Source organism: Isoptericola sp. NPDC057559, from assembly GCF_042801555.1.
In the GTDB taxonomy this organism is placed as follows: Bacteria; Actinomycetota; Actinomycetes; order Actinomycetales; family Cellulomonadaceae; genus Isoptericola.
Genome location: NZ_JBHVFQ010000007.1, coordinates 1 through 175,852, shown reverse-complemented (window position 1 = coordinate 175,852; position 175,852 = coordinate 1). Strand labels below are relative to the sequence as shown.

At 74.7% G+C, this 175,852-nt stretch carries 153 protein-coding genes, 1 tRNA gene and 2 riboswitches; of the genes, 56 read left to right on the top strand and 98 right to left on the bottom strand.

Annotated elements, in window-relative coordinates:
- Together ACFU5J_RS09795 and ACFU5J_RS09790 are read right to left on the bottom strand one after the other, a co-directional pair.
- Nucleotides 1-306 (bottom strand): dihydrofolate reductase (locus ACFU5J_RS09795; protein ID WP_430578588.1); only part of this gene is annotated, 306 nt, incomplete at its 3' end.
- Nucleotides 303-1,106, bottom strand: a complete 804-nt coding sequence (locus ACFU5J_RS09790; RefSeq protein WP_430576562.1) for a thymidylate synthase — start codon at nucleotides 1,104-1,106, stop codon at nucleotides 303-305. The genes ACFU5J_RS09795 and ACFU5J_RS09790, both read right to left, overlap by 4 nt.
- A 145-nt stretch (nucleotides 1,107-1,251) precedes the next feature.
- On the opposite strand from ACFU5J_RS09790, the gene ACFU5J_RS09785 reads away from it, so the two are divergent.
- The gene (locus ACFU5J_RS09785; RefSeq protein WP_430578587.1) at nucleotides 1,252-2,643 is read left to right on the top strand and encodes an NAD(P)/FAD-dependent oxidoreductase; all 1,392 of its coding nucleotides are present in this window, start codon (nucleotides 1,252-1,254) and stop codon (nucleotides 2,641-2,643) included.
- Between the two features lie 21 nt (nucleotides 2,644-2,664).
- Here the strand turns inward: ACFU5J_RS09785 and sigJ are convergent, their stop codons facing one another.
- Both sigJ and ACFU5J_RS09775 read right to left on the bottom strand, forming a co-directional pair.
- Complete coding sequence (gene sigJ / locus ACFU5J_RS09780) at nucleotides 2,665-3,582, bottom strand: RNA polymerase sigma factor SigJ (RefSeq protein ID WP_430578586.1); 918 nt, start codon at nucleotides 3,580-3,582, stop codon at nucleotides 2,665-2,667.
- Between the two features lie 52 nt (nucleotides 3,583-3,634).
- Nucleotides 3,635-4,384 (bottom strand): SDR family oxidoreductase, encoded by a 750-nt coding sequence (locus tag ACFU5J_RS09775; protein WP_430578585.1) that lies wholly within the window; start codon nucleotides 4,382-4,384, stop codon nucleotides 3,635-3,637.
- A 203-nt stretch (nucleotides 4,385-4,587) separates the two neighbouring features.
- Here ACFU5J_RS09775 and ACFU5J_RS09770 point away from each other — a divergent pair, with 203 nt between their 5' ends.
- The 5 genes from ACFU5J_RS09770 to ACFU5J_RS09750 all read left to right on the top strand — a co-directional run bounded on the left by ACFU5J_RS09770 (nucleotide 4,588) and on the right by ACFU5J_RS09750 (nucleotide 9,262).
- A complete protein-coding gene (locus ACFU5J_RS09770; protein WP_430576566.1) occupies nucleotides 4,588-5,103 on the top strand; it encodes an OsmC family protein in 516 nt (171 codons plus the stop codon).
- Nucleotides 5,100-5,969 (top strand): hypothetical protein, encoded by an 870-nt coding sequence (locus tag ACFU5J_RS09765; protein ID WP_430576567.1) that lies wholly within the window; start codon nucleotides 5,100-5,102, stop codon nucleotides 5,967-5,969. The genes ACFU5J_RS09770 and ACFU5J_RS09765 overlap by 4 nt, the downstream gene beginning before the upstream one ends.
- Nucleotides 5,970-5,985: 16 nt before the next feature.
- The gene (locus ACFU5J_RS09760; RefSeq protein ID WP_430578584.1) at nucleotides 5,986-6,501 is read left to right on the top strand and encodes an SRPBCC family protein; all 516 of its coding nucleotides are present in this window, start codon (nucleotides 5,986-5,988) and stop codon (nucleotides 6,499-6,501) included.
- Nucleotides 6,502-6,587: 86 nt separating this feature from the next.
- Nucleotides 6,588-7,895: an aminotransferase gene (locus ACFU5J_RS09755; RefSeq protein ID WP_430576569.1), complete on the top strand. Its 1,308-nt coding sequence runs from the start codon at nucleotides 6,588-6,590 to the stop codon at nucleotides 7,893-7,895.
- 257 nt (nucleotides 7,896-8,152) lie between these two features.
- On the top strand, nucleotides 8,153-9,262 hold the full coding sequence (locus ACFU5J_RS09750) for a hypothetical protein (RefSeq protein ID WP_430578583.1): 1,110 nt from the start codon (nucleotides 8,153-8,155) through the stop codon (nucleotides 9,260-9,262).
- A 111-nt stretch (nucleotides 9,263-9,373) separates the two neighbouring features.
- Here ACFU5J_RS09750 and ehuA read toward each other — a convergent pair whose 3' ends face one another.
- From ehuA to ehuB, 4 genes are read right to left on the bottom strand one after another with little or no spacing between them, the layout of a single operon-like run.
- On the bottom strand, nucleotides 9,374-10,174 hold the full coding sequence (gene ehuA / locus ACFU5J_RS09745) for an ectoine/hydroxyectoine ABC transporter ATP-binding protein EhuA (protein WP_430576571.1): 801 nt from the start codon (nucleotides 10,172-10,174) through the stop codon (nucleotides 9,374-9,376).
- Nucleotides 10,175-10,205: 31 nt separating this feature from the next.
- On the bottom strand, nucleotides 10,206-10,847 hold the full coding sequence (ehuD, locus tag ACFU5J_RS09740; protein WP_430578582.1) for an ectoine/hydroxyectoine ABC transporter permease subunit EhuD: 642 nt from the start codon (nucleotides 10,845-10,847) through the stop codon (nucleotides 10,206-10,208).
- Nucleotides 10,844-11,590 (bottom strand): ectoine/hydroxyectoine ABC transporter permease subunit EhuC, encoded by a 747-nt coding sequence (gene ehuC, locus ACFU5J_RS09735; protein ID WP_430576573.1) that lies wholly within the window; start codon nucleotides 11,588-11,590, stop codon nucleotides 10,844-10,846. Before ehuC ends, ehuD begins: the two co-directional genes overlap by 4 nt.
- Nucleotides 11,591-11,594: 4 nt before the next feature.
- Nucleotides 11,595-12,524 (bottom strand): ectoine/hydroxyectoine ABC transporter substrate-binding protein EhuB, encoded by a 930-nt coding sequence (gene ehuB, locus ACFU5J_RS09730; protein WP_430576574.1) that lies wholly within the window; start codon nucleotides 12,522-12,524, stop codon nucleotides 11,595-11,597.
- A 337-nt stretch (nucleotides 12,525-12,861) separates the two neighbouring features.
- Between ehuB and ACFU5J_RS09725 the strand changes: the two genes are divergently transcribed.
- Nucleotides 12,862-13,632, top strand: coding sequence for a GntR family transcriptional regulator (locus ACFU5J_RS09725; protein WP_430576575.1), 771 nt, complete (start codon nucleotides 12,862-12,864; stop codon nucleotides 13,630-13,632).
- Here ACFU5J_RS09725 and ACFU5J_RS09720 read toward each other — a convergent pair.
- Nucleotides 13,607-15,019, bottom strand: a complete 1,413-nt coding sequence (locus ACFU5J_RS09720) for a serine hydrolase domain-containing protein (protein WP_430578581.1) — start codon at nucleotides 15,017-15,019, stop codon at nucleotides 13,607-13,609. The two genes, ACFU5J_RS09725 and ACFU5J_RS09720, sit on opposite strands and share 26 nt — an antisense overlap.
- A gap of 102 nt (nucleotides 15,020-15,121) precedes the next feature.
- Here ACFU5J_RS09720 and ACFU5J_RS09715 point away from each other — a divergent pair, with 102 nt between their 5' ends.
- Nucleotides 15,122-16,165: an ATP-binding cassette domain-containing protein gene (locus ACFU5J_RS09715; protein ID WP_430576577.1), complete on the top strand. Its 1,044-nt coding sequence runs from the start codon at nucleotides 15,122-15,124 to the stop codon at nucleotides 16,163-16,165.
- Nucleotides 16,162-16,998 (top strand): ABC transporter permease, encoded by an 837-nt coding sequence (locus ACFU5J_RS09710; RefSeq protein WP_430576578.1) that lies wholly within the window; start codon nucleotides 16,162-16,164, stop codon nucleotides 16,996-16,998. The genes ACFU5J_RS09715 and ACFU5J_RS09710 overlap by 4 nt, the downstream gene beginning before the upstream one ends.
- Nucleotides 16,999-17,063: 65 nt before the next feature.
- Here the strand turns inward: ACFU5J_RS09710 and ACFU5J_RS09705 are convergent, their stop codons facing one another.
- The 4 genes from ACFU5J_RS09705 to ACFU5J_RS09690 all read right to left on the bottom strand — a co-directional run bounded on the left by ACFU5J_RS09705 (nucleotide 17,064) and on the right by ACFU5J_RS09690 (nucleotide 21,177).
- Complete coding sequence (locus ACFU5J_RS09705; protein ID WP_430576579.1) at nucleotides 17,064-18,020, bottom strand: universal stress protein; 957 nt, start codon at nucleotides 18,018-18,020, stop codon at nucleotides 17,064-17,066.
- Nucleotides 18,021-18,153: 133 nt separating this feature from the next.
- On the bottom strand, nucleotides 18,154-18,954 hold the full coding sequence (locus tag ACFU5J_RS09700; RefSeq protein ID WP_430576580.1) for a C40 family peptidase: 801 nt from the start codon (nucleotides 18,952-18,954) through the stop codon (nucleotides 18,154-18,156).
- Nucleotides 18,955-19,117, bottom strand: a riboswitch (cyclic di-AMP (ydaO/yuaA leader). It lies immediately after the preceding gene.
- A 217-nt stretch (nucleotides 19,118-19,334) separates the two neighbouring features.
- Nucleotides 19,335-20,144 (bottom strand): C40 family peptidase, encoded by an 810-nt coding sequence (locus tag ACFU5J_RS09695; RefSeq protein WP_430576581.1) that lies wholly within the window; start codon nucleotides 20,142-20,144, stop codon nucleotides 19,335-19,337.
- Nucleotides 20,145-20,147: 3 nt separating this feature from the next.
- A riboswitch (cyclic di-AMP (ydaO/yuaA leader) is annotated at nucleotides 20,148-20,325 on the bottom strand.
- Nucleotides 20,326-20,457: 132 nt separating this feature from the next.
- Entirely contained in the window at nucleotides 20,458-21,177 is a 720-nt protein-coding gene (locus ACFU5J_RS09690; protein ID WP_430576582.1) for a metal-dependent transcriptional regulator, read from the bottom strand.
- 144 nt (nucleotides 21,178-21,321) lie between these two features.
- Between ACFU5J_RS09690 and serC the strand changes: the two genes are divergently transcribed.
- Together serC and ACFU5J_RS09680 are read left to right on the top strand one after the other, a co-directional pair.
- Nucleotides 21,322-22,506 carry a phosphoserine transaminase gene (serC, locus tag ACFU5J_RS09685; protein ID WP_430576583.1) on the top strand — a complete coding sequence of 395 codons (1,185 nt, stop codon included), beginning with the start codon at nucleotides 21,322-21,324 and terminating at the stop codon, nucleotides 22,504-22,506.
- Nucleotides 22,507-22,646: 140 nt separating this feature from the next.
- Nucleotides 22,647-23,474 (top strand): MHYT domain-containing protein, encoded by an 828-nt coding sequence (locus ACFU5J_RS09680; protein ID WP_430576584.1) that lies wholly within the window; start codon nucleotides 22,647-22,649, stop codon nucleotides 23,472-23,474.
- Nucleotides 23,475-23,478: 4 nt separating this feature from the next.
- On the opposite strand, the gene ACFU5J_RS09675 is transcribed toward ACFU5J_RS09680, so the two are convergent.
- The gene (locus ACFU5J_RS09675) at nucleotides 23,479-24,825 is read right to left on the bottom strand and encodes an MFS transporter (protein WP_430578580.1); all 1,347 of its coding nucleotides are present in this window, start codon (nucleotides 24,823-24,825) and stop codon (nucleotides 23,479-23,481) included.
- A gap of 159 nt (nucleotides 24,826-24,984) precedes the next feature.
- Between ACFU5J_RS09675 and ACFU5J_RS09670 the strand changes: the two genes are divergently transcribed.
- Nucleotides 24,985-25,452 (top strand): hypothetical protein, encoded by a 468-nt coding sequence (locus ACFU5J_RS09670; protein WP_430576586.1) that lies wholly within the window; start codon nucleotides 24,985-24,987, stop codon nucleotides 25,450-25,452.
- Nucleotides 25,453-25,474: 22 nt separating this feature from the next.
- Here the strand turns inward: ACFU5J_RS09670 and ACFU5J_RS09665 are convergent, their stop codons facing one another.
- A complete protein-coding gene (locus tag ACFU5J_RS09665) occupies nucleotides 25,475-26,893 on the bottom strand; it encodes a hypothetical protein (protein WP_430576587.1) in 1,419 nt (472 codons plus the stop codon).
- Between the two features lie 79 nt (nucleotides 26,894-26,972).
- Entirely contained in the window at nucleotides 26,973-28,052 is a 1,080-nt protein-coding gene (locus ACFU5J_RS09660) for an LCP family protein (RefSeq protein ID WP_430576588.1), read from the bottom strand.
- Between the two features lie 124 nt (nucleotides 28,053-28,176).
- Between ACFU5J_RS09660 and ACFU5J_RS09655 the strand changes: the two genes are divergently transcribed.
- The gene (locus ACFU5J_RS09655) at nucleotides 28,177-29,490 is read left to right on the top strand and encodes a glycosyltransferase family 4 protein (RefSeq protein ID WP_430578579.1); all 1,314 of its coding nucleotides are present in this window, start codon (nucleotides 28,177-28,179) and stop codon (nucleotides 29,488-29,490) included.
- Nucleotides 29,487-31,136 (top strand): glycosyltransferase family 4 protein, encoded by a 1,650-nt coding sequence (locus ACFU5J_RS09650; protein ID WP_430578578.1) that lies wholly within the window; start codon nucleotides 29,487-29,489, stop codon nucleotides 31,134-31,136. Before ACFU5J_RS09655 ends, ACFU5J_RS09650 begins: the two co-directional genes overlap by 4 nt.
- 28 nt (nucleotides 31,137-31,164) lie before the next feature.
- On the opposite strand, the gene ACFU5J_RS09645 is transcribed toward ACFU5J_RS09650, so the two are convergent.
- Nucleotides 31,165-32,478 carry a UDP-glucose dehydrogenase family protein gene (locus tag ACFU5J_RS09645; protein WP_430578577.1) on the bottom strand — a complete coding sequence of 438 codons (1,314 nt, stop codon included), beginning with the start codon at nucleotides 32,476-32,478 and terminating at the stop codon, nucleotides 31,165-31,167.
- Nucleotides 32,479-32,558: 80 nt separating this feature from the next.
- On the opposite strand from ACFU5J_RS09645, the gene ACFU5J_RS09640 reads away from it, so the two are divergent.
- From ACFU5J_RS09640 to ACFU5J_RS09625, 4 genes are read left to right on the top strand one after another with little or no spacing between them, the layout of a single operon-like run.
- Nucleotides 32,559-33,485: an ABC transporter permease gene (locus ACFU5J_RS09640; protein ID WP_430576592.1), complete on the top strand. Its 927-nt coding sequence runs from the start codon at nucleotides 32,559-32,561 to the stop codon at nucleotides 33,483-33,485.
- Nucleotides 33,472-34,491, top strand: coding sequence for an ABC transporter ATP-binding protein (locus tag ACFU5J_RS09635; RefSeq protein WP_430578576.1), 1,020 nt, complete (start codon nucleotides 33,472-33,474; stop codon nucleotides 34,489-34,491). The genes ACFU5J_RS09640 and ACFU5J_RS09635 overlap by 14 nt, the downstream gene beginning before the upstream one ends.
- A gap of 11 nt (nucleotides 34,492-34,502) precedes the next feature.
- Nucleotides 34,503-35,660, top strand: coding sequence for a non-hydrolyzing UDP-N-acetylglucosamine 2-epimerase (gene wecB, locus ACFU5J_RS09630; protein ID WP_430578593.1), 1,158 nt, complete (start codon nucleotides 34,503-34,505; stop codon nucleotides 35,658-35,660).
- Nucleotides 35,657-37,333 (top strand): DUF6270 domain-containing protein, encoded by a 1,677-nt coding sequence (locus tag ACFU5J_RS09625; protein WP_430578575.1) that lies wholly within the window; start codon nucleotides 35,657-35,659, stop codon nucleotides 37,331-37,333. The genes wecB and ACFU5J_RS09625 overlap by 4 nt, the downstream gene beginning before the upstream one ends.
- A 22-nt stretch (nucleotides 37,334-37,355) precedes the next feature.
- Here ACFU5J_RS09625 and ACFU5J_RS09620 read toward each other — a convergent pair whose 3' ends face one another.
- From ACFU5J_RS09620 to ACFU5J_RS09585, 8 genes are all read right to left on the bottom strand, one after another.
- On the bottom strand, nucleotides 37,356-38,768 hold the full coding sequence (locus tag ACFU5J_RS09620; RefSeq protein WP_430578574.1) for a hypothetical protein: 1,413 nt from the start codon (nucleotides 38,766-38,768) through the stop codon (nucleotides 37,356-37,358).
- A complete protein-coding gene (locus ACFU5J_RS09615; RefSeq protein ID WP_430578573.1) occupies nucleotides 38,761-41,556 on the bottom strand; it encodes a heparinase II/III family protein in 2,796 nt (931 codons plus the stop codon). Before ACFU5J_RS09615 ends, ACFU5J_RS09620 begins: the two co-directional genes overlap by 8 nt.
- 19 nt (nucleotides 41,557-41,575) lie before the next feature.
- Nucleotides 41,576-43,618, bottom strand: a complete 2,043-nt coding sequence (locus ACFU5J_RS09610; RefSeq protein WP_430578572.1) for a glycosyltransferase — start codon at nucleotides 43,616-43,618, stop codon at nucleotides 41,576-41,578.
- Nucleotides 43,619-43,809: 191 nt separating this feature from the next.
- Nucleotides 43,810-45,057 (bottom strand): UDP-N-acetyl-D-mannosamine dehydrogenase, encoded by a 1,248-nt coding sequence (gene wecC, locus ACFU5J_RS09605; protein WP_430576598.1) that lies wholly within the window; start codon nucleotides 45,055-45,057, stop codon nucleotides 43,810-43,812.
- Between the two features lie 14 nt (nucleotides 45,058-45,071).
- A complete protein-coding gene (locus ACFU5J_RS09600) occupies nucleotides 45,072-46,964 on the bottom strand; it encodes a glycosyltransferase (protein ID WP_430578571.1) in 1,893 nt (630 codons plus the stop codon).
- A gap of 229 nt (nucleotides 46,965-47,193) precedes the next feature.
- Entirely contained in the window at nucleotides 47,194-47,589 is a 396-nt protein-coding gene (tagD, locus tag ACFU5J_RS09595; protein WP_430576600.1) for a glycerol-3-phosphate cytidylyltransferase, read from the bottom strand.
- A 138-nt stretch (nucleotides 47,590-47,727) separates the two neighbouring features.
- Nucleotides 47,728-49,191: an NCS2 family permease gene (locus tag ACFU5J_RS09590; RefSeq protein WP_430576601.1), complete on the bottom strand. Its 1,464-nt coding sequence runs from the start codon at nucleotides 49,189-49,191 to the stop codon at nucleotides 47,728-47,730.
- Between the two features lie 97 nt (nucleotides 49,192-49,288).
- Nucleotides 49,289-50,797 (bottom strand): sugar transferase, encoded by a 1,509-nt coding sequence (locus ACFU5J_RS09585; protein ID WP_430578570.1) that lies wholly within the window; start codon nucleotides 50,795-50,797, stop codon nucleotides 49,289-49,291.
- Between the two features lie 227 nt (nucleotides 50,798-51,024).
- Here ACFU5J_RS09585 and ACFU5J_RS09580 point away from each other — a divergent pair, with 227 nt between their 5' ends.
- On the top strand, nucleotides 51,025-51,282 hold the full coding sequence (locus ACFU5J_RS09580) for a DUF2530 domain-containing protein (RefSeq protein ID WP_430576603.1): 258 nt from the start codon (nucleotides 51,025-51,027) through the stop codon (nucleotides 51,280-51,282).
- Nucleotides 51,283-51,305: 23 nt separating this feature from the next.
- On the opposite strand, the gene ACFU5J_RS09575 is transcribed toward ACFU5J_RS09580, so the two are convergent.
- From ACFU5J_RS09575 to ACFU5J_RS09555, 5 genes are all read right to left on the bottom strand, one after another.
- Nucleotides 51,306-51,908 carry a TIGR00730 family Rossman fold protein gene (locus tag ACFU5J_RS09575; protein ID WP_430576604.1) on the bottom strand — a complete coding sequence of 201 codons (603 nt, stop codon included), beginning with the start codon at nucleotides 51,906-51,908 and terminating at the stop codon, nucleotides 51,306-51,308.
- A gap of 85 nt (nucleotides 51,909-51,993) precedes the next feature.
- On the bottom strand, nucleotides 51,994-55,191 hold the full coding sequence (locus ACFU5J_RS09570; protein ID WP_430578569.1) for a sacsin N-terminal ATP-binding-like domain-containing protein: 3,198 nt from the start codon (nucleotides 55,189-55,191) through the stop codon (nucleotides 51,994-51,996).
- The gene (locus ACFU5J_RS09565) at nucleotides 55,188-56,117 is read right to left on the bottom strand and encodes a DUF3027 domain-containing protein (protein ID WP_430578568.1); all 930 of its coding nucleotides are present in this window, start codon (nucleotides 56,115-56,117) and stop codon (nucleotides 55,188-55,190) included. Before ACFU5J_RS09565 ends, ACFU5J_RS09570 begins: the two co-directional genes overlap by 4 nt.
- A gap of 64 nt (nucleotides 56,118-56,181) precedes the next feature.
- Nucleotides 56,182-56,565, bottom strand: coding sequence for a cold-shock protein (locus ACFU5J_RS09560; RefSeq protein WP_430576607.1), 384 nt, complete (start codon nucleotides 56,563-56,565; stop codon nucleotides 56,182-56,184).
- Nucleotides 56,566-56,727: 162 nt separating this feature from the next.
- On the bottom strand, nucleotides 56,728-57,441 hold the full coding sequence (locus tag ACFU5J_RS09555) for a TetR/AcrR family transcriptional regulator (RefSeq protein WP_430576608.1): 714 nt from the start codon (nucleotides 57,439-57,441) through the stop codon (nucleotides 56,728-56,730).
- 122 nt (nucleotides 57,442-57,563) lie between these two features.
- Here ACFU5J_RS09555 and ACFU5J_RS09550 point away from each other — a divergent pair, with 122 nt between their 5' ends.
- The 3 genes from ACFU5J_RS09550 to ACFU5J_RS09540 all read left to right on the top strand — a co-directional run bounded on the left by ACFU5J_RS09550 (nucleotide 57,564) and on the right by ACFU5J_RS09540 (nucleotide 62,840).
- Nucleotides 57,564-58,487 carry an NAD-dependent epimerase/dehydratase family protein gene (locus ACFU5J_RS09550; RefSeq protein ID WP_430578567.1) on the top strand — a complete coding sequence of 308 codons (924 nt, stop codon included), beginning with the start codon at nucleotides 57,564-57,566 and terminating at the stop codon, nucleotides 58,485-58,487.
- 87 nt (nucleotides 58,488-58,574) lie between these two features.
- A complete protein-coding gene (locus ACFU5J_RS09545) occupies nucleotides 58,575-61,064 on the top strand; it encodes a helicase-associated domain-containing protein (RefSeq protein ID WP_430578566.1) in 2,490 nt (829 codons plus the stop codon).
- Nucleotides 61,065-61,154: 90 nt separating this feature from the next.
- Nucleotides 61,155-62,840, top strand: coding sequence for a DNA repair helicase XPB (locus ACFU5J_RS09540; protein ID WP_430578565.1), 1,686 nt, complete (start codon nucleotides 61,155-61,157; stop codon nucleotides 62,838-62,840).
- A 32-nt stretch (nucleotides 62,841-62,872) separates the two neighbouring features.
- Here ACFU5J_RS09540 and ACFU5J_RS09535 read toward each other — a convergent pair whose 3' ends face one another.
- Both ACFU5J_RS09535 and ACFU5J_RS09530 read right to left on the bottom strand, forming a co-directional pair.
- Nucleotides 62,873-67,546 (bottom strand): GH92 family glycosyl hydrolase, encoded by a 4,674-nt coding sequence (locus ACFU5J_RS09535; protein WP_430578564.1) that lies wholly within the window; start codon nucleotides 67,544-67,546, stop codon nucleotides 62,873-62,875.
- A gap of 53 nt (nucleotides 67,547-67,599) precedes the next feature.
- Nucleotides 67,600-68,520, bottom strand: coding sequence for a formylglycine-generating enzyme family protein (locus ACFU5J_RS09530; RefSeq protein ID WP_430578563.1), 921 nt, complete (start codon nucleotides 68,518-68,520; stop codon nucleotides 67,600-67,602).
- 68 nt (nucleotides 68,521-68,588) lie between these two features.
- Here ACFU5J_RS09530 and ACFU5J_RS09525 point away from each other — a divergent pair, with 68 nt between their 5' ends.
- From ACFU5J_RS09525 to ACFU5J_RS09515, 3 genes are all read left to right on the top strand, one after another.
- Nucleotides 68,589-70,652: a TPM domain-containing protein gene (locus ACFU5J_RS09525; RefSeq protein ID WP_430578562.1), complete on the top strand. Its 2,064-nt coding sequence runs from the start codon at nucleotides 68,589-68,591 to the stop codon at nucleotides 70,650-70,652.
- A gap of 98 nt (nucleotides 70,653-70,750) precedes the next feature.
- Nucleotides 70,751-71,503 (top strand): PspA/IM30 family protein, encoded by a 753-nt coding sequence (locus tag ACFU5J_RS09520; RefSeq protein ID WP_430576615.1) that lies wholly within the window; start codon nucleotides 70,751-70,753, stop codon nucleotides 71,501-71,503.
- A 36-nt stretch (nucleotides 71,504-71,539) separates the two neighbouring features.
- Nucleotides 71,540-72,154 (top strand): NYN domain-containing protein, encoded by a 615-nt coding sequence (locus tag ACFU5J_RS09515; RefSeq protein ID WP_430576616.1) that lies wholly within the window; start codon nucleotides 71,540-71,542, stop codon nucleotides 72,152-72,154.
- A 19-nt stretch (nucleotides 72,155-72,173) separates the two neighbouring features.
- Here the strand turns inward: ACFU5J_RS09515 and ACFU5J_RS09510 are convergent, their stop codons facing one another.
- Nucleotides 72,174-73,418, bottom strand: coding sequence for a winged helix DNA-binding domain-containing protein (locus ACFU5J_RS09510; protein WP_430576617.1), 1,245 nt, complete (start codon nucleotides 73,416-73,418; stop codon nucleotides 72,174-72,176).
- Nucleotides 73,419-73,524: 106 nt separating this feature from the next.
- Between ACFU5J_RS09510 and ACFU5J_RS09505 the strand changes: the two genes are divergently transcribed.
- The 4 genes from ACFU5J_RS09505 to ACFU5J_RS09490 all read left to right on the top strand — a co-directional run bounded on the left by ACFU5J_RS09505 (nucleotide 73,525) and on the right by ACFU5J_RS09490 (nucleotide 77,139).
- The gene (locus ACFU5J_RS09505; protein WP_430576618.1) at nucleotides 73,525-74,259 is read left to right on the top strand and encodes a response regulator transcription factor; all 735 of its coding nucleotides are present in this window, start codon (nucleotides 73,525-73,527) and stop codon (nucleotides 74,257-74,259) included.
- Entirely contained in the window at nucleotides 74,256-75,902 is a 1,647-nt protein-coding gene (locus ACFU5J_RS09500; protein WP_430578561.1) for a sensor histidine kinase, read from the top strand. Before ACFU5J_RS09505 ends, ACFU5J_RS09500 begins: the two co-directional genes overlap by 4 nt.
- Nucleotides 75,903-76,016: 114 nt before the next feature.
- Nucleotides 76,017-76,733: a hypothetical protein gene (locus tag ACFU5J_RS09495; RefSeq protein WP_430578560.1), complete on the top strand. Its 717-nt coding sequence runs from the start codon at nucleotides 76,017-76,019 to the stop codon at nucleotides 76,731-76,733.
- A gap of 115 nt (nucleotides 76,734-76,848) precedes the next feature.
- A complete protein-coding gene (locus tag ACFU5J_RS09490) occupies nucleotides 76,849-77,139 on the top strand; it encodes a WXG100 family type VII secretion target (RefSeq protein ID WP_429733705.1) in 291 nt (96 codons plus the stop codon).
- Between the two features lie 103 nt (nucleotides 77,140-77,242).
- On the opposite strand, the gene groL is transcribed toward ACFU5J_RS09490, so the two are convergent.
- The 4 genes from groL to ACFU5J_RS09470 all read right to left on the bottom strand — a co-directional run bounded on the left by groL (nucleotide 77,243) and on the right by ACFU5J_RS09470 (nucleotide 80,658).
- Nucleotides 77,243-78,868 carry a chaperonin GroEL gene (groL, locus tag ACFU5J_RS09485; protein ID WP_430576621.1) on the bottom strand — a complete coding sequence of 542 codons (1,626 nt, stop codon included), beginning with the start codon at nucleotides 78,866-78,868 and terminating at the stop codon, nucleotides 77,243-77,245.
- Between the two features lie 351 nt (nucleotides 78,869-79,219).
- Nucleotides 79,220-79,423, bottom strand: coding sequence for a cold-shock protein (locus ACFU5J_RS09480; protein WP_430576622.1), 204 nt, complete (start codon nucleotides 79,421-79,423; stop codon nucleotides 79,220-79,222).
- 136 nt (nucleotides 79,424-79,559) lie between these two features.
- The gene (locus ACFU5J_RS09475) at nucleotides 79,560-80,225 is read right to left on the bottom strand and encodes a LytR C-terminal domain-containing protein (RefSeq protein WP_430578559.1); all 666 of its coding nucleotides are present in this window, start codon (nucleotides 80,223-80,225) and stop codon (nucleotides 79,560-79,562) included.
- Between the two features lie 91 nt (nucleotides 80,226-80,316).
- Nucleotides 80,317-80,658, bottom strand: coding sequence for a DUF3263 domain-containing protein (locus ACFU5J_RS09470; protein WP_430578558.1), 342 nt, complete (start codon nucleotides 80,656-80,658; stop codon nucleotides 80,317-80,319).
- 141 nt (nucleotides 80,659-80,799) lie between these two features.
- Between ACFU5J_RS09470 and ACFU5J_RS09465 the strand changes: the two genes are divergently transcribed.
- Both ACFU5J_RS09465 and ACFU5J_RS09460 read left to right on the top strand, forming a co-directional pair.
- Nucleotides 80,800-81,450, top strand: a complete 651-nt coding sequence (locus ACFU5J_RS09465; protein ID WP_430576968.1) for a uracil-DNA glycosylase — start codon at nucleotides 80,800-80,802, stop codon at nucleotides 81,448-81,450.
- Nucleotides 81,451-81,516: 66 nt separating this feature from the next.
- A complete protein-coding gene (locus ACFU5J_RS09460) occupies nucleotides 81,517-82,416 on the top strand; it encodes an SGNH/GDSL hydrolase family protein (protein WP_430576625.1) in 900 nt (299 codons plus the stop codon).
- An 86-nt stretch (nucleotides 82,417-82,502) separates the two neighbouring features.
- Here ACFU5J_RS09460 and ACFU5J_RS09455 read toward each other — a convergent pair.
- The 3 genes from ACFU5J_RS09455 to ACFU5J_RS09445 all read right to left on the bottom strand — a co-directional run bounded on the left by ACFU5J_RS09455 (nucleotide 82,503) and on the right by ACFU5J_RS09445 (nucleotide 85,501).
- Nucleotides 82,503-82,578 (bottom strand) — tRNA-Thr (locus tag ACFU5J_RS09455).
- Nucleotides 82,579-82,630: 52 nt separating this feature from the next.
- A complete protein-coding gene (locus ACFU5J_RS09450; RefSeq protein ID WP_430578557.1) occupies nucleotides 82,631-83,428 on the bottom strand; it encodes a DsbA family protein in 798 nt (265 codons plus the stop codon).
- A 138-nt stretch (nucleotides 83,429-83,566) separates the two neighbouring features.
- The gene (locus ACFU5J_RS09445) at nucleotides 83,567-85,501 is read right to left on the bottom strand and encodes a serine/threonine-protein kinase (RefSeq protein WP_430578556.1); all 1,935 of its coding nucleotides are present in this window, start codon (nucleotides 85,499-85,501) and stop codon (nucleotides 83,567-83,569) included.
- A gap of 243 nt (nucleotides 85,502-85,744) precedes the next feature.
- On the opposite strand from ACFU5J_RS09445, the gene ACFU5J_RS09440 reads away from it, so the two are divergent.
- From ACFU5J_RS09440 to ACFU5J_RS09425, 4 genes are all read left to right on the top strand, one after another.
- Nucleotides 85,745-87,208, top strand: coding sequence for a trehalose-6-phosphate synthase (locus ACFU5J_RS09440; protein ID WP_430576628.1), 1,464 nt, complete (start codon nucleotides 85,745-85,747; stop codon nucleotides 87,206-87,208).
- Complete coding sequence (gene otsB / locus ACFU5J_RS09435; RefSeq protein WP_430578555.1) at nucleotides 87,205-88,122, top strand: trehalose-phosphatase; 918 nt, start codon at nucleotides 87,205-87,207, stop codon at nucleotides 88,120-88,122. Before ACFU5J_RS09440 ends, otsB begins: the two co-directional genes overlap by 4 nt.
- 218 nt (nucleotides 88,123-88,340) lie before the next feature.
- Nucleotides 88,341-89,465 carry an ABC transporter ATP-binding protein gene (locus ACFU5J_RS09430; protein WP_430576630.1) on the top strand — a complete coding sequence of 375 codons (1,125 nt, stop codon included), beginning with the start codon at nucleotides 88,341-88,343 and terminating at the stop codon, nucleotides 89,463-89,465.
- 75 nt (nucleotides 89,466-89,540) lie between these two features.
- On the top strand, nucleotides 89,541-90,866 hold the full coding sequence (locus ACFU5J_RS09425) for a DUF4032 domain-containing protein (protein ID WP_430576631.1): 1,326 nt from the start codon (nucleotides 89,541-89,543) through the stop codon (nucleotides 90,864-90,866).
- Between the two features lie 100 nt (nucleotides 90,867-90,966).
- Here the strand turns inward: ACFU5J_RS09425 and rlmB are convergent, their stop codons facing one another.
- The 3 genes from rlmB to ACFU5J_RS09410 all read right to left on the bottom strand — a co-directional run bounded on the left by rlmB (nucleotide 90,967) and on the right by ACFU5J_RS09410 (nucleotide 94,690).
- Nucleotides 90,967-91,959 (bottom strand): 23S rRNA (guanosine(2251)-2'-O)-methyltransferase RlmB, encoded by a 993-nt coding sequence (gene rlmB / locus ACFU5J_RS09420; protein WP_430578554.1) that lies wholly within the window; start codon nucleotides 91,957-91,959, stop codon nucleotides 90,967-90,969.
- 28 nt (nucleotides 91,960-91,987) lie between these two features.
- Entirely contained in the window at nucleotides 91,988-93,412 is a 1,425-nt protein-coding gene (gene cysS / locus ACFU5J_RS09415) for a cysteine--tRNA ligase (protein ID WP_430578553.1), read from the bottom strand.
- Between the two features lie 72 nt (nucleotides 93,413-93,484).
- Nucleotides 93,485-94,690: an alanine racemase gene (locus ACFU5J_RS09410; RefSeq protein WP_430576634.1), complete on the bottom strand. Its 1,206-nt coding sequence runs from the start codon at nucleotides 94,688-94,690 to the stop codon at nucleotides 93,485-93,487.
- Nucleotides 94,691-94,777: 87 nt separating this feature from the next.
- Between ACFU5J_RS09410 and ACFU5J_RS09405 the strand changes: the two genes are divergently transcribed.
- On the top strand, nucleotides 94,778-96,196 hold the full coding sequence (locus ACFU5J_RS09405; protein ID WP_430578552.1) for a D-arabinono-1,4-lactone oxidase: 1,419 nt from the start codon (nucleotides 94,778-94,780) through the stop codon (nucleotides 96,194-96,196).
- Nucleotides 96,197-96,211: 15 nt separating this feature from the next.
- On the opposite strand, the gene ACFU5J_RS09400 is transcribed toward ACFU5J_RS09405, so the two are convergent.
- Both ACFU5J_RS09400 and ACFU5J_RS09395 read right to left on the bottom strand, forming a co-directional pair.
- Nucleotides 96,212-97,327: a sensor histidine kinase gene (locus ACFU5J_RS09400; protein ID WP_430578551.1), complete on the bottom strand. Its 1,116-nt coding sequence runs from the start codon at nucleotides 97,325-97,327 to the stop codon at nucleotides 96,212-96,214.
- Nucleotides 97,320-98,051, bottom strand: coding sequence for a response regulator transcription factor (locus ACFU5J_RS09395; RefSeq protein WP_430576637.1), 732 nt, complete (start codon nucleotides 98,049-98,051; stop codon nucleotides 97,320-97,322). The genes ACFU5J_RS09400 and ACFU5J_RS09395 overlap by 8 nt, the downstream gene beginning before the upstream one ends.
- Nucleotides 98,052-98,138: 87 nt before the next feature.
- Between ACFU5J_RS09395 and ACFU5J_RS09390 the strand changes: the two genes are divergently transcribed.
- Nucleotides 98,139-98,786: a M15 family metallopeptidase gene (locus tag ACFU5J_RS09390; RefSeq protein ID WP_430578550.1), complete on the top strand. Its 648-nt coding sequence runs from the start codon at nucleotides 98,139-98,141 to the stop codon at nucleotides 98,784-98,786.
- A 4-nt stretch (nucleotides 98,787-98,790) separates the two neighbouring features.
- On the opposite strand, the gene ispF is transcribed toward ACFU5J_RS09390, so the two are convergent.
- The 3 genes from ispF to ACFU5J_RS09375 form a co-directional block, all read right to left on the bottom strand.
- Complete coding sequence (gene ispF / locus ACFU5J_RS09385; protein WP_430576639.1) at nucleotides 98,791-99,282, bottom strand: 2-C-methyl-D-erythritol 2,4-cyclodiphosphate synthase; 492 nt, start codon at nucleotides 99,280-99,282, stop codon at nucleotides 98,791-98,793.
- On the bottom strand, nucleotides 99,279-100,019 hold the full coding sequence (gene ispD / locus ACFU5J_RS09380) for a 2-C-methyl-D-erythritol 4-phosphate cytidylyltransferase (protein ID WP_430578549.1): 741 nt from the start codon (nucleotides 100,017-100,019) through the stop codon (nucleotides 99,279-99,281). Before ispD ends, ispF begins: the two co-directional genes overlap by 4 nt.
- A gap of 78 nt (nucleotides 100,020-100,097) precedes the next feature.
- Nucleotides 100,098-100,580 (bottom strand): CarD family transcriptional regulator, encoded by a 483-nt coding sequence (locus tag ACFU5J_RS09375; RefSeq protein WP_079570762.1) that lies wholly within the window; start codon nucleotides 100,578-100,580, stop codon nucleotides 100,098-100,100.
- Between the two features lie 275 nt (nucleotides 100,581-100,855).
- Here ACFU5J_RS09375 and ACFU5J_RS09370 point away from each other — a divergent pair, with 275 nt between their 5' ends.
- Nucleotides 100,856-101,347 (top strand): hypothetical protein, encoded by a 492-nt coding sequence (locus ACFU5J_RS09370; RefSeq protein ID WP_430578548.1) that lies wholly within the window; start codon nucleotides 100,856-100,858, stop codon nucleotides 101,345-101,347.
- Between the two features lie 100 nt (nucleotides 101,348-101,447).
- On the opposite strand, the gene pstB is transcribed toward ACFU5J_RS09370, so the two are convergent.
- The 6 genes from pstB to ACFU5J_RS09340 form a co-directional block, all read right to left on the bottom strand.
- Complete coding sequence (gene pstB / locus ACFU5J_RS09365) at nucleotides 101,448-102,227, bottom strand: phosphate ABC transporter ATP-binding protein PstB (RefSeq protein ID WP_430576642.1); 780 nt, start codon at nucleotides 102,225-102,227, stop codon at nucleotides 101,448-101,450.
- A 44-nt stretch (nucleotides 102,228-102,271) separates the two neighbouring features.
- Nucleotides 102,272-103,228 carry a phosphate ABC transporter permease PstA gene (gene pstA / locus ACFU5J_RS09360; protein ID WP_430576643.1) on the bottom strand — a complete coding sequence of 319 codons (957 nt, stop codon included), beginning with the start codon at nucleotides 103,226-103,228 and terminating at the stop codon, nucleotides 102,272-102,274.
- Entirely contained in the window at nucleotides 103,228-104,220 is a 993-nt protein-coding gene (pstC, locus tag ACFU5J_RS09355) for a phosphate ABC transporter permease subunit PstC (RefSeq protein ID WP_430578547.1), read from the bottom strand. The genes pstA and pstC overlap by 1 nt, the downstream gene beginning before the upstream one ends.
- A 94-nt stretch (nucleotides 104,221-104,314) precedes the next feature.
- Nucleotides 104,315-105,427 carry a phosphate ABC transporter substrate-binding protein PstS gene (locus ACFU5J_RS09350; RefSeq protein ID WP_430576645.1) on the bottom strand — a complete coding sequence of 371 codons (1,113 nt, stop codon included), beginning with the start codon at nucleotides 105,425-105,427 and terminating at the stop codon, nucleotides 104,315-104,317.
- Nucleotides 105,428-105,659: 232 nt separating this feature from the next.
- The gene (locus tag ACFU5J_RS09345; RefSeq protein WP_430576646.1) at nucleotides 105,660-106,376 is read right to left on the bottom strand and encodes a response regulator transcription factor; all 717 of its coding nucleotides are present in this window, start codon (nucleotides 106,374-106,376) and stop codon (nucleotides 105,660-105,662) included.
- On the bottom strand, nucleotides 106,373-107,620 hold the full coding sequence (locus tag ACFU5J_RS09340; protein WP_430578546.1) for a sensor histidine kinase: 1,248 nt from the start codon (nucleotides 107,618-107,620) through the stop codon (nucleotides 106,373-106,375). Before ACFU5J_RS09340 ends, ACFU5J_RS09345 begins: the two co-directional genes overlap by 4 nt.
- Nucleotides 107,621-107,790: 170 nt before the next feature.
- Here ACFU5J_RS09340 and phoU point away from each other — a divergent pair, with 170 nt between their 5' ends.
- Nucleotides 107,791-108,456: a phosphate signaling complex protein PhoU gene (gene phoU, locus ACFU5J_RS09335; RefSeq protein ID WP_430576648.1), complete on the top strand. Its 666-nt coding sequence runs from the start codon at nucleotides 107,791-107,793 to the stop codon at nucleotides 108,454-108,456.
- Nucleotides 108,457-108,569: 113 nt separating this feature from the next.
- Here the strand turns inward: phoU and ACFU5J_RS09330 are convergent, their stop codons facing one another.
- The 4 genes from ACFU5J_RS09330 to ACFU5J_RS09315 all read right to left on the bottom strand — a co-directional run bounded on the left by ACFU5J_RS09330 (nucleotide 108,570) and on the right by ACFU5J_RS09315 (nucleotide 113,579).
- Nucleotides 108,570-109,598, bottom strand: a complete 1,029-nt coding sequence (locus ACFU5J_RS09330) for a DUF4037 domain-containing protein (RefSeq protein WP_430578545.1) — start codon at nucleotides 109,596-109,598, stop codon at nucleotides 108,570-108,572.
- Nucleotides 109,599-109,659: 61 nt separating this feature from the next.
- Complete coding sequence (locus ACFU5J_RS09325) at nucleotides 109,660-112,098, bottom strand: polysaccharide lyase 8 family protein (RefSeq protein ID WP_430578544.1); 2,439 nt, start codon at nucleotides 112,096-112,098, stop codon at nucleotides 109,660-109,662.
- Between the two features lie 216 nt (nucleotides 112,099-112,314).
- Nucleotides 112,315-113,055, bottom strand: coding sequence for a phosphoglyceromutase (locus tag ACFU5J_RS09320; RefSeq protein ID WP_430576651.1), 741 nt, complete (start codon nucleotides 113,053-113,055; stop codon nucleotides 112,315-112,317).
- 83 nt (nucleotides 113,056-113,138) lie between these two features.
- Nucleotides 113,139-113,579, bottom strand: a complete 441-nt coding sequence (locus ACFU5J_RS09315; RefSeq protein WP_430576652.1) for a nitroreductase family deazaflavin-dependent oxidoreductase — start codon at nucleotides 113,577-113,579, stop codon at nucleotides 113,139-113,141.
- Nucleotides 113,580-113,687: 108 nt separating this feature from the next.
- On the opposite strand from ACFU5J_RS09315, the gene ACFU5J_RS09310 reads away from it, so the two are divergent.
- On the top strand, nucleotides 113,688-114,257 hold the full coding sequence (locus ACFU5J_RS09310; protein WP_430578543.1) for a hypothetical protein: 570 nt from the start codon (nucleotides 113,688-113,690) through the stop codon (nucleotides 114,255-114,257).
- A 22-nt stretch (nucleotides 114,258-114,279) separates the two neighbouring features.
- Here ACFU5J_RS09310 and mshA read toward each other — a convergent pair whose 3' ends face one another.
- The 21 genes from mshA to dacB all read right to left on the bottom strand — a co-directional run bounded on the left by mshA (nucleotide 114,280) and on the right by dacB (nucleotide 136,932).
- The gene (gene mshA / locus ACFU5J_RS09305) at nucleotides 114,280-115,626 is read right to left on the bottom strand and encodes a D-inositol-3-phosphate glycosyltransferase (RefSeq protein WP_430578542.1); all 1,347 of its coding nucleotides are present in this window, start codon (nucleotides 115,624-115,626) and stop codon (nucleotides 114,280-114,282) included.
- The gene (locus tag ACFU5J_RS09300; protein WP_430578541.1) at nucleotides 115,626-116,717 is read right to left on the bottom strand and encodes a lactonase family protein; all 1,092 of its coding nucleotides are present in this window, start codon (nucleotides 116,715-116,717) and stop codon (nucleotides 115,626-115,628) included. The genes mshA and ACFU5J_RS09300 overlap by 1 nt, the downstream gene beginning before the upstream one ends.
- 105 nt (nucleotides 116,718-116,822) lie before the next feature.
- Nucleotides 116,823-117,158, bottom strand: coding sequence for an Lsr2 family protein (locus tag ACFU5J_RS09295; RefSeq protein WP_430576656.1), 336 nt, complete (start codon nucleotides 117,156-117,158; stop codon nucleotides 116,823-116,825).
- Between the two features lie 104 nt (nucleotides 117,159-117,262).
- Nucleotides 117,263-117,454, bottom strand: a complete 192-nt coding sequence (locus tag ACFU5J_RS09290; protein ID WP_430576657.1) for a hypothetical protein — start codon at nucleotides 117,452-117,454, stop codon at nucleotides 117,263-117,265.
- Nucleotides 117,455-117,468: 14 nt separating this feature from the next.
- The gene (lysS, locus tag ACFU5J_RS09285) at nucleotides 117,469-119,007 is read right to left on the bottom strand and encodes a lysine--tRNA ligase (protein ID WP_430578540.1); all 1,539 of its coding nucleotides are present in this window, start codon (nucleotides 119,005-119,007) and stop codon (nucleotides 117,469-117,471) included.
- A gap of 35 nt (nucleotides 119,008-119,042) precedes the next feature.
- Complete coding sequence (nadC, locus tag ACFU5J_RS09280) at nucleotides 119,043-119,978, bottom strand: carboxylating nicotinate-nucleotide diphosphorylase (protein ID WP_430578592.1); 936 nt, start codon at nucleotides 119,976-119,978, stop codon at nucleotides 119,043-119,045.
- Between the two features lie 91 nt (nucleotides 119,979-120,069).
- Complete coding sequence (locus tag ACFU5J_RS09275) at nucleotides 120,070-121,764, bottom strand: L-aspartate oxidase (RefSeq protein ID WP_430578539.1); 1,695 nt, start codon at nucleotides 121,762-121,764, stop codon at nucleotides 120,070-120,072.
- Between the two features lie 49 nt (nucleotides 121,765-121,813).
- On the bottom strand, nucleotides 121,814-122,227 hold the full coding sequence (gene panD, locus ACFU5J_RS09270; protein WP_430576970.1) for an aspartate 1-decarboxylase: 414 nt from the start codon (nucleotides 122,225-122,227) through the stop codon (nucleotides 121,814-121,816).
- 34 nt (nucleotides 122,228-122,261) lie between these two features.
- On the bottom strand, nucleotides 122,262-123,203 hold the full coding sequence (gene panC, locus ACFU5J_RS09265; RefSeq protein ID WP_430578538.1) for a pantoate--beta-alanine ligase: 942 nt from the start codon (nucleotides 123,201-123,203) through the stop codon (nucleotides 122,262-122,264).
- Entirely contained in the window at nucleotides 123,200-124,186 is a 987-nt protein-coding gene (locus ACFU5J_RS09260; RefSeq protein WP_430576661.1) for a Rossmann-like and DUF2520 domain-containing protein, read from the bottom strand. Before ACFU5J_RS09260 ends, panC begins: the two co-directional genes overlap by 4 nt.
- Nucleotides 124,183-125,832: a PH domain-containing protein gene (locus ACFU5J_RS09255; protein ID WP_430578537.1), complete on the bottom strand. Its 1,650-nt coding sequence runs from the start codon at nucleotides 125,830-125,832 to the stop codon at nucleotides 124,183-124,185. The genes ACFU5J_RS09260 and ACFU5J_RS09255 overlap by 4 nt, the downstream gene beginning before the upstream one ends.
- Entirely contained in the window at nucleotides 125,829-126,353 is a 525-nt protein-coding gene (locus ACFU5J_RS09250) for a PH domain-containing protein (protein ID WP_430578536.1), read from the bottom strand. The genes ACFU5J_RS09255 and ACFU5J_RS09250 overlap by 4 nt, the downstream gene beginning before the upstream one ends.
- 116 nt (nucleotides 126,354-126,469) lie before the next feature.
- Complete coding sequence (locus tag ACFU5J_RS09245; protein WP_430576664.1) at nucleotides 126,470-126,958, bottom strand: DUF3180 domain-containing protein; 489 nt, start codon at nucleotides 126,956-126,958, stop codon at nucleotides 126,470-126,472.
- A 1-nt stretch (nucleotide 126,959) separates the two neighbouring features.
- Entirely contained in the window at nucleotides 126,960-128,876 is a 1,917-nt protein-coding gene (gene folK / locus ACFU5J_RS09240; RefSeq protein ID WP_430578535.1) for a 2-amino-4-hydroxy-6-hydroxymethyldihydropteridine diphosphokinase, read from the bottom strand.
- A complete protein-coding gene (folP, locus tag ACFU5J_RS09235) occupies nucleotides 128,873-129,847 on the bottom strand; it encodes a dihydropteroate synthase (RefSeq protein WP_430576665.1) in 975 nt (324 codons plus the stop codon). Before folP ends, folK begins: the two co-directional genes overlap by 4 nt.
- Nucleotides 129,848-129,854: 7 nt before the next feature.
- On the bottom strand, nucleotides 129,855-130,442 hold the full coding sequence (gene folE, locus ACFU5J_RS09230) for a GTP cyclohydrolase I FolE (RefSeq protein ID WP_430576972.1): 588 nt from the start codon (nucleotides 130,440-130,442) through the stop codon (nucleotides 129,855-129,857).
- 23 nt (nucleotides 130,443-130,465) lie between these two features.
- The gene (ftsH, locus tag ACFU5J_RS09225) at nucleotides 130,466-132,535 is read right to left on the bottom strand and encodes an ATP-dependent zinc metalloprotease FtsH (protein ID WP_430576666.1); all 2,070 of its coding nucleotides are present in this window, start codon (nucleotides 132,533-132,535) and stop codon (nucleotides 130,466-130,468) included.
- A 113-nt stretch (nucleotides 132,536-132,648) separates the two neighbouring features.
- The gene (gene hpt, locus ACFU5J_RS09220) at nucleotides 132,649-133,200 is read right to left on the bottom strand and encodes a hypoxanthine phosphoribosyltransferase (protein WP_380318475.1); all 552 of its coding nucleotides are present in this window, start codon (nucleotides 133,198-133,200) and stop codon (nucleotides 132,649-132,651) included.
- A 2-nt stretch (nucleotides 133,201-133,202) separates the two neighbouring features.
- Nucleotides 133,203-134,330 carry a tRNA lysidine(34) synthetase TilS gene (tilS, locus tag ACFU5J_RS09215; RefSeq protein WP_430578534.1) on the bottom strand — a complete coding sequence of 376 codons (1,128 nt, stop codon included), beginning with the start codon at nucleotides 134,328-134,330 and terminating at the stop codon, nucleotides 133,203-133,205.
- 18 nt (nucleotides 134,331-134,348) lie between these two features.
- Nucleotides 134,349-135,458, bottom strand: a complete 1,110-nt coding sequence (locus ACFU5J_RS09210; RefSeq protein ID WP_430578533.1) for a zinc-dependent metalloprotease — start codon at nucleotides 135,456-135,458, stop codon at nucleotides 134,349-134,351.
- A 28-nt stretch (nucleotides 135,459-135,486) separates the two neighbouring features.
- Nucleotides 135,487-136,932 (bottom strand): D-alanyl-D-alanine carboxypeptidase/D-alanyl-D-alanine-endopeptidase, encoded by a 1,446-nt coding sequence (gene dacB / locus ACFU5J_RS09205; protein WP_430578591.1) that lies wholly within the window; start codon nucleotides 136,930-136,932, stop codon nucleotides 135,487-135,489.
- 167 nt (nucleotides 136,933-137,099) lie between these two features.
- Here dacB and ACFU5J_RS09200 point away from each other — a divergent pair, with 167 nt between their 5' ends.
- Complete coding sequence (locus ACFU5J_RS09200; RefSeq protein ID WP_430576669.1) at nucleotides 137,100-137,600, top strand: inorganic diphosphatase; 501 nt, start codon at nucleotides 137,100-137,102, stop codon at nucleotides 137,598-137,600.
- A 69-nt stretch (nucleotides 137,601-137,669) separates the two neighbouring features.
- Here ACFU5J_RS09200 and ACFU5J_RS09195 read toward each other — a convergent pair whose 3' ends face one another.
- On the bottom strand, nucleotides 137,670-139,199 hold the full coding sequence (locus tag ACFU5J_RS09195; protein ID WP_430578532.1) for a hypothetical protein: 1,530 nt from the start codon (nucleotides 139,197-139,199) through the stop codon (nucleotides 137,670-137,672).
- A gap of 149 nt (nucleotides 139,200-139,348) precedes the next feature.
- A complete protein-coding gene (locus ACFU5J_RS09190) occupies nucleotides 139,349-140,971 on the bottom strand; it encodes a hypothetical protein (RefSeq protein ID WP_430578531.1) in 1,623 nt (540 codons plus the stop codon).
- Between the two features lie 118 nt (nucleotides 140,972-141,089).
- Here ACFU5J_RS09190 and ACFU5J_RS09185 point away from each other — a divergent pair, with 118 nt between their 5' ends.
- On the top strand, nucleotides 141,090-142,148 hold the full coding sequence (locus tag ACFU5J_RS09185; protein WP_430578530.1) for a zinc-binding dehydrogenase: 1,059 nt from the start codon (nucleotides 141,090-141,092) through the stop codon (nucleotides 142,146-142,148).
- Nucleotides 142,149-142,172: 24 nt separating this feature from the next.
- On the opposite strand, the gene ACFU5J_RS09180 is transcribed toward ACFU5J_RS09185, so the two are convergent.
- Nucleotides 142,173-143,660, bottom strand: a complete 1,488-nt coding sequence (locus ACFU5J_RS09180) for a C40 family peptidase (protein WP_430578529.1) — start codon at nucleotides 143,658-143,660, stop codon at nucleotides 142,173-142,175.
- A 386-nt stretch (nucleotides 143,661-144,046) separates the two neighbouring features.
- Between ACFU5J_RS09180 and ACFU5J_RS09175 the strand changes: the two genes are divergently transcribed.
- The 3 genes from ACFU5J_RS09175 (at nucleotide 144,047) to ACFU5J_RS09165 (ending at nucleotide 147,323) form a co-directional block, all read left to right on the top strand.
- The gene (locus ACFU5J_RS09175) at nucleotides 144,047-145,423 is read left to right on the top strand and encodes a bifunctional o-acetylhomoserine/o-acetylserine sulfhydrylase (RefSeq protein ID WP_430578528.1); all 1,377 of its coding nucleotides are present in this window, start codon (nucleotides 144,047-144,049) and stop codon (nucleotides 145,421-145,423) included.
- Nucleotides 145,424-145,488: 65 nt separating this feature from the next.
- On the top strand, nucleotides 145,489-146,721 hold the full coding sequence (locus ACFU5J_RS09170) for a homoserine O-acetyltransferase (RefSeq protein WP_430578590.1): 1,233 nt from the start codon (nucleotides 145,489-145,491) through the stop codon (nucleotides 146,719-146,721).
- Between the two features lie 173 nt (nucleotides 146,722-146,894).
- The gene (locus ACFU5J_RS09165; RefSeq protein WP_430578527.1) at nucleotides 146,895-147,323 is read left to right on the top strand and encodes a VOC family protein; all 429 of its coding nucleotides are present in this window, start codon (nucleotides 146,895-146,897) and stop codon (nucleotides 147,321-147,323) included.
- 34 nt (nucleotides 147,324-147,357) lie between these two features.
- Here the strand turns inward: ACFU5J_RS09165 and ACFU5J_RS09160 are convergent, their stop codons facing one another.
- The gene (locus ACFU5J_RS09160; RefSeq protein WP_430578526.1) at nucleotides 147,358-148,299 is read right to left on the bottom strand and encodes a hypothetical protein; all 942 of its coding nucleotides are present in this window, start codon (nucleotides 148,297-148,299) and stop codon (nucleotides 147,358-147,360) included.
- A gap of 40 nt (nucleotides 148,300-148,339) precedes the next feature.
- Between ACFU5J_RS09160 and ACFU5J_RS09155 the strand changes: the two genes are divergently transcribed.
- Entirely contained in the window at nucleotides 148,340-149,299 is a 960-nt protein-coding gene (locus ACFU5J_RS09155) for a zinc-binding dehydrogenase (RefSeq protein WP_430578525.1), read from the top strand.
- Between the two features lie 12 nt (nucleotides 149,300-149,311).
- Here ACFU5J_RS09155 and ACFU5J_RS09150 read toward each other — a convergent pair whose 3' ends face one another.
- Together ACFU5J_RS09150 and ACFU5J_RS09145 are read right to left on the bottom strand one after the other, a co-directional pair.
- The gene (locus ACFU5J_RS09150; protein WP_430578524.1) at nucleotides 149,312-151,093 is read right to left on the bottom strand and encodes a hypothetical protein; all 1,782 of its coding nucleotides are present in this window, start codon (nucleotides 151,091-151,093) and stop codon (nucleotides 149,312-149,314) included.
- A 116-nt stretch (nucleotides 151,094-151,209) separates the two neighbouring features.
- Nucleotides 151,210-151,527 carry an MTH1187 family thiamine-binding protein gene (locus ACFU5J_RS09145; protein WP_380325802.1) on the bottom strand — a complete coding sequence of 106 codons (318 nt, stop codon included), beginning with the start codon at nucleotides 151,525-151,527 and terminating at the stop codon, nucleotides 151,210-151,212.
- A gap of 51 nt (nucleotides 151,528-151,578) precedes the next feature.
- Here ACFU5J_RS09145 and cofD point away from each other — a divergent pair, with 51 nt between their 5' ends.
- Both cofD and cofC read left to right on the top strand, forming a co-directional pair.
- Complete coding sequence (gene cofD / locus ACFU5J_RS09140) at nucleotides 151,579-152,529, top strand: 2-phospho-L-lactate transferase (RefSeq protein WP_430576679.1); 951 nt, start codon at nucleotides 151,579-151,581, stop codon at nucleotides 152,527-152,529.
- Nucleotides 152,526-153,263, top strand: coding sequence for a 2-phospho-L-lactate guanylyltransferase (cofC, locus tag ACFU5J_RS09135; RefSeq protein WP_430578523.1), 738 nt, complete (start codon nucleotides 152,526-152,528; stop codon nucleotides 153,261-153,263). Before cofD ends, cofC begins: the two co-directional genes overlap by 4 nt.
- Before the next feature lie 76 nt (nucleotides 153,264-153,339).
- Here the strand turns inward: cofC and ACFU5J_RS09130 are convergent, their stop codons facing one another.
- Nucleotides 153,340-154,203: an alpha/beta fold hydrolase gene (locus ACFU5J_RS09130; RefSeq protein ID WP_430578522.1), complete on the bottom strand. Its 864-nt coding sequence runs from the start codon at nucleotides 154,201-154,203 to the stop codon at nucleotides 153,340-153,342.
- Nucleotides 154,204-154,309: 106 nt separating this feature from the next.
- On the opposite strand from ACFU5J_RS09130, the gene ACFU5J_RS09125 reads away from it, so the two are divergent.
- Both ACFU5J_RS09125 and ACFU5J_RS09120 read left to right on the top strand, forming a co-directional pair.
- Nucleotides 154,310-154,750 carry a MarR family winged helix-turn-helix transcriptional regulator gene (locus ACFU5J_RS09125; protein WP_430578521.1) on the top strand — a complete coding sequence of 147 codons (441 nt, stop codon included), beginning with the start codon at nucleotides 154,310-154,312 and terminating at the stop codon, nucleotides 154,748-154,750.
- A 58-nt stretch (nucleotides 154,751-154,808) separates the two neighbouring features.
- Nucleotides 154,809-155,138 (top strand): cupin domain-containing protein, encoded by a 330-nt coding sequence (locus ACFU5J_RS09120; RefSeq protein ID WP_430576683.1) that lies wholly within the window; start codon nucleotides 154,809-154,811, stop codon nucleotides 155,136-155,138.
- 42 nt (nucleotides 155,139-155,180) lie between these two features.
- Here ACFU5J_RS09120 and ACFU5J_RS09115 read toward each other — a convergent pair whose 3' ends face one another.
- On the bottom strand, nucleotides 155,181-156,161 hold the full coding sequence (locus ACFU5J_RS09115; RefSeq protein WP_430578520.1) for an aldo/keto reductase: 981 nt from the start codon (nucleotides 156,159-156,161) through the stop codon (nucleotides 155,181-155,183).
- A gap of 90 nt (nucleotides 156,162-156,251) precedes the next feature.
- Between ACFU5J_RS09115 and ACFU5J_RS09110 the strand changes: the two genes are divergently transcribed.
- Together ACFU5J_RS09110 and ACFU5J_RS09105 are read left to right on the top strand one after the other, a co-directional pair.
- Entirely contained in the window at nucleotides 156,252-157,691 is a 1,440-nt protein-coding gene (locus tag ACFU5J_RS09110) for a PLP-dependent aminotransferase family protein (RefSeq protein ID WP_430578519.1), read from the top strand.
- A gap of 107 nt (nucleotides 157,692-157,798) precedes the next feature.
- A complete protein-coding gene (locus ACFU5J_RS09105) occupies nucleotides 157,799-158,485 on the top strand; it encodes a hypothetical protein (RefSeq protein ID WP_430576686.1) in 687 nt (228 codons plus the stop codon).
- 12 nt (nucleotides 158,486-158,497) lie between these two features.
- Here ACFU5J_RS09105 and ACFU5J_RS09100 read toward each other — a convergent pair whose 3' ends face one another.
- Complete coding sequence (locus ACFU5J_RS09100; protein WP_430578518.1) at nucleotides 158,498-159,103, bottom strand: nitroreductase family protein; 606 nt, start codon at nucleotides 159,101-159,103, stop codon at nucleotides 158,498-158,500.
- Nucleotides 159,104-159,331: 228 nt separating this feature from the next.
- Here ACFU5J_RS09100 and phoA point away from each other — a divergent pair, with 228 nt between their 5' ends.
- Complete coding sequence (gene phoA, locus ACFU5J_RS09095; protein WP_430578517.1) at nucleotides 159,332-160,738, top strand: alkaline phosphatase; 1,407 nt, start codon at nucleotides 159,332-159,334, stop codon at nucleotides 160,736-160,738.
- Nucleotides 160,739-160,817: 79 nt separating this feature from the next.
- Here the strand turns inward: phoA and ACFU5J_RS09090 are convergent, their stop codons facing one another.
- On the bottom strand, nucleotides 160,818-163,004 hold the full coding sequence (locus tag ACFU5J_RS09090; RefSeq protein WP_430578516.1) for a YhgE/Pip family protein: 2,187 nt from the start codon (nucleotides 163,002-163,004) through the stop codon (nucleotides 160,818-160,820).
- Nucleotides 163,001-164,017: a hypothetical protein gene (locus ACFU5J_RS09085; protein WP_430578515.1), complete on the bottom strand. Its 1,017-nt coding sequence runs from the start codon at nucleotides 164,015-164,017 to the stop codon at nucleotides 163,001-163,003. The genes ACFU5J_RS09090 and ACFU5J_RS09085 overlap by 4 nt, the downstream gene beginning before the upstream one ends.
- Before the next feature lie 102 nt (nucleotides 164,018-164,119).
- On the opposite strand from ACFU5J_RS09085, the gene ACFU5J_RS09080 reads away from it, so the two are divergent.
- Nucleotides 164,120-164,764, top strand: coding sequence for a TetR/AcrR family transcriptional regulator (locus ACFU5J_RS09080; RefSeq protein WP_430578514.1), 645 nt, complete (start codon nucleotides 164,120-164,122; stop codon nucleotides 164,762-164,764).
- Nucleotides 164,765-164,767: 3 nt separating this feature from the next.
- Here ACFU5J_RS09080 and ACFU5J_RS09075 read toward each other — a convergent pair whose 3' ends face one another.
- The 4 genes from ACFU5J_RS09075 to ACFU5J_RS09060 form a co-directional block, all read right to left on the bottom strand.
- Nucleotides 164,768-167,728 (bottom strand): FAD-binding and (Fe-S)-binding domain-containing protein, encoded by a 2,961-nt coding sequence (locus ACFU5J_RS09075; RefSeq protein WP_430578589.1) that lies wholly within the window; start codon nucleotides 167,726-167,728, stop codon nucleotides 164,768-164,770.
- A gap of 203 nt (nucleotides 167,729-167,931) precedes the next feature.
- Complete coding sequence (locus ACFU5J_RS09070) at nucleotides 167,932-168,987, bottom strand: TetR/AcrR family transcriptional regulator (protein ID WP_430578513.1); 1,056 nt, start codon at nucleotides 168,985-168,987, stop codon at nucleotides 167,932-167,934.
- A gap of 111 nt (nucleotides 168,988-169,098) precedes the next feature.
- Complete coding sequence (locus ACFU5J_RS09065) at nucleotides 169,099-169,929, bottom strand: ABC transporter permease (RefSeq protein WP_430578512.1); 831 nt, start codon at nucleotides 169,927-169,929, stop codon at nucleotides 169,099-169,101.
- Nucleotides 169,926-170,900, bottom strand: coding sequence for an ATP-binding cassette domain-containing protein (locus tag ACFU5J_RS09060; RefSeq protein ID WP_430578511.1), 975 nt, complete (start codon nucleotides 170,898-170,900; stop codon nucleotides 169,926-169,928). The genes ACFU5J_RS09065 and ACFU5J_RS09060 overlap by 4 nt, the downstream gene beginning before the upstream one ends.
- Before the next feature lie 147 nt (nucleotides 170,901-171,047).
- Between ACFU5J_RS09060 and ACFU5J_RS09055 the strand changes: the two genes are divergently transcribed.
- Entirely contained in the window at nucleotides 171,048-172,109 is a 1,062-nt protein-coding gene (locus ACFU5J_RS09055) for an NAD-dependent epimerase/dehydratase family protein (protein WP_430576695.1), read from the top strand.
- Here ACFU5J_RS09055 and ACFU5J_RS09050 read toward each other — a convergent pair.
- On the bottom strand, nucleotides 172,089-172,637 hold the full coding sequence (locus ACFU5J_RS09050) for a MarR family winged helix-turn-helix transcriptional regulator (protein WP_430576696.1): 549 nt from the start codon (nucleotides 172,635-172,637) through the stop codon (nucleotides 172,089-172,091). The genes ACFU5J_RS09055 and ACFU5J_RS09050 overlap by 21 nt on opposite strands.
- 110 nt (nucleotides 172,638-172,747) lie before the next feature.
- Between ACFU5J_RS09050 and ACFU5J_RS09045 the strand changes: the two genes are divergently transcribed.
- Entirely contained in the window at nucleotides 172,748-173,380 is a 633-nt protein-coding gene (locus tag ACFU5J_RS09045) for an NAD(P)H-dependent oxidoreductase (RefSeq protein ID WP_430576697.1), read from the top strand.
- A gap of 100 nt (nucleotides 173,381-173,480) precedes the next feature.
- Here the strand turns inward: ACFU5J_RS09045 and ACFU5J_RS09040 are convergent, their stop codons facing one another.
- From ACFU5J_RS09040 to ACFU5J_RS09030, 3 genes are all read right to left on the bottom strand, one after another.
- Nucleotides 173,481-173,924, bottom strand: coding sequence for an OsmC family peroxiredoxin (locus tag ACFU5J_RS09040; protein WP_430576698.1), 444 nt, complete (start codon nucleotides 173,922-173,924; stop codon nucleotides 173,481-173,483).
- Between the two features lie 107 nt (nucleotides 173,925-174,031).
- Nucleotides 174,032-174,724 (bottom strand): hypothetical protein, encoded by a 693-nt coding sequence (locus ACFU5J_RS09035; RefSeq protein ID WP_430576699.1) that lies wholly within the window; start codon nucleotides 174,722-174,724, stop codon nucleotides 174,032-174,034.
- The coding region (locus ACFU5J_RS09030; protein WP_430578510.1) for a hypothetical protein at nucleotides 174,721-175,852 on the bottom strand (1,132 nt) is incomplete at its 5' end. The genes ACFU5J_RS09035 and ACFU5J_RS09030, both read right to left, overlap by 4 nt.

Below are 175,852 nucleotides of genomic sequence, written 5' to 3'. Positions count from 1 at the left end.
GACCCACACCTCGTCGCCGCCGGGTGCGGCGGCCGCGAGCGCCAGGCCCTCCTCGAGCGAGGAGGCGACGACCGCGCCGCCGTCCGACCAGCCGGGCCGCCTGGTCACGACCACGTTGGTGCGGCCGGGCAGGGGGCGGCGCGGCAGCGACTCCCAGGTGCGGCGGCCCATGACCACCGGGTGGCCCGCGGTGGTGGCCTTGAAGTGCGCGAAGTCCTCGGGGACGCGCCAGGGGATGTCGCCGGACGCGCCGATGACGGGGCGGCCCGCGGCGTCGTGCGCCTGGGCCCAGATCAGGCCGATCACACCGCGACCGGGGCCTTGATGCCGGGGTGGTGCTGGTAGCCGAGCACCTCGACGTCCTCGAACTCGTAGTCGAAGATCGAGTCGCGCGGCGCGAGGCGCAGCGTCGGGTACGGGTAAGGGTCGCGCGCGAGCTGGGTGCGCACCTGCTCGACGTGGTTGTCGTAGACGTGGCAGTCGCCGCCCGTCCAGACGAACTCGCCCACCTCGAGGCCGGTCTGCGCCGCCACCATGTGCGTGAGCAGCGCGTACGACGCGATGTTGAACGGCACGCCGAGGAACAGGTCAGCGGAGCGCTGGTAGAGCTGGCAGCTGAGCTTCCCGTCGGCCACGTAGAACTGGAACAGCAGGTGGCAGGGCGGCAGCGCCATGTCGGCGAGCTCGGCCACGTTCCACGCGCTGACGATGAGGCGGCGGGAGTCCGGGTCGACCTTGATCTGGTCGATCACGCCCGCGATCTGGTCCACGTGCTGCCCGTCGGGAGTGGGCCAGGACCTCCACTGCACGCCGTAGACCGGGCCCAGCTCGCCCTCCGGCGACGCCCACTCGTCCCAGATCGACACGCCGTGCTCCTGCAGCCACCGCACGTTGGAGTCGCCGCGCAGGAACCACAGCAGCTCGTACGCCACCGACTTCAGGTGCACGCGCTTGGTGGTGATCAGCGGGAAGCCCTGCTGCAGGTCGTACCGCAGCTGCCGGCCGAACACGCTGCGCGTGCCCGTCCCGGTGCGGTCCTCCTTGTGCGTGCCGTGCTCCAGCACCTCGCGCAGGAGGTCCTCGTACGGGGTGGGGATGGCGGCCATGCGGAAACCCTACGACCCCGCGGACGCCCTCGGCGGCGCGGCTGCCCGCGCGTCTCCGACGTCACACCGCCCGCGTGTCACGCCGCCACCCGCTGCGTGGTCGACGTGGTGAGAGCGCCCGACGGGCGCGGCACAGGAGGCAGTGATGCGACGCATCGTGATCGTCGGTGGCGGGTACGCGGGGTTCACGGCGGCCCGTGAGCTGGAGAAGGGGCTGCGGCGCGAGCTGCGCCGCGGCGAGGTCGAGCTGACCCTGGTGGACCCGCGCCCGTACATGACGTACCAGCCGTTCCTGCCGGAGGTGGTGGCCGGGTCGGTGGAGGCGCGGCACGCGGCGGTGGCCCACCGCGGCCACCTGCGCCGGACGCGGCTGGTGGACGGGTCGGTCGTGCGGATCGACCACGCGGACCGGGCCGTCGTGGTGCGGCCGCGCTCGGGCGGCACCTCCCGCCTGCCGTACGACACGGTCGTCGTGACGGCGGGCGCGGTGACGCGGGTGTTCCCGGTCCCCGGGGTGGCGGAGCACGCGATCGGGATGAAGCACGTCGAGGAGGCCGTGGCGATCCGCGACCGGCTGCTCACGTCGTTCGACCGTGCGGCGGGCCTGCCGCGCGGCGCCGAGCGCGAGCGGCTGCTCACGGTGACGTTCGTGGGCGGCGGCTTCTCCGGCGTGGAGGGCTTCGCGGAACTGCTGTCGCTCGCCCACGACCTGCTCCCCCGCTACCCGGAGATCGACGCCGCCGAGCTGCGGTTCCACCTGGTCGAGCGCAGCGGCCGGATCCTGCCGGAGGTGACGGAGCGCCCGGGCCGCTGGGTGGTCGAGCAGCTCGAGCGGCGCGGCGCCCACGTGCACCTCGGCACGGCGCTGGAGTCGGCGGCCGGCGGCGTCGTCGCCCTCTCGACGGGCGAGAGGTTCGCGTCGGGCCTGCTCGTGTGGACGGCGGGCAACGCGGCGAACCCGGTGGTCGCGACCCACACCGACCTGCCGGTCGACGCGCGCGGGTACGTCGTCGTGCGGCCCGACCTGCGGGTCGGCACCGACGACGCCCCGGTCGACGACGCGTGGGCCGCGGGCGACGGCGCGGCGGTCCCCGACCTCGCGGCGCCCCGTCCGGGCGCGCTGGCCGTGCCGAACGCCCAGCACGCGGTGCGGCAGGGGCGGCGCCTGGCGCGCAACCTCGTCGCGACGCTGCACGGGCGCCCCACCCACCCCTACGTGCACGGCAGCCTGGGCGTCATCGCGACGCTGGGCCTGGGCTCGGGGATCTTCCAGTTCCGACGGCTGGTGGTGAAGGGGCGGCTCGCGTGGCTGATGCACCGCGGCTACCACCTGCTCGCCATCCCGACGTGGGAGCGCAAGGCCCGCGTGCTCGCCGTCTGGCTCACCGCCGTCGTGTTCGGGCGGGACGTCGTCTCGCTCGCCTCGGTCCAGACGCCGCGCGCCGCGTTCGCCGCCGCGACCGCGCCCGACGCGCCCGGCACGGAGGACGCGTCGGCGGCGGCGGACGAGCGTGCGGACGTGCCGCTGCACGCCTGAGGAGGTGCCGCCGTCGCGGGCTCAGCCCGCGACGGCGTAGCCCGTCAGCTTGTCGGGGTTGACCTGCACGTACACGTGCTCCACGCGCCCGGCGACGACGTCGAGCGCCAGCAGCGCGTGGGGTGCGCCGTCGAGGTCGACGACGAGCGCCGGCAGGCCGTTGGCCTCGACGACCCGCACCTCGCCCGCGTCCCAGAACTTGCGCCACACGTTGTCGAGGAACAGGGCGACCCGGGCCAGGCCCACGAGCTCCACCTTCGAGGCGTGCACCCGGCCGCCGCCGTCGGGCCGCGCGACGACGTCGTCCGCGAGGTAGCGCTCGAAGCGGGCGAGGTCGCCCTCGTGCGCGGCGGCCACGAACTCGTCGAGGAGCCGCCGGTGCTCGCCCGGGTCGACGGGGACGGCCTCGCGGCGGCCGAGGCGCTCGCGGGCGCGGCGCGCGAGCTGGCGCGCGTTCGCCTCCGTGAGGTCCAGGATCTCCGCCACCCGGCGGTGCGGGTACCCGAACGCCTCCCGCAGCACGTACACGGCGCGCTCCAGCGGGGTGAGCCGCTCCAGGAGCAGCAGCGTCGCCAGCTCGAGGGCCTCGGCCCGCTCGGCGCCAAGCGCCGGGTCGCCGGAGGTGTCGACCGGCTCCGGCAGCCACGGCCCCACGTACGTCTCCCGGCGCGCCCGCGCCGACGTCGCCGCGGTGATCGCGAGCCGGGTCGTCACGGTGGTGAGGAACGCCGCCGGGTTGTACACCGCGGCACGGTCGGTGCCCTGCCAGCGCACCCAGGCGTCCTGCACGACGTCCTCCGCCTCCGCCACCCCGCCGAGCATGCGGTAGGCGATGCCGAACAGCTGCGGGCGGACGGCGAGGAACGCGTCGAGCGCCCCGGCCCCCTCGGTCTCGTCGAGGGCGTCGGGGCGCTCGGGCGCGGTGGGGCGCGTCGTCATGCGGTCACGCTACGCCGCGACCCACGGACACGGCAGGGGTGGCCGGCGACGGTCACACGGCCGCCCCGGCGGCGAAGTCCGCAAAGGACACCGCACCGACGCGCGCGTCGCCCTGCGGCACGATCGAGTCCTCCACGAGGACGGCGCCGAAGTACGGCGCCGCCGGGTCGGCCACGACCTCGCGGTCGTCACCGGCGCCCGCCAGCACCGCGCGGACGAACTCGTCGAACCGCACCCGGTCCGGGCCGGCCACGTCGTACGACTCCCCGCGCGGGTCGCCCGCCGCGGCCTCGGCCACGAACCGTGCGACGTCCGCCGACGCGACGGGCTGGAACGCGACCGGCGGGATCCGCACCACGCCGTCGACGGTGGCGCCGTCGGCGATCCGCGGGCCGAACTCGAAGAACTGGGTGGCCCGCACCACCGTCCAGCCGACGCCGCCGGCGTGCACCATCTCCTCCTGCGCCACCTTGGCGCGCAGGTACCCGGAGTCCGGGTTCCGGTCGGCGCCGACGATCGACAGCACCACGTGGTGCCGCACGCCGGCGCGCGCCTCGGCGTCGAGCAGCGTGCGCGTCGACGTCGTGAAGAAGCGCAGCACGTCGTCCGGCGCGAACGACGGCGAGTTCGACACGTCCACGACGACGTCGGCGCCCGCGAGCGCCTCGTCCACGCCCTGGCCCGTCAGGGTGTCCACCCCGGTGCTGGGCGCGGCCGCGACGGCCTCGTGCCCGGCATCCGTGAGGTGCGCGACGACCTGCTTCCCGATGAGACCCGTCCCACCGACGACCACGATCTTCATGCGAGTGTCCTCTCTGCGGTGCGCGGCCCGGTGGCCGCCCGACACCCTCTCGACCGCGGCCCCGGGCGTTCCGTGACACCCCGTGCGCGGTGAGCCCCGTCACATCGCCCGGCACGGCCGGGGCGCCGGAATCGGCCGGCACCTCCGCACGTTCTCCTCGGGACGCCCGGACGTCCCCGGGCACGCAGTGGGAGGATCACCTCATGACGGACCAGACCACCACCGAGACCGCCGCCGGCCCCGAGACCGACACGGCGGCCCCCGTGACCCCGTCGCCCACGGACCCGCTGTGGGTGGAGCGCACCGGCACCCGGACCTACCGCGGCTTCTCCGCGCGCGGTGCGACCGTCGAGGTCGGGCCCGTCGAGGCCGGCGCCGTGTTCACCCCCGGCGAGCTGCTCAAGATCGCGCTCGCCGCGTGCGCGGGGATGAGCAGCGACACCAAGTTCGCCCGCGTGCTGGGCGACGCCTACGAGGCCGTGATCCGCGTCGAGGACGCGAAGGACATGGACGAGGACCGGTACCCGGTGCTCACGGAGCGGTTCGAGATCGACCTGTCCGGGCTGGACGAGGCGTCGCGCAACAAGACCCTGCTGCTGGCGCAGCGCTCGATCGACCGCGCCTGCACGGTGGGCCGCACCCTCAAGGCGGGCGCCCTCGTGCCCCCGGCCGTGTTCGAGCAGCCGGCGCGCGACGGCGCGGAGGGCGCCGCGTCGTGACCGGCGGCACGGGCGGCGAGGTCGTCCCCCAGGAGGAGCGCCGCGGCGACGTCGAGCTGCGGGACGAGGCGGAGCGCCGCGAGGCGTGGGCGGAGTACCGGTCGACGCCGCTGCTCGACGCGCTCCTCGACAAGGCGGTGACGATCCCGTCGGCGGCGATCCACAAGCACGTGGACAGGCTGCGCGCGCGCAACCCCGAGGCCGACCCCGCCGGCATCGTGCGGATCCTGGAGAAGGAGTACCTCACGCTGCTCACGACGGCGGGCGGCGCGGTGGGCGCGGCGGCGGCCGCGCCGTCGGTCGGGACGGCGGCGGCGACCGCCCTGACCACGGGCGACGTCGCGACCTTCTTCGCGTCGTCGGCCGCGTTCGCGCTCGCCGTCGCCGACGTCCACGGCATCGAGATCGACGACGTGCCGCGCCGGCGCGCCCTGCTGCTGGCCACCGTGCTGGGCGACCGGGGCGCGCGCGACGTGGAGCTCGCGATCGGCGGCTCGACCGTCGCGTGGGGCAAGGTGCTGCTCACCTCCATGCCGCAGACCACGATCAAGCGCGTCAACCGGACCCTCGCCCGCCAGTTCCTCAAGCGGCAGGTGGCCAAGCAGGGGTCGCTGGCGCTCGGGCGGCTGCTGCCGTTCGGCGTGGGCGTCGTCGTGGGCGTCGCGGGCGGGCGGGCCCTGGGGCACGGCGTCGTGGCGCAGTCGCGGCGCGCGTTCGGCCCTCCGCCCGACCACTTCCCGCGCGTCGTGGAGGCCGTGCTCGAGCCCGGCGAGGAGGTCCCCGAGCTGCGCGCGCTGGAGGCCCCACGCCGCACGTCGCCCAGCCGGTGGCTGCCGCGCCGCAGGCGCAAGGACGACGCGTCGTGACCGGCGGGCGGGTCCGATGACGGGCCGGCAGCGCCACGCCCGCCGCGTCGAGGTCGCGCGGGTCGTGCCGGTCGAGGCGTCCGTCGCGTACGCCTGGGTGGCGGACCTGCGCACGCACCCGCGGTGGATCCTCGCCACCCGCCTCCAGGGCCCCGCGGGCGGCGGGCCCGAGGTGGGCGACCGGTACGCGATGGCGAGCGGGCCGGGCGTGGGCCGCGACCCGGGCACGGCCCTCGGCCGGCTGGTCCTCCTCGACCGCATGGTCGTGGAGCAGCTCGAGCGCCCGTCGACGTCGGCGGCCCGCGTGGGCCGCACCCGGCTGCGCAAGCACGGGCCGGTGCTGCTCGGCGAGGCCGGGTTCGACGTCGTGCCGATGGACGAGCGGCGCTGCCGCGTCGTGTGGTGGGAGGAGGCCTACCTGGCCGGGCCGCTCCCCCGCGCGGTCACCGACCCGCTCGCCGCGCTGGCGCTGCGCGGGTTCATGCAGGTGTCGCTGGCCCGGCTCGCGCGCCTGCTCTCCCGGCACGCCTGACCTCCGCCGGACCCGCCGCCTGACCCGCCGCCTGACCTGTGGGACGCCCTGCCGCGCGCCCGGGGTCGGCCGGTACAGTCCGTGAGGTGAGCACCGAGGGTTCCACCGCGCCGTCGTCCACCACCCCGTCCGCCGACCGGGCCGCCGATCTGGCCACCAGGCTCGACGACCTGCGCCGCGAGTACGCGGACCTGCAGTCCCGCGGGCTGAAGCTCGACCTCACGCGCGGCAAGCCGTCCGCCGAGCAGCTCGACCTCGCCGAGCCGCTGCTCGCGCTGCCCGGCGAGGGCCACCACGTGGCGGAGGGCGGCACGGACACGCGCAACTACGGCGGGCTCGCCGGGCTCCCCGAGCTGCGGCGCATCTTCGCCGAGCTGCTCGGCGTGCCGACGGAGCAGCTCCTGGCGCAGGGGAACGCGTCGCTCACCCTCATGTACGACACCGTGGTGCAGGCGCTGCTGTTCGGCGTGCCCGGGTCGGAGCGGCCGTGGTCGCGGGAGGAGCAGATCACGTTCGTCTGCCCCGTGCCCGGCTACGACCGGCACTTCGCGATCTGCGAGGAGCTGGGCATCCGCATGGTCACCGTGCCCATGACCCCCGACGGCCCCGACGCCGAGGCGGTGGCCGCCCTGGTCGCCGACGACCCCACGGTCAAGGGCCTGTGGGCCGTCCCCACCTACGCCAACCCGGACGGCTCCGTCGTCTCCGAGGCCGTGGCCCGCCGCCTGGTCTCGATGCCCGCCGCAGCGCCCGACTTCCGCATCTTCTGGGACAACGCCTACGCCGTGCACCACCTCACGGAGCACGAGGCCAAGTCGGCCAACGCGATCGACCTCGCCGCCGAGGCGGGCAACCCCGACCGCGTCCTCATGTACGCGTCGACGTCGAAGATCACCTTCGCCGGCTCGGGGGTCGCGTTCTTCGCGTCCTCCCCGGCCAACGTCTCCTGGTTCACGAAGCACCTCGGCATCCGGTCCATCGGCCCGGACAAGGTCAACCACCTCCGGCACGCGATGTTCTTCGGCGACGCCGAGGGCGTGCGGGCCCACATGCGCAGGCACCGCGACATCCTCGCGCCGAAGTTCAGCGCCGTCGTGGACATCCTCGACGAGCGCCTGGGCGACGCCGGCGTGGCGACCTGGACGCGGCCCGACGGCGGGTACTTCGTGTCGGTGGACGTCGTGCCTGGCACGGCGGCGCGCGTCGTGCAGCTCGCCAAGGAGGCCGGCATCGCGCTGACCCCTGCCGGTGCCACGTATCCGTACGGCCGCGACCCGCAGGACCGCAACATCCGCCTCGCACCCTCGATGCCCCCGCTGGACGAGGTGCGCGTCGCGATGGACGGCGTCGCGACCTGCGTGTTGCTCGCCGCCGCGGAGGCCGCCGCGTCCTGACCCACCCTGCGCGGGTGTGATCCTCGCCCCGTCCCGCGTCGGGACGGGGCCGCGATCACACCCGCAACGTGCGGGAACACAGGATCTTCGCGCTTCCTCACAGGGCGGGTCACGACGGCCCGCTGCGACCTGCACACGCTGGTCCTAGGCTGCTGGGGACGCCCGCGGCAGACGCCGGAGCCCGCGGCGCGCGGCCCTGGTGCCGGCGGGTGCGGCGGGTGTCGGACCGACTCCCCGACCCCTGGACCTGACGCTTCGTGACCTCTTCCTCCCGCACCCCCGACCCGAGCGGCCCCGCCGACGAGCCGCGCGCCGAGGCCCCCAAGACCCGGCTCTCGCTCACGCAGATCGTGGCCAGCGCGCTCGCCGCGGTGAGCGCCACGGTGCTCATGTCGTTCTTCGGCGTCGCCGGGACGATCATCGGTGCCGGCCTCGCGAGCGTCGTCACCGTGATCGGCAACTTCTTCTACACGCGGTCGATCGAGAAGACGCACGAGCAGCTCAAGCCCGTCGTGACGCAGCTCGCCTCGAAGTCCCGCCGCACCACGGAGACGTCGCACGGCACGGTCGTGACCGTCGCGGACGCCGGCGGCGGGACGACGGTCGAGACCCCCGTGACCACCGGGTCCGCCGCCGACCCCCTGCCCGGCGGCGACGACGGCCCGACCGACGGCGGCGACCCCGCCGGCTCGGAGGAGCCCGCGGAGGAGCCCCGCAACGCGTGGCTGCGGTTCGTCGAGAAGCACGGCACGAAGAAGGTGCTCGCGGTGTCGGCGGCGGCGCTGTTCGTCGTCGTCATGGGCGTGGTGCTGGTGATCGAGCTCGCGATCGGCAAGCCGCTGTCCGACGCGGTGCGCGGGCAGGAGGGGTCCGGCACGAGCATCAGCCGCAGCTCCACGGACTCCGGCGGCTCCACGCCCGACCCGACGCCGTCCGGCCCCGCCGAGGACCCGGCGAACGTCCCCGGCGACCAGAGCACCGGCGACCCCACGACCGGCACCACCGACGGGTCCACGGACGGCACCACCGACACCCCGACGCAGGAGCCCGCGCCGGACCCGACCGGCGGCACCGACTCCGGCACCGACCCCTCCACGGGCGGCGGCACCGACGGGGGCACCGACGGCTCCACGGACGGCACGACCGACGGCGGCACCGACTCCGGCACGTCCGGCGGGACCGACGGCGGCACGACGGGGGACGGCTCCGACGGCGGCACCACCGGGGGCGGGACCGACACCGGCAGCGGCACGGACACGGGCACGGGCACCGGGAGCGGCTCGACGGACGCCGAGCAGGGCACCGGCACCTCCTCCGGCGGGTCCGCCCAGGAGGGCGCGAGCCCCACTCCGACCCCCGCGTCCTGACCCTCCCCACCGCGCCCGGACGCCGAACAGGCAGCTGCCCCCGGTATGACGCGTCTCGGCGCGTCATACCGGGGGCAACTGCCTGTTCGGCACCCGAGGGGTGCGGCGGACTCAGCCGAGCACGGCCTTGAGGAACTCCTGGGTGCGCTCGTGCTTGGGGTTGGTGAACATCGTCTCGGGGTCCGCCTCCTCGACGATCCGCCCGTGGTCGAACATCAGCACGCGGTTCGACACCTCGCGGGCGAACTGCATCTCGTGCGTCACCAGCAGCATCGTGATGTCGGTGGTCTGCGCGATCTCGCGGAGCACGCCGAGCACGTCCGCCACGATCTCCGGGTCGAGGGCGGACGTGACCTCGTCGAGCAGCAGGATCTCGGGGTCCATCGCCAGCGCGCGGGCGATCGCCACACGCTGCTGCTGGCCGCCGGAGAGCTGCGTGCAGCGTGCGTCACGCTTGTCCGACATCCCGACCTGCTCGAGCAGCTGCTCGGCCCGCTCGATCGCGTCCTTCTTGGACAGCCCGAGCACGTGCACGGGCGCCTCGATGATGTTCTCCAGCACCGTCATGTTGGGGAACAGGTTGAACTGCTGGAACACCATCCCCACGCGGTTGCGCACCACGCGGCGGCGCTTCTCGGAGATCTCGACCCACTTGTCGCCCTTGTACTCGTGCGTGTAGGGGTCGCCGTCGATGAGGATGAGGCCGCCGTTCGCCTCCTCCAGCGTCATCAGCAGGCGCAGGATCGTCGTCTTGCCGGAGCCCGACGGGCCGATCAGCGTGACCCGGTCGCCCTGGGCGACCGAGAAGTTCAGCCCGTCGAGCACGACGTTGTCGCCGAAGCGCTTGGTCACGTCCCGGAACTCGATGGCGGGTGTGTTCCCTGCGGGGGAAGCACTCGTCGATGTGGTCATGGTCTGGCTCCCAGCGGAGGTCGTCGTCGGGTCAGGCAAGGCGGGTCTCCATCCGTCGCACGAGCAGCGAGGTGGGGTAGCTCACCAGCAGGAAGAGCAGGCCCACCATCGTGATCGGCTCGATGTACGAGTAGGTGAGGGCGCCGTAGGCCTGCGCCGCCGAGTACATCTCGACCACGGTGATCGCGAAGAGGAACGGCGTCTCCTTGAACATCGACACGGCGTAGTTCCCCAGGCCCGGCAGGGTCTTGCGGATCGCCTGCGGCAGGATGATCGCGAGCCACGTCCGCGACCTCGGCAGGTTGAGCGCCTTGGCCGCCTCCCACTGGCCGGGCGGGACCGCCTCGATCCCTGCGCGGTACACCTCGGACATGTACGTCGCGTAGTGCACGCCGAGCACGCCGAAGCCGATGACGAGCGGTGGCACGTCGACCAGCAGCAGCCAGACGAAGACGAGCTGCACCAGCAGCGGTGTCATGCGGATGAAGTCGACGACGAGGCGCAGCGGTCCGCGGACCCACCGGGTCGGCGTGCGCATGGCCAGGGCGATCACCAGCCCCAGGATCGAGGCGATGACCATGCCGACGACCGTCGCCTCGATGGTCACGACCAGACCTCGGAGCAGCTCGGGGAGCACGTCCCAGGCGATCTCCCAGTCCCAGATGTCACTCATGCCACGCCCCCCTTCACGCGAGCGATCTCGGTCGGGACGCCCGGCTTCAGGCCGAGGACGTCACGCATCCGCGGACGCGAGCCGCGACCGAGCCGACGCTTGGCACGCTCCTCGAGCCAGTTCATCCCCCAGGTGAGGACGTAGGCGATCACGAAGTAGATGACGAGACCGATCCCGTAGCTGAAGAACGTGTCGCGGGTGTCCCTCTGGAGCTCGTCGATCCACCAGTACACGTCGTGCAGGGTGATGTAGAACGCCAGTGCCGAGCCCTTGAGGAGCTGGATCAGCAGGTTCGCCAGCTGGGGGATCATCAGCGCCCAGGCCTGCGGGAAGACCACCCGGCGCACCTTGTGGAACCAGCCCAGGTTGAGGGCCGTCGCGGCCTCCCACTGGCCGGTGGGGACGGACTCGATGGAGCCGCGCACCACCTCGGCCGCGTACGCGCCGTAGTTGAGGCCCAGGGCGACGATGGCGACCGTGAGCGCCTCCATCTTGAAGCCGAGCTGCGGCAGCACGTAGAAGAGCCAGAAGATCTGGACCACCAGCGACGTGCCGCGGAAGAACTCGATCACCACCCGGGACGGCCCGCGCACCCAGAGGGTCCGGGTGCGCGAGCCGAAGCCCAGCACCAGCGCGACCACCATGGCGAGCACGGCGCCGCCGAGCGTCATCTCGAGCGTGACGAGGACCGCGTCGCCCAGGTTCGGGAGCCGGTCGATCAGTGCCTGAAGATCGTCTGACATGTGGTCAGGAGTCCAGCCCCAGCTGGTCCTGGATGGCTCCGAGGTCGCCGTCGCAGAGCATGTCGGCGGTCAGCCCCTCCGGCGGGAACTCCGCCTCGGTGAAGCCGAAGGGCTCCATGATCTCGAGCCACTTGTCCTTGTCGCCGGTGATCTTGGCGAGCTCCTCGTTGTAGGCGTCCCGCAGCTCGGTGTCGCCCTTGCGGAAGACCTCGGAGCCGGCGCCGATCTGAGGCACGCCGTCGATCGACGCGACGAACGCGTCCGTGGCCTCGACGTCCTCGTCGGTGCTGTCGGCGAGCGCACGGATCGAGATGCCCGTGAGCGCGAACGCGTCGGCGCGGCCGGTCACGACGGCGTTGAGACCGTCCGTCGAGTCGCCGACCGTGATCGTCTTGACGCCCGTGGACTTGGCGTAGCCGTCCTCGATCGCGCCGCTCGTGACGGCGATGGTCAGGCCCGAGTCCTCCACCGACTGCCAGTCGGTCAGCTGGTCGGGGTTGCCCTTCGGCACGAGGAACGCCGTGGTGTACATGATGGTGGGCTCGGCGAACTCCGCCGCCTTGCAGCGGTCCGGAAGGATCGACATGCCCGCGGACACCGTGTCGTACCGGTCGGCGTTCAGCCCCGGGATGAGCGAGTTCCACTCCGTCTGGGTGCCCTGGACGTCGTCGGCACCGAGCGACGCGAAGATCTCCTTGTCGAGGGCGATCGTCGCGCCGGTGAGCTCGTCGCCGTCCTTGTAGCTGTACGGCTTCTCGCCGTTGAAGGCGACGTTGACCGTCCCGGCGTCCTTGATCTTCTGCAGGGTCGAGCCACCGCCGCCGCCCGTGCCGCCGTCGTCGACGCTGGAGCAGGCGGTCAGGGCGGTCATGGTGAGGACGGAGCCGACGGCGAGGATCGCCCGGCGGCGCTTCGTGGTCCTGATGGACGACACGGTGTCTCCCTTCCGTGCCCGGGCGGGAGTCGCGCCGGGCTGTTGGGTCTGGACGGTGCGACACCGTAGCCGTGATGCCGACGCGATGACAATCTATGTATCCGCATGTCGGATTGTCTACAATCCTCCAGGACGTGGCACTCACACCCGGTCGGCTCGACGTCATCGCAGGTCAACGCGGTGGCGTCAGCGCCGGACGCCACGCCGAGGGGCCTTCAGCGGCCCCAGAACGCAGTCATGTCATGGTCACAAGAGGGTCACGATCTGGCCGGACGGCCCGGCCGCGGGATGATTGAGTCCCGTCGGGGCGGTCCCCGACCACGTGGAAGGAGAGCAGATGACCCCGTCGTCACGGGTCCCCGTCGGCAGCGCACCGTTCCTGTCGCCGGTGACACGGCCGTCGACGGTCGACCTCATCACCGTCGAGCTGCGCAACGCCGTCTACTCGGGGGCGCTGCCCGTGGGGTCGCCCATCCGTGAGGTCGAGATGTCGAGCCAGCTCGGGGTGAGCCGCGGGCCCTTCCGCGAGGCCGCGCAGCGCCTCGTCCAGGAGGGCCTGCTGCGGTCGACGCCCGGCCGGGGCCTGAGCGTGGTGCGGATCGGCGCCGACCGGGTGCGGTCGCTCTACGAGGCGCGCACCGTCGTCGAGACGTCGGCCGCCCCGCTCGCCGTCGAACGGGCCACGCCCGCGCAGGTCGCAGCCGTCCGAGCCGCGCACGACGCCCTCGTCGCCGCCGAGCGCAGCGAGGACGCCCGGCGGGTCGGGGACGCCGACCTCAACGTGCACTGGTCGCTCGTGGCCGCCGCCGGCAACCCCTGGCTGCTCCGGTGGATGACCACCCTCATCGTCGAGGTCCGGATCGCGAGCTTCACGCTCAGCGAGGACTACGCGGTGCGCAAGGACGCCGCCGAGTCGCACGTCGACCTCGTCGAGCGCTTCGAGGCGCGCGACGCCGACGGGCTCGTCGCCGCGATCCGCACCAACCTCGCCGCCGCCGTCGCACGGCTCCTGGCGCCCGAGACGGTGGAGGTCGAGACCTTCGACGAGCCGCGCCCCTCCCCCGCGACGCGCCTGGAGCCGATCACGCCGACGTTCCCCGAGCCCTGAGCGCCTCGAGCTGGGCCCTCCGCTCGCGCTCGTAGTCGTCCGCCCGCCACGACGTCAGCCCGCCCACGACGATCCCCGCGGGCCGCCCGTCGGCGTCGGGCAGCAGCTCGACCGGCTCTCCCGGCGCCCCGAAGCCCGGGTGGATTGGCAGCCGCAGGTCCTCGCCGTCCGCGACCAGCCGCTCCGCGCCGGCCAGCGGGTCCTCCCGGCGAGGGTCGATCAGCCACAGCTCCTGACCGAGCCGCACGACGTCGGTCTGGCCCCACAGGTTCGCGAAGCGGCCGGTGCGGCGGTCCAGGGCTGCGAGGTCGACGTCGGAGTCCGGGGCACCTGCGTCGAGCGCGGTCGCGACCAGGGAGAACAGCCCGGTCGCGACGGCCTCGGCAGGGCCGTCGACGGCGTTCGTCAGCACCGACACCACGACCCGCCCGGCGGGGTCCGCCCAGGTGCGGCTGAGCTGGCCGGGGAACGCGCCCCCGTGCCCGACGACGCGCCGCCCCTCGAGCTCCCGCGACTCGAGGCCCAGTCCGTAGCGCCGCGGCCGCGCGTGCGGTCGGTCGATCGCCGACTCGTCGCGCTGCAGCAGCCGGCGGCTCTCGGGGCGCAGCAGGTCCGAGCCGTCCGCGTGCGCGGCGAACCAGCGCGTGAGGTCCCCCGCCGTCGAGCAGAACCCGGTGGCCGCCGCGAGGGCGCCCGTCCGCACCGGGGCGACCGGCAGGCGGCCGTCGTCCGCGACGCCGAGGGCGGAGTGGCCCACGACGTGCGCGGGCCCGTCGGCTCGATCGGCGGTCGTGCGCCGCAGCCCGAGCGGCTCGAGGAGGTCGGCCCGGACGTGGTCGGCGAACGGCAGGCCCGTCACGGCCTCCACGACCAGCCCCAGCAGCCCGTAGGCGAGGTTCGAGTACTTGAAGACCTCGCCCCGCCCGAGGACGGCGCCGTCGAGGAGCACCGACTGGACCAGCGTCCCGCGGTCGGGGAACGGCGCGCCCAGCTGCCAGAAGTCGGCGTCGCGCCCGTCGCGCCGCACGCCTCCGGTGTGGCCGAGGGCCTCGCGGAGCGTCACCCGGCCGACGGGCGCGCCCACGAGCTCCGGGAGGTGGGCCTCGAACGGGTCGTCGAACCGAAGCGCGCCCCGGTCCGCGAGGCGCGCCACCGCCGTCGCCGTGAACGTCTTGGAGTGCGACGCGACGCGGAAGACGTGGTCCGAGCGGAGCGGCTCCCCGGTCGTGACGTCGGCGACGCCCCACGCGCCCTCGAGCACCAGGTCGTCGCCCACCCGCACCGCGTACTGCACGCCCGGGACCCGCGCGAAGCCGGCCTGGGTGGCGACCCACGCGGCGAGGTGGTCGGCGTCGAACAGGTCGCTGGTCGCGTGCTCCGTGGTCATGGGCGCCACCCTGCCACGACGGGCGGCCGATGAGTTCGCAGTCGCAGGGCCGTCCTAGCCTGGGACGTGACGCACCTCACTCAGGCGACCCCGGGAGTTCCCATGTCCGACCCGCCCACGCCCCGCGCCCCCGCCGCAGGCACTGCCGACCTGGCGGTCGACGCCCACGGGCTCGTCAAGCACTTCACCACCCGCAAGCAGGTCACCAAGGCCGTCGACGGCGTCGACCTGCAGATCCCGACCGGCAGCGTGTTCGGCCTCCTCGGCCCCAACGGTGCCGGCAAGACCACCGTCGTCCGGATGCTGGCGACGCTGCTGCGCCCCGACGCCGGCAGCGCCCGCGTCCTCGGGCACGACGTCGTGGCCGAGGCCGACGCCGTGCGCAGCGCCGTCGGGCTCACCGGCCAGTACGCCTCCGTCGACGAGGACCTGACCGGCACCGAGAACCTGCTCATGCTGGCCCGGCTGTACGGCTTCCGCGGCGCGGCCGGCCCACGGCGCGTCGAGGGCCTGCTCGACGCGTTCAGCCTCTCCGACGCCGGCGCGCGGCAGGTCAAGACCTACTCCGGCGGCATGCGGCGACGCATCGACCTCGCGGCGTCGCTGGTGCTCGCCCCGCGCGTGCTCTTCCTCGACGAGCCCACCACGGGGCTCGACCCGCGCAGCCGCAACCAGGTGTGGGACATCGTGCGTGTGCTCGTCGCGGACGGCGCCACCGTGCTGCTCACCACCCAGTACCTGGAGGAGGCGGACCAGCTCGCCGACCGGATCGCCGTCATCGACCACGGCGTCGTCATCGCCGAGGGGACGTCGACGGAGCTCAAGCGCTCGGTGGGCCAGGGCGCCGTGACGATGCGCCTCGCCGACGCGACCCAGCGGGCCGCGGCCGCGAGCGTCGTCGAGAAGGTGCTCGGGTCGGCGCCGACGCTGCCCACGGACCCGTACGCCCTGTCGGCCCGCGTGCCCGACGAGGGGGCGGACGACGTGGCGCGGCTGCTGCCCGCCCTCGGCGAGGCCGGCATCGCCGTCCCCGAGTTCACGCTGGGCCAGCCGAGCCTCGACGAGGTGTTCCTCACGATCACGGGCAAGCCGCTGCCGGCCGACGAGGACGACGCCCGGCCCGTCGAGGAGGAGGTGTCCCGATGACCACGTCCGCCGACCCCGCCGAGATCACGACCACCACCCTGCGCCAGGCGGTGGCGCTCACCGAGCGCCCGGCCCGGCCGCCCGCGCTCGCGATGACCCTGACGTTCGCGTGGCGCGCGCTGCTGAAGATCAAGCACGTGCCCGAGCAGCTGTTCGACGTGCTGGTCTCCCCCGTCATCTTCACGCTGATGTTCACCTACCTGTTCGGCGGAGCGCTGGCCGGCTCGACCACGGCGTACATCCAGTTCCTGCTGCCCGGCATCCTGGTGCAGACGATCGTCATCGTGACCGTGTACACCGGCTACACGCTGAACACGGACATCACCAAGGGCGTCTTCGACCGGTTCCGCTCCCTGCCGATCTGGCGCCCCGCACCCATCGTCGGCGCGCTGCTCGGCGACACCGTGCGCTACTCCATCGCGTCCGTCATGACCATCGGGCTCGGCCTGATCCTGGGGTTCCGGCCCGAGGGCGGGTTCGTCGGCGTCGTGCTCGGCGTGCTGCTCCTGCTCGTCTTCGCGTTCTCGCTCAGCTGGATCTTCACGATCCTGGGCCTGCTGCTGCGCACCCCGAACGCCGTGATGGGCGTGTCGATGATGGTGCTGATGCCGCTGACCTTCGCGTCGAACATCTTCGTCGACCCGTCGACGATGCCGGCCGCCCTCCAGCGGTTCGTGGAGATCAACCCCGTCACCCACCTCGTCACCGCCGTGCGCGGCCTCATGGCGGGCACCCCCGACAGCGGCGAGATCGTCTGGGTGCTCGTCGCCGCCGTCGTCCTCACCGGGGTCCTCGGCCCCATCACGATGCGCCTGTACCGCACCCGCCACTGACTCCGTCGAGGACGTGATCGTGGCCCCGTCCCGAGTCGGGACAGGGCCACGATCTGCCCGGGACGTCAGGCGGCCGAGGACTCGTCCTGGTCGAGCTCCTCGTCGCACTTGCGCGTCACGACGAGCACGGGGCACGCGGAGTGGTGCAGCACCGCCTGGCTGGTGGAGCCGAGCAGCAGGCCGCGGAAGCCGCCGCGTCCGCGGGAGCCGACGACGATCAGGTCGGCGCCGGTGGAGAACTCGGTGAGGAGCTCGGCGCCGGTGCCGTCGAGCACGTGCCGCTTGATCGTGACGCCCGGGTTGGCGGCCTGCGCCCGGTCGACCGTCACGTCCAGGCCGGCCTTGACGTCGGCGAGCACGGTCTCGTGGTCGATCTGCGACGGCAGCCACGCGAGGATCCCCGCGCCGCCGCCGAGGGGGACCCCGGCCACCGCGACGAGCTCCGCGTCCCACGCCTTCGCCTGCGCGACGGCGTGCTTGAGCGCGACCTCGGCGGACGGCGACCCGTCGACGCCCACCACGATCCGCCGCACCTCGTGGACGGCGTCGCCGTCGCGGCGCTCGGCGGCGTCGGTCCCGCCGTCACCGCCCCGGTACGGCACGACGACCGTCGGGCAGTGGGCGTGCGCCGGCAGCGCCGACGAGACGGTGCCGAGCAGGCGCTCGGTGAACCCGCCCTTGCCCCGTGTCCCCACGACGGCGAGCGCGTGCTCCCGGGACATCTCGACGAGCACGCCCGCCGCGTCGCCGGTCGCGACCGTGCCCTGCACCGGGACCCCGGCGGCGGCCACGCGTGCCTCCGCCTCCGCGAGGACCGCCTTGGCGCCCTCCTGGATCGCGGTGTCGTCCAGCGCCGCGTACCCGCCGTCGAGCGACGCGGCCGTGAACGACGGCAACGAGTAGGAACAGACGACGTGCAGCCCCCACCCCACCCGCCGCGCGTACGCGGCGGCCCAGTCGAGGGCGTGCAGGCTCGCTGCAGACCCGTCAACACCTACCAGGACGACCTCAGGCCGTGTCATCTTGCGCCTCCTGTCCGCTGGCGAGGGAGCCCGCCCTCGTCGTCGAGGGCGCCCGGTTCAAGCGTAGCGAAAGGTAGGCGCAAGGCACAGCAAAGCGCCCCGGTACCGAGGTACCGGGGCGCTTTGCGGTGAATCAGGCCTGGACGCGCAGGAACACCGGGCTGGACTGCCAGATGTCGCGGATCCGGGTGTCCCAGCCGTCGGGACGCGAGGCGTCGATCTGCTGACCGTTGCCGATGTAGATCGAGATGTGCCCCGGGGACCAGATGAGGTCGCCAGGACGCGCCTCGGAGGCCGAGACGACCGAGACGTTGGACGCGTTGCGGATGGCGCTCGACTGGTGCGGCAGGCTGACGCCGACCTGGGCGTAGACGTAGGTCACCAGGCCCGAGCAGTCGAAGCCGGCCGGGGTGGAGCCACCCACGACGTACGGCGTGCCGATGTAGCGGTGCGCGATGGAGACGACCTGGGCGCCGATCGACGAGCTCGTCGCCGTCGTCGCGGCGACCGGGGCCTCGGTGCGCTCCGAGGAGCGCGAGACGGTCTCGGTCGTGGAGCGCGTCTCGACGACGGGCTCCGGCTTGGGCTCCGGCTCCGGCTCGGGGGCCGGGGTGATCTTGGCGCCGGAGACGACCTTCTTGCTGAGCGTCTCGACGTCGACCTTCGCCTTGGCCTGGACGGTGACGACCGGGGCCGCCTCCAGGGCCTCGCGGGCCTGGTCGCTCAGAGCGCCCAGGTCGACGGTGCTGAGCTTCTTCGATGCGTCGTGGTCGACCGGGGCCGCCTGCGCGGCACCCGCGCTGGCGAAGGTCGAGACGAGCAGTCCGCCGGCTGCGGCGACGACAGCGGCGCGGCGGCCGGTCGCGGTTTGAACCAGCCCGCCGAGCGGACGGCGCGCGGCACGGTGCCGGGCGCGCGTGGTACGTGCGTTCACGTGTTCCCTCTCCTGTCGCCTACGAGGTCAGCTGTCGGGTTCGGGTGGGAGAAATCACCCGGCCGCGCGGACCTGGGTCCGTGCGACTTCACCCCAAGGACACCGTGTTCCGGTGCCCGAAAGTGGGTCCCCCGCCCCTGCCATGCGGTTGCGGTTCTCGGCCGGCGGCAGGGCTCGGCGTGCCGGTCGAGAATCGGCGGATGACCGCCGAATGGATGACACCGTAGCGGACCGCAGCGGCAATGTCACGTTTCGATCACAGCCCCTGTGGACGGGGCTCCGCAGGCGTCGTCGGCCCAGGTCGAACCGGTTCCCCGGACACGACGAAACCCCGCCACGCGGAGGCGTGACGGGGCGTCGTCAGGACGCGACGGACGGACTCAGCCGACGCGGATGAACGTGGGGTTCGACTGCCAGATCGCGCGGTACTTCACGACGTCGCCCGGCTTCGGGGCGTCGATCTGCATGCCGTTGCCGGCGTAGATCGCGATGTGGCCCGGCGTCCAGATCAGGTCGCCCGGCTTCGCGGCCGAGGCGGAGACGACGGTGCCGGCGTAACGCTGCGCCGACGAGGTGCGCGGGAGGTTGATGCCGACCTGCGCGTAGACGTACTGGGTCAGGCCCGAGCAGTCGAAGCCCGACGGGCTGCTGCCGCCGGAGACGTACGGGACACCCACGTAGCGCATCGCGATGGAGACGATGGCCGAACCGTTCGCGGACGCCGGGACGGCGGTCTCGACGGCGGCGCGGTCCTCCGAGCGGGAGGCCGTGTCCGAGGACCGGGAGTCCGTCGCGGTGGAGGCGGTGCTCGTCGTGGTGCTCGAGACCTGCTCGACGACGGGCTCCGGCTCGGGCTCGGGGGCCGGGGTGATCTTGGCGCCCGCCGCGATCTTCGCGGTGAGCTTCTCGACGTCGACCTTCGCCTTGGCGTCGACGGTGACGACCGGGGCGGCCTCGAGGGCCTCGCGCGCCTGGTCGGTCAGGGCGCCGAGGTCGACGGTGCTGAGCTTCTGGGCGGCGTCGGTGTCGACCGGGGCCGCCTGCGCGGCGCCCGCGCTGGCGAAGGTCGAGACCAGGATGCCACCGGCTGCGGCGACGACGGCCGCGCGGCGACCGGCGGCACCCGTCGGGGCGATGGCGATCGGACGACGGGCGGCGCGATGCCGGCCGTGGCTCGTGCGTGCGGTCACGTGTCTACCTCTCCTGTCGCCTGCGAGGTCAGCTGTCGGGTTCGGGTGGGAGAAACACCCGGCCTTCCGGGCCCGTGTCCGGGCCCTTTCGGCTTCACCCCGAGGACGTCGTCACCGACGCCCGAAGTGGGTCCCCCGCTCCTGCCGTGCGGATGTCCGTGGAGCTCGGCCGGTGGCAGGGTTCGGCGTCCGGTCGAGCGCTCCCCGGATCGAACTCCGGCGAGCGCCCCCGACCGTACCGGAAGACCCCGGGCGATGTCACGCTGCGGTCACGATGTGGCGTGCCGACCCCGCCGGGGCCTCCCTGCGCTGGTCAGCGGCTCGCGACGAAGAGGTGGCGCGCCAGCTCCTCGGGCAGGTCCAGGACGACGCCGGACCCCTCGACCTCGACCGTGACGTCGTCCCCGGCGGTCCGCGCGGTGATCTGCGCCCCCGGCACGATCCCGGACTCGGCCAGACGGGCCAGCAGCTCGACGTCCACCTGGAGGGGCTCCGCGATGCGCTGCAGCACCAGGTCCTTGCCCTCGCCGTCGGCCTCGCCCGCGACCCGCCCCGCGGCCAGCACCGCCGGCAGCGACTGCACGCCCTCGAGGAACGGGACGTCCTGGAACTGCTCGCCGAGCTCCGACAGCCCGGGGATCGGGTTGCCGTACGGGTCGGCGTGCGGGTGGTCGAGCAGGGTCACGAGGCGCTTCTCGACGAGGTCGCTCATCACGTGCTCCCAGCGGCACGCCTCGGTGTGCACGTGCTCCCAGTCGAGCTTGATGACGTCCGTGAGGAGGCGCTCGGCGAGACGGTGCTTGCGCATCACGCGGGTCGCCTTGGCCTGCCCGGCCTCGGTGAGCTCCAGGTGCCGGTCGCCCGTGACGACGACGAGCCCGTCGCGCTCCATGCGCGCCACCGTCTGCGACACCGTGGGGCCCGAGTGCCCCAGTCGCTCCGCGATCCGGGCGCGGAGCGGCGGGATGCCCTCCTCACCGAGCTCGTAGATCGTCTTGAGGTACATCTCCGTGGTGTCGATCAGGTCGGTCACGTCAACTCCCGTCATTCGGCGCGGCCTAGTCTATTCGCACGCGTGGGCGCAGGCGGGGTCGCGCGGCGCCGTCGTGCGTGCTCCCCGCGCCATCCTGCCCTGCGCCACCGACGACCCGCTCACCCGCCCGGAACCGGAGACACCATGCCCGCCGCGCCGACCGTGCCGACCGTGCCGACCCAGCCGACCCTCGTCATCCCGCCGTCGCTCCTGCCGGGCGACGGCCGGTTCGGTTCCGGCCCCTCCAAGGTCCGCGCCGCGCAGGTGGCCGCGCTCGCCGCCGCGGGCGACCCTGCCGCCCCGGTCCTCGGCACCTCGCACCGCCAGCCGCCCGTGAAGGACCTGGTCCGCCGCGTCCGCGACGGGCTCGCCACGCTGTTCGCGCTGCCCGACGGGTACGAGGTGGCCCTCGGCAACGGCGGGTCCTCCGCGTTCTGGGACGTCGCGACGGCGTGCCTGGTCGAGCGGCGCGCGCAGCACGCGGTGTTCGGCGAGTTCGGTGGCAAGTTCGCCGCCGCGACCACCCGGGCCCCGTTCCTCGCCGACCCGGACGTGGTCCGCGCCGAGCCCGGCGCGGTGGCCCGGCTGCGCCGCACGGACGGCGTCGACGTCTACGCGACCCCCCACAACGAGACCTCCACGGGCGCGATGGCGCCCGTGCGCCAGGTGCAGGACGCGCGCGCCGACGGGGCGCTGCTGCTCGTGGACGCGACGTCGGGCGCGGGCGCGCTGCCCGTCGACGTCGCCGACACCGACGTCTACTACTTCGGCCCGCAGAAGGTGTTCGCGGCGGACGGCGGCCTGTGGCTCGCCGCCCTCTCCCCCGCCGCCGTGGAGCGGGCCGAGCGGGTCGAGGGGACCGCCGGGACGGCCACGGGCCGGTGGGTGCCGGAGTTCCTCTCCCTGACGACCGCGCTCGCGAACTCCCGGCTCGACCAGACCCTCAACACGCCGGCCGTCGCGACCCTCGTGCTCCTGGCCGAGCAGGTCGAGTGGCTCCTGGAGCAGGGCGGGCTCGCGTGGTCGAGCGCGCGCTGCGCGGAGTCGGCGGGCGTGCTCTACGACTGGGCCGGCGCCCGCGACTGGGCGACGCCGTTCGTCACCGACCCGGCGGAGCGGTCCACCGTCGTCGCGACGATCGACCTCGACGACGCGATCGACGCGACGGCCGTCGTGCGCACCCTCCGCGAGAACGGCGTCCTCGACGTCTTCCCGTACCGCAAGCTCGGCCGCAACCAGCTCCGCGTGGGCGTCTTCCCCGCCGTCGAGCCCGACGACGTGCGCGCCCTCACCGCCTGCATCGACCACGTCGTGGCGCACCTCGGCTGACGCACGCCGCTCGCGCCGCCGCTCCGCGGTCCGGCAAACCCGCAGGTCAGGCGGCACGTTTCACCCGTTAGGTCACGGGCTGATAACGTGCCGCCTCGTCCTGTTCGGGCGAGGAAGCCGGGAGGCCCCCCATGCCGGAGATGCACCATTTCACCTACGGGCTCATCACGCCCGTGCTGGCGTACGTCGCGTCGTGCCTCGGTGCCGCCACCGGCCTGTCGGCCACGTCCCGGGCCCGCGCGGCGACCGACAACAGGACCCGGGCGGTCTGGCTGCTCGTGGGCGCCCTCGCCATCGGCGGCACGGGCGTCTGGGTGATGCACTTCATCGCCATGCTCGGCTTCACGGTGACGGACATGCCGATCAACTACGACATCCCGCAGACGGTGCTCAGCGCCCTCGTGGCCGTGGTGGTCGTCGCGATCGGGCTCTTCATCGTGGGCTTCGCCGGCGACCGCCCCGTCTGGCTCGTCTCGGGCGGTGTCGTCGCGGGGCTCGGCGTCGCGACCATGCACTACATGGGCATCGCCGCCATGCGGATGAGCGGCGGCATGGAGTTCTCGCTGCCCGTGGTCGGGCTGTCGGTGGCCATCGCGATCATCGCGGCCACGGCGGCCCTGTGGCTCAGCGTCAACGTGCGCGGCCGCGGCGCGACGCTGGGGGCGGCCCTCATCATGGGCGTGGCCGTCAGCGGCATGCACTACACCGGCATGGCGGCGCTGACGATCACCGGGACCCCCGGCGTCCCCACCAGCGGCACGACCGCCATCGACCTGCTCGGCCCGCTCATCCTCGGGATCGCGGCGCTGACCGTGGCGCTCGTCTTCGTGGTGCTCATGTGGCCCACCGAGGACGAGATGCGCGACCAGCAGGAGTTCGAGGCGCGCATGGCCCGGCAGGCCGGCACCACCGCCAGCGAGCGCGTCACGCGCCACGCCGCGAAGCGCGAGGCGGCCCCGCGCCACTGACGGCTCAGGCCGTGGTGGGCACCCGCTCGGCGTCGGCGCGGCTGAGCTCGCGGCGCACGCCGTCGCGGGTCGTCGCGCCCTGCAGCACCTCGCGGTCGAGGTAGACCACCTCGAGGTGCGGGCGGCTCAGCACGCGGTAGCGCACCCTCAGGTGCCAGCGGCGCACCGCCCACACGGTCGCGGCCGAGGCGACGAGGAAGGTCGCGATCGAGCCGACGAGGATCGACCAGCGGGGCCCCCAGGCCTCGCCGATCCAGCCGACGACCGGCGACCCGATCGGCGTCGCGCCCTGGAAGATCATCACGTAGAGCGCGATGACGCGGCCGCGCATCGCGGGGTCCGTGGAGACCTGTAGGGCGCTGTTCGCCGCCGTCATCATCGTGAGCGAGGACAGCCCCACGGGGATGCACGCCACCACGAACGACGCGTACGTGGGCATGAGCCCCAGCACGGCCGTGGAGACCGCGAAGGCGAACGCGGAGCCGATGACGAGGCGCACGCGCGGCCGGTCGCGGCGCGCGGCCAGGAGCGCGCCCGCGAGGGAGCCGATCGCCAGCACCGACCCGAGGATGCCGTACTCCCCCGCGCCGCGCCCGAACTCGACGCGCGCCATGAGCGCGGACGTGAGCTGGAAGTTCAGCCCGAACGTCGACACGACGAACATCACGACCATGATCACGACGATGTCCGAGCGCCGGCGCACGTACTGCACGCCCTCGCGGATCTGCCCCTTCGCGCGCCGTGGGGCGGGCTGCGGACGGAGCTCGCGCACGCGCATGAACGCCAGTGCCGCGATCGTCGCGCCGAAGGTGACGCCGTTGATGACGAACACCCAGCCGGCGCCGACGGCGGCGATGAGCAGCCCGGCGACGCCCGGGCCGATGAGCCGCGCCGCGTTGAACGACGCGCTGTTCAGGCCGACGGCGTTGGGCAGCTTGTCGGCGGGCACCATGTCCGCGACGAACGTCTGGCGGGCGGGGTTGTCCAGCGCGGACACGATGCCGAGCAGCAGGGCGAACACGTACACGTGCCACAGCTCGGCCCGGCCGGAGAGGACGAGCGCGCCGAGCCCGAGCGCGAGCACGCCCATGCCCGCCTGCGTGGCCATGAGGAGGCGGCGGCGCGGCAGCCGGTCGGCCAGCACCCCGGCCCACGGGGACAGCACGAGGAACGGGAGGAACTGGAGCGCCGTGGTGAGGCCGACGGCGATGCCGGAGTTGTCGCTGAGGTCGGTGAGGACGATCCAGTCCTGCGCGATGCGCTGCATCCACGTGCCGACGTTGGCGACGAGGGCGGCCGCGAACCAGATGCGGTAGTTCGTGTACTTGAGGGAGGAGAAGGTGGCACTCATGGGGCGAGCCCCCCGGTCGGTTCGTCGCTCGCGGGGGCCACGGATCTCCTTCTCCTCGGGTCGGTCGTCTCCCTGGGCAACAGGGTATCGAATCGTTCTATTCCACGCCCGGCGGTGACCCGCGACACGTCGGCGGCGGAGTCAAGTACGGTATGCGCCGTGCGCACCGAGATGTCCCTCGCGGAGACCCTGAACGAGCTCGGCCTCCTCGGCGGCCGGACACTGCCCCGATTCGTCACGTCGGTCGGCGGAGCCGGCGACGAGCTGGAGGTCGTCGCCGACGCCCGCGCGGTGAAGAACCTGCCCGGGCCCCTCAAGCTCGCCACCCGGCTCGTCCCCGCGGTGCGCTCGCGCCTGCGGGTCGAGAGCTTCGACGGCGGCGTCGCGGTGCTCACGGTCGACGCGAGCGCCGGCGGCCTGCCCGCGCACAAGCTCATGGGCCTCGCGGCGAACCGCATCGAGACCGTGCTCGCGGCCAAGGGCCTGCCGGCCGGCTCCGTGCAGCTGCGCAGCGACGCGCGGATCTCCCTCGACGTGCAGCGCCTGCTCGCCGCCCGCTACCCCGGCACCGTGGTGCAGGGCATGGCGTTCGCCGACGGCCGCGTCGCCGTCGACACCGCGGCCTGATTCTCGCTCCCGGCCGGTCGCGTCACCCGCGCGCGGCGATCGCGTCGGCGAGACCGGAGGCGTCGAGGTAGTCGTCCCACCGGTAGGCGACGACCTTCGCGACGTGCGGCCGGGCCAGCGCGACCTGCCGGTCGAGCGTCGCCAGGTCGCTCGGCGCCCGGTCGCCCACCTGTCCCGGCGGCCGGAACGCCTCGACGTTCGCCCACAGGGTCACGCCGCGCACCTTCGCGGCCTCCGCGTAGAGCGTCGCCGTCGAGGCGGCGTAGGCCGCCCCGTAGGTGGTGTCGCCGACGACGCCGCGCAGGTCCGGCCGGACCGGGTCGTCCCGCTCGGCGCGGGCGAAGACCCCCACCCGGCCCGTGCCCCCGCCGTCCTGCGGCGCGAGGACCATCGTGACTCCCGCGCGGGTGTCCGCGATCCGCTGCAGCGCGGGACGCACGGCCGCGACGGGCACGGCGCCGCGACGGAGGTCGGCGTACGGGCTCACCACCACGCGCTGCTTGTCCTGGGGGAGCCGGTAGCCGACGACGCGGTGCTGCAGCTCGTACACCCTCAGGTTGGGCGCCCACGTGGCCGCGTCCGTGAAGACGGCCGTCTCGAGGGTCTGGTACGCGCCCGCGAAGCCCGGGCTGCGGCCGACCTTGGCGTCCCAGTCCGCGAGCATGCGGGACGTGAACGCCCCGAGCGTCTGGGTGAAGGAGTCGTCGGCGCGGTAGGGCACCTCGGGGTCCGGGGCCGGCCTCGGCAGCCCCAGGTAGACGGACATCCCGAACAGCGCGGCGTCGGTGACCAGGAGGACGTCCCTGTCGGCCGCGGAGTCGTCGAACGCCACCACGAGGTCGTAGGTGCGGCTCGGCGAGTCGCAGTCGCTGTACCCGCCCTCGACGGGCAGGAGCCACCAGGTGAAGACGCCGGCCGCCGTCGCCGACCGTCCGTCGCGGCCGGGGCAGAACAGGGCGGCGTCGCCGAACGTCGTCCGACCCCCGTACGTGTAGACGTGCCGCACCGACCCACCGCCGGTGCGCGCGACCGCGTGGCGGTAGCCGTCCGCGCCGTCCACCGCGAACCCGGCGAAGGGGTCGTCGGCGCCTGGGCGCAGGTCCGCGGGCGTGGCGGGCGAGAGCTGCGCGCCGAACGTGACGAGCGTGTCCGCGCCGATCGCGTGCGCCCCCTGCACGGTCGCGCGCGTCGCGCACCGCGACGGCGACGGAAAGGCGAAGTAGCCGGTGACGCCGTAGGCGGCCCGCACGGTGCGGTCCGGGCGGTCCAGCCGCTCCCCGCCCGGGCAGGCCGGGGCGGGTGCCGGCGCCGGGCTGCCCGTCGGCCGGGGCGCGGCCGGGGTCCCGCCCGCCCCGGCGGGCGTCGTCGCCCCGGGCGCAGGACCCGACGAGGGCGCGGAGCACGCGACGAGTGCCAGCGCGAGGACGGTCGTCAGGACCACCGCCAGGAGACCCGACGGTCGGGTGGCGCTGGGCGGCGCGACCGCCCGTCGCGCGAGGCGCGTCATCCGCGACCCGTCGCTACTTGACGGTGGCGGGGAGGACCTCGAGGTCGTCGGCGTGCTTGTCCACGTACCCGGCCGCCTTGTCCTTGGCGATCGACGCCATCAGCGGGTCGAACCGGTCGCGGTCGAGCACGACGATCGACTGGCCGTCGTCGCTGCGGCCCGTGCCCGAGTACGGCGCCGTCATGAAGGTGACGTCGTTGGTGCTCAGCCCGCGCGCGCTCATGTAGAGGTTGCGCATCCGGTCGATCGTGAAGCCGTCGTCCGCCGCGACGGACTTGCTCACCGTGGTGAAGAAGGACGTCATCATGCTGACGTCGTTCCGGTTGTTGTTGACCTTGGCCAGGATCGCGCGCATCCAGTTCTGCTGGCGCTGCACGCGGCCGAAGTCGCCGTTCGCCAGGCCGTGGCGCTGGCGCGTGTACGTCAGCGCCTCCTCGCCGGACATCATGTGCACGCCCTTGGTGAAGAAGACCTTCTTGCCGTCGCCGATGTCCTCCGGCACGCGGATGCGGACGCCGTCGAGGGCATCGGTCATGGCGGTGAACGAGTCGAAGTCCGTCACCACGAAGTGGTCGATCTTCACCCCCGTGAGGTCCTGGACGGTCTGGATCATCAGCGACGGGCCGCCGTAGGAGAAGGCCGCGTTGATCTTGGCCTGGCCGTGGCCCGGGATGTCGACCCACGAGTCGCGCGGGATGGAGATCACCTGGGCGCTCTCGCGGTCGGCCGGGAGGTGGACCAGCATGATCGCGTCGGTGCGCTGCGCGCCGGCCTTCCACTGCGACGGGTCGCCGGCCGAGATCCGGCTGTCCGAGCCGAGCACCAGGAGGTTCACGGCCTTGTCGTCCGCCTCGTCCGCGGGCTCCGGGTTGTTCTCGATCCCGGCGAACGGGTCGCCGAGGCGCTCGATGTTGCTGTCGAGCTGGTGCTGGAACCACCAGGCGGCGCCGAAGCCGCCGCCGGCGAGCAGGAGCACCAGGACCCCGACGACGGCGAGGGCGCGGTGCGTGCTGCGCGCCTCGGCGCGGGCGTGACGGCGCGGGGACGGGTCCCCCACGGGGGCGGGCGTCGGGTCGGCGGTCGCTCGGCTCACAGGGCGGGATCATACGGCCAGCCCGCGGAGAACCTGTGTTCCGCTCGTGACGCTTCCCGCCGTAGCATTCGCCCGGTGCGCCCCGGGCAAGGGACGCACGACGGCGACCGGGGAGGCACGGAGGATGCGCGGCAGCAGGGGGACGCCGGCGCGCCGTCCGCGGATGCTGCTCGTCACGCACCACTACCCGCCCGAGAACGGCGCGCCGCAGCGTCGCTGGGACACCCTGACGCCGCGCCTCATGGAGGCCGGCGTGGACGTCGCCGTCCTCACCCCGCCGCCGCACTACCCGAGCGGACAGCTCCAGGACGCGCACGGCGCGCACCGCCCCGGCTCGGTCGCGCGCGGCCGCCACGGCGAGCGCGTGGTGCGCACCCGGTTCCGGCCGCACGGCCCCGACCTGCTGTCGCGCACCCGCGACCAGGCGGTGGCCGCCGCGAGCGCCGTCACGCTCGGCCTCAAGCACTTCCGGCAGTCGGGCGAGCGGCCCGACGTCGTGGTCGGCACCGTGCCGGGCATCCCGTCGATGTTCGCCGCCTGGGTGCTGGCCCGGGCGTTCCGCGCCCGCCTGGTCATCGAGATGCGCGACGCCTGGCCCGACCTCATCGAGCCCAGCGGGGTGCTCGACGCCCGCCGCTCCCTGACGGCCCGGCTGCTCGCCGGCTCGCGCGCCCTCGTGCACCGCGCCGTGACGCGCCTGCAGGCGCGTGCCGACGCCGTCGTCACCACCACCGAGACGTTCGCCCAGGTGCTCCTCGAGCGCGGTGTGCGCCGCGTGGCCGTGGTGCGCAACGGGACGTCGTTCCAGCCCCTCACGTCGGACGACGCCGCGGACCTGCCCCAGGGCGACCCGCCGTCGGCGGGCGCCCGGCCGCTCCGCGCCGTCTACGCGGGGACCGTGGGCCGCGCCCAGGACCTCCAGTCCGTGGTGCGCGCGGCCGCGCAGGTGGCCCGGCGCGGGCTGCCCCTCGACGTCCGGATCGTCGGCGCGGGGGCGCGCGTCCCGTTCCTGGAGGAGCTCGTGGCGGAGCTCGGGGCGCCGGTGACCTTCGTCGGCCACGTCCCGCCCGGCGACGTGCGCCGCTACTACGCGTGGGCGGACACGGTCGTCGTGTCGCTGCGCGACTGGAAGCCCCTGGAGTGGACCGTGCCGTCGAAGCTGTACGAGGTGATGGCCTCCGGCGCGTACGCCACCGCGTGCGTCGCGGGCGAGGCGGCGGCGCTGGTGCAGCGCTCGGGCGCCGGCTCGGTCGTGCCGCCCGGCGACGTCGACGCGCTCACCGAGCTGTGGTCGGGCTGGGCCGCCGCCGGGGAGGTGCCCGACGCCGACCCCCGCGCCGCGTCGTGGGTGGCCCGGAACGCCGACGACGACGTCCTCGCCGACCGCTACCTGGAGCTGCTGCGCGAGCTCACGGGCTCCGGGGAGACGGCGGCGTGACCCGGCTGCGCGAGCTGGCCCGCAACGCCCGCCTGGCCGCGTCGTTCGTCGGCGGCTCGCTGGCGACCGACCCGGCGTGGCTGGCGCTGCAGGCCGCCCGCCGCACCCCGGCGCGGGTGAGCATCGTCGTCGTGCCGCGGGTGGAGCGCCTCCTGGGCGACGGCTCCTCGAGCGAGGCGGGCCGGCTGCGCGCGGCGTGGCAGGCCGGGGACGTCGCCGCCCTGCGCGCCGCCGCCCCCTCGACCCGGTCGGGACGGCGGGTGCGGGCGTCCCTGCTCGGCCAGGTCGCGCTGCTCGAGGCGGCCGTCCTCCCCGGAACGTCTCACGATGCGGACGATCCTGGCCCTCGCGCGGGTGAAAAGGCCGCCGGACCCCGAGCGGGTGATTCTCCGGTCCCCGTGCACCACCACCTCACCAACTCGCTGCCGCACACGCAGAGCGGCTACACCCTGCGGACGCACGCCATCCTCACGGCGCAGCGCGCCGCCGGGCACCGGGTCACCTCGACCACGCGGGCCGGGTACCCCCTCACGATCGGCGTGCTGGGCGCGCGCGGCACGGACGTGGTCGACGGCGTCCCGTACGGGCGCCTGGTGCCGCGGTCGCTGCCCGCGGACCACGGCCGGAGGTCCCGGGACGGCGTCGACCTGCTCGTGCGCGCGCTCGAGGAGGCACGGCCCGCCGTCGTGCACGCGACCACGCCCTGGTCCACCGGTGACGCGGCACGCACCGCCGCGGCCCGGGTCGGCCTGCCCTGGGTGTACGAGGTGCGCGGGCTGCCCGAGGAGACCTGGGCCGCCTCGCACCCCACGCCCGAGGCCCGCGAGCGAGCGGCCGCGTCCGAGCGGTTCGCGCTGCTGCGGGCCAAGGAGACCGCGCTGGCCCTCGCCGCCGACCACGTCGTCACGCTGAGCGGCACGATGCGCGACGAGCTCGTCTCGCGCGGCGTCCCCGGCAGGCGCGTCACCGTGGTGCCCAACGCCGTCGACGCCGCGCTGCTCGGGCCCGCCCCCTCCCCCGCCGAGGCCCGGGCCCTGCTGGGGCTGCGCACCGCGCCGTTCGTCGTCGGCACCGTGAGCAGCGTCGTCGGGTACGAGGGCCTGGACACCGTGCTGCGCGCCGTCGCGCGGCTGCGCGCCCAGGGCGTCGACGTCTCCGCGCTGATCGTGGGCGACGGCGTCGACCGGCCGCGGCTCCTGCGCCTGGCCGACGAGCTCGGGCTCGGCGACCACGCCCTGCTGCCCGGGCGCGTGCCCCGCGACGTCGCGCGCACCTGTCTCGCCGCGCTCGACGCCGTGCTCGTGCCCCGGCGGCCCGACCGTGTCACCCGGCTCGTCACCCCGCTCAAGCCCGTCGAGGCGATGGCGCTCGGCCGCCCGGTCGTCGCCAGCGACCTGCCCGCCCTCGCCGAGGTGCTCTCGCCGCTCGACCCGGCCGCGTCGGGCGGCGGCTCCCCCGCCGGCGTCCTCGTGGACCCTGTCGACACGGAGGCCTGGGCCGACGCGGTCGGTCACGTCCTCTCGGACGACGCGCACCGCGCCACGCTCGTCGACGCCGGGCGGCGCCTCGCCGCCGAGCGCACGTGGGAGCGGCTCGTGGGCCGGTACGCCGGCGTGTACGCGGCCGTCACCGCGTCCCCCACCTGATCCGGGCCCGAGGAGGCCCGGGGGCGGATCAGCGGCGCCCGAGGGCGCGGTACTGCCAGCCGGCGGCCGTCCACGCGGAGCGGCTCAGCGCGTTGCGCCCGTCCAGGACGGTGCGCTGCGCGACGAGCGTGCCCGCGCGCTCCGGGTCCAGCTCGCGGTACTGCTCCCACTCCGTGAGCACGAGGAGCGCGTCCGCGCCGGCGAGCGCGGCCTCCAGGTCCCGCTCGTAGTGCAGGTGCGGCTGCTTGGCCCGCGCGTTGTCGATGGCCTGCGGGTCGTGCACGGTGACGACCGCGCCCAGCTCCGCCAGGCGCGCCGCGACGTCGAGGGCGGGCGAGTCGCGCACGTCGTCGCTGTCCGGCTTGAACGCGGCCCCCAGCACGGTGACCTCGGCGCTCTCGACCATCCCGCCGAGCACCTCGACCGCCAGGTCCACCATCCGGGCCCGGCGCCGCGTGTTGATCGCGTCCACCTCGCCCAGGAAGGCGACGGCGTCGCCGGCGCCGAGCTCCTCCGCCCGCGCCCGGAAGGCGCGGATGTCCTTCGGCAGGCAGCCCCCGCCGAAGCCGAGGCCCGCGTTGAGGAACCGGCGGCCGATCCGGGCGTCGTACCCGATCGCGTCCGCCAGGCGCGCGACGTCGCCGCCCGCCGCCTCGCACAGCTCCGCCATCGCGTTGATGAACGAGATCTTCGTGGCCAGGAAGGAGTTGGCCGCGACCTTGACCAGCTCCGCCGTCGGGTAGTCGGCGACGATGCGCGGCACGCCGTCCGCCAGCAGCGCCGCGTAGACGCCGTCGAGGGCGGCCGTGGCGCGCTCCCCCGCCGCGCCGTCGGCGACGCCGTAGACGAGCCGGTCCGGACGCAGCGTGTCCTGCACGGCGAACCCCTCGCGCAGGAACTCGGGGTTCCACGCGAGCAGCGCGTCGGGACGCGCGGCCGCCATCTGGTCCGCCAGCCGCTGCGCGGTGCCCACCGGGACGGTGGACTTCCCGACGACGACGGCACCGTGCGCGAGGTGCTCGACCAGGTCCGAGAACGCCGCGTCGACGGCCGTGAGGTCGGCCGCCTGACCGTCCGTCCGCTGCGGCGTCCCCACGCACACGAAGTGCACCTGCGCGGCCGCCACGTCGGCCAGGTCCGTCGACACCGTGAGCCGCCCCGTCCCCGTGACCTCGGTCAACAGCTCGTCCAGGCCCGGCTCGAAGAACGGCGCCTTGCCGGCGGCGAGCGCGTCGACACGGTCGGCGTCGACGTCGACGCCGACGACGTCGTGCCCCAGCTTGGCCATGCTCGCGGCGTGCACCGCCCCCAGGTACCCCAGCCCGATCACCGAGATCTGCACGTTCGCTGCCCTTCGTGGAGGGGGCCGTCGGGACGGCGGCGCGCAAGGGCACACCGTCGCTCACTCTAGGATGCGGGGCGATGACGTACGAAGCCGAAGTTCGACAGGGCGCGACGCGCCCCGCCGACCTGTACGCGGAACTCTTCGGCAAGCAGGCGTCCACCCTCGAGGTCGTGTCCACGGGGCGGCTGTCCCAGGTGGGCGCCCGGCCCCCGATCCGCACCTACCTCGCCCAGCTGTGGAAGCGGCGGCACTTCCTGTGGGCCGAGGCGCGGGCCAAGGTCACCAGCGGGACCCGCGAGACCCTGCTCGGGCAGGCGTGGCTGGTCATCAACCCCATGCTCAACGGGCTGGCGTATTACCTGATCTTCGGGCTCGTGCTCAAGTCCAGCCGGGGGATCGACAACTTCCTCGGCTACCTGATCGTCGGGGTGTTCCTCTTCCAGTTCACGACCACCTGTGTCAACGGCGGGGCCAAGTCGATCGCCAGCGGCCGCAACCTCATCCGCGCGTTCAGCTTTCCGCGTGCTTCCCTGCCGATCTCCGTCGTGCTGCGGGGAGTGCTCAACCTCCTCCCGACGCTCGCCGCCATGTTCGTGCTGATCCTCGCCCTCCCCGAGAAGGAGCACTGGACGGCGGCGGCAGCGTTCTTCCCCGCGGTGCTCGTGCTCCAGGTCGTCTTCGTCACGGGGCTGGCGCTGCTGCTCGCGCGCGCCGCCGCAGCACTCCCCGATCTCAACCAGCTCATCAGCGTGCTCATGCGGTTCTGGCTCTACGGGTCCGCCGTCTTCTTCTCCATCGACAAGTTCGCGAACTACCCGTGGGTCGTGGGCATCATGGAGGCCAACCCGATGTACATGGTGCTGGACGCTGCGCGCGACACCCTGCTCTACGGCGTCGTACCCAGCGCTTCGACCTGGATCGGGCTGACCGCGTGGTCGGCGGGCACTCTCGTCATCGGCTTTCTCGTGTTCTGGCGGGCGGAAGAGTCCTATGGCCGTGCCTGAGCTCGCCGTCGCCGCGCAGTTCACCCGCCCGACGACCGCCGACCAGCCCACGACCGGCAAGCCCGCCGGGTCCTTCGCCGACCCGTTCGCCCAGGCCACGGTGGCCGTGCAGGACGTCAGCGTCCGCTACCGCGTGCCGTCCACCGACGCCGCCGAGCGCCGCCGTCGCGCCAACCCGGTCGTCAAGGCCGCCCGCACCGTGCTCGGCAACGACCCCAAGGTGCTCGTGCGCGCGTTGTCCGGCATCTCGTTCGTCGCGAAGTCGGGCGAGCAGATCGGCCTGGTCGGGCAGAACGGGTCCGGCAAGAGCACGCTGCTGCGCATCATCGCCGGGCTCGAGAACCCCGCCAAGGGCCGGGTGCTCGCCGAGAGCACCCCCGTCCTCATCGGCGTCAACGCCGCACTGGTGCCCGACCTGTCCGGCGAGGAGAACATCCGCCTCGGCTGTCTCGCCATGGGGCTGACTCCGACGCAGGCCGAAGCAGCCGCCCCGGAGGTCAAGGAGCTCGCCGGGCTCGGCAAGTCGATCTACCTGCCGATGAAGACGTACTCGTCCGGCATGGGAGCGCGGCTCCGGTTCGCCATCGCGACCGCGTCCAACCCCCACATCCTGCTCATCGACGAGGCCCTCGCCACCGGCGACGCCGCCTTCCGGGAGCGCAGCGAGGCAAGGATGCGGCGCCTGCGCGAGAGTGCCGGGACGGTCTTCCTCGTGTCGCACGCCGCCCAGACGATCGAGGAGACCTGCACCCGGGCCATCTGGCTCAACCACGGCCGCCTGGTCCTCGACGGCCCCGCCGAGGACGTCGCGCTCCGCTACCGCCAGTGGGCGTGGGCCGTCGCCAAGGACAAGGCCCAAGAGGCCAAGCAGATCATCGAGACCGCCTTCGCCGAGCGGGAACAGACCCAGGTCCGGGTGGAGGAGCCCCGGGCAACTCGTCTGTACACTGCCCGTCACGTGCGGCCGTCCACGACGTCGCGGCGTCGCAACCAAGGAGAGAAGTAGCAGTGGCAACCATGCGCCCGCGCATCATGACGGTGTACGGCACCCGACCCGAGGCCATCAAGGTCGCCCCGGTGATCAAGGCGCTCGAGGCCAGCGAGCACCTCGACTCGATCACCGTGGTCACCGGCCAGCACCGCGAGATGCTCGACCAGGTCAACACGATCTTCGGGATCACCCCCGACCACGACCTCGACATCTTCGAGCACGGGGCCTCGCTCTCGACGATCGTCGCCCGCGTGCTCGAGCGCCTGGACCCCGTCCTGGTCGCGGAGCAGCCGGCCGCCGTCGTCGTCCAGGGGGACACGTCCACCTCGACGGCCGCCGCCCTCGCCGCCTTCCACCGGGGCATCCCGGTGGTGCACGTCGAGGCAGGGCTCCGGTCGGGGAACATCCTGTCTCCGTTCCCCGAGGAGGCGAACCGCAAGATCACGTCGCAGCTCGCCGCCCTGCACCTGGCTCCGACCGCGACCAGCAGGGCCAACCTGGAGCGCGAGTCCGTCGCCGACGACGACATCGTCGTCACCGGTAACACCGTGATCGACGCGCTGCTCATGACGGTCGAGAAGAAGGCCCCGTTCAGCGACCCGGCGCTCGAGCACCTCGCCGACTCCGGCAGCCGGATCCTCCTCGTCACGACGCACCGCCGGGAGAACTGGGGCGGTGCGATGGAGGGTGTCGGACGGGCCCTCGCGCGCCTCGCGAGCGCCCTGCCCAGCGTGCAGGTCGTCCTGCCCGCCCACCGCAACCCGGTCGTCCGCGAGGCCGTGCTTCCGCACCTCGAGGGCCTCGACAACGTCACGGTGACGGAGCCCCTGGCCTACGGCGAGTTCACGCGCATGCTGTCGCTGGCCACCGTCGTCCTCACCGACTCCGGCGGGGTCCAGGAGGAGGCGCCGAGCCTGGGCAAGCCCGTGCTGGTCATGCGGGAGAACACGGAGCGGCCGGAGGCGGTCGGCGCCGGCACGGTCAAGCTCATCGGCACCGACGAGGACCGCATCGTGGACGAGGTCATGGCGCTCTTCACGGACCAGGGCGCGTACGAGGCCATGGCCCAGGCGACCAACCCGTACGGCGACGGTTCGAGCGCCGCGCGATCGGTCGAGGCCATCCACCACGTCCTCAACGGCGGACCCCGGCCGGCGGACTGGCAGGTAGGGGCGACCCGATGAGCAGGCATCGCGTCTTCATCTACGGCTCGTGCGTCTCCCGGGACACCTTCGAGCACTTCGACCCCGACCAGTTCGAGCTCGTGCAGTACGTCGCGCGGCAGTCCGCCCTCAGCGCGTACACGCGGCCGGTCACCCTGGTCGACCCGCCGCAGCTCGAGTCGTCGTTCCAGCAACGGATGGTCTCGGGCGACTTCTCGTCCAACCTGCAGTCGCTCATCCCTGAGGCCGCCCACCAGACCGACCTGGTCCTGGTCGACCTCACGGACGAGCGCCTCGGCGCCTACGTGCTCCCCGACGGCTCGGTGATCACCCGGTCGACCGAGCTCATCAGCTCCGGCGCCGAGAACCACCTGCCTGCTGGATCGCAGCACCTGCCGTTCGGCAGCGACCAACACTTCCAGTACTGGTCCCAGGGCATCGCCGCAGTGGGCGAGCTCGTCCGCCAGCACATGCCCCACGCCGCCGTCGTGCTCCTGGACATCGCATGGGCTGAGCGCTCCGATTCCGGCGCCCCCACCCCGGCGAGCTTCGGCATCAGCGCGGCGGACGCCAACCCCGTCTTCGACGCCTACGTGCAGGTCGCCACCCAGGCGCTGCGCGCCGAGGTGGTCTCGCTGCGCCCCGAGGAGGTCGTGTCGAGCCCCACGCACCCCTGGGGCGACGCGCCGTTCCACTACGCCGAGGACGTCTACCTCAAGGTCGTCAAGGCGATCACCGGTACGGAGGGACGGCCTGCGTCGGCGGCGTCCCCCGCGCCCACGGGGGGCGTCCGCCGTGACCACGGCGCGGGTGCCCCGAGCGCACCCACCCGCGCGTCGGTCCGCGACCGGAACGCTGTGACCCCGTCGCGGACCACCTCGACCGCGGTCGACGGTCCGAACCTCGTGATCGCAGGGACCCAGCAGGCCGGTGCCGACTGGCTGGCCCGCCAGCTCGGCGCTCACCCCGAGGTCTTCCTCGCCAAGGGCAAGGGGAGCACCTTCTTCAACAGGCCCACACGCCTCAAGAGCTCGTCGGAGAGCGATGCGTACGCCAAGGCGTTCGAGGCCGGACGGGCCGCACGCTGGCGCGTCGACTGCACCCCCGACTACTTCTGGCACTCCCGCGGGGGTGCCTTCGGCCCGAAGAAGCCCAACACCGCCGAGAACATCAACGAGCTGACGCCCGCGGGCACGCCCGCCATCGTCGTCCTCCGTGAGCCCGTGGCCAGAGCGCTGTCGGCCTACTGGCACCATTTCTCCCTGGGCAGGTTCGACCTCAGCTCGGGCCTGTTCCAGGTACCCAGCACCCTCGGCGTCGTCGACCTCGGGTTCTACCGACGCCACTACGAGCAGTGGGCCTCCGTCCTGGGCAGCGACCGGATCCACGTCGTGCTCTACGACGACCTCGTCAAGGATCCCCGAGCAGCGCTCTCCCAGGTGCTGTCGACGCTCGGCCTCGGTGCCGGCGACGACTTCTGGAGGGCGGTGAACCTCAAGCCTGCCGTCGCCGCCAAGCCGTGGGTGAAGCCGTTCCAGCAGCGCGGCACGATCACCGAGCAGGAGGTCGCGGCGCTCTTCGAGCTCTACCGCCGGGACGTCACGTTCGTGGAGTCGCTGCTCGGTCGCAAGCTTCCGGACTGGCGCGACCGCAACCTGATCGTCCAGGGCTCCGTCGAGACCTCGGACCGCTGAGCGGCTCCCTCTCGGGAGCCGCTCAGAGCGCGGCGAGTCGCTGGTCGTACTCGGCGACGATGCGGAACATCAGCTGCTTGTCGAACCGCTCCTCGTCCGGGAGCGCCATCGACGCGAGATAGATCGGGCGGCTGTTGAGCCCGGCGTGCGTCCTCATGACCGTGTCGGCCTCGCCCATCACGACGGCGGCCCACACCGCCATCCGCTGCTCGAGGTAGTGAAGGTCCCCCAGGTCGTACGGAGGGTTCTCCGGCTCGACGTGCCCTCGTGCCGCGAACCCCTCGAACGCGGACCGCGTGAAGGCCTGGTCGCCCGTCGACGGTTCCCGCACGGCTCGGGTATAGAACTGCCGGATCATCCCGGCGAGCCCGTCGCCGTTGGAGGGGACGAAAGCGGAGTTCCACGAACCCCGCATGACCTCGCCCCCGTAGCCCCGGACGAAGACGTCGGTGGCCTCCACGTGCGGCGCGAGCATGGCCGGGATACGCGGACGCCCTCGGGTGTGCCCCGTGTTGAGCGCCGAGATCGACATCACCTCGGCGACCTGCGGGTCCCTGACATCAGGGTCGTCGACGACGGTGTGCGGCAGCCCGAGATGCGCGACCATCCGTTCGACCGTCGCGACCTCTGCGGGCGGCAGGCCGGGCCACGTGACGAGCCTCGGTGCGACCCCGTGCGCGACGAGCCCGGCGAGCAGAGTTCGGCAGTCGCTACCGCCCGTGGCCCCGACGACAGGGGTGTACCGCGCGGAGAGGAAGGTGGCGTACGCCTTGAAATACTCGTCCACGAGCTCGAAGACGTCGGCGAAGGTGGTCGCGCCCGGCGCGACCCGCGGCCAGTACCGCTGGGTCCGACGTGTGCCGAGGTCGACGACGCTGTTGGGGACCAGCGTCACCACGTGGCGGTACCGGGTCAGGTCGCCCGGCAGATACCGCGTGCGCCGTGCTCGATACTCCGGGGCGGCCATGTACCGACTCGTCTCGCCGTCCAGGCCCACACCCGCAAGCCCTGCCACCAGGGCGGCGTGCGACCCCACGACGGCTGGTCCCCGCAGGGTGTAGTAGACGGTGCGCGAGCCGATCGGGTCGTTCAGCACCCGGACCGAGCTCGCGGTGAACACGAGGAGCGCGAACCGACCGGACAGCCGATCGATCGCTTCCCAGTCCCCCGTCGTGACGTGCCGGGCGAGGACCTCGTCGAGCCCCTCGCCCCCGTGCGCGACGAACACCTCGCCGATGACGGCACAGGTCCCGGCCGGCGTGGGGACGACGCGGACCTCCGCGTCAGGGTGCACGGCCAGCACGTGGCCGTGGAGACGGAGGGTGCTCCAGTCACGTACGAGCGTGCGATCCGTCGGCGTGGTCTCGGCGAAGCAGGCGAACCCGTATCGGAAGACGCGCGGATCACGCTCGGGCCGCAGGTCGATCTCAGCCATCCCGCCCCCTCGTCGACGACTCGCTCGCCCCTGCCGGACCGGCGAGCACCCTCGTCACCACGTCCTTCACCGTCGCGGCGTCAGGACTGATGTGGCCGTTGCCGAGGTCGAGCCGCTCCACCGTGAGCGGGACGTCGGGCCGCTCCGCCTGCAGCCGATCCCAGAACGGCACGGCATGGTCCCGCAGGTGGTGCGTGTCGCCCGAGTTGATCACGTACCTGATCTCGGGGCGTCCCGGGGCGTCGCGGTACCGCTCACCGAGCGAGACTCGCGTGACGTCCTGGGGCCGCAGCCCGCCGCTGCCGAAGACCCGTCGGAGAGCGCGCTCCGAGTACGACGCGTGATACATCCGTACGTCGGTCTGCGGGCTCATCGCGACGGCCGTCGCTCCGGGAACGTAGAGAGCCGTCGCCAGGGCGGCGAACCCACCCCCCGACGTCCCGAGCAGCACGACCTTCTCGATGCCCCTCTGCTCGACCACGCGTTCGATCATCCTGGCCATGACGGGGACCAGATCCACGTTTCGGGTGCCCAGGTACCACCCGAGCGAGAGCGAGGGGTCGAGGTCCAGGGTCGGGTCGGCGAACGCCATGACGTTGACGCCGAGGTCCCCGAGCGACCGCATCCGCTCGAAGCGCGGGAGCCCGGTCTTCAGTCGGTTCAGAGCCCCGTGAAGAGAGACGACGAGGTACGGGGACCCGGCGAGGTGGACTCGAGCAGGCAGCGCCAGCGGCCCGGCGCCGACCACCTGCACGGAGCGCTCCGACCGGAGGTCGAGAGCTCGCGGAAGGCTCTCGTAGACGTGGACGCCGGCGGGGGACATCGACGCCGAGGCCACGACGTCACCGTGCCCGAGGCGCATCCGGGTGCGCTCGTCGACCAAGGCCGCGGCCGCATCGTCCTGAGGGTGGAGGTCCCGCAGCAGAGCGGCACCTCCGTAGTCCACCCCCGACCTGAGCCGTTCCACGATGCCCGCGACGTCGTTCTTCGCCGGAGCAGCCCTCCGCGCAGCGACGGTGCGAGCCTTCGCGTACTCGTCCTCCAGCAGGTCGATGGTGGTGCGGTCGAGCTCGCGGGGCCCGCTCGTGCCGGCCCGCGAGGGGTCGGCATCAAGGTTGCCGCCCGTGGCCGTCCCGTCCTTGAGCACGACGCGCTCGCTGCGGCCGAACCCGTGCACGTCGAACGCGGTGCCGTTGCCGTCGACCGCCTGCACGTTCACCCGAACGGCGTCCGAGCCGGGAAAGACGCCCATGATGGTGCGGAACCGCTTGCCCCGCCGGGCCGCCTTGACGACCGTGGTCGGTACACGGTCGCCCCACCCCGGTGACGTCCAGCCGTCCATCGGTTCGGTCTGTCCCCGCACGACCTCCAGGCGAGGTGTGCTGCCGCCCCACACCAGCGACGTCGACCTGCCGTTCCGGGTCACCACCACGCGCCCGCGGTCGACCGTCGCGCGGGAGGAAGGATCGATGTGCCAGCGAGACTCGACCTCGACGTCGGTGTCGGCGCGCACCGTGTCGACGACCAGCAGGCTCTCGGTCGCGCGGGAGTACACGACCTCCCGGTCGATCGACACTCCGGCGTACCCCGTGTCACGAGTGCGGTAGTACTCGTGGGTGTCAGAGGCGCTGTGCGCGATCAGCTCCACGGTGGCGGCGGGATCGTAGCGACGACCGAGGACGTGGACGACGTTGTGGCCGAGCCGGCCGAGGACGTAGTCGCGGAACTCGTCCTTCATGTAGCCGTACTTCCCCGCCTCGACGAGGACCGGCGCACCTTGCGCCCAGTAGGTGACGCTGCCACCGTCGTGGTGACCATGGACCGCCTTGGCAGAGCCGAAGCGCAAGGAGTAGAAGGTCTCCTCCCGCATCCGTCTCTCGGTCTCTCCCCATCCGCTCCGACCGAAGGCGAACCCCGCGCGGTAGACGGCGCTGGTGGACTCGGGAGGCCGACCGTCGGCCCCCTCGGTCGCGACATAGAGCAGGTGCGGGTCGGTCGACCCGCGCAGGTGCGTGTTGGGCCCGGTGTCGCCGATGACCTCCAGCCGGCCGTCGGGCCGCGCCGCGTGCGCGAGAGACTGCGGCGTGGCCCTCAGCCGTGCGGCCGCGGCCCCCGGGTCGACGCCCTCGAGCTCGCACCGGCGCACGAGATCGGACATCCACTGGTAGTTGAGCAACCAGTACCCCGGCGCCGCCTCGGCGTTCACACCTTCGTCGTCGAACGCGCTCTGCGCGTGGGCCTCGATGCGCTCGCGAGCAAGCTGCGTCCAGTCGTCCCGCCCGAGCGCGCTCCCGAGCATCAGGAGCGCCGCGTGCTGGTGCAACGCGTGGTTGGAGTGCCCCAGGTGCGCAGGCTCGGCGAGCCACTCGCCGTGCACCCCGAGGGCGTCCAGCAGCCAGTTCGGACCGTCCACATAGGGCAACCCGAAGAGCAGCGTCTGCGCCCGCATGGCGTCGACCATGTCCGCCCACGCATAGCTTCCGTGGCGGCGGCCCTCCTGGGGGTCGTGCGCGGCGCACCACGACCGGGCGATCCGCTCCCACAGGGGCATGAACGAACGGTCGCCGTTCGCCGCCAACCGCCGGATCGGGTCGATCCAGCGAAGCATCTGGAACTGCGCGGCCCAGTTCCGCTGCCCGTACGGATCCATCGTCCAGTCGATCGGCGCGCCGATCTCGGCGGTCGGGTGCGGCGGTAGGACGACCTTCCCGGCCACCAGCTCGTCGACGAGCTGCCGGTCGTTCGGGGTGACCTCGAAGTGTCGTCCGAACGACTGGCGCAGCGCCACCCTCACGGCATGTTCGAGGTCAGCTGCCACTCGGGGTGCCCTCTCGCGCGGGCGAGGCATCCGACACCTCGGCACGAACCTCGTGCCGGGAGATCTCGTCGTAGACGGCCGACACGCGGCCGGAGAGTGCACTCCACGTGCGTTCCTGCTCGACCCACCGACGACCTGCGGCACCGAGTCCCCGCCTGAGGTCCTCGTCGTCGAGCAGGGTCGTCAGCGTGCGCACCAGGTCGGCGTGGTCGCCCTTGCGGTGGAGCAGACCGGTCTTCCCGTCGTCGACGATCTCGGCGAGAGCGCGCACGTCGGACGCGACGACCGCCTTGCCCATCGCCATCGCTTCGAAGGGCTTCAGCGGGGACACGAGCTCGCACACAGGGAGCGGGAGACGCGGGAACGGGGCGATGTCGACGAGGGAGTAGTAGCGCTCGACGTCAGCGTGCGGGACGCGGCCGGTGAACGTGACCACCCGGCCGAGCACGCCCAGCTCGTCGGCGAGAGCCTCGAAGGTCTCCTTCTCGGCGCCGTCGCCCACGATCAGCACGTGGAAGTCGTCGCGGGTCCGGTCGAGCTCGGCCGCCGCCCGGATCACGAGGTCCAGGCCCTCGTAGTCGAGCAACGACCCGATGTATCCGATCACCGTCTTGCTCTCGAGCCCGAGCTCCCGGGCGAGCTGGACGTCCCGCTCGACGGGGAGGAACCGTTCCGTGTCGACGCCGTTCGGGACGAGGAGGATCTTCTCCTCGTCGACCCCACGGTTGATGAGCTCGTCCTTCAGACCGCCGGTGATCGCGATGACCCGGGTCGCCTTCGCCGCGGCGTCGGCCTCCATGCGCGCGATGTACCGGTACATGCCCGAGTCGTGCCACTCGGGGTTCCGCGACGCGCGCGTGACCTCCCAGAGCCCGCGGACCTCGTAGACCGACGGGATCCCCAGACGCCGGGCGGTCTCGACCGCCGTCAGGCCGTTCCAGTGGTTCGACGCCGCGTGGATGACGAAAGGTCGCTCGTCGCGGGCGAGACCCTCCAGCGCGGCGGAGTAGTCCCGGACGTAGTCCGTGATCGGGTTCTTGAGCCACCGACCGGGAGCGGTCGTCAGGCGCAGGTAGTCGACGCCGTCGATCACCTCGCGTGCGGGGATCTCCGTGAGCTCGTCGTGGCCAGGCGCGTCGAACGGATAGCCCAGTCGTGTGACGGCGGCCATCGACCAGTTCTCCGTCAGGGCGCGGAGCAGCCCGTGGGACCGCGTCGCATAGCCGGCGGAGTTGTACGGCAACGAGTTGTGGAGCAGGTAGAAGGCACGACGCTCGTCCGGCGTGTAGGCCGTCGCCGTCGCTCGCGGACCGAAGGGGAACCCTCGCTTCATGAGCTGGTAGTTCGAGACCTCGCCCTTGCGGGCCTGCTTCTTCTTGAGCGCCTGCTCGGACTCACGGCGAAGGCGCGTCGCCCAGCCGTCTCCGGGCACCGCCCGCAGGTACTGGTCGGCGAGCCGAGCGGTCCGGCCGTACTGCTGCCGGGCCCAGCTCCGTCGGACGGCGCGCCGGAGACCGGCCACGGGGATCTCGTCCACGGGCTGCTCCGCGAGGAGCTCCACGGCGCGCGAGACGTTCCCGGTCGCGAGATAGCGGAGGATCAGCGCCAGACGTGCCTCGCGCGGGTCGAGGCCCGCGAGGAAAGCGTCGCCCGCGGCCTCGTCGCCGTGCCGCGCCAGGTAGTGCCGCGTCGCCGCCCGTGCCACCGGGTCGGAGCTCTCCGCGAGAACTGCGATCCCCTGTTCGTGGCGTGCCGGCACCACCAGGGCGATCGCGTCCCGATGGATCTCGGGGTGCGATCCCAGGGTGGCGCCCAGACCGTCGAACGCCTGGGCGACGACCGCCGGGTTCTTGTCCTTGCTCCGGACGAGCTCTACCAGGAGCTCGAGCGCGTCGAGGTGCCACGGACGCAGGTCCAAGGCGGACTTGACGGACTCGAAGCTGACGTCGGACCGCGAGACGTCGAGCGACCACTGCGCGTGCATGAACCAGAGGTCCGCCCGACCGGCGTCCAGGAGGAGGGCTCGGCGCATGTAGTCGAGCGCACGGTTCCGCTTCCCGCCGCGCCACGCTTCCTTGGCAGCGACGACGAGCTCCGCCGCGGTCCGGCCGTCGATCTGGGCACGACGATCGGGGCCGGACGGAGCCGGCGGGACCTTCACGGCGGTGACGGGCACACCGCCGAGCGCTCGGAGGACCCGGCGGCGGACGCGAGACCTGGTGCTCACCGCGCGACGCCCCGGGTGTCGATGACGCCCGCGCCCGCGAGCTCGCCCGCGGCGACACGCTGCTTGAACTCCGTGTGGTCCACCAGGACGACGGTGACGTCGGCCGCCGCGGTCGCGTCGGCGAAGGACGCCAGCCGCACGTTGCGGCGGTTGGCCAGCTCCGGCGGAAGGGTCTCGATGTGCGGCTCGACGACCACGACCTGCGCGTGCGGCAGCCGGTCGGCGAGGTCGGCGACGATGCGGCGGGCGGGCGACTCGCGCAGGTCGTCGATGTCGGCCTTGAACGCCAGGCCGAGGGCGGCGACGGTCGGCGCCTCGACGCCGTCGGCGGCGGCGACGACCTGGTCGATGACCCACTGCGGCTTGCTGTCGTTCACCTCGCGCGCGGTCCGGATGAGGCGGGCCTGCTCGGGGTCGGCGTCGACGATGAACCACGGGTCGACGGCGATGCAGTGACCGCCGACGCCCGGGCCGGGCTGCAGGATGTTGACGCGCGGGTGGTGGTTGGCCAGGCGGATGAGCTCCCAGACATCGATGTCGAGCTTGTCCGCGATGAGGGAGAGCTCGTTGGCGAAGGCGATGTTGACGTCGCGGAACGAGTTCTCGACCAGCTTGGCCATCTCGGCCGTCACGGCGTCGGTGAGCAGGATCTCGCCCTGGCAGAAGACGGCGTACAGGTCCTTGGCCATCTCGGCGGCCTCGGGCGTCAGCCCGCCCACGATCCGGTCGTTGGTGACGAGCTCGATCATCACGCGGCCGGGCAGCACCCGCTCCGGGCAGTGCGCCACGTGGATCTGCGGGCGGCCGTCCGCACCGTCCAAGGACAGGTCGGGCCGCGCCTCGAGCGCCCACTCCGCCATCTTCCGGGTCGCCCCGGGGGGCGACGTCGACTCGAGGATGAGGAGCTCGCCTCCCTGCAGCTGCGGGGCCACGGCCTTGACCGCCGCCTCGATGTACGAGAGGTCCGGCTCGTGGTCGCCCTGGAAGGGCGTGGGCACCGCGATGATGAAGGCGTCCGCCGGCTCGGGGCTGTCCGTCGCGCGCAGGGTGCCGTGCTGCACCGCGCCGGCCACGTACGTCGCGAGGTCCGGCTCGACGAAGGGCACGTCACCGCGGTTGATGGCCTCGACGTTGGACGGCTTCACGTCGACGCCGACGACCTTGACGCCCTTCGACGCGAGGATGGCGGCGGTCGGCAGGCCGATGTACCCCAGGCCGATCACGCCGACGGTGTTGATCTCCATTGCTCATTCCCCAGTCAGACTCGGACGTGCCGGTCAGCACGGCCGTAGAACGCGACCGAGCCGCTCGCGAGCAGCTCGGCGTCGGTGACGGTCCAGGTGTGACGGCCCTCGCCGGAGCGCACCTGGACGAAGTTGAAACGGTCCGCGGAGTAGATCCGCGCACCGGTGTCGACCACCCTGCGGAGGAACGACGTGTCCTCGCCCCGCGCCGTCTCGCCGAAGCGCACCTCGGCGGCGACCGGGCGTCGCGCGACGATGGTAGGGCCCATCACGAAGTCTGTGAACCGGTGCTCCCGCTCCGCGAAGCGCAGCACGGTGGCGTCGTGGCCCTCGAGGTACATGTAGTGGGCCTGCTTGCCCACCACCTCGGCGCCGCTGTAGGCCATGGCGTACAGCTGGTCGGAGAGGTACTCGGGCCCGTACAGGTCGTCGTCGTCCAGCTTCGCGACGACGTCGCCGTCGGCCGCGTCGACGAGGCGGTTGAGGCAGGCGCCCAGGGGCACATCCGTGCCCTCATGGAGCAGCACCAGCTGGTCGATGCCGGCCGCCTCGGCCCGCGCACGAAGGTCCGCCTCGTCCACGTCGAAGCCGTGCGTGAGCAGCGCGAGCTGCACGTCCACGCCCCGCTGCGCGCCGACGGTCCGCAGCACGTCGTCGAGCCGGTGCGGCCGGTTCGTGGACACGAGCGCCGTGACCGACGGGCGCGGCACCGCGGCCGAGTCGGCGAGACCCACGTCGTGCAGCACGCGCTGCGCCCGGGCGCCGTAGGTGTGCTCGCGCCAGATGCGCCGCTGGCCGAGGTGGACGGCGCGGTCGCGCAGCTCGGGCGAGCGGACCAGCGCGCGCACCGTGTCCGCGGCCTCGGCCCGCGTCGTGACGGCGAAGACCTCGTCCGCGGGGAAGAACTCGCCGGTCGCGGCGCTCGGCGCGGTGACCACGGGGGTGCCGCAGGCGGTGATCTCGAAGATGCGGCGGGCGCACATGCTCGGCGAGTCCACCACCGAGTTCACGTTGAGGAACGCCTTGTAGTCCCGGTACGCGGTGAGCATCTGCGCGTAGTCGAGCGACCCGACGACGCGCGACGCGAACGGCTCCGGGAACTCGTACTGGTCCCCCTGGCCGCGGAAGCGGGAGAAGATCTCGAGCCCGGTCGCCATGCGCGGCGACACGTCCAGCGCACCGCCCAGCAGCATCTCCGCCTGCTCGCGACGCTCCGGGTACTTGTGCGCGAACCAGGTGCCGGCGAACGCGACGTCGCGCCCGGGGCCGTCGCCGTGCGTGCGGACCGGGTTGTGGATCGCGGGCTGCGCGCCGAACTCGAGCACGCCGACGCGGTCGTGGCCGAGGCGTGCGCGGTACGCGTCGACGCGGCCGACGTCGGTCGTGTAGACCCGGTCGAACAGCGCCGCGGTCTCGACGAAGTCCTCGAAGTGGACCGGGTCCTCCTTGTTCCAGAAGACCGTGGGGATGCCCCGCTCGGCGCACGCGGCGAGCATCTCCACCAGCGCGGGCCGCGGCGCCGACGCGCCCGTGAGGTGGTACTGCCACGCTCCGCCGTTGCCGCGCCAGGCAGACTCCACGAACACGAGGTCGAGGCCGTCCAGCTGCTCGCGCCACGACGAGGGCTTGAGGAGCACCTGGCCCCACTCGTACCCGAAGGCGAGCCGCGAGAAGTCGTCCAGGACGACGCCGACCCGCAGGTCGCGGGCCGGGTCCCGGCGCGGCATCGCCCACGCGTCGAAGGTCAGCCCCTCGGCGGTCCGCCGGCCCGACCCGAGCACCTCGTCGCCCGTCGCGCGCCGCCGCCTCAGGAACGTCCGCAGCTGGGCGGGCCCGCCGTGCCGGAGGTGCCACAGGGCCTTCCGGATGGTCGCCGACGACCACCGTCGGTCGGCACGAGCGGGCATGCGGTCAGTCCTCGGTAGGAGAGCCGCGGAGCCACCCGGGAGGCGGGCTCGCGGCAGCCGACGGAACGCTCCTCGCCAGGCCGGGGGCAACCATACCGGCCGCCTCGACCGTGCCTCCGAGGAATGTCGAGGAAACGTCCACCGTCACGCCGATTTCACCCCGGTGCGCCGCATGTCCCGGTCGCGCGGTCCGCGGCGGGGGCCGCGAGGCGCCACCGCGCCGGCCTCGTCAGCCGTCCGCGCGCGACAGCCCCGCCTTGATCTGCGTCGTCGAGATCTCCGGCGTGCGCTCGAGGTAGACGACCTCGCACTGGTCCTTGAGGAAGTCGAACTTCCCCGCCCAGTCGTCACCGATGACGAACGTGTCGACGTGGTACTTCTCGACGTCGGTGGTCTTCTGCTCCCAGTTCTCCTCCGGGATCACCAGGTCGACGTAGCGGATCGCCTCGAGCATCCGGCGACGCTCCTCGTACGTGAAGTACGACTTCTTGCCCTTGCCCGCGTTGAACTCGTCCGACGAGAGGGCGACGATCAGGTAGTCGCCCTGCGACTTCGCACGGCGCAACAGCTCGATGTGCCCGTAGTGCAGCAGGTCGTAGGTGCCGTAGGTGATCACTCGCTTCATGAACTCATCCTTGGTCGAGGGCGAACGGAACGTCATGGTCTGCGACGCAGCCTAGACCGGGCGCCGACCCCTCACGTCACGCGCCGCGGCCCCGGCCGGTCGCGGGGACCGGCCGGGGCCGCGGGACGACGCCTCGGCTCAGAGGCCGAGGGCGTTCTGGATGGGCGTGAGCGTGAAGTACACGACGAACATGGCGGCGGCGATCCACATCAGCGCGTGGATCTGGCGCACCTTGCCGAGCGCGAGCTTGATGATGACGAAGGCGATGAAGCCCGCGCCGATGCCGTCGGCGATCGAGTACGTGAACGGCATGAGGATGATCGTGAGGAACGCGGGGATCGCGATCTCGACGTTGCGCCAGGAGATGCCGGCCACCTGGGCCATCATCAGGTAGCCCACGAACACCAGCGCCGGCGCGGCGGCCTCGTACGGCACGAGCGCGACGACGGGCGACAGGAACGTCGCGAGCAGGAACGCGACGCCGGTGACGACGGCGGCGAAGCCCGTGCGCGCGCCGGCGCCGACACCGGTCGTCGACTCCACGTACGCGGTGTTGGACGACGTGCTGCCGACGCCGCCGAGGACGGCGGCGAGCGAGTCCGCGACGAGGATCGCGCGGGTGCGCGGCGGGTTGCCCTCGCCGTCGAGCAGCTTGCCCTCCGCGCCGACGGCGACCATGGTGCCCATCGTGTCGAAGAAGTCCGCGATGAGCAGCGAGAAGACGATGAGGATCACGGACACGGCCGCGATGTTCTGGAACGAGCCCAGCAGGGAGAACTGACCGATCAGGCCGAGGTCGGGCGTCGTGAACACGCCGTTGAACGTCGGGGCGTTGAGGTTGAAGCCGTTCGGGTTGCCGCCGGCCTTGGTGCCGATGTGGAGGGTGTTCTCGAGGATCACGGCGAGCACCGTCGCGGTGATGATCGCGACCAGCATGGCGCCCCGCACCTTGCGCACGAACAGCACGATGGTGAGCACGAGGCCGACGACGAAGACGAGGATCGGCCAGGTGCCGAGGTTGCCGAGCGCCACGACGGTGCCCTCGCCGGGCACGACGAAGCCGGCGTTCACCAGGCCGACCAGGGCGATGAACATGCCGATGCCGACGCTGATCGCCGTCTTGAGCTCGACGGGCACGGCCTTGAACACGGCCTCCCGGAACCCGGTGAGGACGAGCAGCAGGATGATGATGCCCTCGATGACCACGAGGCCCATGGCGTCGGCCCAGGTGACCTGGGGCAGACCGGCGATCGAGTAGGCGACGACGGCGTTGAGGCCCAGGCCGGCCGCCAGGCCGAGCGGGTAGTTCGCGAAGACGCCCATGATGAGCGTCGCGACGCCGGCGACGAGGGCCGTGGCCGCGGCCACCATGCCGAGCGTCTCGGGCGTGGCCTCGGTGCCGCCGCCGAGCACCTGCCCGGTGCCGTCCTGCACCGTGCCGATGATCAGCGGGTTGAGCACGATGATGTAGCTCATCGCGAAGAAGGTCACCAGACCGCCGCGGATCTCCGCGCCGATGGTGGAGCCTCGCTCGGAGATCTTGAAGAAGCGGTCGATCGCGCTCAGGTCGCCCTTCGGCGGCGCGGTGGTCTGGTTCGCCATGAGCAGAATCGTGCCAGATCTTGTGAAGGCCTCCTGCACGGAAACCGGTCCGTGACACGGAATTCACAGCCCGGCGATGTGCCGGGGCGACCGTCCGTCAGTACGCCCCACGCCCGCTGACCACGGCTTTCGCCGTCCGGGCGAGGATGAGGAGGTCGCCGAAGACGGTCCAGTTCTCGGCGTAGAAGACGTCGAGCCGCACCCCCTCCTCCCACGTCAGGTCGGACCGGCCGCCCACCTGCCACAGCCCGGTGAGGCCCGGCTTGACCCGCAGCCGCCGCCGGACGCGCGACTCGTAGCGCGACACCTCCTGCGGCAGCGGGGGCCGCGGCCCGACGAGGGACATCTGCCCGGCGAGGACGTTGAGCAGCTGCGGCAGCTCGTCGAGGGAGAGGCGCCGCAGCACCTTGCCGACGGCGGTCACGCGCGGGTCGTCGTGCAGCTTGAACAGGACGCCGGAGCCGTCGTTCGGCTCCGCCAGCACCGCGACCTCCGCGTCGGCGCCCACGCGCATGGACCGGAACTTCAGCATCCGGAAGGTCCGCTCGTCGCGGCCGACGCGGTCCTGGGTGTAGAAGACGGGGCCGCGGCTCGACAGCTTGACCGCGAGCGCCACCACGACCATGAGCGGCAGCAGCAGCAGCGTGATGAGCGCCGCCCCCGTCCAGTCGACGACGGACTTGAGCACGTACCGCGGCCCGGTGAACCGCGGCGCGTCCACGTGCAGCAGCGACACGGACTGCTCGGGGGTGACGGTGATCCGCGGACCGGCGACGTCCGCCAGCTCCGCGGTGAGCATGAGGTCCACGCCGACCGGCTCGAGCTCCCAGCCGAGGCGGCGCACGACGTCGGCGGTGATGGCGTCCGAGCCGCTCACGGCCACGCAGTCGGCGCCGACCTGCGCCGCCATGACGCCGGCGGTGCGCAGGTCGCCGAGCACCGGGACCCCGAGGATGTCCTCGCCGGGGCGCACGTCGTCGGTCGTCGGGACGCACACCCCCACGACGCGATAGCCGGACTGGCGGTCGTTGAGCTCGTGCACCAGCCGCTCGACCTGGTCCCTCAGCCCGATCGCGAGGACCAGGGTGACGCAGCCGCCCTGCTGCCGCTGCCGGTGCAGCCAGCTGCGGCACAGCCACCGGCCGACGAGCAGGGCGAGGACGCCGGTCGGGACGGCGACGAGCAGGAACGTGGAGACGCCGGGCCGCGCGACCAGCAGGGCGAGCAGGGCGAGCGGCGCCACGAGCCGCCACGACGCGTCGAAGACCCGCTGGTACTCGGCCGGCCCGGACGCGAACACCCGGACGTCGTAGGCGCGGGCGAGCCACAGGCTGGCGAGCCAGGCGGTGACGAGCACCCCGACGGACAGCACCTGGTCGCCGAGCACCGTCGGCGTCACGCTGTCGTGGACGGCGGCGCCCCGCGCGGCGGCCGCGACGAGGGCCGTGACGACGACCACCACCACGTCGGTCCGTACCAGGCGGCGGCGGTAGGAGGTCTGCCACGACCCCGCGCGGAAGGAGTCCCGCACCTCCTTGAGGCGCGCGGCGCGGACGGCGGCGGTGCGCGACCGGAGGGGCTGGCCGGTGTCCGGGACGGTGATCACGACGGCCTCCTTCCTCCGGGCCGGCCGCCGTGCCCTCGCACGGCGGCGTCACCAAGGTAGGAGCGTCGGAGGGCTCACGGAGCCCCCTCGGGGGTCCTTTCACCCCGGCTTTCACCCGACCCCGTTTTCACCCTCTGACCTGCACTTTCACCCGCACTTCAGCCGTCGCTCCGCGTCATGGTCGAGGTGCCTCGGGACACCGCCGCCCCGGGCCATAGACTGGGCCCGTGCCCTCCCTCGTCCGCCTGCTGACCCACCCCGAGGAGCGCCGCCCCGGCCCCCCGCCCCTGCGCGTGGACCTGCGGCGCGTGATGCTCGGTGGCATCGGCCTGTGGGTGGTCGCGCTCGTCGCGACGTTCGTGATGTTCGTGCTGGACCGCGGGACCGTCGAGGCGGTCGTGACCTGCGTCGCCGGCATCCTGCTCGGCGGCGCCGGCCTGCTCTGGGAGCGCCGGCACCGCGACGAGTACCGCGGCGAGGACTGACCCGCCCGGACGCGACCGACCGGTCAGCGGCCCCACTTCGCGGCGGGCGGCTCCCACGCCGCGAGCGCGTCGAGGAGCCCCTGCGGGGAGCGCGCGACGACCAGCGACTCCCGGTAGCGGGACGACAGGAACCCCTCGTCGACCATGTGGTCGACCATCCGCAGCAGCGGCTGCCAGAACCCGTCGACGTCGTACAGCGCGACGGGCTTGGCGTGGATGCCGAGCTGCTGCCAGGTCCACACCTCGAACAGCTCCTCGAGGGTGCCCGCGCCGCCGGGCAGCGCGACGAACCCGTCGCCCAGCTCCCCCATCCGCTGCTTGCGCTCGTGCATGTCCGCGACGACGTCGAGGCGGGTGAGGCCGGGGTGCGCGATCTCCCCGTCGACCAGGGACCGCGGCATCACGCCGAGCACCTCTCCCCCGGCGCCCAGCGCGGCGTCGGCGAGCTCGCCCATGAGGCCCACGCGCCCGCCGCCGTAGACGACGCCGACGCCCCGCCCGGCCAGCACGCCCGCCAGGTCGCGGACGGCGGCGGCGTACCGCGGCTCCCGCCCGCTCGCGGAGCCGGTGAAGAGGGTCAGGCGGCGCAGCGCCGCGGGCGAGGTCGTGGTGTCGGGCTCGAGCATCCCGCCATCGTAGGGAGGCACGGGCCGCCGGTCGGCCCGGTCGGCCCGGCCGGCGCCGTCGGGGCCGTCGGGGCCGTCGGGGCCGTCAGCCCCAGGCGGTCGTGACCCACAGCTCGGCGGCGCGCCCGGGCGCCGCGAGCACGGTGGCCAGGAGCGCCGCACGGTCGGGCCGGCCCAGGAGGTCGGCGAGCGCCGCGGCCAGGCCGGCGCGGTCGGTGGCGTGCGCGCGCCCCTCGGCGTCGACCCACCACGGCACGGGCCCGCCGGCGACGGACAGCCTCCCGTGCTCGAACCACACGCGCGGCAGGCGGGGGTCCAGCGCCGCGACGCGCTCGTCGAGCTCGCGCTCGCGACCCGGGCCGTCGGGGGAGGGCAGTCCGTCCTCGCCCACGACGGGCAGGTCGAGCAGGTCGGCCACGGCGGCCACCTCGGGCTCGGGCACCGGCAGCACGGCGCCGAGCACGGCCCAGCGCGCGGTCCCCGCCACCTCGACGTCGTCGGCCAGGCGCACGACGACGTCGCTCGCGTCGAGCGCGGGCAGCCGGTCCGGCAGCGGGTCGAGGGCGCTGGTGCGAGCGCCGGGCGCGAGCCGCACGGCGAGGCCGGCGAGCCCCCTCCACACCCCCAGCGCGACCGGCAGGGGCACGGACGTGCCGGGCTCGGGCAGCCGGTCCAGCGCGGCCGGCCAGTCGAGCGGGTCGAGGCGGTCGAGGCCGTCCACGATGCCGAGAGCGCGCTGCGCCTCCGGGTCGAGGGCGGCCACGGCGGGCGGCGCGGGCGGCAGCAGCGGCACGCCGTCGTGGGCCGCGAACGGCGCCCCGAGCCGGTCGCGCAGCCACCACGCCGTGTACGACGGGGCGCCCGCGACCGGGGCGACGAGGGCCCGGCGCGCGTCGGGGTCGGCGACGAGCGTGCTCAGCACCCCGGCCCACGGGTCCTCGCCGTCGTCGCCGTCGTCGCCGTCGTCGCCCGCGTCCCCCTCGTCGTCGTCGCCCGGGACGTCGACCGCGTCGAGGTCGGCCACGGCGTCCACGTCGCCGACGTCGACGCCGGGGCCCACGCGGTCGGCGAGGTAGCGCAGGTAGTCCTCCCAGCCGGAGAGCCAGCCGGCGGGGTCGTCGGGCCCGTGCTCCGCGTCGGGGTCCGCCGGGTCGGGCGTGAGGACGTCGGTGACGCGGTAGACGCCGACGTCGGCCCGCACGCCGACGGCGGTCAGCAGCGGGGCGGTGTAGTACGCCAGCGCCGCGCGGGTGACGGGCGCCAGCCCGGGCATCCACGCCGCCCAGGAACCGGGGAGCACGGCCTCGCGCGCAGGGCGCATGCCGTCCTCCGTGGGCACCGGCAGCTCGCCGAGCCAGAACGGGAACGTGCCGCCCCCGGCCGCGAGCGCGAGCCGGGCCAGGGCCAGCACGTTCTGCACCACCTCGCGCGGGCTCACCTCCACGGGGCCCACCAGCGTCGGCCCGCCGAGGACGCCCGGCACCTGGGGCACGTCGGCCGCGCCGTCGAGCAGCGCCTCCGACGCCGCGAGCGCGAGGGCGCGCACGCCCGGGTCGTCCAGCAGCGCGCGCGGGCTCGTGGACGTGGCGCCCGCGCGGACCAGCAGGGGGTGCGCGGCGTCGGGGTGCACGACCCGCACGCCGAGGGTGCGCGCGACGGCGGCGAGCGCGGGGTCGTCGTCGTCCTCCGGCAGCACGACGGTGCCCCGCACCCCCGACGCCGTGCGGCCGTCGGCGAGCGGCACCCGCGCCCCGGCGAGCGCCTCGAGCACGCCCGGGTCGGGCGCGTACGGCTCGAGCGCCGCGCACAGCGCGTTCCAGCGTGCGGGCGGCAGGCCGCCGGGCAGGTCGGCGACGACGTCGGCGAGCGTGGTCGGCGTCGCGCCGAGGCGCCGGGCCACGCCCTGCTGCGCGGTGGTCAGGGCCACGAGGCCGGGCACGACGCCGGCCAGCACGGCCACCAGCCGGGGGTCGTCCCCCGCCGCACCGACGAGCACCGTGGCGTCGGCGGGCGCGACGGCACCCGCGACCGGGCCGTCGTCGGCGGAGGGGGCCTCCTCCGTGCCGCGCGGCGCGGGCAGCAGCGGGGCGGACCGCAGGGCGTCCAGCGCGGCGTCACGCACGGCGGCGTCGACGTCGCCGGCCGGCATCCCGCCGGGCACGAGGTCCAGCACGTCCGCGCCCCGCCCGGGCGTGAGGCCGGCGAGGAGGTCCGCGTACGCGCGCCCGGCCTCCGCGGCGACCGTCTCGGCGAGCGCGCCGGGCAGCACGCGGCGGCGTCCCGGGTCCACGGGGAACGACGCCACCAGCAGCGCAGGGAACGTCAACGGCACGTCGGTGGGTGTCGGCGCGTGCAGGACGCCGCCCTCGGCCGCGGCGCCGTCGCGACGGACGGCCCACGCGACCGACCAGCGCGACCGGCGCTGCTCGAGCGGCAGGTCCGCCACCGCGTCCGCGTCGACCGCGCCGGTGCGCCGCAGCACGACCCACCGGTCCTCGAGGTCGGCGAGCACCCGCGGACCCTCGTCGTCGTGGTCACGCTCGATCGTCACCGAGGCGAGCGCGGGCAGCGCCAGCAGCAGCGCGTCGTCGAGGGCGTCGAGCTGCGCGCGCACCGCGTCCACGGCGTCCGCGTCGCGCAGGACCAGCTCCACGACCGTGTCGTACTCGTCGTCGCCGAGCGCGGGCGCGGGGAACGGCAGGCGCAGCACGGGCAGGTCGGCGCCGCGTCCGGCCACGGCGCCGCCGAGGGCCGAGCCCGCGGGTGCGACGTCCGCCAGCAGGTCACGGGTCGCGGCCAGCGAGAACCGGACGCCGCCGCCCCGGGAGCGCACGGTGACCTCGTCCGACACCGCGCGCACCGCGGCGAAGCCGACGCCGAACCGGCCGACCTGGAGCGGGGCGTGGGGCTCCGCGCCGTCCCCCGGCCCGGCGCCGGCGGCCGGCGCGGGCTCGACCTTGGCGGACGCGCGCAGCGACGCGAGCGACGCCACGCCGTCGGCCGTCAGCGGCGCACCGGTGTTGGCCGCGACCAGGGTCGCGACGCCGCGCGGGTCGTCCGCGGGCAGGGGGGTCAGGCGCAGCAGCAGCCGCCCGGGGACCCCGGCACGTGCGGCGGCGTCCGCGGCGTTCTGCGCGAGCTCGACCACCACGCGGTCGCGGTAGTAGCCGCGGGCGTGGTCCTCCTCCGCGTTCGCGTCCTCCCGGAAGCGCGTGCCCGAGCCGAGCCACGCCTCCGTGACCGCGTGCCGCAGCGCGGCGGTCCCGAAGGCGTCGCCCGTCACTCGGCGTCGGGGCGCCGGTCGGCGGTGTCCGCCTCCGTCGCCTCTGCCGTCGCCTCCGCGGCGTCGGTCGTGCCGTCGGGGGTGACCGCGTCGTCCGGCGTGCCGGGCGCGGCGGCCCGGGGTGCGCGCGGCTCGACGGACACCGCCTCCACCCGGAGCTCGTCGATGAGGGGGGCGTCGGCCGGCCAGTCGCTCGGCGGGTGCGGCGCGTCGGTCTCCGAGTGCGCGCCGCAACCGTGGTCGAGCGAGACGACCTTGCCGTCGTCGGGCGACCACGCGTTGGCGCAGACGCCGAAGAGCTGCCCGAGCGGGCCCTGCAGCGGCACGAGGAAGCCGCACGTCGTGCACTCCGCGGGCGACGCGACCGCCCCCGGCGCCGTCGGCCCGCGCGACCCGCGGTACCAGCGCTCGGCGGCCTCGTCGCGACCCTGCGGCGACAGCACCCGCTCGCGCGCGAGGGCGAGCTCGTCGATCGCGACGGAGTCGAGCTCCTCGTCGCCGGTGGCCTCCCACCCGGGCTCGAGGCGCGGGTCGTCGGCCTTGAAGGGCAGCGTGTCGCCGGGGCCGATGTCGCCCGGGCGCAGGCGCTCCGCCCACGGCAGCCACGCCGGGGCGAGCAGCGCGTCGTCGCCGGGCAGCAGCTCGACCTCGCACACGGTCGCCACGCGGCCGCGGGGCACGCGCGCCAGCGTCACCGTCCAGTGCCAGCCGCGGTAGCCGGGCATCGTGGCGGCGAACCGGTGGGACATGAGGCGCTCGCCCTCGGCGACCGTGCCGAGGTGCTCCCCCACGTCCGACGGCAACGACGCGCCCTCCTGCGCGGCCTCGCGGGCCAGGTCGACCGCGCCCAGGAGCACGGCGTCCTTGCGCGCGCGGGAGCTGACCCGCGTCGTGCGTGCGGGGGCGTCTGCGGCAACGGTCACCATGTCGTGGTCCTCTTCGTGCTCGTCATGTCCTCGTCTCGGGCCCTCGGCCGGGCGGGCGCGCCGGTCAGGAGTCGAGGTCGTCGGCCACGGCCCGCAGCAGCGTCGCGACGCGCTGGCCCGCCGTGGCGTCCGGATACTTGCCCCGCTTGAGCTGGTCGCCGACCCGGTCGAGGACCTTGATGAGGTCCTCGGTGATCGCGGCCATCTCCGACGGCGCCTTGCGCCGGGCCTTGGCCACCGACGGGGCGGGGTCCAGCAGCGTCACGGAGAGCGCCGAGGGGCCGCGGCGGCCGTCGGCCACGCCGAACTCGACCCGCGCGCCCGGCTTGACGCCCGTCACGTCCGTGGGCAGGGCGGAGGCGTGCAGGAAGATCTCCCCGCCGTCCTCGCTGGCGATGAAGCCGAAACCCCGCTCCGCGTCGTACCACTTGACCTTGCCGGTGGGCACCTGGACCTCTTCGTGCTCGTCGTCGACTGCGGTGCCGCGCCGGTGCGCGGAACCTGGTCCGGCCGGTGCCCGGGCGCACGCCCGGCTCCGGCCAGACGCTCAGGCTACCGGCCGGTGCCGCCCGACGCCGCATCGGTCCGTCGCGCTCCGCCGAGCAGGCGGTCAGGCGATCCCGAGGTCGGCCGCCAGCCGCCGCGCGACCGCGTCGTACCACCGCCCGGGGTCGGCGACGGAGCCGACGAGATGCCCGAAGAGCTCGAACGACACCGTGCCGAACAGCGTGGTCCAGGCCATGAGCGTGCGGGCGACCAGCTCGGTGGGCGCGTCGGCCACGATCCCCCGCGCCGCGACGAACTGTCGCGCGGGGTCCACGAGGTCATGGACGTCGGGCGCGTCGCGCGGTGCCGGCCGCGGGGTCGCCCCCGCGTCGTGGGCGCGGGCCACCACCGTGACGAGCACGCGCACCACGCGCGTCGCCGGGTCGACGGTGTCGCGCGGGGCCGCGTACCCGGGCACGGGCGTGCCGTAGAGGAGGCCGAGCTCGGCGGGGTGCGCCACGGCCCAGCCGCGCAGCGCGTGGCACGCGGCGAGCCAGCGGGCGGCGACGTCGTCCTGGTCGGCGACGGCGGCGTCCGCCTCCTCGACGGCGGCGCCGAGCTCGTCGTAGCACTCCACGATCAGGGCGGTGAGCAGCGCGTCGCGGCTCGGGACGTACCGGTACACCGCCGAGGACACCATCCCGACGTCGCGCGCGACGGCGCGCAGGGACAGGGCGGCCGGGCCGTCGGTCGCGAGGCGCGCGCGGGCCGCGGCGAGGATCTCGCGGGTGAGGGTCTCGCGGGCGAGGGCGCGGGCGGTGCGGGGGGCGTCGACCATGCGGCCCAGCGTGACACGCGAGAGCAGTGACCACAAACGAGAGCATCGCTCTTGCCAGGCGTCGCCGCGCGTGCCACGATCGTCGAGACAGAGAGCACCGCTCTCGGAATGGAGCACCCGTCATGACCGACCGTCACCTGATCGTCGGCGCCGGCCCCGTCGGCCGGCACGTCGCCGCGCTGCTCGCCGCACGCGGCTCCGACGTCACCGTCGTGACCCGCAGCGGCCGCGACACCGGGATCGCCGGCGTCGCGCACGCCGCCCTCGACGCGACCGACGCCGATGCCCTGGCCGGCGCGGCCGCCGGCGCCGACGTCCTCTACAACTGCGCCAACCCCGGCGACTACACGCAGTGGGAGCGCGCCTGGCCCCCGCTGGCCGCCGCGTTCCTCTCGGCCGCCGAGCGGTCCGGCGCCGTCTACGCCGTGACCGGCAACCTCTACCCCTACGGCCCGGTCGAGGGCCCGATGACGGAGGACCTCCCCGACGCCGCCACCGACCACAAGGGCCGGCTGCGCGCCCGACTGTGGGCCGACGCCCGGCAGGCGTTCGAGGACGGCCGCCTGCGCGGCGTCGTCGAGGTCCGCGCCTCCGACTACGTCGGCCCCGGCGCGGGCGCCAACGGGCACGTCTCGCGCGTCCTGCCCGCCGCACTGCGCGGGCGGCGCGTCACGATGATGGGCCGCACCGACCTGCCGCACACGTTCACCGACGTGGGCGACGTCGCGCGCACCCTGGTCGCGGCCGCCGAGGACCCCGGCGCCCACGGCCGCACCTGGCACGTGCCGAGCAACGCGCCGCGCACGCAGGCCGAGGCCCTGGCCGACGTCCTCGCCGCCGCCGGTCGCCCGCCCGTGAAGGTCGGCTCGCTGCGCGGGCCCGCCCTGGCCGCCGTCGCGACCTTCTCCCCGCTCCTGCGCGAGCTCCGCGAGCTGATCTACCAGTGGGAGCGGCCGTACGTGCTCGACGACTCCGCCGCCCGCGCCCGCTGGGGCCTCGAGCCCACCCCGTGGGAGGAGGTCTGCCGCCGCACCGCCGGGCCGTGACGCCGAGCAGGCCGCCCCCCTGCCGGCGCGCAGCCCGTGGGCGACCACCTGTCCGGCACCGAGGGGGCGACGCGTAGCATCGATCAGATGGCCAGCACCTCGCCCGGGAGCACGGCGGAGGCCGACGTCGTGGACGGCGCCGGCGCCCCGGCCGCGCCCCGCACCTTCACCGAGGCGGTCCGCGCGCGGGACGACGACGAGCTGCTCGCGCTGCTGCGCGCGCGCCCCGACCTGGCCACGCCGTCGCCGTCCACGCTGCGCTCCCTCGCGGCCCGCGCGTCCAGCCGCACCGCCCTCGAGCGGGCGCTCGCCCACGCTGACGCGCGGACGTTGCAGGCGCTCGAGGCCGTCGTGGCGCTCGCCCCGGGCGGGCCCGTGACGCCCGGCGACGTGCGGCACGCCGTCGGCGCGGACGAGGACGCCCCGACGCCCGACGGCGAGGACGCGGGGTCGGTCGTCGAGCGCGTGCTCGGCGACGCGCTGACCGCCGCGCTCCTGTGGGACGCGGGCGAGCCCGGCCGGCCCGACCTGCGCCCCGCCCCCGGCCTGGACGACGTGCTCGGCCCGCACCCCGCCGGCCTCGGCCCGGTCCGCCCGGGCGCCCGGCCGGGACAGCCCCAAGGCGCGCCGGCCGACGGCGCCGACCCGGCGCTCACCGACCTGCCCCGCGGCGGGCACGAGGTGCTCGACGCGCTCGCGTGGGGGCCGCCGATCGGCCTCGTCCCCGCGCCGGGCACCACCGCGCGGACGGCGGTCGACGCGCTCGTGGACGCGCGGCTGCTGCTGCGCACGGACGCCCGGCACGTGACGCTGCCGCGCGACGTCGGGCTGGCGCTGCGCGGCGGGCGCACCCACCGCTCCCCCGAGCTGGCACCGCCTCGCCCGGACGGTCGCCTCGTGCCGCAGGAGGCCGCCGACGCGGAGGCCGCGAGCGCCGCGCTCGAGCTCGTGCGCCGCGTCGACCTCCTCGTCGCCGCGTGGGACGAGACCGCGCCCCCGGTGCTGCGCAGCGGCGGGCTCGGCGTGCGCGACCTGCGCCGCACCGCTCAGGCGCTGGGTTCCGACGAGGCGGACGCGGCGTTCGTCGTCGAGCTCGCCGCGGCCGCGGGCGTGGTGGCCGACGACGGCGACGCCCCGCCGTCGTACCGGCCCACGACGGTCGCCGACGCGTGGGAGGGGATGGACGACGCCGAGCGGTGGGCCCTCCTGGCGGCGGCCTGGGTGGGCTCGCGCCGGACGCCGTGGCTGGTCGGGTCGCGCGACGAGAAGGGGGCGCTGCGGGCCCCGCTGTCGCCCGACCTGCACCGCGGCTGGGTGCCGCGGCTGCGCCGGCAGGTGCTGGACGTGCTCGCCGCGCAGCCGGAGACGGCCCTGGGCCCGGAGGCCGTGATGGAGGTGCTGCGCTGGCACGCCCCGCGCACGGTGCCGCCCGAGCAGGCGGTGGCGGGGCTGCTCGGCGAGGCGGCGCTGCTCGGCGCGACCGGCGCGGGCGCGCTGTCCGGGCCCGGCGCGGCGCTCCTCGCGCACCTGCCCGCCCCCGGCCGCCCGGCCGACGCGCGACCCACCCCGGTGCACCTCGCCCCCGGCGACCTGGCCGCGGCGATGCGCGCGGCCCTGCCCGGCGAGGTCGACGAGGTGCTGCTGCAGGGCGACCTCACCGGCATCGTGCCGGGCCGCCCGTCGCAGGCGCTCGCCCTGCTGCTGGAGCGGTCGTCCGACGTCGAGTCGCGGGGCGCGGCGACCACGGTGCGCTTCTCGCCCGCGTCGGTCACGCGGGCCCTGGACCAGGGCACCACGGCGGACGAGCTGCTCGGGGCGCTCGCCGAGCGGTCGCGGGTCCCCGTCCCGCAGCCGCTGGAGTACCTGGTGCGCGACACGGCGCGGCGGCACGAGTCGCTGCGCGTCGGCTCGGCCGGGTCGTACGTCCGCGCGGCCGACCCGACGGTGCTCGCCGGGCTCGCGGCGGACCCGCGGCTCGCCCACCTCGGGCTCGTGCGCCTGGCCCCCACGGTGCTCGCCGCGAGCGTGCCCGCCGTCGAGCTGCACGACGCGCTGCGTGCCCGCGGCCTGCTGTCCGCCGTGGAGGGCCCCGACGGCCGCGTGCTCAGCACCCGGCTGCGCCGCCCGCCGCGGCTGGACCGCGCGGCCCGGGACGCGCGCCGCGGCCCCGCCGCCGAGCAGGAGGCGACGACCGACGACGCCCGCGCGGCGCTGGTCGCGCGCCTGCGCGCCGCCGACTCCGGCGACGAGACCGCCGTGGACCGCCTGGCCGGACGCCGTCCGGAGCCGGTGGCGCCGACCACGGCAGCGCCGTCACCCGTCACGCCGTCGCGCGCCCCGAACGGCCGGCCCCGGACGACGGAGCCCGGTGACGCTCTCGCCACCCTGCACGACGCGCTGCGCGACGGCCGCCTCGTGTGGATCGAGATGGTCGGCGCCTCGGGCACGCTGGAGCGGCGGGCGCTCAAGCCGCTGCGCCTCGACGGCGGGCGGCTGCGCGCGCTGGACCCGGCGCGCGAGGCGGAGCTCACCGTCGCGGTGCACCGCATCGCCGCCGTCGAGCCGGCGGACGGCTGACCAGCCCCGGACCGCGCCGGAACAACCGCGCCCGCCCGCGGCGTTGACCCCCTGGATCGCCACCCTCGATCGCCTCCCGGAAGGAGCCGCATGACCGACGGACCGCTGATCGTGCAGAGCGACAAGTCCATCCTGCTGGAGGTGGACCACCCCCGCGCCGACGACGCCCGCCGGGCCATCGCGCCCTTCGCGGAGCTGGAGCGCGCGCCGGAGCACGTGCACACCTACCGGCTCACCAGCCTGGGGCTGTGGAACGCGCGCGCCGCCGGGCACGACGCCGAGCAGGTCGTCAACACGCTCATCGAGTACTCCCGCTACCCGGTGCCGCACGCGCTGCTGATCGACGTCGCCGAGACGATGGGCCGCTACGGCCGCCTCACGCTCGCGACCCACCCCACCCACGGGCTCGTCCTCGAGGCCAGCGACCGCGCCGTGCTCGCCGAGGTGCTGAAGTCCAGGCGCACCGCGGGCCTGGTCGGCGAGCGGGTCGACGACCAGACCGTCGTCGTGCACCCGTCCGAGCGCGGCCACCTGAAGCAGGTCCTGGTGAAGCTCGGCTGGCCCGCGGAGGACCTCGCCGGCTACGTCGACGGCGAGAAGCACGAGATCGCCCTCGCCTCCCCCACCCACCCGCGCACCCCCACGGAGCAGCCCAAGGAGTGGGAGATGCGCCCCTACCAGGCGCAGGCCGTGGACGGGTTCTGGCACGGCGGCTCGGGCGTCGTCGTGCTGCCCTGCGGCGCCGGCAAGACGATCGTCGGCGCGGGCGCGATGGCGAAGAGCGGCACCACCACCCTCATCCTCGTGACGAACACCGTCAGCGCCCGCCAGTGGCGCGACGAGCTGGTGCGCCGCACCACGCTCACCGAGGACGAGATCGGCGAGTACTCGGGCTCCCGCAAGGAGATCAAGCCCGTCACGATCGCCACCTACCAGGTGCTCACCACCAAGCGGAAGGGCGTGTACAGCCACCTCGAGCTGCTCGACGCCCGCGACTGGGGCCTCATCCTCTACGACGAGGTGCACCTGCTGCCCGCGCCCATCTTCCGCATGACGGCGGACCTGCAGGCGCGCCGCCGCCTCGGGCTGACCGCCACGCTCGTGCGCGAGGACGGCCGCGAGGACGAGGTGTTCAGCCTCATCGGGCCCAAGCGCTACGACGCCCCGTGGAAGGACATCGAGGCGCAGGGGTACATCGCGCCCGCGGACTGCGTCGAGGTGCGGCTCACCCTGCCCGAGCACGAGCGGATGGTGTACGCGACGGCCGAGCCGGAGGACAAGTACCGGCTCGCCGCGTGCGCGCCGGGCAAGAACCGCGTGGTGGAGCGGATCGTGGCGCAGCACCCGGACGACCAGGTGCTCGTCATCGGCCAGTACCTGGACCAGCTCGAGGAGCTCAGCGCGCACCTCGACGCCCCGCTCATCACGGGCGCGACGACGGTGCGAGAGCGCCAGCGCCTGTTCGAGGCGTTCCGCTCCGGCGAGATCAGCCGGCTCGTGGTCTCCAAGGTCGCGAACTTCTCCATCGACCTGCCGGAGGCGTCGGTCGCGATCCAGGTGTCCGGGTCGTTCGGCTCCCGCCAGGAGGAGGCGCAGCGGCTGGGGCGCGTCATGCGGCCCAAGGCCGACGGCCGCACGGCGCACTTCTACGCCGTCGTCGCACGCGACACCGTGGACCAGGACTTCGCCGCCCACCGGCAGCGGTTCCTCGCCGAGCAGGGGTACGCGTACCGCATCGTCGACGCGGAGGACCTCGACTCCCCCGCGCCGGCCTGACCACGGCGGCGCGGGGGAGCTCGGGGCACGGGCTAGCGGCGGGGCCGTAGCCCGTCGTAGGCCCGCGCCAGGCCGGAGAGCGCGGTCTCCCAGTCGTCGTGGTCGCTCGTCGCCGGGTCGAGCGCCTCGGCCGCCGCGACCGCCCGCCGCAGCCGCGCGTACGACGCGGCGGTGACGTCGTCCTGGTCGACCGCGTCGGCCCGGGCCAGCAGCGCGTCCACCTGCTTGACGACCTTCCACCGCAGCTGGTCGCCCGACACGGTGAGCACGCGCAGGGCGTCCGCGACCCTGTGGGCCGTGGCGTCGGCGTCGGCGTCGACGGCCTTCGCCGCGGCGAGGGCCCGTGCGAACACGCCCCAGTCGGTGGCGAGGTAGAGGTCGGAGTCCGCGGTGAGCCCGCCGTACCGGCCGACCGCCGCGTGCAGGGCGGTCTTGTCGACGCCGTGACCGAGCTCGAACCAGTCGAGGTTGCCGACGTAGGGCTGGCTCGTGGTGGGCGTGCTGCGGAGGACGACGTAGATCGCGTGGCGGCCCGCGAGCTCCTCGGGGAGCGGGACGGTCGTGGTGGCGTAGGTGCCCCAGCCCGAGCCCGTGGCCGGGAGCGGGACGGTGACCAACGGGTCGCCGGACATCGAGTCCGCGTAGAGGGCGAGGCTGGCCCCGGACACCTTGGTCGACGGCGCGTCGTAACGGACGCCGACCGAGGTGGCGCGGTGCTCGCCGAGGTCCACGGCCGGGTACCGGACCCACGCGCCGTCCTTCGTCCCGGCGAGCTGCCCGCCCACCGGGCCGGCCTCCGTCTTGAGGTCGGCGCCCGCGAAGTCGGTCCCGGCGACCAGCCCGGAGTCCGCCGCGCCCAGCGGGCCGTAGCCGCTGCGGACCGACTCGAACTGCACCTTCGTCGACGTCGGGGCCGCGTCGGCCTTCGCGGCGAACCGGAACCAGTCGACGTTCGCGACCCAGCTCTGGCCCGGGGCGAGCGCGCCGGTGAACACGAAGTAGACGTCCTGGGGGCCGCCGAGCCGCGCGGCCTCGTCCGCGGTGAACGTGTGGGTCAGCGCGGTGTAGTTCGACCAGCCGTTCGTCGTGGGCAGCGCGATCGTGGCGACCAGCGGACCCGTCGGCGAGCCGGTGCGGAGCTCGACGGCGGAGCTGGCCGACGCCGTCCCCGGGTTGTGGGCGTAGTCGACCACCACGGAGTCGAGCGGGGCGCCCGAGAGGTCGAGGCCCTGGAACGCCAGCCACGAGCCGGGTGCGACGCCGCCGACGTCGGTGCCGCTGCCGCCGCTCTCCGTCTTCAGCGTGCCGCCGGACCACTGGTCGTAGTCCTCGGCCTGCAGCACCCGGTAGCCGTCCCCGGCGATCTCGAGCCCGTCCGCGGCTGCCCGGAGCACGGCGAGCGAGGACGACAGCACGTACTCGGAGGCGTCCTCGTCGGCCAGCGTCGCCTTCGCGTCCGCGACGGCCGACCGGAGGGCGGCGAACGACGCCGCGGAGTAGCGGTCGGCGGTCACGAGTCGCGCGTCGTCGTAGACCGCCCGGAGGTCCGCGCGGGTGGTGGTCGCGGGCGAGAGCGTGAACGGGTCGAGCGCCGTCGTCCCCGCGCCGGTGACCTGGGCCGCCGTGGCGCCCTCGAGCGCCGCGTCGGAGAGCCGGACCGTGAAACGGGTGCCGGTCGCGCTCCGCACCTTGCCGCGGAAGGTGACCTCCGCGGTGGTGTCGCCGGTCCGCGCGACCGAGGCGGTGACGCCCGGGTCGAGCCCCGGGAACGTGACGGCACCCTTCGAGAGCGCGGGGCGGTTCTTCCCCGCGAAGGTCGCGCCGCCGCCGAGCGTGAGGTCGACCGTGCCCCGCACGGCGCCCTTCGCGTCCGCGGTGAGCGTGGTGGTGCTCGGCGTGAGCGTGTACCCGTCGAACCGGACCTGGAGCGTGAGCTCCCGGTCGGCCGCGTCCGGCACGGTGCCGGCGAACGCGTGGGCCGTGAGCGTGACCTCGAGGTCGTCGGTCGAGTCGTCGACGAGGTGCCGCGCGGCCCGGCCCGTGAGGGCGAGGTCGAGCGTGGTGTCCCCCGTCCTGGTCGCACGCAGCCGCAGGCCCTTCGGCACCCCGGTGGCCCGGACCTGCCGGCTCAGGTCGGCGCCGGCCCTGCCGGCGAGCGTCGTGCCGCTCACCCGCACGGAGACCGCGCCGTCGACCGAGCCGTCGTTCGCGTCGGACTCCTCGAGCACGCGCGACGACGTCGAGACGGCCTCGCCCGGGCGGTACAGGGAGCTCGGGACATGGTCGACCACCGAGTCCTCGGCGACGCCGTCGACGCCCCACGACGAGGGCTCGGACCCCATGGCGAAGCGCAGCACGCCGCCGGCGTTCATCTCGGCCGCGGTGAGCCACGTGCGGTGCAGCGGCACGCCGTTCAGCGTCGCGCCCTGGATGTAGTGGTTCGCCGTGCTGACGCCGGGCGCCTCGATGACGAGGTCCTTGCCGCCCGGGTAGTGGACCGTCGTGCGGTCGAAGATCGGCGACGTGATCTGGAAGGTGTCGCCGCCCGCCATCACCGGGTACAGCCCGAGCGCGCTCGACACGAAGTAGCCGGACATCGTCCCGGCGTCGTTGTCCATCGTCGCGAGCATGCCGTCGGGCGCGTTCTGGTAGACCCACTTCTTCGACGCGCTCGTCGACGACCCGTCGGCCGTGTAGCTCGTGCACACCGGCTCGGTGACCGTGCGGTAGGTGAGGTCCTGCGTCTGCGCCGGGTCGCCGACGTAGTTGAACAGGAACGGCGCGTGGACCGAGATCTCGTTCGCGTAGAGGTGCAGGTTGCGCGAGCAGTCGTCCGTGTAGGTGCCGAAGAAGTAGTTCACCGCCTTCGCGGCCTGCTCCTTCCCACCCATCAGCTCGACCATGCCGCCGAGGTCCTGGGCGTCGTACCAGGCGTACTGCCACAGCGTGCCCTGGTAGAGGCCCGCGGCCTGCCACTTCTCGGGGTCGGTGGCGGTGAAGCCCGCGGTGTCGCTGTTCGACGAGCGCGGCATCAGCAGCCCGACCTGGTCGACCCCGGCCGCGGCGCCGGTCGCGGCCTTCGCGCGCGCGTCGCCGGTCAGGGCGTCGGCGTCGTAGGCCTTGGCCCAGCGGGCGGCCTCGGTGCGGTACCGGTCGGCGTCGGACGTCCTGCCGATCGCGTCGGCGATCACGGACAGCCCGTACGCGTCGTAGGAGTAGCCGAGCAGGCCGCCGGCGCGCGAGTCGAGGTTGGTGAGGCTCGCGGGGCCGCCGACCTGGGCGACGAGCGCGGGGTACGCCCGGTCGAGCCCCTGGAGCTCGACGCCCTTGGAGACGGCGTCCGCCACGACCACGGGGGCCCGCTCCCAGCGGACCGTCGGCACGGAGTGCAGCAGGCCGCCCACGGAACCCTTGCCGCTCCGGCCGACCGCGGCGTACAGGTCGACGAGCGACTGGACGACGTCGCGGTAGACGTCGGGGTAGACCGAGGCGACGGCCGCGTACTTGTGGAAGTCGTCCCACAGCGACCAGGAGTCGTAGTGGGTGTAGCCCTCCGCCCGGTAGATCACGCCGTCGGCGCCGCGGTAGGTCCCGTCGGTCGACGTGGCGTTCATCGGGGTGTCCGCGAGCCGGTACAGGTGCGTGTAGAACTGGGTCCGCAGGTCGCCCGTCGGGTCGTTCGTGGTGCTCGCGTCGACGTCGACCTTGCCCAGCCGGTCGTTCCACTCGGCCTTGGTCGCGGCGCGGACCTGGTCGAACGACCTCCCGCCCACCTCGACGGACGCGTCGCGCCGCGCCTGCTCGGCGCTGACGGGCGAGAGGGTGACCCGCAGGCCCACGTGCTCGCCCGCCGCGGCGTCGAAGTTCAGGACCGCGCCGATGTCGGTGCCGTCCTGCGAGGTACGCGTGCTGCTCAGCCCGCCGCTCCCCCAGGTCTGGACCGACGACGTCGGGACGGTCGTCTCCGCGTAGTAGTAGAGCTTGTACGCCGAGTTGTAGAAGTAGCCGGTGAAGGAGCCGGAGAGCGTGGTGCGCCCGTCCGCGCTCGTGCCGACCTCGAGGTCGGTCGCCCGGCGCCCGTTGCCGGTGTGCTGGAGGTCGACGACGAGCGACGCGTGGCCCCCGGAGCCGAAGGCGTAGTCGTGGACGCCGGTGCGCGTCGCGGCGGTCACCTGCGCGTCGATGTCCTGGCCGGACTCCTCGAGCCCGACGCGGTAGTACCCCGCGGTCGCGGACTCGTCCTTGGCGCCGTCGGTCGTGCGGATCTCCTTGTCGTAGCTGCTCGTCGCGGGCCGCGAGGTGTAGGTCCGGTAGGTCGGCACGACCAGGACGTCGCCGGCGCCGCCCCCGCCGCCGACGCCGTCGAGCGCGACGTTCGTGAAGCCCCGGAGCGTGTCCGCCGTGTACTCGTAGCCGACGTGGTTGCCGGGCGTCGTCGTCGGGGTGACGGTGGCGAGGCCGTACGGCGCGATGGCGCCCGGCCCGTCCTGACCGTGGTCTCCCTGCGTCCCGATGAACGGGTTGACGAACCGCGTGTAGTCGGTCCCGTTCGCCGCCTGCGCGACGCTCGCCGGCGCGGTGAGCGGAGCGACGACCGCCGACGCCAGCAGGGCGAGGGCCGTGGGGACGGCGATCCGACGGAGGAGTGCTGCCGGGGCGGTCCGGCGGGGCGTGAGGGCCGAGCTCGAGCTCGACAGCGCTGTCATGCGCCAGATGATACGCGGAGGTGGATACCGGCGGTCAAGGGCCGGTCGGCGGCTCAGCCCGCGTCGGCGACGACGCGGAACCCGGTGTTGCCGGACGAGGAGTCGCCGGTGTTCCTGGTGCGGGCGGCCACGCGGTAGCGGTTGCAGTACGAGTCGTGGCACAGGTACGAGCCGCCGCGCACCACCCACACGTCGCGGGCGCGCGGGTCCCACGCGGTGGAGGTCCACTCCCACACGTTGCCCGCCACGTCGTGCAGGCCGTACCCGTTGGCGGGGTAGGACCCGACGGGCGCGGTGCCGACGTACCCGTCCTCGGCCGTGTTCACCCGCGGGAACGTGCCCTGCCAGATGTTGCACCGGTGCTCGCCGCCGGGGGTGAGCTCGTCGCCCCACGGGTACCGCCGGCGGTGCAGGCCGCCGCGCGCGGCGTACTCCCACTCGGCCTCGGTGGGCAGGCGCGTGCCCGACCAGGCGCAGTACACGAGCGCGTCCTCGCGGGACACGTGCACCACGGGGTGGTCCGCGCGGCCCTCGAGGGTCGAGCCGGGGCCCTCGGGGTGGTCCCAGTCCGCGCCGTCGACCGCGAGCCACCACGGTGTGCCGGCGGCCGACCCGCGCACCTCGGGCTCCTCGCCCACGAACAGGTGGAACACGAAGCTCCAGCCGAACTCCTGCGCCTGCGTGCGGTAGCCCGTGTCGGCGACGAACCGCGCGAACTCCGCGTTGGTCACGGTCGTCGGGGCCACCCGGAAGGGCGCGACGTCCACCGGGCGCACCGGCCCCTCGTCGTCGCCGGGGTTGACGTCCGGGTCCTCGCTGCCCATGTCGAACGTGCCGCCGGGCAGGGGCACGAGGCCCGCGGTCACGCGTCGGGAGGCCGCCGGGCTCGGCGGCCCGGCACGTCGTGCGGACGGCAGGGACAGGCGCAGCGGCGTCGGGCCGTCGCCTCCCGTGGGCCGGGGGTGGTCGGTCACGCGCTCGATCGTACGGCGAGGGCCGGACCGCGATTGCGTCGCCCGGGACGGCGCGACACGATCAGGTCGTGAATCCCCCTGCTCCTGCCGCCCGGCGCCGCGGCGCCGCGGCCGTCGGCGCGTGCGTGCTGGCCCTGCTGCTGGCGTCCGCCGCCACCGCCCTGCCCGCCGTCACCGCCTCCGCCGTCCCGCCCCTGACCCAGCTCACCAGCGAGGTCACCGACCAGGCGGGCGTGCTCGGCGCCGGCGACGAGGCGCAGGTGCAGACCGCGCTCGACGCCCTCGCGGACGAGACGCCGTACCAGCTGTTCGTGGTCTACGTGGACTCCTTCGACGGCGCCGACGGCCCCAGCTGGGCGAACGCCACGGCGAACAACGGGGCGCTCGGGGCGAACGACCTGCTGCTCGCCGTCGCGACCGAGGACGGCGCGTACGGGCTGTCGGTGGACAACAACGCGGCCCTCACGGACGCCCAGCTCGACGCGGTCGACGCGACGGTCGAGGACCACCTGCGCGACGGCGACTGGGCGGGCGCGGCGATCGCCGCGGCGGACACGGTGCGCACGGGCGGCACGACGGCGTCCGGCGGGGGCACGCCCTGGGGCGCGATCCTCGGCGTCGGCGTCCTGGTGCTCGTCGTGGTGGGCGGCTGGCTCTGGTTCCGCTCCCGACGCAGGGCCACGGCCCAGGCGGGGCCCGCCGCCCCGGCGGACGAGCTCGCCGTGCTGCCCACCGAGGAGCTGGAGCGCCGGGTCGGCACCGCCCTCGTCGGGATCGACGACGCCGTGCGCACCTCGGAGCAGGAGCTCGGGTTCGCGCAGGCCGAGTTCGGGCTGGAGGCCACGAAGGACTTCGCGGCCGCCCTCGAGGCGGCCAAGGGCGACGTGGCGCAGGCCTTCCGCCTGCGTCAGGAGCTGGACGACGACGTGCCCGAGGACGAGCCCCGCCGGCGCGACCTGCTGACCGGCATCCTGCGGCTGTGCGAGCGGGCCGGCACGTCCCTGGACGCGCAGACCGACGCCTTCGACGAGCTGCGCGCGCTGCAGCAGCGGGCGCCCGAGCTGCTGGACGAGACCGAGCAGCGCGCCGGCGAGATCGAGGCCCGCGTCGCGGTGGCCCGGGAGACCCTCGCGGGGCTCGCCGCCACCTACCCGTCGACGGCGCTGGCGTCGGTCAGCGGCAACCCGGACCAGGCGACCGCGCTGGTCGCGCACGCCCGCGAGGCCGTGGCCACCGGCCGCACCGCGCTCACGGGCCGCACCCGGTCCGCCGCCGTCGCGCACCTGCGCGCCGCGCAGAACGCCCTCGGGCAGGCTGCCACGCTGCTGGACGCCGTCGACTCGGCCGGGGCGCAGCTCGCGTCCGCGGGCGCAGACCTCGACAAGGGGCTCGCCTCGATCGGGCAGGACGTGGCCGACGCGGCCCGCCTCGTCCCGGCCGGCGGCACGTCGCCCGAGGCGGCCGACCGGGCCGCCGTCGCGGCAGCGCTGTCCGAGGCCGGGGCGGCGATGGCGCAGGCCCGCGACGCCCGCAGCGGCGGCGACCCGCTCGCCGCGCTGCACCGTCTCACCGCGGCCGAGGCGGCGCTGGACGCCGCGCTGGCGCCCGCGCGGGAGAAGGCCGAGTCCGACGCCCGCGCCCGCGCCCTCCTGCGGGACACGCTGGGCCGCGTGGACTCGCAGGTCCGCGCCACCCAGGACTACGTCGCCACACGCCGCGGCGCCGTCGGCCCGGAGGCCCGCACCCGCCTCGCGGAGGCCGCCCGCCTCGTCGCCGAGGCGCAGGCGCTGCAGGCGCAGGACCCGACGGCGGCCCTCGAGCGCGCCCAGCTCGCCGAGCGGTACGCGGGGCAGGCGGCGCGGGTCGCGGAGCAGGACACCGCGTCGTGGGACATGAGCCAGGGCGGCCGTCAGGGCGGCTCGAACGTCGGCGGGATGGTGCTGGGCGGCATCCTGCTCGACTCCGTGCTGCGCGGCTCCGGCGGCGGCATCGGGGGCGGGCTCGGCGGCGGCCGCAGGCGCGGCGGCTACGGCGGCGGGTTCGGCGGGGGCTTCGGCGGCGGCGGCTTCGGCGGCGGCAGCGGCCGCGGGGCCGGCGGGCGCGGCGGGCGGTCGCGCGGGGGCCGCTTCTGACGACGGGACCGACACGGAACTCGGCCAGGGCGACGGGCGTTCTGGCAGGCAGTGACCTCGAACATCACCTCAGCAGGGCGACGGAAGGAAGCACGACCATGACGCAGAAGCAGAGCATCCTCGGGCGTATCAGCCAGCTCGCGAAGGCGAACATCAACGCGCTGCTCGACCGCGCCGAGGACCCGCAGAAGATGCTGGACCAGCTGGTGCGCGACTACACGAACAACATCGCCGAGGCCGAGCAGGCCATCGCGCAGACCATCGGCAACCTGCGGCTCGCCGAGCAGGACTACAACGAGGACGTCCAGGCGGCCGCCGAGTGGGGCACCAAGGCCCTCGCCGCGTCGCGCAAGGCCGACGAGTACCGCGCCGCGGGCAACGCCGCCGACGCCGACAAGTTCGACAACCTCGCCAAGGTGGCGCTGCGCAAGCAGCTCGACGCCGAGACCGACGTCACGACCGCGCAGCCGATGATCGAGCAGCAGCGTGTCACCGTCGAGAAGCTCAAGACGGGCCTCGCGGCGATGAAGGACAAGCTGGGCGAGCTGAAGTCCAGGCGCGACCAGCTCGTGGCCCGCCAGAAGGCGGCGCAGGCGCAGCAGACGGTGCAGGGCGCGATCAGCTCGATCAACGTGCTCGACCCGACCAGCGAGATCTCCCGGTTCGAGGAGACCGTCCGCCGCGAGGAGGCCCTGGCCATGGGCCAGGCCGAGGTCGCCGCGTCGTCCCTGGACGCGCAGTTCGCCGAGCTGGAGTCCTCCGACAAGGACATCGAGCTCGAGGCCCGGCTCGCCGCGCTGAAGGCCGGCGGCTCCCCCGCGCCGCAGATCTCCCCGGCCGACCCGGCCTGACGGGCCCGGTGAGGGCGGGCGGATACGCTGGGCAGCATGTCCCCCGCCTTCACCGCCCCGGTCCCCGCGAGCGCGCCCGCTCCCGCCGACGGCACCGCGCGCCGCACCTACCTCCTGGTGGACGGCGAGAACATCGACGCCACGCTGGGCATGAACGTGCTGGGGCGGCGGCCGAACCCCGAGGAGCGGCCGCGCTGGGACCGCATCTCGGCCTTCGCGCAGCAGCTGTGGGAGCAGGACGTCGTCCCGCTGTTCTTCCTCAACGCGAGCAGCGGGCAGATGCCGATGGCGTTCGTGCAGGCGCTGCTGGCGATGGGCTACAAGCCGATCCCGCTGGCGTCGTCGGGCACGGAGAAGGTCGTCGACGTCGGTATCCAGCGCACGCTGGACGCCCTCGCGGACCGGGACGGCGACGTCCTTCTCGCCAGCCACGACGGCGACTTCCTGCCGCAGATCGAGACGCTGCTCGGCGGCGAGCGCCGCGTGGGCCTGCTGGCGTTCCGCGAGTTCGTCAACGGCCAGTTCACGCAGCTCACGGAGCGCGGGCTGCAGATGTTCGACCTCGAGGGCGACGCCGACGCGTTCACCACCTCGCTCCCGCGCGTGCGGATCATCCCGCTCGACGAGTTCGACCCGCTGCGCTACATCTGACCGCGGCCGGCGGGGCCGCTCAGCCGGCGAGCAGCTCGCGGTACGCCGGGGTCGTGTACCCGGGCGTGAAGGTGCTGCCCGCCAGGAGCGCGCCGAGCCGCTCGGCCTCGGCGGCGACGGCGGCCCGGCCGTCCGCCCCGACGTCCTCGAGCAGCCGCCACGCGACCTCGCCGTCGGGCCGCACGACCCAGAGGCCGACCACCCGGCCCTGCCACCAGACCGTGGCGCCCGCGTTGCCGGCGCTGTCGAAGAGGTGCCCCCGGTGCGGGCCGAGGTACCAGTCGCGGGCGGTCCAGCCCATCGTGGTGGGGTCGAGGGTGGGCAGGAGGGCCGCGTGCCCGGCCACGACGTCGTCGAGCGCGGGGTCGAGGTCCGCGTCGAGGTCGGTCGAGCGCAGCACCACCCCCTCGGCGACGGCCCCCGCGCCGGGGGCGCCCACCTCCACCTCGACGTCGCGCGTGTCCAGGGCCGCGACGGCGCGCCGCGCCTGACCGAGGTTCCACCCCGTCCACCACCTGAGGTCCGCCACGGTGGCGGGCCCGAACGCCTCCAGCCAGGCGCGGGCGAGCTCGACGCGCGCGGCGTCCTCGTCCAGGTCCGGGATGCCGTCGGGGAACCAGTCGCTCATCGGCGACCACACGTGCCGCGGCGACGACCAGGCACCCCGCGGCTCACCACGCACGACGGCGCCCTCGGCGGACAGCAGGGACAACAGCGGCGACGTCATGGTGCGCCGCACGTCCCACGCCTTGTCGCTGGTGGGCAGGAAGGCGGTCCGCAGCAGGGGCGCCGCCCTCGACAGCTCCGCGCCGTCGAGCGGGCCGGCGGCCAGGGCCGCGTGCACCTGCGCCTCGGCCGCCGCGAGCAGCGCCTCCGGATCCTCGACGAGGGGGTCGGTCGGCAGCGTCGCCAGCTCCTTGAGCAGCCGCGCGCGCAGCCGCCGGCCGACGGCCGCGGACGCCGCGGCGTGCACCACCGGCACGGTCTCGCGCGGCACGACGAACATCGTGCGGCGCATCCCCAGCACCTTGACGAGGCTGCGTCGCACGAACAGCGCGTCGCGCACGTCGTCGAGCGTGACGCCCCTTGTCCGCGCGAGCACCGCGAGGTGCACGCTGGGCGCGTCCGTGGCGTGCAGCGCGACCAGCCGGCGGGTGACGTCCTCCGGGGACCGGGCCGCCGGGCCGCCTCCGGGCCCCTCGACACCGAGCGCGAGCTGCCGCACGACCAGGCGCCGCCGGCGCTGCTCCCCCGTGATCCGCACCCGCCCATCATGGGTCGCGCCACCCACACGCGCGCCCGCCCCGGGCGCCAGGACCGTCCGAGCCCGTTCCCAGGCAACGCTCAGAGCCCGGTCGCACACTGAAGCCATGAGCGCACCCGAGGCACGCCTCGTCGTCGTGGACGACGAGCCCAACATCCGCGAGCTGCTGTCCACCTCCCTGCGGTTCGCGGGGTTCGAGGTGCACGCGGCCGGCGACGGCAACGGGGCGCTACAGCTCGTCCGCGACGTCGAGCCCGACCTGGTCGTGCTCGACGTGATGCTGCCCGACATGGACGGCTTCACCGTGACCCGCCGCATGCGCTCCACGGGCCGCCACACCCCCGTGCTGTTCCTCACCGCCCGCGACGACACGCAGGACAAGGTGCAGGGGCTCACCGTCGGCGGCGACGACTACGTCACCAAGCCGTTCAGCCTGGAGGAGGTCGTGGCCCGCATCCGCGCCGTGCTGCGCCGCACCCACGCGGGCGAGCCCGAGGACGATGCCGTCCTGCGCGTCGGCGACCTGGAGCTCGACGAGGACTCGCACGAGGTGCGTCGCGCCGGCGTGGAGATCGACCTCTCCCCCACCGAGTTCAAGCTGCTGCGCTACCTCATGCTGAACGCGGGCCGCGTCCTGTCCAAGGCGCAGATCCTCGACCACGTGTGGCAGTACGACTGGGGCGGCGACGCCAACATCGTCGAGTCCTACATCTCGTACCTGCGCCGCAAGATCGACAACCTCACCGTCACCGGCCCCGACGGCGAGGACGTCGCACTGCCTCCCCTCATCCACACCAAGCGCGGCGTGGGCTACCTGCTCCGGGCGCCGCAGACGCGATGACGGCCCCCACGCCCGGCGCCCCGGGGACCGCGGACGCGACGCCGGAGGCGGCCCCCGCCGCTCCCGGCGCGACGGCGGACGGCCGGGCCCTGCCCGCCGACCCGCGGTCGGCCGCGACGCCGCACCCCGCCCCGGGCCCGGGGACGCCCTCCGGGGCGGGCCCCGCCCGGTCGCGGCGCTGGTCGTGGGTCGAGCGGCTGCCGCTGCGCACCCGGCTCGTCGTGATCACCGTGCTGGTGCTGGCGGCGGGGCTGATCCTGGCCGCGGTCGTCACCCGGACGGTGGTCTCCGACTACCTGGTGCAGCAGACCAACGAGCAGCTCCGGCAGTCGGCGAAGAGCGTCGCCAGCCTGGCGGTCAGCCAGCCCCCCGAGGCCGAGCCGCGGCTCCCGACCGAGTACTTCGTGTCCATCCACGACGCCGACGGGAACACCGACGGGGATCCTTACGCCTGGTCGCACAACCTCGAGAAGTACGGCACCCCGGACCTCCCCACCGAGAGCCTCTCCGACGTCGCCGCCCGCAAGGCCCAGCCGTTCACCGTCGGGTCGTCCGGCGGCACCGACCCGGCGCAGTGGCAGGCCGTCGGCTTCGTGAACCTCTCCACGCAGCAGTCGGTGTACGTCGCGCTGCCGCTCGCCGGCGTGCAGCAGACGGTCTCCTACCTCACGCGCTCGCTGCTGTTCTCGGCGCTCGGCATCGTGCTGCTCGGCGGCGCCATCTCGTTCGTCCTGGTGCACCGGTCGCTGCGGCCGCTGCGGGAGATCGAGGCCACGGCGGCGGAGATCGCCGCGGGCGACCTGTCCCAGCGCGTCCCGGAGCGGCCGGCGTCGACCGAGGTGGGCTCGCTGTCCGCCTCGCTGAACACGATGCTGGCGCAGATCGAGCGGGCCTTCTCCGCCCAGGAGGAGTCCGAGCGGCGCATGCGCCGGTTCGTCTCGGACGCCAGCCACGAGCTGCGCACCCCGCTGGCCACGGTCAAGGGCTACGGCGAGCTGTACCGGATGGGCGCCCTCGACACGCCCGACAAGGTCGACGACACCATGGAGCGCATCGAGGACTCGGCGCGCCGCATGAGCACGCTGGTCAACGACCTCCTCGTCCTCGCCCGCCTCGACGAGGGCCGCCCGATGCGCCGCGAGCCCGTGCACCTGGTGACGATGGCGCGCGACGCCGCCCAGGACCTGCACGCCCTGGACCCGACGCGCGAGGTCGGCGTGACGGGCCTGGTCCCCGGCACCGCCCCGCCGGCGGACCTGGTCGTGACCGGGGACGCCGACCGCCTGCGTCAGGTCCTCACCAACCTCGTGGGCAACGTGGCGCGGCACACACCGGCCGGCTCGCCGGCCGAGGTCGCGGTGGGCCGGGCGCCCGACGGCGCGGCCGTGCTCGAGGTCCGCGACCACGGCGCCGGCATCACGCCGGAGCAGGCGAAGCGCGTGTTCGAGCGGTTCTACCGCGCGGACTCCTCGCGCAACCGCGGGTCCGGGGGCTCCGGGCTGGGCATGGCGATCGTCGCCGCGATCGTCGGCGCCCACCAGGGTCACGTGTCCGTGGCCGAGACCCCCGGCGGCGGGATGACGGTGCGAGTTCTGCTCCCGGCGGCGGACGGCTACGATGGCGCGTCGTCCTCGTCCGCCTGAACGGGATACCGGTCCGGTGAGCCTCGACCGCGCTGCGGTGTCGCCGTGCGGTCGTACTCTGGCGAGGAGGACAGTCCGAGTCCGGCGACCGAAGGTCTGATTGCGATGGGCGTCATGAGCGCCGACGCGCCCCAGTGGTTCCTCTCCGCGTTCGTCCGCACCTGCCACGGGGCGGGCGCCACGGCCGACGAGGCGGAGATCCGAGCCGTCGGGGAGGACCTCCTTGAGCGGTGGTCCGCCCCGGACCGGCGCTTCCACAACCTGCGCCACCTGGCCGACGTCCTGCACCGCGTGGACGAGCTGTCCCAGGAGACGCACGAGCCCGACCTCGTGCGGCTCGCGGCCTGGTACCACGGCGCCGTCTTCGACGCGACGCGCAAGGTCGCCCAGGCGACGCAGGGCGGCGAGCAGACCACGGTCAGCGCGAACCTCGCGCGCACGCAGCTCACGGAGCTCGGCCTGCCGGCCGTCGCGGTCCAGCGCACCGCGCGCCTCGTCGACTCCATCGACCGTCACAAGCCGCTGCCCGACGACGTCGACTCCGCGGTGCTGAACGACGCCGACCTGGCGATGCTGGCGTCGGAGCCGCAGCGCTACAAGGAGTACATGGCGAACGTGCGGGCCGAGTACTCGCACATCCCGCTGGCGGACTACCTCGACGCCCGCATCCGCGTGCTGCAGAAGCTGCTGCAGCGCCCGTCCCTGTACCGCAGCCCGATGGGCGCGGCGTGGGAGGAGCCGGCGCGGCAGAACCTCGACGGCGAGCTGCACCGCCTCCTCAAGGAGCGCCGCCTGCTGCCTCCGGAGACCGTCGCGCCGTCCGCTTCCTGAGCCGGCCCGGCCGGGGCCTTCCACAGCCTGTGGACGACGGCGGCCGCCCGTCCCCCACGCTCCGTAGCGTCGTCGTCGGCAACCCCGGTCGGGGTCCGACGACGAAGGAGGACACGTGCGGTACGAGGTCGACAGCGAGCGGGTCGCGCAGGCGAGCGCGGCGGTGAACGGGTCCGTGGCGGCGATCCGCTCCGAGGTGGGGGCGATGATGCGGCACCTGCAGGACCTGCAGTCCAGCTGGCACGGCGGCGCGGCGACGCAGTTCGCCGGCGTCATGGGCCAGTGGCAGGCCACCCAGACCCAGGTCGAGGCGGCGCTCGACGCGGTGACGGCGGCCCTGTCGTCGGCGTCCCGCACCTACGCGGACGCCGAGGCCCAGGCCACCCGGCTCTTCGCCGCCCGCTGACCGGCGAGGCGCCCGGGGACGACGACGGCGGCCGGCCACCCCTCGCGGGGTGACCGGCCGCCGTCGTGCGTCAGCGCGTGGGCGCCGGCTCAGGCTGGCTGGATCAGAAGTCCATGCCGCCCATGCCGCCGTCGCCACCCGGGGCGGCCGCGGCCGGCTCCGGCTTGTCCGCCACGACGGCCTCGGTGGTGAGGAACAGCGCGGCGATCGACGCGGCGTTCTGCAGCGCCGAGCGCGTGACCTTGACCGGGTCGTTGACGCCCGCGGCCAGCAGGTCCTCGTACACGCCGGTCGCGGCGTTGAGGCCGTGACCCGAGGTGAGGTTGCGGACCTTCTCCGCCACGACGCCGCCCTCGAGGCCGGCGTTCACGGCGATCTGCTTGAGCGGGGCGTCGATCGCGGCACGCACGATCTGCGCACCGGTCGCCTCGTCGCCCTCGAGCTCCAGCTTCGGGAACGCGGCGGCACCGGCCTGGATCAGCGCGACGCCACCACCGGCGACGATGCCCTCCTCGACCGCGGCCTTGGCGTTGCGGACGGCGTCCTCGATGCGGTGCTTGCGCTCCTTGAGCTCCACCTCGGTGGCCGCACCGGCCTTGATGACGGCCACGCCGCCGGCCAGCTTGGCGAGGCGCTCCTGCAGCTTCTCGCGGTCGTAGTCGGAGTCCGACTTCTCGATCTCGGAGCGGATCTGGTTGACGCGGCCCGAGATGAGCTCGGCGTCGCCCGCACCCTCGACGATCGTGGTCTCGTCCTTGGTCACGACGACCTTACGCGCCTGGCCCAGCAGGTCCAGGGTCGCGTTCTCCAGCTTGAGGCCGACGGTCTCGGTGATGACCTGGCCGCCGGTGAGGATCGCGATGTCCTGCAGCATGGCCTTGCGACGGTCGCCGAAGCCCGGGGCCTTGACGGCGACGGACTTGAAGGTGCCGCGGATCTTGTTGAGCACCAGGGTGGCCAGGGCCTCGCCCTCGACGTCCTCGGCGATGATCAGCAGCGAGCGACCGGCCTTCATGACCTGGTCGAGCACCGGCAGCATGTCCTTGACGTTCGAGATCTTCGACTCGACGATCAGGACGTACGGGTCCTCGAGGACGGCCTCCTGGCGCTCCGGGTCCGTCTCGAAGTAGCGGGCGAGGAAGCCCTTGTCGAAGCGCATGCCCTCGGTGAGCTCGAGCTCGAGGCCGAAGGTGTTCGACTCCTCGACGGTGATGACGCCTTCCTTGCCCACCTTGTCGAGGGCCTCGGCGATGAGCTCGCCGATGGAGGTGTCGCCGGCCGAGATGGCGGCCGTGGCGGCGATCTGGTCCTTGGTCTCGATCTCGACCGCGGCGTTGAGCAGCTGCTCGGTGACGGCCTCGACGGCCTTCTCGATGCCGCGCTTGACGGCGATCGGGTTGGCGCCGGCGGCGACGACGCGCAGGCCCTCGCGCACGAGCGCCTGGGCGAGCACGGTGGCGGTGGTGGTGCCGTCACCCGCGACGTCGTCGGTCTTCTTGGCGACCTCCTTGACGAGCTCCGCGCCGATCTTCTCGAACGGGTCCTCGAGCTCGATCTCCTTGGCGATGGAGACACCGTCGTTGGTGATCGTGGGGGCGCCCCACTTCTTGTCCAGGACGACGTTGCGGCCCTTGGGGCCGAGCGTGACCTTGACGGTGTCGGCGAGCTGGTTGAGCCCGCGCTCCATGCTCCGACGAGCTTCCTCGTCGAACGCGATGATCTTGGCCATGGGGACTGATCCTCCGCTGGTGGCTGAGATGGCCGGCCGGTGCCCGCGACGGACGACCCACCCCCGCGGCGTTCAGGTCACGCGCGCACGGAGGGTCTCACCGAACGACCCGAATGCTTCACCCGCGGCCCGAGAGAACGCCGCCCCGGGGGGCGGCTGTCACTCGACGACCGAGAGTGCTAAGCCATTATTGGCACTCTCGGGTGGCGAGTGCAAGACGTTCGCCGAGGGCGTGCAACGCCCCGGGCACGACGAAGGCCGGCGCCCCGTCCGCGTCCCTGCGGTCGGTGGCGCCGGCCTTTCGTGCGGTGACCTGCGCGAGGTGTCCCCCGTGTCGGCCTGCCCGCGAGGTCAGAGCGGGCGGACCTGCTCGGCCTGCGGACCCTTCTGCCCCTGTCCGACCTCGAACTCGACGCTCTGTCCTTCGTCCAGGCTGCGGTAGCCGTCGCTCTGGATGGCGCTGTAGTGGACGAACAGGTCCTGCCCGCCTGCGGTCGGGGTGATGAACCCGTACCCCTTCTCCGAGTTGAACCACTTGACGGTGCCCTGGGCCATGAACTTCTCCTTGTGCTGCTCGGCCGCAGGGCAGGCACCCCACGGTGAGGGGGAGCCTAGTAGCGGCCGCCGAGGCAAGGGAAGCACCGATGTCCGGAATGTCGGCATCCGAGGTGTCGGCACCCAGGGCGGCGCGTCAGCCGACCGGGGTCTTGAGCACCACCCACACGGCCTCGGGGCTCGCGGAGACGTCGTCCGACTCCTGCACGTTCGCCGGGTCGACGCCGAGCGCGTCGGCGACGGCGCTGGCGGTGTCCGCGCGGTCCGCGCCGTACAGGACGGTGCTGTCGTCGTACGCCCCCGCCAGCGCGTCCGGCACGTTCGCCGCCGCGACGTCGGTGAAGCCCTTGGTCGTGAGGGCGCCCTGGCCCGCGGCCGCCTGGCCGCCGCCCGCGCCGTCGTTGAACACCAGGACCGGCGCCTCGAGGTTCGCCGACGACGGGTCCCCCGGCAGCTCGGTGGCGGCGTCGGACTCGCCGTCGGCGGGCTCGTCGTCCGCCGGCTCGTCGCTCGCGTCGTCCGCCGGAGCGTCCTCGGCCTCGGCGTCCTTCGACTCGCTCGCCTTCGGCTCGTCGGCGCCGGCCCCGGCGGTCTGCTCCGCCGCGGGCGGCGTCTTGGGGCCGCCGTCGGACAGGAACGACACGACGCCGACGGCGATCCCGGCGAAGATGACGGCGACCAGCAGGAACGGCCACACCGAGCTCCACCCGCTCCGCGGCTCACGATGCACGCCGACCGGAGTGCCCTCGGGCCCGCGGACGTCGAACTCGTCGGGCGGGTAGGAGTAATGGCTCTTGCTCACGGCGGACAGGGTAGCCGTTCCGGGCGCCCGCCCGTCCAGGGCGCTCCCAGCAACTCGCTGGCCTGCCCCTGCACGTGCGAGCGGTGCGTCGTCAGCCCTGGCCGTCCGACAGGCGCCGCGCCGAGCGGGCCCGCTGGCGCGTGGAGCGCATGCGCCGCAGCCGCTTGACGAGCATCGGGTCGTGCGCGAGGGCGGCGGGCGAGTCGATGAGGGCGTTCAGCACCTGGTAGTAGCGCGTCGCGGACAGCCCGAAGAGCTCGCGCACCGCCTGCTCCTTCGCCCCGGCGTACTTCCACCACTGCCGCTCGAAGGCGAGGATCTCGCGGTCACGGTCGGTGAGGTCGCCCTCGGCCGACGTCGCGGCCTGCTCGGCCGCCGTCGTGCCCGACGCCTCCGGGTCCGGCTGGACCTCTTGGACCAAGATCTCGCTCATGGCGTCCCAGTATGGCGCCTCCGCCCCACGTCCCCGACGACGTCGCCCCGCGCGCCGCGATCCCACGACCGGGTGCGCTAGCGTCGCGGCGTGGAGACAGATCTGGAGACGACGAGCACCCGGCCGCCCCTCGACCAGGTCATGGCCCCCGACTGGGCGGCGGCACTGGCCGACGTCGAGCCGCAGGTCCACGCCATGGGCGACTTCCTGCGCGCGGAGGTCGCGGCGGGCCGCACGTACCTGCCGGAGGGGCCGAACATCTTCGCGGCGTTCTCGCGCCCCCTCGCGGACGTGCGCGTCCTCGTCGTCGGGCAGGACCCGTACCCCACGCCCGGGCACCCGATGGGCCTGTCCTTCTCGGTCCAGCCGCAGGTGCGGCCGGTGCCCAAGTCGCTGGTGAACATCTACACGGAGCTCGCCGAGGACGTCGGCGTCCCCACGCCGTCGAACGGTGACCTGCGCCCCTGGGCCGACCAGGGCGTCATGCTGCTCAACCGCGTGCTCACCGTGCGGCCCGGCACCCCCGCCTCGCACCGCGGGAAGGGCTGGGAGCAGGTCACCGAGGCCGCGATCAAGGCGCTCGTCGCGCGGGGCGGCCCGCTCGTCGCGATCCTCTGGGGGCGGGACGCCGCGTCGCTCAAGCCGTGGCTGGGCGACGTCCCCACCGTGGAGAGCGCCCACCCCAGCCCGCTGTCCGCGTACCGCGGCTTCTTCGGGTCGCGACCGTTCTCCCGGGTCAACGCGCTGCTCGAGGCCCAGGGCGGGGCGCCCGTGGACTGGCGCCTGGCCTGACCGGCGCTCCCCCGCGGCGCCGCCCACGCCGTCGCCCCGAGCACCCGCCGCGCGCGGAGGGGCACAATGGCGGACGTGACCACGCAGGCACCCACCACGAACCCTGACGGCACGACCCCCCGGACGAGCGCCCCCACGTGGGCGCGGTACGTCGCGATCGGCGACTCGTTCACCGAGGGGCTGTGGGACCCCTACCCGTTCGACGACGGCTCCCCCGCCCCCGCCGGCACGGAGTCCGCGGCGAAGCAGCGCGGCTGGGCCGACCGCCTCGCCGACGCCCTCGCCGCCCGGCGCGCCGCCGCCGGCGAGACGTTCGAGTACGCGAACCTCGCGATCCGTGGGCGGCTGCTGCGCCACATCCTGGACGAGCAGGTGGACGTCGCCCTGGCGATGCAGCCCGACCTGGTCTCCTTCGTCGGCGGCGGCAACGACATCCTGCGCCCGCAGGCCGACGTCGACGTGCTCTCCGCCCGCCTGGAGCAGGGCGTCGCGAAGGTCCGCGCGACGGGAGCCGACGTGCTGCTCGGCACGGGGTTCAAGGCGGGGGCCGGCCTGAGCTGGACCCGTGGGCGCGTGGGCCAGTACAACGCCAACATCTGGACCATCGCCCGCAAGCACGGCGCGCACGTGCTCGACCTGTGGGGCCTCGACCCGCTGTTCGACCTGCGCATGTGGTCCGACGACCGCATCCATCTCACCCCGGAGGGCCACCGCCGCGTCGCGGACGCCGGCCTGGTCGGCCTCGGCCTCGAGCCCGACGACGCCGACTACGGCGTCGCGCTCGACCCCCTGCCGCCGCAGGCGTTCGTGGAGCGGGCGCGCGCCAACGCGCAGTGGGCGCGCACGCACGTCGTGCCGTGGGTGCAGCGCCGCATCCGGCACACGTCCAGCGGCGACGGCCGGCCCCCCAAGTGGGCCGAGCCCACGCCGTGGCCGACCGCCGGTGCCGCCGACGACGCCCGCTGACGGCACGTCCCGACGCGGAGGAACGACGAAGGGGCGGACCCACCGGGTCCGCCCCTTCGTCGTGCCCGGCCGTCGCACCGGGCGGATGGAGCCGCCTGTCGGATTCGAACCGACGACCTTCCGTTTACAAGACGGGAGCTCTACCAGCTGAGCTAAGGCGGCGGGAGCGCGGCACAGCCTACCGGGAGGGGCAGGCCGCGCCGCGCGCCACGGGTCAGCCCTTGGCGGCCGCGTCCACGGCCTGCTGGAGGGCGGACGGGTCGTTCCAGTTCGACACGACGGTGTCGTCGACCAGCACGTACGGGGTGCCGGTGAAGCCCTCGTTCTTCTGGATCTCCGTCGTGGCCGAGAAGACGTACTGCCCGAAGGTCTCGCGCGCGGTGCCGTCCTCGATGGCCTTCGCCACGTCCGCGGGCGCACCGGCGTCCTCGGCGTAGCCCGCGAGCTGCTCGTCCGTCAGCCCCTGGGTATTCTCCGCCGGCTGGTTCGTGAAGAGCGCCGCGTGGAACGCGGGGAACGCCTCGGGCGCCTGGTCGGCCACGTAGGCCGCCGCGGACGCCGAGCGGGTCGAGTACTCGGTGCCCTGCGACGCGCGGTCGAGGATCGAGATCGGGTGGTAGACGACGGTCGCGTCGCCGGCCGCCACCATCTCGTCGATGGTGTCCGCGTTGGTCTGCTCGAACTGGCCGCAGACGGGGCACATGTAGTCGAGGTAGACGTCGATCACGGGCGCGTCCGCGTTCTCCGTGCCGGCCGCGCCGTCCTTGCCGACCGGGATGCCGCCGTCGGGCTGCGCCGTCGAGGGCATCGTGACGTCCGCCAGGGGGACGTCGTCGACGTTCTTCTTCGCGCCCTGCTGCAGGATCACCCACACCACGACACCGAGGGCGACGAGCGCGACGGCGAGCACGGAGAGGGTGATGATCCGGTTGCGGCGGTCGCGCTGCTGCTCCTTCTCGCGGAGGGCGAGCGCCTCGGCGCGGGCGGCGTCGCGGCGCTCGGCCTTCGACATGTTCGGGTTCTTCGACATCGTGTCCTCGAGGTCCTCGGGGGATCGGGGCGGCGGCGCGGCAGCGCCGGACGGGGCGAAGCCTACCCGCGCCACCTGGGCACCCACCGGGGAGCGGCGCAGGTCAGCGAGCGGTCCTCGTCACAGCACCACGGGCGGGCCGGTCAGGGGCCACCAGTCGATGGTCGGGCTGCCGAGCACGGGGGCGAGGAGCAGCGCGGTGGCCGCCAGGCAGACCCCCACCAGCACGGCGGCCCCGATCTTCCCCGGCGCGATCCGGGCCAGGAGGGTGCGACCGCCCTCGCGCGCGGTGCCGCCGGCGGGTCCGAACCAGGTGGCCAGCAGCGCGACGACCATCACCCCCGCCAGCACGCCGTTGAACACGACGTCCTCGTTCATCCCGCCCTGGGAGCGTGCCTCCAGGTCGGCGCGCGGCAGCACGATGAGGTGCCCCGCGCCGAACAGCCACCAGCCGGCCAGCAGGGTCAGCAGCCCGGCGCACGCGCCGACGAGCACCGCGGGGACCGCTCCGAGCACGCCCATGAACGCGTGCCACGGGAACAGCAGCGTGCCGACCACGCCGTCCGAGCCGCGGACGCCCTTGTGCTCACGGCGCCGGTGCAGCGCGTCGCCCGACGTCGCGACCGTGCGGCACGCGAGCACCAGCACGACGAGGGCGGCGAAGCCGATCAGGGGCCGGGTGGCCGCGAGCGCCACGAGCACCAGCCCGACGGCGAACGCGGAGCCCGAGCGCTTGGGGTGCACGGGCCGCACGTAGGGCCCGGGCGGCTCGGGGGCGAGGGGCATCTCCTCGACGAGCTGGTCGTACCCCTTGTAGCGGACGTCGCCGACGGGGATGGCGCGGGTCGCGCCGTCCTGGGCCTGGAGGCGGTCGCGCTCGAGGGCCGTCATCGTCTGGGTGGGGTCCTCGGGGTCGAGCGACTCCGGCGCGACGGCGACCGCGCCGGTGGCGGCCGGCGGCGGGGGCGGCGGCGGGACCGCGGGGACGGCGCCGGTCGAGGCGGGGGCGAACGAAGCGGGCGGTGCGGCCGGCGCGGGCGGGTCCGCGGCCGCCACGACCTGCGTGGGCAGCCCCACCCGCTGGGTCTCGGCCGACTGCGCGATCCGTTGCGTGGCGTCGGGAGAGGCCCACGGGTCCGGTGCGCCGCCCAGGGCGTCGTCGAGGTCGCGGCGCAGCGCCTTCGCCACCTCGGTGGGTCCCCAGCGCAGGGCGGGGTCGGCCTGGAGCGCGCCGGCGAGCGCCCGCGCGGTGCGGGCGGGCACGCCGACCAGGTCGGGCCGCCCCTCCCGGGAGCGGCGCAGCACGAGCTCGGTGGGTCGCACGCCGAACGGCGAGCGGCCGGTCGCGGCGAACGCGAGGAGCGCGGCCCAGCTCCACCAGTCGGTCTCGGCGACGGGCGCGCCGCCGTCGAGCAGCTCCGGGGCGATGTAGCCGGGCGTGCCCATGACGAAGCCGGCGGACGTGGTCCGGGCGTCGCCGGGGCCCTGCGCGATGCCGAAGTCGATCAGCACGGGGCCCTGGGCGGTGATCATGACGTTGGACGGCTTGAGGTCGCGGTGCACGACGCCGGCGTCGTGCACGGCCTCCAGCGCGTCGGCGAGCTGGTCGGCCAGGGAGAAGACGTCGGCGGCGTCGAGCGGGCCGCGCTCGTCGACCTCCTCCTCCAGCGTCACGCCGTCCACCAGCTCGGTCACGACGAACGCGTACGGGCCCTCGAGCTCGGCGTCGAGCACCTGCGCGACGGCGGGGTGGCGCAGGCGCTGCAGGGACGCGGCCTCGCGCCGCAGCCGCTCGCGGCCGGCGGGGTCGGCGTCGACGTGCGCGTGCAGCACCTTGAGCGCGACGGCGTTCCCGCCGCCGTCGACGGCCTCGTAGACCGCGCCCATCGCGCCGCTGCCGAGCGGCCGCACGACGGTGTACCCGCCGACCTCGGCGCCCTCGGCGAGGCCGCCGTCGCGGGTCCGCCGCACGGCGGGGGCAGCGGGCGGCGGGGCCGACGACGCACCCGGCACCGGGGCCCGCCCCGGGACCTGCATCTCGTCGACCTCTCCCATGGGCCACACCGTAGTCGTCCCGCCATCCCCCGGCGCGCCGTGCCGCGCGGGTCCCGGGCAGGTTCCGGGCAGGTCGCGGGGCCTCGCGCCCGCGGTCGCCGTGGCGGTCCCCTGGCGGTGCCGTGGCGGACGAGGTCCGGTCCCGTCGGGGGCGCAGCGGGGCGAGGCGAGGACCGTCTCGGTACCCTGTCCCTCGGGGGCGTTGTTCGACGCAGTGCTACCGAATCCTTGGAGAGAGGTCCGTTGACAGGCAAAGGATCGTCAAGCAGCCATCACGGGGACGACGGTTACGACCTCGTCGTCGTCGCCAACCGGCTCCCGGTCGACTTCACCGTCGACGCCGACGGAGAGGTGGACTGGCAGCGTTCGCCCGGAGGGCTGGTCACCGCTCTCGAGCCCGTGATGCGGGAGGCGGAGGGCGCGTGGGTCGGCTGGTCCGGCGCCCCGGACCTCGAGCACGAGCCGTTCGAGGCCGACGGCATGCTGCTGGTGCCGGTCACGCTCAGCGCCCCGGAGATCGAGCGGTACTACGAGGGGTTCTCCAACGACACCCTCTGGCCGCTGTACCACGACGTCATCTCGCCGCCCACCTACCACCGCCAGTGGTGGGACGCGTACCGCCGGGTCAACCGCCGGTTCGCGGAGGCCGCGGCCGCGCAGGCGGCGAAGAACGCCGTCGTGTGGGTGCACGACTACCAGCTCCAGCTGGTGCCCAAGATGCTCCGCGAGCTGCGGCCCGACCTGCGCATCGGCTTCTTCGACCACATCCCGTTCCCCGCGGTCGAGCTGTTCCAGCAGCTGCCGTGGCGCACGCAGATCGTCGAGGGCCTGCTCGGCGCCGACCTCATCGGCTTCCAGCGCGGCGGCGACGCGTCGAACTTCGTGCGGTCGGTGCGCCGGCTCACCAAGCACACCACCCGCGGTCCGATCATCACCGTGGCGGACGAGGACGGCGGCCCCTCGCGGCACGTGCGGGCGGCCGCGTTCCCGATCTCGATCGACTCCCACCACTTCGACGCGCTCGCCCGCGAGCCGGAGGTGCAGGCGCGGGCGAAGGAGATCCGCGCCGACCTGGGGGACCCGCAGATCATGATGCTGGGCGTCGACCGCCTCGACTACACCAAGGGCATCCGGCACCGCATCAAGGCGTACGGGGAGCTGCTGCAGGACGGCCGCCTCGACGTCGAGCACGCCACGCTGGTGCAGGTGGCCAGCCCCAGCCGCGAGAACGTGGGCGCCTACCAGGACCTGCGCGAGCACGTCGAAGGACTCGTGGGCCGCATCAACGGCGAGTTCGGCGAGCTCGGGCACTCGGCCATCCACTACCTCCACCACTCCTACCCGCCCGACGAGATGGCCGCCCTGTACCTCGCGGCCGACGTCATGCTCGTGACGTCCCTGCGCGACGGCATGAACCTCGTGGCGAAGGAGTACATCGCGGCGCGGTCGGACGAGCAGGGCGTGCTGGTGCTCAGCGAGTTCACGGGCGCGGCCGACGAGCTCGCCCCCGGGCCGCTCCTGGTCAACCCGCACGACATCGACGGCATGAAGGACACCATCGTCGCCGCCGCCCACATGCCGCCGCGGGAGCAGCGCCGCCGCATGCGCCGGCTGCGGCGCAAGGTGATGGCCGACGACGTCGCCAAGTGGTCCCAGACGTTCCTCGGCGTGCTCACCGCCATGCCGCCGCGGAGCAGCCACGGGTGAACGGGACCTCGGAGAACGGGACCTCGGAGAACGAGCCCATGGGGAACGAGCCGCGGGTGGACGAGCCACCGGTGCCCGGCGCGCACGACGACGCCCTCGCCGCGGTGCTCGCGTTCGCGGGCCCGCCCGACCTGGCGACGCGGCGGTGCGTACGGCTGGTCGCGCTGGACTTCGACGGGACGCTGGCGCCGCTGGTCGACGACCCGTCGGCGTCGGCCATGACGCCCGCCGCGCGGGCCGCGGTGGACCGGCTCGCCGGCCTCGCCGCCCGGCCGGCCGCGGGCGACGGCGACGAGCTGCAGCTCGCGCTCGTCTCCGGCCGCAACCTCACGGACCTGGCCGCCCGCTCGGGGGTGCCCGCCGGCACCTACCTCGTGGGCAGCCACGGCGCGGAGACCGGCCGGGTCACCGCGCACGGCGTCGACGCCGTGCCGCTCCAGCTCACGTCCGAGCAGCAGGAGGCCCTCGGGCGCCTGCGTGAGGGGCTGCAGGACGCCGTCGACGGCCGGCGCGGCGCCTGGGTCCAGGACAAGCCGAGCGCCGCCGTCCTGCACACCCGGCTGAGCGACCCGGAGGACGCGCGCGCCGCGGTCGCCGACGCGGACGCCGTGGCCCGGCGGCTCGGCCTGCACGCCATGCACGGCAAGGACGTCGTCGAGATCGCCGTCGTGCACACCTCCAAGGGGATCGCCGTCGACCGGCTGCGCGAGCAGCTGGAGGAGGCCGACGACGTCCGCGCGCTGGTGCTCTACGCCGGCGACGACACCACGGACGAGGCCGCGTTCGCGGTGCTCGGGCCGGACGACCTCGGCGTCAAGGTGGGCCCCGGACCCACCGTCGCCGGGCACCGGGTCGCGGACGCGGACGCGCTGGCGGCCCTCCTCGAGCGCCTCGCCGACGCCCTCGACGGCTGACCGGCCGGGGTCCGTGGGTCGCTGACCTGGGACGTGTCATGGGTCACGTCCGGGGCATGTACGATCATCGCGGCGCACCGGGTCCCAGCCCTCCGGGCAGGGCTCGCGCGCAGGACAACAGAATGTGTCACCGCCGACACGCCTTTCGTGAAAGCGCTACGGCACCCACCCACAACGGATCGTCCGGCACGTACCTGCCGGTGGAGAGGGAAGCAACCATGGCTACGGTCACTTTCGACCACGCGACGCGCGTCTACCCGGGCACCGAGCGCCCGGCTGTCGACCAGCTCAACCTGCACGTCGAGGACGGCGAGTTCCTCGTCCTCGTGGGCCCCTCGGGCTGCGGCAAGTCCACCTCGCTGCGCATGCTCGCCGGCCTGGAGGACGTCAACGGTGGCAGCATCCTCATCGGCGACCGCGACGTCACGGACGTCCAGCCGAAGGACCGCGACATCGCGATGGTGTTCCAGAACTACGCGCTCTACCCCCACATGTCCGTCGCGGACAACATGGGCTTCGCGCTGAAGATCGCCGGCACCCCCAAGGCCGAGATCCGCCAGCGCGTCGAGGAGGCCGCGAAGATCCTCGACCTCACCGAGTACCTGGACCGCAAGCCGAAGGCGCTCTCCGGCGGTCAGCGTCAGCGTGTCGCCATGGGCCGCGCCATCGTGCGCCAGCCGCAGGTGTTCCTCATGGACGAGCCGCTGTCGAACCTCGACGCCAAGCTCCGCGTCCAGACCCGTACGCAGATCGCGTCGCTCCAGCGTCGCCTCGGCGTCACGACCGTGTACGTCACGCACGACCAGACCGAGGCGCTGACCATGGGCGACCGCATCGCGGTCCTCAAGAGCGGTCTGCTGCAGCAGGTCGGCACGCCGCGCGAGATGTACGACACGCCGGCCAACGTCTTCGTCGCGGGCTTCATCGGCTCGCCGGCGATGAACATCGCCACCTTCAAGGTGGACGACGGCGTGGCGCACGTCGGCCCCGCCCGCGTGCCCCTGGAGCGCGAGGTCGTGTCGCAGCTCACCGAGGCCGACGGCGGCAAGGTCACCATCGGCTTCCGCCCGGAGTCGCTCGACATCGTCTCCGAGGCCGACAGCAACGCGATCCCGGTCCTCGTGAACCTCGTCGAGGAGCTCGGCTCCGACGCGTTCGTCTACGGCACCCTCGTCGGCGAGTTCGCCGAGGACGCCGAGGTCCGTTCGGGCGCCGGCGAGAACCAGGTCATCGTGCGCATCGACCCGCGCGACGTCCCGATGAAGGGCGACAAGATCCACGTCGCCATCAAGCCGGGCAAGGCGCACGTCTTCTCGGCCGCCACGGGCAACCGCCTGGGCTGACCCGCGTCAGACGAAGGGGCGGGTCCGGCTGCTGCCGGGCCCGCCCTTCGTCTACGCTGACATGCGCTCGTCGTCATGGCGGGTGCTCTCGAGGTGGGGATGACCGTGGAGACCGAACAGCTGCAGATCACGTCGGCGACGCCGGACTCCGCGCTGCTCGACCTGCCGTGGCGCACCCCGCTGGCCGAGTGGCCGGCGGACGTCCTGGCCGCGCTCCCCCGCGGTATCTCGCGGCACGTCGTGCGGTTCGTGCGCCTCGACGGCCGCGTGCTCGCCATCAAGGAGATCAGCGAGTCCGTCGCGTTCCGCGAGTACGAGCTGCTGCGCCAGCTGCGCAAGCTCGAGATCCCGTCCGTGCGGCCGGTGGGCGTCGTCACCGGGCGGCGCGACGACGCCGGAGAGCCGCTCGAGGCGGCTCTCGTCACCGAGCACCTGGCCTTCTCCCTGCCCTATCGCGCGGTGTTCAGCCAGGCCCTGCGTCCCGACACCGCGTCGCGCCTCATCGACGCGCTCGCCGTCCTGCTGGTGCGCGTGCACCTCGTCGGCTTCTACTGGGGCGACGTCTCCCTGTCGAACACGCTGTTCCGGCGCGACGCCCACCAGTTCGCGGCCTACCTGGTCGACGCCGAGACGGGCGACCTGCACCGCGAGCTGTCCCGCGGCCAGCGCGAGTACGACGTCGACCTGGCCCGCACCAACATCATCGGCGAGCTGATGGACCTCGCGGCGGGCGAGCTGCTCGACGCCGAGGTGGACGAGCTCGCCATCGGCGACGCCCTCGTCTCCCGGTACACCGAGCTGTGGGAGGCACTCACCGGCGTGGAGTCGTTCGGCGCCGACGAGCGCTGGCGGGTCGCGGCCCGGATCGACCGGCTCAACGACCTCGGCTTCGACGTGGGCGAGCTGTCCATCACCACCGACATCGACGGCACCACGGTGCGCATCCAGCCGCAGGTGGTCGACGCCGGCCACCACTCGCGCCGCCTGTTCCGCCTCACCGGCCTCGACGTCCAGGACAACCAGGCCCGCCGGCTGCTCAACGACCTCGACTCCTACGTGGCCGCCACGGACCGCCAGGAGGACGACCCGCAGATGGTCGCGCACGACTGGTCGCAGAACGTCTTCCAGCCGACCATCCGCGCCGTCCCCCGCGAGCTGCGCCGCAAGCTGGAACCCGCCCAGCTGTTCCACGAGATCCTCGACCACCGCTGGTTCATCTCGGAGCAGGCCGGGCGCGACGTGCCCATGCCCGAGGCCACGGCGTCGTACGTCGAGAACGTGCTGCGCCACCGCCCCGACGAGAAGGCCATCCTCGGCGCCCCTCCGGGGGAGCAGGACGCCGACGTCGACACCGGCCCGGAGGGCGCCCCCGAGGACGACCACTTCCACCTCTCGACCTGACGCGGGACGGAGCGAGGCCCCGCGCGGTCGTGGCCTGGGCCACGACCGCGCGGGGCCTCGTCCCCTGCGCAGTGCCCGCCCTCGCTCGGCGGGCGGCGCCTCACTCGGCGGCGGTGCGACGCGCCTGCGCCACCTCGTACAGCGTGATCCCCGCGGCGACGCCGGCGTTCAGCGACTCGACGTCGGACGAGATGGGGATGGACGCGACGGCGTCGCAGGTCTCGCGCACGAGCCGGGAGAGGCCGTGCCCCTCGGAGCCGACGACGAGGACCAGCGGGTCAGTGGCGAAGGCGAGGTCGCGCACCTCGGTGTCGCCGCCGGCGTCGAGCCCGACGACGAAGGCGCCGGACTTCTTGAGGTCGGTGAGGGCGCGGGACAGGTTGGTGACCTTGGCGACGGGCACGCGGGCCGCCGCGCCGGCGGACACCTTCCAGGCGGAGGCCGTGACGCCGGCGGAGCGGCGCGACGGGACGATGACGCCGTGCGCGCCGAACGCCCCCGCGGAGCGCAGCACGGCGCCGAGGTTGCGGGGGTCGGTCACGCCGTCGAGCGCGACGATCAGCGGCGCCTGCCCGGCCTTCGCGGCGGCGTCGAGCAGGTCGTCGACGTCGGCGTAGTCGTACGGCGGCACCTGCGCTGCGACGCCCTGGTGCACCGAGCCCTCGGTGAGGTGGTCGAGCTCGGTGCGCGACACCTCGAGCAGCTGCACGGACCGGGTCGAGGCCAGCTCGAGGATCTCGCGGGTGCGGTCGTCGTGGTCGATCCGCGCGGCGAGGTGCACCGCGGTGACGGGGACGTCGGTGCGCAGCGCCTCGAGCACGGCGTTGCGGCCCGCCACGACCTCCGCGCCGCCCGTGGGGCGGCGGGTGCCGCGCACGACGCCCTTGCTCGCGCCCCGCTGCGTCTCCACGGCCTCGCGCTTCTCCGCGGCCGCCTTGCGCTTGTGCGCGGGGTGGTAGGTGCGGTCCTCCGCCTTCGGCGTCGGCCCCTTGCCCTCGAGCGACTTGCGCCCGTGGCCGCCGGTGCCGACCTGCGCGCCCTTCTTGCTGCCGGCCTTGCGGACGGCGCCGGGGCGCCGGGTGTTGCCTGCCATGGTGTCTCTTCTCAGGGTGGTCGAGCGGTCAGTCGGTCAGCGTCCAGCGGGCGCCGTCGGCGGAGTCCTGCACGACGACCCCCGCCGCCGCGAGGCGGTCGCGGATGGCGTCGCTGGCGGCCCAGTCCTTCGCGGCCCGGGCCGCGGTCCGCGCGTCGAGCTCCGCCGCGACGAGCGAGTCGAGCGCGGTGCGGGCCTTGGTGTCGCCGGCGCCGTCGGCCCACTGCGGGTCGGCGGGGTCGAGGCCGAGGATGTCGAGCATGCCGCGCAGGGCGACGAGCTCGGCCCGGGCGGCCGCGTCGTCACGCGACGCCAGCGCGCTGTTGCCGGCGCGCAGGTGCTCGTGCACGACGGCGAGCGCCGCGGGCACGTTGAGGTCGTCGTCCATGGCCTCGACGAACGCCGGCGGGAGGTCGACCTTCGCGACCTCGTCCGCCGTCACCGCGCCGACGCGCTCGGTGGCGCGCTCCACGAACCCGGAGAGGCGCTCCCAGGTGGCGCGCGCCTCGTCGAGGGTGTCGGGCGACCACTCGAGCATCGACCTGTACTGCACGGCGGCGAGCGCGTAGCGGATCACGGGCGCGGGCGCCTGGGCGAGCAGCTCGGTGACGAGGAGGCCGTTGCCGAGCGACTTGCTCATCTTGACGCCCTGCTGGGTGACCCAGGCGCAGTGCATCCAGCGCTGCGCGAAACCGTACCCGGCGGCGCGCGACTGGGCCTGCTCGTTCTCGTGGTGCGGGAACCGCAGGTCCAGGCCGCCGCCGTGGATGTCGAACGCGTCGCCCAGGTAGCGGCGCGCCATCGCGGAGCACTCGAGGTGCCAGCCGGGGCGGCCCCGGCCGAACGGGGTGTCCCACGACGCCGTGTCGGGCTCGCCCGGCTTCGGCGCCTTCCAGAGCGCGAAGTCGTGCGGGTCGCGCTTGGCGGACGCCGCGGCGTCGTCGCCCGTGGGCTCGGGGTTGAGGTCCTCCAGCCGCTGCCGGGTCAGCTCGCCGTAGGCGGGCCACGACCGCACGTCGAACCAGACGTCGCCGGGGCCGGTGGCGTACGCGTGGCCGCGGTCCACGAGGCGCTGCATCAGCTCCGCCATGTCGAGCACGTGGCCCGTGGCCCGCGGCTCGTAGGTGGGCGGCAGGACGCCGAGGGCGTCGTAGGCGCGCGTGAACAGGCGCTCGTGGGTGGCGGCGTGCGCCCACCACTCGACGCCGGCGGCCGCGGCCTTCGCGAGGATCTTGTCCTCGATGTCGGTGACGTTGCGGATGAGCGTGACGCGCAGGCCCGAGCGCTCCAGCCAGCGACGCAGGACGTCGAAGGCGATCACGGGGCGCAGGTGGCCGATGTGGGGCGGGGCCTGGACGGTGGCGCCACACAGGTAGATGCCGACCTCGCCCGGGGTCAGGGGGACGAAGTCGCGCACGTCGCGCGTCGCGGTGTCGTACAGGCGAAGGCTCACCGGTCCAGGGTACCGGCCGGACCTGCCGTCCTCCCTGCTCCCGGCGGGGTGCGGCGGGCGCGGGACCTCGCGTCAGCCGAAGGTGCGCCCCTCGCCCCGGTAGGTCGGGACGGTCTCGACGATCTCGTCGCCCCGGACCAGGTGCACGACGTCGAACCGCTCCATGAGCTCGCCGGCCTTCGCGTGCCGCAGCCACACGCGGTCGCCGACGGCCAGCGGCGGGGCGCCGGGGCGGCGGCGCAGGGGCGTCATGACTTCGCCGGCGCCCTCGGTCCCGGTGAGCGACCAGCCGGGGGTCGCGACGCGCGGCAGGCGCGAGCGGCCGGACGGCCCGGAGGCGACGTAGCCGCCCCCGAACGCGGTGGCCCAGCCGGGCGCGGGCAGGCGCACGACGTCCAGCCCGAAGAAGGCCGCGGGCCGCGGGTCGAAGGCCCGGTAGCCGTCGAACAGGCCGGGCACGAACAGCCCCGACCCGGCGGTGACCTCGGTGACCGCCGGGCCGGCCGACGACGTCTCGAGCGACCCCGTGCCGCCGGAGTTCACGAGCGGGACGTCGTGCCCGACGGCGGACCGGACGGCGTCGCGCACCTCGGCGCGGCGACGGTCCAGGTCGGTGACGGACAGCCGCTTGACCAGCCGGACGGCGGGGTTGGTGTCGGGCAGGCCGGCGACCTGCGCCTCGTAGAACATCAGCCCGCGCAGCCGCGCGCCGGGCAGGGCCTCGACGCGACGGGCGAGCGTCGCGGCGTCCTCCGGGCTGCGCAGCGGGGAGCGGCGCGTGCCGAGGTGCAGCTGGACGGGTCCGACCTCGAGCCGCAGCGACGCGTCCACGTCCAGGCAGACCGCGACGTCGGGCAGCGCGTCGGCGTCGGTGCCGGCGGGCAGCCCGGCGGAGCGCAGGGCCGCGCCCAGGCGGTCGAGCTGGGCGACGTCGTCGACCATGAGGGTGATCTCGCGCCGGGCGCGGACGTCGGCGGCGAGCCGCGCGAGGGCGTCGGCGTCGACCGTCGGGTAGCCGACCAGCACGTCCCGGGTGCCCTCCTGCACGAGCCACAGCGCCTCGGACAGCGAGAACGCCATGACGCCCTCGAAGCCGGCGTCGAGCGCACGGCCCACCAGGGAGCGCACGCGCACCGACTTGCTGGCCACGCGCACGGGGACGCCGCGGGCACGGCGGCGAAGGTCCGCCGCGTTGGCGTCGAAGGCATCGAGGTCGACCACGGCCACGGGCGCCGGCAGGTGCGCGGTCGCGCGGGCCAGCCGCTCCGTCTGGGTCATGGCGGCACGCTACACCGGCCGGGGGCCGCCCCGTGATCCGCCTGAAGGAGGATCCGCGTCCCCCGGCGCGCGTGGCAGAGTGTGCGCGTGAATCCGAGCACCGTCGCCGGCACCCCGGCTCCTCGCACGCCCGACGCCCCGCTGCGCACGTGGGGCGGCACGCACACCTGGCAGCCCGCGCGCCGCGCCCGGCCGCGCGACGAGGGCGAGCTCGGCGCGGTGGTCGCGGGGGCCGCCGCCGAGGGGACGCGGGTGCGCGCGATGGGCGCGGGGCACTCGTTCACGGCCGCCGCGGTGACGGACGGCGTCCACCTGAGCCTCGACCACCTCAGCGGCATCGAGGCGGTCGCGCCGCAGCCGGACGGCACGAGCCTCGTCACCGTGCGCGCGGGTACGCGGCTGCACACCCTCAACCGGGTCCTCGCCTCGCTCGGCCTCGCGATGCGCAACCTCGGCGACATCGACCGGCAGTCGGTGGCGGGCGCGATCTCGACGGGCACGCACGGCACCGGCGCCCGGCTCGGGGGCCTCGCGACGCAGGTGCGCGGTGTGCGGGTCGTGACCGCGGACGGCGCGGTGCGGTCGGCCACCGCCGCGGCGGCCCTGGGCACGCCCGAGCGCGAGCTGTTCGAGGTCGCGCGGCTGGGCCTCGGCGTCGCGGGCGTGCTCTCCGCGGTGACCCTCGAGGTGGTCCCGGCGTTCTGGCTGCGCGCGCAGGAGGAGCCCTGGGAGCTGGACCGGGTGCTGGAGCGGCTCGACGACTACGTCGACGGCAACGACCACGCGGAGTTCTACTGGTTCCCCGGCACCCGCCGCGCGCTGACCAAGCGCAACAACCGCGCGACCGCGGACGAGGTCGAGGCGTGGGCTGGCGGCCGTGCCGGTGCCCGCGGCGCGGTGCGCACGGCCGGCGCCCGCGCCCGCGCGCTGCTCGACGAGGAGGTGCTGTCCAACGGCGCGTTCGAGGTGCTGAACAGGCTCGCGCTGGCTGCGCCCGGCATGGTGCCGCGGCTCAACGCGGTCAGCGCGCGGGCGCTCGGCGCCAAGACGTACACGGCGCCGTCGCACGACGTGTTCGTCACCCGCCGCCGCGTGCGCTTCGTCGAGATGGAGTACGCGCTGCCGCGCGCCGCCCTGCGGGGTGTGCTCGACGAGCTCGACGCCTGGCTGCGCGTCTCCGGCGAGCCGGTGCCGTTCCCCGTCGAGGTCCGGTTCGCCGCCCCCGACGACGTGTGGCTGTCCACGGCCCACGGCCGGGAGACCGCCTACGTGGCGGTGCACCAGTACGCGCCGATGCCGCACCAGCGGTACTTCAGCGCCGCGGAGCAGATCTTCGTCGCGGCGGGCGGGCGACCCCACTGGGGCAAGATGCACACCCGCACGGCGGAGTACCTGGCCGACCACTACCCCCTGGACGACGTCGCCCGCGTGCGCGCCGCCGTCGACCCCGAGGGCGTCTTCCGCAACGACTACACCGACACCGTCCTCGGCGTCCCGCGGTCGTAGGCCCTGCCGTCGTGGTCAGCGGGCCGGCCACGACGGGGCGCGGCCGGCCTCGGGCAGCCGCACCGTGACGCGGAGCCCGCCGTCCGGCCGCGGGAGGAGCGTGAGCACGCCGCGGTGCGCCTCGGTGATGCTGCGGACGATCGCCAGCCCGAGGCCGACGCCACCGTGGTCGGCGCGGGTGCGCCCGCCGCCGCGCTGGAACGGCTCGGTGAGCGTCGGGACGAGCTGCGGGTCGAGACGCTCGCCGGTGTTCTCGACCGTGAGCACCGCCTCCCCCGCGCGGTCGAAGGTGTCGACCCGCACCGTGCCGCCGTCGGGCAGGTTGTGCACGATCCCGTTGTGCACGAGGTTCGTGACGAGCTGCAGCAGCAGGGCGTGCGACCCCACGGCGCTGACGACGTCGCCGGACACGCGCAGGTCGACGCGGCGCCCGTCCGCGAGGGGCAGGAGCGTCTCGACCGCCTCCTCCGCGACGAGGGAGAGGTCCACGGGCTCGCGGGCGAAGGAGCCCCGGTCCGCCTTGCTGAGCAGCAGCAGCGCCTCCGTGAGGTCGATGGCCCGCGCGTTGACGATGTCGAGCCGGGCGAGCAGCTCGTCCGTGTCCCGGTCCGGGTCCTGCCGCGCCACGTCGAGGATGGTCCGGGTGATCGCCAGCGGCGTGCGCAGCTCGTGCGACGCGTTGGCCGCGAACCGCTGCTGCTCGGCCACCTGCGCCTCGAGCCGCGCGAGCATGTCGTCGAAGGCGTCCGCGAGCTCACGGAACTCGTCCTGGCGGCCCGGCAGCCGGATCCGGTGGGACAGCGACCCGGCGGCGGCGCGGCGGGTCGCGTCCGTGAGCCGGTCCAGCGGCGCGAGCATCCGGCCCGCGAGGAACCACCCGCCCACCACGCCGAGGACCAGCAGGAAGGCGAGCGCCCACGCGACCCGCGGGCCGAAGGCGCGCAGCAGGTCCGACCGGTTCGGCACGAACGGGCTGCCCAGCCCGCCCTGCGTCACGATCGGCCCGTCGGGCACGTAGCGCAGCAGGAACACCCACACGACGGCGAGGATCAGGGCGCCGGCGACCAGCAGGAAGGCGGCGTAGCTGAGGGTCAGCCTGAGCCGCACGCTCGGCCCGGGAGCCCTAGCCACGACGGCCGGCCCCGTCCGCGGCGGCCGTCGCGCCCGCCCCCTCGCCGTCGGGCGCCTCGTCGGGTCCCGTGTCGATCCGGTACCCGACGCCCGGCACCGTGGCGATCACCCAGGGCTCCCCCAGCCGCTTGCGCAGGGCGGAGACGGTGATGCGCACGGCGTTGGTGAACGGGTCGGCGTTCTCGTCCCAGGCCCGCTCCAGGAGCTCCTCGGCGCTGACGACGCCGCCGTCCGCCGCGACGAGCACGGCCAGGACCGCGAACTGCTTGCGGGTGAGGGCGACGTAGCGGCCGTCCCGGTAGACCTCGCGGCGGAACGGGTCGACCCTCAGCCCGGCGAGCTCCTGCACCGGCGGGCGCACGTGCGCGCGACGCCGGTCGAGCGCCCGCAGCCGCAGCACGAGCTCCCGCATGGCGAACGGCTTGGTGAGGTAGTCGTCGGCGCCGAGCTCGAAGCCCGATGCCTTGTCGTCGAGGCGGTCGGCGGCCGTCAGCATGAGGATCGGCATGCCGCTGCCGGAGGCGACGATGCGCGCGGCGATCTCGTCGCCGGACGGCCCGGGGACGTCGCGGTCGAGCACGGCGATGTCGTAGGTGTTGACGCCGAGCAGCTCGAGCGCGGTGTCGCCGTCGCCGGCGACGTCGGCCGCGATCGCCTCGAGGCGCAGCCCGTCGCGGACGGCCTCGGCCAGGTACGGCTCGTCCTCGACGATCAGCACACGCATGTCCTCGATGCTACGGACGGCCGCATATCGTCCGCGTATCGAGGAGCGCATACGCGCCGGCAACACCGCCCCCGCTCGACTGGGGCCATGCCCCAGCACCAGCGCACCTCCCCGGCGTCCGCCCACCCCGCCCGGACCGTCCTGCTCGTCCTCGGCGGGGTCGTCGCCGTCCTGCTCGGCCTCACCGCCTGCCTCACCGCGACCACGGCGGACCCCGACGCGTCGGCCTCGCCCCGGCCCACCGGCGCCGCATCCCGCCCCGTCGGGGACGGCCCCCGCGACGGGGCGGCCGCCGGGCACGTGCCGAGCGGCACCACCGTCTTCGACGCACGCCTGCCGGCGGTGGCGAACCTCGACCCCGCGCTCCGCCGCGCGCTCCAGGACGCCGCGACGGACGCGGAGGACGACGGCGTCACGTTCGTCGTCAACAGCGGCTGGCGCTCGCGCGCCTACCAGAAGCAGCTGCTGCGCGAGGCCGTGGCGCAGTACGGCTCCGCCGCGGAGGCCGCGCGGTGGGTGGCCGGCGCCGACACGTCGTCCCACGTCTCCGGCGAGGCCGTCGACCTCGCCCAGAACGGCGGCCCCGCGTGGCTGGCCGAGCACGGCGCCGCCTACGGGCTGTGCCAGGTGTACGGCAACGAGCCCTGGCACTACGAGCTGCGTCCCGAGGCCGCCGGCTCCGGGTGCCCCGCTCCCTACGCCGACCCGACCGCGGACCCGCGGCTGCGCGGGTGAGCGCCTAGTCCGTGCGCGGCGCGACGAGCGCCGTGGCGATCGCCGCGACCCCCTCGCCGCGACCCGTGAGCCCGAGCCCGTCGGTCGTGGTGGCGCTGAGGGAGACCGGCGCCCCGGCAGCCTCGCTGAGCGCCGCCTCCGCCTCCGCCCGGCGCGGCCCGACCTTGGGCCGGTTGCCGATCACCTGGACGGCGACGTTGCCGATGTCGAAGCCCGCCTCCCGCACCCGGCGGGCGGCCTCGGCGAGCAGGGTGACCCCGGCGGCGCCGGCCCACCGCGGCTCGCTCGTGCCGAAGTGCGTGCCCAGGTCGCCGATGCCGGCGGCGGAGAACAGCGCGTCGGCGGCGGCGTGCGCCGCGACGTCCGCGTCCGAGTGCCCGGCCAGCGGCCGCTCGCCGGGCCAGCGCAGGCCCCCGAGCCACAGCTCGCGGTCCGAGCCCTCCGGGGCGTAGGCGTGCACGTCGACCCCGAGGCCGGTGCGGGGCAGGACGGTCACGACTCCTCCTGGAGCAGCAGGGCGGCCACCAGCAGGTCCCGCTCGGTGGTGATCTTCAGGGCCGCGGCGTCGCCCGCGACGACGTGCACGGCCGCCCCGAGCGCCTCGACGAGGCCGGCGTCGTCGGTGGCGGCGAGCCCCTCCGACCCGGAGCGGGCGGCCCCGCCGGCGTGGGCGCGCTCCAGCAGCGCGCGGTCGAAGCCCTGCGGCGTCTGGACGGCGCGCAGCAGCGCACGGTCGGGGGTCTCGACGACGCGGTCGACCGGGGGCCCGACGGGCGCCTGCGTCGCGGCGTCGCGGGGCGCGATCCGCTTGACCGTGTCGGTGACGGGCAGGCCCGGGACGACGGCGCGGTGGCCCGCGCGCACCGCGGCGACGACGCGCCGCACGAGCTGCGGCGGGGCGAGGGGGCGGGCGGCGTCGTGCACGAGGACGACGTCGTCGTCGGGCGCGGCGAGCGCGAGTCCCGCGGCGACGGACGCCTGCCGGGTGGCGCCGCCCTCGACGACACGGACCGGCAGGTCGACGTGCGGGTCCTGCGCGACGATGTCCCGGACGACCGCGTCGAGCCCCGCGGGGCAGGTCACGACGAGGGAGTCGACGACCCCTGACGACGCGAGCCGCCGCGCGGCGTGCACCACGAGGGGGAAGCCGTCCAGGGTGACCAGGGCCTTGGGGAGGTCGCGACCGAGCCGGGTCCCGGACCCCGCGGCGGTCAGGATCGCGAGCGTCGTCACGGCGTCACGGTACCGGAACGACGACGGCGACCCCCGGCCGGAGCCGGGGGTCGCCGTGCAGTGCTGGTGACGGGTGCCTCAGGAGGCGAGGACCTCGTCGATGATCGCACCGGCCTTCTCCTCGTCGACGCCCTCGGCGAGCGCGACCTCGGACTCGAGGATCTGGCGCGCCTTGGCGAGCATGCGCTTCTCGCCCGCCGAGAGGCCACGGTCGGCGTCGCGGCGCGACAGGTCACGCACGACCTCGCCGACCTTGATCACGTCGCCGGACGCGAGCTTCTCGAGGTTCGCCTTGTACCGGCGCGACCAGTTGGTCGGTTCCTCCGTGTAGGGCGCGCGCAGCACCTCGAAGACGCGGTCCAGCCCCTGCTGGTCGACCACGTCGCGCACGCCGACGAGGTCGACGTTCTCCGCCGGGACCTCGATCGTCAGGTCGCCCTGGGCAACCTTGAGCTTGAGGTACATCTTCTCCTCGCCACGGATCTTCCGCGTCTTGATCTCCTCGATCAGCGCGGCGCCGTGATGCGGGTAGACAACCGTCTCGCCTACTGTGAACGTCATCTGCAGATGTCCCCTTTCCCAGTCGACGAGTTTATCACGGGGGAGCCGACACTCCCCTGCCCCCGCGCCCCCGAACGCCCTGTCCGGACCTACGTTTCCGCAGGTCAGAGGCCTGGTAGCGCGGCCAGGGACGCAGCACCCAGCGGGCGTCGGTAGGATGTCGACGGGCCCTCTGCAGGCCCGCTCCCTCCCGCGCCCGGCTCGGGAGGACCGCTGATGTCCCGAGCCCGCGACGCCACCCGCGCTCGCGTGCCGACGCCTTCGAAGGAGAGCACGTGTTCCGCTCCGTCCGCCCCGCACGCACCGTCGCCGCCGCCAGCGTCATGGCGGGCGCCCTGCTGCTGGCCGCCTGCTCCCCCACGATCACCACCAAGCCGTACGCCCCGTCCGACGGCGTGCGCGTGAACCTCACGGACCAGGTGCGCGGCATCAACCTCATGGTCGTCACCGAGGGCGAGGGCGAGCCCGGCAACGTGCTCGGTGCGCTCGCCAACGACTCGTCCGAGGACGTGAGCTTCGTCCTCACGGCCGAGGGCGCCGAGCCGCTGTCGCTGGACGTGCCCGCCAAGAGCACCGTCTACCTGAACGCCGAGCAGGACTCCGTCCAGGTCGTCCAGCCGCAGATCGCCTCGGTCGCGTCGCACCCCGGCGGCGACCTCGAGGCCACCCTGTCCGGCGCGGGCGTCGAGGAGGACTTCTTCCTCCCGATCATGGACGGCTCGCTCCCCGAGTACCACCCCTACCTGCCGACCTCCACGGCGTCCTGACGCCGCCGGGACACCGGCCCACGACGAAGGGGCGGGCCGCAGCGACCGCTGCGACCCGCCCCTTCGTCGTCCCCGCCGGGCACCGCCCGGCGCGGCGGTGTCACCCGAAGCGGCCGGACACGTAGTCCTCGGTGGCCTGCTCCGTCGGCGTCGAGAAGATCGTGGACGTCTCGTTCATCTCGATCAGGCGGCCCGGCTTGCCCGTGCCCGCGATGTTGAAGAACGCCGTCCGGTCGCTGACGCGCGCCGCCTGCTGCATGTTGTGGGTCACGATGACGATCGTGTAGTCCTGCTTCAGCTCCCCGATGAGATCCTCGATCGCGAGGGTCGAGATCGGGTCGAGGGCGGAGCAGGGCTCGTCCATGAGCAGCACCTGCGGCTTCACCGCGATGGCGCGGGCGATGCACAGGCGCTGCTGCTGGCCTCCCGACAGGCCCGACCCGGGGCGGTCCAGCCGGTCCTTGACCTCGTTCCACAGGTTGGCGCCGCGCAGCGAGGTCTCGACGAGCTCCTCGGCCGCCGCCTTGCCCAGGCGCCGGTTGTTGAGGCGCACGCCCGCGAGCACGTTGTCGCGGATCGACATGGTCGGGAACGGGTTGGGCCGCTGGAAGACCATCCCGACGTTGCGGCGCACGGCCACCGGGTCGATGTCGTCGCCGTACAGGTCGACGCCCTCCATCTCGACCGTGCCCTCCACACGGGCGCCCGGGATCACCTCGTGCATCCGGTTGAGCGTGCGCAGGAAGGTCGACTTGCCGCACCCGGACGGGCCGATGAACGCCGTCACCGACTTCGGGTCGATCGTCATCGACACGTCCTGCACGGCGAGGAAGTCGCCGTAGTAGATGTTGAGGTCCTTCACGTCGATGCGCTGTGCCATCGTCTGTCTCTTTCTGGTGGGCTGCGGCGGGCGGCGGCTGCGGGTCAGCGCAGCTTCGGGGAGAACCAGCGGTTCACCAGCCGGCCGATGAGGTTGAGGGCGAGCACCAGGACGATCAGCACGAGCGCCGCGCCCCACGCGTTCTGGATCGCGATGTCGGGGACGCAGGTGGCCGACGCGCCCCCGGGGCAGGTCGCCAGGCCCTGGCTGTACTGGCGGTAGGCGAAGACCGGCAGCGTCATCATGCGCCCCTCGAAGGGGTCGAAGTTGATGGAGTCGGTGACGCCCACGGTGACGAGCAGCGGCGCCGTCTCGCCGATCACGCGGGCGATGGCGAGCAGGATGCCGGTCGTCAGGCCGGCGACGGACGTGCGGAGCACGACCTTGACGATCGTGAGCCACTTGGGCACGCCGAGCGCGTAGGCGGCCTCGCGGAGCTCGTTCGGGACGAGCTTGAGCATCTCCTCGCAGGACCGGACCACCACGGGGATCATCAGCACCGACAGGGCCACGGCGCCGATGACGCCCATCCGCACCCCCGGCCCGAGGATCAGGGTGAACAGGGAGACGGCGAAGAGGCCGGCGACGATCGACGGGATGCCCGTCATGACGTCGATGAAGAACGTCACCGAACGGGCGAGCGCGCCCTTGCCGTACTCCACCAGGTAGATGGCGGTGAGCAGGCCGACCGGCACCGAGATCACCGTGGCCAGGGCCGTGATGATCAGCGTGCCGACGATCGCGTGGTAGATGCCGCCGCTGGGGTCGCCGCCGAAGATGTTGCGCATCGACAGCGTCAGGAAGTCCATGCTGATGCGGCCGACGCCGTTGCCCAGCACGGTCCAGATCAGTGAGACGAGCGGGGCCATCGCCACGACGAACGCGCCCCAGATCAGGACCGTCATCGTGCGGTCCTTGCGGCGCCGGGCGCCGTCCGCGCCGGTCAGCGCGGCCCGCGTGCGCGCGGTGGCGTCGGTCGGGTCCACGGTGGTCGTGCTCATCAGTTGGCCCCCGAGAATTCCTTGCGCCGCGCCACGATCGCGCGCGCGCCCATGTTGACGGCCAGCGTGATGACGAACAGCACGAGGCCGGTGGCGATCAGCGTGTTCACCGCGAGGCCGCTCGCCTCCGGGAAGTCGAGCGCGATGTACGCGGCGATGGTCTGCTGCTGCGCGCTGTCGAGGATCCGGAAGGAGTACAGGAACCCGGGCGAGAGGATCATGAGGACCGCCATCGTCTCGCCGAGCGCGCGGCCCAGGCCGAGCATCGCGGCCGAGATCACGCCCGACCGGCCGAACGGCAGCACGGCCGTCCTGACCATCTCCCAGCGGGTGGCCCCGAGCGCGAGCGCCGCCTCCTCGTGGAGCTTCGGCGTCTGCAGGAAGACCTCGCGCGCGACGGCGGTGATGATCGGCAGGATCATCACCGCGAGGACGACCGCCACCGTCGCCAGCACGCGGGAGGTCGGCGACACCGGGCCGGCGAAGAGCGGGAACCAGCCGAAGACCGAGCTGAGCCACTCCCACAGCGGCAGCGCCGCCGGGCCGAGCACGTAGATGCCCCACAGGCCGTAGATGACCGACGGGACCGCGGCGAGCAGGTCGACCAGGTAGCCGAGCACCTGGGACAGCCGCGGCGGCGCGTAGTGCGAGATGAACAGCGCGATCCCCATCGCGACCGGGGTGGCGAGCGCGAGGGCGAGGGCCGCCGCGAGCAGCGTGCCGAACACGAGGGGTCCGACGTACTCGAGCAGCGACGTGTCGTCCGGGTAGCGCGGCACCGACGCCGCCAGCTCGTCCGAGCCGGCGGTCAGGGCGGGCCACGCCTGCTGCAGCAGGAAGACCGCGACGGCGGCCAGCACGGCCAGGATGAGGACGCCCGCGCCGACGGCGATCCAGCGGAAGGCCCGGTTGAAGCCGCGGTCGGTCGTGCGGCGCCGGCGTCGTGGACGCCCCGGCACCCGCTCGGCGGGCGGGCTGGCGGTGGTGGTCACTCGTGCTCCTCGTTCTCCTGCTGTGGGTGATGCCGCCGCCGGCCGAGCCCAGGGGCTCGACCGGCGGCAGGCTCGACCGGCCGTGCGTGCCCGGTCAGGCGGCCTTGATCGCCTCGATCGACGGCAGGACCGCGTCGCGGATGGCCGAGGACACCGGCGCCGAGCCCGCGGCGTCGGCCGCGACCTTCTGGCCGTCCTCGCTCACGATGTAGGACAGGTAGCCCTTGACCAGGTCCGCCTGCGCCTGGTCGGCGTAGGTGCCGCAGGCCAGCAGGTAGGAGACCAGGACGACCGGGTAGGCGCCCGCGACGTCGCGCTTGAGGTCGATCGAGTACACGCCGTCGGCGGTGCCCTCGGCACGCGGCGACTGGGCGACGACCTCGGAGGCCGCCTCGGCGCTGTACGGGACGAACTCGTCGCCGACGCCGACCGCCACGGTGCCGAGGCCGGAGACCTGCGACGCGTCGGCGTAGGTGATCGTGCCCTCACCCGACTGCGCGGCCGAGACCACGCCGGAGGTGCCCTGCGCGGACTCCTGGCCCTCGATCGGCCACACGCCGTCGGGCTCGTGCTCCCACGCCTGCGGGGCGGCCTCGGACAGGTACGCCTGGAAGTTCTCGGTGGTGCCCGAGTCGTCCGACCGGTGCACCACGGTGATGGCGGTGTCCGGCAGGTCGGCGTCGGGGTTGTCGGCGGCGATCGCGTCGTCGTTCCAGGCCTTGATCTTGCCCGAGAAGATGTTCGCGATGACCTCCGGCTTGAGGTTCAGCGAGTCGATGCCCGGCAGGTTGAAGGCCACGGCGATCGGGCTGATGTAACCCGGGAACTCGATGACGCCGCCGTCGCCGCACTGGGCCTCGGCCGCCTTCATCTCGTCCTCGTCCAGGGCCGCGTCGGAGCCCGCGAAGCCGTAGGAGCCGTCGGTGAAGCCGGTGCGGCCACCGCCGGAGCCGACCGGGTCGTAGTTGACGGTGACGTCGGGGTTGGCCGTCTGGAAGCCGGCACGCCAGGCCTCCTGGGCCGACTCCTGGGAGGAGGCGCCGCCACCGCTGAGCTCACCGGTCAGGGTGGAGGTGCTGCCCTCCGTCGAGCCGTCGGTGGAGGCCGCACCCGGCGTGGCCGGGTCCGAGCCGCACGCGGCGAGGGTCAGGGCAAGCGCGCCGACCGCGACGGCGGATCCAGCACGGGAGAATCGGCTGAGCTTCACGTCTCGTTCCATCCTGTTCACACGGAGTGGCACCGGCGATGTACCGGCGTTCGTCAGGAACGCTAAGGAGGCAAGGTGGCCCGGGACCCAGGAGCAGGTGAACGACGGGTGAACAGTGGCGGGCGCTTGGTCACCTGGGCCGCAGCCCCGAACGCCGAACAGGCGGTTGCGCACGTCCTGAGCTCTCAGAACGTGCGCAACCGCCTGTTCGGCGCGGGGTGGTGAGGTGCGGTCAGGCGTCCTCGTCGGCGAGCTTGTAGCCCAGCCCGCGCACGGTGAGGAGCAGCTGCGGGGAGCCCGGGTCCGGCTCGATCTTGGAGCGGATCCGCTTCACGTGAACGTCGAGCGTCTTCGTGTCGCCGACGTAGTCCGCGCCCCACACGCGGTCGATGAGCTGCCCGCGGGTGAGCACGCGGCCGGCGTTGCGCAGCAGCAGCTCCAGCAGGTCGAACTCCTTGAGCGGCAGGGACACCGCGGCGCCGTCCACCGTCACGGTGTGCCGCTCCACGTCCATGCGCACCGGCCCGACCTCGAGCACGGGCTCGCCGTCGTCGTCGTGCCCGTTGGACGCCGTCTCCGGCGCCGAGGGGCCACGCCGGCGCATCACGGCGCGCATGCGCGCCAGCAGCTCGCGGAACGAGTACGGCTTGGTGACGTAGTCGTCGGCGCCCAGCTCCAGGCCCACGACCTTGTCGATCTCGGAGTCCTTGGCCGTGAGCATGATGACGGGCACGTCGCCGCGCTGCCGCAGCTCGCGGCACACCTCCGTGCCGGACAGCCCGGGCAGCATGAGGTCGAGCAGCACCAGGTCCGCGCCGCCGTCGTCGTAGGCGGCCAGCGCGTCCACCCCGTTCGAGGCCTCCACGACCTCGAAGCCCTCGCGGGTCAGCTGATATGTCAGGGGGTCCCGGTAGGACTCCTCGTCCTCGACCACCAGGATGCGCGTCACGCACCTACCTCCTCGTCAGTCGTGCCATGGTCGTGCTGGGTCTGGTCCTGCGGGTTCCGGTCCGGCGGGGTGAGGTGCTGCGCCGGCGGAGCGTCCGACGGCATCTCCTGCGGCACGTCGGCCGACGGGATGCGCAGCGTGAACGTGGAGCCCTTGCCGGGCTCCGACCACATCTGCACGTCGCCGCCGTGGTCGGCCGCCACGTGCTTGACGATGCTCAGGCCGAGGCCCGTGCCGCCCGTGTCGCGGGAGCGCGCCGGGTCCACGCGGTAGAAGCGCTCGAAGACCCGCTCCTGCTCGTCCGCGGCGATGCCGACGCCCTGGTCGACGACGTCGATCTCGACCAGGCCGGCGCGCTCGCGCACGCCCACGCCCACCCGCGTGTTCTCCGCCGAGTACGCCACCGCGTTGTCGAGCAGGTTGCGCACCGCCGTCACCAGCAGGTTGTGGTCGCCGTAGACGAGCACGTCCGCGGTGCCGCCCACCGTGATGGTGATGTTCTTCGCCTGCGCGGTGGTCCGTGCCCGGTCTACGGCCTCGGACACGACGTCGCGCACCGGGATGGTGCTCACCTCCTGCAGCGCGCCGGCCACCTGCAGGCGGGACAGCTCGATGATCTCGTGCACCAGCGCGGACAGCCGCTGGGCCTCCGCCTGCATGCGCTGCGTGAAGCGGCGCACCGCCACCGGGTCGTCCGCGGCGTCCTGCACCGTCTCGGCCAGCAGCGCGAGCGCGCCCACGGGCGTCTTCAGCTCGTGCGAGACGTTGACGACGAAGTCGCGGCGGATCGCCTCGACGCGGCGGGCCTCGGTGCGGTCCTCGGCGAGCACCAGCAGCTTGTCGGGCCCGACGGGCGCGACGCGCACCTGCAGCAGCACCGTGCCGGAGCCGATCGGCCCGCGCGGCAGCTCGAGCTCCTTCTCCCGGATCACGCCGTCGCGACGCACCTGGCGCACCAGGTCCACGATCGCCGGGTGCTGGAGGGCGTCGTTACGCACCACGCCCAGCGCGTACGCCGGCGGCGACGCCCGCACGACGTCGTCCTCCCCGTCCAGGACCACCGCCGCCGACCGGAGGACCGCGAGCACGCGGACGAGCCCCTCGTCGAGCTCGGCGGGGGGCGCCTCCGGCGACCGGTGGTGGGCACGCTCGGAGAAGCGGAAGGCGACCGTGGCGATCACGCCGACCACGACGCCGAAGATGCCCGCGACGACCGCGGTCACGCCCGGGATGATTCCGTCCACAGCAGCAGCCTAGGTGGCGTCGCCGCGGGAATCCGTCGTGGAGCGGAACTGCTCAGCGAGCCGTCGCCCACTGTTCACCTTCGGCCCTCCCGGAGTTCACCTGGGCGCCCCCGGCACGTCCACAGGGCGTGGCAGGGTGCCGTCAGAACCTTTGACCCGAGAGGACTGCAATGCGAGAGATCTTCGAGGCCGAGCTGCGCCAGGTCGGTGACGACCTCATCGAGATGAGCCGGCTCGTCGAGTCCGCCATCCGCCGCGCGGGCGACGCCCTGCTCGAGGCCGACCACCAGCTCGCGCAGGAGGTCATCGCCTCCGACCACGCGATCGACCGGCTCGAGGCCGAGCTCGACGAGCGCTGCGTCTACCTGCTGGCGCAGCAGCAGCCCGTCGCCACCGACCTGCGCGTCGTCATCTCCGCGCTGCGCATCAGCGCGACGCTCGAGCGCATGGGCGACCTCGCCCGCCACGTCGCCGAGATCGCCCGGGGCCGCTACCCCGCGCAGGCGGTGCCCGGCCCGGCGCGCGAGACGTTCGTCAAGATGCACGGCGCGGCGGTGCACGTCGCCCAGCGCACGACCGCGCTGCTCGCCACCCGCGACGTCGCCCTGGCGGCCGAGGTGGAGCAGGACGACGACCTCCTCGACGCCCTGCACCAGGACACCTTCGCCGCGATGCTCGACCCCGAGTGGCCCGGCACCGCGCAGGAGACGGTCGACGTCACCCTGCTCGGCCGCTATTACGAGCGGTTCGGCGACCACGGCGTCTCCGTCGCCCGCCGCATCACCTTCCTCGTCACCGGCAACTTCGACGACGAGCACGCGCGCGCGGACGCCTGAGCACCCGGAGCCGGCGTAGGCCGGGATCTCTTGTCGCGAGGCTGGCTGGGCCTGGCGGGAGGTCGCGAGGGACGAGCGACCGGATGGCGCGCCTCGCGACAAGAGATCCCGGCCTACGCCGTCCCAGCCACGCGTGACCGGGTCAGCGCCACCCGCCGCGGGCCGTCGGTGAGGACGTCGACGGCGTCGATCCACTGCTCGACGGCGGCCGGCCGGCCGCGCACGGACTCTCCCGCGGCGTCGCGCAGCAGCTCCGGCACACCGCGCAGCCCGTGGAAGGGCCGGTCGAAGAACGGCTCGGTCACGGTGCCGTGGAGTGCCGGCAGGCCGAGGGCGCGCTGCCGCTCGTGCAGGGCGTCGCACGCGTCGCCGAGGGCGGCGTCGCGTTCCTGCCAGGACGACGCCGCGAGCGCCCGCGCCAGGTGGGGGCCCGCCGTCGCCGCGGACGGGGTGCCGGCGAACGCCGTGCCGAGCCACTTGGGGTAGGGCGGCCAGCGGCGCTCCAGCAGCAGGCCCAGGCGCAGCAGCGAGCCCGCGAGCCGCGCGGTGAGGACGCGGGAGCCGACGTCGTCGCCCCGATGGCCGGTGCGGCCGACGAACGGCAGCTCCTGCCCCACGCGGGCCCACTCGGCGGCGAGGACGTGCAGCCAGACGTCGTCGGGGTACCAGGCCAGCCGCTCGCGGATCGCGGTGAGCTCCCCCGGGCCGTCGTGGAAGACGGCGCCGGCGGTCACCTCCAGCACGCTCTGCCCGGTGAGGGAGAGCCAGCCCGCGGCGTCGAGGTCGGTGACCGGGTCCAGGCCGAGCCGCGACCGCGCGAAGGCGCGGGGCGTGGCGACCTCCACCCGGTGCCGCACCACCGGCTCCCAGGTCGTCGCGAACCGGGTGGGCAGGCCGGCGTGCTCGGCGGGCAGCGCCCCCTCCAGGTACGCGTCCACGGCCGCGACGTCCGCCTCGCCGACCAGCAGCGTGAGCCGCAGGCCCCAGTCGTGGTCGCGCGACGTGTCGTCGTCGAGGCCGAGGACGTCCGACCCGCTGCCCAGCCGGGCCGCCGCGTGCGGCAGGCCCGGGCGCCAGGCGTCGAGCAGGGGCCGGACGACGTCCGCGTAGTAGGCCCGCGCGAGGCCGATGCCAGTGGTCACGCGGTCAGCCTGCCAGCCGGCCGCCGGGCACCCGCACCGTTTTCTCGGGTGCCCGGCGTCGTCAGCCCGCCAGGGTCGCCTCGAACGACGCGCCCGCCGCGTTCGACAGCACCGCCTGCACGGTGACGACGTGCCCGCCGGTGACGGTCAGCCGCTCGTGGGCCGACGTCACGCGGGTGAGCTTGCGGTCGAGCTCGATCTCGACGGTCGCGCCCTCGATCGACCTCGACGGCGACGACACGGCCAGCGTGGCCTCGCGCGCCTTGCCGGAGACGAGCACGGCGCACGGGCCGGTGGCGCGCACGGGGCCCTCGTCGGTGGCCGCGAACAGGTGGGCGAACAGGAACCAGCGCCCCTTCCGCACCGCCCGCACGACGTGCGCCGTCGCGTCCTGCCGCAGCACCTGGACGTCGAGCTTCTCGAGGCCGTCCGCGGCCACGGTGGCGGTGCGCTCGGCGGTGGCGCCCGGCAGGATCACGTAGCCGTACCGGCCGCCGGTGGTCCCCGCGGGGTGCTGGACGCTCAGGGTGGCGTAGCGGCGGGTGCGGACGTCGGTGGAGCCGCCGGTGTCGGCGCCGGAGTTCACGTCGTGCCAGGATCCGGAGCGGTCCGCCACCTGGGCGCGGACGGCCTGCCCCTCGCCCAGCAGCACGTACCCGGCCACGCCCTCCACGTGGGCCCAGGTGGGCGTCGCGCCCTCGACCGGGCCGGTCACGCGGGCGCCGTCGAGCAGGAGCGCCGGGTCCATGTCCGTGGCGAAGCCGCGGTTCTCGAGCACCGTCTCGGCGCCCGAGCCGGTCACGGTCACGTCCGAGCCGAGCGCGACCACCGCGTCGTCCAGCAGGAACCACGACTTCTTCGCCCGCAGGTTGCCGAGGCTGTTGGTGAGGTCCATCCCGGAGGTGCCCCACCGCCCGGCGAGCCCGACGCCGCCGGCCCACCGGTTCTGCGCCCGCGGGATGCCGGTCCCAGCGCCCGACGCCCCCGACTGCCGCGCCGCGAGGGACGCCGTCGTGCCGGGCAGCCGGTACGGGTCGACGGTGGGCCAGTAGTCGTCGGAGAACTGCCCCTGGTCGCCGTCGACGTACAGGTAGGCGGCGCCGTCGCCCTGGTGCCAGCCGAGGTTGTTCTCGTCGTTGCCCCACTCGTAGCGGCCGATGCGGCTCGACGACGTCGCGACCGTGTACGCCCAGCCGCTCCCCCGGTGGACCATCCGTTCCTGTGCGCCGAACTGCCGGTGGCCGACGGGCTCCGGCGTGCCCACGACCGCGCCGTCGGCGAGCACCGGCAGCGCGCGCGAGAGGTCGCTGAGCGTGGCCGACGCCGTGTAGTCCTCGGTGCAGCGCGACAGCCAGCCCTTCGCCAGCGACCGGTACGTGTCGCGGTAGGGCGCGGGCAGCTGGGTGGCGAGCAGCAGCAGGGATCCCGCCGTCGTGAAGCCGTCGTGGAAGTCGTGCTCGCGCTCGCGCGAGACGGCCCGACCGCGGACGGTCTCCATCATCCGGCCGTTCCACACGAACGGCGCGAACGAGCGCTCGGGGGCGCCGAGGATCATCTCGACGTCCGGGTCCGTGACCTCCCACGGGCTGCCCGTCGCGAGCATCAGCGAGCGCGCGACGCCCGACAGCGCCACGTTCCCGTAGGTGCCGACGTACGGCAGGTACGAGTGGTCGACGTACGACCCGTCGGCGTAGAAGCCGTTCCCGGAGGTGACGTAGCGGAACAGGCTGTTGCGGCCGCCGCCGGCCGTGTCGCTGAGGGCGTCGCGGGCCAGCACCATGTCGGCCTCGTCGCGACCGGTGATGCCGCGCAGCAGGCACGCGAGCGCCTTGTCGGCGCGGTTGCCGCCCGTCTCGGGGGACGTGGACGTGCCGCGGTAGTTGGGGTTCGGCGTGAAGCGCCGGATCGCGGCGACGGCGGCGGCGCGGTCGGCGTCGGTGAGGAGCGCGTCGACGAGGACGGACAGGTCGCCGAGGGTGCGCGGGATGCCGATCTCCCAGAACCACCAGTTGCCCGACTTCCGGATCGTGAGGTTGTACCAGCTCGCGCTCATGTGCCGGTACCAGGCCACGAGGCGCTCGGCGACGCCGGCGTCGGCGTGCTGCGCGGTGCCTGGCGTGGCCCACGCCGTCGCGACGACGAGGAGGCGCGAGTAGGTGAGCGAGATGTTGCCCTCGGCGGGCCCGGCCATCGGCAGGTCGGCCCACACGTCGCCGCCGGCGGCGGGGGCCGGGGCGGCGGCCGCCAGCGCCTCCCCCGCACGGGAGGACAGGTCGGCGAGCCGCGCCGCGATCTGCGGGTGCCCGGTGTCGAGCCCGGCGCCGCCCGTGAGGTAGTCGGCCCACCGGGCGCGCAGGGCGTCGAAGCCGTCCGCCGCCCGCGCCGCCGGGAGTCCGAACGTGCCGAGCAGGCCCGCCGCGGCGGGGACGGCGGCCCCCATCAGCAGCAGGTGGCGTCGCGTGATGCCCGAGCCGGTGGCCGCGGGGTGCTGTGCGCGCATGGGCGTCCCTCTCGTCGTCGAAAAGACGGCCGCGCACGCCGTTGTGCGCGGCCCGCGGCCACTATGGCGCGCAGGCGATCGGCCCGACAATGTTCCGGTCACAACTGATCACCGCTGCCGGGCGTCGGGGCGGGCAACGCCGAGACGAGGCCGGGGACGACGACGGCGCCGCACCCCGGGCGGGGTGCGGCGCCGTCGTGCGCGGGACAGCCGGGCTTACTTGCCCTGGTTCGCGACGGCCGCGATGGCGTCCTTCGCGGCCTCCGGGTCGAGGTACGTGCCGCCCGGGTTGGTCGGCTTCAGCGTCTCCTCGTCGAGCTCGTACACCAGCGGGATGCCCGTGGGGATGTTGAGCCCGGCGATGGTCTGGTCGTCGACGCCGTCGAGGTGCTTGACGATCGCGCGCAGCGAGTTGCCGTGCGCGGCGACGAGGACGGTCTTGCCCGCCTTGAGGTCCGGCACGATCTCGCCGTCCCAGTACGGCAGGGCCCGGTCGAGCACCTGCTTGAGGGCCTCGGCGCGCGGGATCGGCTCGCCGGCGTAGCGGACGTCCGAGTCCTGCGAGAACTCCGAGCCCAGCTCGATCTCGGGCGGCGGCACGTCGTAGGAACGACGCCAGAGCATGAACTGCTCCTCGCCGTACTGGTCGCGCACCTGCTTCTTGTCCTTGCCCTGCAGGTCGCCGTAGTGGCGCTCGTTGAGGCGCCAGTTGCGCTTGACCGGGATCCAGTGACGGTCGGCGGCGTCGAGGGCCAGGTTCGCCGTGTTGATGGCGCGGCGCAGCAGCGACGTGTGCACGACGTCGGGGGTGACTCCCGACTCCTTGAGCAGCTCGCCGCCGCGCTTCGCCTCCGCGGTGCCCTTCTCCGAGAGCGGCACGTCCACCCAGCCGGTGAAGAGGTTCTTCGCGTTCCACTCGCTCTCGCCGTGGCGGAGCAGCACGAGGGTGTAGGTCATGGGGTCCATCCTGCCTGCTGGACGCCGGCGCCCGCACCGCGGGTCGGATCCCGGGACGCCGGCGTCCGCACCAGGCGTCCCTCTCAGGAGTCGGCGCGCTCCAGCACGAAGACGGGGATCTGGCGGTCGGTCTTGAGCTGGTAGTCGGCGTAGTCCGGGTACGCGGCGACGCACCGCTCCCACCACAGCGCCTTCTCCTCGCCGGTCACCTCGCGGGCGTCGTACTCGTGCTTCTCCGGGCCGTCCTGCAGCTCCACGCGCGGGTTCGCGACGACGTTGTAGTACCAGACCGGGTGCTTCGGGGCCCCGCCCAGGGACGCCACGACGGCGTACGCTCCCTCGTGCTCCACGCGCATCAGCGGCGCCTTGCGGAGCTTGCCGCTCTTCGCGCCCACCGTCGTGAGGACGACGACGGGCATCCCGCGCATCGTCGTGCCCTTCGTCCCGCCCGAGCTCTCGTACTGCTCGACCTGCTTCGCGGCGTGGGCGGACGGGCTGGGTGCGTACTCTCCGGTGATCGGCATGTCCGATGCAATCGCCGGGCGGGCTCGCGCATTCCCGGCAGGGGTAGACGACCCGGCGACCGGCTACTCTCCACCGGTTGCCCCAGGCCCGAACCAGTGAGGACGACCGTGGCGAGACCCCGAACCCTGACCGCCTTCGTGACGGACCGCGCGGCCCTCGAGTCCGCCCCGAGCCCGCAGGACGTGCCCGACCGCTCCGCCGACCGCCGCCGCGCGACCACGATGACGGTCGCGGCCGCGATCCTCGCGCTCGGCGGCGTCGCGGGGGCGATCACCCTCGGCGCGGGTGCCGCCCGCACCCTGTGCGTCGTGGGCGCCGCGGTCGTGGTGGTGCTGTGGCTCGTCCTCGTGCGGCCGCAGCTCGTCGTCCTGCGCTGGGACCGGTCGTACGCCCTCCTCGCCGCGCAGCCGCAGCGGGCCGAGGGGCGCATCGCCGAGCTGGACCTGCGGTGGGACCGCGACAAGCAGCGGTGCACCGTCGCCGGGCAGGTCGCCTACACCGCCGCCGACGGCAGCACCCGCCAGGTCCCGATGTCGGTCGCCGGGAGCCTCACCTGGCGCCTCGACGCCGCGCAGGCGCCGAGGGACGACTCCCCCGTCGTCGTGTGGCACACGCCGGACCACGCCGTCGCCCAGGCCGTCGTGCTGGTGGGCGGGGCGCCGCCGCGTTCGTCGTAGGCGCGGGTCGCGACACCCCGGGCTAGGAGCGGCGCGCCCGGTGCGCCTTCGCCGCCTGGGCGTACACGTCGAGCATGGCGGCGGCGGCGCGGTCCCAGCTGAAGCGTTCGCTGGCGCGGCGGGCGCCGGCGGCGAGGCGGGCGCGGCGGTCGTCGTCGGCGAGGAGGTCGCCGAGCTCGCGCGCCCAGGTCCACGGGCTGTGGTCGGGGACGAGGACGCCGGAGACGCCGTCGACGACGACGGTCTGCAGGCCGCCCACGGCCGCGGCGACGACGGGCGTGCCGGCGGCCTGCGCCTCGGCGGCGACGAGGCCGAAGGACTCGTTGTGCGACGGCACGGCGACGACGTCGGCAGCGCGCAGGTAGTCGACCAGCTCCTCGCGGGGCACCGGCGGACGCACGACGAGGTGGTCGGTGACGCCCACCTGGTGCGCCAGCGCCTCGAGCTCGCGCACCGCCGTCGCACGGCCGCTGGCGCCGCCCAGCACGACGAGCATCGGCACGCGCGACCCGCCGCCGTCGCACCAGGCCTCGGCCTCGGTGGCGTCGCCGGAGCTGGCGTGGTCGGCGAGCACGCCGAGGGCGCGGACCAGCACGTCCGGGCCCTTGAGGAGCTGGACGCGGCCCGCGAACAGGACGATCTTCCGGTCCGTGGGCAGGCCCAGCCGCTCGCGCAGCGCCCGCCGGGCGTCGTCGGCGTCCTGCCCGGGGGCGGGCTCCAGCGGCCGGAAGACGTCCAGGTCGACGCCGGGCGCCACGACGTGCACGCGGTCCGGGTCGGCCCGGTACTCCTGCTCGAGGTCCTGGGCCTCCTCGCGCGTGGAGGCGACGAGCGCGTCGGCGGCCTCGACCACCTGCTCCTCCCCCACGATGCGGCCCACGGGCTCCGGCGCGTCCCCGGGGGCGAGGGCCGCGTTCTTCACGCGCGCCATCGTGTGCATGGTGTGCACCAGGGGGACGTCCCAGCGATCCGCGGCGAGCCAGCCGACCTGCCCGGAGAGCCAGTAGTGGCTGTGGACGACGTCGTACCAGTGCGGCGGGCGGTGCGCCTCGGCCCGCAGCACCCCGGCGGTGAAGGCGCACAGCTGGCCGGGCAGGTCGTTCTTGTCCAGGCCCTCGTACGGACCGGCGGCGACGTGCGCCACGCGGATCCCCGGCTCGACGTCGACGCACCGCGGCTGCGCGGACGTCGTCGCGCGCGTGAAGATCTCGACCTCGGCCCCGCGGCGGGCCAGCGCGCGCGCCAGCTCCAGCACGTAGACGTTCATGCCGCCCGCGTCGCCGGTGCCCGGCTGGTCCAGCGGCGACGTGTGCACCGACAGCATCGCCACCCGCGGGCCGGGGCGCGTCGCGTCGGCCGAGGTGCTCATCAGGACTCCAGCACGCAGGCGGGCGGCGTGGGCAGGGCGTGGCGCGCGACGACCTCGCCGGCACCGGTCGCCGGGTCGATCCGCACGGTCGCGAGCTCGCTGCGGCCCTGGAGGGCGACGACCACGGTCTCGGCCGCGTCGTCGGCGCCCGCGGCCAGCACGGCGTGGTGGCGCGGCCACGCGCCGTCGCCCAGCGGGACGTCGGCGAGGTGCTCCAGGACGGGTGCGCCGCCGTCGGCCGGGCGCACCGCGAGCACGGCGAGGAGGTCGGCCCCGCGCACCCCGACGTGCACCCGGGTGCCGTCGGCGGAGAGGGTCACGTGGGCGGGGAAGTCGCGCCCGCCCTCGGCAGCCGGGGAGACCGGCACCGCGGCCGCGGGCGTCCAGCCCTCGCCGTCGCGCACCAGCAGGTGGGCGCGGGCGTCGAGCTCGCCGACGACGACGAGCGACCCGTCCGCGAGGGTGACGAGGTGGCGCGGCCCGGTGCCCGGCGGCAGGACGGCGGCGACGTCCGCGGGTGCGCCCGCGTCCGCGCCCGTGGCCGGGTAGCGCCGCACGACGTCCGCGCCGAGGTCGCACACCAGGACGTCGTCGCCGGCCTCGGCCACGAAGTGCGCGTGCGGGCCGGCCTGGCGCTCCACGACCGGGCCGCTGCCGACCCCGGGGTGGGCGACGACGCCGTCCGCGGCGAGGTCGCCCGTGGCCGCGTCGACCGGCACGGCCGCCGCCACGCCGTCGCCGTAGTTCGCGAGCCAGACGACGTCGCCGCGCGCCAGCACGTGGCACGGGTCGTCGCCGCCGGAGGCCACCGAGCCCGACGGCGCGAGCGTCGCGGTGCCGTCGACCTCCCCGACGCGGAACGCCGTGAGCGTGCCGGCGGCCGTCTCCCCCACCGCGTAGAGCGAGCGGCCGGACGGGTGCGCCGCGAGGAAGGAGGGGGACGTCGCCGCCACGGCCGGGACCGCGGAGGCGACCGAGCCGTCGGCACGGTCCAGCTCGACGCGCCAGATGCTCTCGCCGCTGCCCGGCTCCGCCCCCGGCTGCGGGTAGGTGCCGACCCAGAGCTGCGCCCGAGCGCCCGTGTCCGTCATGGCCTCAGCCTATGACCGCCGGCCGCCCGGGCCGGAACGCGCACGACCCCGGCCGGAGCCCGGCCGGGGTCGTGCGGTGCGCCGTGCGCGCGTGCTGCGGCGAGGTCAGTGCGCGGCCTCGTAGGCGGCCATCACCGTGGCCGAGATGCGGCCCCGGTCGCTGACCTCGTGGCCGTTCTCGCGGGCCCACTCGCGGATCTTCGCGAGCTGCGCGCGGTCGGTGCCGGTGCGGCGGGCGGCGGCACGGGTGCCGCCCCCCAGGCGTGCCGTGGTCTTGCGGCCGTGCCCGATCCAGGTGGCGAACGCGTCGCGGAGCTCGGAGGCGTGCGCGGAGGTGAGGTCGATCTCGTAGGAGACGCCGTCGAGGGCGAACGTCACGGTCTCGTCCGCGTCGCTCCCGTCGATATCGTCGATCAGGACGATCTGCTGCTTCTGAACCACGTGAATGCCTTCCGGTCATGAAGAGATGACATCGTCGACAATGCCTTCTCCGTCACCGGAATGTCAATGCGAATCGCACGCGACCCGACAATGACATCAAGAATTCAGCGGGATTCCTGCTCGGCGGGGACGGCGGCGGCAGCAGCGGCAGCGGCCGCCTCTTCCGCGTCCATCTTCTCGAGGGCGAGCCGCTCGTTCCGGTCCGCGTGCAGAATCTTGCGCATCGCGAGCCAGAAGAGCAGGCCCACACCGACCGACGGGGCGAGCCCGCTCAAGATGGCGACAAAGGTGTCCATGGGATGACTTTCGTTCAGGCCGTCGGCTTGACGAGCGGGAAAAGGATGGTCTCGCGGATCCCGAGGCCGGTGAGCGCCATGAGGAGACGGTCGAGACCCATCCCCATCCCGCCCGACGGCGGCATCGCGTGCTCCATCGCGGTGAGGAAGTCCTCGTCGAGGGCCATCGCCTCGTCGTCGCCCGCCGCGGCGAGCAGCGCCTGGGCCGCGAAGCGCTGGCGCTGCACCACCGGGTCGACCAGCTCGGAGTAGCCCGTGGCCAGCTCGAACCCGCGCACGTACAGGTCCCACTTCTCCACCTGGCCGGGCACCGTGCGGTGTGCGCGCACCAGCGGCGACGTCTCCACCGGGAAGTCCCGGACGAAGGTCGGGGCGTGGAGCCCGTCGCCCACGTGGTGCTCCCACAGCTCCTCGACCAGCTTGCCGTGGTTGGCCTTCTTCGGGTCGACCGAGATCTCGGCCTTCTCGGCCAGCTCCGTGAGGTGCTCCACCGTGGTCTCGGGAGTGATCTCCTCACCGATCGCCTCGGAGAGGGACCCGTACATCGTGATCTGCGCCCATTCGCCGCCGAGGTCGTACTCCTCACCGTCGGGAAGGGTCACGACCGTGGTGCCGAGAACGTCGAGCGCGGCGCGCTGCACGAGATCCTGCGTCAGGGCGCCGATGGTGTTGTAGTCGCCGTACGCCTCATACGCCTCGAGCATCGCGAACTCGGGAGAGTGCGTGGAGTCCGCGCCCTCGTTCCGGAAATTCCGATTGATCTCGAAGACCTTCTCGACTCCGCCCACGACCGCGCGCTTGAGGAAGAGCTCCGGCGCGATCCGCAGGAACAGATCGATGTCATAGGCATTCATGTGCGTCATGAACGGACGCGCCGACGCCCCGGAGGCGATGGTCTGCAGCATCGGGGTCTCGATCTCGAGAAAGCCCCGGCCGTGGAAGTTGTCGCGCAGCGAGCGCACGACGCCCGCGCGGGTGCGGACCATCTCGCGGGCCGCGGGGCGCGCGATGAGGTCGACGTACCGCTGGCGGACGCGGGCCTCCTCGGACAGGTCCTTGTGCAGCACCGGCAGCGGCCGCAGGGCCTTCGCCGCCAGCTGCCACGAGTCGGCGAACACGCTGAGCTCGCCGCGGCGCGACGAGCCCACGCGCCCGTGCACGAACAGGTGGTCGCCCAGGTCGACGTCGGACTTGAACGACGCCAGCGACTCCTCGCCGACCTCCTTGAGGCTGAGCATCGCCTGCAGGCGCCGCCCCTCGCCGTCCTGGAGCGTGACGAAGCACAGCTTGCCCGTGTTGCGCAGGAAGACGACGCGGCCGGCCACGCCGACGACGTCGTCCGTCTCCTGGCCCGCCTCGAGGTGCTCGTAGCCCTCGCGCACTGCAGCGATCGAGTGCGACACCGGCAGCCCGACGGGGTAGGGCTCGACGCCCTGCTCCAGCAGCCGGTCGCGCTTCTCCCGGCGCACGCGCATCTGCTCCGGGAGGTCGTCCGTGCCCGCGGCGGGGTCGTCGGCGGGCGCGGCGGAGGCGGGGTTCTGCGGGGAGGTCACCCGGAGATTCTACGAGCGATCGTCGGGTGCCGGGATCAGGGGCGGAGGTCGAGGGCGAGGTCGAGGATCGGCGCCGAGTGCGTGAGCCCGCCCACGGACAGGTAGTCGACGCCGGTCGACGCCACCTCGCGCGCGCGGTCGAGGGTCAGGTTGCCCGTGGCCTCGAGCTCCACGTGCGCCGGGACGCCGGCACGTCCCTGCCGCGCGCGGACCGCGGTCACGGTCTCGGCGAGCACGGGCGTCGGCATGTTGTCGAGCAGCAGGAAGTCCGCGCCGGCGTCCAGCGCCTCCAGCGCCTGGGCGGTGGTGTCCGCCTCGACCTGGACCAGCACGTCGGGGAACGCGCCCCGCACCGCGTCGATCGCGCCGCGCACGGAGCCGGCGGCCACCACGTGGTTGTCCTTGACCATCGCGACGTCGTACAGGCCCATCCGCTTGTTGGTGCCGCCGCCAGCGCGGACCGCGTACTTCTCCAGCGCGCGCAGGCCGGGCGTCGTCTTGCGGGTGTCGAGCACCTGCGCGCCCGTGCCCGCGAGCTCGCGCGACCACGCCGCCGTCGCCGTCGCGACGCCCGACGCGCGCGACGCGAGGTTCAGCAGCGTCCGCTCCGCGACGAGCAGCACCTGCACCGGGCCCGCGAGCGCCGCGAGCACCCGGCCGCGCTCGACGGCGTCGCCGTCCTGCGCGTGGAACGTCACGGTGGGGGCCGGCAGGCCCAGGCGGCCGGCGACCTGCGTCAGCACCTCCGCCACCACGACCAGCCCCGCGACCGTGCCCGCCGCCCGGGCGACGAGGTCCGCCGTCCCCGTGGCCGACGCCGGCACCGTGGCCTGCGTCGTGACGTCGCGACCGGGCGCCGCGCCGAGGTCCTCGTCCAGGGCCACCTCGACGACGCGGGCCACCCACGCCGCGTCCAGACCGGGCTCGACGGCGGAGGCCTGGTCGTGCACGGGCGGGCCGGCACCGTCCACGTCGGCGTGGTTCGGGTCGGGGCGGTTCAGGTCGGGGCGCAGGTCGGTCACGCGTCGCAACGCTACCCGCACCGTCTCGCCCGGTGCGGCGCTACCTCGCGGGGACGGGGGCCGCCTCGCGGAGGGCGCCGTCGTCGTCGAGGGCCAGGACGACCCGACGCTGCCAGGCCGGGTCCGGCGCGGGGAAGTCGGTGCGGAAGTGCCCGCCCCGGGACTCGGTGCGCACCCAGGCGGCGTGCACGAGGGCGCTGGCGACCTGGTGCACGGTGGTGGTCTCCCACTCGGCGACCTGGGGGTCGGCGACGACGCCGTCGGCGCGGTGCGCGTCGGTCCGGACGGCGTCGAGGAGGCCGGCGGCGCGCTCGAGCGACTCGGCGGACCGCACCGGGCCCGCTCCCTCGGAGGTCGCGCGCTGCACGCGCGAGCGGGCCGCGGCGGCCACGAGGGCCGACCCGCCGGGGCGCTCCTCGGGGTCCGGGGCCGAGCGCAGCTCGCCGTCCTCGACCCGCTGGGCGACGTCGCGGGCGGCGCGGTGCGCGAAGACCAGCCCCTCCAGCAGCGAGTTGGACGCGAGCCGGTTGGCGCCGTGCACGCCCGTGCACGCCACCTCGCCGACGGCGTACAGGCCGGGCACGGAGGTGCGGCCGCGCACGTCCGTCACGACGCCGCCCGAGTGGTAGTGCTGCGCGGGCGCGACGGGGACGGGCTCCTCGGTCCAGTCGATGCCCTGGGCCAGCAGCCGCGAGGTGATGGTCGGGAACCGGCGCCGGAGGAACCCGGCCCCGAGGTGCCGGGCATCCAGCAGCACGTGGTCGGCGTTCGTGGCCGCCATGCGCCGCACGATGGCGTGCGCGACGACGTCCCGCGGCGCCAGCTCGGCCAGCTCGTGCTCGCGGGGCATGAAGCGGTAGCCGTCGACGTCGAGCAGCAGCGCCCCCTCGCCGCGGACGGCCTCGCTGATGAGCGGCTGCTGGCCCTTGGCGCCGAGCCCCTGCCACAGCACGGTCGGGTGGAACTGCACGAACTCGAGGTCGCCCACCGTGGCGCCCGCGCGGAGCGCGGCGGCGATGCCGTCGCCCGTGGCGCCGGGCGGGTTGGTCGACGAGCGGAAGACCTGCCCGATGCCGCCCGTGGCCAGCACGACCACCGGCGCCAGCGCGGCGCCCACCCCGTCGCGGCTGCCCGCGCCGCGCACGTGCAGCGTGACGCCCGCGGCGGGCCGGCGGCCGTCGGGGCCGGGGGCGCCGGTGAGCACGTCGAGCACCAGCGCGTTCTCCAGCACCTCGATGCCGGGGTCGTCGCGCACGGCCTCGATCTGCGCCACGAGGGCGCGGGAGATCTCCGCGCCGGTGGCGTCGCCGCCCGCGTGCACGATCCGGTCGGCGCGGTGGCCGCCCTCCCGGGTGAGGGCGATCTCGCCGTCCGGGCCCACGTCGAACGACGTGCCGCGGGCCACGAGCTCGCGCACGCGGTCCGGGCCCTCGGTGACGAGCACCCGCACCGCCTCGGGGTCGCTCAGGCCGCCGCCGGCGGCGAGGGTGTCCGTGAGGTGGGCGTCGGGGGTGTCGTCGGGGTGCAGGGCCGCCGCGATGCCGCCCTGCGCCCACACCGTGGACCCGGAGGACAGCGCGCCCTTGGTGACCAGCAGCACGCGCGGCACGCGGGAGCGCAGCTCCAGCGCCGCCGTCAGGCCCGCGATGCCGGTGCCGACGACGACCGCGTCGGCGGTGATGGTCCAGCCGGGGGCCGGGGCGACGAGCGCGCGGGCCAGCCGCGGCCCGTTCACCGGGTCGTCACCGGGCCGTCGGGGCTGCGGTCGGGGGTCCGCGCCGCCGTCACCGGACGGCCGCGAAGGGCACGCCGCTGGACTCCAGCCCGAAGCCGTCCGGCACCTGGCCCGGGTCGTCGTCGAGCTCGACGACCCGGTTCTCCGGGTCGACGAAGACGACCGCCGGGGAGTAGGTCCGCGCGTCGGCGTCCGAGAGCATCCCGTACGCGATGACGATGACGGTGTCCCCCGGGTGCACGAGGTGCGCGGCCGCGCCGTTGATGCTGACCTGGCGGCCGCCGCGCTCGCCCGGGATGACGTACGTCGTGAGGCGGGCGCCGTTGGTGACGTCGACCACGTCGACCTGCTGGCCGGGGTACAGGTCCGCGGCGTCGAGCAGGTCGGCGTCGATCGTGATCGAGCCGACGTAGTGCAGGTCCGCCTGCGTCACGGTGGCGCGATGGATCTTGCCGATCATCATCGGCCGCTGCAGGGAGGCGGGGCGGTTCGCGTGCTCAGTCACTGGGGTTCTCCTGTGGACTCGCGCTGGTGGCGGGGCCGCCAGCGAGGTCCACGGCCTGGTTGTCGATCAGTCGGGTGGCGCCGACACGCGCCGCCACGAGGAGGAGGGCGGAGCCGCGGAAGTCCGCGAGCACCGGGTCCACGGTAGTCGGGTCGACGAGTGCCAGGTAATCCACCTCAACACCGGCCCCCGCCTCGAGGATTCCCGACGCCGCCGCGCGGACGGCCTCCGGGCCCTCGCCGGCCGCGTCCGCACCGGCCCGCAGCGCCCGGGACAGCGTCAGCGCGGCGGCCCGCTCGTCGTCGGACAGGTAGGCGTTGCGCGAGGACATCGCGAGACCGTCCGGGTCGCGCACGATCGGCACGCCGAGGACCTCGACGTCCACGTCCAGGTCCCGCACCATGCGGCGCACGGCCAGCAGCTGCTGGGCGTCCTTCTCCCCGAACACGGCCACGTCGGGGCGCACCAGGTGCATGAGCTTCAGCACCACGGTGAGCACGCCGTCCAGGTGGCCGGGGCGCGACTCGCCCTCCAGCACCTCGCCGACGTGCCCGGCCGCGACGCGCACGATCGGGTCCCCGTCGGGGTAGACGACGTCCGGCGTGGGCGCGAACACCAGGTCCGCGCCCACGCTCGCCAGCTTCGCGAGGTCGCCGTCCAGGTCGCGCGGGTACCGGTCCAGGTCCTCGCCGGCGCCGAACTGCAGCGGGTTGACGAAGATCGTCACCACGACCTGCCCCGTCGGCCCGGCCGCCTCGCGCGCCTGCCGCACGAGCTGCAGGTGGCCGTCGTGGAGCGCGCCCATCGTCATGACGACGGCCCGCCGGTCCGTGGGCTCCGGCCCCGACAGGGTCCACGCGGTGAGGGCGTCGTGCAGCTCCGGCCGGGTGCGCACGACGGCGGGCGCCGCGGTGGTGGGGGTCTCTGCGCTCATCGTGGCTCCTCGGACGGGTCGTCGGGGTGGTGCGCCGCGGGCGGCGCGAGGGCGTCGAGCAGCTCGCGGGCCGCGCCGTCGCCGATGCGGTGGGCGGCGAGCGCGCGGCTCGTGGCGCCGCGGGCCAGCTCGGTGTACGACGCGGGGACGTCGGTGGCGCCGGTCCGCGCCGCCAGCTCCCGCAGCACGTCGAGGTGCGTGCGCACGGTGCCGACGTCGCCCCGCGACACGGGCCCGGTGAGCGCGGAGACCGCACCGGCGCCGTCGCGCACGTCCGCGGCGCGGGTCGCGCCGTCGAGCGCGGCCGACAGCAGCGGCGCCAGGGCGCGGCCGGGCTGCTCGACGCCGGCCGCCTCGAGCGCCTGCGCCGCCTGCGCGACGAGGACGACCAGGTGGTTCGCGCCGTGCGCGAGGGCCGCGTGGTACAGCCCTCGCGCCTCCTCCGCGACGATCACGGGCTCCCCGCCGACCTCGACGACGAGCGCCTGGCCGATCGGCTGGACCGCCGCCGGCGCCGTGACGGCGAACGTGCAGCCCTCCAGCCGGTGCAGGTCCAGCGAGGTCCCCGTGAACGTCATCGCGGGGTGCAGCGCCACCGGGATCGCGCCGGCGCGTCGGGCCGGGTCGAGCACGGCCGCGCCGTACCGGCCGGACGTGTGCACGACGAGCTGCCCGGGCTGCCAGGCGCCGAGCGCCGCGAGCCCGCCCACGACGTCCGCCAGCGCGTCGTCGGGCACCGCGAGCAGCACGAGCTCGGCGCGCTCCACGACCTCCTGGACCTCCAGGTGCGGCACGCCGGGCAGCAGCGTCGCGATCCGCTCGCGCGACTCCTCGCTGACGCCGCTCGCCCCGACGACGGTGTGACCCGCCGCCCGCAGGGCGCTGCCCAGCACGGCGCCGACGCGGCCGGCGCCCACGACGCCCACCCCCAGGCGGCCCGGCCGCGCCGACGGCGGGGTCGGGCGGTCGTCGGCGACGCTCACCGCGGGCCCTCCATCCAGCGCTCGGGACCCGCGTGGGCGCGGGCCTCCCGGGCGCGCACGGACTGCTCGTCGAGGAGCCGGGCGGCCTCGTCCTCGGCGAGGTGGTAGACGACCGGGCTGATGGGGCCGGGCGTGGAGTGCAGCGCGAACGACGCCAGGCGGCGCCGGCGCTGCCACGGCCCCTGCTCGAGCCCGAGGGACTGGGTGCGCTCGTGCGGCACCACCTCGAGGCGGCGCACGAACCGGCCGCCGCGCGCCAGGAGCGCGCGGCCCGTCACGGCGTACCCGTTGCGGCGCCAGCTCCACGGGTCGAGCAGCCGGGCCCGCTTCGGGCTGGTGACGAACCAGCGGTCGGTGCGGGCGTCGCCGGTGAGGGCCTCGTCGAGCAGGGCGAGCGTGTCGTCGGGGTCCGCGACCTGGAGGTCGGGCAGCACCAGCCAGAGCGCGGTGAGGGCCTCCTCGCGGGGGCCGACCGGCAGCAGCACGTGCTGCTGCTCCCCCTGCTGGCCCTCGCCGCCGCCGTAGCCGGCCACGTTGACCTTGACGCGCCACCAGTCCGGCCCGCGCCACAGCGGGCCCTGCGTGAGCGACACGGCCTGCACGCGGCCCGGCGGGATGGTCTGCGCGCGGGTCTCCAGCAGGCCGTGGCGCAGGCGGATCCCGTCGGGCGACAGCGCCGCGCGGAAGCCGAACTCCCCGGCGAAGCGCTGGAAGATGTACCCGCCGACGCCCAGGATGGCGGGCAGCGCCGAGAACAGGATGCTGACCTCGCGGGTCACGAACACCGCCACGCCCACGCCGACCAGCACGAGCACCGCGAACCACAGTCCGGGCATCCGCAGCAGCGACAGCAGCAGCCGCGTGGGCGGTACCTCGTAGACCTGACGCTCGGGCGCCTCCGGGGCGACGTCGTCCGCCTCCCCCTGGTCCGGCACCGGGTCGGGCACGGGCCCCGCCCCGGCGGGCCGCCCGTCGGCCAGGTCGGCGGGCGCGGCGACCGCGGCGGCGTCGTCCGGCGCGGGGCGCACCCCGCCGGCCGGCGCCCCGGCGCGGTGGGCGGCCTTGACGCCCGCGGCGCGGGCCAGCAGGTCCGCGCGCAGGTGCTGCGCGTCCGCCTCCTTGAGGAAGCCGATCGCCACGCCCGAGTCCGAGCCGCCGGCCACCTCGAGCCGCAGCTCGGCCAGTCCGAACAGGCGCGCGAGCAGCGGCTGGCGCACGTCGATCGCCTGCAGCCGGTCCAGCCGCGCGTGCCGCTGCTGCCGGAACAGGATGCCCTTGCGCAGGTGCACGACGTCGTCGTCCACCGCGTACGCCGTCATGCGCCAGGCGAGCGCGGCGTAGCCGAAGATGATCGCGGCCACCACGACGAGGCCGAGCAGCACCATCCACCACAGGCCGCGGATCTCGCCGGCGGCCTTGACCGCGTTGGCGACGTCGTCGAGGACCTGCTGGCCCCCGATGACGAGGATCGCGACGACGGCCGCCCAGCCGCGCACGAACGGCGTGACCGGGTGCACGCGGCGCCAGGTCAGGTCGTGGCGCGCGGACGGCGCGCCCGCGGCAGGGTCGGGGGCGGGTGCCGGAGTCGGGCCGGGCGTCGGACCCGAGGTCGGGCCCGGCGTCGCGCCGGGGGTCGGGGTGCTCACAGGCCCGCCAGCCTCGCCTCGCCCCGAGCGGTCAGCCGGTCGCGCAGCCGCTCCGCCTCGTCGGGCACCAGGCCCGGGATGTCGGCGTCGGTGCCGGCCGACGCGGTGTGCAGCTGCACCTTCGCGATCCCCAGCTTGCGGTCCAGCGGCCCGGCCTCCACGTCCACGTACTGCATGCGGCCGTAGGGCACGACGACGAGCGAGCGGAACATGATGCCCTTGCGGATCAGCAGGTCGTCGTCCCGCTCGGCGTACCCGATCGCGCGGACCTGCCGGGGCACGAGGAGCACCGCCCACAGCAGCAGCGCGGCCGGCACCCCGGCCAGCAGCCAGAACCACGGCGAGACGAGGACGGCCAGGACGACGCCCGCCACGAGGGGCACGCCCAGCGTCACCGAGATCGAGATGAGCCGCGCCGGGACCAGCCGCGGCGACACGCTCTGCCAGGCGACGTCCGGCGGGTCGAAGGGACCGGAGTTGCGCACGGCCGGGTGGTCCGCGCCCGCGGGGGTGCTCGTCATGGCTCCATCCTTCCATCCACGGCGGGCCCGGCCACATCGTCCGTCCGGCTGGACCGTGACGCCCGCGGGTCCGACGGAGGTCGGACGGCGCCCCTCCTCCCGGCGGGGTCCCGTCGTCAGGACGGGAGGGGGTCGGCGTGCTCCTCCGTGTCCCCGCCGTCGGCGTCGTCCGACGGCGGGAGCTGGCAGAACTTCTCCACGACGAGCCCGACCACGCAGAGCACGACCGCGCACGCGGCGGCGATCGCGGAGGCGATCGCCTGGTCCCGGCGCGCCTCGATGTGCAGCTGCCCGAGGACCACGAGCACGCTCGCGACGTACCGCCCGGCGAGCAGCGCGCCCGTCAGCGCCCCGGCCTTGGCCAGGACGAACGTGCGCGCGGCACGCAGCGGGTCGAGGTCCGGCCGGTCGCCCTTCTGGTACGCGCGCACGGCCCAGCCGGCCCAGAAGATGGCGCCGGCGAGCGCGAGCATCGCGACGTCCTCCACCCACGCGACGGTGGGCAGGTAGACGCCCCGCGACTCGAGCAGCCGCAGCAGCCCGGCGCCGCCCACCGCCACGACGGCGAAGACGGCCGCGAGCAGGCGGACCGAGGTGCGACGCATCTCAGCGGTCGTCCTCCCCGTACCGCTCCTGCGAGAGGGCCGGGCCGGGGTGCGCGTCCGGCAGCGGCGCGAACGGGTCCGGCAGCGCCGGCGGGTTGGCGGCGACACCCGGGGCAGGGGCCGGCGCCGGCGGCACCGGCTCGTGCCGTACCGGGCCCGGGGCGGCGGGCTGCGGCGTCGTGCGGTCCGGCACGAACTGCTCGGGCACGTACGCGACCGGCGCGAACGGCTCGGGTGCGAACGGCTCGGGTGCGAACGCCTCGGGGACGGCCGCCTCCGGCGCGGCGGGCGGCGCGAACGACGACGCGACCGGCGGTGCGGGCGCCGCGGGCGCGGACGGGACGAGACCCGACTGCACCGGCAGGTACGGCGCCGGGCCCGACGGCGCGGGCGGGGAGGGCACCGGCGCGTGCGGTCCGGCGTCGTGCCCGACCGGCGTGACGGCGGCGAACGGCCGCGGCGTGAGCGGCTGCGCCGGGTCACCGTAGGCGTCGGGCCCGTAGGCGTCGTAGGCGTCGCGCGGGCCACCGTGCGGGTCGTCCCGCCGAGGCTCGGCGTGCGGCTCCGGCTCGGCGACGGGGGGCGCGGCGTACGGCTCGGCGTAGGGCTCCGACGGCGGCTCCGCGACGGGCGCGCCGGGCTGCTCGGCGGCGTACGGCTCCACCCCGTGCTGCTCGCCGGGGTAGGCCTGCGCCGGGTACGCGCCGGAGGCCTGCTCCTGCGGCGCCGGCTCCGACTGCGGCACGGGCGAGGACGGTGCGGGGTCCGACCCGGCGGAGACCTGGCCGGTGCTCTGCGTGGGCCCGGTCAGCCAGTCGAGCGCGAGCCAGCGGATGCCGGCCCGGTCGGGGGCGGTCACCGCGAGCTGGCCGACGGGGCCACCGCCCGGGCCGCCGAGCAGCGCCTCGGGCGCGACCTCGGCCCACGGCACCAGCACGAACGCGCGCTCCTGGGCGCGCGGGTGCGGCAGCTCGAGGTCGGGTCCGTTCGCGACGAGCGACCCGTACTGGACGATGTCGACGTCGAGGGTGCGCGGGCCCCAGCGCTCCTCGCGGACGCGGCCGTGCTGCGCCTCCACCTGCTGGGTGCTGCGCAGCAGGTCCCGCGGCGAGAGCGTGGTCCGCACGACGAGGACGGCGTTGAGGTAGTCCGGCTGCTCCGGGCCGCCGACGGCGGCCGTGCGCGCCAGGGGCGAGACCTCCATGACCTGCACGCCGGGGAGCCGGTCGACGTCGGTCACCGCCTGGCGGAGGGTGACCTGCGCGTCGCCCAGGTTGGCGCCGAGGGCCAGCACGGCCTCCACGGGCTCGGCCGGGGTGGTGTCCAGCGGGTCCCCGGCGGGCGTCGGCGCGACCTCGGGCTCGGGCGCGGCGGCCGCCGCGACGGCGACGGGCGCCGCGACGGGCGCGGGCGGGGCCGGCTCGGGCTCCGGCGGCGCGTCGGCGAACGCCGCTGCCGGGAACGCCGGGGCGGCCTCGACGGGCTCGCCCGGCGTCGCGGCGGGCACCACGGGCGGGCGCGACCGGTCGCGGCGGACCACGATCGCGACGTCGTCGAACGGCACGGGGATGGGCGCCTGCGGCTTGTGCACGCGCACGTCCACGGCCTGCACGGCCGGGCGGGCGAGGACGACGGCGGCGATCCGCTCGGCGACGGTCTCCACGAGGTCCGCCGGGGACCCGGCGAGCACGTCGTGCACGTCCTGCGCGACGTCGGCGTAGCTCACCGTGCGCCCGAGGTCGTCCGACGACGCGGCCTCCCGGGTGTCCAGGTGCAGCACGACGTCGGCGCTGAAGACCTGTCCCTCGGCGCGCTCGTGCGCGAGGACGCCGTGGTGCCCGGTCGCCGTGACGCCGGCGAGGCGGATCTGGTCGAGCGGCTGTCCGTCCGGTCCGGGAACGGCTGCTGCGAAGGTCACGAGAGGCCCTCCTCATCGGCGGCGGTACGGGGCCCGCCCACGGCTTCGGTGCGGTGTGCCGGTGCGGTCATCCCGGCATCCTCCACGTCGAGGGACGCCGCCGTCCAGGCGTCCGCGACGCGGACCGCGTCCGCGCTGGCCCGGGCGGCGTGGACGCGCACGGCCCACGCGCCCGCGGCGGCGGACAGCGCGGAGACGGCGGCGGTGGCGTGGTCGCGCTCGAGCGGCGGCGCGGGCCGGTCGTCCGGCAGTCCGCGGGTCCCCTCGAGCAGGTGCCCCAGGAACCTCTTGCGCGAGGCGCCGACGAGCACCGGGCGCCCGAGCGAGTGCAGCGCGTCCAGGTGGGACAGGATCGGCCAGTTCAGGGCGCCGGCCTTCGAGAAGCCGAGGCCCGGGTCGAGCACCACCTGCTCGGCGGCGACGCCCACGGCGAGCAGGGCGTCCATGCGCTGCGCGAGCTCGTCGCGCACCTCGGCGACGACGTCGTCGTACACCTCGAGGCTGTCCATGACGTCCGCGTGGCCGCGCCAGTGCATCGCGACGTACGCGACGCCCGTGTCGGCCACGACGTGGCCCATCCGCGGGTCGGCGAGGCCGCCCGAGACGTCGTTGACGAGCCGCGCGCCCGCGGCGACCGCACGCTCGGCGACCGCGGACCGCGTCGTGTCGACCGACACCACGGCGCCGTGCGCCGCGAGCCGCTCGATCACCGGGAGCACGCGGCGCAGCTCCTCGGCCTCGTCCACGCGGGCGGAGCCCGGCCTGGTGGACTCGCCGCCGACGTCGAGGATCTCCGCGCCCTCGGCCAGCAGGTCGAGGCCGTGCTGCACGCCGGCGTCCGGCTCGAACCACTCGCCGCCGTCGGAGAACGAGTCGGGCGTGATGTTCACGACGCCCATGACGAGGCACCGACCGACCCCGGACAGCTCCGGGAGCCCCGCGACGAGCGCGTCGCGCGGGTGCACCGTCATCCGGGTGTCACCGCCCCGCGATGAGGCTCATGGCCTCGGCGCGCGTCGCCGGGTTCTGCATGATGCCGCGCACGGCCGACGTGACCGTGCGGGAGCCCGGCTTGCGCACGCCGCGCATCGACATGCACAGGTGCTCGCACTCCACGACGACCAGGACGCCGCGCGGCTCGAGGATGCGCACCATCGCGTCCGCGACCTGCGTCGTCAGGCGCTCCTGCACCTGCGGGCGCCGGGCGTAGACCTCGACGAGCCGCGCCAGCTTCGACAGGCCCGTGATCCGGCCGTCCGTGCTGGGGATGTAGCCCACGTGGGCGACGCCGTGGAACGGCACCAGGTGGTGCTCGCACGTCGAGTACACCTCGATGTCGCGCACCAGCACCATCTCCTCGTGACCGAGGTCGAAGGTGGTGGTCAGCACGTCCTCGGGCTCCTGGCGCAGGCCCGCGAAGATCTCCTGGTAGGCGCGCGCCACGCGGGCGGGCGTCTCCCGCAGGCCCTCGCGGTCCGGGTCCTCGCCGACCGCGAGCAGCAGCTCGCGGACGGCGGCCTCGGCCCGCACGGAGTCGTACGGGGGCACGTCCGCGGCCGCGCGCATGCCCAGGTCCGTCACCGGGTCGGTCACCGGTTCTCCCCCGCTGCCGGGGGCTCGCTGTCGGTGCCGACGCCCGGGCCGGCCTCCTGCAGGTCGCCCTCGTTGCCCACGATGGCCGCCTCGTCCTGCGGCACGACGTGCCCGTTGCCGTTGGCCGCGGCGCGCTCGCCGTCGGTCATGATCGGGCCGCGCGTCTGCACGGTGCGCTGCTCGCTGGACAGCCAGACGTCGCGCGGCTCGCGCTTGACCACGGGCGCGAAGATCTCCGCCAGCTCGGCCTGGTTGAGCGTCTCCTTCTCGAGCAGGCGCAGCACCAGGTCGTCGAGCACGTCGCGGTACTGGGTGAGCACCTCCCACGCCTCGTCGTGCGCGGCCTCGACGAGCTTGCGCACCTCGTGGTCCACGGTGCCGGCGACGGCCTCGGAGTAGTCCCGCTGGTGGCCCATGTCGCGACCAAGGAACGGCTCGCCCGAGCCGTTGCCGAGCTTGATGGCGCCGACCTTCTCGCTCATGCCGTACTCGGTGACCATCTTGCGGGCGGTCGCCGTGGCCTTCTCGATGTCGTTGCTGGCGCCGGTGGTCGGGTCGTGGAAGACGATCTCCTCGGCCACGCGGCCGCCCATCGCGTACGCGAGCTGGTCGAGCAGCTCGTTGCGGGTGGTGGAGTACTTGTCCTCCATCGGCATGACCATCGTGTAGCCGAGGGCGCGGCCGCGGGGCAGGATCGTCACCTTCGTGACGGGGTCCGTGTAGCGCATCGCCGCCGCGACCAGGGCGTGCCCGCCCTCGTGGTAGGCGGTGATCTTCTGCTCCTTGACCTTCATCACGCGGGTGCGCTTCTGCGGCCCGGCGATGACGCGGTCGATCGCCTCGTCCAGCGCGCGGTCGTCGATGAGCTGGGCGCCGCTGCGGGCGGTGAGCAGCGCGGCCTCGTTGAGGACGTTCGCCAGGTCGGCGCCCGTGAAGCCCGGGGTGCGGCGCGCGACGGCGGCGAGGTCGATCGTGTCGACCATCGGCTTGCCCTGCGCGTGCACGGTGAGGATGTGCTCGCGGCCCTTGAGGTCCGGCGCCTCGACGGCGACCTGACGGTCGAAGCGGCCCGGGCGCAGCAGCGCCGGGTCGAGGATGTCGGGGCGGTTGGTCGCCGCGATGAGGATGACGTTCGTCTTGACGTCGAAGCCGTCCATCTCGACGAGCATCTGGTTCAGCGTCTGCTCGCGCTCGTCGTGACCGCCGCCCATGCCGGCGCCGCGGTGGCGGCCGACGGCGTCGATCTCGTCGACGAAGATGATCGCCGGCGCGTTGTTCTTCGCCTGCTCGAACAGGTCGCGGACGCGGGACGCGCCGACGCCGACGAACATCTCGACGAAGTCCGAGCCGGAGATCGAGTAGAACGGCACCCCGGCCTCGCCGGCGACCGCGCGGGCGAGCAGGGTCTTGCCGGTGCCGGGCGGGCCGTACAGCAGCACGCCCTTGGGGATCTTGGCGCCGACGGCCTGGAACTTGGCCGGGTCCTCGAGGAACTCCTTGATCTCCTGGAGCTCCTCGACCGCCTCGTCCACGCCCGCCACGTCGGCGAACGTCACCTGCGGCATGTCCTTGCTGATGAGCTTGGCCTTGGACTTGCCGAAGCCCATGACGCCGTTGCGCCCGCCGCCCTGCATCCGCGACAGGATGAACCAGAAGACCACGCCGATGATGAGGAACGGGATGAGGAAGCCCAGCATCGAGCTCCAGAAGCTCGGCTGCGGCACCTGGGAGTCGAACCCGTCCTTGAGGTCCGCGGTCCGGACCGCGGTGGCCACCTCGTCGCCCTGCGGCTGGACGTAGAAGAACTCGACCTTCGTGCCGTGGTCCTGCTCTTCCTTCGACCCCTGGTCGGTGACGTACTTCTTGCTCAGCTCGAGCTCGACGCGCTGCTCCCCGTCGACGACGAGTGCGTGGTCCACCGTGTCGCCGGCGAGCAGCTCGAGCCCCTGAGAGGTCTCGATCCGCGACACCCGGTCGGTGCTGAACGCGCTGAAGGCCAGCGAGACGAGCACGAGGCCGACCACGATCCAGATGATCGGGCCGCTCAGGATCTTCTTGATGTTCATCGGCGACGGGGTCGGTGCCCCGCTTCCCTTCCGTCGGGCAACGTGTGGTTCACGACGCTACACGCCGAGTGTGGACGAACCGTGGGTGTTCGCCCAGGGCGCGACGGCGCCCGTCAGCTGTAGACGTGCGGCGCGAGGGTGCCGACGAACGGCAGGTTGCGGTACTTCTCGGCGTAGTCGAGGCCGTAGCCCACGACGAACTCGTTGGGGATGTCGAAACCGACGTAGCGCACGTCGACGTCGACCTTCGCGGCGTCGGGCTTGCGCAGCATCGCCGCGATCTCCACCGACTCCGGCCCGCGGGAGCGCAGGTTCGCGACGAGCCAGGAGAGCGTGAGGCCCGAGTCGATGACGTCCTCGACGATGAGCACGTTGCGGCCGGTGAGGTCGGCGTCGAGGTCCTTGAGGATGCGCACCACGCCCGACGACTTGGTGCCCGAGCCGTAGGAGGACACCGCCATCCAGTCCATGTGCACCGGGTGGTGCAGGCGGCGGGCCAGGTCCGCCATCACCATGACGGCGCCCTTGAGCACGCCGACCAGGAGCAGGTCCTTGCCGGCGTAGTCGGCGTCGATCTGCGCGGCGATCTCGTCGAGCTTGGTGCCGATCTGCTCCTCGGTGAGCAAGATGTTGGCGAGGTCGCCTGAGACGTCCGACTGGTCCACGGTCACTCCTCGAGGGAACGGGTTGGGGCTGGGGGGCGCGCCGTCCGGACCGGGCTGGGCTCGGCGGGTCGCAGGTAGAGCCTGCCACACGCGCGGAGGGCACGAGCGTCGCCCGGCAGGTGGACGGCGCCCTGCCCACGCCACGAGACGACGAGCGCGTCGAGGGCGTCCACGTGCCGCGCCGTCGTCGCCCCGGGCGCGCAGCCCACGGCCAGCGCGGCCGACCGCAGCGCCCGTCGCCGCAGCGCCGCCGGAGCCGCGGCGAGCGCGTCGGCGTCGAGCGCGACCCCGGCCGGCCGGTCGTCGGGCACGGTCGCCGTGGCGAGCAGGTCGGCGGCCAGGGCGTCGAGCGCGTCGGCGTCGTCGCGCAGCTGGTCCGCGGTGCGGGCGAGGGCGGGCACGACCCCCGGCCCGAGGGCGTCCTCCAGCGCGGGGACGACGGCGCCGCGCACCCGCGTGCGGGCGGGCACCGCGCCGCCGGCGGGGGCGTCGACCGGCTCCCCGGCGCCCGGGAGCACGTTGGTCGGGTCGGTCCAGAACGCCAGCCCGGCGGCGGCGCACACGGCCTCGGTCTGCGCGCGCCGCAGCCCGAGGAACGGCCGGACGTACCGCCCGCGGCGTCGCGGCATGCCCGCCAGCGACCGCGCACCGCTCCCCCGCGCCAGGCCGAGCAGCACGGACTCGGCCTGGTCGTCCTGGGTGTGGCCCAGCAGGACGGCGGCGGCGCCGGTCTCGTCGGCCGCGGCGTCGAGCGCGGCGAACCGGGCGGCGCGGGCGGCACCCTCCGGACCGCCGGACCCGGGGGCGTCGTCCACGCGCACGCGGCGCACCAGCACGGGGTCCAGGCCGAGCTCGCGGCAGCGGGCGGCCGCCGTCGCCGCGACGACGTCGGACCCGGCCTGCATGCCGTGGTCCACGACGACCGCGCCCGCGCGCACCACGAACCCCGGCGCCCGCACGGAGCGGCCCACCCGCCGGGCCTCGACGACGGTCGCGGCCGCCAGCGCGAGGCTGTCCGCCCCGCCGGAGCACGCGACCAGCACCAGGTCGCCCGCGCCGAGCGCGAGGTCGCTCAGCTCCGCGCGGACGGCGGCGCGGGCCGCCGCGAGCGCCGGGTCGACGCGGGCCACGCCTTCCCCGCCCCGGCCTCAGCCGTGCACGCGCCGCACCCAGGCGCGCGGGTCGGCGATCTCGCGGGCGGACGGCAGGTGCCCGGGCTCGGACCAGACGGCGTTGAGCCCGTCGCGGCCGACCCGCTCCTCGACGGCGCGCACGAACGCCGCGCCGTCGCGGTACTGGGCGAGCTTGGCGTCCATGCCGAGCACGCGGCGCAGGACGACGTCGAGCGCGGGGGCGCCCTCGCCGTCGCGCCGCTTCTCGAAGCGCGCGCGGATGGTGCGCACGGAGCGCACGACGCGCGGCCCGACGGCGTCCATCATCACGTCGGCGTGCCCCTCCAGGAGGGCCATGACCGCGGTGATCTCCTCCAGCTCGGCCCGCTGCTCGGGGCCGAGGATCCCGTCGAGCGGGGTGACGAGCTCGCCGCGCACGGCGCGCAGCACGGTGCGCCCGACGACGGCCACCTTCTCCCGCAGCGGCGCGCGCGCCATCGCGACGGAGCTGCGGGTGACCCCGCTCATGAGGTCGCCCACCCGCCCCACGAGGTGGTCGGCGAGCCAGGGGGCGGTGGCGAACTGGAGGGCGTGGGTCTGCTCGTGCAGGCACACCCAGAGCCGGAAGTCGCGCGGTCGCAGCGAGAGCGACCGCTCCACCTGCAGCACGTTGGGCGCCACGAGCAGGAGGCGGCCGTTGGCCCCGGGGCCGGCGGCGGCGCGCGCGCCGTACGGGTCGAACTGGCCGAGCACCCGCCCCGACAGCAGCGCCAGCAGCCCCCCGACCTCGGCGGCACCGGCGAGCCGGGCGGCGGCGGAGGCGGGCGGCACGTCGGCCGCGACGGCCGCCATCACGGGGTCCGTCATCGCACGCATCGACTGCGTGTTGGCGCGGGTCCACCCCGCTCGGTCGACGACGAGCACCTCGCCCAGCCCGCCCCCGGCGGGGACCGGGGTCGCGGGCGTCATCCCCGTGACGTCCAGGACGTGCCCGACGGCGTCGCCCGCGGCGGCGCGCAGGCCGGCGACGAGCTCGTCGAGCTCGTCGCGCGGCGCCGTCGCGCCCGGCCGGGCGACCCGGGCGGCGATCTGCGCCGCCGCCGTCCAGTCCAGCAGGGGCTCGGCGGCGGGGGCGGGCGTGGTCACGGCACCACGGTAACCAGATCCGGGGCGCCTACCGGCAGCCGCAGTCCGCGAGGTCGCCCGCGAAGCCGTCGAAGATCACCCGGGCGCCGTACGTGCCGCCGTCGGGCACCTTGTCGGCGAGGGTGACGAAGAGGAGCATCCGGTCGTCGGTGGTCACGACGGTCCCCGCGAGGCCGGTGACGTTCGGCAGGCTGCCGGTCTTGCCGGTGACGTAGCCGCGCCCGGGGTTCCCCTTCGGGTAGCGGTCGTGCAGGGTGCCGTTGAGGCCGGCCACGGCGAGCCCGTCCGCGACGTCGCGGAGCTCCGGGTGGTCGGGGTCGACGGCGAGCCGCAGGGTGTCGGCGAGCTGGCGGGGCGTGGCCCTCGAGCCGCGGGCCAGCCCGGAGAGGTCGTGCAGGGTGGCGCCGTCCATGTCGACGCCGAGGTCCTCGACGCCCGCGGTCACGGCGCGGACGGCGCTCGACCCGGTGCCGGGCATGCCGGCGTCGATGGCGACGATCCGCCCGACGACCTCCGTGATGGTGTTGTCCGACCGGCGCAGCATGTCGCCGACGACGTCGCGCAGCGGCGCCGACTCGACGCGCCCGACCTCCCGCGCGGACGACGGCGCGGTGTCGCGGTCCACGCTGCCCCGCACGGTGACGCCGCGCTTCTCGAGCGCCTTCGCGAACGTGTTCGCGGCCGCCATCGCGGGGTCCTTCTCCCGCGGGGCGTACTCCTCGTCGGTGGTGCGCGCGACGTCCACCGCGAGCGCCGCGACCGGGGCCGTGTACCCGAGGGTCACGTCCTCGGCGGGCACCTTGGCGGGCACGGCCGGGCCGGAGAAGAGCGTGTCGTCGAGGCTGAGGGTCACGTCCGCGCCGGTGAGCCCCACCTGCGTCGCCACCTGGGCCGCCAGGTCGCCGAGGCCCGCGCGCCCGTTCACCTCGTCGGGGTGGCCGGCACCGGCGGCCAGCATCATGTCCCCGCCGCCCACGAGCACGAGGTGGGAGTCGCCGTCGAGCACGACGGTGGTGGGCAGCGTGGTGTCACCGCCGGGTCCCGCCATGGCGGCGACCGCCGTGAACAGCTTCTGCGTGGAGGCCGGCGCCACCGGGCGGTCGGGGGCGTTCGAGCCGAGCGTCGTGCCGGTGGCCGCGTCCGTGACGATCACGCCGACCCGCTTGCCGAGCCGGTCGTCCTTCCGCAGCCCGGTGACGAGCTTGCCGACCGCGGCCTGCGTGGGCTCGGCGGCGTCGTCGGGCAGGTCGGGCAGCGAGCGCTCCGGCGCGGGGCCCTCGGTGGCGCCGGGCGCCGAGGGGAACGGTGAGGCCGGCGCGGGCGCCGGCGAGGTGGTGAGCAGGCCGGGCACGACGTCGTAGGCGTCCGCCACGAGGTACCCGCCGAAGAGCACGACCACGGTCGTGACGGTGGCGCCGACGCTGGCCCGCCACCCCATGTCGCCCTCCTGCACCGGTGAGATGTCCGTGAGCATCGTCACAGCCCGGATCCCGTGGCGCGCTCCGTGCGTATCTTCCCACGTCCGTCCGCCGATCGGGGCCGCCGCACCGCACCGGGCGCGGGCGACCGCGCATGGCACACTTTGACAGGGCGTCCGCACGAGCATGGCCCGCACCGAGCATGTCCGAGCATGGAGGAACAGTGGAGTTCGACGTCACGATCGAGATCCCGAAGGGCCAGCGCAACAAGTACGAGGTGGACCACGAGACCGGTCGCATCCGCCTCGACCGCATGCTCTTCACCTCGACGCGCTACCCGGACGACTACGGGTTCATCGAGGGCACCCTCGGCGAGGACGGCGACCCGCTGGACGCGCTCGTGCTGCTCGAGGAGCCCACCTTCCCCGGCTGCCTGATCCGCTGCCGCGCCCTCGGCATGTTCCGCATGCGCGACGAGGCGGGCGGCGACGACAAGGTGCTCTGCGTGCCCCTGGGCGACCAGCGCGCCGCGTGGCGCCAGGACATCGACGACGTCTCCGACTTCCACCGCCTGGAGATCCAGCACTTCTTCGAGGTCTACAAGGACCTCGAGCCCGGCAAGTCCGTCGAGGGCGCCCACTGGGTGGGCCGCTCCGACGCCGAGGCCGAGATCGAGCGCTCGTTCCAGCGCGCCAAGGACACCGGGTACTACGACAAGCACTGACGCCCGTTCCCGCCGACGGCGCCGCACCCCTCCGGGGGCGCGGCGCCGTCGTCGTTCCCGGGGTGGCCGTCAGGGCGCGATCGCGCGCCCGTAGCGCGCACCCGGCGCCGCGCCGAGGTCGAGCCGCACCACCGATCCCTCGGCCAGCAGGCCCGTGAGCACGGCCCCCGTGGCGGCGTTCTCGCCCGGCACGCCCACGTCGGGGGCCCGGCCGGGCACGACCTCGGGGTCGGCACCCAGCGTCGCGCCCATGCGGTCCCCCGCCTCGGCCCCGCCGGGCACCGCGGGCGAGTCCTGCGTCCAGCCCTGCCCCGTGCCGAGCGCCTGGACCATGCCCGCGTCGCGGACCGACCCCACGTCCTCGCCCGGCGACCCGACGACCACGCGCCACGCCCCGCGCAGGAACGCCACCGAGACGGCGCTCCCGAACAGGTCGCCGTCCTCGGCCGTACCCGCCTCGCCGGGCGAGTCCTGGTGGCGGCTGCGGAACGTCAGCAGCGGCTGCGTGAGCCCCGGGTGCACGCGGCCGACCGACACCATGCCGGCGTCGACGTCGGGCCCCAGGTCCTCGCCGGGCGACCCCACCGCGAGATCCACCACCTGGGGGTCCCCCGCCACGGGGAACAGGTGCACGGCGGCGCCGAACCGGTCGCCCGCCTCCGCCTCGCCGGGCACGCGCGCCAGCGCCTGGTGGACGAGCACGGGCGGGTGCTGGGTACCGGGCTCCGGGGGCAGGCCGCCCGGGTCCCCCGGCGGCGCGAACCACAGCGCGACGCCGCCCGCGCCGGCCTTCCCGGCCACCCGCATCCCGGGCGCCCCGGCCGCCATGACCTGCCCGCGAACGCTCAGCGACGAGCCAAGCGCGGCGCCCGCCGCGGCGGAGCCGCGCACCCCGAGGTCGGCGAGGTCGAACACCTCGCCGCCGCGGGTCGTCGTGTCCGTCGCGCCGACGACGAACGACGTCACCCGCCCGGAGTCCGGGGCGTTCGCGGCGTCGTGCCCGGGGGAGCCCACCCACAGCAGCTGCGGCTTCGGGTCGATCGTCTCCTCGGGGTACGACGCCGAGGCGAGCGCGGCCCCGAACCGCGCCCCGGCCTGCGGAGTGCCGAGCACGCTCTCCGAGTCGGCCGTGATCCGCTCCCGGAGGACGAACGCGCCCACCGTCGAGTCGTACGCGTAGAGGTAGACGGCGCCCGCGTGGGGCATCCCGAAGACCGTCTCCTCCGGGCTGCCCACGACGAGCTGGCTGCAGAACCGGTCGTCGCCCTCCTGCTCGTACGAGCGCAGCTGGGCCACGGCCGTGCCGAACCCGACCGGCCCGCGCAGCACCACCGTGCGCGGCTCGCCGTCGCCCGTCAGGCGGACCTCGACCGTGCCCGGGCGCCCCGTGCCGCCGGGGGCTCCCACGACGGCGTCCGGCACGCGGTCGCCGTCGAGGTCGTGGCTCGGGCCCAGGCACTCCGGCTCCGCGACGGCCGACGGCGCGGCGACCACCCCCGCCCCCACCAGAGCCGCGCAGGCGGCGGCGACGGCGGCCGGGCGATGTCGCCGGCGCGGTCCCGCGGCGCGGGCGTACGGCGCACGATGGTCGTCGGTCATGATGACCTCCCACGACGGTCGGCCGACGCCCCGTCGCGGCGGCCGGTCGTCCCTCGACGCTACCCCCGCGCCCGGTGGCACGACAGGTCGCGACGGGGTGACACCTGCGCCGCGGGTGGGCCACGGGTGCGACGCCGGGACCCGCGAGGTCAGTAGCGGGTGATCGCGACGGCCGGGGAGACCACGGTGGAGACGTGCGCCGAGTCGGACGGCACGTACCGGAACCGCAGGTAGACCTTCCCGGGCTTCCCGTCGGCCGTCCGGAGGTACGTCGCGGGGACGTTCACCCGCTGCACGCCCTTGTCCCCCGCCGTCAGCGCCCAGTCCGTGCTCCACCGCGTCCGCCAGCCGGAGGCCGCCGCCCGCGGGCTGCGCGTCTCCAGCACCAGCCGGCCGCGCTCCGGCAGGCCCGCCGTCGAGACCCGCACCCTCCCCGCCTCGGACGATCCCAGCTTCGCCTTCACCCGGTACCAGGTGTGGTCCATCGACAGCCGCACGCTGGGCTTCGCCTTGACGATCGACTGGGTGACCCACCAGCGCGACCCGTCGTAGGTCCCTGCCGCCGGGACGAAGGACGCCTGGAGCTCGCGCCGACCGGGCTCGAGGGCCGTCCCGGAGACCAGCACGGACGCCATGCCGTCGACGACCTTCGCGCTGCCGAGCGACCTGCCGCCCGCCGAGAGCGTGACCTTGCCGTCGCGCTTCGCCTTGTTCTCCGCCGTGACGCGGAGAGACACCCGGTGGGACAGCCCGTACGTCCAGCGGGCGGAGCGTGTGTCGATGTCCACCCACGTCTGATAGCGCTGCTTGACCGTCACGGTCTTCGGGGTGACCGGCGCCGCGTAGAACGGGCTCCGCAGCTCGACGAAGACCTTGGGGTCGGGCTTGGACGTGCCGAGGACGTCGTCCGGGTCGAACCAGACGGCGGCCGTGCCGTCGACCAGCTCGGCGCTCCGCCTCGCCGCCCCGCTGCTCCGGACGTGGTTGCGGACCTCGATCGTCCCGGAGACCGGCCCGAGATCGGACGACGCCCGGACGGTGACCTTCGCGGGTTGCCCGACGCGCCACGTCGACGCGGTCTGCACCGTCAGAGCGGCCGGCCTCTTCAGGACGTTCGCGCCGACGAACAAGGTGCTCAGGACCGTTCCGCCCGCGGCTTCCCGCAGGGTCATCCGGTAAGACCGGCCCGGGGTCATGCCGGTGCCGGGAACGGCGACCGTGGCGATGCCGTCGGCCAGGGCCGCCGCGCCGAGAGCCGTGCCGGCCTCGTTGGCCAGCTCGACCCGGCCGCTCCGTGGCAGGTCGGTGCCCGTGAGGTCGACGGTGACGTCGGCCGGGTCTCCGTAGACCCGCGTGCCGGGGATCACCGGACGCCCGGGCGCGAGGATCTGGAGTGCGGCGGTGGCGGACGACGACGGCGTGGTGGAGCCGGACCGATAGTGACGCACCTCGAGGACGTGGTCTCCGGGGGCGTTCTCCGACCTCGGCAGCGTGAACCGCGCGACGCCTTCCGTGAGCTGGGCGCCCCCGAGGGTCCGGTCGTCGAGCAGCACCCGGACGCCGCCCGAGGCGGGCTCGTCGCCCTCCCGGACGACGATGTCGAGGACGATCTCCTCGCCCTGCCACCACCGCTCTCGCGTCAGCGTGACGGTCGTGGAGCTCTCGCCCTCGGCGGCCGTGGCGACCGGCGCCACCGCTCCCGTGAGGACCACCCCCAGCGCGACCTGCCACGCCGTGACGACCGCAGCGACCCGACCTCGTGCACCGCGCATGAGCATCCGTTCTCTTGGTGTTGGCTGGAAGGTAGCGCAACACTGGATGCATGGTCGAGGGACGTCGGGCGACGCCCGGCGGGCGCCGGGCACGCCGCCCGCGGTCTACCGTGGACGCATGCGTGCTGCCGTCATCCACGGGCCCCGCGACGTCCGCGTCGAGGACCGCCCGGACCCGAAGATCCTCACCCCCGGCGACGCGGTGGTCCGCGTCGTCGCCGCCTGCGTCTGCGGCTCCGACCTGTGGCCCTACCGCGGCGTGTCCGCCGTGAAGAAGCCCCGCCCGATCGGCCACGAGCTGGTGGGCGTCGTCGAGGAGCTGGGCGCCGACGTCACGTCGGCCCGGGTCGGCGACTTCGTGATCCTGCCGTTCACCATGAGCTGCGGCGAGTGCCAGGCGTGCCGCGCGGGCTACCCGGCGGCGTGCGACCTCGTCACCGGCTTCGGCTCCACCGACCGCTGGGGGAACCCGGTGGACGGCGCGCAGGGCGAGCGCGTGCGGATCCCCCTCGCGCAGCACTCCCTGTTCCCCGTGGGCCGGCCGGAGGCCGAGCTCGAGGCCGCGGGCCTGGTCCCGCACCTGCTCACCCTCGCCGACGTCATGTCGACCGGGTACCACGCCGCGGTCTCCGCCGGGGTGTCCCAGGGCGACACGGTGGTCGTGGTCGGCGACGGCGCCGTCGGGCTGTCGGGGGTGATCGGCGCCCGCCTCCTCGGCGCGGAGCGCGTGATCGCGATGAGCCGGCACGACGACCGCGCGGCCCTCGCCCGAGAGTTCGGCGCCACGGACGTCGTCGCCGAGCGCGGCGAGGAGGGCCTGGCCGCCGTGCGCGACCTGCTCGGCGGGGACCTCCCCGACGCGGCCCTGGAGTGCGTCGGCACCGAGCAGTCGATGGACACCGCCCTGAGCGTGGTGCGCGGGGGCGGGCGCGTCGGGTTCGTCGGCGTGCCGCACGGACCCGACCTCAGCGTGCGGCGCCTGTTCGACCGCAACATCACCATCGGCGGCGGCATGGCGTCCGCCCGTCGCTACATGGAGACGTTGCTGCCGGACGTCCTGTCCGGCGACATCCGGCCGGGCAAGGTCTTCGACCTGGAGCTCCCCCTCGCCGACACCGCCGAGGCGTACGCGGCGATGGACGAGCGCCGCGCCACGAAGGTGCTGCTGCGTCCCTGACCACCCCGGGGACGTCGCGAGCCCTCAGGGGCGGCCGGCGTAGGGCATGACGTCGTCCCAGCGGACGGGGGTCTCGCGGACGTCGACGCCGGGGCGCGGGGCCTCGACCATCATGCCGCCGCCGGCGTAGATCGCCACGTGCCGGATGGTCGACGGGTCAGACGTGTCGTTGGCGTAGAAGATCAGGTCGCCGGGGCGCATCGACCCGTACGACACCTTGCCGACCGTGAGGTACTGCGACCGCGACGTGCGCGTGATCCACACGCCCGCGGCGTCCCACGCGCCCGACGTCAGGCCGGAGCAGTCGTACCCCGGGTTGCCCGTGCCGCCCCACTGGTACGCGGTGCCGATCTTCGAGCGCGCCCACGCCAGCGCCGCACGGCCCTGGGCGGCGCTCCCCTGGCCGACGCCGCTGACGGGCGGGGGCTTCGGCGTCGGGTCGGGCTTCGGGTCCGGGCGAGGCGTGGGGTCCGGAGCCGGCTCGTGCGTGCGCGTCGGCCGGGGGTCTGGCTGCACCGCACCGTCGCCGCCCCCTCCCCCGCCGTCGCCACCCGCACGGTCAGGGGTGGTGGCGGGCGCGTCGTCGGACCGGTCGGACGACGGCGCCGGGCTCGACGGGCCCGTGCCGGAGGGGCCCGAGCCGGACGACGTGGCCCCCGACGACGCGTCGGACGTGCCGGTCGAGGCGTCCTCGGCCGCCGCCCGCGCCGCCCGCTCGTGCGCGGCGGCGGCGCGCTGCTGGCGGTCCTCCTCGCGCTGCCGCTCCAGGTCGGCGGTGGTGCTGCGCAGGTCGGCGAGGCGGGTGAACAGCCGGTCGCGCTCCCGCTCGGCGGCGGTGGTCCGGGTGGTCAGGTCGTCGGCGGTGCGCCGCGCCGTCGCGAAGGCCGCCGCGGCGGCCTCGTCCGCCTCCTGCTGCGCGGCACGGGCGGCGTCCCAGCGGGCGTCGGCGTTGCGCGCTGACGCGCGCAGGTCCGCCTGCTGGGCGAGCGTGCGGGCGATCCGCCGGTCGACGGCCCGCTGCGCGGCGTCGGAGGAGACGACGTCGCCGAGGTCGCGAGCGCCGGCGACGACGTCGAGGGGCCCGAGGCCGCCCTCGGTGGCGCGCGCCGTGGTGCGGTACGCCTCGGCGAGGGAGGCGCGGGCCTCGCCCTCGGCCGCCTGCGCCCGGTCGGCCCGCTCGCGGGCGGCGCGCGTCTCGCGCTTCGCGGCGGCGAGCGCCTCGCGCGCCTCCGCGTAGTCCTCCGCGGCGGTCTGGACGCCGGCCTCGGCGCGCGCGAGCTCCGCGCGGATCGCGTCCAGCCGCGCCTCGGCGCCGGCGACGTCCAGGCGGGCGGAGTCCTCGGCCGCGTGCGCGGCGGCGACGTCGTCGTCCGACGGCGGCTCGGCCCACGCGCTGCCCGCGGCGGGCGCCCCGCCGAGCAGCACGACGACCGCCAGCGCGGCGGCCCTGCGGGCCCGCGGCGTGCGCCGGGTGGGTGCGCCTCGGGTGGCCGTGCGTCGTGTGCCGCTCATGCTCCGCTCCTCCCCTGGGCCGCCCGGTCCTCCCCGGGAAGACGTTCTCCGGGCAACCTCGCCCAGGCTCACCCGAACCGGCAGGCAGCGCCACCCGAGAGTCCGCCGACGACGCGCGAGGCAAGGCGACACGCCGTCCATATTTTGGTCTCAGATCGCGAGACATGCCTGTCGCGGGGCGCCGGCCGGGGCTACCGTCGTCCGCATGACCCGTCGAATGTGCCGCTGACCACCGCGCACGTTCGCCTGCCTGCGGCCGCTCGTCGACCCAGCCAACCGCTCCGCGTGCGCAGCCGACCGCCGCGGCCCCGCCTCAGAGACGCAGGCCCCCTGAGACCCGCCGCGGCCCGACCACCGTCGATCGAGCCGAGCCCCAGGAGCACCCCATGACCACGCCCCGCTGGACCTTCGAGACCCGCCAGATCCACGCCGGCCAGAGCCCCGACCCCGCCACCGGGGCCCGCGCGCTGCCGATCTACCAGACCACGTCGTTCGAGTTCCCGAGCGCGGACGTCGCCGCCGACCGGTTCGCGCTGGCCGACCTCGGCCCCATCTACACCCGCATCGGCAACCCGACGCAGGAGGCCGTCGAGACCCGCATCGCCGACCTCGAGGGCGGCGTCGGGGCCCTGCTCGTCGCGTCCGGGCAGGCCGCCGAGACGCTCGCGATCCTCAACGTCGCGCAGGCCGGCGACCACGTGGTGGCCAGCCCCAGCCTGTACGGCGGCACGTACAACCTGCTGCGCCACACGCTGCCGAGGCTCGGCATCGAGACCACCTTCGTGGACGACCCGCACGACCCCGAGTCGTGGCGCGCGGCGGCGCGACCCACCACCAAGGCGTTCTTCGCCGAGACCATCCCCAACCCCCGCGCGGACGTGCTGGACATCGCCGCGGTCGCGGGCGTCGCGCACGAGGTCGGCGTGCCGCTGATCGTGGACAACACGATCGCGACCCCGTACCTGGTGCGGCCGATCGAGCACGGCGCGGACGTCGTCGTGCACTCGGCCACCAAGTACCTCGGGGGTCACGGCGCCGCGATCGGCGGCGTCATCGTCGACGGCGGCACCTTCGACTACGCCGCCCAGCCGGAGCGCTTCCCCGGCTTCAACGAGCCCGACGCCAGCTACCACGGCCTCGTCTACGCCCGCGACCTCGGCGTCGGCTCGGCGCTCGGCGCCAACCTCGCGTTCGTGCTCAAGGCGCGCGTGCAGCTGCTGCGCGACCTCGGCCCCGCCGTCGCGCCCTTCAACGCCTTCCTGCTGGCGCAGGGCCTGGAGACGCTCTCGCTGCGCGTCGAGCGGCACGTGGCGAACGCGCAGCGCGTCGCCGAGTGGCTCGAGGAGCGCGACGACGTCCGCGTGGTGCACTACGCCGGCCTCCCCTCGTCGCCGTGGCACGACAACGCCCGGAGGTACGCCCCGAAGGGCGCCGGCGCCGTCATCGCCTTCGAGCTCGACGTCGCCGACCCGCAGGAGGCGTCGGCGACGGGCCGCGCCTTCGTCTCCGCGCTCCGCCTGCACTCGCACGTGGCGAACATCGGCGACGTGCGCTCGCTCGTCATCCACCCGGCGTCGACCACGCACTCGCAGCTCACGCCGGAGGAGCAGGCGCTCTCGGGCGTGACGCCCGGGCTGGTGCGGCTCTCCGTCGGTCTCGAGGGGATCGAGGACATCCTCGCGGACCTCGCGCTCGGGTTCGCCGCGGCGGCGGGCGCCGGCGACGGCTCCACCGACGCCGCCGACGGCGAGGCCGCCGCGTGACGGGCCTGCCGGGCCACCGGGCGACGCGGCGCGGCGGCGTGCGCGTCGCCCCCACCGTGCCGTCGGTGGGCGGGCGCAGCTCGGGCGGAGCCCCGAGCGTGCGCCCCGCGCACGCGGTGTCGCGGTCGCGGGTGAAGCCGCCCGTGCCGGCGACGGGTGCCTGGCGCGAGGGCGACGCCGTCGCCGACCGGAAGTTCGCCGACGTCGGCGCGGTCGAGCTCGAGACGGGCGGCGTCCTGCCCGACGTGCGGGTCGCCTACGAGACGTGGGGCGAGCTGGACGAGGACGGCTCCAACGCCGTCCTGGTGCTGCACGCCCTGACCGGCGACGCGCACGTCACCGGACCCGCCGGGCCCGGCCAGCCGACCGCCGGCTGGTGGGCCGACATGATCGGCCCCGGAGCGCCCATCGACACCGACCGGTACTTCGTCGTCGCGCCCAACGTGCTGGGCGGCTGCCAGGGCACCACCGGCCCCGCCTCGGCCGCCCCCGACGGGCGCCCCTGGGGTGGGCGGTTCCCCCGGGTCACGACCCGCGACCAGGTGGCCGCCGAGATCGAGCTCGCGCGGCAGCTCGGCATCGAGCGCTGGGCGCTCGTCGCCGGCGCGTCCATGGGCGGGCTCCGCGTCCTCGAGTGGGCCCTGCTCGGGCCCGAGGCGGGCATCGCGGTGGACGGGATCGCCGCCATCGCGACGACGGCGCAGATGTCGGGCGACCAGATCGCCTGGGCGCACCCGCAGCTCGGCGCCATCCGGGCCGACCCGCGCTGGCGCGGCGGCGACTACTACGACGCCGCCGACGGGGACGGGCCGGACGCCGGCCTCGCCATCGCCCGGCAGATCGCCCACACGACGTACCGGACGGCGGCCGAGCTCGACGTGCGGTTCGGGCGCCTGCCGCAGGGCGGGGAGGACCCGCTGGCGGACGGCCGGTACGCCGTGCAGTCGTACCTCGACCACCACGGGGACAAGCTCGCGCGGCGGTTCGACGCCAACTCCTACCTGGTGCTCACCGAGTCGATGCTGAGCCACGACCTGGGCCGCGACCGAGGCGGCGTCGAGTCCGCGCTGTCGCAGATCACGGCCCGCGCGCTGGTCGTGGCGGTGGACTCCGACCGGCTCTTCCCGCCGGAGCAGGCGAGCCGCATCGCCGCCTGGATGCCTGGCGCGGAGCCGCTGCGCATCGTCACCTCCGACTTCGGGCACGACGGCTTCCTCATCGAGTTCGACCAGCTCGGCCCGATCGTCGCCGACTTCCTCGCGGGCGCCAGCATCGAGGAGGGCGGCGGCGACGAGTGAGCGCGACGTGACCTGCGCATGACCGCCCCCGGCTCCCTGCCCGTCGGCCGCGCGGCGCCGCCGGAGATGCTCTGACGCACCCGCGAGCGTGTGTCGGCGGCCGTGCCTAGCGTGGGACCCGGCCGCCGACCCGCGCGGCCGGCTCGTTCCCCGCAGCGTCGCTGGAGGCGTCCATGGTCCGGCTCAACCCCTACCTCAGCTTCAAGAACCAGGCGCGCGAGGCGCTCGAGTTCTACCAGTCGGTGCTCGGCGGCGACCTCGACATCAGCACGTTCGGCAGCATGCCCGCCGACGCGGGCATGCCGATCGACGACGCCGACAAGGACCTGGTCATGCACGGGCAGCTCGAGACCCCGTCGGGCCTCACCCTCATGGCCGCCGACTCCGGTTCGATGGTGCCGTACGTGGCACCGACCAGCGGCGTCACCGTCGCCCTGACGGGCGGCCCGGCGGACCACGACTACGTCGCGGACGCGTACGCGAAGCTCGCCGACGGCGGCTCCTCCTTGATGCCCTTCGCCAAGGCCCCCTGGGGCGACTACTACGGCCAGGTGACCGACCGGTACGGCATCACCTGGATGTTCGACGTCGGCACCGAGTGACACCGGGCCGGCCGCCGCGCCCCGCCGACCGGGCTCATCCGACCAGAAGCGTCTCCCGGCGTGCGGCGAGGACCGCGAGCTCGGCGTCGGCGGTGCCGGCCCGCTCCGCCAGGCGCCGCCGGACCGCGTCCACCGCGCGTCCGGCGGCGCCGACGCGGTCGCGAGCCTCGGCGATGCGGTTCCGCACCGACCAGTCCGTGAAGATGTTGTCGAACCAGATGTCGAGCGTGCGGGTGAAACCGTCGACGCCGACGCCCCCGATCCCCTGCTCCCCGAGGTCGCCCAGCTCGACGGTCAGGCGACGCAGTGCGCCGTCTGCCCGGCGCAGCAGGTCGGCGGCCCGGTCCAGGCGGTCGTGCTTGGCCATGCTCGCGAACGCGCCCCCGTCGAAGAACGTGTCGTAGGTGGACCAGGCGTCGGCGCCGCGCAGCTCGTCGGCGGCCGCGGCGAGGGCGCGGGCCGCGTCCTCGGAAGCCGCCCGCGCCTCGGCGATCTCGCGCTGCTCGGCGCGCCACGCGCCGGTCCGCTCGGCGACGGCCGCCAGCTCCGCGGCCGCCGCTCCCCCGCCGCCCCTCACCCACTGCTCCTTGACGGCCAGCGCCGCACCCCAGCGGGCCTCCACGTCGCCGAGGGCGGCCAGCCCCGCCTCGACCGCCGCCAGCTCTCGGGCCACCGCGTCGTGCCGGGCTTGCGCCGTCGCGGCGACGTACTCGGCGGCCTGCTGCTCCGCCCGCTCCGCGTCGAGCCGCTGCGCGCGGTCGCCGCGCAGCCCCGCCCAGACGCGGGAGAGGCTCAGCGACTCCAGCCGCCGCACGTCCTCGGTCTCGTCCGCGAGGGACGCGCGCGCGGCGGCGAGCGCCTCGTCCGCGGCCGCCAGCTCCTGCCGGGCGCGCTCGCGCCGCCCCGTGTGCTGCGCGTGCTCGACGACGGCGGCGCGCGCCGCCGCCAGCTCTTCCTCGACCCCGTCCGTAGGCATGGCGGACAACCTAGCGGGGACGGCCAGTAGGTTGGGACGCATGCTCGCCGCCACCGTCGCCCGGTTCTCGCCCGACTCCCCGCTCGACGGGCTGGAGGTGGGCGACCGGCCGGAACCGCAGGCGCGCGAGCACTGGACCACCGTCGACGTGCGCGCCGCGACCCTCAACCACCACGACCTGTGGTCGCTGCGCGGCGTCGGGCTCCGGCCGGAGCAGCTCCCCATGATCCTCGGCACCGACGCCGCGGGCACCACCCCGGACGGCACGCAGGTGCTGCTGCACGGCGTCATCGGCGCCGACGGGCACGGCGTGGGGCCGAACGAGCGCCGCACCCTGCTGTCGGAGAAGTACCCGGGCACCCTCGCCGAGCGCGTCTCCGTGCCGGTCCACAACCTCGTCCCGATCCCCGACGACCTGTCGTTCGAGGACGCCGCCTGCCTCCCGACCGCGTGGCTCACCGCCTACCGGATGCTGTTCGGCGCGGCCGGCCTGGCGCCCGGCGACCGGGTGCTCGTGCAGGGCGCCGGCGGCGGCCTCGCCACCGCCGCGACCGTGCTCGGCGCCGCCGCGGGCCTCGAGGTCACCGTGACGTCACGCTCGGCGGAGCGCCGCGAGCGCGCCCGTGAGCTGGGCGCCGCGCACGCCGTCGAGTCCGGCGGCCGGCTGCCCGACCGCGTGGACGCGGTGATCGAGTCCGTCGGTCAGGCCACCTGGGCCCACTCCGTGCGGTCCGTGCGGCCCGGCGGCACGATCGTCGTCTGCGGCGCGACGACGGGCGACGCCCCGCCCGCCGAGCTGACCCGCATCTTCTTCAACGAGATCCGCGTGCAGGGCGTGACGATGGGCACGCGCGACGACCTCGCCGCCCTCGTACGGTTCGTCGCGCGCACCGGCGTGCGACCGGTCATCGACTCCGAGGTGCCGCTGGCGCGCGTCGGCGACGGGCTGGCCCGCCTCGCGGCCGGCGAGCAGACCGGGAAGATCCTCGTCCTCCCCTGACCGCCGGCCGGGTCAGGCGAACCGGTGCCGGTAGGCGTCGAGCAGCGTGGGCCCGTCGGTGCCCAGACGCCACACGCTCCACCCGTCGGCGGTGGGCGAGCCGGACGCCGCGGACGCCGCGTGGTCGGGATGCCGGTAGCGCGAGCCGTCGGCGAGCTCGATGGCGCCGTCCTGGTGCAGCACCGCCTCGAAGTACTGCCGGCGGCGCGGCCGCGACCACACGATCGTCGTCGGGTGCACCAGCGTGCGGGCCAGGGCGACCAGGTCCTCGTCCACCTCGTCGCCGCCCGGCACCGGCTCCCACGGCCGGTGCGCCGGCGCCGGGGACTCCCAGGGCTGGGGGGCCGGCTCCTGCGCCTGCCAGGCCTGGCGTGCCGGCTCCTGCGGCTCCCACGCCTGACGCGCCGGCTCCTGCGGCTCCCACGCCTGACGCGCCGGCTCCTGCTGCTCCCACGGCCGGTGCGCGGACTCCGGCGGCACCGGCGAGGTCAGCGGGTCGTACCCCGGGTCCCGGGGCGCGGGCGACCAGCCGTCGTCGAGCGGGTTCGTCGGCGGGGTGCTCAGGCGCGGCGGGTCCAGCGGCGGCACCTGCAGGCGCGGCAGGTCGTCCTCGACGCCGGACCACCGCGGCTCGGGCACCGGCAGGTCGAAGGCGGGTGCGGCCACGTCGGCGAAGGCCTGGCCCAGCTCCCCGCGCCCGGAGGCGGGAGCCGGCTCGTCGAGCTCGGGGCGCGACGTGAAGCGGTCGGACCGCGACCGACGACGCGGCGGCTCCGGGACGTCGGCCGCGGCGGACCGACGGCTCGCGAGGGGGCGCGGCAGGCGCTCCAGCGTCGTGTCCAGGTCGTCCGGCTCCGCGCGCGGGGCGGGGGCCGGCACCGGGGCGGGCGCGGGCGCCGGGACCGGGAGCGGACCGGGGACGGGGAGCGGGCCGCTGGGCAGCCCCGCGTCAGCGCCGGCCTCGGCGGTGCGGGGCCGCGCGGCCCGGCGGCGCGTGCGGGTGGGCGGGGCGGGGTCCGCGTGCTCGCGCGGCGGCTGCGCCGCGGCGGGCATCTTGCCGTTGAGGGCGAGGCCGACGGCGACGCCCTCGGCGAAGGTCTCGGGGTCGACGCCCGCGGGAGCGTCGGCGGCCCGCGGCGCGGCGGAGACGGCGTCCGTCGCGGGGACGCCGAGCCCGGGCCGGGCGTTCTCCGGTGCGGACAGGCTCGGGGCGGAGGGCGCGGACGCCGGGTGGATGACCAGGGGCGACACGTCGACGAAGCGACGGCCGTCCGCGCTGTGCACGACGCCCATCTTCAGCACCTCGACCGGCATCGTCGGCTGGCGCAGGAAGTCGACGGCGTTGAGGATCTCCTCGCTCGCCTCCTGGCAGATGACGATGAGCCGCGCGCTGCTGCGACCGGGCTGCGAGCGCGTGATCGGGACGCTGTCGTAGAACGCGGACACGTCACGGTGGAACGCCGCCGGACCGCCGTGGTACCGCTCGGCGAGCGCGCCACGGGTCAGTCGGCCGGCGGCGCCGGCGTGGTCGAGCGCCCGCGTGAGGGCGGCCCGGTCCAGGTCGGCGACGAGCTCCACGACCACCGGCGACCCCGTCGCGTCGAGCGCGAGGAGGTGCGGCTCGTCCGGCCCGGCACCCGGGCTGACCGGGAAGATCTGCTCGCCGAGCAGCCCGTCGATGTGACTGTCCACCACCCGGTGCGCGGTGGTGCCGACGCCCTGCGCGCTTGCCGCGGGCGACCGGTCGGGCTGGACGAGGAGGGGCCGCTGGGCGTCGACCTCGAACAGGGGCATGCAGACCACTCCTGGCTCTGATCACGGCCCGGGCGGCCGGATCCCGCCCAAGCCTAAGGCCCCCGTGACGTGGCCTGTACCACAGCACCCTCCCAGGCGCGCGGCGACGCGGCGGGCTACGCGTGCCCGGCGCCGCCGTCGTCGGCGAGCCGCTCCTCGACCCGCGCGATCTTCGCGTCCAGCTGACCGGTGTACCCGGGGCGGATGTCCGCCTTGATCACCAGCGACACGCGGTGCCCGCCCGCGCCCACGGCCTCCGTGGCGCGCTGGATCACCGGCATCACCTCGTCCCAGTCCCCCTCGATCTCGGTGAACATCGCGGTGGTGCGGGTGGGGAGCCCGGACTCGCGGACGATGCGGACGGCGGCGGCGACGGAGTCCGCGACGGACTCGCCCGCGCCGAGGGGGGCGACGGAGAAGGCGAAGACGGCCATGCGCCCATTCTGCGTCCCCGGGCGAGGCCGGGGGGACCGTAGGCTCGTCGGGTGAGCACACGCGTCACCCTTCTCGCCGGCGGCGTCGGCGGCGCCCGCCTGGCGCACGGCCTCGCCCTCGCCCTGCCCGACGGCGGCGCGCCGACCGCGGACGGCGGCCTCACCGTCGTCGTCAACGTCGGCGACGACACCGAGCGGCACGGCCTGCTGGTCTCCCCCGACGTCGACACCGTCATGTACACCCTCGCCGGCCTGAACGACGAGAGCCGCGGCTGGGGGCTGACCGACGAGACGTACACGACCCTCGACCAGCTCGCGCGCCTCGGCGAGGACACCTGGTTCACCCTCGGCGACCGCGACCTGGCGACGCACGTCGTGCGGACGGCCGCGCTGCGCGAGGGGCAGCCGCTCGGCGCGGTGACGGCCCGGCTCGCCGCGTCGCTGGGGGTGCGGGCGCGGCTGCTGCCCGTCACCGACGACCGGCTCCGCACGCTCGTCGAGACTCCCTCGGGACGGGTGGCGTTCCAGGAGTACTTCGTGCGGCGCCGGCACGCCGACGCCGTGCTGGGGATCGAGCTCGACGGCGTGGACGCCGCCCGGCCCGCGCCCGGGGTGCTGGACGCCCTCGCCGACGCCGACCTGCTGGTCGTCGCGCCGTCCAACCCGTTCCTGTCCGTGGAGCCGGTGCTGGCCGTGGCCGGGGTGCGCGACGCCGTGCTGGCGTCGCCGGCGCGCCGGGTCGCGGTGAGCCCGATCGTCGGCGGGCAGGCGATCAAGGGCCCGGCCGCCCAGATCCTGGAGACGCTCGGGCACGAGGTGTCCGCGCTCGGCGTCGCCCGGCTCTACGCGGACCTCGTGGACGTGATGGTCGTGGACGACGCCGACGCCGACCTCGCCGGCCCCATCCGCGACCTGGGCGTCGAGGTGCTCGTCACCGACACGATCATGGGCGGCCCCGCGGGCCGCGAGCGCCTGGCCCGCGAGCTGCTCGCCCTCGGATGACGGCTCCCACGGCCGGACCGGGCGACGTGGCCGGCGGCACCGTCGCGGTCGTCCCGCTGCGCGACGGCGTCTCCGGCAAGTCGCGCCTGGCCGCCGCCCTCGACCCCGCGGCCCGGCGACGGCTCGTGGCCGCGCTGGCCAGGCACGTCGTCGCCGTCCTGCGGGCGTCGGACGGCGTCGACGGGGTGCTCGTCGTGACCGCGGACGTCCCGTTCACCGTCGAGACGCTGGGCCTCCCCGGTCCGGGCGGCGGCACGGGGGCCGCCGCGCCGTCCGCGGGGCGGGTCGAGGTGGTCCCCCAGCCGCCGGAGCGTCCGGGGCTGAACGCGGCGCTCGACGTCGGGCGGGAGCACGCCGTCGAGCGCGGGGCCGCGCGCCTGCTCGTCGCCCACGCGGACCTGCCCCTGCTCGCGCCCGACGACGTCGCGGCGCTCCTCGCCGCGGGCGTGCCGCGGGACGGCGCGCAAGGCGAGGCGACCGTCGTCGTCGCGACCGACCGGCACCTGGCCGGCACCAACCTGCTCGCGCTGCCCGCGGGCGCGCCGTTCGCCTTCTGCTTCGGGGAGGGGTCGCGGGCCGCGCACGTCGCGGAGGCCGAGCGGGCGGGGCTGCGGCCCGTCGTGCTGCGGCGCCCCGGCACGGCCGTCGACCTCGACACGATCGACGACTGGGGCGAGCTGCCCCGCGCGGTCCGCGACCGGCTGCGGCACGGGCTCGACCTCCCCCTGCCCTGAGCGCGGTCCGCGACGCCCCCGACGTGGCCCGCCCGGGGGTCGGCCGGCACGGCCGGGCGGTCGAGGGAGCGGTCGGTCACGACCGCGAGCCGCTCGATCCGCGGGGTCGGTCGGCGCTGTCGAGAACCTCCCGGAGCCACCGTGCGTAGGCGCGCGGGTGGGTGGTGTTGCCGTTGTGCCCGCCGGGGGCCTCCTGCACCGTGCGCCCGAGCAGGGTGGCCAGCGCGGCCGCGGCGAGACGGTCGAAGACGGCCCGTGGGGTGGTGCTCCCGGTCGCGGGCACGATGCGTGCGCCGACGCCTGCCAGGGCCTCGAGGTCCAGGGTGTCGCGGAGGATCGCGGTGAAGTCGTGGCGGATGAAGTGGTCGAAGTTGCGCACGCGCTGCGCGGTCATCGGCTGAGGTGTCAGGTCGGGTTCCCGGTCCGTGCCCGCGGGATCGATGCCCAACGTCCTCGCGATCTCGGGGAGGGCCGCGGCCAGGCCCGCCCGGGCGTAGAGGTCCTGGAGCTCGGCGAGCTCGCGCTCGTGACGGGCGCGCCGGTCGGCGGGCAGCAGGCGCGGGGCGACGGGTTCGTGGGCGACCAGCGTCCGGATCTGCTCCGGGTGCGCGACGGCGACGTGCAGGCCGACGACGGCGCCGAGGCTGCATCCGAGCATGAGTGCGGGCGCGTCGGTGAGGACGGCCAGCAGCCGATGGACGTCGTCCGCGTGCTCGGCGAGCGTCGCGCCGCGCACCGGGTCGTCCAGCCGGCTGCGGGACAGCCCGCGACGGTCGTAGGTGACCACGGTGTACGAGTCGGCGAGCTGGGCGACGAGGTCGTTGCTGCGGTCGGCGTCCCCTTCCCCGCTCTGGGAGATCAGCAGCATCGGCCCGGCCCCGTCGACCTGGTAGTACAGGGTCGCGCCGGGGACGGCGAGCGTGCCGGTGGTCATGGACATGGTGGCTCCCTCCGGTCGCGGCCTGCTGCCACGACCCTCCGGAAGCCCACTCTATCCAATTCGATACATCTATCAAGATGCATCGCATTGGATATATGCTCGGGTGGTGAACGGAGTCGAGCTGTTCCTGCTGGGACGGGCCCTGATGAAGATCGGCGAAGAGGCCCTGCCGCCACCCCCCGGCGGGACCGCCCGCCATCCGGGCAGCGACCGGATGGTGCTCGTCGTGGCCAGCGACGTCGCCGACCACCCCGACACCACGGTGAGCGAGATCGTCTCCCGCACCGCGCTGCCGCAGAGCCAGGTGTCGTCGGCCGTCGCCCGCCTCAAGGAAGCCGGGTCGGTCGAGACCGCCCCCGATCCGGGCGACCGGCGTCGGGTCCTCGTCCGCCAGGCCGCTCAGGCGTCCGAGAGGGTGGCCCAGGTCCGTGCTGCCGGGATCGAGGAGGCCCTCGCCGCCGCGCTCGGACCGGACGGCGCGCACCGGCTGACCGAGGTCACGCGAGCCCTCGACGTGCTCGCACGGCACCTCCGACCCGACCGATAGCCGGCGATGCCGCACCCGGGGCCGCTCAGTTCCGCGCCCGGTCCCGGTCCATCCCGCCATGAGCATCGAGCTGATCGAGCAGTCCACCCTGCCGAGCGCCGACTTCGAGGGGTACCTCCACGGCTCGACCGTGTCGGTGATGTTCGAGCGGATCGACCGCGACGGCGCCGGCCCACGCCTGCACCGGCACCCGTACACGGAGACGTTCGTCGTGCGGTCGGGGCGGGCGTTGTTCCGGGTGGGCGACGACGAGGTGGTCGCCGTGGGCGGCCAGATCCTCGTGGCGCCCGCCGGGACGCCCCACAAGTTCACCGTGGTCGGGCCGGAGGTGTACGAGGCGCTGCACGTGCACGCCAACGACCGGTTCGTCACCGAGTGGCTCGAGTGACGACCGGCCGCGGCGGGTCCTGACGCGGGGTCCGACGTCGGGTCACACGGCGTCGAGGCGCGCGCGCAGCTCCGGGTCGAGGTCGAGCTCGGCGGCGCCGAGGATCTCCTCGAGCTGGGCGAGGCTGCTCGCGCCCGCGATGGGCACCACGGGGACGTCGCCGCCCATCAGCCAGGCGAGCACCACCTGGTTCGGGGTGGCGCCGATCTCGGCCGCCACCTCCCGCAGCACGCGCAGCCGCTCGTGCGTGGTGGGGTGGTCGAAGCCGTCCCACAGCGGCTTGTCGTCGCGGACCAGCGCGCCCTGCATGAGCGGCGAGTAGGCGACGACGGCGAGCGGGCTGCCCGCCTCGGACGACGCGCGGGCGTAGTCGAGCAGCTCGTACGACGCCCAGTTGTGCCGGCCGACGTCGGGCCGCGGGTACGGGTAGGTGAGGTTCTGCTGCACCAGCCCGTAGGGCGCGACGCCCTGGCGACGGGCCTCCTCGCGGGCCTCGACCACGCGGTGCAGGGCGACGTTGGAGATGCCGGCGATGCCGATGATCCCCTCCGCCTGGAGCTTGCCGAACGCGCCGACGGTCTCGGCCAGCGGGGTGTCGTAGTCGTCGACGTGCCCGTAGTAGGCGTCGATGTGGTCCACGCCCAGGTGGCGCAGGCTCTCGCGCGCCTCCCACGCGACGGTCTCGGCGCCGAGTCCCTGGAAGTTCGTGGGTGCCACGTTCTGCAGCGGCAGGTTCGGGTCCTTCTTCGCGGCGCCCGCCTTGGTCGCCAGCCGGAGCTGGTCACGGTTCCCGCGGGCCGCCATCCAGCGGCCGATGACGTCCTCGCTGTCGCGGCCGTGCCCGCCGCCCCAGCCGTTGTAGTTGTTCGCGGTGTCGAGGAAGGTGCCGCCGGCCTCGACGAAGCGGTCGAGGATGGCGAACGACGTCTTCTCGTCCGTCTTCGTGCCGAACCACATCGTGCCGAGGCACAGGGTGCTGACGTCGAACGAAGTGGTGCCGTCGCCGAGGGTGCGGTAGCGCATGGGTGCTCCTGTCGTGGGGCGCCGGCGTGGCCCGCCGGCTGACAGCACTGACGCTAGGTGCCGATCGGTCCGGGTGTACCGTCCAATGACATGGCGCTCGCCCAGACCAATCCTCGCCTCGCGTGGGACACCGTGCTCGTCCTCGGGGACGACGACGCGCCGCTGGTCGCGCGCCTCGAGCGCGCCGTGCGCGACGCCGTCCACGCCGGCCGCGTCCCCGCAGGGTCGGCGCTGCCCCCGAGCCGTGCGCTCGCCGAGAGCCTCGGGGTGTCCCGCTGGGTCGTGACCGAGGTCTACGGGCAGCTCGTCGCGGAGGGGTTCTGCGAGGCCCGCGTCGGCTCCGGCACGCGGATCGCCGCGGGCGCTGCCGCGCACGCCACCCCGAAGCACCCCGCGGCGCCGGCCCTGCCCGCCGCGGGCCGGGCCCGGCTCGACCTCGCCCCCGGCGTGCCCGACCTGCGCCACGTGCCGCGGGCGGCGTGGCTGCGGGCGCTGCGCGACGCCCTCGCCGACGCCCCCGACACCGACCTCGGCGCCCCCGACCCCGCCGGGCACCCCGGCACGCGCGCGGCTCTGGCCGCCTACCTGGCGCGGGCCCGCTCCACCTGCGCGGGCGCCGACGACGTCCTGGTCACCCACGGCGCGACCGACGGCATGGCCCGGCTGGTGCGCGCGCTGCGGGCCGCGGGCCACCGCGCCCTGCTGGTCGAGGACCCGAGCTGGGGGCGGCTGCGCGACGTCGCGCGCGACGCCGGCCTCGTCCCCGTCCCGGTCCCCGTCGACGCGGGCGGCGTGGACGTGGCCGCCCTCGTCGCGGCGGGGGCCCGCACGGGCGCGCGGGCCGCCCTGGTGACGCCGGCGCACCAGTTCCCCACGGGCGTCGCCCTCGCACCCGACCGGCGGGACGCGCTCGTGTCGTGGGCGCGGGCCGTGGACGGGCTGGTCGTCGAGGACGACTACGACGCCGAGTTCCGCTATGACCGGCGCCCCGTGGCCGCGCTGCAGGGTCACGACCCGGGACGCGTGGCGCTGGTCGGGTCGCTCAGCAAGACCGTCTCGCCCGCGTTCGGGCTGGGCTGGCTGGTGCTGCCGCCCCGGTGGCGCGACCGCCTCGAGGCCCGGTCGGACGGGGTGGCGCCGTCGACGGTGGACCAGCTCGCCCTGGCGCGGTTCCTGTCCGACGGCGGCTACGAACGCCACCTGCGCGCCGCGCGGGGCCGCTTCCGCCGGCGCCGTGCAGCCCTGCTCGACGCGCTCGACGCCGCGCTGCCCGGCCTGCCCGTGAGCGGCCTGGCGGCCGGGCTGCACGTCGTCCTCGGCCTGCCCGAGGGCGTCGCCGCGGCCGCCGTCGTGCGGGCCGCCGCGGCGCGCGACGTCGCGGTCGCGGACGTGCGCCGGTACCGCGTCACGGCCGCGCCGCTGCCCGGCGGCCCCGCCGAGGCCCTGGTCGTCGGGTACGGGAACCTCGCCGACGCCCGGCTGGGCGAGGCGGTCGCCGGCCTCGCGGCGGCCGTGCGCGAGGCCCGCTGACGCCCACGGCGCGAAGTTCACCCCGTCGCGCCCCCACCCCCCGGCCCACACTGGAGAGGGGGCACCGGGAGGCCCCCGCGCGTGGGGCCGGCGAGAGAGGTCGGGCCATGGCCCTCGGACCGCAGAAGGCGAAGTCGTCGACCCTCGACAAGTTCCTGAGGTGGGCCGACACGAACGACTACCGGGTGAGCGAGCACCCCGACTTCGGTGGCGTGCACCCCGTCCACGCCCCGGGCTCGTGGCACTTCGACGGGCTCGCCGGCGACATCAACTTCGGCTCTCCGGGTGCGCCACCCGAGGAGCGCGAGCCGCTGCTCCATGCGCTCGACGTCGCGAGCTCGATGGGCCTCGGCGTCATCTACGCGCGCGACGGCACGGAGGGGTCGGCCTCGCACCACAAGGACCACCTGCACGCCGACTGCGGCTCCACCTCGAACGTCGGCAAGGGCCTGAAGGCGGCGGCCACCGGCGGGCTGCTCGCCTGGCGTCTCCAGCGGGCGGTGCACTTCGGGCCGCGCCGCCGCGACAACCTCTGGGGCGTGCGCACCGACCGTCGCCTCACCGCCGTCCGCATGGCCTCCCGCATGCACGGGGAGAAGTTTCCGCACGGGAAGCGGGTGGCCCAGCGCGCCGTCGGGGCGCCCGTCACCGGCGAGTGGGGAGACGTCGAGCGCGCCCACCACGACCGGACCGTGAGCGCGATCCAGCGTGCCCTCGAGGTCTCCGCCAGCGCATCGTGGGACGACGCCACCGAGGCAGCGTTCCTCAAGGCGCAGCACAGGCTCCGGCACTAGTCGGGATGGCGGTCACCATCGCCCGCGGTGCACGACCTCCTCCAGCGGCTTGCGGCGCCGCCGCGCGGGCGAGCCCTGCGCGCCGCCGTCGGCCGGGTGGCCCACCGCGACGACGCCGGTCTGGATCCACGCGTCGGGGACGCCGAACGCCGCGCGGAAGGCCGACACCTCGCCGGCGCCGATGCCGAAGAAGCAGGCGCCGAGGCCCTCGTCGACGGCGGTCTGCAGCATGAGCAGCGACGCCATGCCCGCGTCGACGTGCCAGTAGGGCACGGGCCAGCGCGCCTCGTCGCGGTCGGTCCAGCCCTTGTCGTCCTCGGCGTACCGGCGGAGGTAGGCCTCCTTCGAGCACAGCACCACGACCAGCACGGGCGCGGTGCGCATCCCCGCGAGCCACGCGGACATGTCGCGCTGCGACGCGTCCGGCGTCGCCGCCGCCCAGAACCGCTCGCGGTCCGCCGGCTCCGTCAGCACGAGGAACGACCAGCCCTGCGAGAACCCCGCGCTGGGGGCCCGCACGGCATTGCGCACCAGCCGCTCCACCGTCTCGGGGGCCACGGGCTCGTCCGTGAACCGCCGCACCATCCGCCGTCGTCGCACCACGTCCTGGAACTCCACGCGCCCATCCTGCCCCCGCCGAACAGGCGGTGGTGCACGCTCTGGGCGGTCAGAGCGTGCACCACCGCCTGTTCGGCGTCCGGCCGCGGCCCTCGGCGCCACACACTGTTTCCCCGGACAACGGGTGGTGGTCACCGTGCCGACACCTGCGCGCGCTTGCCTTCACCCGGGCGGTGTCCACCGCCCACGACGGCACGTCCGCCGACACGTCCACCCAGGAGGCCTCCCGTGCGCAAGACCGCACGCCGCACCACCCTCGCCACCGCGCTCGTCGGCACGCTCCTGCTCGGCGGAGCCACCAGCTACGCGCTCACCCACGACCTCACGGGGCACGGCGACGCGCGCCGCCTCGACGGCGACCAGAGCGCCCAGGTCCGCAAGCAGATCAGGTCCGGCAAGGCTCAGAACGTCATCCTGCTCATCGGCGACGGCATGGGCGACTCGGAGATCACCCTCGCCCGCAACTACCAGTACGGCGCCGCCGGGGAGCTCCCGGGCATCGACGCCCTGCCGCTGACCGGCCAGTACACGACCTACGCCCTCGACAAGGCGAACGGCAGGCCCGACTACGTGACGGACTCCGCGGCGTCCGGCTCGGGCTGGGCCACCGGCACCAAGACGTACAACGGCGCGATCTCGGTGGACGTGGAGGGCACCCCGCAGGAGACCCTCCTCGAGCTCGCCAAGGCCGACGGGCTGCGCACCGGCAACGTCACCACGGCAGAGATCCAGGACGCCACCCCGGCCGTGCAGATGTCGCACGTCACGGCGCGCGGCTGCTACTCGCCCACGCGCATGAAGGACTGCCCCGAGAACGCGCTCGAGAACGGCGGCGCCGGCTCCATCACCGAGCAGGCCCTCGACACCCGCCCCGACGTCGTCCTCGGTGGCGGTGCGCAGTACTTCCAGGACAAGGCGACCGCCGGCGAGTACAAGGGCAAGACCCTCCTCAGGCAGGCGAAGGACCGCGGCTTCACCGTCGTCACGACCGCCAAGAAGCTCGACCGGGTGACGACGGCCGACCAGGACGCCCCGGTCCTCGGGCTGTTCTCGCCGGGCAACATGCCGACCGAGTGGGCCGGCCCCGCCGCCACCCACACCGGTGGTGCCGAGGCCCCCGTCACGTGCGGTGTCAACCCGGACCACACCGCCGACGTGCCGTCGCTCGACACGATGACCTCCAAGGCCATCGACCTGCTCGACACCAAGGCCGGCAAGAAGAAGGACGGCTTCTTCCTCCAGGTCGAGGGCGCGAGCATCGACAAGCAGGACCACGCCGCCAACCCGTGCGCCCAGATCGGCGAGACCGTCGGCTTCGACGACGCCGTGCAGGTCGCCCTCGACTTCGCGAAGAAGGACGGCAACACCCTCGTCCTCGTCTCGGCCGACCACGGGCACTCCAGCCAGATCGTCTCGGCCGGGTCCACGACCCCGGGCCTGACCCGGACGCTGACCACCACCGAGGGCCAGCCGATGACCGTCGCCTACGGCACCGCCGAGGAGGGTGGCTCGCAGGAGCACACCGGCACCCAGGTCCGCATCGCGGGCTACGGGCCGCAGGCGGCGAACGTCGTCGGCCTGACCGACCAGACGGACGTCTTCTACACGATCAAGCACGCGCTCGGCCTGGGCTGACCGGGCCGGCCCCGACCGACCACGCAGCCGTGCGCGCCCGGGAGTCCCCGGGAGCGCACGGCTGCCTGGTCGTCGGGCGTCAGAGGACGAGCTCCGGCTGCAGCTTGGTCACCGTCCACACGCGCTGCCTGCGGGCGGCGAGCGTCGTGAGGCCGAGGGCGACGACGAGGACGCCGAGCAGCACGGTGACGTCGCGGGAGACGGTCGCGAGGTTGCCTCCGTACAGCAGCTGGCGCAGCCCCTCGACGGCGTACGTCATGGGCATGAACTGGTGCATCGCCTTGAGCGGCTGCGGGATGGTCTGCCACGGGAACGTGCCGCCCGCGGTGACGAGTTGCACCAGCATGAGGACGAGGCCGAGGAACTGGCCCGCTGCGCCCAGCCACACGTTCAGCGCCTGCAGGACCGCGACGAAGGTCGCCGAGACCAGCACCAGGAACAGCGCCGTGAAGAGGCCGTGCGCCGGTTGGATGTCGAGCGCGAACTTCGTCACCGCGAACATCGCCGCCACCTGCACGACGCCGATCGCGGCGGGCGTGGCCCAGCCGCCCAGCGCCGTGGCCAGGGCGGACCGGCCCGCCGCGAGCGCCCGCGTCGACAGCGGCCGCACGAGCAGGAACAGCACGTACGCGCCGATCCACGTGGCCAGCGACAGGAAGAACGGGGCGAGCCCGGCGCCGTAGGTGCCCGCCGACGACAGGGCGTCGTTGCGCACCTCGAGCGGGTTGCCGATGGTGGACGCCGTGTCCTCGCGCGTTTGGTCGTCGAGGTCGGGGACCTGCCCGAGGCCCTCCGCCAGCCCGTCGCGGAGCTGCTTCACGCCGCTCTTCAGCTCGCCCGAGCCGTCGGAGAGCTTGGTCGTGCCGGCCGCCAGGTCCGCGGCCCCGTCGGAGACCTGGCCCGTGCCGTCGGCGAGCCGGTGCACCCCGTCGACGAGGGCGGGCGTGGCCGCGGCGAGCTGGCCCGTGCCGTCCGCGAGGCGGTCCGCGCCGCTCGCCGCCGACGCGATGCCCGCGGTGAGCTGCGGCGTCGCGCCCGCCAGCGTCGCCGCGCCGTCCGCCACCTGCCGGGACCCGTCCGCGAGCTGGTCGAGCTTGGCCGAGGCGCCCTCGACCTTCGACACCGCGCCCTTGACGTCGTCGCGCTGCGTGTCCAGGGCGCCGTCGACGTCGGCCCGCGTCGTGTCGAGGCGGTCGAGCACGTCGGACCGCAGCTGGGCGCACTGTGCCGCGAGGTCGGAGCCGTCCGCGCCGTCGGGGATGGACGCGCACAGGTCGTCGAGCCTCGTCTCGACGTCGGCCCGCCCCTGGTCGAGGGCGTCCGCCGCGTCGGAGCGGGCGCCGTCGAGGGTCGGCAGCACCTGCCCGGCGGCGTCCGCCGCCTCCCGGCCGTACTGCGCCACCTGCGCGTTCCCGTCGGCCACCTGCGCCGCGCCGTCGGACAGCTTCTCGGTCTGGGCGGGCAGGTCCGCGGTCTTGTCCTGCAGCTGGCCGAGGCCGGTCGCGAGCTGCCCCGCGCCGTCGTCGAGCTGCCCGACCGCGGAGGCGAGGGTGCCGACCTTGCCGTCCAGCGTCGCGGCACCGTCGGCGGCCTGCTGCGCGCCGTCGGCGAGCGTGTGCGCGCCGTCGTCCGCGTCCGCGAGGCCGTCGTCCAGCGTGGTCGCGCCCTTGAGGAGCTTCTTCGCGCCGTCCACCGCGTCCGCGAGGTTGGTGTGGATGGACGCGAAGCCGCGCAGGAACGTGTCGGCCGCCTCGGTGCCGACCTCCTCCGCGATCGAGTCCCGCACCTTCCCGACGATCGTGTCCGAGATCGTGCCCGCGAGGTAGTTGTTCGCGTCGTTGGTGATGAGGGTCAGGCTGGCCTGCTGCGGCTCGAACTCGCCCGCCGACGCCAGGTCGGCCGAGAACGTCGGCCCGATGATGAGCGCCGCGTCGTAGCGCCCGGAGCGCACGCCCGCCTCCGCGTCCGCCTGGGAGGTCTCGACCCAGCCGAACCCGCCGTCGTCGAGCAGCTGGTCCGCGACGTCCCGGCCGAAGTCCCGCTCCGTCTTCTCCCCCGTCTCCGCGTCCGTCGTGGTGGTGCCCTCGTCCTGCACGACGACGGCCGCCGGCACCTGGTCGAGCTGCCCGTACGGGTCGTGGTTGGCGAACAGGTACAGCCCCGCGTACAGCGTGGGGATCAGCGCCATCGCGAGGATGGCGAGCTTGGGGAGCCGGCCGGCCGCGAGGCGGCGCAGCTCGGACAGCGCGAGCCGGATCGCGGTCATCGGGCCTCCTCCTGGGTCTCGTCGGTCGGGGCCTGGTCGGCCTGTCGGGCGTCTTGGACATCGGTCGGGACGTCGGTCGGGACGTCGTCGGGCGGGCCCTCGTGGTGGTGCCGCCCGACGACGGGCACGGTGTCCTCGAGGTCCTCCTCGGCGCGGGGGTCCGGGTCGGGCGACGGCTCGAGCTCGTCCTCGACCTCCTCCTCGGGCACGGCCTCCGGCTCCGGCTCGCGCTCAGCCTCCGGCTCGGGCTCGGTCGCGACCGCGGGCAGGACGGCGGTCGCCTCGGGGAGCGGGGCCGCGACGGGCAGCGCGACCGTCTCGTCGCCGGACGGCGCGGGCGCCTCGGGCGCCGCGCCGGGCGTCTCGCGCAGGACGACGCGCGGCGGCTCGTGCATGCTCTGCCCGCGCGCGGGCGGCAGGTCGGCGCCGAGCTCGCGGGCGGAGGACCGGGTGCACTGGACGAGCACCCCGAGGCCGGCGGCGGCGAGCGTGCGCGCCGTCTCCCACCATCCGGTGGGCTCGCCGCCGTGGCGGTCGGGCAGCGTCAGCACGACGAACCGCACGTCCGGGTTCTCGGCGGCCAGCGCCGCGAGGACGGCGGTGCGCACGGCGCCCGAGAGCTGGTCCACGCGCTTGCCGCGCTCCTCGGTGAGGGAGCGCTCCTCGAGCCACCGCGTGACGTCGCGCGGGAGCGAACGGCGGCCCGCGAGGGCGAGGCCCTCGGCCACGACGTCGGCCAGCGACAGGGCGTCGTCGGGCTCGCTGATGCCCGGCACGTCGACGACCGCGGTGCGCGCACGCAGCACGGACGCCGGCACGACGTTGCCGTCGAGGCGCACGGCGCCGTCGGAGGGCGCGAACCGGCCGGTCGCGACGAGCGCGAGCGCGGTGTGCCCGTGCCCGGGCTCGCCGGCCACGAGCAGGCACTCCCCCGCGGACCAGGCGAGGTCGGTCGCCTCCAGCATCGGCTCGCGCCGCCCCTCGACCCGAACCCCGCTCAGCGTGATCTGCACCCCTGCTCCTGTCCCCGCCGCACGCGACGCACTGTTGACCTGCGATCAACAACTCTACGGCCGGTGTTGACTAGCGGTCAATAACGCCGTACAACTGTGGCCATGACCCCCGCCACCCCGCGCTCCCGGACCCGCCGCGAGCCGTCCGACCGGCGCCGCGAACTGCTGGCCGTGGCCACCGCGGCCGCCGCCGAGGACGGGCTGGACTCCCTGACCCCCGCGTCGGTCGGCGCGCGTGCCGGGGCGTCGAAGGCGTTGGTCTTCCACTACTTCGGCTCGACGGCGGGGCTCCGGCGCGCGGTCGCGCTCGAGGCGGTGTCCGACCTCGAGCAGACCTTGCTGGCACCCGACGATCGTCCCCTCGCCGACCGCCCGGCGCACGCGATGGCCCTGTTCCTGGGCTCCGTCACCGCGCACCGGCGCGTGTGGGAGGACATCTGGCGCGGCGCCCTCGCGGGGGACGAGGTCACCGAGGCGGCCCTGCAGGACGTGCGGTCGGCCCTGGTCGGGCGCATGACGACCACCGCCGGCGTCATCGGCTTCACCCCGAGCGGCCGCCTGCAGCTGCTGGCGCGGGGGTGGGTGGCGCTGGTCGAGAACGTCACGGCCGCGTGGCTGGGCGGCAGCGGCATCACGCGCGAGGAGCTCGAGCTGCTGCTGCTGCAGTCGCTCGTCGTCCTCGTGCCGGAGCTGCCCGAGCCCGCCCGCGCCGGCGTCCTCGCCATCGTCCGCCGGTCGGACGGATAGCGGTCAGAGCCGCTCGGCGATGACCTCCACGAGGGCCTTGCCGCCCACGCCCTCGAGCTGCAGCGCCTGCGTGCGGCAGGAGAACCCGTCGGCGATGTACTCCGTGCCCTCCGCGCGCTCGCGCAGCGCGGGCAGCAGCGCGTTCTCGGCCACGGCCACCGACACGTCGTAATGGCCCTTCTGCATGCCGAAGTTGCCGGCCAGGCCGCAGCATCCGGCCAGCACCTTGACGTCGGCGCCGGCGGCGCGCAGCAGCGCCTCGTCGGCGGAGAAGCCCATCACCGCGTGCTGGTGGCAGTGCGGCTGCACGACGGCCGTGACGTCCGACAGGTCGGGGATCTGCCACGCCGCGTCGGGGGCCGTGTCCGGGGAGGTCAGCAGCTCCGCCAGCGTGCGGGTGGCGTCGGCGACGGCGCGGGCGCGCGGGTCGTCCGGGAACAGGTCCAGCAGGTCGGAGCGCAGCACCGCGGTGCACGACGGCTCCAGCCCGAGGATCGGGATGCCGTTCACGGCGTAGGGGCCGAGCACGGACAGCAGCTGCGACAGCCGGCGGCGCGCTCCGTCGAGCTGGCCCGTCGAGATCCACGTGAGGCCGCAGCACGCCTGCTGGTCGGGCACGATGACGTCGTAGCCGGCGTCGGTCAGCACCTTCACCGCGGCCTGCGGCACGGACGGCGCGAGCGCGTCGCTGAACGAGTCCGCCCAGAGCACGACCCTCGGCCGCTCCCGGTCGGGCAGGTCGCCCGGCTTCTGGCCGGCACCCAGGCCGGGCACGCCGTGCGACGCCCAGCCGCGCTTCCACCAGGTGCGGAACGGGATCTCGGCGAACTGCGGCACCTGGCGCCGCGTGTCCATGCCACCCGCCCACAGCACCGCCTTGGCGATCCACGGCACGCCGAGCAGCCCGTTGACGAACCGCGGCATCCCGCCGGCCAGGCGCGCCCAGCGCGGCAGCCAGCCCAGCGCGTAGTGGTCCACCGGGCGGAGCTTGCCCTTGTACGTACGGTGCAGCACCTCGGACTTGTACTGCGCCATGTCGACGCCCGCCGGGCAGTCGGACGAGCACGCCTTGCAGCTCAGGCACAGGTCGAGCGACTCGCGCACCTCCGGCGCGGTGAGCCCGCCGACGAGGGTGCCGTTGACCGCCTCCTGGAGCACGCGCGCGCGGCCGCGGGTGACGTCCTTCTCGTCCTTCGTCGCCTGATAGCTGGGGCACATGAACCCGCCCGAGGCATGGTTGTCGGCCCGGCACTTGCCGACGCCGACGCAGCGGTGCACGGCCGTCGTGAGGTCGTGGTGGTCGTGCGCGAAGGCGAAGCCGAGGTGGCCGGTCTTCTTCGCGATGCCGCGCAGCGGGCCGGGGCCGGCGAGACCCCGCTCCCCCAGCGGCGCCGTCGACGGCACGGCGGTCGCGGCCGGCCGGCGCAGGTCGGCGTCCACCGCCGCGGGCCGCACCACGACGCCCGGGTTGAGCAGGTCCTCGGGGTCGAAGAGCGCCTTGACCCGCTCCATCAGCGCGATCGCCTCGGGCGAGTACATCAGCGGCAGCAGCTCGGAGCGGGCGCGGCCGTCGCCGTGCTCCCCCGACAGCGAGCCCCCGTGGTACGCGACGAGGCGCGCGGCGTCGGTCATGAAGGTGCGCAGCACGGAGCCCGACGTCGACAGCGGGATGTCGATGCGCAGGTGCACGCACCCGTCGCCGAAGTGCCCGTAGGGCAGGCCGTCGACCCCGTAACGCTCCATGAGCTGCTCGAGGTCGCGCAGGTACGCGCCGAGCCGCTCGGGCGGCACGGCCGAGTCCTCCCAGCCGGGCCACGCCTGCTCCCCCGCGGGCGTGCGGCCGGCGAGGCCCGCGCCGTCGGCCCGGATCTGCCACATCTTGGTGGCGTCCGGGCCGGCGGGCAGCACCAGCGACGCCAGCGCGGACGACGACGTCACGATCGCCTCGGCCCGCGCGCTGGCCTCGTCCTGGCTCGCGCCGCCGACCTCGATCATCAGCCAGCCCGCGCCCTCGGGCAGGGCCGGCACCGCCGACTCCCCCTTGGCCCGCCTGACGACGTCGACCAGCCGCGCGTCCAGGCCCTCGATCGCGAGGGGCTTGTGGCCCAGCAGGTGCGGGACGTCGTCGGCCGCCGACGGCATGTCGGGGTAGCCGAGCACGACGAGCGTCGGCGCCGTCGGCACCGGCACCATGCGCAGCGTGGCGCCGAGCACGGTGACGAGCGTGCCCTCCGTGCCCACCAGCGCCTTGGCGAGGTCGGAGCCGTTCTCCGGCAGCAGGTGCTCCAGGGAGTAGCCCGACACCTGCCGCCCGAACCGGCCGAACTGCGTGCGGATGAGCGCGAGGTTCTCGCGCACCAGGTCCGCCAGGCCCGGCACCGCGGCGAAGGTCGCGTCGCCGCGGCCCGCGGTGAACCGGCGTCCGCGGCCGTCGACGACGTCGAGCTCCACGACGTTGTCGGCCGTGCGGCCGTACGCCACGGCGTGCGGGCCGCAGGCGTTGTTGCCGATCATCCCGCCGAGGGTCGCGCGGTTCTGCGTGGACGGGTCGGGGCCGAACCGCAGGCCGTGGGCGGCGCCCGCGCGCTGCAGCGTGGACATCACCGTGCCCGGCTCGACGACGGCCGTGCCGGCCGCGGGGTCCACCTGGACCACCTGGTTCAGGTGCCGCGAGAAGTCGAGCACGGCTCCGGTGCCCACCGCGTTGCCCGCCACGGACGTCCCGGCGCCGCGCGCGGTCACCGGGATCGACAGCTCCCGCAGCACCTCGAGGCCGCGCTCCACGTCCCGCGAGCTGCGGGGGAAGGCGACGACGTCGGGGACGACGCGGTAGTTGGACGCGTCCGTGGAGTACTCGGCCCGGCGGCGGGAGCTGGTGTCGACGTCGCCGGCGATCACCGTCCGCAGCGCCGACGCGACCGCTTCCCGGGCCTCGTCGGCCGCCTGCCGGGCCGCGGACTCCACCTCGTCACGGGTCGGCGCGACCTGCGCGCCCTCGTCCGGCGTCGGGGTGGTGCGGGTCTGGGCTGGCACGCGCCGATTCTGCCATCGGTGCCTGCGGGGCGCCGATGCGTCCACGCCGCCGCGCCGTCCGAGCCTCCTGCGAGCACGCGATCCGTGTCGCCATGGGCGGTTCGGCGATACGGATCCCGTGCTCGAAGGGGGCGTCAGCGGTCGCGCTCGGCGCGCTCCCTGGCGGCCCGCACGGCCTCCGCCTCGGCCTTGCGCGCGTCGCGCAGCGCCTTCTCGAGCTCTCGCACCTTCTTCTGGCCCTCGCGCACGCGCTTGTCGGCCTCCTTGCGCCGGGCCGCCGCCTTCTTGACCTTCGGGTCGGAGGAGTACCGCATCGCGACGGCGAGCGCCTCGGCCACGCCCGCGTCCTGGAGAGCGCTCCCGGGCGGGGCCTCCGGCGCCGGCCCGCGCCCGGCCTGCGCGGCCACGTACGCGGCGACGCCGTCGAGCGTGCGCTCGAGACCCCAGCCGACGTCCTCCTCGTCGTCGAGCGTCCCCGTGTGGTAGGCGGCGTAGGCGCCGCGCTCCACGAGGGGGCGCAGGTACGGGAACCGGACCTCGTCGACGAGGGCCCGCAGCATGTCCGCGAGTCCGGGGCCGGCCGCGGCGGCGGCGTCCGTCCCCGCGCTGTTGGCCCGCCGCAGGTCCCGGTTGAGCTCGGCGGCGTTCCGGACGTACCCGTTGAGCAGCAGGATCGTCGCGATCTTCTCGTCGTCGCCGAGCGCGGTGGAGCGCAGCGCGCGCAGCCCGGCGTCGAGGGCGCGCAGGCTCGCCGGGGTGAGCGGCGCGCCCGTGACGGGGACGTCCAGCACCCAGGTGTGCCCGCGGAACAGCTCGTACGTGAAGAGCGCCCACTCGCGCAGCTCCGCCCGCCAGTCCGCCGGCTCGTGCTGCGGCGGGAACTCCAGGTCGAGCGCCGACTCCTGCATGAGCAGCAGCAGGTCGTCCTTGCTGGTGACGTACCGGTACAGCGACATCGTGGTGAAGCCGAGGCTCTTGGCCACCCGGGCCATCGAGACCCCGGCGAGCCCTTCGGCGTCGGCGATCTCGACGGCGGCCTCGACGATGCGCTCGATGCTGAGCTCGCGGCGCGGCACCCGCTCCGGGCGCTCGGCCACGCCCCACGCGAGGGCGAGGCTCGGCGGGAGCTCCGGAGCGTCGGTCCCGGACCGGTCCGGCTCGGGCAGGTCCGTCTCCGGCGTGTCCGTCATGGCCTCATCATCCCCGATCGTCCCGGCCGGTCCAGCGTCGTGGTGGGCGGGCTCGTGGCCCGGTCCCGGGGAGGAACCGGGCCACGAGCCGACTCACCACGGGCGCGGGGATCAGCGGGCGGTCCGACGGCGGTACAGGACGCTGCCCGCGACGATGCTCGCTGCGAGGAACCCGACCAGCCAGGCGCAGGCCGTGACGATCGTCCCGGCGTCGGCCGCGCCCATGAGCAGCCCGCGCACCGACTCGATGATCGGGGTGAACGGCTGGTGCTCGGCGAAGCCGTGCAGCCAGTCCGGCATGGTCTCGACCGGCACGAACCCGGAGCTCAGGTAGGGCACGAACAGGAAGATCATGTTGACCGACTGCGACGCCTCGACGCTCAGCACGAGCCCCAGCGTCACGCTGATCCAGGTGAACGTGAGGACGGCCAGCACGGCGAACGCGACGAACCCCAGCCAGCCGCCGAGCCCCGCGTCGGGCCGGAACCCGTACGCCACCGCCACCAGCAGCACCACGGCCGCCGAGGCGAGGTTCCGCACGACGCTCGCGACCGTGTGCCCCCACAGCGCGGACGAGGAGAAGATCGGCAGGGTCTTGAAGCGGTCGATCGTGCCCGTCGTCATGTCCTGCGACACGCTCATGGCGGCGGTCGCCGAGTTCATCCCCAGGCACATCACGAGCACGCCGGGCACCACGTAGTCGATGTAGTCGCCCCCGGTGCCGCCGGAGATCGCGCCGCCGAAGATCACGACGAACACGGTCATGATCAGCGCCGGCAGCGCGAACGCGGTGATGAGGCCGTCGATCGAGCGCAGCGAGCGCCGCGCCTCCCGACGGCTCATGGTGGCGACGTCGCGCAGGGGCGCGCGCGTCCCGCGGACCCGGGTCGTGGCGGGCACGCCGGGCACACCGGGCGTGGCCGGGGCCAGGGTGGTGGTCATCGCAGGGCCTCCTCGGGGGTTCGGGTCGAACGGTCGGTCGTGCCGCTGGTCAGGGCGAGGAAGACGTCGTCGAGCGTCGGCTTGACGACGCTCACCCCGGCGACGGCGAGGCCGCGGGACTCCGCCCGGTCGAGCACGTCACGGATGGCCCGGACGGGCTCGGGGCTCGGGAACGTCAGGGCGAGCGCCTTCGCGTCCTCCTCGGCCTGGTCGAGGCCCGGGACGCCCAGCCCGCGTGCGGCCGCGAGGCTCGCGGCGTCATCGAAGGAGACGCGCACGTGGTCGCCCGCGACGAGCGCCTTGAGCTCGGCGGCGGTGCCGCGGGCGGCGATCCGACCCTCGGCGAGGACCGCGATCGTGTCGGCGAGGCGGTCCGCCTCCTCGAGGTACTGCGTGGTGAGCAGGATGGTGGTGCCGTCGGCGGCCAGGCCCCGGACCACCTCCCACAGCTGGGCGCGGGACGCCGGGTCAAGGCCGGTGGTGGGCTCGTCGAGGACGAGGACGTCCGGGTCGGCGACCAGGCTGATCGCCAGGTCGAGCCGGCGACGCATGCCGCCCGAGTACGTGCCGACCTGGCGCCGCGCGGCATCGGTGAGGTCGAAGCGGTCCAGCAGCTCCTGGGCCCGACGGTGCACGTCCCGCCGCGGCAGGTGCGCGAGGTCGGCCATCATGACGAGGTTCTCCTCGCCGGTCTGGAACTCGTCGACCGACGCGTACTGGCCGGTCAGCGCGATGCTGCGGCGGACCGCGGCGGGCTGCGCCACGACGTCGGCGCCGGCGATGGTGGCCGTGCCCGCGTCGGGCCGGACCAGCGTGGTGAGGATGTTGACGGTGGTGGTCTTGCCGGCGCCGTTCGGGCCGAGCAGCGCGAAGATCTCGCCGCGCCGGACCTCGAGGTCGACGCCGCGCAGGACGGCGGTGCGCCCGTAGGACTTGCCCAGCCCCCGCACCGCGATCATCGGGTCGTTCATGGCCGTTCCCCTCCTGGTCGTCGTGTATGCCGTACACGAGCGTACGACATACACACCGTGTTGGCTATACACATCGTGTGCCTCGTACGCGGCAGGGGTGCCCCGGCTGCACGCGCGCGGCGCCGCCCGCGCGGCTACGGTCGGACCGTGCGCGTCGTCGTCGTGGGAGCCAGCGGAAACGTCGGGACCGCCGTGCTGCGAGCCCTGGTGCGAGAGCCGGCCGTCACCTCGATCGTGGGCGTCGCCAGACGCGTCCCCCGGGCGGACGGCAGCAGCACCGTCTCCTTCCCGCACGACGCCGCCGAGTGGGTCCGCGTCGACCTCACCGACACCCACGACGCCGTCGTCCGCGGGCTCGACCGGGCCTTCCTCGGGGCGGACGCCGTCATCCACCTGGCCTGGGCGTCGCCGTCGTCCCGCGGCTCCGCGCAGGCACGGCGCCTCAACCTCGACGGGTCGCACGCCGTCGCCGACGCCGTCGTGCGGGCGGGCGTGCGGCACCTGGTGCTCGGCTCCACCTCCGGCGTCTACTCCCCCGGCCCCGCCGACGGCAGCCCGGTCGCCGAGGACTGGCCGCGGCGCGGGGTGCCGACGTCCCCGTACTCGGTGCAGAAGGTCGCCGTCGAGCGGATGCTCGACGAGTACGCGGCCGGGTACCCCCAGCTGGTCGTGACCCGGGTGCGGCCGGCGCTGATGCTGCAGCGCGAGGCCGGCGCGGAGCTGGGCCGCTACTTCCTCGGACCGCTCGGCACCCGCGCGCTGCGGCTCGCCGCCAAGCGGGCCCCCGAGGGCGCGCTGCTGCCCGCCGTCCCCGCGCCCGACGGGCTGCGCCTGCAGGTGATGCACACCGACGACGCCGCCGACGCGTACCGCGCCGTCGTCGTCGGCCGGCACCCCGGGGCGTTCAACCTCGCGCCCGAGGGCTGGCTCACCGGCGACGACCTCGCCGAGGTGCTCGCCGGGGGGCGCAAGGTCGCCGTCTCGCAGGACACCGCACGGACGGGCCTGTCCGTCGCGTCCCGGCTGCACCTCGCGCCGATCGACGTGGGCTGGTTCGACATGGCGCGCGCCGACGTCGTCCTCGACGCGACCCGGGCGCGCGAGCTGCTGCGCTGGGCGCCGACCCACGACCCGCGCGACGTGCTGCGCGAGACCGTGGAGGGCGTCATCGCCGGAACGGGCGCGGGCTCACCGCCCCTGCTGGGCTGAGGCCTCCTCCAGCACCTCCGCGCAGCCGGTCCCCGTGGACGCCGCGGCGCAGGCCAGCGTCGGGTCGATCGCCGCCATGACCGACCTCGCGGCCGCCCCGAGCGCCTGGAGCTGGCCCGCGTCGAGGGCGTCGACCACCAGCCTCCGCACCTCGCGGACGTGCCCGGGGGCCGCGGCCACGAGCCTCGTCATGCCGGCGTCCGTGAGGGAGGCCTCCATACGCCGCCGCCCGTCCGAGCAGGCGCTGCGCCGCACGAGGCCGTCGCGCTCGAGGCGACCGACGGCGTGCGAGAGCCGCGACAGCGAACCGTTGGCCAGCGCGGCCAGGTCCGTCATGCCGAGGGTGCGACCCGGCGCGTCGGCGAGGGCGACGAGCACGTGGTACTCGAACAGGTTGAGGCGGGAGTCGGCGCGCAGCTGGGCATCGAGCGCGGCCGGCAGGGTCATGAGCATCCCGGCCACGTGCATCCAGCTCTGCTGCTGGTCTTCGGTGAGCCATGCAGGGGCATCGGTCTGTGCGGACGGCATACCCCATCCTAGGCCGACTTGAACATTCAATGCGCGAGGGCGTAGCGTCCGGATTGAACGTTCAAGATGGCCGCCCGCCCCGCGGCGGCCACGCACCGGAGGGACCACCCGTGACACTTCTTCGCGTCGACGCCAGCATCCAGGGCGACATGTCCGCCAGCTCCGCCCTCGCGGACACCGTCCTGGCCGAGCTCACGGCCGCCCGACCCGGCACGTCCGTCGTCTCCCGGCACCTCGCGCAGGACCCCCTGCCCGCCGACGCCTGGGCACAGGCGACCACCGCCGGCTTCGTCGGCGAGGCGGAGCGCACCCCCGAGCAGCGCGCGGCCCTCGACCTGGCCGGCGCCCTGGCCGACGAGGTGCGCGCGGCCGACGCCCTCCTGCTCGCGCTCCCCCTGTACAACTACGGCGTCTCGCAGCACGCCAAGACGTGGATCGACCTCGTCACCACCGGCGCCGGCGCGGGCGTCCCCGTGCTCGAGGGCAAGCCCACCGTGCTCGTCACCACCCGCGGCGGCTCCTACGGCGAGGGCAGCCCTCGCGCCGGCTGGGACCACAACACCGACTACCTCCGCCGGATCCTCGAGGACCTGTGGCGCGCCGACCTGACCGTCGTCGAGCGCGAGTTCACGCTGGTGGGCGTCAACCCCGCCCTCGACGAGTTCACCGACGTCGCCGCCGTCATGGCCAAGCAGGCCGAGCAGGACGCTGTCGCCGCCGGCCGCGCCCTCGCCGCCCTCTGACCCTCGCGGGGCGTCCCGGACACGACGACGGCGAGGTGGCCCGGTTGCCCGGACCACCTCGCCGTGTGCGTTGCTCCTGGCGGGAGCGTGGGCGACCTCGTCAGCCCTCGAACGTCACGTCGAGCAGGATCTCGCCGACGCCGGCGAGCGCCTTGGAGACCGGGCAGCCGGCCTTGGCGGCCTCGGCGGCCGCGCGGTAGGCGTCGGCGTCGATGCCCGCGGCCGAGCCGACGACGGTGAGCGTGATCTTCGAGATCTCGAGCCCGCCGCCCGCAGCCGGGGTGAGCGTGACGTCGGCGGTCACGTCGGTCTTGCCGGGCGTCCCGCCGGCGTTCGCGACCTCGAGCGAGAACGCCATCGCGAAGCACGAGGAGTGCGCTGCCGCGATGAGCTCCTCCGGGCTGGTGACGCCCTCGGCGGCGTCCGCCGTGCGACGGGGGAAGGAGACGTCGAACGCCCCGACGCCGGAGCTGGCGAGCTCGACCCGGCCGGAGCCCTGCTGGATGTCGCCGTTCCAGGCGGTGCGTGCGGTGCGGGTGGACATAGGAGATCTCCTTCGGGCTCCGGGACAGGTCACGACGACCGTAACCCGCACGCGCCCCGGGCGACAGCGACCTCCCAGGTGGTGGCGGTCACGTCCCGGCGCCACCGTCAGCCGTAGGCCTCCCGCTCGACCGGGCGGGCGGCGTCGAGCAGGGCGGCGAGGTCGGCGGCCGATCGGCCGGCCAGCGCGTCCTCGAACGAGTGCTCCAGATGGTCCTCGGGCACCACCCTCGGCTCGGCGCGCACCACGCCCTCGAGCTCGCCGACGCCGATGGTGCCGTCGTCGTAGGGCAGGAGGGCGTCCGTGCCGAGCCAGGCCCAGTGCGCGGGGGTCGGCGTCGTCGGGTCCTCCACCTCGGGGCGCCAGACCAGCGCGACGACGTACGTGTGACCCACCTCCATCCGCGGGGTGTCCTCGATCGCCCAGGGGATGCGTCCGCCGTCGCGGTCGAGGGAGCCCGCGGCCGCCATCGAGAACCGGTCCGGGGGCGGGCGGTGGCGGGGGTCGGCCGCGCTCCACAGCCGGTCGTCGACCCGCAGCGCCACCTCACGCGCCACGTACCGCTCCCCCTCCGGGTTCCCGTCCTCCCACGGCCGCACCGCCTCCGCCTCGTCCACGACGGTGGCGACGAGGACGTGGTCGGCGTAGGTCACCCAGTCGACGGCCGTCGTCGTCGGGAACGAGTCCTCCGCCGTGGCGACCACGACACCCGGCGTCGGCGACGCGGCGTCCGGCGACGCGCAGCCCGCGAGCGCCGCCAGCAGGACGCCGGCGGCGCCCGACGCCCGGCGCGCGGTCATCGGGACGCGGAGAAGTCCGTCGAGGCGTCGGCGACGGCGAGCACCGACCAGGCGTTGCCGTCGGCGTCGGACAGCTCGTACGCGGGCACGAGGGCGACCGCGCCGCCGGTCTGCGTCTGCAGCGCGAGGCCGAGCCGCGCCTCGGTGATCTCGACGTCGGACACGGGCCAGTCGACCTTGTCCCCGGCCGCGGGCGGCGCCGGCGGCGCGGTGGGCTTCGTCGGCTGCTCGGGCTCGGCGTAGTCCGCCCCCTCGGCGTACGTGACCGGCCACGCGGAGCCGGAGAACCGCGGGTCGCCGAGCCGGTCCACCGCCTCGGCGGGGCTGATCACGGGGTACTCCCCCAGGTCGGTCGTGCCGGCGAGGAAGCCGTCGAGCCAGGCGACGCCCTCCGGACCGACGGTCGCGCTCCACTGGGCGCCGGTGCGGGCGCCGTCCACCACCTGGTAGGCGGTGACCCAGCGGCCCGGCTCGTCCTCGGTCTGCTCCCCCACCTCGATCTCGAACCCCGACGGGTCGACGCCGAGGCGGGTCATGACGTCCGTCAGCGCCCGCCGGGCGGCCTTGTCCCCGACCGGTGTCGTGTCCCGGTCGGCGCACCCGTCGCCGTCGTCGTCGGCCGCGGTGCCTCCGTCCTCGGTGGCGCGGGCCGCGACCTCCTCGCACCGCCACGGGTCGGCGTCGGGGTCGTTGTAGGAGAACGTGGCGCTGCCGTCCACCGACAGCCAGATCGTGGGCCCGTCGCCGTCGCGCGGCCCGGCCGCCCACGACCCGTACTCCCAGCGCGGCTTCCCGGCGACGCCGAGCGCGTCCGCGAGGCGCGCGGCCCCCTCGCGGGTGGCGACGTCCGTCGCGTCGAAGGCGTACGCCTCGGCGGTGCCGCCGTCGGTGGACAGGCCCGTGCCGTGGAAGTTCGCGCGGCCGGAGTCGTACCAGCTCGGCAGGCCGTCCCCGGCGGTCGACGCCGTGCTCCCGGCGCTGTCCTCGGCCGCGCCCACCGAGGCGCCCCCGGCCGCGTCGCCCGCGGCCTCCCGGCCCGCCGCGCCCTCCTGGGCGCCGCTCCGGCCACCGGGCGCGCCGCCGAGCACGACCGGCGCCTCGGCGGGCTGATCACGGGGTACTCCCCCA

Bases quoted from the DNA above. Each gene is read 5' to 3' on its own strand.
- ACFU5J_RS09680 (WP_430576584.1), top strand. From the start codon at position 22,647: ATGCACCATTTCACCTACGGGCTCATCACGCCCGTGCTGGCGTACGTC.
- folE (WP_430576972.1), bottom strand. From the start codon at position 130,442: ATGCGCGCGGCCGCGGACGTGCCCCCGTACGACTCCGTGCGGGCCGAG.
- ACFU5J_RS09480 (WP_430576622.1), bottom strand. From the start codon at position 79,423: ATGGCCCAGGGCACCGTCAAGTGGTTCAACTCGGAGAAGGGGTACGGG.
- ACFU5J_RS09520 (WP_430576615.1), top strand. From the start codon at position 70,751: ATGACGCAGAAGCAGAGCATCCTCGGGCGTATCAGCCAGCTCGCGAAG.
- ACFU5J_RS09105 (WP_430576686.1), top strand. From the start codon at position 157,799: ATGGCCCTCGGACCGCAGAAGGCGAAGTCGTCGACCCTCGACAAGTTC.
- ACFU5J_RS09195 (WP_430578532.1), bottom strand. From the start codon at position 139,199: ATGACCGACGACCATCGTGCGCCGTACGCCCGCGCCGCGGGACCGCGC.
- ACFU5J_RS09300 (WP_430578541.1), bottom strand. From the start codon at position 116,717: ATGACGGACACGGGCGCTCGGGCGCAGCTCTGGGTCGGCACCTACCCG.
- ACFU5J_RS09190 (WP_430578531.1), bottom strand. From the start codon at position 140,971: ATGCGCGGTGCACGAGGTCGGGTCGCTGCGGTCGTCACGGCGTGGCAG.
- ACFU5J_RS09545 (WP_430578566.1), top strand. From the start codon at position 58,575: ATGGCCAGCACCTCGCCCGGGAGCACGGCGGAGGCCGACGTCGTGGAC.
- tagD (WP_430576600.1), bottom strand. From the start codon at position 47,589: ATGAAGCGAGTGATCACCTACGGCACCTACGACCTGCTGCACTACGGG.
- ACFU5J_RS09505 (WP_430576618.1), top strand. From the start codon at position 73,525: ATGAGCGCACCCGAGGCACGCCTCGTCGTCGTGGACGACGAGCCCAAC.
- ACFU5J_RS09165 (WP_430578527.1), top strand. From the start codon at position 146,895: ATGGTCCGGCTCAACCCCTACCTCAGCTTCAAGAACCAGGCGCGCGAG.
- ACFU5J_RS09110 (WP_430578519.1), top strand. From the start codon at position 156,252: ATGGCGCTCGCCCAGACCAATCCTCGCCTCGCGTGGGACACCGTGCTC.
- ACFU5J_RS09430 (WP_430576630.1), top strand. From the start codon at position 88,341: ATGGCTACGGTCACTTTCGACCACGCGACGCGCGTCTACCCGGGCACC.
- pstB (WP_430576642.1), bottom strand. From the start codon at position 102,227: ATGGCACAGCGCATCGACGTGAAGGACCTCAACATCTACTACGGCGAC.
- ACFU5J_RS09250 (WP_430578536.1), bottom strand. From the start codon at position 126,353: ATGACGAGCACCCCCGCGGGCGCGGACCACCCGGCCGTGCGCAACTCC.
- ACFU5J_RS09775 (WP_430578585.1), bottom strand. From the start codon at position 4,384: ATGAAGATCGTGGTCGTCGGTGGGACGGGTCTCATCGGGAAGCAGGTC.
- ACFU5J_RS09495 (WP_430578560.1), top strand. From the start codon at position 76,017: ATGAGCGCCGACGCGCCCCAGTGGTTCCTCTCCGCGTTCGTCCGCACC.
- ACFU5J_RS09725 (WP_430576575.1), top strand. From the start codon at position 12,862: ATGACCCCGTCGTCACGGGTCCCCGTCGGCAGCGCACCGTTCCTGTCG.
- ACFU5J_RS09120 (WP_430576683.1), top strand. From the start codon at position 154,809: ATGAGCATCGAGCTGATCGAGCAGTCCACCCTGCCGAGCGCCGACTTC.
- ACFU5J_RS09050 (WP_430576696.1), bottom strand. From the start codon at position 172,637: ATGCCGTCCGCACAGACCGATGCCCCTGCATGGCTCACCGAAGACCAG.
- ACFU5J_RS09500 (WP_430578561.1), top strand. From the start codon at position 74,256: ATGACGGCCCCCACGCCCGGCGCCCCGGGGACCGCGGACGCGACGCCG.
- ACFU5J_RS09770 (WP_430576566.1), top strand. From the start codon at position 4,588: ATGACGGACCAGACCACCACCGAGACCGCCGCCGGCCCCGAGACCGAC.
- ACFU5J_RS09290 (WP_430576657.1), bottom strand. From the start codon at position 117,454: ATGGACACCTTTGTCGCCATCTTGAGCGGGCTCGCCCCGTCGGTCGGT.
- ACFU5J_RS09040 (WP_430576698.1), bottom strand. From the start codon at position 173,924: ATGTCCACCCGCACCGCACGCACCGCCTGGAACGGCGACATCCAGCAG.
- ACFU5J_RS09620 (WP_430578574.1), bottom strand. From the start codon at position 38,768: ATGGCTGAGATCGACCTGCGGCCCGAGCGTGATCCGCGCGTCTTCCGA.
- ACFU5J_RS09785 (WP_430578587.1), top strand. From the start codon at position 1,252: ATGCGACGCATCGTGATCGTCGGTGGCGGGTACGCGGGGTTCACGGCG.
- ACFU5J_RS09575 (WP_430576604.1), bottom strand. From the start codon at position 51,908: ATGCTCGAGCCCGACACCACGACCTCGCCCGCGGCGCTGCGCCGCCTG.
- ACFU5J_RS09145 (WP_380325802.1), bottom strand. From the start codon at position 151,527: ATGGCCGTCTTCGCCTTCTCCGTCGCCCCCCTCGGCGCGGGCGAGTCC.
- ACFU5J_RS09390 (WP_430578550.1), top strand. From the start codon at position 98,139: ATGCCCCAGCACCAGCGCACCTCCCCGGCGTCCGCCCACCCCGCCCGG.
- ACFU5J_RS09185 (WP_430578530.1), top strand. From the start codon at position 141,090: ATGCGTGCTGCCGTCATCCACGGGCCCCGCGACGTCCGCGTCGAGGAC.
- ACFU5J_RS09470 (WP_430578558.1), bottom strand. From the start codon at position 80,658: ATGAGCGAGATCTTGGTCCAAGAGGTCCAGCCGGACCCGGAGGCGTCG.
- ACFU5J_RS09710 (WP_430576578.1), top strand. From the start codon at position 16,162: ATGACCACGTCCGCCGACCCCGCCGAGATCACGACCACCACCCTGCGC.
- phoU (WP_430576648.1), top strand. From the start codon at position 107,791: ATGCGAGAGATCTTCGAGGCCGAGCTGCGCCAGGTCGGTGACGACCTC.
- ACFU5J_RS09600 (WP_430578571.1), bottom strand. From the start codon at position 46,964: ATGCCCGCTCGTGCCGACCGACGGTGGTCGTCGGCGACCATCCGGAAG.
- ACFU5J_RS09325 (WP_430578544.1), bottom strand. From the start codon at position 112,098: ATGCGCGCACAGCACCCCGCGGCCACCGGCTCGGGCATCACGCGACGC.
- serC (WP_430576583.1), top strand. From the start codon at position 21,322: ATGCCCGCCGCGCCGACCGTGCCGACCGTGCCGACCCAGCCGACCCTC.
- ACFU5J_RS09320 (WP_430576651.1), bottom strand. From the start codon at position 113,055: ATGACCTACACCCTCGTGCTGCTCCGCCACGGCGAGAGCGAGTGGAAC.
- sigJ (WP_430578586.1), bottom strand. From the start codon at position 3,582: ATGACGACGCGCCCCACCGCGCCCGAGCGCCCCGACGCCCTCGACGAG.
- pstA (WP_430576643.1), bottom strand. From the start codon at position 103,228: ATGAGCACGACCACCGTGGACCCGACCGACGCCACCGCGCGCACGCGG.
- panD (WP_430576970.1), bottom strand. From the start codon at position 122,227: ATGATGATCGGCAAGATCCATCGCGCCACCGTGACGCAGGCGGACCTG.
- ACFU5J_RS09445 (WP_430578556.1), bottom strand. From the start codon at position 85,501: ATGGGAGAGGTCGACGAGATGCAGGTCCCGGGGCGGGCCCCGGTGCCG.
- ACFU5J_RS09610 (WP_430578572.1), bottom strand. From the start codon at position 43,618: ATGCGCCGAGCCCTCCTCCTGGACGCCGGTCGGGCGGACCTCTGGTTC.
- cofC (WP_430578523.1), top strand. From the start codon at position 152,526: ATGACGGCTCCCACGGCCGGACCGGGCGACGTGGCCGGCGGCACCGTC.
- ACFU5J_RS09790 (WP_430576562.1), bottom strand. From the start codon at position 1,106: ATGGCCGCCATCCCCACCCCGTACGAGGACCTCCTGCGCGAGGTGCTG.
- ACFU5J_RS09160 (WP_430578526.1), bottom strand. From the start codon at position 148,299: ATGCCTACGGACGGGGTCGAGGAAGAGCTGGCGGCGGCGCGCGCCGCC.
- groL (WP_430576621.1), bottom strand. From the start codon at position 78,868: ATGGCCAAGATCATCGCGTTCGACGAGGAAGCTCGTCGGAGCATGGAG.
- ACFU5J_RS09060 (WP_430578511.1), bottom strand. From the start codon at position 170,900: ATGAACGACCCGATGATCGCGGTGCGGGGGCTGGGCAAGTCCTACGGG.
- ACFU5J_RS09540 (WP_430578565.1), top strand. From the start codon at position 61,155: ATGACCGACGGACCGCTGATCGTGCAGAGCGACAAGTCCATCCTGCTG.
- rlmB (WP_430578554.1), bottom strand. From the start codon at position 91,959: ATGGCAGGCAACACCCGGCGCCCCGGCGCCGTCCGCAAGGCCGGCAGC.
- ACFU5J_RS09155 (WP_430578525.1), top strand. From the start codon at position 148,340: ATGCTCGCCGCCACCGTCGCCCGGTTCTCGCCCGACTCCCCGCTCGAC.
- ACFU5J_RS09115 (WP_430578520.1), bottom strand. From the start codon at position 156,161: ATGCGCTACCGCACCCTCGGCGACGGCACCACTTCGTTCGACGTCAGC.
- ACFU5J_RS09625 (WP_430578575.1), top strand. From the start codon at position 35,657: ATGAGCAGGCATCGCGTCTTCATCTACGGCTCGTGCGTCTCCCGGGAC.
- ftsH (WP_430576666.1), bottom strand. From the start codon at position 132,535: ATGAACATCAAGAAGATCCTGAGCGGCCCGATCATCTGGATCGTGGTC.
- panC (WP_430578538.1), bottom strand. From the start codon at position 123,203: ATGAGCGCAGAGACCCCCACCACCGCGGCGCCCGCCGTCGTGCGCACC.
- ACFU5J_RS09090 (WP_430578516.1), bottom strand. From the start codon at position 163,004: ATGACCGCGATCCGGCTCGCGCTGTCCGAGCTGCGCCGCCTCGCGGCC.
- ehuA (WP_430576571.1), bottom strand. From the start codon at position 10,174: ATGACCACATCGACGAGTGCTTCCCCCGCAGGGAACACACCCGCCATC.
- ACFU5J_RS09425 (WP_430576631.1), top strand. From the start codon at position 89,541: ATGGCGGGTGCTCTCGAGGTGGGGATGACCGTGGAGACCGAACAGCTG.
- ACFU5J_RS09460 (WP_430576625.1), top strand. From the start codon at position 81,517: ATGGCGGACGTGACCACGCAGGCACCCACCACGAACCCTGACGGCACG.
- mshA (WP_430578542.1), bottom strand. From the start codon at position 115,626: ATGAGCACCTCGGCCGACGCGACGCGCCCCGGCCCGCGGGTGGCGATG.
- ACFU5J_RS09065 (WP_430578512.1), bottom strand. From the start codon at position 169,929: ATGACCACCACCCTGGCCCCGGCCACGCCCGGTGTGCCCGGCGTGCCC.
- ACFU5J_RS09035 (WP_430576699.1), bottom strand. From the start codon at position 174,724: ATGACCGCGCGCCGGGCGTCGGGCGCCGCCGGCGTCCTGCTGGCGGCG.
- ACFU5J_RS09640 (WP_430576592.1), top strand. From the start codon at position 32,559: ATGACGTACGAAGCCGAAGTTCGACAGGGCGCGACGCGCCCCGCCGAC.
- dacB (WP_430578591.1), bottom strand. From the start codon at position 136,932: ATGCTCACGGACATCTCACCGGTGCAGGAGGGCGACATGGGGTGGCGG.
- folP (WP_430576665.1), bottom strand. From the start codon at position 129,847: ATGACGGTGCACCCGCGCGACGCGCTCGTCGCGGGGCTCCCGGAGCTG.
- ACFU5J_RS09565 (WP_430578568.1), bottom strand. From the start codon at position 56,117: ATGGTGACCGTTGCCGCAGACGCCCCCGCACGCACGACGCGGGTCAGC.
- ACFU5J_RS09760 (WP_430578584.1), top strand. From the start codon at position 5,986: ATGACGGGCCGGCAGCGCCACGCCCGCCGCGTCGAGGTCGCGCGGGTC.
- ACFU5J_RS09315 (WP_430576652.1), bottom strand. From the start codon at position 113,579: ATGCCGATCACCGGAGAGTACGCACCCAGCCCGTCCGCCCACGCCGCG.
- ACFU5J_RS09675 (WP_430578580.1), bottom strand. From the start codon at position 24,825: ATGAGTGCCACCTTCTCCTCCCTCAAGTACACGAACTACCGCATCTGG.
- wecC (WP_430576598.1), bottom strand. From the start codon at position 45,057: ATGGAGATCAACACCGTCGGCGTGATCGGCCTGGGGTACATCGGCCTG.
- ACFU5J_RS09715 (WP_430576577.1), top strand. From the start codon at position 15,122: ATGTCCGACCCGCCCACGCCCCGCGCCCCCGCCGCAGGCACTGCCGAC.
- ehuD (WP_430578582.1), bottom strand. From the start codon at position 10,847: ATGAGTGACATCTGGGACTGGGAGATCGCCTGGGACGTGCTCCCCGAG.
- ACFU5J_RS09375 (WP_079570762.1), bottom strand. From the start codon at position 100,580: ATGACGTTCACAGTAGGCGAGACGGTTGTCTACCCGCATCACGGCGCC.
- ACFU5J_RS09450 (WP_430578557.1), bottom strand. From the start codon at position 83,428: ATGTCGAAGGCCGAGCGCCGCGACGCCGCCCGCGCCGAGGCGCTCGCC.
- ACFU5J_RS09175 (WP_430578528.1), top strand. From the start codon at position 144,047: ATGACCACGCCCCGCTGGACCTTCGAGACCCGCCAGATCCACGCCGGC.
- ACFU5J_RS09465 (WP_430576968.1), top strand. From the start codon at position 80,800: ATGGCCCCCGACTGGGCGGCGGCACTGGCCGACGTCGAGCCGCAGGTC.
- ACFU5J_RS09550 (WP_430578567.1), top strand. From the start codon at position 57,564: ATGACCGACCGTCACCTGATCGTCGGCGCCGGCCCCGTCGGCCGGCAC.
- ACFU5J_RS09150 (WP_430578524.1), bottom strand. From the start codon at position 151,093: ATGCCCCTGTTCGAGGTCGACGCCCAGCGGCCCCTCCTCGTCCAGCCC.
- ACFU5J_RS09705 (WP_430576579.1), bottom strand. From the start codon at position 18,020: ATGACACGGCCTGAGGTCGTCCTGGTAGGTGTTGACGGGTCTGCAGCG.
- ACFU5J_RS09070 (WP_430578513.1), bottom strand. From the start codon at position 168,987: ATGACGGACACGCCGGAGACGGACCTGCCCGAGCCGGACCGGTCCGGG.
- ACFU5J_RS09245 (WP_430576664.1), bottom strand. From the start codon at position 126,958: ATGCGTCGCACCTCGGTCCGCCTGCTCGCGGCCGTCTTCGCCGTCGTG.
- ACFU5J_RS09590 (WP_430576601.1), bottom strand. From the start codon at position 49,191: ATGGCGAACCAGACCACCGCGCCGCCGAAGGGCGACCTGAGCGCGATC.
- ACFU5J_RS09080 (WP_430578514.1), top strand. From the start codon at position 164,120: ATGACCCCCGCCACCCCGCGCTCCCGGACCCGCCGCGAGCCGTCCGAC.
- ACFU5J_RS09655 (WP_430578579.1), top strand. From the start codon at position 28,177: ATGCGCGGCAGCAGGGGGACGCCGGCGCGCCGTCCGCGGATGCTGCTC.
- ehuC (WP_430576573.1), bottom strand. From the start codon at position 11,590: ATGTCAGACGATCTTCAGGCACTGATCGACCGGCTCCCGAACCTGGGC.
- ACFU5J_RS09535 (WP_430578564.1), bottom strand. From the start codon at position 67,546: ATGACAGCGCTGTCGAGCTCGAGCTCGGCCCTCACGCCCCGCCGGACC.
- ACFU5J_RS09180 (WP_430578529.1), bottom strand. From the start codon at position 143,660: ATGAGCGGCACACGACGCACGGCCACCCGAGGCGCACCCACCCGGCGC.
- ACFU5J_RS09720 (WP_430578581.1), bottom strand. From the start codon at position 15,019: ATGACCACGGAGCACGCGACCAGCGACCTGTTCGACGCCGACCACCTC.
- wecB (WP_430578593.1), top strand. From the start codon at position 34,503: ATGCGCCCGCGCATCATGACGGTGTACGGCACCCGACCCGAGGCCATC.
- ACFU5J_RS09395 (WP_430576637.1), bottom strand. From the start codon at position 98,051: ATGCGTGTGCTGATCGTCGAGGACGAGCCGTACCTGGCCGAGGCCGTC.
- ACFU5J_RS09635 (WP_430578576.1), top strand. From the start codon at position 33,472: ATGGCCGTGCCTGAGCTCGCCGTCGCCGCGCAGTTCACCCGCCCGACG.
- ACFU5J_RS09555 (WP_430576608.1), bottom strand. From the start codon at position 57,441: ATGGTCGACGCCCCCCGCACCGCCCGCGCCCTCGCCCGCGAGACCCTC.
- ACFU5J_RS09130 (WP_430578522.1), bottom strand. From the start codon at position 154,203: ATGTCCATGACCACCGGCACGCTCGCCGTCCCCGGCGCGACCCTGTAC.
- ACFU5J_RS09410 (WP_430576634.1), bottom strand. From the start codon at position 94,690: ATGACCCAGACGGAGCGGCTGGCCCGCGCGACCGCGCACCTGCCGGCG.
- ACFU5J_RS09515 (WP_430576616.1), top strand. From the start codon at position 71,540: ATGTCCCCCGCCTTCACCGCCCCGGTCCCCGCGAGCGCGCCCGCTCCC.